Annotated in this window: 221 protein-coding genes, 7 tRNA genes, 1 rRNA gene, 2 pseudogenes and 2 riboswitches (1 of these 233 cut by a window edge); of the genes and pseudogenes, 56 read left to right on the top strand and 175 right to left on the bottom strand. The window is 74.0% G+C overall.

The features are described from left to right. The 3 genes from uvrB to rpsA all read right to left on the bottom strand — a co-directional run. Positions 1-972: the beginning of an excinuclease ABC subunit UvrB gene (gene uvrB, locus CLV37_RS01165; protein ID WP_106206169.1), read on the bottom strand. It extends 1,176 nt beyond the left edge of the window; the window shows 972 of its 2,148 coding nt (coding positions 1-972); it begins with the start codon at positions 970-972; the stop codon falls past the left edge of the window. Positions 973-982: 10 nt separating this feature from the next. Next, positions 983-1,867: a dephospho-CoA kinase gene (coaE, locus tag CLV37_RS01160; protein WP_106206168.1), complete on the bottom strand. Its 885-nt coding sequence runs from the start codon at positions 1,865-1,867 to the stop codon at positions 983-985. An 87-nt stretch (positions 1,868-1,954) separates the two neighbouring features. Further along, a complete protein-coding gene (gene rpsA, locus CLV37_RS01155) occupies positions 1,955-3,463 on the bottom strand; it encodes a 30S ribosomal protein S1 (protein ID WP_106206166.1) in 1,509 nt (502 codons plus the stop codon). Positions 3,464-3,652: 189 nt separating this feature from the next. Here rpsA and CLV37_RS01150 point away from each other — a divergent pair, with 189 nt between their 5' ends. Beyond that, positions 3,653-4,468 (top strand): class I SAM-dependent methyltransferase, encoded by an 816-nt coding sequence (locus tag CLV37_RS01150; protein ID WP_106206164.1) that lies wholly within the window; start codon positions 3,653-3,655, stop codon positions 4,466-4,468. 32 nt (positions 4,469-4,500) lie between these two features. On the opposite strand, the gene polA is transcribed toward CLV37_RS01150, so the two are convergent. The 9 genes from polA to CLV37_RS01105 form a co-directional block, all read right to left on the bottom strand. Next, a complete protein-coding gene (gene polA, locus CLV37_RS01145) occupies positions 4,501-7,200 on the bottom strand; it encodes a DNA polymerase I (RefSeq protein ID WP_342762213.1) in 2,700 nt (899 codons plus the stop codon). A gap of 156 nt (positions 7,201-7,356) precedes the next feature. Beyond that, on the bottom strand, positions 7,357-9,009 hold the full coding sequence (locus CLV37_RS01140) for a GGDEF domain-containing protein (RefSeq protein WP_106206162.1): 1,653 nt from the start codon (positions 9,007-9,009) through the stop codon (positions 7,357-7,359). Positions 9,010-9,046: 37 nt separating this feature from the next. Next, a complete protein-coding gene (locus CLV37_RS01135; protein WP_146149250.1) occupies positions 9,047-9,634 on the bottom strand; it encodes a GNAT family N-acetyltransferase in 588 nt (195 codons plus the stop codon). 288 nt (positions 9,635-9,922) lie between these two features. Then, entirely contained in the window at positions 9,923-10,648 is a 726-nt protein-coding gene (locus CLV37_RS01130) for an ABC transporter ATP-binding protein (protein ID WP_106206158.1), read from the bottom strand. Continuing rightward, complete coding sequence (locus CLV37_RS01125; RefSeq protein ID WP_211298359.1) at positions 10,645-11,475, bottom strand: ABC transporter ATP-binding protein; 831 nt, start codon at positions 11,473-11,475, stop codon at positions 10,645-10,647. The genes CLV37_RS01130 and CLV37_RS01125 overlap by 4 nt, the downstream gene beginning before the upstream one ends. Positions 11,476-11,479: 4 nt before the next feature. Beyond that, complete coding sequence (locus CLV37_RS01120; RefSeq protein ID WP_106206154.1) at positions 11,480-12,622, bottom strand: branched-chain amino acid ABC transporter permease; 1,143 nt, start codon at positions 12,620-12,622, stop codon at positions 11,480-11,482. Next, positions 12,619-13,587, bottom strand: a complete 969-nt coding sequence (locus CLV37_RS01115; RefSeq protein ID WP_245885180.1) for a branched-chain amino acid ABC transporter permease — start codon at positions 13,585-13,587, stop codon at positions 12,619-12,621. The genes CLV37_RS01120 and CLV37_RS01115 overlap by 4 nt, the downstream gene beginning before the upstream one ends. A 104-nt stretch (positions 13,588-13,691) precedes the next feature. Beyond that, a complete protein-coding gene (locus CLV37_RS01110; protein ID WP_106206152.1) occupies positions 13,692-14,867 on the bottom strand; it encodes a branched-chain amino acid ABC transporter substrate-binding protein in 1,176 nt (391 codons plus the stop codon). Positions 14,868-15,137: 270 nt separating this feature from the next. Further along, a complete protein-coding gene (locus tag CLV37_RS01105; protein ID WP_106206150.1) occupies positions 15,138-15,755 on the bottom strand; it encodes an ANTAR domain-containing response regulator in 618 nt (205 codons plus the stop codon). 143 nt (positions 15,756-15,898) lie between these two features. Between CLV37_RS01105 and CLV37_RS01100 the strand changes: the two genes are divergently transcribed. After that, positions 15,899-15,972, top strand: a tRNA-Leu gene (locus CLV37_RS01100). A 56-nt stretch (positions 15,973-16,028) separates the two neighbouring features. Here the strand turns inward: CLV37_RS01100 and pyk are convergent. After that, on the bottom strand, positions 16,029-17,468 hold the full coding sequence (pyk, locus tag CLV37_RS01095; protein ID WP_106206148.1) for a pyruvate kinase: 1,440 nt from the start codon (positions 17,466-17,468) through the stop codon (positions 16,029-16,031). A gap of 136 nt (positions 17,469-17,604) precedes the next feature. Here pyk and CLV37_RS27340 point away from each other — a divergent pair, with 136 nt between their 5' ends. Beyond that, positions 17,605-17,985, top strand: coding sequence for a hypothetical protein (locus CLV37_RS27340; protein ID WP_170126990.1), 381 nt, complete (start codon positions 17,605-17,607; stop codon positions 17,983-17,985). A 63-nt stretch (positions 17,986-18,048) separates the two neighbouring features. Here CLV37_RS27340 and CLV37_RS01085 read toward each other — a convergent pair whose 3' ends face one another. The 10 genes from CLV37_RS01085 to hisI all read right to left on the bottom strand — a co-directional run bounded on the left by CLV37_RS01085 (position 18,049) and on the right by hisI (position 30,605). Beyond that, positions 18,049-19,506 (bottom strand): glutamate synthase subunit beta, encoded by a 1,458-nt coding sequence (locus CLV37_RS01085; protein WP_106206146.1) that lies wholly within the window; start codon positions 19,504-19,506, stop codon positions 18,049-18,051. Then, the gene (gltB, locus tag CLV37_RS01080; protein ID WP_211298282.1) at positions 19,499-24,124 is read right to left on the bottom strand and encodes a glutamate synthase large subunit; all 4,626 of its coding nucleotides are present in this window, start codon (positions 24,122-24,124) and stop codon (positions 19,499-19,501) included. Before gltB ends, CLV37_RS01085 begins: the two co-directional genes overlap by 8 nt. Positions 24,125-24,367: 243 nt before the next feature. Next, positions 24,368-25,333, bottom strand: a complete 966-nt coding sequence (gene lgt / locus CLV37_RS01075; RefSeq protein WP_106206144.1) for a prolipoprotein diacylglyceryl transferase — start codon at positions 25,331-25,333, stop codon at positions 24,368-24,370. Next, entirely contained in the window at positions 25,330-26,151 is an 822-nt protein-coding gene (locus tag CLV37_RS01070) for a DsbA family protein (protein WP_106206142.1), read from the bottom strand. The genes lgt and CLV37_RS01070 overlap by 4 nt, the downstream gene beginning before the upstream one ends. 48 nt (positions 26,152-26,199) lie before the next feature. Continuing rightward, the gene (trpA, locus tag CLV37_RS01065; protein WP_425433598.1) at positions 26,200-27,054 is read right to left on the bottom strand and encodes a tryptophan synthase subunit alpha; all 855 of its coding nucleotides are present in this window, start codon (positions 27,052-27,054) and stop codon (positions 26,200-26,202) included. After that, positions 27,048-28,328 carry a tryptophan synthase subunit beta gene (trpB, locus tag CLV37_RS01060; protein ID WP_106207278.1) on the bottom strand — a complete coding sequence of 427 codons (1,281 nt, stop codon included), beginning with the start codon at positions 28,326-28,328 and terminating at the stop codon, positions 27,048-27,050. Before trpB ends, trpA begins: the two co-directional genes overlap by 7 nt. 29 nt (positions 28,329-28,357) lie before the next feature. Next, positions 28,358-29,182 (bottom strand): indole-3-glycerol phosphate synthase TrpC, encoded by an 825-nt coding sequence (gene trpC / locus CLV37_RS01055; protein ID WP_106206139.1) that lies wholly within the window; start codon positions 29,180-29,182, stop codon positions 28,358-28,360. 58 nt (positions 29,183-29,240) lie between these two features. Next, positions 29,241-29,519, bottom strand: coding sequence for an HGxxPAAW family protein (locus tag CLV37_RS01050; protein WP_106206137.1), 279 nt, complete (start codon positions 29,517-29,519; stop codon positions 29,241-29,243). A 100-nt stretch (positions 29,520-29,619) separates the two neighbouring features. Beyond that, positions 29,620-30,228, bottom strand: coding sequence for a Trp biosynthesis-associated membrane protein (locus CLV37_RS01045; protein ID WP_170126989.1), 609 nt, complete (start codon positions 30,226-30,228; stop codon positions 29,620-29,622). After that, positions 30,225-30,605: a phosphoribosyl-AMP cyclohydrolase gene (gene hisI / locus CLV37_RS01040; protein WP_106206133.1), complete on the bottom strand. Its 381-nt coding sequence runs from the start codon at positions 30,603-30,605 to the stop codon at positions 30,225-30,227. Before hisI ends, CLV37_RS01045 begins: the two co-directional genes overlap by 4 nt. A gap of 53 nt (positions 30,606-30,658) precedes the next feature. Between hisI and CLV37_RS01035 the strand changes: the two genes are divergently transcribed. Next, entirely contained in the window at positions 30,659-31,312 is a 654-nt protein-coding gene (locus tag CLV37_RS01035; protein WP_106207276.1) for a TIGR03085 family metal-binding protein, read from the top strand. Here CLV37_RS01035 and hisF read toward each other — a convergent pair. Next, complete coding sequence (gene hisF, locus CLV37_RS01030; protein ID WP_106206131.1) at positions 31,309-32,097, bottom strand: imidazole glycerol phosphate synthase subunit HisF; 789 nt, start codon at positions 32,095-32,097, stop codon at positions 31,309-31,311. The genes CLV37_RS01035 and hisF overlap by 4 nt on opposite strands. Positions 32,098-32,120: 23 nt before the next feature. Between hisF and CLV37_RS01025 the strand changes: the two genes are divergently transcribed. Next, positions 32,121-33,395, top strand: coding sequence for a GNAT family N-acetyltransferase (locus tag CLV37_RS01025; protein WP_106206129.1), 1,275 nt, complete (start codon positions 32,121-32,123; stop codon positions 33,393-33,395). Between the two features lie 16 nt (positions 33,396-33,411). Continuing rightward, positions 33,412-33,975: a nucleoside/nucleotide kinase family protein gene (locus CLV37_RS01020; protein WP_211298281.1), complete on the top strand. Its 564-nt coding sequence runs from the start codon at positions 33,412-33,414 to the stop codon at positions 33,973-33,975. On the opposite strand, the gene CLV37_RS01015 is transcribed toward CLV37_RS01020, so the two are convergent. The 7 genes and pseudogenes from CLV37_RS01015 to rpe form a co-directional block, all read right to left on the bottom strand. Beyond that, a complete protein-coding gene (locus CLV37_RS01015; protein ID WP_106206127.1) occupies positions 33,972-34,424 on the bottom strand; it encodes a PH domain-containing protein in 453 nt (150 codons plus the stop codon). The genes CLV37_RS01020 and CLV37_RS01015 overlap by 4 nt on opposite strands. Next, entirely contained in the window at positions 34,421-35,278 is an 858-nt protein-coding gene (hisG, locus tag CLV37_RS01010; protein WP_106206125.1) for an ATP phosphoribosyltransferase, read from the bottom strand. The genes CLV37_RS01015 and hisG overlap by 4 nt, the downstream gene beginning before the upstream one ends. Before the next feature lie 10 nt (positions 35,279-35,288). Then, the gene (locus CLV37_RS01005) at positions 35,289-35,552 is read right to left on the bottom strand and encodes a phosphoribosyl-ATP diphosphatase (protein WP_106206123.1); all 264 of its coding nucleotides are present in this window, start codon (positions 35,550-35,552) and stop codon (positions 35,289-35,291) included. Between the two features lie 125 nt (positions 35,553-35,677). After that, a complete protein-coding gene (ribH, locus tag CLV37_RS01000) occupies positions 35,678-36,163 on the bottom strand; it encodes a 6,7-dimethyl-8-ribityllumazine synthase (protein ID WP_106206121.1) in 486 nt (161 codons plus the stop codon). A gap of 32 nt (positions 36,164-36,195) precedes the next feature. Further along, positions 36,196-36,801: pseudogene (ribB, locus tag CLV37_RS00995) on the bottom strand (3,4-dihydroxy-2-butanone-4-phosphate synthase); the annotation flags it as partial. Between the two features lie 2 nt (positions 36,802-36,803). Then, positions 36,804-37,430, bottom strand: a complete 627-nt coding sequence (locus CLV37_RS00990) for a riboflavin synthase (protein WP_106206117.1) — start codon at positions 37,428-37,430, stop codon at positions 36,804-36,806. 193 nt (positions 37,431-37,623) lie between these two features. Next, positions 37,624-37,750: riboswitch (FMN riboswitch) on the bottom strand. A 42-nt stretch (positions 37,751-37,792) separates the two neighbouring features. Continuing rightward, positions 37,793-38,470, bottom strand: a complete 678-nt coding sequence (rpe, locus tag CLV37_RS00985; RefSeq protein ID WP_211298279.1) for a ribulose-phosphate 3-epimerase — start codon at positions 38,468-38,470, stop codon at positions 37,793-37,795. 69 nt (positions 38,471-38,539) lie between these two features. Here rpe and CLV37_RS00980 point away from each other — a divergent pair, with 69 nt between their 5' ends. Both CLV37_RS00980 and CLV37_RS00975 read left to right on the top strand, forming a co-directional pair. Beyond that, complete coding sequence (locus CLV37_RS00980; protein WP_146149249.1) at positions 38,540-38,782, top strand: hypothetical protein; 243 nt, start codon at positions 38,540-38,542, stop codon at positions 38,780-38,782. Continuing rightward, entirely contained in the window at positions 38,779-39,180 is a 402-nt protein-coding gene (locus CLV37_RS00975) for a type II toxin-antitoxin system death-on-curing family toxin (RefSeq protein WP_106206113.1), read from the top strand. The genes CLV37_RS00980 and CLV37_RS00975 overlap by 4 nt, the downstream gene beginning before the upstream one ends. A gap of 6 nt (positions 39,181-39,186) precedes the next feature. Here the strand turns inward: CLV37_RS00975 and CLV37_RS00970 are convergent, their stop codons facing one another. Together CLV37_RS00970 and CLV37_RS00965 are read right to left on the bottom strand one after the other, a co-directional pair. Further along, on the bottom strand, positions 39,187-40,230 hold the full coding sequence (locus CLV37_RS00970) for an alpha-hydroxy acid oxidase (protein WP_170126988.1): 1,044 nt from the start codon (positions 40,228-40,230) through the stop codon (positions 39,187-39,189). Between the two features lie 78 nt (positions 40,231-40,308). Further along, the gene (locus CLV37_RS00965; protein ID WP_106206109.1) at positions 40,309-41,085 is read right to left on the bottom strand and encodes an isocitrate lyase/PEP mutase family protein; all 777 of its coding nucleotides are present in this window, start codon (positions 41,083-41,085) and stop codon (positions 40,309-40,311) included. Between the two features lie 59 nt (positions 41,086-41,144). Here CLV37_RS00965 and CLV37_RS00960 point away from each other — a divergent pair, with 59 nt between their 5' ends. Next, entirely contained in the window at positions 41,145-42,344 is a 1,200-nt protein-coding gene (locus tag CLV37_RS00960) for a hypothetical protein (protein ID WP_106206107.1), read from the top strand. Here CLV37_RS00960 and CLV37_RS00955 read toward each other — a convergent pair. From CLV37_RS00955 to def, 3 genes are read right to left on the bottom strand one after another with little or no spacing between them, the layout of a single operon-like run. Continuing rightward, complete coding sequence (locus CLV37_RS00955) at positions 42,337-43,788, bottom strand: RsmB/NOP family class I SAM-dependent RNA methyltransferase (RefSeq protein WP_211298278.1); 1,452 nt, start codon at positions 43,786-43,788, stop codon at positions 42,337-42,339. The genes CLV37_RS00960 and CLV37_RS00955 overlap by 8 nt on opposite strands. Next, positions 43,785-44,702 carry a methionyl-tRNA formyltransferase gene (gene fmt, locus CLV37_RS00950; RefSeq protein WP_106206105.1) on the bottom strand — a complete coding sequence of 306 codons (918 nt, stop codon included), beginning with the start codon at positions 44,700-44,702 and terminating at the stop codon, positions 43,785-43,787. The genes CLV37_RS00955 and fmt overlap by 4 nt, the downstream gene beginning before the upstream one ends. Continuing rightward, positions 44,702-45,247, bottom strand: a complete 546-nt coding sequence (gene def, locus CLV37_RS00945) for a peptide deformylase (protein WP_106206103.1) — start codon at positions 45,245-45,247, stop codon at positions 44,702-44,704. The genes fmt and def overlap by 1 nt, the downstream gene beginning before the upstream one ends. Positions 45,248-45,461: 214 nt before the next feature. Between def and CLV37_RS27335 the strand changes: the two genes are divergently transcribed. Continuing rightward, a complete protein-coding gene (locus CLV37_RS27335; protein WP_170126987.1) occupies positions 45,462-45,770 on the top strand; it encodes a hypothetical protein in 309 nt (102 codons plus the stop codon). Between the two features lie 28 nt (positions 45,771-45,798). On the opposite strand, the gene CLV37_RS00940 is transcribed toward CLV37_RS27335, so the two are convergent. Further along, entirely contained in the window at positions 45,799-46,809 is a 1,011-nt protein-coding gene (locus tag CLV37_RS00940; protein WP_106206101.1) for an aldo/keto reductase family protein, read from the bottom strand. Between the two features lie 72 nt (positions 46,810-46,881). On the opposite strand from CLV37_RS00940, the gene CLV37_RS00935 reads away from it, so the two are divergent. Continuing rightward, positions 46,882-47,469, top strand: coding sequence for a mycothiol transferase (locus tag CLV37_RS00935; RefSeq protein WP_211298277.1), 588 nt, complete (start codon positions 46,882-46,884; stop codon positions 47,467-47,469). Here the strand turns inward: CLV37_RS00935 and CLV37_RS00930 are convergent. From CLV37_RS00930 to pyrR, 19 genes are all read right to left on the bottom strand, one after another. Then, positions 47,399-49,390, bottom strand: coding sequence for a primosomal protein N' (locus tag CLV37_RS00930; RefSeq protein WP_245885177.1), 1,992 nt, complete (start codon positions 49,388-49,390; stop codon positions 47,399-47,401). The two genes, CLV37_RS00935 and CLV37_RS00930, sit on opposite strands and share 71 nt — an antisense overlap. Positions 49,391-49,464: 74 nt before the next feature. After that, positions 49,465-50,664, bottom strand: a complete 1,200-nt coding sequence (gene metK / locus CLV37_RS00925) for a methionine adenosyltransferase (RefSeq protein ID WP_146149248.1) — start codon at positions 50,662-50,664, stop codon at positions 49,465-49,467. After that, the gene (coaBC, locus tag CLV37_RS00920) at positions 50,665-51,936 is read right to left on the bottom strand and encodes a bifunctional phosphopantothenoylcysteine decarboxylase/phosphopantothenate--cysteine ligase CoaBC (RefSeq protein WP_106206097.1); all 1,272 of its coding nucleotides are present in this window, start codon (positions 51,934-51,936) and stop codon (positions 50,665-50,667) included. Next, positions 51,933-52,196 (bottom strand): DNA-directed RNA polymerase subunit omega, encoded by a 264-nt coding sequence (gene rpoZ / locus CLV37_RS00915; protein WP_106206095.1) that lies wholly within the window; start codon positions 52,194-52,196, stop codon positions 51,933-51,935. The genes coaBC and rpoZ overlap by 4 nt, the downstream gene beginning before the upstream one ends. A 30-nt stretch (positions 52,197-52,226) precedes the next feature. Further along, the gene (gene gmk / locus CLV37_RS00910; protein WP_106206093.1) at positions 52,227-52,814 is read right to left on the bottom strand and encodes a guanylate kinase; all 588 of its coding nucleotides are present in this window, start codon (positions 52,812-52,814) and stop codon (positions 52,227-52,229) included. Beyond that, complete coding sequence (gene mihF / locus CLV37_RS00905) at positions 52,811-53,143, bottom strand: integration host factor, actinobacterial type (protein WP_106206091.1); 333 nt, start codon at positions 53,141-53,143, stop codon at positions 52,811-52,813. Before mihF ends, gmk begins: the two co-directional genes overlap by 4 nt. A gap of 150 nt (positions 53,144-53,293) precedes the next feature. Further along, positions 53,294-54,316 carry an ABC transporter ATP-binding protein gene (locus CLV37_RS00900; RefSeq protein WP_106206089.1) on the bottom strand — a complete coding sequence of 341 codons (1,023 nt, stop codon included), beginning with the start codon at positions 54,314-54,316 and terminating at the stop codon, positions 53,294-53,296. Then, positions 54,313-55,317, bottom strand: coding sequence for an ABC transporter ATP-binding protein (locus CLV37_RS00895; RefSeq protein WP_106206087.1), 1,005 nt, complete (start codon positions 55,315-55,317; stop codon positions 54,313-54,315). Before CLV37_RS00895 ends, CLV37_RS00900 begins: the two co-directional genes overlap by 4 nt. Before the next feature lie 22 nt (positions 55,318-55,339). Further along, positions 55,340-56,254, bottom strand: a complete 915-nt coding sequence (locus CLV37_RS00890; protein ID WP_106206085.1) for an ABC transporter permease — start codon at positions 56,252-56,254, stop codon at positions 55,340-55,342. After that, positions 56,251-57,255, bottom strand: coding sequence for an ABC transporter permease (locus tag CLV37_RS00885; RefSeq protein ID WP_106206083.1), 1,005 nt, complete (start codon positions 57,253-57,255; stop codon positions 56,251-56,253). Before CLV37_RS00885 ends, CLV37_RS00890 begins: the two co-directional genes overlap by 4 nt. Before the next feature lie 40 nt (positions 57,256-57,295). Further along, positions 57,296-59,002: an ABC transporter substrate-binding protein gene (locus CLV37_RS00880; RefSeq protein ID WP_106206081.1), complete on the bottom strand. Its 1,707-nt coding sequence runs from the start codon at positions 59,000-59,002 to the stop codon at positions 57,296-57,298. Between the two features lie 355 nt (positions 59,003-59,357). Then, positions 59,358-59,693, bottom strand: coding sequence for a hypothetical protein (locus CLV37_RS00875; RefSeq protein WP_146149247.1), 336 nt, complete (start codon positions 59,691-59,693; stop codon positions 59,358-59,360). Between the two features lie 38 nt (positions 59,694-59,731). Next, positions 59,732-60,577, bottom strand: coding sequence for an orotidine-5'-phosphate decarboxylase (pyrF, locus tag CLV37_RS00870; protein WP_106206076.1), 846 nt, complete (start codon positions 60,575-60,577; stop codon positions 59,732-59,734). Further along, a complete protein-coding gene (gene carB / locus CLV37_RS00865; RefSeq protein WP_106206072.1) occupies positions 60,574-63,891 on the bottom strand; it encodes a carbamoyl-phosphate synthase large subunit in 3,318 nt (1,105 codons plus the stop codon). Before carB ends, pyrF begins: the two co-directional genes overlap by 4 nt. Further along, positions 63,891-65,084, bottom strand: coding sequence for a glutamine-hydrolyzing carbamoyl-phosphate synthase small subunit (gene carA / locus CLV37_RS00860; protein ID WP_106206068.1), 1,194 nt, complete (start codon positions 65,082-65,084; stop codon positions 63,891-63,893). The genes carB and carA overlap by 1 nt, the downstream gene beginning before the upstream one ends. Next, positions 65,081-65,599: a PH-like domain-containing protein gene (locus CLV37_RS00855; protein WP_106206063.1), complete on the bottom strand. Its 519-nt coding sequence runs from the start codon at positions 65,597-65,599 to the stop codon at positions 65,081-65,083. The genes carA and CLV37_RS00855 overlap by 4 nt, the downstream gene beginning before the upstream one ends. Then, positions 65,596-66,900 (bottom strand): dihydroorotase, encoded by a 1,305-nt coding sequence (locus CLV37_RS00850; RefSeq protein WP_106206061.1) that lies wholly within the window; start codon positions 66,898-66,900, stop codon positions 65,596-65,598. The genes CLV37_RS00855 and CLV37_RS00850 overlap by 4 nt, the downstream gene beginning before the upstream one ends. Beyond that, a complete protein-coding gene (locus CLV37_RS00845; protein WP_106206059.1) occupies positions 66,897-67,856 on the bottom strand; it encodes an aspartate carbamoyltransferase catalytic subunit in 960 nt (319 codons plus the stop codon). Before CLV37_RS00845 ends, CLV37_RS00850 begins: the two co-directional genes overlap by 4 nt. Further along, entirely contained in the window at positions 67,856-68,413 is a 558-nt protein-coding gene (pyrR, locus tag CLV37_RS00840; RefSeq protein ID WP_106206057.1) for a bifunctional pyr operon transcriptional regulator/uracil phosphoribosyltransferase PyrR, read from the bottom strand. The genes CLV37_RS00845 and pyrR overlap by 1 nt, the downstream gene beginning before the upstream one ends. 281 nt (positions 68,414-68,694) lie before the next feature. Between pyrR and bldD the strand changes: the two genes are divergently transcribed. Beyond that, positions 68,695-69,189 carry a transcriptional regulator BldD gene (gene bldD / locus CLV37_RS00835; RefSeq protein WP_106206055.1) on the top strand — a complete coding sequence of 165 codons (495 nt, stop codon included), beginning with the start codon at positions 68,695-68,697 and terminating at the stop codon, positions 69,187-69,189. Between the two features lie 119 nt (positions 69,190-69,308). Here the strand turns inward: bldD and CLV37_RS26930 are convergent, their stop codons facing one another. The 3 genes from CLV37_RS26930 to efp all read right to left on the bottom strand — a co-directional run bounded on the left by CLV37_RS26930 (position 69,309) and on the right by efp (position 72,053). Further along, complete coding sequence (locus tag CLV37_RS26930) at positions 69,309-70,880, bottom strand: glycosyl hydrolase (protein ID WP_146149246.1); 1,572 nt, start codon at positions 70,878-70,880, stop codon at positions 69,309-69,311. A gap of 199 nt (positions 70,881-71,079) precedes the next feature. Continuing rightward, positions 71,080-71,490 (bottom strand): transcription antitermination factor NusB, encoded by a 411-nt coding sequence (nusB, locus tag CLV37_RS00815; RefSeq protein WP_106206053.1) that lies wholly within the window; start codon positions 71,488-71,490, stop codon positions 71,080-71,082. After that, the gene (gene efp / locus CLV37_RS00810; protein WP_106206051.1) at positions 71,490-72,053 is read right to left on the bottom strand and encodes an elongation factor P; all 564 of its coding nucleotides are present in this window, start codon (positions 72,051-72,053) and stop codon (positions 71,490-71,492) included. The genes nusB and efp overlap by 1 nt, the downstream gene beginning before the upstream one ends. 310 nt (positions 72,054-72,363) lie before the next feature. Here efp and CLV37_RS00805 point away from each other — a divergent pair, with 310 nt between their 5' ends. The 4 genes from CLV37_RS00805 (at position 72,364) to CLV37_RS00790 (ending at position 76,099) form a co-directional block, all read left to right on the top strand. Beyond that, positions 72,364-72,732 carry a hypothetical protein gene (locus CLV37_RS00805; RefSeq protein ID WP_106206049.1) on the top strand — a complete coding sequence of 123 codons (369 nt, stop codon included), beginning with the start codon at positions 72,364-72,366 and terminating at the stop codon, positions 72,730-72,732. An 84-nt stretch (positions 72,733-72,816) separates the two neighbouring features. Beyond that, a complete protein-coding gene (locus CLV37_RS00800; RefSeq protein ID WP_106206047.1) occupies positions 72,817-73,683 on the top strand; it encodes a hypothetical protein in 867 nt (288 codons plus the stop codon). A gap of 110 nt (positions 73,684-73,793) precedes the next feature. Then, entirely contained in the window at positions 73,794-74,963 is a 1,170-nt protein-coding gene (locus tag CLV37_RS00795) for a hypothetical protein (protein ID WP_146149245.1), read from the top strand. Positions 74,964-74,965: 2 nt separating this feature from the next. Further along, the gene (locus CLV37_RS00790; protein WP_170126986.1) at positions 74,966-76,099 is read left to right on the top strand and encodes a glycosyltransferase 87 family protein; all 1,134 of its coding nucleotides are present in this window, start codon (positions 74,966-74,968) and stop codon (positions 76,097-76,099) included. On the opposite strand, the gene aroB is transcribed toward CLV37_RS00790, so the two are convergent. From aroB to CLV37_RS00715, 15 genes are all read right to left on the bottom strand, one after another. After that, positions 76,075-77,160, bottom strand: a complete 1,086-nt coding sequence (gene aroB, locus CLV37_RS00785; RefSeq protein WP_106206041.1) for a 3-dehydroquinate synthase — start codon at positions 77,158-77,160, stop codon at positions 76,075-76,077. The two genes, CLV37_RS00790 and aroB, sit on opposite strands and share 25 nt — an antisense overlap. Continuing rightward, entirely contained in the window at positions 77,157-78,680 is a 1,524-nt protein-coding gene (locus tag CLV37_RS00780) for a bifunctional shikimate kinase/3-dehydroquinate synthase (RefSeq protein ID WP_106206039.1), read from the bottom strand. The genes aroB and CLV37_RS00780 overlap by 4 nt, the downstream gene beginning before the upstream one ends. A 135-nt stretch (positions 78,681-78,815) precedes the next feature. Further along, positions 78,816-80,246, bottom strand: a complete 1,431-nt coding sequence (locus CLV37_RS00775; protein ID WP_106206037.1) for a cell wall-binding repeat-containing protein — start codon at positions 80,244-80,246, stop codon at positions 78,816-78,818. Between the two features lie 74 nt (positions 80,247-80,320). Then, a complete protein-coding gene (locus CLV37_RS00770; RefSeq protein ID WP_106206035.1) occupies positions 80,321-81,343 on the bottom strand; it encodes a hypothetical protein in 1,023 nt (340 codons plus the stop codon). Beyond that, entirely contained in the window at positions 81,343-82,035 is a 693-nt protein-coding gene (locus CLV37_RS00765) for a hypothetical protein (RefSeq protein WP_106206033.1), read from the bottom strand. Before CLV37_RS00765 ends, CLV37_RS00770 begins: the two co-directional genes overlap by 1 nt. Before the next feature lie 28 nt (positions 82,036-82,063). After that, positions 82,064-82,711 carry a PilN domain-containing protein gene (locus CLV37_RS00760; RefSeq protein ID WP_146149244.1) on the bottom strand — a complete coding sequence of 216 codons (648 nt, stop codon included), beginning with the start codon at positions 82,709-82,711 and terminating at the stop codon, positions 82,064-82,066. Continuing rightward, positions 82,708-83,754, bottom strand: a complete 1,047-nt coding sequence (gene pilM, locus CLV37_RS00755) for a type IV pilus assembly protein PilM (RefSeq protein ID WP_106206029.1) — start codon at positions 83,752-83,754, stop codon at positions 82,708-82,710. Before pilM ends, CLV37_RS00760 begins: the two co-directional genes overlap by 4 nt. A 102-nt stretch (positions 83,755-83,856) precedes the next feature. Further along, positions 83,857-84,648 carry a prepilin peptidase gene (locus CLV37_RS00750; protein WP_106206027.1) on the bottom strand — a complete coding sequence of 264 codons (792 nt, stop codon included), beginning with the start codon at positions 84,646-84,648 and terminating at the stop codon, positions 83,857-83,859. Continuing rightward, entirely contained in the window at positions 84,648-86,468 is a 1,821-nt protein-coding gene (locus CLV37_RS00745) for a hypothetical protein (protein ID WP_146149243.1), read from the bottom strand. Before CLV37_RS00745 ends, CLV37_RS00750 begins: the two co-directional genes overlap by 1 nt. Further along, on the bottom strand, positions 86,468-87,238 hold the full coding sequence (locus tag CLV37_RS00740) for a PulJ/GspJ family protein (protein ID WP_106206023.1): 771 nt from the start codon (positions 87,236-87,238) through the stop codon (positions 86,468-86,470). Before CLV37_RS00740 ends, CLV37_RS00745 begins: the two co-directional genes overlap by 1 nt. Then, positions 87,235-88,584, bottom strand: a complete 1,350-nt coding sequence (locus CLV37_RS00735) for a type IV pilus modification PilV family protein (protein WP_170126985.1) — start codon at positions 88,582-88,584, stop codon at positions 87,235-87,237. Before CLV37_RS00735 ends, CLV37_RS00740 begins: the two co-directional genes overlap by 4 nt. A 105-nt stretch (positions 88,585-88,689) precedes the next feature. Further along, a complete protein-coding gene (locus CLV37_RS28735) occupies positions 88,690-89,118 on the bottom strand; it encodes a type IV pilin protein (protein WP_106206019.1) in 429 nt (142 codons plus the stop codon). A gap of 244 nt (positions 89,119-89,362) precedes the next feature. Further along, positions 89,363-89,776, bottom strand: a complete 414-nt coding sequence (locus CLV37_RS00725) for a type IV pilin protein (RefSeq protein ID WP_106206017.1) — start codon at positions 89,774-89,776, stop codon at positions 89,363-89,365. Next, on the bottom strand, positions 89,773-91,038 hold the full coding sequence (locus tag CLV37_RS00720; protein WP_106206015.1) for a type II secretion system F family protein: 1,266 nt from the start codon (positions 91,036-91,038) through the stop codon (positions 89,773-89,775). Before CLV37_RS00720 ends, CLV37_RS00725 begins: the two co-directional genes overlap by 4 nt. 13 nt (positions 91,039-91,051) lie before the next feature. Continuing rightward, complete coding sequence (locus CLV37_RS00715) at positions 91,052-92,425, bottom strand: type IV pilus twitching motility protein PilT (protein WP_245885176.1); 1,374 nt, start codon at positions 92,423-92,425, stop codon at positions 91,052-91,054. Positions 92,426-92,627: 202 nt separating this feature from the next. On the opposite strand from CLV37_RS00715, the gene CLV37_RS00710 reads away from it, so the two are divergent. Then, positions 92,628-93,269, top strand: a complete 642-nt coding sequence (locus CLV37_RS00710) for a hypothetical protein (protein WP_146149242.1) — start codon at positions 92,628-92,630, stop codon at positions 93,267-93,269. 18 nt (positions 93,270-93,287) lie between these two features. Here CLV37_RS00710 and CLV37_RS00705 read toward each other — a convergent pair whose 3' ends face one another. The 4 genes from CLV37_RS00705 to alaS are packed head-to-tail and all read right to left on the bottom strand — an operon-like array spanning position 93,288 to position 98,486. Then, positions 93,288-94,148: a shikimate dehydrogenase gene (locus CLV37_RS00705; RefSeq protein ID WP_106206011.1), complete on the bottom strand. Its 861-nt coding sequence runs from the start codon at positions 94,146-94,148 to the stop codon at positions 93,288-93,290. Continuing rightward, positions 94,145-95,227 (bottom strand): endolytic transglycosylase MltG, encoded by a 1,083-nt coding sequence (gene mltG / locus CLV37_RS00700; RefSeq protein ID WP_170126984.1) that lies wholly within the window; start codon positions 95,225-95,227, stop codon positions 94,145-94,147. The genes CLV37_RS00705 and mltG overlap by 4 nt, the downstream gene beginning before the upstream one ends. Positions 95,228-95,238: 11 nt before the next feature. Continuing rightward, a complete protein-coding gene (gene ruvX, locus CLV37_RS00695) occupies positions 95,239-95,808 on the bottom strand; it encodes a Holliday junction resolvase RuvX (RefSeq protein ID WP_106206007.1) in 570 nt (189 codons plus the stop codon). After that, positions 95,805-98,486 (bottom strand): alanine--tRNA ligase, encoded by a 2,682-nt coding sequence (alaS, locus tag CLV37_RS00690; protein WP_106206005.1) that lies wholly within the window; start codon positions 98,484-98,486, stop codon positions 95,805-95,807. The genes ruvX and alaS overlap by 4 nt, the downstream gene beginning before the upstream one ends. A 191-nt stretch (positions 98,487-98,677) precedes the next feature. Here alaS and CLV37_RS00685 point away from each other — a divergent pair, with 191 nt between their 5' ends. Continuing rightward, complete coding sequence (locus tag CLV37_RS00685; protein ID WP_106206003.1) at positions 98,678-99,607, top strand: hypothetical protein; 930 nt, start codon at positions 98,678-98,680, stop codon at positions 99,605-99,607. 57 nt (positions 99,608-99,664) lie between these two features. Here the strand turns inward: CLV37_RS00685 and CLV37_RS00680 are convergent, their stop codons facing one another. Together CLV37_RS00680 and CLV37_RS00675 are read right to left on the bottom strand one after the other, a co-directional pair. Then, positions 99,665-100,192: a type II toxin-antitoxin system PemK/MazF family toxin gene (locus tag CLV37_RS00680; RefSeq protein WP_106206001.1), complete on the bottom strand. Its 528-nt coding sequence runs from the start codon at positions 100,190-100,192 to the stop codon at positions 99,665-99,667. Beyond that, positions 100,192-101,466, bottom strand: a complete 1,275-nt coding sequence (locus CLV37_RS00675) for a replication-associated recombination protein A (protein ID WP_106207261.1) — start codon at positions 101,464-101,466, stop codon at positions 100,192-100,194. Before CLV37_RS00675 ends, CLV37_RS00680 begins: the two co-directional genes overlap by 1 nt. Before the next feature lie 211 nt (positions 101,467-101,677). On the opposite strand from CLV37_RS00675, the gene CLV37_RS00670 reads away from it, so the two are divergent. From CLV37_RS00670 to CLV37_RS00645, 6 genes are all read left to right on the top strand, one after another. After that, a complete protein-coding gene (locus CLV37_RS00670; RefSeq protein WP_106205999.1) occupies positions 101,678-102,190 on the top strand; it encodes an STAS domain-containing protein in 513 nt (170 codons plus the stop codon). Positions 102,191-102,342: 152 nt separating this feature from the next. Further along, positions 102,343-103,104 carry a response regulator transcription factor gene (locus CLV37_RS00665; protein ID WP_106205997.1) on the top strand — a complete coding sequence of 254 codons (762 nt, stop codon included), beginning with the start codon at positions 102,343-102,345 and terminating at the stop codon, positions 103,102-103,104. Positions 103,105-103,150: 46 nt separating this feature from the next. Next, on the top strand, positions 103,151-104,668 hold the full coding sequence (locus CLV37_RS00660; RefSeq protein ID WP_106205995.1) for a sensor histidine kinase: 1,518 nt from the start codon (positions 103,151-103,153) through the stop codon (positions 104,666-104,668). Positions 104,669-104,815: 147 nt separating this feature from the next. After that, complete coding sequence (locus CLV37_RS00655) at positions 104,816-106,120, top strand: bifunctional glycosyltransferase family 2/GtrA family protein (protein ID WP_106205993.1); 1,305 nt, start codon at positions 104,816-104,818, stop codon at positions 106,118-106,120. Further along, on the top strand, positions 106,117-108,189 hold the full coding sequence (locus tag CLV37_RS00650; protein ID WP_106205991.1) for an ArnT family glycosyltransferase: 2,073 nt from the start codon (positions 106,117-106,119) through the stop codon (positions 108,187-108,189). Before CLV37_RS00655 ends, CLV37_RS00650 begins: the two co-directional genes overlap by 4 nt. A gap of 151 nt (positions 108,190-108,340) precedes the next feature. Then, positions 108,341-108,565, top strand: coding sequence for a hypothetical protein (locus CLV37_RS00645; RefSeq protein WP_106205989.1), 225 nt, complete (start codon positions 108,341-108,343; stop codon positions 108,563-108,565). Here CLV37_RS00645 and CLV37_RS00640 read toward each other — a convergent pair. From CLV37_RS00640 to CLV37_RS00620, 5 genes are all read right to left on the bottom strand, one after another. Next, positions 108,503-109,138 carry a phosphatase PAP2 family protein gene (locus tag CLV37_RS00640; protein ID WP_106205987.1) on the bottom strand — a complete coding sequence of 212 codons (636 nt, stop codon included), beginning with the start codon at positions 109,136-109,138 and terminating at the stop codon, positions 108,503-108,505. The genes CLV37_RS00645 and CLV37_RS00640 overlap by 63 nt on opposite strands. Further along, on the bottom strand, positions 109,135-110,943 hold the full coding sequence (aspS, locus tag CLV37_RS00635) for an aspartate--tRNA ligase (protein ID WP_106205985.1): 1,809 nt from the start codon (positions 110,941-110,943) through the stop codon (positions 109,135-109,137). Before aspS ends, CLV37_RS00640 begins: the two co-directional genes overlap by 4 nt. 71 nt (positions 110,944-111,014) lie before the next feature. Further along, positions 111,015-111,410, bottom strand: coding sequence for a roadblock/LC7 domain-containing protein (locus CLV37_RS00630; RefSeq protein WP_106205983.1), 396 nt, complete (start codon positions 111,408-111,410; stop codon positions 111,015-111,017). After that, a complete protein-coding gene (locus tag CLV37_RS00625; protein WP_106205981.1) occupies positions 111,407-112,003 on the bottom strand; it encodes a GTP-binding protein in 597 nt (198 codons plus the stop codon). The genes CLV37_RS00630 and CLV37_RS00625 overlap by 4 nt, the downstream gene beginning before the upstream one ends. Positions 112,004-112,118: 115 nt before the next feature. Further along, on the bottom strand, positions 112,119-112,487 hold the full coding sequence (locus CLV37_RS00620) for a hypothetical protein (protein WP_106205979.1): 369 nt from the start codon (positions 112,485-112,487) through the stop codon (positions 112,119-112,121). Between the two features lie 433 nt (positions 112,488-112,920). Here CLV37_RS00620 and CLV37_RS00615 point away from each other — a divergent pair, with 433 nt between their 5' ends. Together CLV37_RS00615 and CLV37_RS00610 are read left to right on the top strand one after the other, a co-directional pair. After that, positions 112,921-113,592: a hypothetical protein gene (locus CLV37_RS00615; protein WP_106205977.1), complete on the top strand. Its 672-nt coding sequence runs from the start codon at positions 112,921-112,923 to the stop codon at positions 113,590-113,592. Between the two features lie 58 nt (positions 113,593-113,650). Continuing rightward, the gene (locus CLV37_RS00610; protein ID WP_170126983.1) at positions 113,651-114,325 is read left to right on the top strand and encodes a pentapeptide repeat-containing protein; all 675 of its coding nucleotides are present in this window, start codon (positions 113,651-113,653) and stop codon (positions 114,323-114,325) included. 1 nt (position 114,326) lies between these two features. Here CLV37_RS00610 and CLV37_RS00605 read toward each other — a convergent pair whose 3' ends face one another. Next, positions 114,327-115,004 carry an MBL fold metallo-hydrolase gene (locus CLV37_RS00605; protein ID WP_170126982.1) on the bottom strand — a complete coding sequence of 226 codons (678 nt, stop codon included), beginning with the start codon at positions 115,002-115,004 and terminating at the stop codon, positions 114,327-114,329. 109 nt (positions 115,005-115,113) lie between these two features. Here CLV37_RS00605 and CLV37_RS00600 point away from each other — a divergent pair, with 109 nt between their 5' ends. Together CLV37_RS00600 and CLV37_RS00595 are read left to right on the top strand one after the other, a co-directional pair. After that, positions 115,114-116,682, top strand: a complete 1,569-nt coding sequence (locus tag CLV37_RS00600) for a DUF349 domain-containing protein (RefSeq protein WP_245885174.1) — start codon at positions 115,114-115,116, stop codon at positions 116,680-116,682. Positions 116,683-116,767: 85 nt separating this feature from the next. Further along, a complete protein-coding gene (locus CLV37_RS00595) occupies positions 116,768-117,385 on the top strand; it encodes a hypothetical protein (RefSeq protein ID WP_106205971.1) in 618 nt (205 codons plus the stop codon). Here the strand turns inward: CLV37_RS00595 and CLV37_RS00590 are convergent. From CLV37_RS00590 to ruvA, 7 genes are all read right to left on the bottom strand, one after another. Continuing rightward, complete coding sequence (locus CLV37_RS00590) at positions 117,357-119,783, bottom strand: RelA/SpoT family protein (RefSeq protein WP_106205969.1); 2,427 nt, start codon at positions 119,781-119,783, stop codon at positions 117,357-117,359. The two genes, CLV37_RS00595 and CLV37_RS00590, sit on opposite strands and share 29 nt — an antisense overlap. 93 nt (positions 119,784-119,876) lie before the next feature. Then, positions 119,877-120,422 (bottom strand): adenine phosphoribosyltransferase, encoded by a 546-nt coding sequence (locus tag CLV37_RS00585; RefSeq protein ID WP_106205967.1) that lies wholly within the window; start codon positions 120,420-120,422, stop codon positions 119,877-119,879. Beyond that, a complete protein-coding gene (gene secF, locus CLV37_RS00580; RefSeq protein WP_106205965.1) occupies positions 120,419-121,402 on the bottom strand; it encodes a protein translocase subunit SecF in 984 nt (327 codons plus the stop codon). Before secF ends, CLV37_RS00585 begins: the two co-directional genes overlap by 4 nt. Then, positions 121,402-123,414 (bottom strand): protein translocase subunit SecD, encoded by a 2,013-nt coding sequence (gene secD, locus CLV37_RS00575; RefSeq protein ID WP_211298276.1) that lies wholly within the window; start codon positions 123,412-123,414, stop codon positions 121,402-121,404. Before secD ends, secF begins: the two co-directional genes overlap by 1 nt. A 99-nt stretch (positions 123,415-123,513) precedes the next feature. Next, positions 123,514-123,876: a preprotein translocase subunit YajC gene (gene yajC, locus CLV37_RS00570; protein ID WP_211298275.1), complete on the bottom strand. Its 363-nt coding sequence runs from the start codon at positions 123,874-123,876 to the stop codon at positions 123,514-123,516. Positions 123,877-124,022: 146 nt separating this feature from the next. Next, complete coding sequence (gene ruvB, locus CLV37_RS00565) at positions 124,023-125,090, bottom strand: Holliday junction branch migration DNA helicase RuvB (RefSeq protein ID WP_106205963.1); 1,068 nt, start codon at positions 125,088-125,090, stop codon at positions 124,023-124,025. Further along, entirely contained in the window at positions 125,087-125,689 is a 603-nt protein-coding gene (gene ruvA, locus CLV37_RS00560) for a Holliday junction branch migration protein RuvA (RefSeq protein ID WP_106205961.1), read from the bottom strand. The genes ruvB and ruvA overlap by 4 nt, the downstream gene beginning before the upstream one ends. A gap of 105 nt (positions 125,690-125,794) precedes the next feature. Between ruvA and CLV37_RS00555 the strand changes: the two genes are divergently transcribed. Beyond that, positions 125,795-126,514 (top strand): dienelactone hydrolase family protein, encoded by a 720-nt coding sequence (locus tag CLV37_RS00555; protein WP_170126981.1) that lies wholly within the window; start codon positions 125,795-125,797, stop codon positions 126,512-126,514. Here CLV37_RS00555 and ruvC read toward each other — a convergent pair. The 14 genes from ruvC to CLV37_RS00485 all read right to left on the bottom strand — a co-directional run bounded on the left by ruvC (position 126,430) and on the right by CLV37_RS00485 (position 137,173). Beyond that, positions 126,430-127,065: a crossover junction endodeoxyribonuclease RuvC gene (ruvC, locus tag CLV37_RS00550; protein WP_106205959.1), complete on the bottom strand. Its 636-nt coding sequence runs from the start codon at positions 127,063-127,065 to the stop codon at positions 126,430-126,432. The two genes, CLV37_RS00555 and ruvC, sit on opposite strands and share 85 nt — an antisense overlap. A 58-nt stretch (positions 127,066-127,123) precedes the next feature. Further along, a complete protein-coding gene (locus CLV37_RS00545; protein WP_106205957.1) occupies positions 127,124-127,885 on the bottom strand; it encodes a YebC/PmpR family DNA-binding transcriptional regulator in 762 nt (253 codons plus the stop codon). Positions 127,886-127,940: 55 nt separating this feature from the next. Beyond that, positions 127,941-128,558: a pyridoxal 5'-phosphate synthase glutaminase subunit PdxT gene (pdxT, locus tag CLV37_RS00540; RefSeq protein WP_106205955.1), complete on the bottom strand. Its 618-nt coding sequence runs from the start codon at positions 128,556-128,558 to the stop codon at positions 127,941-127,943. A gap of 24 nt (positions 128,559-128,582) precedes the next feature. Continuing rightward, complete coding sequence (locus CLV37_RS00535; RefSeq protein ID WP_106205953.1) at positions 128,583-129,101, bottom strand: NUDIX hydrolase; 519 nt, start codon at positions 129,099-129,101, stop codon at positions 128,583-128,585. Further along, a complete protein-coding gene (gene pdxS / locus CLV37_RS00530) occupies positions 129,098-130,027 on the bottom strand; it encodes a pyridoxal 5'-phosphate synthase lyase subunit PdxS (protein WP_342762207.1) in 930 nt (309 codons plus the stop codon). Before pdxS ends, CLV37_RS00535 begins: the two co-directional genes overlap by 4 nt. A gap of 59 nt (positions 130,028-130,086) precedes the next feature. Then, positions 130,087-130,632 (bottom strand): hypothetical protein, encoded by a 546-nt coding sequence (locus CLV37_RS00525; protein WP_106205951.1) that lies wholly within the window; start codon positions 130,630-130,632, stop codon positions 130,087-130,089. After that, complete coding sequence (locus tag CLV37_RS00520) at positions 130,629-131,744, bottom strand: glycosyltransferase family 4 protein (RefSeq protein ID WP_106205949.1); 1,116 nt, start codon at positions 131,742-131,744, stop codon at positions 130,629-130,631. The genes CLV37_RS00525 and CLV37_RS00520 overlap by 4 nt, the downstream gene beginning before the upstream one ends. Before the next feature lies 1 nt (position 131,745). Next, positions 131,746-132,678 (bottom strand): phosphatidylinositol mannoside acyltransferase, encoded by a 933-nt coding sequence (locus CLV37_RS00515; RefSeq protein ID WP_211298274.1) that lies wholly within the window; start codon positions 132,676-132,678, stop codon positions 131,746-131,748. Then, positions 132,675-133,298, bottom strand: coding sequence for a phosphatidylinositol phosphate synthase (gene pgsA / locus CLV37_RS00510; protein WP_106205945.1), 624 nt, complete (start codon positions 133,296-133,298; stop codon positions 132,675-132,677). Before pgsA ends, CLV37_RS00515 begins: the two co-directional genes overlap by 4 nt. A 20-nt stretch (positions 133,299-133,318) precedes the next feature. Then, positions 133,319-133,882 (bottom strand): HIT family protein, encoded by a 564-nt coding sequence (locus CLV37_RS00505; RefSeq protein WP_106205943.1) that lies wholly within the window; start codon positions 133,880-133,882, stop codon positions 133,319-133,321. A gap of 1 nt (position 133,883) precedes the next feature. After that, positions 133,884-135,854: a threonine--tRNA ligase gene (thrS, locus tag CLV37_RS00500; RefSeq protein WP_106205941.1), complete on the bottom strand. Its 1,971-nt coding sequence runs from the start codon at positions 135,852-135,854 to the stop codon at positions 133,884-133,886. 45 nt (positions 135,855-135,899) lie between these two features. Next, a complete protein-coding gene (locus CLV37_RS00495) occupies positions 135,900-136,463 on the bottom strand; it encodes an MOSC N-terminal beta barrel domain-containing protein (protein ID WP_106205939.1) in 564 nt (187 codons plus the stop codon). 17 nt (positions 136,464-136,480) lie between these two features. Then, a tRNA-Val gene (locus CLV37_RS00490) sits at positions 136,481-136,552 on the bottom strand. A gap of 90 nt (positions 136,553-136,642) precedes the next feature. Further along, positions 136,643-137,173, bottom strand: coding sequence for a TIGR02611 family protein (locus CLV37_RS00485; RefSeq protein ID WP_170126979.1), 531 nt, complete (start codon positions 137,171-137,173; stop codon positions 136,643-136,645). Between the two features lie 247 nt (positions 137,174-137,420). On the opposite strand from CLV37_RS00485, the gene CLV37_RS00480 reads away from it, so the two are divergent. The 5 genes from CLV37_RS00480 (at position 137,421) to CLV37_RS00460 (ending at position 139,720) form a co-directional block, all read left to right on the top strand. Further along, positions 137,421-137,849, top strand: coding sequence for an SsgA family sporulation/cell division regulator (locus CLV37_RS00480; protein WP_245885172.1), 429 nt, complete (start codon positions 137,421-137,423; stop codon positions 137,847-137,849). A 199-nt stretch (positions 137,850-138,048) separates the two neighbouring features. Further along, positions 138,049-138,121: transfer RNA gene (locus tag CLV37_RS00475), tRNA-Gly, on the top strand. A 32-nt stretch (positions 138,122-138,153) separates the two neighbouring features. Next, positions 138,154-138,227, top strand: a tRNA-Cys gene (locus CLV37_RS00470). Between the two features lie 33 nt (positions 138,228-138,260). Beyond that, a tRNA-Val gene (locus CLV37_RS00465) sits at positions 138,261-138,335 on the top strand. Positions 138,336-138,532: 197 nt separating this feature from the next. Then, entirely contained in the window at positions 138,533-139,720 is a 1,188-nt protein-coding gene (locus tag CLV37_RS00460) for a glycosyltransferase (protein ID WP_106205935.1), read from the top strand. Between the two features lie 47 nt (positions 139,721-139,767). Here the strand turns inward: CLV37_RS00460 and CLV37_RS00455 are convergent, their stop codons facing one another. Then, a complete protein-coding gene (locus tag CLV37_RS00455) occupies positions 139,768-140,895 on the bottom strand; it encodes an amidohydrolase family protein (RefSeq protein WP_106207246.1) in 1,128 nt (375 codons plus the stop codon). Between the two features lie 39 nt (positions 140,896-140,934). After that, positions 140,935-142,002 (bottom strand): YihY/virulence factor BrkB family protein, encoded by a 1,068-nt coding sequence (locus tag CLV37_RS00450; RefSeq protein WP_106205933.1) that lies wholly within the window; start codon positions 142,000-142,002, stop codon positions 140,935-140,937. 145 nt (positions 142,003-142,147) lie between these two features. On the opposite strand from CLV37_RS00450, the gene glgX reads away from it, so the two are divergent. From glgX to nicT, 6 genes are all read left to right on the top strand, one after another. Further along, positions 142,148-144,289: a glycogen debranching protein GlgX gene (gene glgX / locus CLV37_RS00445; protein WP_106205931.1), complete on the top strand. Its 2,142-nt coding sequence runs from the start codon at positions 142,148-142,150 to the stop codon at positions 144,287-144,289. Then, positions 144,286-146,721, top strand: a complete 2,436-nt coding sequence (gene treY, locus CLV37_RS00440) for a malto-oligosyltrehalose synthase (RefSeq protein ID WP_106205929.1) — start codon at positions 144,286-144,288, stop codon at positions 146,719-146,721. The genes glgX and treY overlap by 4 nt, the downstream gene beginning before the upstream one ends. A gap of 182 nt (positions 146,722-146,903) precedes the next feature. Further along, positions 146,904-147,797, top strand: a complete 894-nt coding sequence (locus tag CLV37_RS00435; protein WP_106205927.1) for a hypothetical protein — start codon at positions 146,904-146,906, stop codon at positions 147,795-147,797. Between the two features lie 193 nt (positions 147,798-147,990). Next, positions 147,991-149,724, top strand: a complete 1,734-nt coding sequence (treZ, locus tag CLV37_RS00430) for a malto-oligosyltrehalose trehalohydrolase (protein ID WP_106205925.1) — start codon at positions 147,991-147,993, stop codon at positions 149,722-149,724. Next, positions 149,721-150,377, top strand: a complete 657-nt coding sequence (locus CLV37_RS00425; RefSeq protein ID WP_245885171.1) for an NUDIX hydrolase N-terminal domain-containing protein — start codon at positions 149,721-149,723, stop codon at positions 150,375-150,377. Before treZ ends, CLV37_RS00425 begins: the two co-directional genes overlap by 4 nt. A 55-nt stretch (positions 150,378-150,432) precedes the next feature. Beyond that, positions 150,433-151,473, top strand: a complete 1,041-nt coding sequence (gene nicT / locus CLV37_RS00420; protein ID WP_106205923.1) for a Nickel transporter NicT — start codon at positions 150,433-150,435, stop codon at positions 151,471-151,473. Here the strand turns inward: nicT and zapE are convergent. After that, the gene (gene zapE / locus CLV37_RS00415) at positions 151,461-152,492 is read right to left on the bottom strand and encodes a cell division protein ZapE (protein WP_106207242.1); all 1,032 of its coding nucleotides are present in this window, start codon (positions 152,490-152,492) and stop codon (positions 151,461-151,463) included. The two genes, nicT and zapE, sit on opposite strands and share 13 nt — an antisense overlap. Positions 152,493-152,631: 139 nt before the next feature. Here zapE and CLV37_RS00410 point away from each other — a divergent pair, with 139 nt between their 5' ends. The 4 genes and pseudogenes from CLV37_RS00410 (at position 152,632) to CLV37_RS00395 (ending at position 155,439) form a co-directional block, all read left to right on the top strand. Further along, positions 152,632-153,546 (top strand): sulfurtransferase, encoded by a 915-nt coding sequence (locus CLV37_RS00410; protein WP_106205921.1) that lies wholly within the window; start codon positions 152,632-152,634, stop codon positions 153,544-153,546. A 44-nt stretch (positions 153,547-153,590) separates the two neighbouring features. Beyond that, positions 153,591-154,004, top strand: coding sequence for a SufE family protein (locus CLV37_RS00405; protein ID WP_106207240.1), 414 nt, complete (start codon positions 153,591-153,593; stop codon positions 154,002-154,004). Between the two features lie 116 nt (positions 154,005-154,120). Then, positions 154,121-154,696, top strand: a pseudogene (gene ribA / locus CLV37_RS00400) (GTP cyclohydrolase II); the annotation flags it as partial. Then, positions 154,696-155,439, top strand: a complete 744-nt coding sequence (locus CLV37_RS00395; protein ID WP_106205917.1) for a RibD family protein — start codon at positions 154,696-154,698, stop codon at positions 155,437-155,439. The pseudogene ribA and the gene CLV37_RS00395, both read left to right, overlap by 1 nt. 59 nt (positions 155,440-155,498) lie before the next feature. Here the strand turns inward: CLV37_RS00395 and CLV37_RS00390 are convergent. The 5 genes from CLV37_RS00390 to CLV37_RS00370 form a co-directional block, all read right to left on the bottom strand. Continuing rightward, positions 155,499-155,570 (bottom strand) — tRNA-Val (locus CLV37_RS00390). A gap of 68 nt (positions 155,571-155,638) precedes the next feature. Then, positions 155,639-155,845 (bottom strand): hypothetical protein, encoded by a 207-nt coding sequence (locus CLV37_RS00385; RefSeq protein WP_106205915.1) that lies wholly within the window; start codon positions 155,843-155,845, stop codon positions 155,639-155,641. 7 nt (positions 155,846-155,852) lie between these two features. Then, entirely contained in the window at positions 155,853-156,263 is a 411-nt protein-coding gene (locus CLV37_RS00380; RefSeq protein WP_211298272.1) for a PPOX class F420-dependent oxidoreductase, read from the bottom strand. Next, positions 156,260-157,762, bottom strand: coding sequence for a cryptochrome/photolyase family protein (locus tag CLV37_RS00375; protein ID WP_106205913.1), 1,503 nt, complete (start codon positions 157,760-157,762; stop codon positions 156,260-156,262). Before CLV37_RS00375 ends, CLV37_RS00380 begins: the two co-directional genes overlap by 4 nt. 79 nt (positions 157,763-157,841) lie before the next feature. Next, positions 157,842-158,660, bottom strand: coding sequence for an MBL fold metallo-hydrolase (locus CLV37_RS00370; protein ID WP_211298271.1), 819 nt, complete (start codon positions 158,658-158,660; stop codon positions 157,842-157,844). A 41-nt stretch (positions 158,661-158,701) separates the two neighbouring features. On the opposite strand from CLV37_RS00370, the gene CLV37_RS00365 reads away from it, so the two are divergent. Genes CLV37_RS00365 through CLV37_RS00355 form a run of 3 tightly spaced genes read left to right on the top strand, consistent with a single transcriptional unit; the run spans position 158,702 to position 160,354 of the window. Next, positions 158,702-159,196, top strand: coding sequence for a hypothetical protein (locus CLV37_RS00365; protein ID WP_106205911.1), 495 nt, complete (start codon positions 158,702-158,704; stop codon positions 159,194-159,196). Positions 159,197-159,230: 34 nt separating this feature from the next. After that, complete coding sequence (locus tag CLV37_RS00360) at positions 159,231-159,638, top strand: DUF2243 domain-containing protein (RefSeq protein ID WP_106207234.1); 408 nt, start codon at positions 159,231-159,233, stop codon at positions 159,636-159,638. Beyond that, positions 159,635-160,354: a cytochrome c oxidase assembly protein gene (locus tag CLV37_RS00355; RefSeq protein ID WP_170126978.1), complete on the top strand. Its 720-nt coding sequence runs from the start codon at positions 159,635-159,637 to the stop codon at positions 160,352-160,354. Before CLV37_RS00360 ends, CLV37_RS00355 begins: the two co-directional genes overlap by 4 nt. Here the strand turns inward: CLV37_RS00355 and CLV37_RS00350 are convergent. The 5 genes from CLV37_RS00350 to gcvP all read right to left on the bottom strand — a co-directional run bounded on the left by CLV37_RS00350 (position 160,299) and on the right by gcvP (position 165,705). Then, a complete protein-coding gene (locus CLV37_RS00350) occupies positions 160,299-160,679 on the bottom strand; it encodes a VOC family protein (protein WP_106205907.1) in 381 nt (126 codons plus the stop codon). The genes CLV37_RS00355 and CLV37_RS00350 overlap by 56 nt on opposite strands. Before the next feature lie 4 nt (positions 160,680-160,683). Next, on the bottom strand, positions 160,684-161,817 hold the full coding sequence (locus tag CLV37_RS00345; RefSeq protein WP_245885168.1) for an SPFH domain-containing protein: 1,134 nt from the start codon (positions 161,815-161,817) through the stop codon (positions 160,684-160,686). Then, positions 161,817-162,308, bottom strand: a complete 492-nt coding sequence (locus CLV37_RS00340; protein WP_106207232.1) for an NfeD family protein — start codon at positions 162,306-162,308, stop codon at positions 161,817-161,819. Before CLV37_RS00340 ends, CLV37_RS00345 begins: the two co-directional genes overlap by 1 nt. Positions 162,309-162,313: 5 nt before the next feature. Then, positions 162,314-162,724, bottom strand: a complete 411-nt coding sequence (locus tag CLV37_RS00335; protein WP_170126977.1) for a VanZ family protein — start codon at positions 162,722-162,724, stop codon at positions 162,314-162,316. A 104-nt stretch (positions 162,725-162,828) separates the two neighbouring features. Further along, entirely contained in the window at positions 162,829-165,705 is a 2,877-nt protein-coding gene (gene gcvP, locus CLV37_RS00330) for an aminomethyl-transferring glycine dehydrogenase (RefSeq protein ID WP_106205905.1), read from the bottom strand. Positions 165,706-165,778: 73 nt separating this feature from the next. After that, positions 165,779-165,874: riboswitch (glycine riboswitch) on the bottom strand. A gap of 49 nt (positions 165,875-165,923) precedes the next feature. Here gcvP and CLV37_RS00325 point away from each other — a divergent pair. Further along, complete coding sequence (locus tag CLV37_RS00325) at positions 165,924-166,685, top strand: ParA family protein (RefSeq protein ID WP_170126976.1); 762 nt, start codon at positions 165,924-165,926, stop codon at positions 166,683-166,685. A gap of 144 nt (positions 166,686-166,829) precedes the next feature. Beyond that, a complete protein-coding gene (locus CLV37_RS00320) occupies positions 166,830-167,519 on the top strand; it encodes an SMI1/KNR4 family protein (RefSeq protein WP_106205901.1) in 690 nt (229 codons plus the stop codon). A 142-nt stretch (positions 167,520-167,661) separates the two neighbouring features. Here CLV37_RS00320 and CLV37_RS00315 read toward each other — a convergent pair whose 3' ends face one another. From CLV37_RS00315 to clsA, 9 genes are all read right to left on the bottom strand, one after another. Continuing rightward, the gene (locus CLV37_RS00315) at positions 167,662-168,267 is read right to left on the bottom strand and encodes a MerR family transcriptional regulator (RefSeq protein ID WP_106205899.1); all 606 of its coding nucleotides are present in this window, start codon (positions 168,265-168,267) and stop codon (positions 167,662-167,664) included. 153 nt (positions 168,268-168,420) lie between these two features. Then, entirely contained in the window at positions 168,421-168,900 is a 480-nt protein-coding gene (locus CLV37_RS00310) for a bifunctional nuclease family protein (RefSeq protein WP_106205897.1), read from the bottom strand. Positions 168,901-168,936: 36 nt separating this feature from the next. Then, positions 168,937-169,653 (bottom strand): transcriptional regulator FtsR, encoded by a 717-nt coding sequence (ftsR, locus tag CLV37_RS00305; protein ID WP_106207228.1) that lies wholly within the window; start codon positions 169,651-169,653, stop codon positions 168,937-168,939. 41 nt (positions 169,654-169,694) lie between these two features. Further along, positions 169,695-170,219 (bottom strand): FHA domain-containing protein, encoded by a 525-nt coding sequence (locus tag CLV37_RS00300; RefSeq protein WP_281260488.1) that lies wholly within the window; start codon positions 170,217-170,219, stop codon positions 169,695-169,697. Positions 170,220-170,376: 157 nt separating this feature from the next. Then, a complete protein-coding gene (gene gcvH / locus CLV37_RS00295; RefSeq protein ID WP_106205895.1) occupies positions 170,377-170,760 on the bottom strand; it encodes a glycine cleavage system protein GcvH in 384 nt (127 codons plus the stop codon). 32 nt (positions 170,761-170,792) lie between these two features. Continuing rightward, a complete protein-coding gene (locus CLV37_RS00290) occupies positions 170,793-171,578 on the bottom strand; it encodes a DUF881 domain-containing protein (protein ID WP_106205893.1) in 786 nt (261 codons plus the stop codon). Beyond that, positions 171,575-171,907, bottom strand: coding sequence for a small basic family protein (locus tag CLV37_RS00285; RefSeq protein WP_106205891.1), 333 nt, complete (start codon positions 171,905-171,907; stop codon positions 171,575-171,577). Before CLV37_RS00285 ends, CLV37_RS00290 begins: the two co-directional genes overlap by 4 nt. A 115-nt stretch (positions 171,908-172,022) precedes the next feature. Beyond that, positions 172,023-172,892 carry a DUF881 domain-containing protein gene (locus CLV37_RS00280; RefSeq protein ID WP_106205889.1) on the bottom strand — a complete coding sequence of 290 codons (870 nt, stop codon included), beginning with the start codon at positions 172,890-172,892 and terminating at the stop codon, positions 172,023-172,025. Next, positions 172,889-173,494: a cardiolipin synthase ClsA gene (gene clsA / locus CLV37_RS00275; protein ID WP_245885167.1), complete on the bottom strand. Its 606-nt coding sequence runs from the start codon at positions 173,492-173,494 to the stop codon at positions 172,889-172,891. Before clsA ends, CLV37_RS00280 begins: the two co-directional genes overlap by 4 nt. Positions 173,495-173,607: 113 nt before the next feature. Here clsA and CLV37_RS00270 point away from each other — a divergent pair, with 113 nt between their 5' ends. Next, positions 173,608-174,363, top strand: coding sequence for an SDR family NAD(P)-dependent oxidoreductase (locus CLV37_RS00270; protein ID WP_106205885.1), 756 nt, complete (start codon positions 173,608-173,610; stop codon positions 174,361-174,363). Between the two features lie 87 nt (positions 174,364-174,450). On the opposite strand, the gene hrpA is transcribed toward CLV37_RS00270, so the two are convergent. Next, on the bottom strand, positions 174,451-178,635 hold the full coding sequence (hrpA, locus tag CLV37_RS00265; RefSeq protein WP_106205883.1) for an ATP-dependent RNA helicase HrpA: 4,185 nt from the start codon (positions 178,633-178,635) through the stop codon (positions 174,451-174,453). 182 nt (positions 178,636-178,817) lie between these two features. Here hrpA and CLV37_RS00260 point away from each other — a divergent pair, with 182 nt between their 5' ends. Then, the gene (locus CLV37_RS00260) at positions 178,818-179,417 is read left to right on the top strand and encodes a hypothetical protein (protein ID WP_106205881.1); all 600 of its coding nucleotides are present in this window, start codon (positions 178,818-178,820) and stop codon (positions 179,415-179,417) included. 1 nt (position 179,418) lies between these two features. Here the strand turns inward: CLV37_RS00260 and CLV37_RS00255 are convergent, their stop codons facing one another. The 5 genes from CLV37_RS00255 to CLV37_RS00235 are packed head-to-tail and all read right to left on the bottom strand — an operon-like array spanning position 179,419 to position 183,862. Continuing rightward, entirely contained in the window at positions 179,419-180,075 is a 657-nt protein-coding gene (locus CLV37_RS00255; protein WP_211298270.1) for a cysteine hydrolase family protein, read from the bottom strand. Continuing rightward, positions 180,072-181,145, bottom strand: coding sequence for an LLM class flavin-dependent oxidoreductase (locus tag CLV37_RS00250; RefSeq protein WP_245885166.1), 1,074 nt, complete (start codon positions 181,143-181,145; stop codon positions 180,072-180,074). Before CLV37_RS00250 ends, CLV37_RS00255 begins: the two co-directional genes overlap by 4 nt. A gap of 10 nt (positions 181,146-181,155) precedes the next feature. Then, entirely contained in the window at positions 181,156-182,247 is a 1,092-nt protein-coding gene (locus CLV37_RS00245) for an ABC transporter substrate-binding protein (RefSeq protein ID WP_106205879.1), read from the bottom strand. 17 nt (positions 182,248-182,264) lie between these two features. Next, positions 182,265-183,041: an ABC transporter permease gene (locus CLV37_RS00240; RefSeq protein WP_211298269.1), complete on the bottom strand. Its 777-nt coding sequence runs from the start codon at positions 183,039-183,041 to the stop codon at positions 182,265-182,267. Next, positions 183,038-183,862, bottom strand: a complete 825-nt coding sequence (locus CLV37_RS00235) for an ABC transporter ATP-binding protein (RefSeq protein ID WP_106205877.1) — start codon at positions 183,860-183,862, stop codon at positions 183,038-183,040. Before CLV37_RS00235 ends, CLV37_RS00240 begins: the two co-directional genes overlap by 4 nt. 119 nt (positions 183,863-183,981) lie before the next feature. Here CLV37_RS00235 and CLV37_RS00230 point away from each other — a divergent pair, with 119 nt between their 5' ends. From CLV37_RS00230 to CLV37_RS00220, 3 genes are all read left to right on the top strand, one after another. Beyond that, positions 183,982-184,551, top strand: a complete 570-nt coding sequence (locus CLV37_RS00230; protein WP_170126975.1) for a TetR/AcrR family transcriptional regulator — start codon at positions 183,982-183,984, stop codon at positions 184,549-184,551. 285 nt (positions 184,552-184,836) lie between these two features. Then, positions 184,837-186,348 carry an APC family permease gene (locus CLV37_RS00225; RefSeq protein ID WP_170126974.1) on the top strand — a complete coding sequence of 504 codons (1,512 nt, stop codon included), beginning with the start codon at positions 184,837-184,839 and terminating at the stop codon, positions 186,346-186,348. Further along, on the top strand, positions 186,341-186,799 hold the full coding sequence (locus CLV37_RS00220; protein WP_211298268.1) for a GlcG/HbpS family heme-binding protein: 459 nt from the start codon (positions 186,341-186,343) through the stop codon (positions 186,797-186,799). Before CLV37_RS00225 ends, CLV37_RS00220 begins: the two co-directional genes overlap by 8 nt. Before the next feature lie 93 nt (positions 186,800-186,892). Here CLV37_RS00220 and CLV37_RS00215 read toward each other — a convergent pair. The 26 genes from CLV37_RS00215 to CLV37_RS00090 all read right to left on the bottom strand — a co-directional run bounded on the left by CLV37_RS00215 (position 186,893) and on the right by CLV37_RS00090 (position 214,769). Next, a tRNA-Pro gene (locus tag CLV37_RS00215) sits at positions 186,893-186,966 on the bottom strand. An 83-nt stretch (positions 186,967-187,049) separates the two neighbouring features. After that, positions 187,050-188,564 (bottom strand): ribosome biogenesis GTPase Der, encoded by a 1,515-nt coding sequence (gene der, locus CLV37_RS00210; protein WP_245885165.1) that lies wholly within the window; start codon positions 188,562-188,564, stop codon positions 187,050-187,052. Further along, positions 188,561-189,328, bottom strand: a complete 768-nt coding sequence (locus tag CLV37_RS00205) for a lysophospholipid acyltransferase family protein (protein ID WP_211298267.1) — start codon at positions 189,326-189,328, stop codon at positions 188,561-188,563. The genes der and CLV37_RS00205 overlap by 4 nt, the downstream gene beginning before the upstream one ends. Further along, complete coding sequence (gene cmk / locus CLV37_RS00200) at positions 189,325-190,071, bottom strand: (d)CMP kinase (protein ID WP_342762209.1); 747 nt, start codon at positions 190,069-190,071, stop codon at positions 189,325-189,327. The genes CLV37_RS00205 and cmk overlap by 4 nt, the downstream gene beginning before the upstream one ends. A gap of 103 nt (positions 190,072-190,174) precedes the next feature. Further along, on the bottom strand, positions 190,175-191,287 hold the full coding sequence (locus CLV37_RS00195; protein WP_106205869.1) for a prephenate dehydrogenase: 1,113 nt from the start codon (positions 191,285-191,287) through the stop codon (positions 190,175-190,177). A gap of 7 nt (positions 191,288-191,294) precedes the next feature. Continuing rightward, the gene (gene aroH / locus CLV37_RS00190) at positions 191,295-191,657 is read right to left on the bottom strand and encodes a chorismate mutase (protein ID WP_106207212.1); all 363 of its coding nucleotides are present in this window, start codon (positions 191,655-191,657) and stop codon (positions 191,295-191,297) included. A 35-nt stretch (positions 191,658-191,692) separates the two neighbouring features. Beyond that, positions 191,693-192,688 carry a pseudouridine synthase gene (locus CLV37_RS00185; RefSeq protein WP_106205867.1) on the bottom strand — a complete coding sequence of 332 codons (996 nt, stop codon included), beginning with the start codon at positions 192,686-192,688 and terminating at the stop codon, positions 191,693-191,695. Then, the gene (scpB, locus tag CLV37_RS00180) at positions 192,685-193,392 is read right to left on the bottom strand and encodes an SMC-Scp complex subunit ScpB (protein WP_245885163.1); all 708 of its coding nucleotides are present in this window, start codon (positions 193,390-193,392) and stop codon (positions 192,685-192,687) included. The genes CLV37_RS00185 and scpB overlap by 4 nt, the downstream gene beginning before the upstream one ends. Then, positions 193,389-194,294, bottom strand: a complete 906-nt coding sequence (locus tag CLV37_RS00175) for a segregation and condensation protein A (RefSeq protein ID WP_106205863.1) — start codon at positions 194,292-194,294, stop codon at positions 193,389-193,391. The genes scpB and CLV37_RS00175 overlap by 4 nt, the downstream gene beginning before the upstream one ends. Positions 194,295-194,298: 4 nt before the next feature. Next, a complete protein-coding gene (locus tag CLV37_RS00170; protein WP_106205861.1) occupies positions 194,299-198,624 on the bottom strand; it encodes an FtsK/SpoIIIE domain-containing protein in 4,326 nt (1,441 codons plus the stop codon). Between the two features lie 492 nt (positions 198,625-199,116). Beyond that, on the bottom strand, positions 199,117-199,413 hold the full coding sequence (locus tag CLV37_RS00165; RefSeq protein ID WP_106205859.1) for a WXG100 family type VII secretion target: 297 nt from the start codon (positions 199,411-199,413) through the stop codon (positions 199,117-199,119). Between the two features lie 128 nt (positions 199,414-199,541). After that, the gene (locus CLV37_RS27330; RefSeq protein ID WP_170126973.1) at positions 199,542-201,542 is read right to left on the bottom strand and encodes a LysM peptidoglycan-binding domain-containing protein; all 2,001 of its coding nucleotides are present in this window, start codon (positions 201,540-201,542) and stop codon (positions 199,542-199,544) included. Between the two features lie 42 nt (positions 201,543-201,584). Then, positions 201,585-202,754: a hypothetical protein gene (locus tag CLV37_RS00155; protein WP_106205854.1), complete on the bottom strand. Its 1,170-nt coding sequence runs from the start codon at positions 202,752-202,754 to the stop codon at positions 201,585-201,587. Then, a complete protein-coding gene (locus CLV37_RS00150) occupies positions 202,754-203,314 on the bottom strand; it encodes a hypothetical protein (protein WP_106205852.1) in 561 nt (186 codons plus the stop codon). Before CLV37_RS00150 ends, CLV37_RS00155 begins: the two co-directional genes overlap by 1 nt. Beyond that, positions 203,311-203,769 carry a pilus assembly protein TadG-related protein gene (locus tag CLV37_RS00145; RefSeq protein WP_170126972.1) on the bottom strand — a complete coding sequence of 153 codons (459 nt, stop codon included), beginning with the start codon at positions 203,767-203,769 and terminating at the stop codon, positions 203,311-203,313. The genes CLV37_RS00150 and CLV37_RS00145 overlap by 4 nt, the downstream gene beginning before the upstream one ends. Next, the gene (locus CLV37_RS27325) at positions 203,766-204,170 is read right to left on the bottom strand and encodes a TadE/TadG family type IV pilus assembly protein (protein WP_170126971.1); all 405 of its coding nucleotides are present in this window, start codon (positions 204,168-204,170) and stop codon (positions 203,766-203,768) included. The genes CLV37_RS00145 and CLV37_RS27325 overlap by 4 nt, the downstream gene beginning before the upstream one ends. Further along, a complete protein-coding gene (locus CLV37_RS00135; RefSeq protein ID WP_106205848.1) occupies positions 204,167-204,595 on the bottom strand; it encodes a TadE/TadG family type IV pilus assembly protein in 429 nt (142 codons plus the stop codon). Before CLV37_RS00135 ends, CLV37_RS27325 begins: the two co-directional genes overlap by 4 nt. Beyond that, complete coding sequence (locus CLV37_RS00130; protein ID WP_106205846.1) at positions 204,559-204,789, bottom strand: hypothetical protein; 231 nt, start codon at positions 204,787-204,789, stop codon at positions 204,559-204,561. The genes CLV37_RS00135 and CLV37_RS00130 overlap by 37 nt, the downstream gene beginning before the upstream one ends. A gap of 24 nt (positions 204,790-204,813) precedes the next feature. Continuing rightward, positions 204,814-205,776 (bottom strand): type II secretion system protein, encoded by a 963-nt coding sequence (locus tag CLV37_RS00125; RefSeq protein ID WP_211298265.1) that lies wholly within the window; start codon positions 205,774-205,776, stop codon positions 204,814-204,816. Further along, positions 205,773-206,621 carry a type II secretion system F family protein gene (locus CLV37_RS00120; RefSeq protein ID WP_245885162.1) on the bottom strand — a complete coding sequence of 283 codons (849 nt, stop codon included), beginning with the start codon at positions 206,619-206,621 and terminating at the stop codon, positions 205,773-205,775. The genes CLV37_RS00125 and CLV37_RS00120 overlap by 4 nt, the downstream gene beginning before the upstream one ends. Continuing rightward, positions 206,618-207,952 carry a TadA family conjugal transfer-associated ATPase gene (locus tag CLV37_RS00115; RefSeq protein WP_211298264.1) on the bottom strand — a complete coding sequence of 445 codons (1,335 nt, stop codon included), beginning with the start codon at positions 207,950-207,952 and terminating at the stop codon, positions 206,618-206,620. Before CLV37_RS00115 ends, CLV37_RS00120 begins: the two co-directional genes overlap by 4 nt. After that, complete coding sequence (locus CLV37_RS00110; RefSeq protein ID WP_106205842.1) at positions 207,949-208,743, bottom strand: CpaE/TadZ family protein; 795 nt, start codon at positions 208,741-208,743, stop codon at positions 207,949-207,951. Before CLV37_RS00110 ends, CLV37_RS00115 begins: the two co-directional genes overlap by 4 nt. A 4-nt stretch (positions 208,744-208,747) precedes the next feature. Then, the gene (locus CLV37_RS00105; protein ID WP_106205840.1) at positions 208,748-209,506 is read right to left on the bottom strand and encodes an SAF domain-containing protein; all 759 of its coding nucleotides are present in this window, start codon (positions 209,504-209,506) and stop codon (positions 208,748-208,750) included. Between the two features lie 162 nt (positions 209,507-209,668). Continuing rightward, the gene (locus CLV37_RS00100; protein ID WP_170126970.1) at positions 209,669-212,269 is read right to left on the bottom strand and encodes an AMP-binding protein; all 2,601 of its coding nucleotides are present in this window, start codon (positions 212,267-212,269) and stop codon (positions 209,669-209,671) included. 223 nt (positions 212,270-212,492) lie between these two features. Further along, positions 212,493-213,581 (bottom strand): ParA family protein, encoded by a 1,089-nt coding sequence (locus CLV37_RS00095; RefSeq protein ID WP_425433597.1) that lies wholly within the window; start codon positions 213,579-213,581, stop codon positions 212,493-212,495. A 117-nt stretch (positions 213,582-213,698) separates the two neighbouring features. Then, positions 213,699-214,769 (bottom strand): site-specific tyrosine recombinase XerD, encoded by a 1,071-nt coding sequence (locus CLV37_RS00090; protein WP_106205835.1) that lies wholly within the window; start codon positions 214,767-214,769, stop codon positions 213,699-213,701. Between the two features lie 117 nt (positions 214,770-214,886). Between CLV37_RS00090 and CLV37_RS28730 the strand changes: the two genes are divergently transcribed. Further along, on the top strand, positions 214,887-215,345 hold the full coding sequence (locus CLV37_RS28730) for a methyl-accepting chemotaxis protein (protein WP_281260487.1): 459 nt from the start codon (positions 214,887-214,889) through the stop codon (positions 215,343-215,345). Here CLV37_RS28730 and CLV37_RS00080 read toward each other — a convergent pair. The 13 genes from CLV37_RS00080 to CLV37_RS00020 form a co-directional block, all read right to left on the bottom strand. After that, on the bottom strand, positions 215,329-216,006 hold the full coding sequence (locus CLV37_RS00080) for an NUDIX domain-containing protein (RefSeq protein WP_106205833.1): 678 nt from the start codon (positions 216,004-216,006) through the stop codon (positions 215,329-215,331). The genes CLV37_RS28730 and CLV37_RS00080 overlap by 17 nt on opposite strands. Continuing rightward, positions 216,003-217,721, bottom strand: coding sequence for a CTP synthase (locus CLV37_RS00075; protein ID WP_106205831.1), 1,719 nt, complete (start codon positions 217,719-217,721; stop codon positions 216,003-216,005). The genes CLV37_RS00080 and CLV37_RS00075 overlap by 4 nt, the downstream gene beginning before the upstream one ends. 41 nt (positions 217,722-217,762) lie before the next feature. Beyond that, positions 217,763-218,821: a glycosyltransferase family 4 protein gene (locus CLV37_RS00070; protein ID WP_211298263.1), complete on the bottom strand. Its 1,059-nt coding sequence runs from the start codon at positions 218,819-218,821 to the stop codon at positions 217,763-217,765. A 14-nt stretch (positions 218,822-218,835) separates the two neighbouring features. After that, on the bottom strand, positions 218,836-220,449 hold the full coding sequence (murJ, locus tag CLV37_RS00065; RefSeq protein ID WP_106205827.1) for a murein biosynthesis integral membrane protein MurJ: 1,614 nt from the start codon (positions 220,447-220,449) through the stop codon (positions 218,836-218,838). Continuing rightward, a complete protein-coding gene (locus tag CLV37_RS00060; RefSeq protein ID WP_106205825.1) occupies positions 220,446-221,285 on the bottom strand; it encodes a hypothetical protein in 840 nt (279 codons plus the stop codon). Before CLV37_RS00060 ends, murJ begins: the two co-directional genes overlap by 4 nt. Then, the gene (locus tag CLV37_RS00055) at positions 221,282-222,256 is read right to left on the bottom strand and encodes a copper transporter (RefSeq protein ID WP_106205823.1); all 975 of its coding nucleotides are present in this window, start codon (positions 222,254-222,256) and stop codon (positions 221,282-221,284) included. The genes CLV37_RS00060 and CLV37_RS00055 overlap by 4 nt, the downstream gene beginning before the upstream one ends. A gap of 52 nt (positions 222,257-222,308) precedes the next feature. Beyond that, complete coding sequence (steA, locus tag CLV37_RS00050) at positions 222,309-223,529, bottom strand: putative cytokinetic ring protein SteA (protein ID WP_245885161.1); 1,221 nt, start codon at positions 223,527-223,529, stop codon at positions 222,309-222,311. A 13-nt stretch (positions 223,530-223,542) separates the two neighbouring features. Further along, entirely contained in the window at positions 223,543-225,360 is a 1,818-nt protein-coding gene (gene recN, locus CLV37_RS00045; RefSeq protein ID WP_106207199.1) for a DNA repair protein RecN, read from the bottom strand. Positions 225,361-225,368: 8 nt separating this feature from the next. Beyond that, positions 225,369-226,331 carry an NAD kinase gene (locus CLV37_RS00040; protein WP_245885160.1) on the bottom strand — a complete coding sequence of 321 codons (963 nt, stop codon included), beginning with the start codon at positions 226,329-226,331 and terminating at the stop codon, positions 225,369-225,371. Then, positions 226,328-227,140, bottom strand: coding sequence for a TlyA family RNA methyltransferase (locus tag CLV37_RS00035; RefSeq protein WP_106205819.1), 813 nt, complete (start codon positions 227,138-227,140; stop codon positions 226,328-226,330). Before CLV37_RS00035 ends, CLV37_RS00040 begins: the two co-directional genes overlap by 4 nt. A 1-nt stretch (position 227,141) precedes the next feature. Then, positions 227,142-227,348: a hypothetical protein gene (locus CLV37_RS00030; RefSeq protein WP_106205817.1), complete on the bottom strand. Its 207-nt coding sequence runs from the start codon at positions 227,346-227,348 to the stop codon at positions 227,142-227,144. 67 nt (positions 227,349-227,415) lie between these two features. After that, a complete protein-coding gene (locus tag CLV37_RS00025; protein ID WP_106205815.1) occupies positions 227,416-228,486 on the bottom strand; it encodes an HAD-IIA family hydrolase in 1,071 nt (356 codons plus the stop codon). Further along, complete coding sequence (locus CLV37_RS00020; protein ID WP_106205813.1) at positions 228,483-228,896, bottom strand: tetratricopeptide repeat protein; 414 nt, start codon at positions 228,894-228,896, stop codon at positions 228,483-228,485. Before CLV37_RS00020 ends, CLV37_RS00025 begins: the two co-directional genes overlap by 4 nt. An 85-nt stretch (positions 228,897-228,981) precedes the next feature. Between CLV37_RS00020 and CLV37_RS00015 the strand changes: the two genes are divergently transcribed. Beyond that, on the top strand, positions 228,982-230,178 hold the full coding sequence (locus CLV37_RS00015; RefSeq protein ID WP_170126969.1) for a DUF1015 family protein: 1,197 nt from the start codon (positions 228,982-228,984) through the stop codon (positions 230,176-230,178). Between the two features lie 122 nt (positions 230,179-230,300). On the opposite strand, the gene rrf is transcribed toward CLV37_RS00015, so the two are convergent. Then, positions 230,301-230,417, bottom strand: a 5S ribosomal RNA gene (gene rrf, locus CLV37_RS00010). Between the last annotated feature and the right edge of the window lie 269 nt (positions 230,418-230,686).

The following is a 230,686-nucleotide window of genomic DNA, read 5'->3' as shown; positions in this document are numbered from 1 at the left end:
CCGGCCGTCCATGTGGCGGGAGTAGTTCTCCACCCCCGAGCAGGTCCCGACCTGCCGCAGCATCTCGATGTCGTAGGTGGTGCGCATCCGCAGCCGCTGGGCCTCCAGCAGCTTGCCCTGCTGCTCGAGCTCGGCGAGGCGTTCGGTGAGCTCGGCCTCGATGGTGCCGATGGCGCGTTCGAGGCGCTCGGGGCCCGCGACGTAGTGCGAGGCGGGGAACACGTACACGAGCTGCTCCTCGCGGACGATCTCCCCGGTCAGCGGGTTCAGCGTGTAGAGCTTGTCGATCTCGTCGCCGAAGAACTCGATGCGCAGCGCGTGCTCCTCGTACTGCGGGATGATCTCGACGGTGTCCCCCCGCACCCGGAACGTGCCGCGGGTGAAGGCCAGGTCGTTGCGGGTGTACTGCTCGGCCACGAACTTGCGCAGCAGCTCGTCGCGCTCGATGGTGTCGCCGACCTTCAGCGTCACCATCCGGTCCACGTACTCCTGCGGGGTGCCCAGGCCGTAGATGCACGAGACGGTCGCCACCACGACGACGTCGCGGCGGGTCAGCAGCGAGTTCGTCGCCGAGTGCCGCAGCCGCTCCACCTCGTCGTTGATCGAGGAGTCCTTCTCGATGTACGTGTCCGACTGCGGCACGTACGCCTCGGGCTGGTAGTAGTCGTAGTAGGACACGAAGTACTCGACCGCGTTGTTCGGCAGCAGCTCGCGGAACTCGTTGGCCAGCTGCGCCGCGAGCGTCTTGTTCGGCGCCATGACCAGGGTGGGGCGCTGCACCTGCTCGATGAGCCAGGCCGTCGTCGCCGACTTGCCCGTGCCGGTCGCGCCGAGCAGCACGACGTCCTGCTCCCCCGCGTTCACCCGCCGCGCCAGCTCGGCGATGGCGGTGGGCTGGTCGCCCGAGGGCGAGTACTCGGAGACCACCTGGAAGGGGGCCACCCGGCGCTGGAGGTCTGTCGTCGGCCGCATGGGTCGCAGCCTAGGCGGGACCTCCGACACGAGCCTCCCGCACGAGCTCGACGGCGACCGGGGCGCCCGGGTCGGCGCTCGCGAACCGGCCCTGACCTGCGTCGACGTAGCCGACCGTCGTCAGTGCGCCCTCGGCGGACGCGCGCAGCCGCACCGGCCACGCCGAGGCGTCGACCACCTCGACCGGCCCGGCCGTGGCGTGGGCGACGCGCCGGCGCGCGCGCTCGACGGCGTCGGCGGGCGGGACACCCGGCCGCGCGGGAGCCGGCCGTCCGGCGCGGACGGCGGCCTCGAAGGGCAGGAGCCGTCCGCTCCACAGGGCCGAGACCAGCCCGGGCAGCGGGTCGGGGCGGTCCTCGGCCCGCCGCGGGTTCGCCAGCAGCACGTCCGCGGCGGCGCGCCGCTCGTCGTCGGTGGCCTGCGCGCGCAGGCGGGCCAGGGCGTCGTCCTCGCTCATGCCGCGTTCGGTCACCAGCCGGCGCACCCGTTCGGCCGCGTCGGCGTCCACGACCACGACCAGCGGGTAGCCCGGTGCGGCCCCGGTCTCGACGAGCAGGGGCACGTCCTCGACCACGACGGACCCGGCCGGGGCCGCGGCGGCCAGCTCGGCCCGGCGCGCGGCGACCAGCGGGTGCACGATCGCGTTGAGCGCCGCCCGCTGCCGCTCGTCGCCGAAGACGCGACGGCCCAGCGCCGGGCGGTCGAGGTCGCCGGCCGCCGTCAGGACGTCCGGCCCGAACTCCTCCACGACCGCAGCCAGACCCGGCGTGCCGCGGGCCACGACCTCGCGCGCGATGACGTCGGCGTCGACGAGCACCGCGCCGTGCCCGGCCAGCAGCCGGGCCACCGTCGACTTGCCCGCCCCGATCCCACCGGTCAGCCCCACGCGCAGCACGGGCCGAACCTACTCCCGGACGCACGAAGGCCCCGACCGGAACCCGGTCGGGGCCTTCGTCGGATCGTCAGCCGATCAGCGGGGGACTCAGTTCCCGCCGGTCAGCTTCTCGCGCAGCGCGGCGAGGGCCTCGTCGGACGCGAGCGTGCCCGCGGCCTCCGGAGCCTCCGACGTGTAGGACGAGGGAGCCGAGGAGCTGCTGCTCGAGGAGCTGGAGCTGCTCGAGGTGGCCGTGGTGCCCTCGGCTTCGGCCTTCGCCTCGGCCTCGGCGCGGTCGGCGACCTGCTTCTTGTGCTGCTCCCAGCGCTCGTGCGCAAGGGCGTACTGGCCCTCCCACTCCTCGCGCTGCGCCTCGAAGCCCTCGAGCCAGTCGTTGGTCTCGGGGTCGAAGCCCTCGGGGTACTTGTAGTTCCCCTGCTCGTCGTAGTCGGCCGCCATGCCGTACAGCGAGGGGTCGAACTCCTCGCCGGCCGCGGCGAGGGACTCGTCGGCCTGCTTCAGCGACAGGGAGATGCGGCGACGCTCGAGGTCGATGTCGATGACCTTGACGAAGATGTCGCTGTTGACCTGGACGACCTGCTCCGGCACCTCGACGTGGCGCTCGGCCAGCTCGGAGATGTGGACCAGGCCCTCGATGCCGTCGTCGACGCGCACGAACGCACCGAACGGGACGAGCTTGGTGACCTTGCCCGGCACGACCTGACCGATCGCGTGGGTGCGGGCGAACTGCTGCCACGGGTCTTCCTGCGTCGCCTTGAGCGACAGCGAGACGCGCTCGCGGTCCATGTCGACGTCGAGGACCTCGACGGTGACCTCCTGACCGACCTCGACGACCTCGGAGGGGTGGTCGATGTGCTTCCAGGACAGCTCGGAGACGTGGACCAGGCCGTCGACGCCGCCGAGGTCGACGAACGCACCGAAGTTGACGATCGAGGAGACGACGCCGGAGCGGACCTGACCCTTCTGCAGGGTCGTGAGGAAGTTCTGGCGGACCTCGGACTGGGTCTGCTCGAGCCAGGCGCGGCGGGACAGGACCACGTTGTTGCGGTTCTTGTCCAGCTCGATGATCTTGGCTTCGATCGTCTTGCCGACGTAAGGCTGCAGGTCGCGGACGCGACGCATCTCGACCAGCGACGCGGGCAAGAAGCCGCGGAGGCCGATGTCCAGGATGAGCCCACCCTTGACGACCTCGATGACGGTGCCCTCGACGACCTCGTCGGCTTCCTTCTTGGCCTCGATGGTGCCCCAGGCGCGCTCGTACTGGGCGCGCTTCTTGGACAGGATCAGACGGCCTTCCTTGTCCTCCTTCTGGAGGACCAGGGCCTCGACCTCGTCGCCGACGCCGACGACCTCGTTGGGGTCGACGTCGTGCTTGATCGAGAGCTCGCGCGAGGGGATGACGCCCTCGGTCTTGTAACCGATGTCGAGGAGGACCTCGTCACGGTCGACCTTCACGATGGTGCCGGAGACGATGTCACCGTCGTTGAAGTACTTGATGGTCGCGTCGACCGCGGCAAGGAAGTCCTCAGCCGATCCGATGTCGTTGATCGCGATCTGAGGAGTGGTGCCCGCCGGCGCGGTCGTGGTGGTCGTCATGGAGGTAGGGGCTCCGTCAAGGACAATCGTGGGTGTCACGGGCGGGGGTTCCCGGCCGTCACGCGAGACCACCTGCTGAGCCGGTTCTCGGACGATCCCCGTGGGCAACGGGCAGACGCGCGCCTGCCAAGCCTACCGGCGGGGGCAGGAGGGGGCAAAGCGGCCCGGCCGGACTGACAGGATCGGGCCGTGGAGGACTTCGCGCAACCCCAGCCCACCGTCGGTCGCCGCGGCGTGAGTGCCGCTGAAACCGTTGCGGCGCAAAGGAGCTGGTGGGACGCCGAGGCGGCGCAGTACCGCCGCGAGCACGGCGCCTTCCTCGGCGACGACCGCACCGGGTCCGACCTCGTCTGGGGGCCGGACGGGCTGCGGGAGGCCGAGGCCGTGCTGCTCGGCGACCTCGACGGCGCCACCGTCCTGGAGGTCGGCGCCGGCGCCGCCCAGTGCGCCCGCTGGGTCGCCGGCCGCGGCGCGCGCGTCGTGGCGACCGACCTGTCGCTCGGCATGCTGCGCGAGGGACTGGCACCGGCCCGGGCCGCCGGGGTCCCGCTGGCGCAGTGCGACGCCCGCGTCCTGCCCTTCGCCGACGCGAGCTTCGACGTCGTCTTCACCTCCTACGGCGCCCTGCCCTTCGTCGCCGACGCCGACCGCGTCCTCGCCGAGGCGGCCCGCGTCCTGCGGCCCGGGGGCCGGTTCGCGGCCAGCGTCCCGCACCCGGTGCGCTGGGCCTTCCCCGACGTCCCCGGCCCCGAGGGGCTCAGAGCGACCCACTCCTACTTCGACCGCCGCGCCTACGTGGAGGCCGACGAGCACGGCACCGTGACCTACGCCGAGCACCACCGCACGGTCGGCGACTGGGTCCGGCTGCTGGTGGCCGCGGGGTTCGTGGTGCGCGACCTCGTCGAACCCGCGTGGCGCTCCGGGGACGCCGAGTGGGGCGGCTGGAGCCGCCTGCGCGGGGAGCTGCTGCCCGGCACGCTCGTGCTGGTCGCCGACCGCCCCTGAGCGACGGAGCGGCCGGCACCACCGGCGGTCGGTCAGTGCCCCGCTTCGTGCCAGCTGCGCCCGACGCCCACCGACACCTCCAGCGGCACCGCCAGCGAGGCGGCCCCGCCCATGGTCGAGCGCACGAGCGCCTCGAGCTCCTCGCGCTCGCCGGCGGCCACCTCGAGGACGAGCTCGTCGTGCACCTGCAGCAGCAGCCGCGAGCGCAGCCCGCTGGCGCGCAGCCCGGCGTCGAGGTCGAGCATGGCCACCTTGATGATGTCGGCGGCCGAGCCCTGGATGGGGGCGTTCAGCGCCATGCGCTCGGCCATCTCCCGGCGCTGCCGGTTGTCGCTGGCCAGGTCCGGCAGGTAGCGCCGCCGCCCCAGGATGGTCTCGGTCCAGCCCACCCGGCGGGCCTCGTCGACGACGCCGTACAGGTAGTCGCGCACGCCGCCGAACCGCTCGAAGTAGTCGTCCATGAGGCCCCTGGCCTCCTCGGTGGAGATCTTCAGCTGGTTCGACAGGCCGAACGCGGACAGCCCGTACGCCAGGCCGTAGGACATCGCCTTGATCTTGGCGCGCATCTCGGACGTCACCTCGGCCGGGGCGACCCCGAAGACGCGGCTGCCGACGAAGCGGTGCAGGTCCTCCCCCGAGGTGAAGGCCGCGATGAGGCCCTCGTCGCCCGACAGGTGCGCCATGATCCGCATCTCGATCTGCGAGTAGTCGGCCGTCAGCAGGCACTCGAACCCGCCCCCGGCCCCGTCCGGCCCGACGACGAAGGCCTGCCGGATGCGGCGCCCCTCCTCGGTGCGGATGGGGATGTTCTGCAGGTTCGGGTCGGTCGAGCTCAGGCGCCCGGTCGCCGCGATCATCTGCTGGTACGTCGTGTGGATGCGGCCGTCGTCGGCCACGGACTTGCGCAGCCCCTCGACCGTCTGCCGCAGCCGCGAGGCGTCGCGGTGCTCGAGCAGGTGGGCCAGGAAGGGGTGCTCGGTCTTGACGAACAGGGCCGCGAGGGCGTCGGCGTCGGTCGTCCACCCGGTCTTGGTGCGCTTGGTCTTGGGCATCTGCAGCTGCTCGAACAGCACGGTCTGCAGCTGCTTGGGCGAGCCCAGGTTGATCTCGGTCCCGATGACCTCGTAGGCGAGGGTCTGCGCCTGGGCGACGCGGTCGGCGAAGTGCGCCTCGAGGTCGGCCAGCAGCTCGGGGTCGACGGCGACGCCGACCCGTTCCTGGCGGGCCAGGACGTCCACCAGCGGCAGCTCGACCTCGGCCAGCAGCCGCGTCCCGCCGCGCTCGTCGAGCTCGGTGGCCAGGACCGCGGCCAGCTCGGAGATCGCCAGCGCCCGGACCATGCCCTCCTCCGCGCGCGCCTGCAGGTCCCCGCCCACGGGACCGTCGCCGCCGTCGAGGGTCAGCTGCTCGTCGGCGGGGGCCTGCGGCAGGGACCCCTCGGCGCGCAGCTCGCGCTTGAGGTGGCGCACGGCGAGGTCGGCCAGGTCGTAGCTGCGCTGGTCGGGCCGGCACAGGTAGGCGGCCAGGGCGGTGTCGAAGGTGACCCCGGCCAGCTCCCAGCCGCGGGCGCGCAGGGCGTGCGAGGGGCCCTTGACGTCGTGCGCGACCTTGGGCCGGTCCGGGTCGGCCAGCCAGGCGGCCAGGGCCTGCTCGTCGGCCGCCTCGAGGGTCACCGGGTCGATCCACGCGGCGACGCCGTCGCCGCCCGCGAGCGCCAGGCCCGTGACCTCCCCCGTGCCGCGGCCCCACTCGCCCTGCACGTGCAGGCCGGTGGCCCCGGTGGCGTGGTCGGTGAGCCACGCAGCGACCTCTCCGGCGAGCAGGACGGCGCCGTCGACGCCGAAGCCCTCCTCGGCCTCGGGTTCGGCGGACTCCAGGGTGGCGAACAGGCGGTCGCGCAGGACGCGGAACTCCAGGCCGTCGAAGACGGTGTGGACCTGTTCGCGGTCCCAGGCGCGCCGGACCAGCTCGGGGACGGTCACCCCGAGGCTGAGGTCGGTGACGAGGGCGTTGAGGCGGCGGTTGCGGATGACGGAGTCGAGGTGGGCGCGCAGGCTCTCCCCCGCCTTGCCCTTGACGAGGTCGGCGTTGCCGATGACGCCGTCGAGACCGTCGTACAGGCCGATCCACTTGGCCGCGGTCTTGGCGCCGACGCCGGGGACACCGGGCAGGTTGTCGGAGGTCTCCCCGACGAGGGCGGCGAGGTCGGGGTAGCGCTGGGGCGGGACGCCGTACTTCTCCTCCACGGCCTCGGGCGTCATGCGGGCCAGCTCCGAGACCCCCTTGACGGGGTACAGGACGGTGACCTCGGGGCGCACGAGCTGCAGGGCGTCGCGGTCGCCGGTGCAGACGAGCACGTCGAAGTCCTGCTCGACGGCCTGGGTGGTGAGGGTGGCGATGACGTCGTCGGCCTCGTAGCCCTCCTTCTCGACCACGGGCACGCGCAGGGCGGCGAGGACCTCCTTGACGAGCTCGACCTGGCCGCGGAACTCGTCGGGGCTCTTGGTCCGGGTGCCCTTGTACTCGGGGTACTCGTCGGTGCGGAACGAGTGCCGCGAGACGTCGAAGGTGACGGCGAAGTGGGTGGGGTCCTCGTCGCGCAGCAGGTTGATGAGCATCGACGTGAAGCCGTACACGGCGTTGGTGGGCTGGCCGGTGGTGGTGGCGAAGTTGCCGACCGGCAGCGCGAAGAACGCGCGGTAGGCCATGGAGTGCCCGTCGATCAGCAGCAACCGGGGCCGCGTCGGCGCGGGCCGGGCGGCGGAGCCGCCCCTGGCAGCGGTCTTCTTCGTGGCGGCTGCTTTGCGTACAGCGGGCGGTGTCACGTCGGCCAGGGTAGTCAGCCCCTGCGACACCAGCGCCCACGCCGCGGGCCGGCCGGGCGCTCCTCAGCGCGCCGGGTCGCTCCAGTCGGCCCGGCGCCCGGCCCGCTTGGCGACGTACATGGCCGCGTCGGCGCGGGCCACGAGGGTGCCGGTCGTGTCGCCGGGCACCGCGCGGGCCGCTCCGGCGCTGGCGCCGACGGGCAGCGGGTGGTGACCGGCGAGGTCGGCGCCGGCCTCCAGGCCCGTGCGCAGCCGGGCGCACAGCTCCTCGGCCAGGGACTGCACGGACCGCTCGTCGGGGCTGCGGTGCAGCACGACGAGGAACTCGTCGCCGCCGAGGCGGCAGACGTCGGCGCCGCCGGCCCAGCCGGCGACGGTCTCGCGCAGGATCGCGCCGGCCCTGACGAGCAGGCCGTCCCCGACGGCGTGCCCGAGCCGGTCGTTGACGCCCTTGAACCCGTCGAGGTCCAGGAAGACGACGGCGGGCGAGCGCTCCGGTCCCGGGTCGGCGGCCAGGTCGGCCTCGAGGGCGGCCAGGGCCGCGGAGCGGTTCAGGCAGCCGGTGAGGGCGTCGGTGGTGGCCCGGCGGGCCAGGAGCCGCTGGGAGCGGACGGCCTCGGTGACGTCCTGCACGACGAGGACGACGCCGGGTTCGCCGTCGTCGTCGCCGAGCCGGGTGACGTCGATGGAGCAGTGCTGGCCGCCGGACCACTCGTCGCCGCCGACGCAGACCTGGACGCGGCCGTCGCCGCCGCCGTCCAGGCAGGCGTCGACGGCGTCCAGGACGCGACGCCGGCAGTCCGGCCCGCACCCGCTGAGCCGTTCACCGAGCCCGGCGCCGGCGGGCAGGTCGGGGGCCGAGCCCAGCAGCGCGCCGAAGCGGGCGTTGACCTGCACGACGCGGCCGGTGACGTCGAGCCGCAGCAGGCCGACGGGCAGCGCTTCGAGGGTGCGCCGGAACAGCTGCTCGCGCCGTCGCAGCTCCTCCAGGGCCGCCATCTCGGTGCTGATGTCGGTGACATCGGCGTGGACGACGACGGAGCCGTCGGGTCCGGGGACCGGCTGGTGCAGGACCTCGATCCACAGCCATCCGCCGTCGGGGCGGCGGTGGCGCACGCGCGAGCGGTAGGCGGTACCCGTCGCGAGCATCTCCATCCAGGCGTCCAGGGAGGTGGTGATGTCGTCGGGGTGCAGGAACTCGGTGGAGCGGTGTCCGAGCAGGGCGTCGGCGGGGAAGCCCAGCAGGGCCTCGGCGCGCGGGGAGACGGCGGTGATGAGGGCCTGGGGGCTCTTGGTGAGGGTCGCGGTCCGCGGGCGCAGCTCGCCGGCGACCTTCGTGACGGTGCGGCCGGCGAGGCGGTCGGGGGCGGCCACGCCCAGCGGGGTCAGAGAGGCCAGCAGGCAGCCGTGCTCGGAACGGGCGTCGGCGACGGCGAGGGCGAACTGCTCGGTGGTGCCGGGGGCCCGGACGACGCCGGTGCCCACGCCGTCGGCCAGCGCGGTCTCCCACAGGCGCAGGACCTGCTCGAGGTCACGGGGGTCGACGAAGTGGGCGATCGTGACGCGGTGGGCGGGCGGCACGACCGCGCGCTCGGCGGGCAGCGCCAGGGACGCGGGCACGTCCACCACGGCGCCGCCCACGTCGAGGGCGAAGACCTGCGACTGCTGGTTGACCCGCATGGCCGCGACGACGGCGGTGGCTGCGGCGGGGGTCACCCTGGTTGCTTCGGCCGTCCCGGGCGCCCCTTGAGCCTCAGCTGGCGGTCGGCACGCCCAGGGTGTCGCCGGCGCGGGCCAACCGGGCCCGCAGGGACCGCCGGCGGGCGACGACGTCGGTGGCGTGCGCGGCGCTGTCGGGCCCGTCGAAGAGCCTGCGCCGCAGCACCGCCAGCGGCGCGGCGCGGCGCACGACGACGGGGGCGAAGCCGAGGCGGGCCAGGTAGCGGGTGTAGTCGCGGTCGCCCGGCAGGACGGTGCAGGCGATCTGCTCGGCCCCCTCGCTCTCGGCCACGTGGACGGCCTTGCGCAGCAGGGCCCGGCCGACCCCGCGCCGGCGCAGGTGGGGCACGACGTGCAGGTGCTCGATGCTGGGGCCGGCGCAGTTGCCCAGCGGCAGCAGCGGGGTGGTGGTGATGAGGGCGTAGCCGGCGGGTTCGCTGCCCAGGTGCGCGATGAGGACGCGCACGTCGCCGTTCTGCAGGGAGCGCAGGAGCTTGGCCCGGACGTTGTCGACGGAGGCGCGCAGCTGGGCCTGGTCGAAGCGGGCGGAGGCGTACAGCTCCATGAGGACGTCGACGTCGGTGGTGCCGGCGTCGCGGACCTCCACTGCGGGTCGTGCCACGTGATCCCCTTCCGCGCAGCGCACCGCACAGTGCGCACGACGAAGCAGACCGGGCCCCCGCTCCGGTGACCGCTCACGAAGGCGAGAGCGGCTGCGCCGGACACTAGGGCACCGCGGGCGCCGGGGGAAGATCCCGCCGCGATCTGACCGTGACCTTCACTCGCCGTGGTGAACGACTCACCCGGCGGAGTCGACGATCACCATGACCACCACGACGACGGCGGGCCCGCACCGTCGCGACGGGGTCGCTGCGCGGTGCGGGCCCGCCGTCGGGCGCAGGCGGCCGGTCTAGACGTCCCCGCCGAGGTAGGCGGCGCGGATCGAGTCGTCGGAGGCGAGCTCGGCGCCGGTCCCCGACCGCACGACGGTCCCGGTCTCCAGCACGTACGCGACGTCGGAGATGCGCAGGGCCTGCGCGGCGTTCTGCTCCACCAGCAGGACCGTGGTCCCCTGCTGGTTGATCTCCACGATGATCGAGAAGATCTGCTGGATGAGCTTGGGGGCCAGCCCCATGGACGGCTCGTCCAGCAGCAGCACCCGCGGGCGGGACATGAGCGCGCGCCCGATGGCCAGCATCTGCTGCTCGCCGCCGGACATCGTCCCGGCGAACTGCGAGCGTCGTTCCAGCAGCCGCGGGAACAGCGTGAAGACGCGCTCGAGGTCCTGCTTGTACGCCGCCGTGCGCCGGTCCTTGCGCGTGTAGGCGCCCATGTCGAGGTTCTCCTCGACGGTCATCCCGACGAACGTCCCGCGGCCCTCGGGGGCCTGGCACAGCCCCTTGGCGACGAGCTTGTGCGAGGGGACCTTGGTGATGTCCTCACCCTCGAACACGATCGAGCCGGTGCGCACGGTGCGCAGGCCCGAGACGGTCTTCAGGGTCGTCGTCTTGCCCGCGCCGTTGGCGCCGATGAGCGTGGCGATAGCGCCCTGCGGCACGGAGAACGAGACGTTGCGGATGGCCTCGATGCGCCCGTAGTTGACGCTGAGGTCCTCCACGACGAGTTGGTCGCTCACAGGTTCTCGTCCCCCTCGGACAGCTGGTCGTCCTCGACGCCCAGGTAGGCGGCGATGACGGCCGGGTCGTTGCGGATGTCGGCGGGCAGACCCTCGGCGATCTTCTTGCCGAACTCCAGCACGACGATCCGGTCGGTGACCCCCATGACCAGGCGCATGTCGTGCTCGATGAGCAGGACGGTGTTGCCGAGGTCGCGGACCTTGCGGATGAGGTCCATGAGCCGCTGCTTCTCGACCGGGTTGAACCCCGCGGCCGGTTCGTCCAGGCACAGCAGCTTGGGTCTCGTCGCCAGCGCGCGGGCGATCTCGAGGCGGCGCTGCTCGCCGTAGGACAGGTTGCGGGCCAGGTCGTCCGCGCGGTGACCGAGGTCCATCATGTCGAGCAGCTCGTCGGCCAGGGCGTGCCCCTCGCGGGTCTCCCGCCGGTGCCGGGGCAGCCGGAACAGGGAGTTCAGCACCCCCGAGCGGTGGTGGGAGTCGGCCCCCACCAGCACGTTCTCGCGGGCCGTCATGTTCCCGAACAGTCGGATGTTCTGGAACGTGCGGGCGATCCCCAGGCGGTTGATCTGGTACCGCTTGCGCTTGCCCAGCGGCTGGTCGTCGAAGACGACGCGCCCCTCGGTCGGTTGGTAGACCCCGGTGAGGGCGTTGAAGCACGTGGTCTTCCCGGCTCCGTTCGGGCCGATGAGCCCCAGGATCTCACCCTCGCGGATGTCGAAGGAGACGTCGTTGAGGGCGACGACACCCCCGAACCGCAGCGTGACACCCTCCATCCGCAGCAGCGGCGGACCGAACTCCCGTGGTGCGGCCACCGGGCTGTCCTCCATCAGTTCAGGCACGAGCGCCCTCCTCCGTCCCCTCGAGTTCCTTGGTGGCCACGTCCGCGCGCTGGGCGCGCCGGGCTCGCCGCGGCGGCAGCAGGCCCTGCGGCCGGAAGTTGGCCAGGAGCAGCAGGAGCAGGCCGAAGACGACGATGCGGAAGTCGGCGAACTCGCGGAACCGCTCGGGCAGGTAGGCCACGACGACACCGCCGACGATGGCACCCCAGCGGTTTCCCTGTCCGCCGATGACGACGGCTGCGAGGAACATCATCGACAGCTGGATCATGAAGGAGTCCGGGTTGATGGCCCCGACGCGAGAGGCGTAGAGGGCTCCCGACAACCCGCCGACGAACGCACCCATGGCGAAGGCCAGCAGCTTGAAGCGGAACGTGGGCACGCCGTTGAGCTCAGCGGCCTCCTCGTCCTCGCGGGTCGCCTCCCAGGCCCGTCCCACGCGGCTGTTCTGCAGCAGCCGGTCGGCGATGAGCACCAGGATGATGACGATGAGCGCGAGCCAGTAGTACGGGACCGCGTCCAGCAGACCGAACTTCAGGAAGATCGAACGGGCTCCCTGCCCGAGGTCGACCTTCGCGACGGCCCCGTCCCAGACCAGGCTGGGCACCCCGAACAGTTCCCTGGACGGCGGCCGCGGGATCCCGGTGATGCCACGGGCCCCGTTGAGCCACTCGGTGTTCAGCGCCGTGAGCCGGATGATCTCCCCGAACCCCAGCGTGACGATGGCCAGGTAGTCGCCGCGCACCCGCAGCGTCGGCGCACCGAGCAGCAGACCGCTGGCGGTGGAGATCGTCACGGCCATGACGATGAGCACGAACCACGGGACCTGCCCGTGCAGGGACCCGAACACGCCCACGGTGTAGGCGCCGATGGCGTAGAAGCCGACGTACCCCAGGTCCAGCAGACCGGCGTACCCGAGCACGATGTTCAGCCCGAGGGCCACCAGTGCGTAGTTCGCCACGGTCGCCAGCACGGCGCCGAACTCGGCGTCCTCGGTGGAGATGATCGGCAGGTTCAGCAGCGGCAGGACGAAGAAGAAGAGCGCGATGAGGGTCCAGACCACGATCTGGACCGGTTTCGGCAGCGCTGTCCAACGCTCGGCGAACGTGGGCTTGGCGGGAGTGGTCGCTGTGCTCATGCGCGGGCCTTCCCGAGGGACTCACCGAGGATGCCGGTGGGCCGGAACAGCAGGACGACGACGAGCAGCAGGAACGACACGACGTCCTTCCAGGACGAGGCGAGCCCGAGCAACGTCGCGTAGTTCTCGACCAGACCGAGGACCAGACCACCCACGAGGGCACCCCGGATGTTGCCGATGCCGCCCAGGACCGCGGCCGTGAAGGCCTTGATGCCCAGGACGAAGCCCACGTTGTAGCGGGTCACCCCGATGTGGACGAGGTACAGCAGAGCCGCGGCGCCGGCCATCAGGCCGCCGATGAAGAAGGTGAGCTGGACGACGCGCTTCTGGTTCACGCCCATGAGGGCGGCCGCCTCGGGGTTCTGGGACACGGCCCGCACCCCTCGACCCAGCCGGGAGCGGCTGACGAACTGGTCCAGGGCGACCATCATGAGGATCGCGGCGACGAGCACGATGAGCTGGTTGCTGCGGATCTGGAACCCGGCGACCTCCAGCACCTGGACGTTCGGCAGCGGGTTGACGAACGCGGTGTTCTCCCGGGCCTGGCGGACGTAGGGCGCCAGCACGGTGTCCAGGTTGAGCCAGCCGGCGATCCGGTCCCGCAGACCCATGATCTCGGAGAGCATGAAGGACGCGCCGATGGCGGAGATGAGGGCGACCAGCGGCGGGGCGTTCTTCTCCCGCAACCGGCGGTAGGCGATGCGCTCCACGACGAGGGCCACGCCGCCGCTGACGGCCATCGCCGCGACCAGGGCCACCAGCAGCAGCCCGATGGCGGCCGGCCAGCTCATGCCCGTGCGCGCGCCGAGCAGCGTCATCGCCCAGACCGCCCCGAAGCTGCCCCACATGAAGACTTCGGAGTGCGCGAAGTTGATGAGGCGGAGGACGCCGTAGACGAGGGTGTAGCCGAGGGCGAACAGGGCGTAGATCGCGCCGACCACCAGACCCGTGAAGGTCAGGTTCAAGAACGTGGACAGGGGAACTCCCCGGGGTGAGGGGTGCGTACGGGGGAAGGGTCGGAACGCGCGACGACCCCACCCGCACGGGGCGGGTGGGGTCGCGCGGCGGATCAGGAGGCGTTGATCTCCTGGTCGGCGACGATCTGGCCACCCTGGACCTTGTAGGCCCAGACGGAGACCTCGCTGGGCTCGCCCTTGTCGTCGAACTTCAGCTGCTTGGTGACGCCCGGCTTGTCGTAGCTCTTGACGTACGACAGCAGGTCCTCGCGGGAGACCTTGCCCTCGGCGATGCCGTTCAGCAGGATCGTCGCGGCGTCGAAGGCCTCGGCCGAGTAGGTGGCCGGCGCGGTGCCGTACGCCTTGGTGTAGTCGGCCACGAACGTGCCGCCCGCCTTGTCCGGCGGCAGGCACGGGCAGGTCATGAGCGCACCCTCGGCGTTCTCGGCGCCGGCGGCGGTGACCAGACCCTCGTCCTTGGCGCCGTCGTCGGTGACGAAGGCGAGCTTGTCGGCGCTCAGGCCGGCCTCACGCAGCTGCTTGAGGAGCAGGCCACCCTCGGGGTAGTACCCGCCGAAGAACACCGAGTCGGCGCCGGAGGCCTGGACGTCGGCCACGACGGCGGAGAAGTCGGTCTGCCCGGTCTGGACGGTGTTGTCCTTGACCTTCTTGGCGCCGAGGTTCTTGCGGACGATGTCCGAGAGCCCCTTGCCGTACTCGGTGGCGTCGTCGATGACGTACACCTTCTGCTTGCCGAGGGTGTCGGTGATGTACTTCGCGGCCGCCGGACCCTGCGAGGCGTCGTTGCCCAGGACGCGGAAGAAGGTCTTCCAGCCGTTGTCGGCCAGCGCCGGGTTCGTCGCCGAGGGGCTGATGCCGACGATGCCGGCCTCGTTGAAGATCGGGTCGGCGACCTTGGACTCGCCGGAGAACGCGGGCCCGACGATGCCGACGACCTTCTCGTCGCCCACGACCTGCTGGGCCAGGCCCTGGGCCTGGTTCTGGTCGCCCTGGGAGTCGTACGGGGTCAGCTTGACCTGGCAGGCACCGCTCTCGGCGTTGTGCTGGTCGATCGCGAGCTTGACGCCGTTCTGCTCGTTGACGCCGAGGTTGGCGTTGGGGCCGGTGAGAGCGCCGAAGAAGCCGATGCTGATGCCGTCGGGGCAGCTGCTGCTGCCCCCGGAGGAGGCGGCACCGGACGACGTGTCGTCACCACCGGTCGTGCCGCAGGCGGCGAGCAGGAGGGCGGCCGCCGCGGCGGGGGCCGCGAGTTTGACGAGGGAGCGCACTGGCTAGTCCTCCTGGTGGAGAGGGCACGGACCCACGCGCCACGACGCGCGTCCCCGTGAGCACCACCCGGGAGCGGTGGAGCCGGAGTGAACACTAGGGGGCCACCGACGCGATCGGGTGCATTCCGTGCGCGAGTTCACCGGGTCGTTACACACATCGTCCACCCGGCGGCACCCCGGCTGCGCAGACGGAACGCCCGGCACCGTCCGCGACGACGACGACCCCACCCCCGGTGCGGGGGTGGGGTCGTCGGGGCCGGTCGGGAGGGGTCAGCCGCGGTCGTCGCCGGCGCTGATGACGGTCGTGGCGACCTCGCGCATCGTCAGGCGCTTGTCCATCGAGGTCTTCTGGATCCAGCGGAAGGCCTCCGGCTCGGTCATCCCGAACTGGGTCTGCAGCTTGGACTTGGCGCGGTCGACGAGCTTGCGCGTCTCGAAGCGGTCGGCGAGGTCGGCGACCTCGTCCTCCAGGGCCATGATCTGCTGGTAGCGGCTCACGGCGATCTCGACGGCCGGCAGCAGGTCGGCGGAGGTGAAGGGCTTGACGACGTACGCCATGGCACCCGCGTCGCGGGCCCGCTCGACGAGCTCGGCCTGCGAGAAGGCCGTCAGCAGCACGACGGGGGCGATGCGGGCCTTGGCGATGCGCTCGGCGGCGGAGATGCCGTCCAGGACGGGCATCTTGATGTCCATGACGACGAGGTCGGGCTTGTGCTCCTCGGCCAGGGCCACGGCCTGCTCACCGTCACCGGCCTGGCCGACGACGTCGTAGCCGGCCTCGGTGAGCATCTCGACGATGTCGAGACGGATGATGGCCTCGTCCTCCGCGACGACCACCCGACGTGTGGTCGTGGAGGAGGCGGCGGGGGTGTCGGCAGTGTTCGTCACCCCGGCATCCTAGACGGTCGCCCGGCGGCGGCACGACGGGCTACTACGACACGTCGTGGCACGCTGCGTCGGAACCACTCCCCCGGCCCCGGTAGGGTGATCGTCGCGCCTGGCGGACAGCCCTCGCGGGCCGTGCGCGAGCAGCCCTGGTAGCCCAACCGGCAGAGGCATGCGACTCAAACTCGCACCAGTGTGGGTTCGAATCCCACCCAGGGCACCGGCGCGAAGAGCCCCGCAGCGACCGCTGCGGGGCTCTTCGGCGTCCGGGACCGCTCAGGCGTAGGCGGCCGAGACCCCCGAGGTGGCGTCCCCGATGCGGTGCACGCGCACCGCGTTGGTGGAGCCGACGATCCCCGGGGGGGCACCGGCGACGATGACGACGAGGTCCCCGACGGCGCAGCGCCCCATCTCCTGCAGGCGGCGGTCGACCTCCTTGACCATCTCGTCCGTGGTGGAGATGAACGCCGCGTACTGCGAGTCCACGCCCCACGACAGCGCCAGGCGCCGCAGGGTGGTCTCCTCGGCGGTGAAGGCGACCAGCGGGATGCCGGAACGCAGCCGCGACAGGCGGCGGGCGGAGTCGCCGGACTGGGTGAAGGTCACCAGCAGCTTGGCGTCGAGCTGCTTGCCGATCTCCGAGGCCGCCAGGGTGATGGCCCCGCCCTTGGTGTGCGGGACGGTGCCCAGGGCCGCGATGCGGTCCGCGCCGTGCGTCTCGGTGTTCTCGATGATGCGGGCCATCGTGCGCACGGCCTCGAACGGGAACGCCCCGACGCTCGTCTCGCCCGAGAGCATGAGCGCGTCGGCGCCGTCGAGGACGGCGTTGGCGCAGTCGGAGGCCTCGGCCCGCGTCGGGCGCGGTGCGGTGATCATCGACTCGAGCATCTGGGTCGCCACGATGACGGGCTTGGCCTGGCGGCGCGCCAGCTCGATGGCGCGCTTCTGGACCAGCGGCACCTCCTCCAGCGGCAGCTCGACGCCCAGGTCGCCGCGGGCGACCATGATGCCGTCGAAGGCGGCGACGACCTCGCGGATGTTCTCCACGGCCTGCGGCTTCTCGACCTTGGCGATGACGGGGACGGTGATCCCCTCCTCGTCCATGATCGCGTGCACGTCCGCGGCGTCGGCGGCCGAGCGCACGAAGGACAGCGCGACCATGTCCACGCCCAGCCGCAGCGCGAACCGCAGGTCCTCCTTGTCCTTCTCCGACAGCGCCGGGACGCTGACGGCCACGCCGGGGAGGTTGATGCCCTTGTTGTTGCTCACCGGGCCGGGGACCGTGACCCTCGTGGTCACCCGCGGGCCCTCGACGGCCGTGACCTCCAGGCCGACCTTGCCGTCGTCGATGAGGATCCGGTCGCCCACCGACACGTCACCGGTCAGGCCCTCGTAGGTCGTGGAGGACAGCTCCTTGGTCCCCAGCACGTCCTCGGTGGTGATGGTGAAGACGTCCCCGACGGCGAGGTCGTGGGGGCCGTCGGCGAACTTCCCCAGGCGGATCTTCGGACCCTGCAGGTCCGCGAGGATCGCCACGGCGCGGCCCGACGCCCCGGCGGCCGCCCGCACCCCCTCGAAGTTCGCCCGGTGGTCGTCGTGGGAGCCGTGGCTCAGGTTCATCCGGGCGACGTCCATCCCGGCGTCCACCAGTGACCGCAACCCTTCGGGGCCCGCGACCGCGGGTCCGAGGGTGCAGACGATCTTCGCTCTGCGCATGCACCGACCTTATTGCGCCCCCGGTCGTGATCGGCGCACGGGGCGTGCCGGACCCCGAGCCGTCACCGGACGCTCACCCTCCGGTCGCCCGCGCCCCCGGGGTGCGCGGACGCCCGGCAGGTCCCACGATGACCGCGTGAACGCGCAGGAACGACCGCAGCAGAACGACTTCGAGAACGAGGTCGAGGACATGGTCGAGGAGTCCCTCGAGCACGAGTACGCCGTCTACGTCCGCCTGCACGAGGACGGCGGGTGGCCCGAGGGGGCGCTGGCCGGGCTCGTGGCGGACCTGCACGCCAGCCACCCCCGGGTGGAGCGGGTGGACGCCCCGGAGCACGACGTCGTCCTCAGCGTCGACGGGGACGGTCTGGACGCCCAGGGCGCGGCCCGGCACGCCCTGGGCAAGGTGGCGGCCGCGGCCTCGGCCCGGGGCCTGTCCGGGCACGCCGCGGACGTGACGGTCCTGTCGGACGCCTCGGTGTGGACCTACGACGCGGAGCAGATCGCCACCTGGTGAACGGCACCGGACGCGGCGAGGGGGTGGGCACCGTCCCGGTGCCCACCCCCTCGCCGCGTCCGGTCAGGCCGTCAGCGGCACGGCGTCGGCGCGGATCGGCGCCGGCAGCGCGGTGTCCCCCATGAGGTGCTCGTCCACGGCGGCAGCGCAGGCCCGCCCCTCGGCGATGGCCCACACGATGAGCGACTGCCCGCGGCCGGCGTCGCCGGCCACGTAGACCCCCGGCGTGCCCGTCGCGTAGCCCGGGGTGCGGGTGAACCGCGTGCGGGCGTCGGCGGCCAGACCGAGCTGCTCGACGATCTCGCCGTGCTCGGGGCCGGCGAACCCGATCGCGAGCAGCACGAGCTGCGCGGGCAGGTCCTGCTCGGTGCCCTCCACGGGCGTCCAGACGCCGTCGACCTTGGTGACCTCCACGACCCGCAGGCCGGTGACCTTCCCGTCCTCGCCGACGAAGGCCCGGGTGGAGGCGGAGAACTTCCGCTGCCCGCCCTCCTCGTGCGAGGAGGACACCGAGAAGACCTTCGGCGTCGTCGGCCACGGTTCGTGCTCGGCCCGGTCCTCGGGCGCCATCGGGTAGATGTCGAGCTGGGTGACCGAGCGCGCCCCCTGGCGCAGCGCCGTCCCGTAGCAGTCCGAGCCGGTGTCCCCGCCGCCGATGACGACGACGTCCAGGCCCGCGGCGTCGATGTGGTCGTCGGGGCGCTCCTGGCCGACCGCGACGCGGTTGGTCGGGGGCAGGTACTCCATGGCCTGGTGGATGCCGGCCAGCTCGCGACCGGGCAGGTCGACCTCGCGCCACTGGGTCGCCCCCGTGGCCACGACGACGGCGTCGAACCTGTCGCGCAGCTGCTCGCCGGTGATGTCGACGCCGATCTCGACCCCCGCGCGGAAGCGGGTGCCCTCGGCCTCCATCTGGGCCAGGCGCCGGTCCAGGACCGCGCGCTCCATCTTGAACTCGGGGATGCCGTAGCGCATCAGCCCCCCGATCGCGTCGTCGCGCTCGTACACGACGACGGTGTGCCCGGCGCGCGTGAGCTGCTGCGCCGCGGCCAGGCCCGCGGGGCCGGACCCCACGACGGCCACGGTCTTGCCCGTCAGCCGCTCGGGCACCTGCGGCGTGATCCAGCCGGACTCCGCGGCGTGCTCGGCGATCATCACCTCGACCTGCTTGATGGTCACCGGCGGCTGGTTGATGCCGAGCACGCACGCCGACTCGCACGGCGCGGGGCACAGCTTCCCGGTGAACTCCGGGAAGTTGTTCGTCGCGTGCAGCCGCTCGATGGCCTCGCGCATGTCGCCCCGGCTCACCAGGTCGTTCCACTCCGGGATGAGGTTCCCCAGCGGACAGGCGTTGTGGCAGAACGGGATGCCGCAGTCCATGCAGCGGCCCGCCTGCCGCTGCAGCTGCGCCTGGTCCTGCTTCTCGTAGACCTCGCGCCAGTCCATCAGGCGCAGCGGGACGGGCCGGCGGGGCGGCAGTTCGCGCTCGCGGACGCGCAAGAACCCCCGGGGATCAACCATGCGAAGCCTCCATGATGCGGGTGAGCACGGCGTCGGAGTCGGGTTCCAGACCGTCGGAGACGGCCTTGGCCCGCACCTCGAGCACCCGGGCGTAGTCCCGCGGGACGATCGTCGAGAAGCGCTGCCGCGCCGCTCCCCAGTCGGACAGGAGCTTGGCGGCGACGGTGGAGTCGGTGTTCTCCCGGTGGCGCACGAGCAGGTCGTGCACGCGGGCGGCGGCCTCGTCGTCCATCGGGACGACGTCGACCATGTCGCGGTTCACGCGGGTCTCCTTCAGGTCGAGCACGTGGGCGAACCCGCCCGACATGCCCGCGGCGACGTTGCGGCCGACGCGGCCGAGGACCACGACCTCACCCCCGGTCATGTACTCCAGCGCGTGGTCGCCCACCCCCTCCACGACGGCGGTCGCCCCGGAGTTGCGCACGCAGAACCGCTCGCCGACCTCACCGCGCAGGAACAGGGTTCCCGTCGTGGCGCCGTAGGCGATGACGTTGCCGGCGATGATGTCCCGGTCGCGGGTTCCGGCGGCCTTGTCCGGCCGGACCACGATCGTGCCGCCCGACAGGCCCTTGCCGACGTAGTCGTTCGCGTCGCCGAACAGGCGCAGCGTGATGCCCCGGGGCAGGAACGCCCCCAGGGACTGACCGGCCGACCCGGTGAGGGAGACGTCGATCGTGCCCTCGGGCAGACCCTCCTCGCCCCACTCCTTCGTCAGCTCGTGCCCGAGCAGCGTGCCGACCGTGCGGTTGACGTTGCGCACGGGCAGCTCGATCCGCACGGGGTTCCCGGTGACGAGGGCGTCGGCGGCGCGCTCGATGAGCACGTGGTCGAGCGCCTTCTCCAGACCGTGGTCCTGCGTCGTGGAGTTGTACAGGGTTGAGCCCTCGGGGGCTTCCGGCGCGTGCAGGATCGGCGCCAGGTCCAGACCCGACGCCTTCCAGTGCGCGACGGCGCGTCGGGTGTCGAGGACGTCGACCTGCCCCACGGCCTCCTGGATCGACCGGAACCCCAGGGAGGCCAGCAGTTCGCGGACCTCGGCGGCGATGAACTCGAAGAAGTTCACGACGTGCTCGGCCTGGCCCGTGAACCGGGCGCGCAGCTCGGGGTTCTGCGTCGCGACGCCGACCGGGCACGTGTCCAGCTGGCAGACGCGCATCATGATGCAGCCCGAGACGACCAGCGGGGCGGTGGCGAACCCGAACTCCTCGGCGCCCAGCAGGGCGGCGATGACGACGTCGCGGCCGGTCTTGAACTGCCCGTCGACCTGCACGACGATCCGGTCGCGCAGCCCGTTGACCACCAGCGTCTGCTGGGTCTCGGCCAGGCCGAGCTCCCAGGGACCACCGGCGTGCTTCAGGCTGGTCAGCGGTGCGGCCCCGGTCCCGCCGTCGGCCCCGGAGATGAGCACGACGTCGGCCTTGGCCTTCGACACGCCCGTCGCGACCGTGCCGACCCCGACCTCCGAGACCAGCTTCACGTGGACCCGGGCGGCCGGGTTCGCGTTCTTCAGGTCGTGGATGAGCTGGGCGATGTCCTCGATCGAGTAGATGTCGTGGTGCGGCGGCGGCGAGATGAGCCCCACGCCCGGCGTCGAGTGACGGGTCTTCGCGATGTTCGGGTAGACCTTGTGGCCGGGCAGCTGCCCGCCCTCACCGGGCTTGGCGCCCTGGGCGACCTTGATCTGCAGGTCGGTCGCCGAGGTGAGGTAGTTGCTCGTCACCCCGAAGCGGCCCGAGGCGATCTGCTTGACCCGACTGGACCTCTCAGGGTCGTGGAGGCGCTCGACGTCCTCCCCGCCCTCGCCGGAGTTCGACCGGCCGCCGAGGCGGTTCATGGCGATCGCGAGGACCTCGTGCGCCTCCTTGGAGATCGAGCCGTAGCTCATCGCCCCGGTGCCGAACCGCTTGACGATCTCGGAGACGGGTTCGACCTCGTCCAGCGGGACGGGCTCGCGGGTGCCCTTCTTCAGCTGCAGCAGACCGCGCAGCGTCATGAGGCGCTCGGACTGCTCGTCGACGCGGCTGGTGTACTTGCGGAAGAGGGCCTCGTTGCGCTGGCGCGTGGAGTGCTGCAACTGGAAGACCGTCTCGGGGTCGAACAGGTGCGGCTCGCCCTCGCGGCGCCACTGGTACTCCCCGCCGGTCTCCAGCCGGCGGTGGGCGCGCTCCTGGCCCTCCACGGGGTAGGCCAGGCGGTGCCGCTGCGCGACCTCCTCGGCGAGCACGTCGAGACCGACGCCGCCCAGGCGCGAGGTCGTGGCGGTGAAGTACTCGTCGACGAGGGTCTGGGACAGGCCCAGAGCCTCGAAGACCTGCGCGCCGCGGTAGGAGGCGACGGTCGAGATGCCCATCTTGGACATGACCTTCAGGACGCCCTTGCCGAGCGCCTTGATGAGGTTCGCCACGGCGTTCTCGGCGTCGACGTCGGTCAGGACCTGCCGGCGGACGAGGTCCTCGACGGTCTCCATCGCCAGGTAGGGGTTGATCGCCGCGGCGCCGTAGCCGATGAGCAGCGCGACGTGGTGCACCTCGCGGACGTCACCGGCCTCCACGACCAGCCCCACCTGGGTGCGCAGCTTCTGGCGCACCAGGTGGTGGTGGACGGCCGAGGTCAGCAGCAGCGAGGGGATGGGCGCGAACTCGGCGTTGGAGTCGCGGTCGGACAGCACGACGAAGACGGCTCCGTCGGCGATGGCGCGCGAGACCTCGGCGCGGATCTCCTCGATGCGCCGGGCCAGTTCGGCCCCGCCGCCGGAGACCCTGTAGAGCCCCTTGACGATGTGGGTCGTGCGGCCGGGGTTGCGGCGGTCGCGGTCGATGTGGACGATCTTGGCGAGCTCGTCGTTGTCGATGACCGGGAACGGCAGCACCAGCTGGTGGCAGTGCGCCGCCGACTCCGACAGCGGGTTCTGCTGCGGGCCGGTGGTGCTGATGAGCGAGGTGACGAGCTCCTCGCGGATGGCGTCCAGCGGCGGGTTGGTGACCTGCGCGAACAGCTGGGTGAAGTAGTCGAACAGCATCCGCGGGCGGGTCGAGAGCACGGCCAGCGGGGTGTCGGAGCCCATCGAGCCGATCGGCTCGGCGCCGGCGCGGGCCATCGGGGCCAGGATGAGCCGCAGCTCCTCCTCGGTGTAGCCGAAGGTCTGCTGGCGGCGGGTGACCGAGGCGTGGGAGTGGACCACGTGCTCGCGCGGGGGCAGGTCCCCCAGGCGCACGACGTTCTTGAGCCACTCGGCGTAGGGCTGCGCGGCGGCGAGCTCGGCCTTGACCTCCTCGTCGTCGACGATGCGGCCCTTGGCCGTGTCGACGAGGAACATCTTGCCGGGCGCGACGCGGCCGCGGGCCACGATCGAGCTCGGGTCCAGCTCGAGGACCCCGGTCTCGGAGGCGAGCACGACGAGGCCGTCGTCGGTCACCCAGTAGCGGGAGGGACGCAGGCCGTTGCGGTCCAGGACGCCGCCGATGACGGTGCCGTCGGTGAAGGTGAGGTTCGCCGGGCCGTCCCACGGCTCGGAGAACATCGAGTGGAACTCGTAGAAGGCCCGGCGGGCCGGGTCCATCTCGGTGTTGTTCTCCCACGCCTCGGGGATCATCATCAGCACCGCGTGCGGCAGTGAGCGGCCGGCCAGGTGCAGCAGCTCGAGCACCTCGTCGAAGGAGGCCGAGTCCGAGCCCTCGGTCGCGCAGACGGGACCGAGGCGCTGGACGTCACCGGGGATGAGCGGGGTGCTCATGGTGGACTCGCGGGCCGCGGTCCAGTTGCGGTTGCCCTTGACCGTGTTGATCTCGCCGTTGTGCGCGATGGTGCGGAAGGGGTGCGCCAGCGGCCAGCTCGGGAAGGTGTTGGTCGAGAACCGCGAGTGGACCAGGCCGAGCTCGGAGGTGAACCGGCGGTCGGACAGGTCCGGGAAGAACGGCTCGAGCTGCCCGGTGGTGAGCATGCCCTTGTAGACCATGGTCCGGGCCGACAGCGACGGGAAGTAGACCGCCAGCTCGCGCTCGGCCAGCTTGCGCACGGCGTAGACGCGCCGGTCCAGGTCGATGCCGGTCTCCAGCGCCGCCAGGCCGTTGGTCGCGGTGGCCAGGAACAGCTGCGCGAAGTGCGGCATGGCCGCGCGGGCCTGGGCGCCGACGAGGTCGGCGGTGACGGGCACGTCGCGCCAGCCCAGGACGTCCAGACCCTCGGCCTGCGCGATCTCCTCGATGCGCGCCACGGCCGCGGCGCGCTCGTCCTGCTCGACGGGCAGGAAGACGTTGCCGGCTGCGTACGCGCCCTGGGGGGGCAGCGTCACGCCCTGCTCGGCCATGACGGCGCGCAGGAACTCGTCGGGGACCTGGGTGAGGATGCCGGCGCCGTCACCGGTGTTGGCCTCGGCGCCGACGGCGCCGCGGTGGTCGAGGTTGCGCAGCGCCGTGAGGGCGTGCTCGACGATGTCGTGCCCGGGTTCGCCGCGCATGGTCGCCACGAAGGCGACGCCGCAGGCGTCCTTCTCGTTGGCGCGGTCGTACAACCCGGCGTCGGCCGGGAAGCTCGTGAAGGGCAGCGGGCGGACCGCCTGCGTGCGCCGGTCCGTGGGCTGGGTCGTGGTGTTCTGGTGCGACGCGGGGGTCTGCGACATGCAGGTGCACCGTCCTCGGAGAGAGGTCCTGAGGGAACCTCGAGTGGACAGGGGGCCCCGGTTCTCCGCGAGGGCTGGGAGCACCCGCGAGCCGGTGTCGATCTCTTCGAGAGGAGGCGCGTACCTGGCGGGGACGCACCCCGAACGAGGGGCGGCGCTGGCCCGCGTTCACCTCACTGTAACGCCCGGGATGCCGTGCTCAGCTTCACGTTCTCGCCACGAACGATCACGGAATCGTCGCGGTCAGCGCCGGTCGGGCTCCTCGGTGGGCGAGTCCACGGTCGGGAGCGACTCCGAGTCACGAGCAGACGACTCATCGTCACTGGACGGGGACCGGGCGCCCTCACGCTCGAGGTCCTCGACGTCCTGGCGCCCGGAGTGCCGCCGCCGCGAGCGCACGAAGGCGACGAGCGCGAGCAGGAAGACGAGCGCCGCGACCCACTGGTTGACCCGCAGGTGCAGGAAGTGGTTCGCGGTGTCGATGCGCAGGGCCTCGAAGACGCTGCGCCCGACGCAGTACAGCGCCACGTACGCGAAGAACGACTGACCGTGGCGCAGCGTCCAGCGCCGGTCGGCCAGCACGATGAAGCCCGCCACGAGCAGGCACCACAACGACTCGTAGAGGAACGTCGGCTGGAACGTGCCGAGGACCTGCGGGTCCCCGTTCGCGTCCAGGACCGCCCGGCCCGCCGACTCGTCCCAGCGGTGCACGGTCAGCGCCCAGGGCACGTCGGTGGCCCGGCCGTACAGCTCGTTGTTGAACCAGTTGCCCCACCGGCCCGCCGCCTGGGCCACCAGCAGCCCCGGGGCCATGGCGTCGGCCAGCGGCCAGAACCGGTACCCGCCGCGACGGCAGGCGATCCAGGCCCCCAGCGCTCCCCCGGCGATGGCGCCCCAGATGCCCAGGCCGCCCTCCCAGACGTACAACGCCCGGACGGGGTCGCCGCCGGCCCCGAAGTAGGCCTGCGGGGAGGTGATCACGTGGTAGAGCCGGGCCCCGACGACACCCAGGGGCACGGCCCACACGGCGACGTCGAGGATGAAGTCCTGCCGTCCGCCCTTGGCCCGCCAGCGGCGCTCGGCCACCAGGACGCCGAGGACGATCCCGGCCACGATGCACAGCGCGTAGGCCCGCACCGGCAGCGGCCCGAGGTGCCAGACGGCGACCGTCGGGCTGGGGATGGCCGTCCCGAACGCGGCGGGGATCACGTCGTCGCCGCAGCGACGGCCTGGGTCAGCGCCGTTGAGGGGTCGGAGCCCAGGACCTGCTCGTTGGTCAGGGTCTGCTTCTGACCGCCCTGGGGCGTCACCGTGACGGTGGGCGTCCCGCTCACGCCGCCGGCCTCCATCGAGTCCTGCACCGACTGCACGTAGTCGCGGTAGGCGTGGCCCTCGACCGCCTTCTGCCAGGCGTCGAGGTCGGGCACGCCCGCGGTCTGCGCGATCTTCCGCAGGTCGGCGACGGTGTACCCGACGCCCTCCTTCGGCTGGGCGGCGAACGTCGCCGTGGTGAACTCGGCGAACCGGCCCTGCGCGTCCGCGGCCGCGGCGGCCTCGGCGGCCAGCTGCGAGGCGGTGTTGCCGAGGTTGCCGTCGAGGAAGGTCAGGGTGTGCACGACGACCTTCGCCTTGCCGCTGGCGGCCAGGTCCACGACGGTCGAGCCCGCCGCGGCCTCGAACTGCTTGCAGTACGGGCACTGGTAGTCCAGCCACACGTCGACCGTGGGTGCCCCCACGGCGGCGGTGCCGGGCAGCACGTAGCCGGCGGCCTTTGCGCCCGCGCTCGGGGGGTTCACCTGGGCCGCGGTGGCGACGGTGTCGGGGCGGGAGCGGTCGATGACGACCACGACGACCGCCACGATCGCGAGCACCACGACGACGGCGACGCTGATGAGCAGCACGCGCCGGCTGCGTTCCTTGGCCAGCTCGCGCTGCCGCATGGCCGCGGCCTTGGCCCGGCGCGCCTCGCGGGCGTCCTCGGCCGCCGCCGCGCGGGCCGGGTGACCGCCGGGCTTCCTGGTGCTCACGTCGTCGATCTCCTCGTGGGTCAGGGCCCCGCGGACGGGGCCCCGGGGTCAGGGACGGGTGCGGACGCCCACGGCCAGGGCCTCGGCGAGCTCACCGACGGCCTTGGCCCCCGCGCCGATCGAGTCGGCGTCCAGCAGGCGCTGGACGAACGCGGAACCGACGATCACGCCGTCGGCGTACCCGGCGACCTCGGTCGCCTGGGCCGGGGTGGAGACCCCCAGACCCACGCAGACCCGCTCGGCGCCGGCGGCCCGGGTGCGGCGGACGAGGTCGGCCGCACCGGCGCCCACGCTCGCACGCGTTCCTGTGACTCCCATCAACGAGGCGGCGTAGACGAACCCGCGGCACGCGGCCGACGTCGTCGCCAACCGGGCGTCGGTCGAGCTGGGGGCCACGAGGAAGACCCGTTCGAGGTCGTGGGCGTCGCTGGCGGCGATCCACGCCCCGGCCTCGTCGGGGATGAGGTCGGGCGTGATGAGCCCGGCTCCCCCGGCGCTCGCCAGGTCGGCGGCCCAGCGGTCCACGCCGTAGCGGTCCACGGGCGGCCAGTACGTCATGACGAGCACCGCGGCGCCCGTGGCGGCGACGGCCTCCACGGCGCGCAGCACGTCCGCGGGGCGCGTGCGGTTGGCCAGGCACACCTCGGCGGCCCGCTGGATGGTCGGACCGTCCATCGTCGGGTCCGAGTAGGGGAACCCCAGCTCGACGACGTCGGCGCCCCCGGCGACGGCGGCCTTGGCGGCCTCGACGGACCCCTCCACGTCGGGGAACCCGACGGGCAGGTACGCCACGAGGGCGGCGCGGCCCTCGGCCTTGGCCCGGTCGACCGCCGCGGCGGCCCCGCCGGCTCGGACGGGAGTCTGCCCGTCGACCTGGACGTCGGTCTGCGAGGTGCTCACCAGCCGGACCCTTCGGTGTTCTCGGGGGTGTCCGAGACCCGTTCGGCCTCGGAGGCGACGAGGTCGGCGTCGCTGACCAGCCCGAACCAGCGGGCGGCGGTGTCGACGTCCTTGTCCCCGCGCCCGGACAGGCTGACGAGGATCACGGACTCGGGGCCGAGGGCCTTGCCGAGGTCCAGGGCGCCCGCCAGGGCGTGCGAGCTCTCGATCGCGGGGATGATCCCCTCGGTGCGGCACAGCAGCCGGAAGGCGTCCATGGCCTGGGTGTCGGTGATCGGCGAGTACGTCGCGCGGCCGCTGGCCGCCAGCCAGGAGTGCTCCGGACCCACGCCCGGGTAGTCCAGGCCGGCCGAGATCGAGTGCGACTCGACCGTCTGGCCGTCCTCGTCCTGCATGACGAACTGCCGCGCGCCCTGGAACACCCCTGCGGCCCCGGCCGAGATCGGGGCGGCGTGCCGGCCGGTCTCGAGCCCGTCGCCGCCGGCCTCGTAGCCGTGCAGCGCGACCGAGGGGTCGTCGAGGAAGGCGTGGAAGATGCCGATGGCGTTCGACCCGCCGCCGACGCAGGCCGCGACGGCGTCCGGGAGCCGGCCGGTGAGGGCCTGGACCTGTTCGCGCGCCTCGATCCCGACGATGCGCTGCAGGTCGCGGACCAGGACGGGGAACGGGTGCGGCCCGGCGACCGTCCCGAACGCGTAGTGGGTGGTGTCCACCGAGGCCACCCAGTCGCGGAAGGCCTCGTTGACGGCGTCCTTGAGGGTGCGCGAGCCGGCGGTGACGGGCACGACCGTCGCGCCGAGCAGGCGCATGCGGGCGACGTTCAGCGCCTGCCGGCGGGTGTCCTCCTCGCCCATGTAGATCGTGCACTCCAGGCCCATGAGCGCCGCGGCGGTCGCCGTCGCGACGCCGTGCTGGCCGGCCCCGGTCTCGGCGATCATCCGGGTCTTGCCCATCCGCTTGGTCAGCAGCGCCTGGCCCAGCACGTTGTTGATCTTGTGCGAGCCGGTGTGGTTGAGGTCCTCGCGCTTGAGGACGATGCGTGCCCCTCCGGCGTGCGCGGCGAAGCGCGGCACCTCGGTGAGGATGCTCGGGCGCCCCGTGTAGCTGCGGTGCAGCTCGGCCAGCTCGGCCAGGTAGGCCGGGTCCGACATCGCGGTGGTGTGCGCCGCCTCGATCTCCTCCAGGGCGGCGACGAGCGCCTCGGGGACGAAGCGGCCGCCGAACGCGCCGAAGTAGGGCCCGCGCTCGGCGGAGAAGGAGCGTCCGGAGGTGGTCAGCGGGGTCTCGTTCACCCCGGCGGCGGTGGTCACGGGCGCACCGCCTGAACGGCCGGGTGCGCACCGGCGGCCACGAGGTCGGCCACCGCGCGGCGCGGGTCGTCGCCGCGGACCAGCGTCTCGCCGACCAGGACCGCGTCGGCGCCCGCGCGCGCGAACTCGACGACGTCGCGCGGGCCGGACACGCCGGACTCGGCGACCTTGACCTTCGTGTCCGGGATGAGCGGGGCGAGGTCGGCGAAGGTGCCGTTGTCGACCTCGAGGGTCTTCAGGTTCCGGTTGTTGACCCCGATGACCCGGGCGTCGGCGTCGAGGGCGCGGGCGACCTCCTCGGCCGTGTGCACCTCCACCAGCGCCGTCATGCCCAGGGAGTGGGTGCGTTCGATGAGCGACACGAGGGCCTCCTGCTCGAGGGCGGCCACGATGAGGAGCACGACGTCGGCTCCCCAGGCGCGGGCCTCCCACAACTGGTACGACTCCACGACGAAGTCCTTGCGCAGCACGGGCACGTCCACCGCCAGGCGGACGTCGCGCAGGTCGTCGAGGCTGCCGCCGAAGCGGCGCTGCTCGGTCAGGACGCTGATGACGCTGGCGCCACCGAGCTCGTACTGACCGGCGAGGGCGGCCGGGTCCGGGATGGTGGCCAGCGCGCCCTTGGACGGGCTCTTGCGCTTGACCTCGGCGATGACCTTGACCCCGCGCTGCTCGGCGTCGCGCGGCTTGAGGACGGCGTGCGCGTCCTTGGCCGGGACCTGCCGGCGGGCGCGTTCCTTCAGCTCGTCGAGCGAGGTCAGGGCCTTGCGGGCCGCCAGGTCCTCGCGGACGCCGGCCAGGATGTCGTCGAGGACTGTCACGCGTCGAGGGTATCTCCGCGCGGGGGCCGCCAGGGCCCGCCCCCGCGCCCGCCGGACGTCAGCGGCGCGGGCGGGCGGCGCCGACGGGCTTGCCGTCCGCGCCCTTGACCCCGTAGCCGGCCTTGGCCAGGACCGCCGAGACCACGAGGGAGGCCAGGATGACGACGCCGCCGATGATCCCCCAGGTCCAGCTGGGGAAGACGATCGCCAGGGACAGGATGAGGAAGCCGACGAGGCAGACCGCGACCCCGGCCCAGGCGGCGACGCTGTGGCCGTGACCGTGCTCGTCGGCGATGTCGACGTCCCCGTGGGCGGTGGGGTTCTGGTGGGTGCTCACGGTGGCTCCTCGGCAGGTCTGGGGCGCCGGTCGGCTCACCCCGTCCGGCACACGTACTACGCACACCGTACCGACTCACCGCGCCGGCGGGCGCGGCGGCTCAGCGAGTGGGGTCGTCGCCGTGCGTCAGGGAGTCCCAGGCCGCGGCGGGGTCCTCGGCCGGCGTCGCCACCACCCGCGTCGCGTCGCGCTCGTGCCGGGTCGGCCCGGCGGGGGCGCCGGCGCGCCGGGAGGCGGCGAACGCGCCGAGGCCGGCCACGGCGACGAGGGCACCACCGGCGGCCGAGACGACGGGCCACGGGCGCAGGGCGGCCCCGCCCTCGAGGCGGGCCTGCGTCGTGCCGCTGACCGCGCGGGCCGGGGCGGCCAGGGCGGTGGCCGGGTGCGTCAGCGTGCCCACCGACGCCGAGACGACCCCGGCGCCGGCCAGGACGAGGACGAGCGCGGCCAGCAGGCGCGCGAACCGGCGGCCCAGCGTCGAGGCCACCACCGCCGCGAGGGCGACCAGGGCCAGGGCCGTGGCGACCGGCGCCGCGTCGCGGCCGTCCACCACGACGGCGCTGGTCCCCGACGCGGTCCGCGCCACCCCGCTGACCCAGGTCGGCGCCCCCGCGCCCAGCGCGAGGACCGCCCCGAGGGCGGCGAGCAGGAGCAGCGGCCCGCGGCGGCTGCGGGGCCGGGAGGGCGCCGGGGAGGCGGGGGCGCTCACGCGGGCCGGGCGGCGGTGCGGGCCAGGGGCAGGCTCGTCGCGTCGAAGCAGGTGCGGTCCCCGGTGTGGCAGGCGGCCCCCACCTGCTCGACCTGCAGGAGCAGGGCGTCGCCGTCGCAGTCCAGGGAGACCTCCTTGACCCACTGCACGTGCCCGGAGGTGTCGCCCTTGCGCCACAGCTGCTGGCGGCTGCGGGAGAAGTACGTGGCGCGGCCGGTGGTGAGCGTCTCGGCCAGGGCCTCGTCGTCCATCCACGCCACCATGAGCACCTCGCGGGTGTCGTGCTGCTGCACCACGGCGCAGACCAGGCCGGCCTCGTTGCGCTTGAGGCGGGCGGCGACGGACGGATCGAGACTCAGCGGCGACACGCCCGTCATGGTCTCACCGCCCCGGGGTCGCGGTGCGCGGGCCGGGTGGCACGATCGGGGTCATGCCCACCCGCCCCACCGCCTCGAACCGGCACCCCAGCGACGCGCGCCGCGAACGGGACGGCCTGTGCGACAGCGCTTCGCGGGTCGGCCCCGACGCCCCCACGTTGTGCGCCGGCTGGGACGTGCGCGACCTGATGGTGCACCTGGCGGTGCGCGACAACCGCCCCGACGTCGTGCTCGGCGAGGCCGTCCCGCCGTTGCGGGGCCACCGCGAGCGCGTCCTGTCCGAGCTGGGCGCCGCGCCGTTCGAGGACCTCGTCGAGCGCGTCCGCAACGGCCCGCACGGGCCGCTGAAGCTGCCGGCGCTGGACTCCCTGACCAACAGCGCCGAGTTCTTCGTCCACCACGAGGACATCCTGCGCGCGCAGGACGACTGGGCCCCCCGGGAACTGCCCCGCGCCCAGCGGGCCGCGCTGTGGCGCACCGTCAAGGTCCTGGGCCGGGTCGCCTACCGGCGCGCCGGGGTCGGCGTCGTCCTCGTGACGCCGCAGGGTCCGCGCGCCGTGGTCAAGCAGGGGGCGGACTCGGTGGCCCTCACCGGCGACCCGGCCGAGCTGCTGCTGCACGCCTTCGGCCGCCGCAGCCGCGCGAACGTCCGCGTCGACGGCGCACCCGCTGCGGTGCAGCGATTCCGCGAGGCGTTCCCGGTCTAGCGCACCGGCGACCCGGTCGCGCGCAGGGCGTCCTTGACCTGCCCGATCGTCAGCTGGCCGAAGTGGAAGACGCTCGCGGCCAGCACGGCGTCGGCCCCCGCGGCCACGGCCGGGGGGAAGTGCTCCACGGCCCCGGCACCGCCGCTGGCCACCAGGGGGACCCCGACCCGGGCCCGGACCTCGCGCAGCATCTCCAGGTCGAACCCCTGCCGGGTGCCGTCGGCGTCCATCGAGTTCAGCAGGATCTCCCCGGCCCCCAGCTCGGCGGCCCGGACGGCCCACTCCACGGCGTCCAGGCCCGTGCCGCGCCGGCCGCCGTGGGTGGTCACCTCGTACCCCGAGGCCGTCGTGGGCTCGCCGGGCAGGGTGCGCCGGGCGTCGACGGACAGCACGAGGACCTGCGCCCCGAAGCGGTCGGCGATCTCGGCGATCAGCTCGGGCCGGGCGATGGCGGCGGTGTTCACCCCGACCTTGTCGGCCCCCGCCCGCAGCAGCTTCTCCACGTCGGCCACCGCCCGGACCCCGCCCCCGACGGTCAGGGGGATGAAGACCTGCTCCGCCGTGCGGCGCACGACGTCGTACGTCGTCTCGCGCGAGCCGGAGGAGGCGGTGACGTCCAGGAACGTCAGCTCGTCGGCGCCCTCGGCGTCGTAGCGTCGCGCGAGCTCCACGGGGTCGCCCGCGTCGCGCAGGTCGGCGAAGTTGACGCCCTTGACGACGCGGCCGGCGTCGACGTCCAGGCACGGGATGACACGGACCGCGACGGTCGCGGGAGAAACGGGCACGGGGGAAAGGTACCGTCGGCCCCGTGGCCCCCGAACTCCGCGTGACGCAGGTCGATCCGCAGGACCGGGAGGCCCTGCGCGCCTGGTCGGTCCCCAGCCGCGCGGCGTTCCTGCAGTCGGCCCCCACCGAGGAGGACCTGCAGGAGCGGCGCCGAGCCGTCACCGGGCACCGCCTGAGCGCCGTCCACGACACCGTGGCCGGCGAGGACCGGGTCGTGGCGACGCTGCGCACCTTCGACTCCGAGCTGACGGTGCCGGGCTCGGGGCCCGTGAGCGTCGACGCCGTCTCGACCGCGACGGTCCTGCCCACCCACCGCCGCCGCGGGCTGCTGACGCGGATGCTCACCGCCGACCTCGAGCGGGCCCGGCACGACGGGCACGCCTTCGCCGCGCTCATCGCGGCCGAGGCCCCCATCTACGGCCGGTTCGGGTTCGGCGCGGCCACCCGCGCCACGAGCCTGGTCCTCGACGACGCCCGCGTCCGGTTCCGGCCCGACGCGCCCGCGGCCTCCGGCTCGCTGGAGTTCGTGCCCGACGGGCGGACCGCGGAGCTGGCCGCCGTGCACGACCGCACGCGCCGGCACCGCCCCGGCGGGCTGCTGCGCGACGAGGCGTGGTGGCAGGCCGCGGCCCGGCGCGGTCCGGGCCGCTGGCTGGGCCACTCCGGGCACGTCGTGCTGCACCGCGACGAGCGCGGCGTCGCCGACGGGTACGTCGCCTACGACGTCACCGACGAGTCCGTGGGCCGCGTGCCCGACGGCACCGCGCACGTGCGCGACCTCGCCGCGGCCACCCCGGCGGCCTACCGGGCGCTGTGGGAGTTCGTCACCTCCATCGACCTCGTGCGCACGACACGGGCGGGCAACCGGCCCGTGGACGAGCTGCTCCCCCACCTGCTCGTCGACCCCCGCGCCGTGCAGACCGGGCCCGTGGACGACCTGCTGTGGCTGCGGGCGCTGGACGTTCCCGGGGCGCTCGCCGCCCGGCGGTACCTGGGGTGCGGGACGCTCGTGCTGAAGGTCGTCGACCCGCTCGGGCTGGCCGAGGCGACCGTGCGGCTGCACGTCGCCGCCCAGCGCTGCGGCGCGGACGGCTGGGTGTGCGCCGAGGTCACCACGACCGACGCCGAGCCCGACGTCGTGCTGCCCGTGGGCGAGCTGTCCTCGCTGCTGCTCGGCGGGACGTCGGCGGTGGCGCTGCACGCGGCCGGCCGGATCGACTGCTCGGCGGCTGCGGCCTACACCCTCACCACGCTCATGGCCACGCCCGAGCAGCCGTGGTGCCCGACGTGGTTCTGACGTGGCGGTGAGCGGGGTGCGCCCGACGCACGAGGTCGTGCAGGAGGTCCTGGCCCTGCTGGCCGCCGTCCCCGCACCGGCCGCCGGGCCCACCGTCGTCGCGGTCGACGGCCGCTCCGGGTCGGGCAAGACCGACCTGGCGGCCGCGCTCGCCGAGCGCACGGGTGCCGTCGTCGTGCACGTGGACGACCTGTACCCGGGCTGGTCGGGGCTGGCCGCCGCCGTCGACGTGCTGTCCGGGCTGCTGGCGACCCTGCGCTCGGGGGCCGTCGCGCACCAGCCCGTCTGGGACTGGTCCGCACACGCCTACACGCGCACCGTCGCGCTGCCCACGAGCGGCCTGGTCGTGCTCGAGGGCGTCGGGGCGGGGTGCGCCGGGCCGGTGGACCTGCTCGTCGAGCTCGTCGCCGACCCGTCGGTACGCCGGGCCCGGGCCCTGGCGCGCGACGGGGCCACCTTCGCCCCGCACTGGGACGCGTGGGCGGCGCAGGAGGCGGAGCTGTTCTCCCGCAGGCCCTTGCGACCGGACGTGACGTTCGGGTCGGCCACCGCGGCGGGCGCCGTCCCGGCCTGGGCCTAGCGGCCCGCGCGCTCCTCGACCAGGCGCGCCAGGCGCAGCGCCTCGGCCCGGGCGTGCTCGCCGTCGGCGCGCTGGACGGCCATGACGGCGAGGTTCTCGCCGTCGTCGGTGTCCAGGGTCAGCCACGGGTCGGCCCCGCCGAAGCGGACCGCGACGATCGCGCCCCACTCGACCTCGCGCGTGAAGACCACGTTGCGCACGACGAGCGCCTCGTCCGTCACCCGCGCGTTCACCGAGACGAGCCGGACGAGCACCGCGGCGCACAGGACGGCGAAGACCACCGCGAAGACGCTGTCCTGGCGCTGCCAGCCGGAGTCGGGGGCGAAGGAGAGCCCGATCGACATGCCGACCATGACCACGACGAGCCCGATCGCGAAGCCGAAGCCGACGACCCGGGCCCGCCGGGGCCGGAAGTCGGCGCGTTCCCCCTGGGTCACCACCGCGGTCACAGCCGGCAGGCGTGGATGCTCGTGACGAGGATGCCGCGGGCGCCGAGGTCGTACAGCTCGTCCATGACGCGGTTGGTCTCCGAGCTCTTGACCATGGCCCGCACGGCGACCCACTCGTCGTTGGCCAGCGGGGAGACCGTCGGCGACTCCAGGCCCGGGGTGATCGCGAAGGCCCGCTCGACGAGGGCCTTGGGGCAGTCGTAGTCGACGATCACGTACTGGCGGGCGACGAGGACGCCCTGCAGCCGGCGCACGAGGACCTCGACGGCCGGGTCGGCCTCGGCCCCCGCGCGGCGCACGAGGGTGGCCTCCGAGCGCATGATCGGTTCGCCGAAGATCTCCAGCCCGGCGGCGCGCAGCGTGGTGCCGGTTTCGACGACGTCGGCGATCACGTCCGCGATGCCGAGAGCGACCGCGGTCTCCACGGCCCCGTCGAGGTGGACGATGTCGGCGGTGACGCCGTGGTCGGCGAGGTGCTTGGCCAGCAGCCCGGAGTAGCTCGTCGCGATCCGGCGGCCCTCGAGGTCGCCCACCCCGGAGGCGACCCCCGGGCGACCGGCGAAGCGGAAGGTGCTGCGGGCGAAGCCGAGCGGCAGGACCTCGTCGGCCGGGGCGCGGGAGTCCAGCAGCAGGTCCCGGCCCGTGATGCCGGCGTCGAGGGTGCCGGAGCCGACGTACAGCGCGATGTCGCGCGGGCGCAGGAAGACGAACTGGGCGTTGTTGTCCGGGTCGTCGAGGAGGAGTTCCTTGGCCTCGCGACGCTGGTTGTAGCCGGCCTCGCGCAGCATGGCGGAGGCGGCCTCGGACAGCGAGCCCTTGTTGGGGACGGCGATGCGGAGCGGTTCGGTGGGCACGGGGGGTCTCCTAGAGGTGGGAGTACACGTCGTCGAGCGTCAGACCGCGGGCGATCATCAGCACCTGCAGGTGGTACAGCAGCTGCGAGATCTCCTCGGCGGTCCGCTCCCCCGACTCGTGCTCCGCGGCCATCCACACCTCGGCCGCCTCCTCGACGACCTTCTTGCCGATGGCATGGACGCCGGCGTCCAGTTCCAGCACCGTCCCCGAGCCCGCGGGCCGGGTCAGCGCCTTGTCGCTCAGTTCGGCGAACAGGGCGTCGAAGGTCTTCACGTGCAGGGAGTCTAGGCCGTCGGGCTGCTCGCCCCGACCACGCGGTCCCCCGGCGGCGGTCCGTTCCGGCACGTTGACTCCCCGGTCCCGTTCAACGGGACCGGGGAGTCAACGTGCCAGGACCCTCAGGACGTCGGCAGGGGCGCGACGCCGCGCAGGGCGACGACCGTCTCCAGCGCCGCCTCCACGGCCTCGGCGCCCTTGTCCTCGCGCGAACCGCGCAACCCGGCCCGGTGCAGCGCCTGGGCCTCGTTGTCGACGGTGAGCACGCCGAACCCGATGGGCACGCCCGTGGTGACCGCCACCTGGGTCAGGCCGGACGTCGCGGCGTCGCACACGTACTCGAAGTGCGGTGTGCCGCCGCGGATCACGACGCCCAGGGTGACGACCGCGTCGTAGCCGGCGCGGGCCAGCCGGGCCGCGGCCACGGGCAGCTCGAAGGCGCCCGGCACGCGCACCTCGGTGACGTCGGTGACGCCGGAGGCCTCCAGGGCGCGGCGCGCGCCGGCCAGCAGGCCCTCCATGACCTCGGCGTGCCAGCGCGCCGCGACGACCGCGACCCGCAGCCCGCTGCCGTCGACGGTGATCTCCGGGCTTCCGTCCCCGCTCACGCGTTCCCCTCTCCTGCGTCCTGTCCTGCCGCCGCGGACAGGTGCGCCCGCAGCTCGGCGATCGTCAGGACGGGCAGCGCGTGCTGCTCACCCAGCGCGACGATCTGGTCCCAGCGTGACATCGACCCGTCGTCCTCGACGAGTTCGGCGATGATCGCGACGGGCCTGAGCCCCGCGAGCCGGCACAGGTCGACGGCCGCCTCGGTGTGCCCGGGGCGTTCCAGGACGCCGCCGGGCCGGGCCCGCAGCGGGAACACGTGCCCGGGGCGGATCAGGTCGGCGGGCACCGAGGACGGGTCGGCCAGGACGCGGGCGGTCCGAGCGCGGTCGGCCGCGGAGATGCCCGTCGTGACGCCCGTGGCCGCGTCGCAGCTGACGGTGTAGTCGGTGCGCAGCGAGTCCTCGTTGCGCTCGACCATCCGCGGCAGGGCCAGGGCGTCGGCGCGCTCGGCGCTCATCGGGGCGCAGAGCATCCCCGAGGTGTGCCGCACGGTCCATCCGATCCACTCCGGCGTCGCGAGCTCGGCCGCGAGGACGACGTCGCCCTCGTTCTCGCGGTCGGCGTCGTCGGAGACGAGGACGGGACGGCCGGCGCGCAGCGCGACGAGCGCCTCGTCGACGGCGGTGGTGGTGCTCACGCTCACGCCCCCGCCCCGATCCGGTCGAAGGCGTTCAGCCGCTCGACGTACTTGGCCAGGACGTCCACCTCGAGGTTGACCTGCGCTCCGGGCCCCTTGGTGCCCAGGACCGTCAGTTCGAGGGTCGCGGGGATGAGCGAGACCTCCAGCCACGGTTCGTCCACGCCGGGGGCGCTGACGCCGGAGACGGTGAGCGAGGTGCCGTCGATCGTGATGGAGCCCTTCTCCACCACGTAGCGGGCCAGGTCGGCCGGGATCGCGAACCGCACGACCTCCCACGCCTCCCCCGGCGTGCGCGCCACGAGCGTGCCGGTGCCGTCGACGTGGCCCTGCACGATGTGCCCGCCGAGGCGGCCGTGCGCGGCCATCGCGCGTTCGAGGTTGACCCGGCGGCCCGGGGCGACGTCGTGCAACGAGCTGCGCTGCAACGACTCCTGCATGACGTCGACGGTGAAGGTGCCCGGTTCGGGCTGGTCGACGACGGTGAGGCAGACGCCGTCGACGGCGATGGACGCGCCGTGCACGGCGTCGGAGACCACGACGGGTCCGCGCACGGTCAGCCGCGCCGACTCCGAGCCGAACTCCACGGCGACGACCTCGCCGATCTCTTCCACGATTCCGGTGAACACGGGGACTGCCTCCTGGACGGTGCTGCGAGCTGGTGGTCCAGCGAGCTCCGCGGGGCACGGGGAGGCGACGACGGGTGCGCCGGGGTGGCCCTGCGGGCAGGGCGGACCGGGGCGGACCGTCGACCGGGGCGTCGACGTCGACGGCCGGCACGACCCGCGGTGCGGGGTCGGCGAAGCGCGCGACGACGACGCCGCGCGCTGCCTCCCATCCGGACTTTCACCGTCGGCCCCGGAGTTCCACCGGATCAACCGCCCACCGAGGTGGGGGCTCGCGGACTGTCACCGCCGGTTCGGGTTTCCACCGACCCCGGAGCACGCGTGTCGTGCGGTCTTGCTGCGGGCCAGTGTGCCACGCAGCGGGTTCAGTGCCGGCAGGCGGCGGCCGCGAGGTGACGCAGCTCACCGATCGCGGCGGCGGCGTCGTCGGCCCCGTAGACGGCCGAGCCGGCCACGAACACGTCGGCCCCGGCCTCGGCGGCACGCTCGATCGTGCTCGCCGAGACGCCCCCGTCGACCTGCAGCCGCACGTCGAACCCGGAGTCGCCGATGGCGGCGCGCGCCCGGCGGATCTTGGGCAGGGTCACGTCGAGGAACCCCTGCCCGCCGAACCCGGGCTCGACGGTCATGACGAGGACCATGTCGAACTCCCCGAGCAGGTCGACGTAGGGCTCGACCGGGGTCGCCGGCCGCAGGGCGATCCCGGCCCGACCCCCCGCCTTGCGGATCTCGCGCGCCAGCTTCACGGGGGCGGTCGCCGCCTCGGCGTGGAACGTGACGCCCGCGGCCCCGGCCTCGGCGTAGGCCGGGGCCCAGCGGTCGGGGTCGTCGATCATGAGGTGGCAGTCCAGCGGGATCGGCGAGACCCGTTGCAGCGCCTCGACGATCGGCAGGCCCAGGGTGAGGTTCGGCACGAAGTGCCCGTCCATGACGTCGACGTGGGCGGCGTCGGCGGTGGAGATCCGGTCCAGTTCCGCCTGCAGGTTGGCGAAGTCGGCGGACAGGATGGAGGGGTTGATGCGCGGTTCGCGGTCCTGGGGCACGGCGCGACAGTACCCCGCGACCCCGCGCGGATCTGACGTCACGACGCACCACTGGTGTACCGTGACGTCATGTCCGAGACGACCGCGTTCACCCTCCGGCTCGACGCGGCGCACCGCTCGATGCTCGAGCGCCTGCAGTCCCGCCACCCGGGCGTCTCGCGCCAGCGGCTGTTCGAAGGGCTGCTGGAGCAGGCCGACGACGCCGACCGCGCCGACGTCCAGGACGTCGCCCGCGCCATCTACGCCGAGAACAAGGACCTGTTCGACGCCCTCACCGCCGGTCTGGACGGCGTCGCGGTCCGGGCCGGGTGATCCGCCCCGTCCGCTACCTGACGGTCGGCGACCTCGTCCGCTTCACCGCGATCTTCCCCGACGGCCCCTACGACGTCCGCGACGCCGGCCTGCTGGCCCTGGCCGCCGAGCGCCCGCAGCTGCAGGTGCTGGGCCGCGACGCCTACCCCGACCTGCCCCGCAAGGCGGCCGCGCTGCTGCACTCGATCGTGCGCACCCGCCCGCTGGTCGACGGCAACGAGCGGACGGCCCTGCTCGCGGCGCTGGCGATGCTGCACCTGAACGGGACGGGCGTGGCGGCCACGTCGGCGCGGGCCGGCCTGGCGCTGACCCGGGACGTCGCCGAGGGCACCCTCGACGACGTCCCCGAGATCGCGGCCCGCCTGACCCGCCTCGTCGAGCGCGGGGTCAGCGACTGAGGCGCGTCAGGAGCGGGCGACGACGTCGGCGGGGCGCAGGTCCTTGACCGACCCGATCCCCATCTGCCGCAACGTGGTCACCAGCTCGGCCTGGTAGTTCGCCAGCACCGTGGCCACCCCCTCGGCGCCGTCGGCGGCCAGGCCCCACATGGCGGGCCGGCCGATGTGCACGGCCTTGGCCCCCAGCGCGAGCGCCACGGCGGCCTGCGCGCCGCCGCGGATGCCGGAGTCGACGTGGACCTCGACCTCGCCGCCGACCTCGGCGAGGATCTCGGGCAGGGCGAAGGCCGACGTCACGGAGTTGCCCAGGCGGCGGCCGCCGTGGGTGGAGACGATGATCCCGTCGGCGCCGGCGTCCACGCAGCGACGCGCGTCGCGGGCGGTGAGCACGCCCTTGCACAGGACGGGCAGCCCGGAGGCCTCCGCGAGCCAGCCGATGACGTCCGGCGTCAGGTCCAGCGCCATGTCGGTGTCCTTGCCGAAGCGCTCCAGCTCGGCCGCGGTGAGGTTGGCCGTGCGGTTCTTGCGCGGGCCCTCGGGCCAGTTGCGGGGGTCGATCGCGGGGATCTCGCGACCCAGTGGCGTGGTGTCGACGGTGAGGATGAGCGCCTTGGCGCCGGCGGTGGCGGCGCGCTCGACGAGCAGGCGGGTGGCCGCGCGGTCGCGGGCGACGTAGACCTGGTACCACCAGGGCGCGCCCTGGGCGGCGATGTCGTCGAAGCGGGCGCCGGTGTTGGTGGAGACGCCGAGCAGGGTGCCGGCCTTCGCCGCGCCCTGGGCGGTGAGCACCTCCCCCTCGGGCCGGGCCCCGACCTGCTGGGCCATGGGGGCCACGAGGATCGGCGCGGCGACGGGGGTGCCGAGCACGTCGCTGGTGAGGTCCTGGGCGGAGGCGTCGCGCAGGACGCTGGGCCGCAGCCGGAACGCGTTCCAGTCGGCGATGCCCTCCCGGTCGCAGGAGCCGTCGCCCGCGTTGGAGTGGTAGTAGGCCGACACGTAGTCGGGCAGCACGGCGTCGGCGCGGCGGGCGAGGTCCTCGATCCAGGTCACGGACCTCATCCTCGCCCACCGGCCGGGCTCCCCGTGCCCTCCGGTCCCTCGACGGGACCAAGGTCACGGGCAGGTTCGTCAGTTCAGCGGACGCGTGCCCTCCGGGATGCCCCCGCCGGCGTAGATGGCGCGGGCGGCGTCCTGCAGGGCGGTGAGGGCGACGCGCTGGGTCAGCGGGCCGTAGGTGATGCGGGCGACGCCGAGCTCGGCGAGGCGGGCCTGGTCGGGCACGCCGGGGAAGCCGATGACCGACAGCTTCTGCGGGCCGAAGGCCGCGACGAGCTCGGTGACGGCGTCCTCGTCGAGGGGGCCGGGGACGAAGACGCTCGTGGCGCCGGCGTCGAGGTAGGCCTTGCCGCGCTCGATCGCGTCGGGCAGCCACACGTCGCGGCCGCGGTCGCCGCCGCGGGCCAGGGCGTCGGTGCGGGCGTTGAGGACGAAGGGCACGCCCTCGGCCTCGCCGGCGGCGACGATGGCCTCGACGCGGGCGACGGACTCGTCCAGCGGCCGCAGCCGGTCCTCGACGTTGGCGCCGACGACGCCGACCCCGATGGCCTTGCGGACGGTCTCGCCGGCGTCGCCGTAGCCGCCGTCGAGGTCGGCGGAGACCGGCAGGTCCCCGGCCGCGACGACGATGCGCTCGACGAGGGACAGGCCCAGCTCCAGCGGGATCTGCTCGCCGTCGCCGTAGCCGAAGGTGGCGGCGATGGAGTGCCCGGCCGTGGCCAGGGCCTTGGTCTGGGGTTCGCCCGCGACGACGGTCGCCGACACGGCGTCCCAGACGTTGACGAGGACGAGGAGCTCGGGGTCTTCGTGCAGGTGCCGCAGCCGGGCGGCCTTCTCAGCGGAGTTCACGGGAGTGAACCTCTCACGAAGGGCCGCGACGGGGGCAGTGGGGCGGGCACAGTGGGACGGTGATCGTGGTCTTCGACGGTGAAGTGGACGTCCACTACGGGTTCGTGCACTTCAGGCCGCAGGACGAGTTCCCCGAGGGCGAGCCACGTGCGGGGCAGCGCAACGGGTTGCTCGGCGCCCAGGAGCTGCGGTTCCTGCACGTGGTGACCGGCCTGCACACCGGACGGGTGAGCGTGCGGGTGGAGACCGGCGACCAGGCACCCGGCGCGCCCGCGCCGGAGTGGGAGGACGTCGTCGAGGCATCGCTCACGGTGGAGCTGAGCGACGAGCCCGACCCGGAGTGGGCTGGGCTGTCGGACGTCGAACCGGCGGGTCCACCGCTGTACGTCCTGAGCACCTTCCAGGACGCCCACGACGTCGCGGTGCTGGAACCGGGCACCTACCGGGCGCGCTGGCACGGGCTCGGGATGGACGCCGGGAACGCGGCGGACGTCCGCTCGGAGGCCGACCCGGACGTCGAGCGGTACCTGCTGCAGCTGTGGCCGGCACCGTGGTCCCCGGACGCGGTGCTGCGCGAGGGGAGCGAGACCGCTCGGTGCTGGCACGAGACGGCGCGCGCGCAGCCCGCGCCGCCCCCGTCGCCGGGCCGGGCGGAACGGCACCGGCTGCGACAGGCCGAGCGGGACCGGGAGCGCCTGGAGTTCGAGGAGGGCCACCGGGCCTGGCTGGTGCAGGAGCTCTGGGGCGGGGTCGCGCCGCGTCCGGAGCTGGAGGCGCTGGAGGGCCGGGCCTCGATGCTGGCCGCGCAGGACCGGGCCCTGGTGGACGAGGTGTTCGACGCCCCGCCGCAGGTCCAGCGGCGGCTGGCGGCGTGGGCGGCCCGGCGCGCGTGCGTGGACGCCGGGGTCGAGCACCTGCCCGAGGTCGTGGAGGCGCTGGGCGCCCTGGACTCCGGCCGGGCGCTCGACGCGGCCGTGTGGGGCGACTGGGCGCGTGCCTTCGAGGTCCTGAACCCACCCGCGCCGGGGGGCGACGACCCCCAGGTCACACTGGGGTTCTCCGTCATCACGTTCGGCGACGACTCTCCCCCGCCTCCGGTGGCCCCGGAGGCCACGGTCGTCGACGCCGTGACCCTCGCGGCGGACGAGCACCCGGCGCGGGCGGCGATCGGGGCCGTCGACGCCGTGGGCCGCGGCCACGCCGGCGGACCGGCGTTCTTCGCCGAGGTCCGCGGGCGCCTGGTGCCCGGGGTCAGCTGACGCGGCGCAGCAGGGCCACGTGCATGGCGTCGGTCCCGTGCGTGTGCGGCCACAGCTGCACCGCCGCACCGGCCGCGGCCGAGGGCATCCCGGGCACGACCCGCTCCAGGACGGCCGGGGTGTCGAGGCGCTCGACCTCGACGCCGCGCTTGGCGGCGGCCTTGACGGCGTCGTCGACGACGAGCCGGGTCTCGCTCAGGACGGGCGAGCACGTGGCGTAGGCGACGACCCCGCCGGGACGCACGGCGTCCAGCGCCGAGGCGAGCAGCTCGCGCTGCAGCGGGGCGAGCGAGCCGAGGTCGGCGGGGGTGCGCCGCCACCGGGCCTCCGGACGCCGGCGCAGGGCCCCCAGGCCCGTGCAGGGGGCGTCGACGAGCACGCGGTCGTACGCCCCCGGTTCGTCGGTGCCGACCTCGCGGCCGTCGCCGACGCGGACGTCGGCCAGGCCCGGGACGGCGCTCAACGCCTGGCGCACGAGCTCGGCGCGGTGGCCGGCGACCTCGACGGCCGTCAGCGTCGCGCCGCGGCCCGCCGCGGTGGCGGCCAGCAGCGCGGCCTTGCCGCCGGGACCGGCGCACAGGTCGAGCCAGCGCTCGTCGCGGCCCTCGACGTCGGCGGCGGCCAGCACGAGGGCGACGACCTGCGAGCCCTCGTCCTGGACGCGGGCGCGGCCGGTGCGGACGGCGGCGAGCTTGCCCGGGTCGCCGTGCACGACGTGCGCGGCGGTGGGGGCCCAGCGGCCGGTGCCGATCTCCAGGTGGGCGTCGCGCCCGACGAGGTCGTCGGGGCTCGCCAGGCCCGGCAGCGCGGCGAGCGCCACGTGCGCGGGGGTGTTGTCGGCGCGCAGCAGGTCCTCGAGCTCGGCCGGGTCGTGCCCGTGGGCGCGCAGCGCCTCGCGCAGGCTGCGCAGGACCCACTGGGGGTGGGAGTACCGCACGGCGAGGTCGTCGTCGGAGTCCCCGGGCGCGACCTCGGCGAGCCACTGGTCCAGGTCTCGGCCGGAGGCCTTGCGCAGCACGGCGTTGACGAGGCCGGCCGGGCCGCCGCCGAGGACGTTGCGGGCCAGGGCGACGCTGGTGGCGACGGCGGCGTGGTCGGGCACGCGCATGGCCAGGAGCTGGTGCAGGCCCATGCGCAGGACGTCGACGACGCCGGCGTCCAGGTCGGCCAGGGGCCGGTCGACGAGGGTGGCCAGCAGGGCGTCGTAGGTGCCCTGCCCGCGCAGCACGCCGTAGGCGAGCTCGGTGGCGAAGGCGGCGTCGCGGCCGTTCAGCTTCCTGGCGCGCAGCAGCTTCGGCAGCACGAGGTTGGCGTAGGCGTCGTCGGCCGAGACCGCGCGCAGCACCTCGTAGGCGACCTTGCGCGATTCGTCGACGCGCGTGAAGCGGTCCTGCTTGACGCCCCGGCGGGGGCTGTTCTGACCCTGGATGGTCCGGCCGGTCACGCGAACTCCTCCCCCGGCTGCGGCCGGGTCCCGCGCGCCCAGTCGGTCGCGCCCATCAGCTTCTTGCCCGCGGGCTGGACCGGGCCGAGTTCGACCGACCCGGCGCCGGTGCCCACCAGGACCCGCTTGCGCTCCACGACGATCCGGCCCGCGGGCAGGTCCTCGTCGGTGGGGGTCACGGGGGCGAGCTTGAACCGCTCCCCGCGGAACGTCGTCCACGAGCCCGGTTCGGGGGTGCAGCCGCGCACGTGCCGGTCGACCTCGGCGGCGGTGCGGGTCCAGTCGACGCGGGCCTCCTCGACGGTGATCTTCGGGGCCAGGCTCACGTCCCCGGTCTGCGGGACCGCCGCGGCGGTGCCGTCCTCGAGGGCGTCCAGGACGTCGACGAGGGTCCGGGCACCGGTGACGGCGAGCCGGCCGAGCAGGTCGCCGGCGCTGTCGCGGGGGCCGACGGGTTCGGTGAACCGCGCGTAGACGGGCCCGGTGTCCAGGCCCTCCTCGAGGGCGAAGACGCAGGCGCCGGTGACGTCGTCGCCGTGCATGACGGCGCGCTGGACGGGGGCGGCCCCGCGCCAGGCGGGCAGCAGCGAGAAGTGCAGGTTCAGCCAGCCGAACCGGGGCACGTCGAGGGCCTCGCGGGGCACGAGCGCGCCGTAGGCCACGACGGGGCAGGCGTCGGGTTCGAGGTCCCGCAACTGTGCGAGGAACTCCTCGCCGCGGGGCCTGACCGGTTGCAGGACGGGCAGTCCGGCCTCGCGGGCGCGCTGGGCGAGGGGGGAGGCGACGGGCTTGCGGCCCCGGCCGGCGACGGCGTCGGGACGGGTGAGGACGGCGACGACGTCGTGGCGGCTGGCGAGCAGCGCGTCGAGGGCGGGGACGGCGACGTCGGGGGTTCCGGCGAGGACGAGACGCACTACCTCGCCTGACCGAACGTGGCGTGCGGGGACACCTTGACCTGCGGGGTCTCCAGTCCGAGCCACTCGGCCTCGCGGACGGCCTTGAGCGCGAGCTTGCGCTGGGCCTTGTCGAGGCGGTCGATGAACAGGATCCCGTCGAGGTGGTCGGTCTCGTGCTGGATGGCGCGGGCCTTGTACTCCGAGCCGGTGATGGTGACCGGTTCGCCGTGCATGTCGAACCCCTTGGCCACGACGTGCAGCGAGCGCCGGGTGTCGGCCACGATCCCGGGGAACGACAGGCAGCCCTCGTCGCCCTCCTGGCACTCCTCGCTCAGCTCCAGGACGGGGTTGACGAGGTGCCCGAGCTCACCGTCGGCGTGGTAGGTGAACACCCGCAGCGACACCCCGAGCTGCGGGGCGGCGAGCCCGGCGCCGGGGGCGGCGAGCATGGTCTCCTCGAGGTCCTTGACGAGCTGGCGCAGCTCCTTGTCGAAGTTGGTGACCTCTTCCGCGCGCTGGCGCAGGACGGGGTCCCCGAAGAGTCGGATGGGCTGGATCGCCACGAGGCTCCCTGGGTCGGCGGCGGGGTTGCGCCGAAGAGTCTACGTCCGGGCCGCGGGGGCCCCTGCGGCCTGATCCACCTGCGGTGGCGGAGCGTGGCCGGTGGTGACGGGGGGTCTCGTCGCTGCGTCCGACCGGAGGTCCGTGGGGCCGGGGCCGGGCCGGTCGGGTGACGACGAGGTCACCCGGCCACCCCCGCCGGGCCAGGGTGGGCCCGTGCGCTACGGGAACCACGTCCGCCTGTTCACCCTCGGCGCCGTGCTGGCCTTCGCCGTCCACGTCGACCTCGACGTGGTGGAGGTCGCGACGGTGGGCCGCATCCTCATGGTCGCCGCGGTGGCCGGGGCGCTGGTGGAGCTGCTCCAGGTGCGGCGTGCGCGCGCGGTGCGGCCGGCGCCCACCGCGCCGGCCACCCCCGCGCGCCCCGTGACGGGTCCCGGGTCATGTCCCGCCACCGGCACGGCCTGGACCGCGGGCCGGACCAGGCCGTACACCCCGCGGTCCCTGCCGCACCAGGAGTCCTGACTGGGGCCCACCCCTGTCGGACCCGGGCTCAGACCTCGCGCTGCTTGGGCGAGCTCTCGTGGGTCTTGGCGGGGTCGCGCTCGACGACGTCGCCGAGGACGGCGTCGATGCGCTCCAGCGCCTCGGCGGGGATCTTCACCCCGGCCGCGGCGGCGTTGTCGTGCACCTGCTCGGGCCGCGAGGCGCCGATGATGGCGGTGGCGACGTTGTCGTTCTGCAGCACCCAGGCCACGGCGAGCTGGGCCATCGACAGGTCCAGGTCCGCGGCGATCGGCTTCAGCTCCTGCACGCGCGAGAGCACGTCGTCGCGCATCCACCGCTTGATCATGTCGGCGCCGCCCTTGGCGTCCGTGGCGCGCGAGCCCTCCGGCGGCTGACCGCCGGGGGTGTACTTGCCGGTCAGGACGCCCTGGGCGATGGGCGACCACACGACCTGGCTGATGCCCAGCTCGCGGGAGGTGGGGACGACCTCGCCCTCGATGACCCGCCACAGCATCGAGTACTGCGGCTGGTTGGAGATGAGCTGGAAGCCCAGGTCCTTGGCGAGGGCCGCGCCGTCGCGCAGCTGCTCGGCGGTCCACTCGCTGACCCCGACGTACAGCACCTTGCCCTGGCGGACGAGGTCGGCGAAGGCCTGCATCGTCTCCTCCAGCGGCGTCGCGTAGTCGTAGCGGTGCGCCTGGTAGAGGTCGATGTGGTCGGTGCCCAGCCGGCGCAGCGAGCCCTCGCACGCCTCGGTGACGTGCTTGCGGGAAAGGCCGGTGTCGTTGTGCTGCTTGGGGCCGATGGGGCCGAAGACCTTGGTGAGGATCTCCAGGGACTCGCGGCGCTGACCCTTCAGCGCGGTGCCCAGGACGGTCTCGGCGGCGGTGTTGGCGTAGACGTCGGCGGTGTCGAAGGTGGTGATGCCCGCGTCGAGGGCGGCGTGCACGCAGGCGATCGCCGCCTCGTTCTCGACCTGCGAGCCGTGGGTGAGCCAGTTGCCGTAGGTGATCTCGGAGATCTTCAGGCCGGAGCGGCCGAGGTGTCGGAAGTCCACGGACCCGATCCTGGTCCCGGTCCCGCGAGCGCGCGACCGCTGAGTCCCGGCGTGCGCGGGAGTCGCAGGGGGGTGGACGAGGTCGAACGGGTGCACGCGCAGCTGTGCGCGCAGCGCGAGCACGTGCTGGGGATCGTGGACGGGCTGGACGAGCAGGACGTGCGGCGCCCCGTGCTGCCGTCGGGGTGGAGCTGCCTGGGGCTGGTGAACCACCTGGCGCTGGACGACGAGCGGTTCTGGTTCCCGCTCGTGGTGGCCGGCGAGCCCGAACTGGTGGCGACGTTCGACCCCGGCCTCGACGCGTGGGACGTCGGGGACGAGCCCGCGACGGTGGTGCTGGAGCGCTACCGCGAGCAGTGCGCCCGCGCCGACGCCGTCATCGCCGCGACGGCCGCGGACGCGCCGCCGCGCTGGTGGCCCGGCGACCTGTTCGGCGGCTTCCGGCTGGCGGACCTGCGGGCGGTGCTGCTGCACGTGCTCGTCGAGACCGCGACGCACGCCGGGCACCTGGACGCCGCCCGGGAACTGCTCGACGGGCGGCAGCGGCTGGTCCTGGACCGGGGCCGCGCGGCGGGGACGGCGGAAGGGGTCACCCGATCTGCAGCGGGTCCACCCGCACCCGGACCAGGGGCAGCTTGCGCACGCTGCGGCCGGCGGTGACGTTCTTGACCGCGAGCGCCAGCGCGGCGGACTCGCTGCGCGGCACCCGCACGACGCTGCGGACCATGGGCGCGCGCCCGGGCTGGTCCGGCACGGGCAGGGGGCCGAGCACGCGCACGCCGGGCAGGTCCGGCAGGGCGGCGACGAACTCCTCGACGTCGGCCGCGACGCCGATGAGGCCCGCGAAGCGGGCCGCGGGCGGCAGGTTGAGCTCGCGGCGCTGGGCCAGTTCCCGCTCGGCGAACCCGGCGGGGTCCCAGCGGACCAGGGCCTGCGCGGGCGCGGCCTGGGGGTCGGCGACCAGGAACACGGTGCCGCCCTCGGAGGCGGGGCGCACGAGCGCGGCCGCGGCGGTCCAGCGCCGGTAGGCCTCCTCGGCGGCGCGCAGGTCGGGGCGGGCGAGCAGGGCCCAGCCGTCGAGCAGCAGGGCCGCGGCGTAGCCGCGCGGCGCGACGGGTTCGGCCCCGGGGGTGGCGATGACCAGCGCGGGGCGGTCCGGGACGGTGTCCAGGACGTGCGAGCCGCCGGAGGTGCGCACGTCCACGCCGGGGAAGGCGCGGCCGAGCTCCTCGGCGGTGCGGCGCGCCCCGGTGACGACGGCCCGGAACCGGGTGTCGTGGCAGGTGGGGCAGGTCCAGTCGGTCGCGGGGCGCCCGCACCAGCGACAGGTGGCCCGCTCCCCCGCCCCGGGCACGGCCAGCGGTCCGTGGCAGGAGGCGCAGCGCGCCGGTTCGCGGCACGTCTGGCAGGCCAGGGTGGGCACGTACCCGGTGCGGGGCACCTGGACGAGGACCGGTCCGCGGGTGAGGGCGTCGCGCAGGACGCGCCAGCCGTCGCTGGGCAGCCGGGCCGCGGCGGCCAGGGGGTCCTGCGCGTCGGGGCCGGTGGTGCCGGCCAGGGCGATGCGCGGTGCGGTGGCGCGCACGACGTCGCGGGGCGCCAGGACGGGCCGGGCCCAGCCGGACTCCAGCAGCAGCTGCGTCTCGGCGGTGCGGGTCCACCCGGCGACCAGGGCCGCGGCGCCGGCCTGGTCGGCGCGCAGCCGCGCGACCTCGCGCACGTGCGGGTAGGGCGCGCGCTGGTCGGCGTGGGAGTCGTCGCCGTCCTCCAGGACGGCGACGAGACCGAGGTTGGGCAGCGGCGCGAAGATCGCGGCGCGGGTGCCGGCCACGACGCGGGCGCGCCCGGTCAGGGCCTCGAGGAAGGCGCGGTAGCGCGCGGCGGGCCCGGCGTCGGCCTCGAGCCGGACGTGACCCTCGGGCACGAGGCGGTCCAGGGCGGCCGAGAGCCGGTCCAGGTCGCGGTGGTCGGGCACGACGAGCAGCGCGGTGCGGCCCGAGGCCAGGGCGGCGCGGGCGGCGACGGCGAGCAGGGCGAACGGGTCGCTGCCGGGGGCGAAGGTCGCCACCGCTCGGGGCGAGGAGCCGTCGCGCACGTGGGCGAGGAAGGCCGGGCCGGCGCTGTGCCGCTGCCAGCCGTGCAGGTCCTCACCGAGGGCGACGGGGGCGTGGACGACGGGGGCGGCCTTCAGCACCGCCTCCTCGGCGGCGGCGTGGCGGCCGGGCACGGCCAGGCGCACGACGTCGGACAGCGTCCCGCCGTACTCGGCCGCCACGAGCCGGCACAGCTCCAGCGTGGCGGGCGTCAGGACGGGCACACCGGAGACGACGCGACGCAGCCGGGCCAGCTTGCCGGTGTGCTCACTGGCGGCGGTGCGCTCGAGGACGTACCCCTCGGCGTCGGTGCCTGCGAAGGGGATGCGCACGAGGCGCCCCGGTTCGGCGGTGTGCTCCATCGAGGCCGGGACGAGGTAGTCGAAGGGCCGGTCCAGGTGCGGCAGCGCGGAGCTGAGCAGCACCCGGGCGACGGGGTCGGTGCCGGTGACGTCCTCGAGGGGTTTCTTCTTGCGGGTCGCCTTCACCGGGGCCGCCGGTGTCTTCTTCGGGGTGGGCAGGCTCAGCCCGGCCAGCGCGGGCTGGGCCTGCTCCTCGGCGCTCAGCTACCCGTCGCGGCGCGCAGCGCGTCGACCCGGTCGGTGCGCTCCCAGGAGAACCCGGGCAGTTCCCGGCCGAAGTGACCGTAGGCCGCGGTCGGCGCGTAGATCGGCTGCAGCAGCTGCAGGTCGCGGACGATGGCCGCCGGGCGCAGGTCGAAGACGTCGCGGATGGCGGCCTCGATGCGAGCGCGCGAGACCGTCTCGGTGCCGAACGTCTCGACGTACAGCCCGACGGGCTGGGCCTTGCCGATGGCGTAGGCGACCTGGACCTCGCAGCGCGTGGCCAGGCCCGCGGCGACGACGTTCTTGGCCACCCAGCGCATCGCGTACGCGGCGGAGCGGTCGACCTTCGAGGGGTCCTTCCCGGAGAAGGCGCCGCCGCCGTGGCGGGCCATGCCGCCGTAGGTGTCGACGATGATCTTGCGGCCGGTCAGGCCGGCGTCGCCCATGGGGCCGCCGATCTCGAAGCGGCCGGTCGGGTTGACCAGCAGCCGGATGTCGGAGGTGTCGAGGTCGAGGCCCTCCAGGACGGGCTCGATGACGTGCCGGCGCACGTCCGGCGTCAGCGTCTTGACGAGGTCGACGTCCGGTTCGTGCTGGGTGGACAGCACGACGGTGTCCAGCCGCACGGCCTTGTCGCCGTCGTAGCCGATGGTGACCTGCGTCTTGCCGTCGGGGCGCAGGTAGGGGATCTCGCCCTTCTTGCGGACCTCGGACAGCCGCTGGGACAGCTGGTGGGCCAGGTGGATCGGCAGCGGCATGAGCTCGGGGGTGTCGTCGCACGCGTACCCGAACATCAGGCCCTGGTCCCCGGCGCCCTGCAGGTCCAGGGGGTCCGCGCCGCCGCCGACGCGGTTCTCGTAGGCCTCGTCGACGCCCTGGGCGATGTCCGGGGACTGCGAGCCGATGGAGACCTCGACCCCGCACGTGCGGCCGTCGAAGCCCTTGGCCGAGGAGTCGTAGCCGATCTCCAGCAGCGTGCGGCGCACGATGGTGGGGATGTCGGCGTAGGCCTCGGTGGTGACCTCGCCGGCGACGTGCACGAGGCCGGTGGTGACCATCGTCTCGACCGCGACGCGGCTGCGGGGGTCCTGCTCCAGCAGTGCGTCCAGGACCCCGTCGGAGATCTGGTCGCAGATCTTGTCGGGGTGCCCCTCGGTGACCGACTCGGAGGTGAACAGTCGCAGCGGGGTGGTCACTCAGACTCCAGGGGTCGGAACAGCAGGTGGGGGAAGCATAGGCACCACGGCGTCCCAGACCGCATCGGCCACCACGTCCTTGCTGGCCTCGGGGACTTCGCGCTCGGTGCCGTCGCGCCCGAGGATCGTCACGGCGTTCGTGGCGGTGCCGAAGCCCTTGGTCTCGCCGACCTCGTTGAGGACCAGCAGGTCGCAGCCCTTGCGGGCCAGCTTGGCCCGGCCGTGCTCGAGCACCGAGCCGGACGCGTCGCCGGTCTCGGCGGCGAAGCCGACGATCACCGGCGAGGTCCCGGAGCGGGCGGCGACGAGCCCGGCGAGGACGTCGGGGGTGCGTTCGAGGACGACGACGGGGTCCCGGGCGGGGTCCTCGGACTTCTTGATCTTGGCCTCGGCGCGGGAGGCGGGCCGGAAGTCGGCCACCGCGGCCGCCATGACGACGACGTCGGCACCGGCGGCGGCGCTCGTCACGGCCTCGGCCAGCTGCGCGGCCGTCTGCACCGGCACGACCTCCACGGCGGCCGGGGCGGGGACCTCGACGTGGGCCGTCACGAGCGTCACGACGGCCCCGCGGGCCGCGGCCGCGGCCGCCACGGCCACGCCCTGGCGGCCGGAGGAGCGGTTGCCGAGGAAGCGCACGGGGTCCAGGGGCTCGCGGGTGCCGCCGGCGGAGACGACGACGCGCCGGCCCGCGAGGTCGTAGGAACGCGCCCCCGAGCCCAGCAGGCGGCGGCAGGCGGCCGCGACGTCGGCGGGTTCGGGCAGGCGCCCGGGACCGGTGTCGGCGCCGGTCAGACGTCCCGAGGCGGGTTCCAGGACGGTCACCCCGCGCGAGCGCAGCAGGGCGACGTTGGCCTGCACGGCGGGGTTCAGCCACATCTCGGTGTGCATGGCCGGGGCCAGCAGGACCGGGCACGTCGCCGTCAGCAGGACGTTGGTCAGCAGGTCGTCGGCCAGCCCGTGCGCGGCGCGGGCCAGCAGGTCCGCGGTCGCCGGGGCGACGACGACGAGGTCGGCGTGCCGGCCCAGGCGCACGTGCGGCACCTGGTCGGCGTGGGAGAAGACGTCCGTGGCGACGGGCTTGCCCGACAGGGCCTCCCACGTGGCCCGGCCCACGAACCGCTCGGAGGCGGCGGTCGGCACGACGGTCACGTCGTGCCCGGTCTCGGTCAGCTCGCGCAGCAGCAGGGCCGCCTTGTACGCGGCGATGCCGCCCGCGACCCCCAGGACGACGCGCGGGGAGACGTGCTGGGGGACGCGGGTGGGGGTGCTCACTGCTCGATGGGCTCCGAGGTCAGCAGACCCTCGTTGATCTCGCGCATCGCCACGGACAGGGACTTCTCCTGCACGTGCGTCTCGACGAGCGGGCCGACGTACTCCAGCAGGCCCTCGCCCAGCTGGGAGTAGTACGCGTTGATCTGGCGGGCGCGCTTGGCTGCGTAGATCACCAGGGCGTACTTGGAGTCGGCGACCGTCAGCAGATCGTCGATGGGCGGGTTGGTGATGCCCTCGGGCGCCGCGACGGTTCCAGCCACGATGTTCTCCTAAGGATGGGGAGCTGCTGGTCAGCTGACCGGCAGACCCATCCATCTTACGAGCTCGTCCGTCGCACGCTGCACGTCGTCGTTGTAGATGGTGACGTCGAACTCCGGTTCGGCGGCCAGTTCGACCTTCGCCGTCGCCAGCCGGCGCTCGCGCTCCTCGGCGGTCTCGGTGCCCCGGCCCACGAGGCGGCGCACGAGCTCGTCCCAGCTCGGCGGGGCGAGGAAGACGAACCCGGCCTCCAGGTCGGTGCCGCGCGTGGCCTGGCGCACCTGCCGGGCCCCGGCCAGGTCGATCTCCAGCAGCGCCGGGCGCCCCGAGGCCAGGACCTCCTCGACCGGCCGGCGGGGAGTGCCGTAGCGGTGCCGGCCGTGGACGCGGGCCCACTCCAGCAGCTCGCCGTCGCGCACGTAGGCGTCGAACGTCTCCTCGGAGACGAAGTGGTAGTGCACGCCGTCGACCTCGCCCGGGCGCTGGGCCCGGGTGGTGCACGAGACGGAGATCCAGATCTGCGGGTACCGGGCGCGCAGGTCGGCCGAGACGGTGCCCTTGCCGACCGCGGTGGGGCCGGCGAGGACGGTCAGGCGGTTCGAGCGGGTCGTGCTGTTCAGGACTCGCTCCCCGCGGTGCTGCCGAAGCGCTCCACGAGCGCGGCGATCTGGTGGGCCCCGAGCCCGCGCACGCGGCGCGACTCCGAGATCCCGATCTCCTCCATGATCTGCTTCGCGCGGACCTTGCCCACGTTGGGCAGGGACTCCAGCAGCGCGGAGACCTTCATCTTGCCCAGGACCTCGTTCTCCTGGCCCTCCTTGATCACCTGCTCGAGGCTGCCGCCGGTGTACTTCAGGCGGTGCTTGACCTCGGCGCGTTCGCGTCGTGCCGCGGCCGCCTTCTCCAGAGCAGCAGCGCGCTGTTCGGCGGTCAGGGGAGGCAGGGCCACGTCATCACCTCAGGTCGTCGGGCTCAAGGGGCGAGCAGGGGGTCGAGCGAAGGTCGTGCAGGGGTTCCGCGAAGTCCCCGAGAACCTATCCACCCTGGTCACGGGGCGGCAACGGCGGGGTCGCCCCCGCCGTCGCCCCGCCCGCGGGACTCACGCGGCGGGCAGGATCCGCCCGGCCTCGATGTCCTCGGCCCAGTGGCACGCGACGCGCTGGGTGTCCGGGTGGCCGTCGACGACGCGCAGCTGCGGCCGCTCGTCGTGGCAGCGGGTGGTCTGCACCCACGGGCAGCGGGTCCGGAACCGGCAGCCGCTGGGCGGGTCCGCGGGGCTGGGCAGGTCCCCCTTCAGCAGGATGCGTTCCCGCTTCGCCTCGGCCACGGGGTCCGGGACGGGCGCGGCCGAGAGCAGGGCCCGCGTGTACGGGTGCAGGGGCTGGGCGTACAGGGTGCTGCTCGGTCCCTCCTCGACCAGCCCGCCCAGGTACATGACCCCGACGGTGGTGGACACGTGCTTGACGACGGCCAGGTCGTGGGCGATGACGAGGTACGTCAGGCCCAGGTCGCGCTGCAGCTCCTCCAGCAGCACCAGGACCTGCGCCTGCACCGAGACGTCGAGGGCGGAGACCGGTTCATCGGCGACCAGCAGGTCGGGGTCGAGCACGAGGGCCCGGGCGATGCCCACGCGCTGGCGCTGCCCGCCGGAGAACTCGTGCGGGTACTTCCCAGCCGCGTTGGCGGGCAGCCCGACCCGGTCCAGCAGGCCCCGCACGCGCGAGCGCCAGGCCGACGCCCCGCCCTCGACCCCGTGCACGGCCAGCGGCTCGACCAGGGCGCTCTCGACCGTCTGGCGCGGGTCGAGGCTGGCCAGGGGGTCCTGGAACACCATCTGCATCCGGCGCCGGGCGCGCCGCAGCTCCTCGGGGCGCAGCGCGAGCACGTCCTGGCCGTCGAGGTGGACGCTGCCCGCGGTGGGTTCGGACAGCCGCAGGACGGCCCGGCCGAGGGTGGACTTGCCGCAGCCGGACTCCCCCACCAGCCCGTACGTCGAACCGCGCGGGACGTCGAAGGAGACCCCGTCGACGGCCTTCACGGCCCCGACGGTGCGCTGCAGGATCCCCGAGCGGATGGGGTAGTGCACGGCCAGGTCCCGCACGGACAGCAGCGGCTGGTTCATCGGGCGGTCTCCCTGACGGCGGGGTCGGCGGGGTGGGCGGGGCCGGCGGGGTGGACGCAGCGCGCGGGGTGGTCGGCCCCCTCCAGGGCGATCTCGCCGGAACGGCACCCCTCGTCGGCGAACCCGCAGCGCGGCGCGAACGCGCACCCCTGGGCCCAGGGCAGCAGGTCCCGGACCGAGCCCGGGACCGGTTGCAGCGCCGTGCCCTCGGGGGCGTCGACGCGGGGCACGGCTCCCAGGAGGCCCGTCGTGTAGCGGTGCCGCGGTTCGGCGAACAGCTCCGCGCGCGCGGCCCGTTCCACGACCCGGCCGGCGTACAGGACGTTGACGCGGTCGCACGTGCCGGCCACGACGCCGAGGTCGTGCGTGATGAGCACCATGGCGGTGCCGGACTCGCGCACGAGACCGGTGAGCAGGTCCAGCACCTGCGCCTGGATGGTCACGTCGAGGGCCGTGGTGGGTTCGTCGGCGATGATGAGCCGCGGCGAGCAGGCCAGCGCGATGGCGATGAGCACGCGCTGGCGCATCCCGCCGGAGAGCTGGTGGGGGTACTCGGAGAACCGGCGGCGGGGGTCGGGGATCCCCACGCGGCCCAGCAGGTCGACGGCCTCCTTCCTGGCCCCGGCCCGGTCGAGGTCGGTGTGGGTGCGCAGCACCTCGGTCAGCTGCCGGCCCAGCGTGAGCACGGGGTTCAGCGAGGTCATGGGGTCCTGGAACACCATGGCCAGGTCCTTGCCCCGCCGCCGCGCCACCTCCGCCGGGGAGGCCTTCAGCAGGTCCGTGCCGTCGAAGCGCACCGACCCGCTGACGCGGGTGCCCCGCGCCGGCAGCAGGCCCATGACGGCCAGCGAGGTCACCGACTTCCCGCACCCGGACTCCCCCACCAGACCGACGACCTCGCCGGCGTCGACGTCGAAGGAGACGCCGTCGACGGCCGTGGTGGCGGGTGAGCCCTTGCGGGCGAAGGTCACCCGCAGGTCCTCGACCTCCAGCAGGCTCATCGTCGCCCCACCGTTCGTCGCCTCACCGTGAACTCCTCGGGTCCAGGGCCTCGCGCAGCGCCTCGCCGAGCAGGGTGAAACCCAGCGCGGTGATCGCGATCGCGAGACCGGGGTAGAGCGCCAGCTGCGGCGCCTGGTCGAGCCGGGACTGGGCCGTGACGAGCATCCGGCCCCACTCCGCGACGGCGGGGTTGGGGTCGCCCAGGCCCAGGAAGCTCAGGGCGGCGACCTCGATGACGGCCGTGGCCAGCGTCAGCGTGGCCTGCACGAGCACCGGGCCCAGGGAGTTGGGCAGCATGTGGCCCACGACGATGCGCCGCTGCCGCAGCCCGAGCGAGCGCAGGGCCACGACGTAGTCCTGGCCGCGCTGGGCCAGCAGCGAGGCCCGCAGCAGCCGCGCGAAGATCGGCACCTGCGCCGCGGCGACGGCCAGCATGATGGCCAGCGAACCGCGCTGCAGGACCGCGGCGACCGACACCGCCAGCAGCAGGGACGGGATCGACAGCAGCACGTCGACGACGCGCATGACGACCGTGTCGACCTTGCCGCCGAAACCGCCCGCCAGGACCCCGAGCAGAGCACCGACCGCCAGGCCCACCGCGGTCGAGACGACCCCGATGACCAGCGACGTCCGGGCGCCGTACAGCAGCTGCGTCAGCAGGTCGGACCCGAAGGAGTCCAGCCCCAGCGGGTGGTCCGCGCTCGGGCCGGGCACGCTCGTCGGGGTCACCTGCCCGAACCACTGCGCCGTCGCCGGCCGGTACGGCGCCAGGACGGGGGCCAGCAGGGCCACCAGGACGAACAGCAGCACCAGCACGGCCCCGACGATGCCGGCGGGGTTGCGCCGCAGCCGCCGCCACGCCGCGTGCCACGGGCCGACGCCGTCGGCCCCCGTGGGTTCCACGACCTCGGCGGTCAGCGCCGATTCCGCCGTCACGACACCCTCACCCTCGGGTCGATGAACCCGTAGCTCACGTCGACGACGAGGTTCACCAGCGCGTACACGACCGCGATGAACAGGATGAACCCCTGCAGCACCGGGTAGTCGAGCTGGGTGACCGCGTCGAACAGGTAGCTGCCGATGCCGTTGATGGAGAACACCGTCTCCGTCAGCACCGCCCCCGACAGCAGCGCCCCGGCCTGCAGCCCCAGCGTCGTCGACACCGGCAGCAGCGCGTTGCGCAGGACGTGCCGGCGGCTGATGACGCTGCGCGGCAGACCCTTGGCCTGCGCGGTCCGGACGTGGTCGTCGCCGAGGACGTCGAGCACGGACGCCCGGGTGATGCGCACGATGATGGCCAGCGGGATCGAGCCCAGGGCCAGCGCCGGCAGCACCAGGTGCACCAGCGCGTCCCAGCTCGCGTCCCACTCCCGCGTCAGCAACCCGTCCAGGACGTAGAAGTTCGTGACGTGGGTGGCGTCGATCCGGGCGTTCTGGCGCCCCGACGTCGGGAACCAGTGCAGCTGGATCGCCAGCACGTACTTCAGGATCACCGCGAGGAAGAACACGGGCACGACGACGCCGAGCAGGGACCCGCCCACGACGAGGTTGTCGAGCCAGCCACCGCGCCGGCGCGCGGCGAGGTAGCCCAGCGGGATCCCCACGACGACCGCGAGCACCAGGGCCGCGACGGCGAGCTCGATCGTGGCGGGGAACCGTTCGGAGAACGTGCGCACGACGGGTTCACCCGTGTTGATCGAGGACCCGAAGTCGCCGTGCAGCAACCGCCCGAGGTAGGTGAGGTACTGCTGCCAGACGGGCTGGTCGAACCCGTAGCGCCGGGTGACCTCGGCGATGCCCGCCGGGGTCGCCTTCTCCCCCAGCAACGCCCGCGCGGGGTCACCGGGCAGGGCCCGGACCCACGCGAACAGCAGCAGCGACAGCCCGAACAGCACGACGACGAGCAGGCCGAGGCGGCGCACGACGAGCGTCAGCACGCCGCCCCCTCCCGGACGGCTCGCGACATCCTCGGTGACATCAGGAGTCGGCGACCGTGACGGTGTTCCACACCTCGTCCTGCACGGGGCTGGCGGTGTAGCCCTTCACCCCGGCGGCGAAGGCCAGCGAGGGGACGGGGCTGGCGATCGGGATGCCGGGCAGCAACGTCATGATCTGCTCGTTGATGTCCTGGTACGTGGTCTCCTGCTCGTCCTGCGACGTGACGGTGCGGGCCTTGGCCAGGGCCTCGAACAGACCCGGGTCGTTGAACCCCCACTCGTTCGTCTGGGCGCCGAAGAACACCCCGATGAAGTTGTCCGGGTCGTTGTAGTCGCCCGTCCAGCCCAGCAGGTGCAGACCGTGGTTCGTGCCGCCCTGCACGGTCCCGAGGTAGTTCGGGGTCCACTGCTCGGCGACCGGGGTGGTCTTGATCCCCGCGGCCGTCAGCTGCTGGTTGATGGCGTTGTAGATCGTCTCCGGGTTCGGCATGTACGGCCGGGAGACCCCCGTCGGGTAGTTGAAGGGGATGGTCAGGTTCGACTGCCCGGCCTCGGCCAGCAGCTGCTTGGCCTTGTCGACGTCGTACTCGTACGTCGTGACCTTGTCGTTCCAGCCGATGACGTTCTCGGGCATGAACTGCGTGGCCGCCTTGGTGCCGGACGGCAGCGCGTTCTTGATGACCGCGTCCTTGTCGATGGCGTGCGAGATCGCCTGGCGGACCTTCAGGTCGCCCAGCGGCGCGAGCGCCTGGTTCATGCCGAGGTAGAGGATGTTGAACGCCGGCCGGTTCTGGATCTGGAAGTCGGCGGACTTCAGCGTCTCGACGTCGGCCGGGGCGACGAGGTCGTACCCGTCGATGTCGCCGTTCTGCAGGGCCTGCTTGCGCGCGGTGCCGTCACCGATGACCCGCACGACGGCGGAGGCGACCTTGGCCTTCTCGCCCCAGTAGTCCTCGTTGCGCTTGAGGGTGACCTGCTGGCCGCGTTCCCAGGCGGCGAAGACGAACGGCCCCGTGCCGATGGGCCCGGAGGTGGCGTACTCGCTCTGGCGCGGGTCGGCCCCGTTCAGCCCGTTGCCGCCGGCGGCCTCGACCGCACCGGTCTCCTGCATCGCGAAGGCCGGCAGGGTCAGGGAGGCCAGGAACCCGGCGAACGGCGACGTCAGGTTCACCGTCACGGTGCCGTCGGCGTTGGCCGTCGAGCCCGCGTACAGGGAGGTCCCCAGCGCGGGGTCGTCGTTGGTCTTGAACCCGCGGAAGATGGAGCGGTAGTAGTACGCGAGGTCCTCGCCCTGGGCGATGCCGCGCAGGTTGTACCAGCGCTCGAAGTTGGCGACGACGGCCGCGGCGTCGAAGGGCTTGCCGTTGGAGAACTTCACGCCCTCGGCCAGGGTGAACGTGTAGCTGAGACCGTCCTCGGACGTCGTCCACTTCGTGGCCAGCGAGGGGGCGAGCTCGGTCGTGCCGGGCTTGGTCGAGACCAGCCCCTCGAAGATCTGCCGGGTGATGCGGAACGTCTCGCCGTCGGAGGCGAAGACGGGGTCCAGGGAGTCGGGGTCGGCGGACCCGCCGAAGACGAACGTGTCCCGGCCGCTGCTGGAACTGCCTCCGGAGCTGCCGCCCTCGTCGCGCTCGCTCTTCGCGCAGGCCGACAGCGTCGCCAGCCCGGCGGTCGCGACGGAGGCCAGCGTGAAGGCGCGGCGGCTGGGGTGGGTGGTGTCGTGCTCGGTGGGCGACTGCGCTGACATCGACGTCCTCGTTCCGGCGGTGGTCCTGTGGGGTCCTGCTCGGTCGTGCGGAGGCAGACGCTAGGGGAACACGCAGTGTTCATCCAACTCGCCATGCCCGTGTCATGAGGTTGTTACACGACGCTCCCGGGGTGAGGTTTGCCTCCTCGCCCCCCGCCGGACTGGGCAATCTGCCTCCCGCACCCGCCACGGGCCTCCTCGCCCGTCGGGAGCCCCATCGTGGACCCGGCGCGAGCGCCCCACCACCCGAGAGCGCCGACGGGCCCCGGGAGCGCGTGCTCCCGGGGCCCGTCGGCTCAGGCGGGTGGCGCGGGCCGGGGCCCGCGGCCGGGGCCGGGGCCGGGGCGGTGTCCACTCACCCCAGCGGCCACACGGGCCGGTCCTGCGCGACGTCGGCGGCCATCCGTTCCAGCCACTCCCGCGCCTCCAGCGCCGCCAGGAGCTGGTCCTCGACGCCGGGGGCCTCGTCGGACTCGACCGTCTCGGCCGGCGCGAGCCCGGCGACCCCGGCGATCGCGGCGCGCAGCACCGCCCCGGGGTCCAGGCGCAGCCCGCGCAGGAAGCCCGCGACCTGCCGGCGCGCCTCGAGCTCGCCGTGACCGACCTCGACGGCGGTCACCACGAGCGCGGCGATCCCGCTGCCCAGTTCCCTGCTCAACTGCTCGCGGCCCGGCTGCTGCTTGCTCGTCACGGGTCCCACTCTCGCAGGTGGCCCCGACGGCGCCCGTCCTAGACCGCGAGCGCCGCGCGGACCGCGTCCGCCGAGCGCCGCGCGGCGTCGCGCAGGCCGGCCGGGTCGGGGCCGGCGGCGAGGACCTCGCGCGAGCTGGAGGCCAGCACGAGCCGTCGCGCGTCGCCGAACACCTGCTGCAGGTCGGCGGCCGTGGCGCCCTGCGCCCCCACCCCGGGGGCCAGCAGCGGGCCGTTGACGGCGTCGAGGTCGATCCCCAGCCCGGCGACCGCCGGGCCCACGGTCGCCCCCACGACGAGGCCGACGTCGCCGAAGGGCGCCGCGCCGGCGTTCTCGGCCGCGGCGGCCTCGGCGACCGCCCGGGCCACCGGGCGGCCGTCGGCGCCCACGGCGTGCTGCACGGAGGCGCCCTCGGGGTTGGAGGTGAGCGCGAGCACGAACACCCCGCGCCCGCGCTCGGCCGCGAGGTCCAGGAGCGGGCGCAGGGAGCCGAAGCCCAGGTACGGCGAGACCGTCACGGCGTCCCCGGCCAGCGGGGAGTCGCCGACGAAGGCGTCGGCGTACCCGGCCATCGTCGAGCCGATGTCGCCGCGCTTGGCGTCGACGATCGTCAGCAGCCCGGCGTCGCGGGCGTCGGCGATCACGCGTTCGAGCGCCGCGACCCCGCGCGAGCCGTGCCGCTCGAAGAAGGCGGCCTGCGGTTTGACGCAGGCCACGTGCCCGGCCAGGGCCTCGACGACCGTGCGGCCGAACCGCTCGACGCCCGCCGCGTCGTCGGCCAGCCCCCACGCCGCCAGCAGCGGGGCGTGGGGGTCGATGCCCGCGCACAGCGGACCGTGCGCGGCGACCTGCTCGGCCAGGCGCGCGCCGAAGCGCCCGCTCACGCGCGGAAACCGGGCCAGGCCGCCTCGAGGCGGGCGGTGTGCTCCTGCAGCGACGCGACGGCCAGCCCCAGCCCGTTGCGCTCGCGCACGAGGTCGGCCTCGATGGCCTGCACCGCGGCGGACAGCTCCTGGATGGTGGTGATGATGGGCGAGCCCACGGACGTCGCCGCCGCGCGGATCTCGTACCCGTCGGCCCGGGCCTGGTTGCCCGAGGGCGTGTTGACGACCATCGCGACCTCGCCCGCGGCGATCTTGCCGAGGATGGTCTGCTCACCTTCGGCGCTCGTGCCCTCCGACGCCTTGCGGACCACCGTGGAGGCGATCCCGTTGCGGCGCAGCACCTGCGCGGTGCCCTCGGTGGCCAGCAGGGTGAACCCGAGGTCGGCCAGGCGCTTGATCGGGAAGATCATGGCGCGCTTGTCGCGGTCGGCGACGGAGATGAACGCCGTCCCGGTCGTCGGCAGCCCGCCGTAGGCCGCGGTCTGCGACTTGCCGAACGCCGTGGGGAAGTCGACGTCGATGCCCATGACCTCACCGGTCGAACGCATCTCGGGACCCAGCAGGGAGTCGACGACGACGCCCTCGGCGGTGCGGAACCGCGCGAAGGGCAGGACGGCCTCCTTGACGGAGACGGGTGCGTCGGCGGGCAGCAGGCCGCCGTCGCCGTGCGCGGGCAGCAGCCCCTCGGCCCGCAGGTCGCGGATGGAGGTGCCCGCCATGAGCCGGGCGGCGGCCTTGGCCAGCGGGACCCCCGTCGCCTTGGACACGAACGGCACGGTGCGCGAGGCCCGCGGGTTCGCCTCCAGGACGTAGAGGATGTCGGCGGCCAGCGCGAACTGGACGTTGAGCAGGCCCCGCACCCCGACGCCGCGGGCGATGGCCTCGGTGGCCTCGCGCACGCGCTGCAGCTCGGAGGCGCCGAGGGTGGCCGGCGGGATGACGCACGCGGAGTCGCCGGAGTGGATCCCGGCCTCCTCGATGTGCTCCATGATCCCGCCGAGGTACATCTCCTCGCCGTCGAACAGGGCGTCGACGTCGATCTCGAGGCCGTTGTCGAGGAACTTGTCGACGAGCACCGGGCGGTCGGCCGAGACCTCGGTCGCGGTCGCCATGTACTGCTCCAGCGTCGCCTCGTCGTAGACGATCTGCATGCCGCGCCCACCCAGGACGTAGCTGGGGCGGACCAGCACGGGGTAGCCGATCTCGGCGGCGATGGCCCGGGCGGCCGGGAAGCTGGAGGCCGTCCCGTGCTTGGGGGCGACCAGGCCCGCGCGCTCCAGGACCTGCCCGAAGGCGCCGCGCTCCTCGGCGAGGTCGATCGCCGCGGGCGAGGTCCCGATGATCGGCACGCCGGCCCGCTCGAGCTGGGCGGCCAGGCCCAGCGGCGTCTGGCCGCCGAGCTGGACGATGACGCCCGCGACGGGGCCGCACTTCATCTCCGCGTGCACGACCTCGAGGACGTCCTCGAGGGTCAGCGGTTCGAAGTACAGGCGGTCGGAGGTGTCGTAGTCGGTCGAGACCGTCTCCGGGTTGCAGTTGACCATGACGGTCTCGTAGCCGGCCTCGGCCAGCGCGAAGCTGGCGTGGACGCAGGAGTAGTCGAACTCGACACCCTGGCCGATCCGGTTCGGGCCCGAGCCGAGGATGACGATCGCGGCCTTCTCGCGCGGGCGGGTCTCGTCCTCGGAGTCGTAGGAGGAGTAGTGGTACGGCGTGCTCGCCGCGAACTCCGCCGCGCAGGTGTCGACGGTCTTGTAGACCGGCCGGACGCCCAGGGCGTGCCGGACGCCGCGCACGACGTCCTCGGGCAGGTGGCGCAGTTCACCGATCTGGGCGTCGGAGAACCCGTGCCGCTTGGCGTGCCGCAGCAGCTCGGGGGTCAGCTCGTCGCTCTCGCGCACCTCGACGGCGATCTCGTCGATGAGGAACAGCTGGTCGAGGAACCACGGGTCGATCTTCGTGGACTCGAACAGCTCGGCCGGCGTCGCCCCGGCGCGGATGGCCTGCATGACCAGCCCGATGCGTTCGTCGGTCGGCTGCTGCGCGCGGCGCAGCAGGTCCTCGCGGTCGCCCACCGGACCGGCCCAGCTGAACTGCGCACCGCGCTTCTCGGTGCTGCGCAACGCCTTCTGCAGCGCTTCGGTGAAGTTGCGGCCCAACGCCATGGCCTCGCCGACGCTCTTCATGGTCGTGGTCAGCGTGGGGTCGGCGGCCGGGAACTTCTCGAACGCGAACCGCGGGACCTTGACGACGACGTAGTCCAGCGCGGGTTCGAAGCTCGCCGGGGTGGACTCGGTGATGTCGTTGGGGATCTCGTCGAGGGTGTACCCGACGGCCAGGCGCGCGGCGATCTTGGCGATGGGGAAACCCGTCGCCTTCGAGGCCAGCGCGGACGAGCGCGAGACCCGCGGGTTCATCTCGATGACGATGATGCGCCCGTCGACGGGGTTCACCGCGAACTGGATGTTGCAGCCGCCGGTGTCGACGCCGACCTCGCGGATGACGGCGATGCCGATGTCGCGCATGCGCTGGTACTCGCGGTCGGTCAGGGTCATGGCCGGCGCCACGGTGATCGAGTCGCCCGTGTGCACCCCCATGGGGTCGAAGTTCTCGATGGAGCAGACGACCACGACGTTGTCGGCGCGGTCGCGCATGAGCTCCAGCTCGTACTCCTTCCAGCCCAGGATCGACTCCTCCAGGAGGACCTCGGTGACCGGGGAGTGGTGCAGCCCCTGCCCGGCGATGCGGCGCAGGTCGTCCTCGTCGTAGGCGAAACCGGACCCCAGGCCGCCCATGGTGAAGCTGGGGCGCACGACGACGGGGTAGCCCAGGTCGCCGGCGGCGGCGAGGACCTCGTCCATGGTGTGGCACAGGTGCGAGCGGGCCGACTCCGCGCCGCAGCGCTCGACGACGCCCTTGAACAGCAGGCGGTCCTCGCCGAGCTTGATGGCGTCGACGTCGGCGCCGATGAGCTCGGCGCCGTACCGGTCCAGCGCACCGGACTCGAACAGCGCGATCGCGGTGTTCAGCGCGGTCTGCCCGCCCAGGGTCGCCAGCACGGCGTCGGGGCGCTCCTTGGCGATGATCGCCTCGACGGTCGCGGGGGTGATGGGTTCGACGTAGGTCGCGTCGGCCATCTCCGGGTCGGTCATGATCGTCGCCGGGTTGGAGTTCACGAGGATCACGCGCAGGCCCTCGGACTTCAGGACCCGGCAGGCCTGGGTGCCGGAGTAGTCGAACTCGGCGGCCTGGCCGATGACGATCGGCCCGGAACCGATGACGAGGACGGACTTCAGGTCGGTGCGGCGAGGCATCAGGCACCCTTCTCGGTCGTGTCGATCTCACCCTGGTCGTCGACGAGCTGCGCGGCGGGGACGCCGTCCAGCAGGTCCACGAACCGGTCGAACAGGTAGGAGGCGTCGTGCGGGCCGGCGGCGGCCTCGGGGTGGTACTGCACGGAGAACGCCGGCACGTCGAGGCAGCGCAGCCCCTCGACGACCCCGTCGTTGAGGCCGACGTGGCTGACCTCGGCCCGCCCGTACGGGGTCTGGCGGACCTCCCCGGCCGTGCCCTCGACGGCGAACCCGTGGTTGTGGGCGGTGACCTCGACCTTGCGGGTGGCCAGGTCCATGACGGGCTGGTTGATGCCGCGGTGGCCGTACTTCAGCTTGTAGGTGCCGAACCCGAGGGCGCGGCCGAGGAGCTGGTTGCCGTAGCAGATCCCGAAGAACGGGATCCTGCGCTCCAGGACGCCCTGCAGGACCTCGATCTCGTGGGTCGCCGCGGCGGGGTCGCCGGGGCCGTTGGAGAAGAACACCCCGTCGGGGGCGCCGCCGTCCAGGCCGGAGGTCAGGACCTGCTCCAGCGTCGCGGTGGAGGGGACGACCGTGACCTCGATGCCGCGCTCGGCGAGGCGGTGCGGCGTCATCGACTTGATGCCGAGGTCGACGGCGGTGACGGAGAACCTGCGCTCCCCCACCGCGGGCACGACGTACCGCTCGTCGGTGGACACCAGGGAGGCGAGGTCGGTGCCGACCATGTCGGGCGCGCCCTCGACGATCGCCAGGAGGTCGGCGGCCGGCTGCTCGGCGGCCGGGCCGGAGAAGACGCCGACCTTCATGGCGCCGCGTTCGCGCAGGTGGCGGGTCAGGGCCCGGGTGTCGACGCCGGAGATCCCCACGACGCCCTGCGCGTCGAGCTCCTCGGCCAGGCTGCGGCGCGAGCGCCAGTTCGAGGGGGTGCGCGCGGGGTCGCGCACGACGTACCCGGCGACCCAGATCCGCGAGGACTCCCCGTCCTCGTCGTTGTACCCGGTGTTGCCCACGTGCGGGGCCGTCATGACGACGACCTGGCGGTGGTAGCTGGGGTCGGTGAGGGTCTCCTGGTAGCCGGTCATGCCGGTGGAGAACACCGCTTCGCCGACGGTCTGCCCGACGTGGCCGTAGGCCTCGCCGCGGAACGTGCGGCCGTCCTGCAGGACGAGGACGGCGGGAACGCGCTGGGTCACTGCGCACCTCCAGAGTTCTTGGGCTTGTTGTTGCGCACGAGTTCCTCCACCTGCTCCGCGAACCTGGCGCCCTCGGCGGGGTGCCGCGGTTTGATCCCTGTGTCCACCACGCGGTCCCCCAGCCTCCACCGGAGGACGACGAGGCCCTTCTCCCTGCCCATCCACTTGCCGACCATGCCCGGGCCGTGCCCGACCCCGACGATGTCGGCGGTGGGCACGACGAACGAGCGCGCGCCCTCGCGCAGGAGCCCGACGCCCTCGGGGACGAACCCGAGCGCGACGGCGCTGCGCGTGCCGAGGCCGTGGGCCGCGACGCGGTCCAGGGCGTTCTCCGCGTCGGTCGTCGAGACGTAGACGCCCTCGATCGCCCCGGTCAGCGTCCCCCAGTCCCGGGCCCCGACCGGACGCGGGAACTCCCGCCTCTGGCGCAGCGCCCGGCCGCGGTAGCCCATGAACGCCATGCGCCACAGCACGAGCAGCGCCGCGACGAGGATGATGACCGCGAGGACCTTCACCGGCTGCTCACCTGCGGCACGAGCTCCCCGTCCAGGACCGTCGCGCGCCCGCGCAGGAACGTCGCGACCACCCGGCCGGGCAGCTCCATCCCGCGGAACGGGGAGTTGCGCCCGGCCGTGGCCATCGCCTCGGGCACGACGGTCCAGCGCGCGGCGGGGTCGACGAGCACGAGGTTGGCCGGTTCCCCGACCGCGAGGGGGCGGCCGTGACCGGCGAGGCGGCCGATGCGGGCCGGGGCGTGCGCCGTGCGCTCGGCGAGGGTGTCCCAGCCGATGAGGCCGGTGTCGACCATCGTGTGCTGCACGACGCTCAGCGCGGTCTCCAGGCCGGTCATGCCCATGGCCGCGGCCGACCACTCGCAGTCCTTGGCCTCGACCGGGTGCGGGGCGTGGTCGGTGGCGACGACGTCGATCGTCCCGTCGGTCAGGCCCTCGCGCACGGCCTCGACGTCGGCCTGCGTGCGCAGCGGCGGGTTGACCTTGTAGACGGGGTCGTAGCCGCGCACGAGCTCGTCGGTGAGCAGCAGGTGGTGCGGGGTGACCTCTGCGGTGACCTGGACACCGCGGGCCTTGGCCCAGCGCACGATCTCCACCGAGCCCTTGGTGGACAGGTGGCACACGTGCAGCCGCGACCCGACGTGGTCGGCCAGCAGCACGTCGCGGGCGATGATCGCCTCCTCGGCCACGCTGGGCCAGCCGCGCAGGCCCAGGACGGCGCTGACCGTGCCCTCGTTCATCTGCGCGCCCTCGGTCAGGCGCGGTTCCTGGGCGTGCTGGGCGATGACGCCGTCGAAGGCCTTGACGTACTCCAGGGCGCGGCGCATGAGGACGGCGTCGGACACGCAGTGCCCGTCGTCGGAGAAGACCCGCACCCCCGCGCGGGAGTCGGCCATGGCGCCGAGCTCGGCGAGCTGCTGACCGGCCAGGCCCACGGTGACGGCCCCGACGGGGCGCACGTCGACCCAGCCGGCCTCCTCGCCGAGGCGCTGGACCTGCTCGACGACCCCGGCGGTGTCGGCCACGGGGAAGGTGTTGGCCATCGCGAAGACGCTCGTGTAGCCCCCGCGCGCGGCGCTGCGGGTGCCGGACTCCACGGTCTCGGCGTCCTCGCGGCCCGGTTCGCGCAGGTGGGTGTGCAGGTCGACGAGGCCGGGCAGGGCGAACAGGCCCGTCCCGTCGACGACGGCGGCGCCCTCGGCGCTCAGGCCGGGGCCGACCTCCGCGATCAGCCCGTCGCGCAGCAGGAGGTCGCTCGCCTCCCCGCCGAGGGGCCTGACGTTCCGGATGAGTGTGGTGTTCACGCGTCCCCTCCCGGGAGCTCGCCGGCCAGCAACAGGTAGAGGACCGCCATCCGCACGGCGACGCCGTTGCCGACCTGCTCGACGATGGTCGAGCGGGCCGAGTCGGCGGCCTCGGCCGAGATCTCCAGCCCGCGGTTCATGGGGCCGGGGTGCATGACGATCGCGTGCCCGGGCAGGGCGGCCAGGCGGTCGCGGCCCAGGCCGTAGCGGCGGCTGTACTCGCGGGCCGAGGGGAAGAACGAGCCCTGGGAGGCGTCCATCCGCTCGGCCTGCACGCGCAGCATCATCACCGCGTCCGGGGCGACGTCGCGCAGCGTGGCGTCGAGGTCGTGCGAGGACGCGCACGGCCAGTCCTGCACCCCGACGGGCAGCAGCGTCGGCGGCGCGACGAGGGTGACGTCCGCGCCGAGGGTGTGCAGCAGCAGGACGTTGGACCGGGCCACCCGCGAGTGCAGGACGTCGCCGACGACGACGACCTTCGCGCCGCGCAGGTCCCCCGTCCCGGCCTTGAGGTGGCGGCGCATGGTGTACGCGTCGAGCAGCGCCTGGGTGGGGTGCTCGTGCGTGCCGTCCCCGGCGTTGACGACCACGCCGCGCGTCCAGCCCGCGTGGGCCAGGCGGTGCGGGGCCCCCGAGGAGCCGTGCCGGACGACGACGGCGTCGGCGCCCATGGCCTCCAGGGTCAGCGCGGTGTCCTTCAGGCTCTCGCCCTTGGAGACGCTGGAGCCCTTGGCGGAGAAGTTGATGACGTCCGCGGACAGCCGCTTGGCGGCGGCCTCGAACGAGGTGCGGGTGCGGGTGGAGTCCTCGAAGAAGAGGTTCACGACCGTGCGCCCCCGCAGCGTGGGCAGCTTCTTGATCTCCCGGCGCTGGGTGGCGGCCATCTCCTCGGCCACGTCCAGGACGCGGACGGCGGCGGCGAGGTCGAGGTCGGCGGCGGACAGCAGGTGGCGCATCAGCCCTGACCCCCGGTGATGACGACGGCGTCGCGGCCGTCGAGCTCGCTGAGCTGGACGCCGACCCGTTCGGCGCTGGAGGTCGGCAGGTTCTTGCCGACGTGGTCGGCGCGGATGGGCAGCTCGCGGTGGCCGCGGTCGACGAGGACGGCCAGGCGCACGGCCCGGGGGCGGCCGAGGTCGCCCAGGGCGTCGAGCGCGGCGCGGATGGTGCGGCCGGAGTACAGGACGTCGTCGACGAGGACGACGACCTTGTCGTCGATCCCGCCCGGCGGCAGCTCCGTCGGCAGGAGCGTGCGGGTGGGGTGCCGGCGCAGGTCGTCGCGGTACATCGTGACGTCGAGCGAACCGGTGGGCACGTTCGTGCCCTCGACCTCGGCGAGCCGGGCGGCCAGCCGGCGGGCCAGCGGGACCCCCCGTGTCGGGATGCCGAGCAGGACGAGGTCGTCCGCACCCTTGTTGGACTCCAGCAGCTCGTGCGCGATGCGCGTCACGGCGCGGGAGATGTCGGCGCTCTCGAGGAGCACCCTGGCGAACTGATCCGGGGCAGCGTTCACTGCGGACCTCCTTCCCCGCCTCACGGGACGGATCCTTAAAGGACGTCTCCACCGGTCCTTCACCTGGAGGTGACGGCGCGTGGTGGGCACCCGTGACCCTACAGGAGCACAGTGGTCGCAGCGTCGACGCCCCCGGCGCTCACCCAGCGCTGTCGTTGTGAGATCAAACGCTCACACGGAGTAACGTTTTTGGTGCCGAGAGGGTGGTGATTCCCCGAGAACGGGGTGGGAACCGGCAGGTCAGCTTGACGAAGACGTTCACGCTCCGTGACGATTCTCGTATGGCATCGGACTACTCCCGCGCACTCGGATCGCGTCTTCGCGCCATCCGTACCCAACAGGGGCTGTCCCTGCACGGCGTCGAAGAGAAGTCCGAGGGACGGTGGAAGGCCGTCGTCGTGGGCTCCTACGAACGCGGCGACCGTGCGGTGACCGTCCAGCGACTGGCTGAACTGGCGGACTTCTACGGAGTCCCCGTCTCCGCCCTGCTCCCCGAAGGCGCCCCGCAGGGCAGCTCCGAGCCGCCGCCGCGGCTCGTGCTCGACCTCGAGCGCCTCCAGGAGGTCCCCGCCGAGAAGGCCGGCCCCCTGGACCGCTACGCCAAGACCATCCAGTCCCAGCGCGGCGACTACAACGGCCGGGTCCTGTCGATCCGCGCCGACGACCTGCGCACCCTCGCCGTCATCTACGACGTCCCCGCGACGACGCTGTGCGACGAGTTCATCGCCTGGGGCGTGCTCAACGCCGACGCCCGCCGCGCCGTCGAGCACGGCTGACCCGCACCACGCCGGGACCGCCGTCCCGGGGACGACGAAGCCCCGCCCGGGCGACCCGGGCGGGGCTTCGTCGTTCCGGCCGGTGCGCGGACCCGTCACCGGGTCCGCGCACCGCACGCTCACTTCGCCTGACGCAGCCAGGTGTTCGTCTGGACCCACGAGCGGACCGCAGTCGCGGTCTTCGCGCGGCCGGCGTAGTCCTTGCCGCCCCGCTGCACGAAGAAGTCACCGCCGGCGTTCGGGTCCGGGGAGCTGCCCTGCAGGTTGTGCCAGGCCGCGCCGAGCGCCTTGCCGCTCGCGTCGCCCTCACCGGAGTACCGGTTGGCCTTGACGAAGTCCAGCACCTTCGTGGCGAAGACGCTGTTGTCGCCGAACTGGACGCCGTACTCGGGCAGGTACCACGGCACCCCCTGGGACTGGGCGAACGCGTCCCACGCCCCGATGCCCACCGGGCCGCCGTTCTGGGTCTTGTCGACCTCCGCGGCCCACTTGGCGTCGTCGTCCGCGCGGGAGAAGTCGTAGTAGTCGACGCCGATGGCGTCGACGTACTGCGCGCCGGGGAACATCGTCCGCACGTCGACCGACGTCGAGGTGTCGCGGTTCGGCGACCACACCAGGTGAAAGCGGTCGTCGTCACCCATGACCGAGGTCCACTTCGGGTGCACGACGGTGCGCCAGTACTTCACGAAGTTCGCCGCGTCGGAGGGGTTGCGGACCGACCAGTTGTACCAGTTGCCGTTCATCTCGTGGAACGGGCGGACGTACACGTGACCCTTGCGGTCGCCCCACTTGCTCTTGATCTCGCGGAAGGTCGCCTCGAGGTTCGCGTCGATGCCCGGGTTGGCCCAGTTGGCGATCCGGTGCTGGGTGGCGATGTCGAGGTCGTAGTCGCCCAGGCGCGCGACGCTGTCGCGGCCGTACTCGCTGCCGGGGGTGTCGATGCCCCAGACCTTGCCGTTGTCGGCCCAGGTGGCGTACAGGCCGAGCTTGGTGCCGGTCCAGCGGTTGAAGTCGCCGTTGGCCGCACCGGTCACCGAGGCGCCGAGAGTCGTGGCGTTGAAGTCGTCCTGCCCCCTGGGCGCGGGGGCGCTCGGGGTCGGGGCGCTGGAGGTCGGGGCGGCGGTGGGGGTGCCGGCCGTCCCGGTGGTGACGCTCACGCTGCGGCTGACCTGCCTGCCGCCCAGCACGCCGGCGACCGTGACCGTGTACCGGGTGCCCGGCTTGAGGTTGGTCAGCTGCTGCGGGGAGGTGGCGCCCTGGTCCGAGGTCCACGCGCCGGTGCCACCCGCGTCGACGCCGTCGCGGCCGAACGTGGCCTGCTGCAGCTCCCTGGGCCACGACACGGAGATCGTCCCGGCGCCGCTGGCGGTCGCCTTCACGTCCAGAGCGGGGGCGGTGCTCGTCGGCGTGGGGGTGGCCGAGGAGGTGGGCTTCGGGGTCGCCGTGGGGGTCGGCTTCTGCTTCAGGGTGGTCACGAGGTCACCGTCGTCCTCGACCGAGACCGTGTACACGCTGCCGTCGGGGGAGGTCAGCGTGGCACCGCGGCCGAGGTCGAACAGGTCCGCGACGGCCGCCGTTGCGGGTGTCATGGACAGGGTGAGGGCGGCGGTCAGCACACCGGTGCCCACGGCCCAGGGCCAGCGGCGCTTGTGCTGCACGGAGCGGGTGGCCGGCGTCGTGTCGTCGGTCATGAGGTGGGGGGTCCTCTCGCGGTACCAGCGAACAGCTTCTGCTGGAACCGTCGACGCCCCGCGACGCCACCTTGAGGCGCCGTCGTCGCCGGCGCCGGCCGGATCCGGCCGACTCCGGAGAACCCCTACCGCAGTGGAGGTTCCCGGACGCACGACGACCCGGTCACACCAGGGTGACCGGGTCGTCGGGTGCCGCCGTTCAGGGGGCGAGCGTCTCCTTCAGCTCCGCGATCCGCGCGAGCAGCCCGTTGACGAACTTGGGCGACTCGTCGGTCGAGAGCTCCTGGGTGATCTCCACGGCCTCGCTGACGGCCACGTGGTCAGGCACGTCGGGGGCGTGCAGGACCTCCCAGACGCCGATGCGCAGCACGGCGCGGTCGACGGCCGGCATCCGGTCCACCGACCAGCCCATCGAGTACGTCGTGAGGACCTCGTCGATGCGCTCCTGGTGCGCCACGACCCCCTCGACGAGGGTGATCGCGTACTCACCGACGGGCGGGTCGGCGCGCACGATCTTGTCCCGCAGGACGTCCAGCGGGGCGAGCTTGCGCTGGTCGGCCTCGAAGAGGACCTCCAGCGCGCGCTTGCGCGCCTTGCGGCGAGCGGCCATCAGTCGTTGACGCGGCCGAGGTAGTCGCCCGTGCGGGTGTCGACCTTGACCTTCGTGCCGGTCTCGAGGAACAGCGGGACCTGGATCTCGTAGCCCGTCTCGACCGTGGCGGGCTTGGTGCCGCCGGTGGAGCGGTCGCCCTGCAGACCCGGCTCGGTGTAGGTGATCTCGAGGACGACCGACGCCGGCAGCTCGACGTACAGGGGCGAGCCCTCGTGCGTGGCGACGATGGCCTCGGTGCTCTCGAGCATGAAGTTGGCCGCGTCCCCGACGGTCGCCGCCGCGATGTGCAGCTGGTCGTAGGTGGCGGTGTCCATGAAGACGAAGTCCTCGCCGTCCTTGTACAGGTACTGCATGTCCCGCTTGTCGACCGTCGCGGTCTCGACCTTCGAGCCGGCGTTGAACGTGCGGTCCACGACCTTGCCGGACAGGACGTTCTTCAGCTTCGTCCGGACGAAGGCACCGCCCTTGCCGGGCTTGACGTGCTGGAACTCGACCACCGACCAGAGGTTGCCGTCGAGGTTCAGCACGGTGCCGTTCTTCAGGTCGTTCGTCGATGCCACGTCGTCTCTCAGTCCGTCTCTAGTGCGTACTCACTCCCGTCGACCGGGACCGGACGCGGGTTGGGGCTTGTCCATCCTACCGACGTGGGGCGGGCCGCCGGGCCCGCGGGCGTGGCGAGCGGGTGAGGGCCACCCGCCGCGGTGATCACCGTGCGCCCACCGGGCGCTCACGGCCGTTGCGCCGGACGGTGGAGGCGGGCGGGCACACGGGTGGCACCGCACCCGCGCCCCTCAGCGCCGCCCCCGGCCCGCCCGATCACCTCGGGGTCAGAGCACCCAGGTCGTCGAACCCCACGGGAGGAGGTCGCGCGTGGACGCAGCACCGCCCGACGACGCCCCGCGCCGCCCCCGCCGCGCGGTGGCCCTCGTCGCGGTCGTCACCACTGCGGCCGCGCTCGCCGTCGCCGTGCCCGTCGCCCTGGCCGACCGCCACGAGCACGCCGCCGACGACCTGCGCGCCGACCTGCAGCGGGTGGCGACGGCCCAGGCGAGCTGGAAGGCCGCCCACGGGGAGTTCTCCACCTCGCTGACCGACCTGGGGGTGGACGCGGACCGCGACGAGCTGGCGATCGTCAGCGCCGGGACCCGCGGGTTCTGCGCCGGCGCCCACGACGACGGCACGGGCACCACGGTCTTCTACTCCCCCGGCGCCGGGTTCAGCGACCGCTCCTGCGCCTGAGGCGCGGTGATCCACCCGGGTGACGCGGCTGCAGCGCGGCCGGCCGCGCGCCGATGACGAACCGAGACCAGCCAGGAGGACCCCGTGACCGAACCCCTCGCCGACGAACGGCGCACCCCGCTGCGCGCAGGCGGGGGGTACCTCGAGTCCGCGGTCCCCCGGGGCCGGCACCGGGTGGCCGACCCCGGGCCCGAGCCCGCGGAGTACCTCGTCGCCGACCTCGCCGAACCCCCCGCTCCGGTGGCGCCCGCCCCCGAACCGCCCGCTCCCGAGCCGCCCGCTGCCCCGGTCGCGCTGCCGCGGCGCAAGGCCGCCGCGGAACCAACCGCGGAACCGACCGCGGAACCGTCTGCACCGGTCGCGGAACCGGTCGCAGCTGCGGCGGTCGTTCAGCCCGCACCCGCACCCGAGGCGCCGGCCCCCGCCCGCGAGCCCGACCCCGTGCGCCGAGCGCCGCGCCGCCCGGCGCCGCCGATCACCCCCCGGGCGTCGGCGGTGCCCGCTGCGGACTTCTACGGCTCCTCCACCGGGCGCCCGGCGTTCAGCCCGGGCAACGCCTCCCCCTTCCACGTGCCGCGCACCGAGGCCGTGCCGAAGAGGGTCGGGAAGAACCCCGTCAAGACCCTCGTCACGTGGGCGACGGTGCTCGTCGTGGGCGCCATCGGGGTCAAGTACGGGTACCCGGTCGTGATGGACAAGGTGCACGCCAAGGAGATCCAGGCCGTGTCGGCGGACCTGCGCAACGTCGCGGCCGGGCAGGACGCGTACCACGGGTTCAACGGCGCCTACGCCGGCGACTTCGCGTCCCTGGACCTGCCGCAGACCGTCGACGAGGTGGTGGTCGTCACGGCGACGACCACCACCTACTGCCTGCGGGGGGAGAGTCGCACGGGTCACGTCGTCCGCTACTTCTCGCCGGCCCAGGGCGTCACGACGGTCCCCTGCGGGTAGCGGACCCGGTGGACGGGCCTCGGAGGACCCGTCCCCCGAGGCCTGCTCGACGCTGACCTTCAGCGCGGTCGACGCGCTGCCGATCACCCACTGTGCACGTCGAGCGCCAGGTGACCCCCGAGAGGTTGCCGCCGTGGCTGTCTGCGCTCGTCCAGGCCCGCTTCGTGGTTCTCCTGCTGGTGGGCACCCTGCCCGGGTTGTGGCACCTGCACACCGTCGGCGCGGTGGGTGACTGGAACTTCTTCCGCGACGCCGCGCAGGTGCTCGTCGGGCGCGGCGGCACGAGCGCCCTCCACCTGTACGAGGCCTCGCCGCAGACGCAGATCGGCCCGCCGGCGCTCCTGCTGGCCCTCCCCGTCGCGCTGCTGCCCGCCACGGTGAGTCCGTGGGTCGCCGTCGCCCTGATCGGGGCGTTCCTGCCCGTCTGCTGCTACCTGATCGAGCGGGCGGGTGATGCCCGGGGCGCCGTCGACGACCGCACTGCGTTGACCGTACTGGGCGGTGGCGTCTTCGTCGGGACGTACTGGTGGCGGCTGGCTGCGGACTTCACCCACCCCGAGGACGCCGTGGCGGTCACCGCCGCGTGCCTCGTGCTCGGGTGGAGCCGCTCCCGTCGGGGGACCTGGCTCCCCTGGATCGCGGCGGCGCTCCTCGGCACCGCTGCCGCGGGCAAGCCCTGGGCGGTCGGGTTGCTCCCGCTGGTCGCCTCGTGGCCCGGAACCCCGCTGCTGAGGGCGGGTCGTGTCGTCGCCGGTGGGCTCGTCGTGGTGGCGTGGTGGCTGCCGTTCGTCCTGGCCGCGCCCGGCACGGTGCACGCCCTCGGCGCCTTCCGCGTCGGCGTCTGGTACGCCTCACCCCTCGCCCTGATCGGCCTCGCCGGCGCCCCGTACCCCGAGTGGGTGCGGCCGGTGCAGTTCCTGTTGTGCCTGTCGCTGGCCGCTCTGGCGGTCGCGCGCGGCCGGGGCCACCTGGCGCCCTTCGTGGTCGTCGCCGCCCGCGTAGCGTTGGACCCCCAGGCGTGGGACTACTACTTCGCCACGGTCGCGCTCGGTTGCCTGGTCGTCGACGCCTTCCGCACGCGGTTGCGCGGGCCGTGGCTCACGGCGGTCACGGTGGTGGTGCTGCTCGACGCCCGCTGGATGGCCGACAACCGGGTGAGCGCCGCCCTGCAGGTCGTGCCCCTCGCCCTGGCGTGCGTGCTCCTGGTCGCCGGACCGGGCGCGGTTCGACCGCTCCGTCGGCGGTTCCGCAGGACCAGCTCCCTCGAGGGGACCGTGTGATGGTGCTCCCCGGCGACAGTCTGCTGCACGTCCTGCTGAGGCACCGCTTCCTGCTCATCGGGCTCGTCGCGGTGGGCGTCGTCGTGTCGAACCTCGCCACGGTCGGGCCTCCGGACGACTGGTGGTACTACCAGCTGGCCGGCGGGGTCTTCACCGGGCAGGTGGAGGGGACCGCCCCGTGGGAGTTCTACCGGGCGCACCCGGACGTGTGGATCGGGCCCCTGCCCCTGCTGCTCCTCACGCCGCTGTCCCTGCTGCCGAACGCCGTCGGCGGCTCGGTCGTCGCCGTCGCCTCCGGACTGGCCCTGCCGCTGGTGTGCCGCGCGGCCGAGCGCCTGGCGCGCGCACCTCACCCGCTGGTCGTACTGGGGGCCGGGGTGCTGGCAGCCCCCGCCTGGGTCGAACTGGCGACGACCTTCACCCACCCCGAGGACATCGGCGTGGTCCTGGGCAGCCTGCTGGCGCTGTGGGCCGTGCAGGACCGACGGCCCGTCGTGCTGGGGCTCGCCGTCGGTCTGGCCGCCAGCGGCAAGCCGTGGGCCGTCGGTCTGCTCGCGCTCTCCTTCGTCCCGGTGTCCGTGCGGCGGTGGCAGGCTCCGGTGACGGCGCTCGCGGCCACCGCCCTGCCCTGGGCCGCCTTCGTCGCGGTACCGGGCACGGTGGAGGCGCTGACCTCCAGCACGGCGCGGGTGTTCGCCGAGTCGCCCCTGGCTCTCGCGGGGTTCGCCGGGGACGTGTACCCGTCCACCGTGCGGCTGACGCAGTTCGCCCTGTGCTTCGGACTCGTCGCACTGGCAGCACGACGGCGCCGGATCGAACTCGCCCTGTTCTCGTGCGTCGCCGCTCGCCTGCTGCTGGAGCCCCAGGTGTGGGACTACCACTGGGCGAGCCTGGTCGCCGGTGCGGTCCTGGCCGACGTCGGCGCGAGCGGCCGGCGGGTGCCCTGGACGACCGCGACCTGCTTCATCGCCTTCCAGCTGTCCCGCCAGGTGCTTCCCGAGCTGATCCCGTGGGCCCAGTGCGTCCCCGTCGTCACCGCGCTCGTCCTGCTGGCGCTGCCGGCGGCACGACGAGGACCTCGCCCGTCCCTGCCCCGGCAGCGCACTGGCGTTCAGGACGAGCTGATCTCCGAGTAAGCCGCCTGCAGCATCGCCGGGTCGGGGCCCTCCAGCCGGGAGGGCCGCCCGATCCCGTCGAGGACGACGAAGCGCAGCAGCGCACCGCGGGACTTCTTGTCCCGCTTCATGGCGTCGAGCAGCTGCGGCCAGCGGTCTCCGCGGTAGGTCGTGGGCAGACCGAGGGACTGCAGGACGTCGCGGTGCCGGTCGGCGTCGGCGTCGGACAACCGGCCCGCCATCCGGGCGAGCTCGGCGACGTAGCACAGCCCCACGCTCACGGCGGCGCCGTGCCGCCACTGGTAACGCTCGACGAGTTCCACCGCGTGGGCGAAGGTGTGCCCGTAGTTGAGGATCTCGCGCAGGTCGGACTCCTTGAGGTCCTCACCCACCACGCGGGCCTTGACGCGCACGGCGCGCTCGACGAGTTCGGCCAGGACCGGCGAGTGCGGGTCGGTGGCGGCCTCCACGTCGGCCTCGACGAGCTCGAGGATGCGCTCGTCGGCGATGAACCCGCACTTCACGACCTCGGCCAGGCCGGCCCGCAGGTCGTGCGGCGGGAGGGTGTCGAGGGCGTCGAGGTCGCACAGGACTCCGGCCGGCGGGTGGAACGACCCGACGAGGTTCTTGCCCTCGGCGGTGTTGATGCCCGTCTTGCCCCCCACCGCGGCGTCGACCATGGCGAGCAACGTCGTGGGGACCTGGACGACGCGGACGCCGCGCAGCCACGTCGCGGCGACGAAACCGGCGAGGTCGGTCACTGCTCCCCCGCCGACGCCGACGACCGCGTCCGAGCGCGTGAAGTCGGACTGCCCGAGGACCGTCCAGCAGAACGCGGCCACCTCGGCGGTCTTGGCCTCCTCGCCGTCGGGGACCTCGGCCAGGATCGCCTCGAGCCCCTGGGCGGTGAGGTCGTCGCGCACGGCCTCACCGGTCGAGCGCAGCGCCCGCGGGTGCACGACGAGCACCTTGGCGACCTTCGGGCCCAGCAGGCCCCGCAGTTCACCCAGCAGGCCCCGGCCGATGAGGACGTCGTACGGCGCGTCACCCTCGACGGTGATGCGAACGGTCTCGGTGGTCATCTGTCCTCCGCGAGGTCCTCGAGCGCACCGGTCAGTGCGTCGTCGGTGGCGGGAACCCCCGCCTCGGGCCGGCCGGGGCCGTGCAGCAGCACGAACCGGACGCCGTCCTTGAACTTCTTGTCCCGCAGCCAGAAGGGCTGGAGCTCGGACAACCGGAAACGGTGCGCCGTGACCAGGCCGAAGGCGCGCAGGGCGTCCCGGTGCGCGCCGACGCCCGCGTCGTCGAGCAGGCCCAGGCGGCGGGCGAGGTGGGCGGCGGCCATCAGGCCGAGCGAGAGGGGGTTCTCGACGTCGAACTGCTCGAAGGCGTGCGAGAACGTGTGCCCGTAGTTCAGGTGCAACCGTCCCGCGGCCTCCCGCTCGTCGGCCGTGACGATGCGCGCCTTGGTGACCACGGCCCGGCGCACGAGGGCCGAGATCGCCTCGACGTCACCGGCGAGGACTGCGGGCGCGCCGGCGACCAGGAGTTCCAGGTCGGACGGGTCGGCGACCAGGGCCGTCTTGACCGCCTCGGCGAGCCCGGCCCCGAAGCGGGGGTCGGTGTCCGCCGAGACCCCTTGCGGGTCGCTGAACACCGCGACCGGCTGGTGGACCGCACCCAGCAGGTTCCGGGCCTGCGGCAGGTCGAGGGCGACCTTGCCCCCGAGCGAGGAGTCGACCAGCCCCTCCAGCGAGCGGGGCACGACGGCCCAGCGGACCCCGCGGTTGTAGGTGGCGGCCAGGAACCCCGCGACGTCCACGACCGCCTCGTCCCCCACCGCCAGGACCAGGTCGTCGGGGTGCAGCGCGATCTCGGCCGCGTGCAGGGCCAGCCGTCCGTAGACGTCGAGGGTCTTGACGGGACCCTCGGGCAGCTCGACGACGTGGGCCTGCGCACGCAGGCCCGGTAGGATCCGAGCGAGCGACGGGTCCGCGGCGCGCCCGACCACCAGGACCTTCCCGGTCGCGGGCAGCTGCGGCCCGACGTCGGCCAGCGACCCCGCCCGCACGTGCACGCGGTACGTCCCGCCCGGCGGGGCGACCAGCACGCCGTCCTGGTCCGTCACCCGGTCCAGGACCTCGAGGGCGATCGTCTCGGCGCGGCGGCCGTCGGTGCGGACGCTGAGGTCGGCGATGTCCTCGAACACCACGCGCCGGGAGGCGTGCAGCTCGGCCAGGCCCGGGCGGTGCAGCATCGGGCGGTAGGTGTCGCCCGCCGTGCGGGCCTTCGCCTGCTCGAAGGAGACGTCGAGGTGCACGACGGTGTGGGCCCGCAGCACCTCGCGGGTGGCCGCGCGCCCGCAGGCCCCCCCGCCGAGGGAGACCACGGCCTCGGGACCGGCGACGACGTCGGCCACGACGGCCTGCTCGACGTCCCGGAAGGCCTGCTCACCGTCGGCCGCGAAGATGTCCGGAACCGTCCGGCGCTCGCGATCCTCGATGACCAGGTCGGTGTCGACGAACGGCAGGCCGAGGCGGTCGGCGAGGAGGCGGCCGACGGTGGTCTTGCCCGCGCCCATGAAGCCGACGAGGACGATCACGGGGGGACAGCTCCTGCGGACGGCGGCGGTGGGCGCGTCACATGATAGGTCGTCGGCGGGACCGGACCGCTCCGCGGTACCCGGACGCGCCACGAGGACCCACCCCGTCGGGGTGGGTCCTCGTGGCGCGCAGGGTCAGCGGATGGCCGCGTCCCCCAGGTACACGTTGTTGTCGTCGACCTTCACCGCGGTGCGGGCCGAGGACGTGGTGACGACCTTGAGGTTGTCGACCCCCCTGACGTCCACGTCGACGGCGACGGAGTGCCCCACCGACACCGGGTAGCTGCCCAGCAGGCGTTCGTCGCCGTACACGTCGACGGTGCTGGTCAGGCCGGAGGTGTTCGAGTCGTCGACCCCGACCTGTGCGGTGAAGCGGGAGTACTTCGAACCCAGCGCCCAGGTGCGGTACTCCGAGTTCCGCGGGTCGGTGTCGTAGGAGACCGTGCGCGGGTAGAACACGCCGTTGAGGGTGGCGTGGTCGATCTCGAAGCGCGCGTTGCCCGTCGGCTTGGCGAAGTCCTCGAGGTACTTCTTGCCCTCGGAACCGCACGACGTGCGCTTGGCGGCGACGTCGGTGTAGCGATCGGTGCCCCCCACGGCCGTCAGGACGACCGGGTCCGCCGCCTCGATGGCCAGGTTCACCGACTGCGGCACGCAGGTCGACGGGGTGATGAGGAGCGGTCCGTGCGGGGGCAGGACGGTGCTGCCGTGGCCCTCGCGCCCGGCGGCCGCGCCGGCGGTGATGGCGTCCGGCCAGTCGTCGCCGGCGACGACGTACGCACCGGGCGTCCGGTTCGGGAAGAAGGCCTTGGACAGCTTGGCCGAGGTCTCGTACCGGTCGGCGCCGGCGATGCGGTCGACGGGACCGGTCGTGAGACCGGCGAGCTCGGCCGCGGCCGCGGCCGAGACCGACGCCTCGCCGCCCACGACGGTGATCTTCCCGGGGGCCAGGCGCTGGAGCTCGGCCCTGGTCGCCGCGGGGATGCCGCTGCGGGTCACGAGCAGCAGCGGGACGCCGAGCTTGGCCGCGGACGCGGAGGCGGCGAGGGCGTCGGGGTAGTTCTCCCCCGTGGCGACGAGGACGTTCGCGACGCCCGGCGTCGTGAAGCGGGAAGCCGACAGCGCGGCCGCCGTGGCGTAGCGGTCGTCGCCGGCGACCCGGGACAGCTGCGCGCGGGTGTTCTGCTGCAACCACTTCCAGGCGTCGTTGCTGATCGACGCCTCGCTGCCGACGACCACGATCTTCTGCGCGTTGCCGATGCGCTCGCGCACCACCTGAGGGATCTGCGCCTTCGCCGTGAGGTACACGTTGGCGTAGTCCTGGCCCGCGATCGCGCTGGCGGTCAGGCCGTCGGGGAACTTCTCCCCCGTCACCAGGTAGGCCGTGGTGGCCTCCAGCGGGTTGTCCTCGAGCACGACCGAGGTGGCGTACCGGTCGCTCCCCCAGGTCCGGAGCGAGGAGATGGGAGACGCGCCGGCGGGGCCGGCGGCGAGGGCGACGCCGAGCCCGGCGAGCACCGCCGCAGCGGTGATCCGCCGGGTGCGGCGAGTGGTCTGCGGGAACATCAGCGGATCCTCCAGGAGCGGGTGGGGCGGAACGCGTCCGCGGGGTGGGCCGGGTCAGCGGCCGGGGGCGCTGCTCAGAACAGCAGACCGGCGTCCTCGCCGCCGCCGACGCTCCCGTACCAGATGACGCCCTTGCTGTCGGTGAGCCAGAAGTAGTTGTCACCGGGCTGGCTGAAACCCTCGACATTCAGTCCCTTCACCGTGAAGTCGGTGCCGGGGATCTTCTCGTCGACGGCAACCTCGATCCAGGAACCACGGTCGATCTGGAAGTAGAAGACCTTGGAGTTCCTGATCGCCGACAGGCGCAGTTGCTTGGTCGACCCGCCCATCCCAGGGTCGGGCAGGGCGTTGCCGGCCGGGACGTACCAGCCGTCGCGCAGACCGCGGTTGCTGTGGACGTGCGCCATGTCCTTGGTCAAACCGACGAACGTGACGTCCGCGGGGTACAGCACGCTGCCCGGGAGCAGCGTCGTCTCGTACCCGCCGCGGCCGTCGGTGTACTGGGTGATGAACTTCCCGGCGACGCCGTCCTCGGCCTTCTCGAGGTAGGAGTAGTGGCTGATCTCCCAGCCGGGGAGAGCCGACTTGGTCGGGGTGGGCGTGGCGGGAGCCGGCCGGGTCGGCGTCGACGTCGGCGTCGCGGCGGCTCCCGCGCTCTTGCCGATGTCCCTCGTGGCGGTCGGGACCGGCACCACCGGGGCCGACGGGGTGGCCGAGGTGGCCGAGGTGGCCGAGGTGGCGACCGGGGCGGGCATACTCGCGCCCGTCGAAGTGCCGTCCCCGGCCACGGCCGGGGCGTCGTGCGGGAGGAAGGAATCGTCGAACAGGTTCGTCCCGACGGGGGCGAATCCCGGAGCGGCGCTGCTGGGGGCACCGGTCGGCGAGGCCTGCGGCGCACCACCGGGGGCGACCGCGACGGCCGTCTCGGCGGTCGGGCCGCTGCTCACCCAGAGGTAACCACCGGTGATCGACCCGAGCAGGACGACACCGGCAGCGCCGGCGACGAGGGCGCGGCGGGCACGCCCGTCGAAGCCGCCGCGGGGGGCCGGGTCGTCGAATCCCGGGGAGAAGCCTCCCTGCGGGGTCTGGTCGGACATCAGTTCACCGTCCCGGTGGAGGTCGACGCGCTGGTCGTTTCGGTGGTCGTCGTGGAGTCGGCGGCCGGCGTCGTGCCGGCCGAGGTCCCCGTCGCGGCGGTGGCCGCGGCGGCCAGGACGAAGATCCGGCCGCTGACGGTGGTGGAGAGTGCACCGTCCTCACGGGTCAGGTCGACGCTGTCCACGAGCATGTAGCGGTGCATGTCGGCCTGGAGGTTCTTCACGAACAGCTCCGTGGCGGCGAAGGAACCGCTGACGGTGACGCTGACCGGCAGCGCGGAGATGCCGCTGCCCGTGCCCATGGTCGTCCCCGCGGCGGCGTCCGCCGACGTGCCGGGAGCCACGTACGGGGTGAGCGAGCCCGGGGCGATCTCGGTGACCGTGAGGCCGGTCGCACCGGCGAACGCCGTGAACTGGCGAATGAGGGTGGGCACCTGGGAGCTGTCCGGCAGCTCGCTCTGGATGGCGGCGAGCTGGGCCCGCTGCTCCCCGAGCGTGGCGAACTGGGCCTTCAGCCGTTCGGTCTCGGCCGCCAGCGTCACGTTGTTCTGCTCGACGCCGGCCGCCTGGGTGACGGTGTCGCTCGCCTCGGCCCGTTTGGGCGCCAGGAGCAGGAAGTAGCTGGCCACCAGGATGAGCACCGCGAGAACGCCGGTGCCGGCGATCCAGGCGGTGTTCTTGGAGCTGGTCATGTCGTCGGTCCTCCTCTCGGGGTGCGGGTCACTGGTGGGCGGACAACGCGTCGCTGGTGAGCGTCACGGTGGCGGTGAAGGTCACGACGCCCCGGTCGTCCCGGTGGGCGTCGCTGACGGAGGCGCCGCTGAAGCCGTGGATCGTCGAGACGTTGTCCACCCAGGCGGCCACGGTGTCCATGGACAGCGTCTCCCCGGACACCGTGAGGGTGCCGACGCTGTCGGTGGCTGTGGCGGAGGGGTCAGTCGCGCCGGCGAGCTTGGAGCCGGCGGCGGCGAACGTGACGGTGGACATCGTCAGGTCGGTGGGGGCTGCGGCGGCCAGACGGTCCAGGTAGGCGTAGTAAGGCACCTCGGTCGCCGACACCTGGTCACGGACCTGCTGCGCCGCCTTCACCTGGGCCAGGACCCGCGGGACCTCGGAGTAGGCCTCCTGCGCCCGCTGCAGCTCGACCGTCCGGGCTTGCGCGGCGTCGAGGCGGGTCTGGGCGTCAGCGACCTGGCTCAGCGTGATGTGGTAGCAGCCGCCGACGGCGCCGGCGACGACGAGCAGCACCGCGCCCAGGCCGATGCGCAGGTTGCGGTCCTTGCGGTGGTCGTCGAAACCGGTCGGCAGCAGGTTGACCCGCACGACGCGGGTCCGCGCGGTCACCGCCTCCAACGTCTGGAAGCTCATGAGATCACTCCGAGGGCGAGGCCGACGGGAACCGCGGCGAGGGGCTGGACGGAGGACAGCTGCTGCTCGTCGAGACCGGTGCGTCCCACGTGCAGGCCCTCGATCGGGTTGGCCCAGACGACGGGACGCCGGGTCACCGACTCCAGGCGGTCGCGCACCCCGGCGAGCAGGGAACCGCCACCGGACAGGACGATCCGCTCGATGGGGAACCCCGCGTTGGAGGCGGCGTAGTAGTCGAGGGAGCTGCGGATGTCGTCGACGAAGACCTCGAGCATGAGGTCGACGGCGCTCTGCACCAACGACACCTCATCGGCTGTGAGCTCTTCCGTCGCACCGCGCTTGACGGCCTCGGCCAGCGGTGCCGGCAACCCGAGGCGCTCGGCGATGGCGTCGGTCACGTCCTGACCGCCCGAGAGCAGCACCCGGACGAACCGCGGCTGACCCGCGGTGTGGATGACGAGGTTGGAGACGCGGGCGCCGACGTCGACCAGGGCCTCGGTGGCGGCCTCCCCGTGGGGACGGCCGACGCTGCGCAGGACGGCGAAGGAGGTGAGGTCGACCGAGGTGACGCGCAGACCGGCTGCCTCGACGGCGGCGACGTTGTTCAGCACCATCTCCCGCGAGGCGGCCACGAGCAGACCGCGCAACCGGCGCTGGTCGTCCTCGTGCACCTCCTCGGTGGGGTGGAAGTCGATGACGCACTCCTCGACCGGCATGGGCAGGTAGTCCTGCACCTGCAGCGGCAGCGACGCCTTCAGCTCGGCCAGCGGCATCCACGGCAGCTCGATCTGACGGACGACCACGCGCTGGTTGGCGACCCCGAGGGCGACCTTCTTGCCCGTGAACCCGCTGCCCTTCCAGAGCGCCTTGAGGTTGTCCACGACGGCCGCCCGGTCGACGACCTCGCCGTCGCGCACGGCCCCTTCGGGCAGGGCGACCTGCCCGAACTTCTCGAGGGTCACACCTCCGCGGCCGTAGGAGACCTCGGCGGCGCGGACGCCCGAGGTCCCGAGGTCGAGACCGATCGCGCTGCGAGCGGGCACGTCGCCTCCTTCGTCTGGGAGCCCGGCGGGCTCACTGTCCTTCGAGATGATCGGGAAGTGCGGCACCGGGCTTGAGGGGTTGCGCACCGGCGGTGGAGGGACTCACCCGGTCGGGGCAAGACCCACGAGCTGCAGGTACCAGCCGGCGACGGGTGCGGCGACGACGAGCGCGGCCAGGGCCGACGCGAGCATGTACGGACCGAACGGGATGCGGGTCCGGCGGCCGCCGTCACGGGTCAGGACGACGACCACGGCACCGACGCCGCCCAGGACGAAGGCCCCGAAGGTGCCGACGGCCAGGGCGGACCAGCTCCACCAGCCCAGGTAGAGGCCGAGGACCCCGGCGAGCTTGACGTCACCCAGACCCATGCCGCGCGGGTACAGGAACCACGACAGGCCGTAGAGGGCGAACATCGCCGCACCGCCCACGGCGGCGCGCAGGAGGGCCTGGCCGTCGCCCTCGGCGAGTCCGGCGATCCCGAGCAGGACCGCGGCCACGAGGTAGGAGGGCAGGACGATCGCGTCCGGCAGCCGGTGCACGTCGATGTCGATCGCGGCCAGCGCCACCGCGATCGCGACCAGGTAGAGGTAGGCGGGCAGCGCCCACGAGAACCCCACGACCAGCGTCACCACGGCGAACAGGACGGCCGTGAGCAGTTCCACCAGCGGGTAACGTGCGCTGATCGGCAGCGCGCAGCCTCGGCACCGGCCGCGCAGCAGGATCCACGACACCAGGGGGACGTTGTCCCGGGCGGTGATCCGTCGCTCGCAGCGCGGGCAGGCGCTGGGTGGGTGGACCACCGACTCCCCCCGCGGGACGCGGTGCACGACCACGTTGAGGAAGGAGCCGATGGCCAGCCCCAGCAGCCCGGTCAGCGTCGCCAGGAGGACCATCAGTTCGCGTTCTGCTGGACGACGGTGGTGCGGGAGATGTCCCAGGCGTCGTACTCGGGCTGGATGAACGCCGGCGGGGGGTTGCTGTTGAGCCGGTCGTCGTAGCGGTAGTCCTTGGAGTACCCGGTGCTCGTCGTGGTCCCGCTGCCGGTCGCGACCGGACCACGGAAGCGCTGCACGATCACTCCGCGGACCGTCAGGTTCCCCCGCTTGGCGCCCGAGGAGTAGTTGAAGACGGTGAAGCTGTTGCCCGTCGAGGCGATGGCCGCGTCGATCTCGCGGTTGCCGTTGGACGTCAGGTTGTTGCCCGAGGAGTTCACGGGGTTCCAGACCGCGACGTTGTTCGTGCCGATGAGGCCCAGGACGTCGCCATCAGCCCCCCAGTCGCTGTACAGCAGGTCGCCCGTCACGACGACGTCGTGCGCGGCCGTGACGGTGAACCGACCGTTGACCGTGCCCTGGACGAAGGCGTCCCCGGCGGTGCAGCCGTTGTTGTCGTAGTTCGTCACGTCCCCGGCGGTGTTCTGGTAGCTGATGCAGCTGCCCGACTCCGTCGTCTTCTGCACGTAGATGACGCCGTTGACGGGTCCGGCGACGGTCTGCTCGCTCGTCATGTAACTGGCGCCGGACCCGGTGGTGCACGACGGCTTCACCGTGTTCGCCTTCGTCTTCGGGCTCAGCACCTTCATGCGTCCGTCGGCGAGGAAGGTGATCGAGGTCGGGCCGGTGTAGAGGCACCCGCCGGCGGCGGCGACGTCGGCCTGCTTGTCGGTGGTCTTGGGCAGCTCGAACGGCTGCGCCCAGACCGGCGACTTGCCGGAGGTGCTCGGGTTGCTCGCGCCGTACCAGGGGTTGCCGGAAGAGGGCTTGTACCCCGTGGTGACGTCCTTCTTGAACAGGACGGGACCGCTGATGCTCATGGCGTCGTTGGAGTGGACCTTGCCGTCGAACGTGTCGGCACCGCTGAAGCTGATGGTGAGGCACTGGTAGTTCGCGATGGAGCCGAGGACGCTAGTCGATCCCGACGGCCAGTACTCGATGCCCCCGGAGGGCAGCGACCCGCCCGTGATGGTGCGCGGGAAGTTCGCGCGGCCGGGCACGGTCGCACCGCCCGTGGTGGTCTTGTAGTAGTACCGCCGACAACCCGCCGCGACCTGGTCGACGGTCGGCTGGGCGACGGTGTAGGTCGTGCTGCTGGACAGCGAGTACGTCGTGCCGGACGTCGACGTCACGGTCGTGTTGCTGCTGGGGTTCGCCGAGAAGCTGCCCTTGAGCAGCCGGGTGTTCGCCGGGCTGAACGTCTCGTAGTCGGTGAAGTACAGGTACTCCAGGAACCCCTTGCGGCTCAGGTCCGCGACGAGCGTGCGGCTCTCGCGCACCTTGCCGGTGACCGTGTCGAGGACCTGACCGATGACCTGGACGCGGACGGACGTGCTGAAGGTCCCCGCGGCGGTCGTCCCCGCCGGCGAGGCCAGGACGCGCTGGGAGAACACGCCCTGGGTCACGCCGGCGGAACCGGGGACGACGGCGAAGTTCGTGTCGGTGGCCGCGGTGCGCAGGGCGGGGTTCGCCGTGGTCGTCCCGCAGCTCGGAGCCGCGGCGTAGTAGTCCGAACACGCGTTGACCCGGTAGATGTAGTCCTGCAGCCCGGCCTGGGCCGCCGCGGCGGCGCTCTTGGTGTCCTGGGAGGCGCGCGCGACGCGGTGGGTGGCGACGGCGTAGCCGATCCCCACGAGGACCAGTCCCAGGACCAGGACCATGGCGGCCAGCACGGGCAGCAGCGTGAAGCCGTCGTCGTCGCGACGGGCCAGCTTGCGCATCACGGGTTCCGTCCGATCTTGTTCATGAGCTGGACCAGGTTCGACTGCTCGAAGGCCACGGCGTGCGGGCGGGCGGGGACCGCGACCCGCAGGTCGACGTACAGGGCGCGCAGGCCGACGGTGTCCGTGGTCGGCGACGCGACGACGACGGCGCTCGTCGGCGGCCCGCTCAGCGGGTCGTACTGGGCGTTGACGTACGTGAAGACGGGGTTCGCGGTGCTGGCAGGGGCCAGGTTGTCCACGAGCAGGGTGCAGGTCCGGTTCGCCGTCACGGCCAGGTCCGGCTGGGTGGCGGTCCTGGCGGCCAGCACGCCGGCGTTGTTCGTCCTGGGCCGGGTCTGGCCGCACAGCTGGCGTCGGCCGCCGGTGGTGCGGACCCAGTACCAGACCTCGTTGACCGCCGGCACCCCGGTGCCCGTGGGGGTCGTGGAGCTGGCGAAGGTGAAGAAACCCAGCGTCTCGGCCTGGGCCACGACGGGTCCGTTGACGTCGACCCCGCTGGCGTCCTTCAGGAGGGAGTCGCCCGGGAAGGACACCATGGTGCGGACCTGGGTGGCGACGCGGTCCTGCGTCGTCGCGACCTGCGCCGTGGCGGTGGTGCGCTTCTCGGCGTAGTCGACGGACTGCAGCTGCCGGACGGTGAACCCCGTGACCAGGGCCATCAGGAGCGAGCCGATGCCCATGGCCACCACGGTCTCGGCGAGGGTCAGTCCCGCGTCGGCCGGGCCGGTCCGGGCCGGGTCCGTGCGGTGGCGGAGGCGGAAGATCACAGGACCACCGCCAGGGTGGTGGCCGAGGCCGGCGCGGTGGCGGTCACCGTGACGGTGACGCTGGTGGTGTTGGTGGGGGTGACGACGCCGGTGGTCGGCGTAGCGGTGAGGGTCCAGGTGCCCAGCGGCAGGCCGACCTGCCGGGCCGTGCCCGGTGCCGTGGTCCCCAGGTCGATGCTCTGACCCGAGCAGGAGGCGGCGGCAGCGTGGGTCGCGACGACCTTCCACGTCTTCAACGGGTTGCCCACGTTGGTGAGCTGGTACTTCGCCGCGCCGAGCTTGACGTTCACGGTCGGCACGTCGGCCGCCGTCGCGCGGGGCGTGAAGTCGACGGTGCTGGCCTTCACGTCGGCGCACGCGCCCAGGTAGGCGCTGTAGCTCCGGGGGTAGAACCGGCCGACGGTCGCCAGCGTGCCGTCGTAGCCCGCGCAGGGGGACGTCAGCGGGTCCGCACCGCTCGCGCACGCCGGGCGCCGGTCGTAGCCGCTGAGGGTGTCGGCGAAGAAGGTGGTGCCCAGAGCGGTCCAGCCGGTCGACGAGGAGGGGGCGGGGTAGCCGGTGACGGGCACGAGGTTGAGCTTGGCGGCCGCCACGGACGCGTAGCGGATCGGTGCGGGGACCGAGATCTTGCCCGCGTTCACCGACACGTTCGCGCTCTGCTGCTGCACGTTGTCCTGTCCGACGTAGTCGTCCTTGTCGACCACGACGCTGTAGGTACCCGCGTCCAGGTCGGAGACGACGACGCACCCGGTGCCGTCGGAGACGCCCGTCCCGGCCAGCGTGCCGGTGGAGTCGTAGGCCTTCGCCGTGACCCCGCTCAGGCCGGAGTAGCTGACGGTTCCGTCGGCGGCGAAGGCGGGGGTGTTGAGCTGCCAGGCGATCGACCCGGGCGTGTTGGCGGAGTCGCTCTGGTAGATGCGGCGGAACGTCCGGTTGGTGACCTGGTCTCCGGCGGCCATGCCGGTCCAGGTGACGCCGACGGTGATGAGCTTGCGGGTGAGCTCGGCGCCGTTGGTGGCGCAGGGGCTACTGGTGTTGGGGACGTTGGCGACGGTCGTGGCCACCGTGTAGGCCGTTCCCTGACCGGCCGCCCACGGGGTGCCGTCCGCGTCGACTACGTCGGTGCCGGAGACCACCGAGTCCCATGCGGCCCCGATGAGGTACTCCTTCTTGGCGTCCGCCAGGTTGGCCGCCGCGGCCTTGCCGTCGGCCTTGCTCGTGGTCTGCAGCGTCTTGACCACCAGGCCGAGGACCGCCGAGGAGAGCACCGCGAAGATGAGCATCGACACGACCACCTCGATGAGGGAGAAACCCTCGTCGCGACGAGGTTCCTGCTGGGTTTCCACCTGGGCTCCCGGGGACGGTGGGCGGGGACGGCGACGCTGGGCCGAACGCGCGTGGGTGCCCGCCACCCAGAGGCGGCGGACACCCACGACGAGGTCAGGACCGGATCAGAAAGTGGTCGGGCAGACCGTGACGCTGGTCGGCTGCTGGCCGCCGGCGCTGCTGACGTAGACCAGCGGGCGGGACGCCTTGGTGTTGGTGCCCACGATGCAGTACGCGGTGCCCGCGGTGTTCAGGGTGATGGTGAAGGCGTTGTTGGGGCTGACCTTGACGGTGTCACCGATGGTGAGGTCGGCGCCGGCGGCACCGGTGGTGGCCACGTAGGCGCTGTTGTCGGTGAAGTTGGTCTCCTCGGCGGTGGCGATCGTCTTGACGTCCGCCTTGAGGGAGGAGTCGACGGCCTTCTTGCGCTGGTTCAGGAAGACCGGGATGGCGATGGCCGCGAGGATCCCGATGATGATCATGACCACGAGGAGCTCGATCAGGGTGAAGCCCTGGTCCTTGTCCTCGATCGACTTGCGGATGCGAGCGAGCATTCGAGTGCTCCCCTTCGGTGAGATCCGGAGCCGCTCGCGGGTCGCGCACCGGCTGGCCGGTGTGGCGGCTCTTGACACTGAGTTCTTCGGCCCGGGCGCCCGGACCCTTGAGCGCTTCGTCACGTGATCACTCGAAGGGAGCAGTGACGATCCCGTCAGACGTCGACGGCCCGTGAGCACGGGGCTCACGGGCCGTCGACGGTGGCTGGGGACCCCGTCGGGAGGACCCCGTCGGCAGACCCCGTCAGAAGGACGCGGGGCAGCTGGTGACGGAGGCCGGCTGCTGGCCGCCGCGACTGCTGACGAACACCCAGGGCCGGGGCGTCTTCGGGCTGCTGGCCAGCACGCAGAAGGCCGTCCCCGCCGGGTTGACCGTCACCGCGACGCTGTTCGCCGGGGAGATGGGGACGGCGTCGATGATCACCGGTTGGGCCGTCAGCGCCAGCGGCAGGTAGCCCTCGTGGTCGGTGTAGTAGGTCTCCTCGGCCTCCGCCAGCGCCCGCAGGTCGGTCTTGAGCGAGGCGTCAGCCGCCTTCTGGCGCTGGGCGAGCATGACGGGGACGGCGATGGCCGCGAGGATCCCGATGACGATCACGACCACCAGGAGCTCGATCAGGGTGAAGCCCTCGTCCTCGCCGCGGCGACCCCACCCGGTCATTGGATGAGGTTGAACACGCCGAAGATCGGCATGTACATCGCGACGATCATCGCGCCGATGATGCCGCCCAGGAACGCGATCATCAGGGGTTCGATGAGGCTGGTGAGGGCTTCGGTCGTCGCCTCGACCTCCTGGTCGTAGAAGTCGGAGATCTTGTGCAGCATCGAGTCCAGGGCACCGGTGTCCTCACCGACGCTCATCATCTGCACGACCATGGCGGGGAACACCGAGTGCTCGGCGAGCGGGCCGGCCAGGGACCTGCCGCCGCGCACGCTCTCCATGACGTCCTTGGACGCCCGTTCGATGACGACGTTGCCCGAGGCGCTGCCGACGATCTCCAGGCTCTGCAGGATGGGGACGCCCGAGCGCAGCATGGTGCCCAGGTTGCGGGTGAAGCGGGACAGCGCGATCTTCTGCGCGAGCATCCCGAAGATCGGCACCTTGAGCTTGAGGGGGTCGACGACGTTGCGGACCTCGTTCTTGTCCTTCACCTTGCGCCACAGGATCGGCAGCACGATCGCGAGCACCACGATGCCCGGGCCGGCGAAGCGCAGCCCGTGGGACAGCGCGACGAGGATCTTCGTCGGCAACGGCAGTTCCCCGCCCATGTCCGAGAACATCTTGGCGAAGATCGGCACGATGAACAGCAGCATGCCGGTGACGGCCAGGATGGCGATGACGAAGACCACCACGGGGTAGGTCATGGCCGACTTCACCTTGGCCCGCAGCTTGACCTCGGCTTCGAAGTTCTCGGCGAGCTGCACGAGCACCTGGTCGAGGAACCCGCCGACCTCACCGGCCCGGACCATGTTGATCATCAACGGGGGGAAGACGGCGGTGTGCCGCGCCAGCGCCGTGGACAGCGAGGTACCGGTCTCGACCTCCCCCCGCACCTCCTGCAGCGTCGCGGCGAGCTTCTTGCTCTCGGTCTGCTCCGCCAGGATCGACAGCGCCTTCAGCAGGGACAGGCCGGAGGAGACCATGGTCGCGAACTGGCGCGACATCAGGGCCAGGTCCTTCAGCTTCACCCGGTTCGCCCCGGGGAGGCTGATCTCCATCTGCATGCCCTTGCCGGCCTTGGATGCCGTGATGGACACCGGGGCCAGCCCCTGGGAGATCAGCCGCTGCGCGATCGCGCTGGTGTCGGCGGCCTCCAGCGTCCCCGTGACCAGCTTCCCGGTCCGGTCGCGCGCGGAGTAGTCGAACGACGTGTGCTGCTGGCGCCCAGCGGGTCTGGCCGGTGCCTTGGTCATCGTGGCCATGGAAGGTCCTCCCTCAGCGCCCGGTCAGGCGGCGGAACTCGTCGGCGGCGTTGCACTTCTCAAGGCCGTGTTCGAACGTGATCTGGCGGGTGCGGACGAGCTCGGCCAGGTGCTGGTCGAGCGTGTGCATCCCGAACTGCGCCCCGGCCTGCATGGCGGTGGGGATCTGGTGGGTCTTGCCCTCGCGGATGAGGTTGCGGATGGCGGGGGTGGCGACGAGGACCTCGGTGGCGACGACGCGGCCGCGGCCGTCGGCTCGCTTGCACAGCGTCTGGCAGACGATGCCCTGGATCGCGCCGGCGAACTGGGTGCGGATCTGGGTCTGCTGGTGCGGCGGGAACACGTCGATGACGCGGTCGATGGTGGAGGCCGCGCTGGAGGTGTGCAGGGTGCCGAAGACGAGGTGACCGGTCTCGGCGGCCGTCAGGGCCACCGAGATCGTCTCCAGGTCGCGCATCTCGCCGACGAGGATGATGTCGGGGTCTTGGCGCAGGACGTGCTTGAGGGCGTTGGCGAAGCTCTTGGTGTCCTCGCCGACCTCGCGCTGGTTGACGATGCAGCTCTTGTGGCGGTGGAGGAACTCGATGGGGTCCTCGACCGTCATGATGTGGTCCTTGCGGGTCCGGTTCGCGAGGTCGATGACGGAGGCCAGCGTCGTCGACTTGCCCGACCCCGTGGGGCCGGTCACGAGGACGAACCCGCGCTGCAGACCCGCGAACGACCCGACGACGGGCGGGACACCGAGGTCCTCGAGGGGTTTGATGTCGAAGGGGATCTGCCGGAACGCCGCCCCGATGGACTCCCGCTGGCGGTACACGTTGACGCGGAAGCGCGAGTGGCCGGGCACCTGGTAGGCGAAGTCGAGTTCGAGGTTGGCCTCGAAGGTCTCCCGCTGCTTGCCGGTGAGGATCGCGTAGATCATCTCCTGCAGGACGTTGGAGGTGAGCTTGGGGAACTCGTCGAAGGCGGTCATCTCACCGGAGATGCGGCCGGTGGGGGGCGCGCCGACGGTGAAGTGCACGTCGGAGGCGCCGAGCTCGAGCCCGAGGACCAGGACGTCGTTGATGCGCACCTGCGCGCCGCGGTCGGGGTCTCCCCCGCTGGTCACGAGGGCCTCGACGGGGTGGGCCTCGGGTTCGGGGGCGAGCTGGGCCACCGCGGGCCGCGCGGCGGGGACGTGGGCGGGGACGTGGGCGGGGGCGACGGGGGCCAGCTGCACGCCCTGCGGGGCGGGGGCGACGGGCGCCAGCTGCGCCTGGTCGTTCTCGAGCTGCTTCAGCAGGGCGCTGATGTTGGGCCGCGCGGACGGCACACCGTCGGCTCCCGGTCGCAGGTTCGTCGGGACGTACGGCTCCACGGGCTGACCGCCCTGACCAGCGTTGTCCATCTCGCTCCCCACCACACAGCCGCACCGGGCACCACGGAGCGGTCGGCGGACTGCCGATGCTCTCCTGTGCTCATCGGCCCGCCCCCCGGGCCGCTTGAGGTGGACGATCACGCCTCCCCCGTTCGGGTGTGCGCGGGGCCGTGCGTCCCCGGCGGCACCCCCGAGGACCCGGTTCCCAGGTTCGCGAGGGACAGTGGTCCCCGTGACCGACCAGCACCTCGACGCACCGCCCACCCCGACCCCGCCGCGCGCCGGGGGGACCTGGCTCGGGTGGGTGGCCGCCGTCGTGGGGATCGGCGCGGTCGCGGTGCTCGTCTACGTCGCGTCGCTGCTGATCGGCTCGGCCCGCGACTCCCGCGCGGTCGCCGAGGCGCAGAAGCACCTGCCGGCCGTGGGCAGCTACGCGCTGACGGGGTCGGGCCTGACCCAGGACCCCTCCGGGCAGTGGTCGCTGACGGCGACGTCGGCCGAGGTCAGCGACGACGAGGTGCGCGTCCACCTGACGTGGACGAACACGACCGGCCAGGCGCGGCAGTGGGCCTGCCCCGGCCCGGTCGAGCTCACGCGCTGGCAGAGCGCGTCCGTGCGGGTCGAGGGCGCGGGGGCGGCGGGCAGCGGGAACCACTGCACGCGCGACGCGCCGAAGGCGCAGGAGGTCGCACCCGGTGCCTCGGTGCAGGACTGGGAGGCCTTCCCGCGCGACGGGGCCTGGGGTGCGGGGGCGACGACGCTGACCGCGCAGGTCGCGCAGGACAGCGGCGACGGCGACTACGCGGCCGCCGGCCAGGACCCCGACGTGACGTTCACCGTCGACCTGGGCTCGGCGGCGTTCACGGCGGGCTGAGCCGCCGCGGGAAGGTCCTCAGGCCCGGGCCCGCTCCTCCAGCGCCGCCAGCCCCGCGGCCCGCATCGCCGCGACCGGCCCCCGGCGGCCCGTCATGAGCTCGACCTGCGCGACGGCCTGGTGCAGCAGCATCTCGAACCCGTTGACGACCGGCCCGCCCCAGCGCTGCGCCAGCGGGGTCGGCCAGGGGGCGTAGACGACGTCGAGCAGCACCGGCCACCACGTGGGGCGGAACGCGCCGAGCACGGCGTCGGTCATGGCCTCGGACCCGCCGATGGGCACGGTCGAGACGACGACGTCGGCGGTCAGGGCCACCGGCAGCTCGGACCAGTCGCGGATCTCGACCTCACCGCCGAGGCGGGCGGCCACGCCGCGCAGCTCCGCGGCGCGGTCGGGTGAGCGGACGACGGCCACGGGCCGCGGGCAGCCCGCCTGCAGCAGGGCGACGAGCGCGGAACGGGCCGTGGCTCCCCCGCCGAGGACGACGCCGCGCCGGACGCGGTCGGCGCCGGCCTCGGCCAGGGCGGTCACCAGGCCGATGACGTCGGTGTTCTCGGCCCGCAGCCGGACCCCGCCGCGCCCCGGGGTGCGCCGCCGGTCCGAGCGCGGGGTGACGACGACGGTGTTGACCGAGCCGACCGCCCGGGCGAAGTCGCTGACCTCGTCGACGAGCGGCACGATCGCCTGCTTCAACGGCATCGTCAGGCTCAGCCCCGCCCAGGTCGCGTCGAGGGCGGCCACCACGGCGGGCAGCCGGTCCTCGTCGACCTCGAGCAGGTCGTACTGCCAGCCGTCCAGACCGAGGGCGGCGTAGGCCGCGCGGTGCAGAGCCGGGGAGAGCGAGTGCGCGATGGGCGACCCGCAGACCGCCGCTCTCACTCGGGATGGTCCTTCAGGTACTGCTGGAACAGCTTGACGTTGGCGTCGTGCTCGGCCGGGGTCGTCGCGAACCGGGTCTCGCCCGTCTGCAGGTCCACCGTGACGAAGTACAGCCAGGTCCCGTCGGCGGGGGCCAGGGCGGCGCGCAGCGCGTCCTCACCGGGGTTGCTGATGGGCCCGGCGGGCAGCCCGGGGTGCACGTAGGTGTTGTACGGCGAGTCGGTGGCGCGCTGCTCGGCGGTCGTCGTGACCTTGTTGGTGGACCCGACGGCGTAGCTGACGGTGGAGTCCAGCTGCAGGGGCATCCCGATGGCGAGCCGGTTGTCGAGGACCCGGACGACCTTGGCCATGTCGTCGGCCGTGCGCGCCTCCTTCTGGGCGATGCTCGCCTTCACCACCAGGTCGTGCAGCTGCTCGGGCGGCACGCCGAGGGTCGCGGTGACCGTGTTCGCCTGGGTGACCATGGCCTTGAGCACGTCGGCCGCCGACTCGTCGGGGTTGACGTCGTAGGTCGCGGGGAACAGGTACCCCTCGGCGTTGCCGCCGGCCGCGGCGGGCAGACCCAGGGCCGCGGGGTCGGCCAGGGCCTTGGTGAGGTCGTCGCCGGAGATGCCGGTGGTCTTCTCCACGAGGGCCAGGACCTGCTGGACGGTGAGGCCCTCGGGGACGGTGAGCTTCGTGGTGACCTTCGCCGTCGGGTCGAGCAGGAGGGCCACGGCCGCGGCCGAGGACATGTGCGCCTTGAGGCGGTACGTGCCCGGCTGGATGCCCGCCATCTTCGGCTGCTCCCTGGCGGCGGCGACGAACGCGCTCTGCGACTTCACGACACCGGCCGCGGCGAGGTTGCGCCCGATGGCCCGGCCCGTGTCCCCGGCGGTGATCTTGACGTCGACGGACCCGCTGCCCGAGCCGTCCCAGTCGTCGCTCTCGGTGAAGCGGGAGACGACGGGGCCCAGCGTGCCCCAGGCCGCGGCGGTGCCCCCGCCGAGGACGGCGAGCGCCACGACGATGGCCGCGGCGGCCCGCCTCCGCCGCACCCGGCGGCGGGGACCCTTGTCGCGCGTGTCCGGCAGATCCATCAGGTCCATCATCAGCCCCTGCCCTCCGTGGCGTCGGGTTCCGACGTCCGTGCTTCACCGAGCCCACCCGCCTGCTGCACAGCCACACCCTGCCCGCGCCGGCGGGGCTTGCGGCGGACCTTCGGCCCGTCGATCACCCGCCCGGGTGCGTGTCCTGCACGCTCGGCGTCGAGCGCTGACTGCAGCAGGACCACGGCGGCCGCCTGGTCGACGACCGCCCGGAACTGCTTCTCCTTCTTGCCCGCCGCGTGCAGCGCCCGGTGGGACTCGACGGTGCTCAGGCGTTCGTCGACGAGCCGGACGGGCACGTCGGGCAGGGCCTGCCTGATCTTGTCGGCGTACTCGAGCGCGCGCAAGGCCGCCGGGCCGTGCGTGCCGTCCATGGACAGCGGCAGGCCGAGGACGACCTCGACCGCCGCGCGCCCGCGGGCCTCGTCGGCGATCTCGGCGACGTCGGCGTCGTGCTCGGGGTCGCGGACCAGGGTGCGCACGGGTGAGGCGATCACCCCGGCAGGGTCGCACGCGGCGAGCCCCACCCGGACGCTGCCGACGTCGACGGCGAGTCGTACCCCGGTCCTCACACCGACCCGGTCACGCGCGCGCCCACGAAGTCGCCGATCGCGCTGAGCGCCTCGCCGACCTTGGAGGCGTCCTGCCCACCGCCCTGGGCCAGGTCGTCCTTGCCGCCCCCGCCGCCGCCGAGGGTCTGGGCGGCGGTGCGGACGAGCTCACCGGCCTTGACGCCCCACTTGCGGGCCTCGGCGTTGGTGGCGACGACCACGACGGGCCGGTCCTTGGCGGTGCCGGAGATCGCGACCACGACGGGCCGGGCCTCGCCCAGCCGGGAGCGGACGTCCAGGACGAGCGTGCGGACGTCGTCGGCCGAGGCCGCGCCGGCGTCGTGGACGACGACCTGGACGCCGAACTTGTCGAGCGGGTTCGCCGCGATCGTCGGGGCCAGGGCGAGGACCTGCCCGGCGCGCAGCTTGGCGATCTCCTTCTCGGCGTCGGACAGCCGCGTCAGCAGCGAGCCGATGCGGTCCGGCAGCTCCTCGGGGCGGGCCTTGACGACGTCGGTGAGCTGGTTGACGAGCAGGTGCTCGCGCGTGAGGAAGTCGAACGCGTCGGCGCCCACGAGGGCCTCGATGCGCCGGGCCCCGGACCCGATGGAGCTCTCGGACAGGATCGAGACGAGCCCGACCTGCTGGGAGGTCAGGGTGTGCGTGCCGCCGCACAGCTCCTTGGACCAGTCCTCGCCGATGGAGACCACACGCACGCGGTCGCCGTACTTCTCCCCGAACAGGGCCATCGCGCCGGAGTTCAGGGCGGACTCGCGGTCCATGACCTCGGCCGAGACCGGCAGGTCGTCGTGGATGCGCTCGTTGACGACGCCCTCGATGTCGCGCACGACCTGGGTCGCGACCTGCGCGGTGGAGGAGTAGTCGAAGCGCAGGCGACCCGGCGCGTTCTGGGACCCGGCCTGGGTGGCGGTGTCGCCGAGGTGCTCGCGCAGGACCTGGTGGACCAGGTGCGTGGCGGTGTGCGCGCGGCTGATGGAGCGCCGGCGCGCGGTGTCGACGACGGCGTGGGCCGCGTCGCCCGCGACGAGCTCGCCGGTGGTCACCGTGCCCTTGTGGACGTACAGGCCGCGGACGGGCTGCTGGACGTCGCTGACCGTGACGACGGCCCCGCCGGTCGTGGTGATCGTGCCGTGGTCGGCGAGCTGCCCGCCGCCCTCGGCGTAGAACGGCGTGCGGTCCAGGACGACCTCGACGTCGGTGCCGACGGGCGCGGACGGCGTGCTGACCCCGCCCTGCAGGACCACCGAGACGCGGGCCTCGTTCGCGGCCTCGACGTAGCCGGTGAACTCCACGGGCGCCGGGAGGGTCTGGAGCGTGGAGCGGTAGACGGTGAGGTCCACCCCGCCGGTCTTCTTGGCCCGGGCGTCGGCCTTGGCACGCCCGACCTGCTCGGCCATCAGCGTGCGGAACCCGGCCTCGTCGACGCCGACGCCGGCCTCGGCGGCCATCTCCAGCGTCAGGTCGATCGGGAACCCGTAGGTGTCGTGCAGCGCGAACGCCCGTTCGCCGGACAGGGTCGCTCCACCGGCGGACTTCGTCTGCGCCACGGCGGTCTCGAAGATCTGGGTGCCGGAGACCAGGGTGCGGCGGAAGGCCTGCTCCTCGGCGTAGGCGACCCGGGAGATCCGGTCGAAGTCGGTGCGCAGGTTCGGGTAGGAGGCGCTCATGACCTCCATGGAGGCCGGCAGCAGGATGGGCAGCGCCTCGTCCTCGAAGCCGAGCAGGCGCATGGCGCGCACCGCGCGGCGGATGAGGCGGCGCAGGACGTAGCCGGCGCCCTCGTTGCCGGGGGTCACGCCGTCGCCGATGAGCATGAGCGCGGAGCGGACGTGGTCGGCGACGACGCGCATGCGGACGTCGTCGTCGTGGTTCGCGCCGTACTCCTTCTCGGCCGCGAGCGCCGCGTAGTCCAGGACGGGGCGGACCTCGTCGATCTCGTACATGTTGTCGACGCCCTGCTTGAGGAACGCGACGCGCTCCAGGCCCATGCCGGTGTCGATGTTCTTGGCGGGCAGCTCACCGGCGACGTCGAAGTCGGTCTTCGAGCGCACCGCGGAGAGCTGGTACTGCATGAACACGAGGTTCCAGATCTCGATGTAGCGGTCCTCGTCGGCCTCGGGGCCGCCCTCGGCGCCGTACTCGGGGCCGCGGTCGAAGTAGATCTCCGAGCAGGGGCCGCCGGGGCCGGGCTGGCCGGTGTTCCAGTAGTTGTCCTTCTTGCCGCGGCGCTGGATGCGCTCGGCGGGCATCCCCTGCTCGCGCCACAGCTGGAAGGCCTCGTCGTCGTCGAGGTAGACGGTCGTCCAGAGCCGCTCGGGGTCGAAGCCGAGGCCGCCGTCGGCCTCGGGGGTGGTGAGCAGTTCCCAGGCGAAGGCGACGGCCTCGCGCTTGAAGTAGTCCCCGAACGAGAAGTTGCCGTTCATCTGGAAGAACGTGCCGTGCCGGGTGGTCTTGCCGACCTCCTCGATGTCGAGGGTCCGCAGGCACTTCTGCACGCTGGTGGCCCGCTTGTAGGGCGCGGGGACCTGCGCGGTGAGGTACGGGATGAAGGGGACCATCCCGGCGACGGTGAACATGAGGCTCGGGTCGGTCGACACCAGCGAGGCGCTGGGGACGACGGTGTGTCCCTTGCGCTCGAAGAAGTCGAGCCACCGGCGACGGATCTCTGCCGTCTGCATCGGGATTGCCTCCTGCTGTGCGTGCTCGGGGTGGTGCCAGTACAGCCCTCGACCCTACCCGTCCGTCCCGCCGCGGTTGTGTGGAGCGTGCGAGTACCCGGTCCCGCTCCCGGCCGGCCGTGACGCTCCACACCCGGTGGTTGTCCACAGGGGCTCGGCGACGAGCGGCCTGCTCGGACCAGAGTGCCGCCGTGCAGTCCCCCGAGACCCCGCGGACCACAGCCGCCCTGCTCGCCGCCGGCGTCACCCCCGGTCGCCTGCGTGGACCCGCCTACCGGTCTCCCTTCCGGAACGTCCACGTGCCCGCGGACACGCCGCTGACGCCGCGCCAACGCGTTCTCGAGGCCTCGATGCTCCTGCCCCCGGGCGGCGCGGTCGGGGGCTGGGCGGCAGCGCACCTGCTGGGTGCGCGCTCCTTCGACGGCAGGACGTCGGGCGGCCGTCCGGTGGACGTCCTCCTGTGCGTGCCTCGCAGCAGTCGACTCGCTGACCGCCCCGGGATCCGGTTCGTCCGCACCGACCTGCGCGACGACGAGGTCGTGACCGTCGACGGGCTACCGGTCACCCGCGCGGAGCGGACGGCCGTCGACCTCGTCCGCCGGCACCCCGACGACCGGGAACGCGTCGTGGCGGTGGACGCGCTCTGGGCCGAGGACATCACCGACCCGGTACGTGTCGAGGCGTACCTCGCCACGCGGAGCCGGCTGCGGGACAGCGCCCGCGCGCCGCCGGCCCTCGCGCACGCCCGACCCGGCGTGCGGTCGCGGCAGGAGACGCGGCTGCGGCTGGTGTGGACCCTGGACGCGGGGTTGCCCGACCCCCTCGTGAACCACCGGGTCGTCGACGTCGAGGGCCGGCACCTCGGGCGGCCCGACCTGCTCGACGAGGAGTCGGGGGTGGTCGGCGAGTTCGACGGGTCCAGCCACCTGGGACTGGCGACGGCGACCGTCGACCACGTGCGTCAGGAGGGCCTGGAGGCCCACGGCCTGCTGTTCTGCCGCTTCACCGGGCTGGACGTCCTGCCGACGGGACGGTTCCGGACGGCGTGGCGGATCCGGCAGGCTCGTGAGCGGGGTCTGCGACGAGCCCACGAACCGCGGAGTTGGCACGCGCTGCCCTGACGTGCGGAGCCTCCCGGTCCTGCTCCGCCCCCGCTCAGGACCAGGACGCTCCACACGTCACCAGCCCAGCACGCGCCGGGCCTCGGCGGCCACCGCCTCGAAGCGCTCGCGGTCCAGCACCGCGCCCTCGCGCCGCACGTCCTTCGGCGAGACCCGCAGGACGCGGTCGACGCGGACCTCCGAGGGCCGGCCCCGCCGGTCCCAGGGCCCCGTGCCGACGTCGACGTAGGTCCGGCCGTCGACCGGGCGGTGGTCCCCGCCGTGGACGTGGTCCTTGCTCGTCATCATGAAGCCGATGAGCTCGCTGCCGGAGCGGCCGGCGACCAGGACGGGCCGGTCCTTGCCGCGGCCGTCGCCCTCCTCGAACGGCACCCACGCCCACACGACCTCGCCGGGGTCGGGCCGGCCGTCGTCGCGGGGGGCGTACTCCAGCACCACGCGGCGGCCGGCGAACTCCCCCGCGCCGCGCCCGCGCCGGGGCGCCGGGCGCGCGGGGGCCGCCTCGGGCGAGGTGGGCACGGTGCGGGGTGCGGCGAGCTGGCGCTCCACCTCCCGCAGCAGGACCTGGACCAGCCGACCGAACATCAACGCCCCCTGATGATCTTGCGCAACCGCGTGAGCCGTTCCCGCACCGCCGCCTCGAACCCGCGGTCGGTGGGCAGGTAGTAGTCCTTGCCCACCAGCGCGTCCGGCGCGTACTGCTGCTCGGCGACGCCGGCGGGCACGTCGTGCGTGTACACGTACCCCGCGCCGTGGCCGATCCCCTTCGCGCCGGAGTAGTGCGCGTCGCGCAGGTGGGCGGGCACGGACCCGCCGAGCCCGGCGCGCACGTCGGCGATGGCGGCGTTGATGCCGTTGTAGGCGGCGTTGGACTTCGGCGCGGTCGCGTTGTGCACGACGGCCTGGGCCAGCACGATCCGCGCCTCGGGCATCCCGATCTGGGCGACGGCGTGCAGCGCGGCGACCGCGGTCTGCAGGGCCGACGGGTCGGCCATCCCGACGTCCTCGCTGGCGGCGATGACGATGCGCCGGGCGATGAACCGCGGGTCCTCCCCCGCCTCGATCATCCGGGCCAGGTAGTGCAGGGCCGCGTCGACGTCGGAGCCGCGCATGGACTTGATGAAGGCGCTGGCGACGTCGTAGTGCTGGTCACCGGCCCGGTCGTAGCGGACGGCGGCGCGGTCCAGGGCGCGCTCGGCGTCGGCGAGGGTGACGACGGCTTCGCCGTCGCCGTCCAGCGCGGTGCCCGCGGCGGCCTCCAGCGCGGTCAGCGCCCGGCGGGCGTCCCCGTCGGCCACGCGGACGAGGTGCTCGAGGGCGTCGTCGTCCAGGCGCACCTCGCCGGCCAGCCCGCGCGGGTCGGCCACGGCGCGCTGGACGAGCCCGCGCACGTCGTCGGCCGTCAGCGGCTGCAGCGTGAGCAGCAGCGAGCGGGACAGCAGGGGCGTGACGACCGAGAAGTTCGGGTTCTCCGTCGTGGCCGCGACGAGGACGACCCACCGGTTCTCCACCCCCGGCAGCAGCGCGTCCTGCTGGGCCTTGGTGAAGCGGTGGATCTCGTCGAGGAACAGGACCGTCTGGCGGCCGTACAGATCGCGGTCGGTGCGCGCGGTCTCCATGACGGTCCGCACGTCCTTGACCCCGGCCGTCACGGCGGACAGCTCGGTGAACCTCCGCCCGCCCGAGGAGGCCAGGACGGTCGCCAGGGTCGTCTTGCCCGTGCCCGGCGGGCCCCAGAGGATCACCGACGCTGGCCCGGCGCGGCCGAGGTCGCCCTCGGAGGCCAGCCGGCGCAGCGGCGAACCCGGCCCGAGCAGGTGCTGCTGCCCGACGACCTCGTCGATCGAGCGCGGCCGCATCCGCACGGCGAGCGGGGCGCCGGCCAGGACGGAGGGTCGGCCCGAGCCCTCCTCGGGCTCGGTGGAGAACAGGTCGGCCACGCCCCGCACGGTACGGCCTGCGCCGGACGCGGTGGCGCGCGCGGGCGGGTGGGCCGCGGGGCGAGAGGTGGACAGGCGGGTCACAGGTGGTTCCGGACCCCCTCCCACGCCCGGCACCGAGCGTGGACCCATGACGCGCAGCCGCACCCCGGTCCACCCCCACGCCCTCCCCCACGCCCTCCCCCACGCCCTCCCCCACGCCCTCCTGCAGGTCGTCACGCGCGTGACGCACGTCGCGGCCACGCGACCGCGCGGGGCCGAGCTGCCCGGCCCCGTCGGGCCGTCGCACGACGACGTCCTGCCCGTCCCCTCGGCGGTGACGACGCTGCAGGACGGCGCCGTCCTGACCGTCGCCCTGACCGGGGACGTCGACGTCGCCCTGGGCGGTGAGCTCGCCCTGGCGCTGGAGCGCGTCGAGGACCGGCTGGAGCACCCGGTCGCCGGCCGTGACCGTGGGCGCGTCCACCTCGACGTCCGGGAGGTCCGGGCGCTGGACGCGCACGGTCTGCGCTTCGTGGAGGCCGTGCGGACGGCCTGCGCGCGCCAGGGCACGACGTGCACGACCTCCGGGGCCCGCCCCGCCGTCCGGCGGGTCCTGGACCTGGTGCGGCCGGTGGTCGACGGGCACCTCGCGGCGTCCTGACTTTCGGGACCCAGGGCCATCAACGCGGCCTATGAGTCCTGGTCGACGGCTCGGTGGCGCTGGGCGGCCCTTGGTCCGACCCAGTGACGACACACAGGTTGAACTCAGGGTTTCCCAGGACATCTGGCAGGTGCAGGGTCGACGATGGCGGCATGACCGCGACCACCACCAACCGGCGTTCGGACCTCACCCGCCCCGACGGGACCGCGCTGCGCGTGCTCGTCGTCGACGACGAGTCGACGCTGTCCGAGCTGCTGAGCATGACGCTGCGTTACGAAGGTTGGGAGGTGCAGACGGCCGGCAACGGCCTCGACGCGGTCCGCGCCGCCCGCACGTTCCGCCCCGACGCCGTGATCCTCGACATCATGCTGCCCGACATCGACGGTCTGGAGGTGCTGCGCCGGCTGCGCGCCGACGCCACCGACGTCCCCGTCCTCTTCCTCACCGCCAAGGACGCCGTCGAGGACCGCGTCGCGGGCCTGACCGCCGGCGGCGACGACTACGTCACCAAGCCGTTCAGCCTCGAGGAGGTCGTGGCCCGGCTGCGCAGCCTGCTGCGCCGCTCCGGCCTGGCCGCCGCCAAGGCCGAACCGGTCCTGGCCGTGGGCGACCTGGTCCTGGACGAGGACAGCCACGAGGTCGTCCGCGCCGGCACCGAGATCCGCCTGACGGCCACCGAGTTCGAGCTGCTGCGCTACCTCATGCGCAACCCGCGCCGCGTGCTGTCCAAGGCCCAGATCCTCGACCGCGTCTGGAACTACGACTTCGGCGGCCAGGCCAACATCGTCGAGCTCTACATCTCCTACCTGCGCCGCAAGATCGACGCCGGGCGCACCCCGATGATCCACACCGTGCGCGGCGCCGGGTACGTGCTCAAGCCCGCCGACGGCGGGATCGCCGCGGCCGCGAGCTGAACCGCGCCGCGCACGCCCCGCCGACCTCCCCGGAGCTGATCCACCGGTGTCCTCGCCGTCGTCCTGGTTGCGCGCCCGCTCCCTGCGCAGCCGGCTGGTCCTGACCACCAGCGCCCTGCTCGTCGCGGTCGGGCTGATCATCGGCGTGGTGACCACCGCCGCGCTGTACCTCTCGCTCATGGGACAGGTCCGCGACCAGCTCGGCGACACCATCAAGCGCTCGGAGAAGTTCGTCCAGGAGCACGGGCAGGGCGGTGGGCTCGGCGACCGGCGGTCACCGCCCGAGGGCTTCGGGCAGTCCTGCACCGGGTCGATCCCGCCGTTCATCGGCTTCGGCCAGAGCGACGGGACGCTCTACGCGAGCTTCGTCGACGGCGCGCTCGTGGCCGGCAGGTCGGGGGTCTTCGACGACCAGAACTCCACCGCCGACGCGCCCTGCGTCGAGGAGCTGACCACCGCGCAGGCCGCCACCCTCGCCGGCGTCACCGACGGCCGCCAGCACCGGGTGGACCTGGCGGGCCTGGGCGAGTACCTCGTCGAGGGCGAGGTCCAGACCGACGGCTCCCTGCAGGTCATCGGGGTCCCGCTGGCCGCCGTGAACCGGACGCTGCTGACGGTCCTCGGCGTGGAGGCCGCCGTCGTCCTGGCGGGGGTGGCCCTGGCCGCCGTCGCCGGGTCCGTCCTCGTGCGCCGCGACCTGCTCCCGCTGCAACGGGTCGCGACGACCGCGGCCAAGGTCTCCGAGCTCTCCCTGGACCGCGGGGCGGTCGACCTGTCCCTGCGCGTGCCCGAGGCCGACACCGGCGGGACCACCGAGGTCGGGCAGGTCGGGCTCGCCCTGAACCGCATGCTCGACCACGTCGGCTCGGCCCTGGAGGCCCGCCACGAGTCCGAGCAGCGGGTCCGGCAGTTCGTCGCGGACGCCTCCCACGAGCTGCGCACCCCCCTGGCCGCGATCCGCGGGTACTCCGAACTGACCCGCCGCAGCAGCGAACCCGTCCCCACCGACGTCCGGCACGCCCTGACCCGGGTCGAGTCCGAGGCGGTCCGCATGACGGGGTTGGTCGAGGACCTCCTGCTGCTGGCCCGGCTGGACTCCGGCCGGCCCCTGGACCGCCAGCCCGTCGACCTCACGATGACCGTCCTGGACGCCGTGAGCGACGCGCAGGTCGCCGGCCGCGACCACACGTGGCGCCTGGACCTGCCCGAGGAGGCCGTCGAGGTCGTCGGCGACCCCGGCCGGTTGCACCAGGTCCTGACGAACCTGCTGGCCAACGCCCGCACCCACACCCCGCCGGGCACGACCGTCACGGTGGGACTGGTCCCCGACGGGGCGACGGCGCACGTCGACGTCGTCGACGACGGCCCCGGGATCCCGCCCGAACTGCTGCCCCGCGTCTTCGAGCGGTTCGCCCGCGGGGACTCCTCGCGCTCGCGCGCCGCCGGCAGCACCGGTCTGGGGCTGGCCATCGTGCAGGCCGTGGTGGCCTCCCACCACGGGTCGGTGAGCGTCGACAGCCGCCCGGGCCGCACCGCCTTCCGCGTCAGCCTGCCGTCGGCCTGATCCGGTCCTGGTTCCGGCACGGTGACTCCCCGGTCGCTCTCACCGCGACCGGGGAGTCAACGTGCCGGAACCGACGACGCGCACGCTCACAGGCAGGCCACAGCGCCACCTCACTGCCCGCGGAGGTGCTCGCCCGAAGGTGAGGACATGACAGCGACCACCTCCAGCTCCACGGGGCTCACGCCTCGCCCTCGGCCGGCCGCCGAGGTCTGGGGTTCCGACACCTCCGCTCCCGTCCTGGACGTCGTGGTCCCGGTCTACAACGAGGAGACCGACCTCGAACCCTGCGTCCGGCGCCTGCACGCCCACGTCGCCACGTTCCCCTTCCGCACCCGCATCACCGTCGCCGACAACGCCAGCACCGACGCCACCCCGCGCGTCGCCGCGGCCCTGGCCGCCGAACTGCCCGACGTCCGCCACGTCCGGCTGGAGCAGAAGGGCCGCGGCCGCGCCCTCAAGCACGTCTGGACGGCTTCCGACGCCCAGGTCCTGGCCTACATGGACGTGGACCTGTCCACCGACCTGGCCGCGCTGCTGCCGCTCGTCGCGGGACTGCTCTCGGGCCACTCCGACGTCGCGATCGGCTCGCGGCTGGCCAAGGGGTCGCACGTCGTGCGCGGCGCCAAGCGCGAGGTCATCTCCCGCTGCTACAACCTCCTCCTGCACGGGACGCTGCGGGTCCGGTTCACCGACGCCCAGTGCGGTTTCAAGGCCATCCGGGCCGACGTCGCCGAGCAGCTCCTGCCCCTGGTCGAGGACACCGGCTGGTTCTTCGACACCGAGGTCCTGGTGCTCGCCGAACGCTCGGGGCTGCGGATCCAGGAGATCCCCGTGGACTGGGTCGACGACCCGGACTCCACCGTCGACATCGTCGCCACGGCGCTGGCCGACCTGCGCGGGATCCGCCGCCTCGCCGGGGCGATGGCCTCGGGGCGGCTGCCGCTGAAGGAGGTCCGGGCGAGCCTGGGCCGTGGCCCGCAGCCCGCGCAGGTCGCCGGCGTCCCCACCTCCCTGGCCGGCCAGCTCAGCCGGTTCGTCGGCGTCGGCGTGGCCAGCACCGCGGCGTACGCGCTGCTCTACCTGCTGTTCCAGGAGGCCGTGAGCGCGCAGGTCGCGAACTTCCTCGCCCTGCTCGTGACCGCCGTCGCGAACACGGCGCTGAACCGGCGCCTGACGTTCGGCGTCCGGGGGTCCGAGGGAGCGGCCCGGCACCAGGCGCAGGGGTTGTTCGTCTTCCTGCTCGGCTGGGCCATCACCTCCGGCAGCCTGCTCGCCCTGCACTCCGGGCAGCCCGACGCCGGCCGCGCGCTGGAACTCGGCGTGCTGACCGTCGCGAACCTGGCCGCCACCGTCGTGCGGTTCCTGCTGCTGCGCTCCTGGGTGTTCCGCAACCGCCGCCACCACCGGCCGGGGGCCGAGGACGTCGCGCCGGTCCGGGCGGAGGGGGCGTGACCACCACCTCCGGCGGCTGGGAACGCACCGCCACCGTCCCGGCGACGGCCCGGGCCCGCCGGCTCGCCCGCACGGCCTGGCGGGGGCGGGAGCAGGACCCGCGCTGGGTCCGGCCGGCCCTGTTCGGGCTGCTGGTCGCGACCGCGGTGCTCTACCTGGTCGGGTTGTCGGTCTCGGGGTGGGCCAACCCGTTCTACTCCGCGGCCGCCCAGGCCGGTTCGCGGTCCTGGGAGGCGTGGTTCTTCGGCTCCTCCGACGCGTCCAACGCCATCACCGTCGACAAACCCCCGGCGGCGCTGTGGGTCACGGGCCTGTCGGTCCGCCTCTTCGGGTTGTCGTCGTGGTCGATCCTGGTGCCGCAGGCCCTGGAGGGCGTCGCCACCGTCGGCCTGCTGTACGCGACCGTGCGCCGCCGCAGCACCCCGGCGGCCGGTCTCGTCGCGGGGTTCCTGCTCGCCACGACCCCCGTCGCGACGCTGATGTTCCGGTTCAACAACCCCGACGCGCTGCTGGTCCTGCTGATGGTCGCCTCGGTCTGGGGCGTGGTCAAGGCCGTCGACACCGGCCGCGCCCGGTTCCTGTACTGGGCCGGGGTCTTCGTGGGGCTGGGTTTCCTCACCAAGCAGCTGCAGGTGTTCCTCGTCCTGCCCGGCCTGGGCCTGGCCTACCTGTGGGCGGCCCCGCACGGCCTGGGCAAGCGGGTCCGGCACCTGCTGGTCGCGGCGGCCACGATGGTCGTCGCCGGCGGCTGGTGGGTCGCGGTCGTCGAACTCGTGCCGGACTCCTGGCGGCCCTACGTCGGCGGCTCGCAGGACAACTCCTTCCTGGAGCTGACGTTCGGCTACAACGGGTTCGGCCGGCTCACCGGGGACGAGACCGGCAGCGTCGGCGCCACCAACGGCTGGGGCGAGACCGGCATCGGCCGGATGTTCAACGCCGAGTTCGGGGGGAACATCTCCTGGTTGCTGCCTGCGGCCTTCGTGCTCGCGGTCGCCGGGTTCGTCGTGACCCGCCGGGCGCGGCGCACCGACGGCCGCCGCGCCGGCTACCTCGTGTGGGCGGGCTGGCTGGTCGTCACGTTCACGGCCTTCAGCTTCATGTCGGGGATCATCCACCCCTACTACTCCGTGGCGCTGGCCCCGGCGGTCGCGGCCCTCGTGGCGATGGGGGCGGTCGACCTGTGGCGGCTGCGGGCGAGCCGCGTCGCCCTGCCCGTCCTCGCCGTCGTCGTGGCGCTGAGCACGGCGTGGTCGTTCGTCCTGCTGGGGCGCAGCAGCGACTTCCTGCCGTGGCTGCGCTGGGTCGTCCTGGTCGCCGGGGTCATGGGCACCGCGGGCCTGACCGCCGCCGGGTTCGTCCGCGGTCCCCTGCTGCGCTCGCTGCAGCAGGCCGGGGTCGTGGCCGCGGCCATCGCCGTCCTGGCCGGGCCGCTCGCGTACTCGGTCCAGACGGCCTCGACCGCGCACACCGGGGCGATCGTCTCCGCCGGCCCGAGTTCCTCGGGTGGTTTCTCGATGGGCGGTGGACGCGCCGGCGGCGGGGGCGGTGGTCAGTTCAGCCAGCTGTTCACCCAGGGCCGGCTGCCCTCCGCCCCGGCCGGCGGCGGCACCACCACGGGCCAGGCCCCGACGGGCGGTACGGGCACCTTCGGCGGCGGCACCCGATCGCGGGGGTTCGGCGGGGGTGGCGGTCTCCTGGGTTCGACGACGCCGAGCGCCGAGCTGCAGGCCCTGCTGGAGGCGGACGCCGACGACTACCGCTGGGTCGCGGCGACCACGGGGTCCAACAACGCCGCCGGGTACCAGCTCGCGACGCAGGAACCCGTCATGGCCGTCGGCGGGTTCAACGGGACCGACCCGGCCCCGACGTTGGCCCAGTTCCAGCAGTACGTCGCCGACGGTGAGATCCACTACTACGTCGCGAGCGCGTCGATGGCCTCCACGGCGTCGGGCGGCAGCGACGTCTCGGGCGAGATCGCGCAGTGGGTCGAGGAGAACTTCACCGCCACGACGGTGGGCGGCACGACGGTCTACGACCTGACCGCGGGCTCCGGCACCACCACGTCCTGACCCGCGCCCTCCCCGCGCGAGGCACACTTCGGGCCCTCGGCAACCGGTTGCCGAGGGCCCGAAGCGTGCCTCGCGCGGGGACGCGGGTCGCGGGGGCCGTCGCACAGGAAGGGCTCACGCGCGGAACAGGATCGCGCACCACGGTGGGGGCATGACACAGCGACTGCACCGCCGCCTCCTCGCCGCCAGCCTCGTCACCGGGATCAGCACCGGGATCGTCGCCCTCGCCCCGGCCACGACCGCCCAGGCCGCGACGACCGTGGACGTCGGTTCCCGCGAGACCGTCCAGACGCGGGCCGTCTCCCCCGCGGCGCTACCCGTGGCCTTCTCGACGGGGACGCAGCGCCGCACCACGACGGTGACCGTGACGCTGTGAGAGCACGGTCGCGGTCCCCACCAGGACGGCGGCCAGCAGCCAGCCCCCGAGCACGTCGCTGGGCCAGTGCGCCCCCAGCCACACCCGGTCGACGCTCACGACGACCAGTTCGACCGCGCCGAGCACGGCCACGACCCCCCACCGCGTCGGCGGGGCCAGCAGCAGGACGAGGCACAGGACGACCGTCGCCGAGGCCAGCACGTGGCCGGAGGGGAACGAGCCGCCTCCCGCGGAGGTCAGACCGGCCTCCAGGGCCGGCCGGGCACGGTCGGTGAGCGCCTTGAGCAGCGGGGAGGCCACCGCGGCCACCGCGCCGGCGGCCAGGGCCGCGACGGCCTGGCGCCGCCGTCCCCCGCGGAACGCCAGCAGCAGCCCGAGCGAGCCGGCCAGGTACACCCAGCCGGGCTGGGTCACGGCCTCGACGACCTGCGCGGCCCGGGTCGTCGCCGGGCTGGTCCGGGCCGCCTGGACGGCGGCCGCGGACACCGCCGCGTCGCCGGGAGCCGCCCCCACCGTCACGAGGACGGTGAGGGCGGCGAACGCCGCGGCGCACAGCAGGACGAGGCGACTCACCCCTGCGCGGCGCCCTGCCCCTCGGCTGCGACCTCGGCCTTCTTCTCCGCGGGCTTGAAGTCCACCCCGGCCTCCTTGCGCTGCTGCGCCGTGATGGGCGCGGGCGCGGCGGTCAGCGGGTCGTAGCCGCCGCCGGACTTCGGGAAGGCGATGACCTCGCGGATCGAGTCGGCCCCGGCGAGCAGCGCCACGACGCGGTCCCACCCGAACGCGATCCCGCCGTGCGGCGGGGCGCCGAAGGAGAACGCGTCGAGCAGGAACCCGAACTTCTCCCGGGCGTCGGCCTCGGAGATCCCCATCACCGCGAACACGCGTTCCTGCACGTCCCGGCGGTGGATGCGGATCGAGCCGCCGCCGATCTCGTTGCCGTTGCAGACGATGTCGTAGGCGTTGGACAGGGCCGAGCCGGGGTCGGTGTCGAACGTGTCGACGATCTCTGGCTTGGGTGCGGTGAAGGCGTGGTGGACGGCGTTCCAGGCCCCGCCGCCGATCGACACGTCGTCGTCCTCGGCGGCGGACTTGAACATGGGCGCGTCGACGACCCACAGGAACGACCAGGCGTCCTCGTCGATCGCGCCGGTGCGCCGGGCGATCTCGCCGCGGGCCGCGCCGAGCAGCGCGCGGGAGGGGTTCACGGCCCCGGCGGCGAAGAAGATGCAGTCACCGGGCTCGGCCCCGACGTGCGCGGCGAGGCCGGCCTTCTCGGTCTCGGACAGGTTCTTGGCGACGGGCCCTGCGAGCTCGCCGTCCTCGCCGACCAGGACGTAGGCCAGCCCGCGCGCACCGCGCTGCTTGGCCCACTCCTGCCAGGCGTCGAGGGTCTTGCGCGGCTGGGAGGCTCCGCCGGGCATGACGACGGCCCCGACGTAGGGGGCCTGGAACACGCGGAAGCTGGTGTCGGCGAAGAACTCGGCGCACTCCACGAGCTCGATGCCGAAGCGCAGGTCGGGCTTGTCCGACCCGTAGCGGCGCATGGCCTCCTCGTAGGTCATGCGCGGGATCGGCAGCTGCACGTCGTGGCCGATGAGCTTCCACAGCGCAGCGACGACCTGCTCGCCGAGGGCGATGACGTCGTCCTGCTCGACGAAGCTCATCTCGATGTCGAGCTGGGTGAACTCCGGCTGCCGGTCGGCGCGGAAGTCCTCGTCCCGGTAGCAGCGGGCGATCTGGTAGTAGCGCTCGAACCCGCCGACCATGAGCAGCTGCTTGAACAGCTGCGGGCTCTGCGGCAGCGCGTACCAGGACCCGGGGGCCAGCCGGGCGGGGACGAGGAAGTCGCGGGCGCCCTCGGGGGTGGACCGGGTGAGGGTGGGCGTCTCGATCTCGGTGAAGGCGTGCTCCTCCAGGACCGCGCGGGCGGCCTTGTTCGCGGCCGAGCGCAGCTTGATGGCCCGGGCGGGGGCGCTGCGGCGCAGGTCGAGGTAGCGGTACTTCAGGCGCGCCTCCTCACCGACGGCGAGGTGGTCGTCGATCTGGAACGGCAGCGGGTCGGCCTCGGACAGCACCTCGAGGGCGGTGGTGTCGACCTCGACCTCACCCGTGGCGATGTTGGCGTTGTCGTTGCCGTCGGGGCGCAGCCGGACGTCACCGGTGATGCGGATGCAGTACTCGTTGCGCAGGTCGCGCGCGCCGCCGGCGTCGAGGATCTCGTCGCGGGCGACGACCTGGACGACGCCGGAGGCGTCGCGCAGGTCCAGGAACGCCACACCACCGTGGTCCCGGCGACGCGCCACCCACCCGGTGAGCGTCACGGTCTGTCCGGCGTGACCGGCGCGCAGGCTGCCGGCCTCGTGGGTGCGGAGCACGGGGAGTCCCTTCGATCGTCAGTGCGCTGGCTTGCGCACCGACGATCCTACGGAACGCGCGGGGCGGCGGTTCAGGCCCCGGCGCGGGCGACGGGGACCGCGCCGGACTCCGCCCCGACGAGCCCGCCGACCAGGCGCAGCGCGAGGCGGTCGAGCAGGACGAGGTTGACGCTGGGGTCGGTGACGACGGCCAGGATGTGGGTCGTGCCGATGCCGTAGACGACGAGGCTGCCGTCGGCGGCCTTGACGGTGGTCTGCACGAAGGCGCCGAGGGCGTGGGCGGCGGCGGCGCGCTGGGCGATGCCCAGGACGGTGGCCACGATCGCGGCGGCGGTCTCGTGGTCGCGTTCGGGGCCGTCGTCGTGGAAGGCCAGACCGTCGGTGCGGGCGACGATGACGCGGCGGATGCCGTCGATGTCGCGGGTGAGGGCGCTGCTGACGCGGATCGCGTGCTGTTTGACGATCATGCGTTCACTCCATCGGTGACGACCTGGGTGCGGCGGTTCTCGAGCGTGTGGACACCGTCGAGCAGCAGACGCAGGACGGCGGCGCTCTGGGCGAGGTCGCGCGGGTCGCAGGCGACGAGGGCCGTGGGTGCGGTGCCGAGCAGCTGGGCCAGGTGGGTGCGGGTCCCGGCGGGGTCGGGCCAGCGGCTGACGGCGACCAGGCGCGGGGTGGCGGGGGCGATCCGGGCGAAGGCGGCGACGACGTCGGCGGCCTGGGCGATGCTCGCCGAGCGGCTGGCGTCGACGAGGACGAGGTAGCCGTCCATGTTCCGGGCCAGCAGTTCCCACGTGAAGGAGAACCGCTGCTGGCCGGGGGTGCCGAAGAGCGTGACGTGCGTGGCGTCCCACGCGCTGGCGGGGGCGGGCGGCACGACGAAGCTGGTGTGGTCGAGCGCGACGGTCGTGGACGTCTTGAGGGCGGCGGTCTCGTCGCTGACGCCGGTCTCGGTGGTGGTCAGGGTGCCGCCCAGACCCTGCGTGAGGGTCGTGGCGAAGGTCGTCTTGCCCGCGCCGAAGGGGCCGGTGACGACGATCTTGCGGGCTGCGCGGCTCACGGTGCTCCTGCCGGGTGGGCGTCGGGTGCTGCGCACGTCGGCGGTCGCCCGGGCGCGTTGCGTCCGGGCGACCGCCGAGGTGCGGGTGGTGCGGGTCGTGCCGGTGGTGCGGTCCTCAGATCTGCAGGTCGCGCTCGAGGATCGTCAGCTGGCGACGGGCCATGGCGAGGTTCGAGGAGTCCTTCTTGAGGACCAGGTAGAGGAACAGGCCCTGGCCGGACTGCGACTGGATGAGGCGGATCAGGTGGATCTGGGTGCCGAGGGTGATGAGGATGTCCTCGATCGCCTCGTTCAGGCCCAGGCGCTGCATGGTGCGCAGCTTGGCGCGCACGACGTCGGTGTTGCCGGCGGCGGCGACGTCGAGGTCGATGGCCCCGCCACCGGCCTGGCCCAGCGACATGCCCGACTCGTAGTCGACGAGGGCGGCGGCGGTGGCGCCGTCGATCTCGAGGGCGGCCTTGAGGGTGGCGTCGACGTTGGTCACGTCTCGTCCTTTCGTTCGGGAGGACTCGCGGACCGCGGTCGATCCGCGCTCCGGTGTTGACTTCAAGTAGTTCGGACGCTGGAGCGCGCAACTGAACGTCGCGGGCGGTGTCCGAACGGGTGAACCTCGCACGGTGCGTGGGAGGAGGAGGGACTGCGCCGCAGGGGTTCTAGAAGCAGGCGCTCGGGCGGCGGGGGCGAGGTCGGCGGTGCCGTTCCGGCCCCGTCGCGGCCCGCCGGCTACCGGGCGGGCGCTCGCCGCGGGAGCGGCCGGGCGCGAACGCGTCGGGCGGGCCGGACCCGGTCTGCCCCGCCGTCTTGTCCCCGCGCACGCGGGACGGTTCACTGTCGCGTGCGGCGCCGACGACGTGACACCGGCACGGACGACGGCGCGCCCAGGGCAGGCACGGGGCGTGCGGGCGGGGAGGTCTGTGGTGGGGGACGCGCTCAGCCGGGAGCACCAGCTGCGGTACCGGGCCGAACGCGTCCGGGCGGCCCTGGAGGCGCTGTGGGGCGACGAGCTGCCGGACGCGCCCGACCCGGTCCTGACCGTCCTCGTCGACGCCGTCGCGGTCGACGACCAGCACGGCCTCGACGACCGCCTGGTCGTGCAGGGCGACGGGCTGGGCTACGAGGCCCTGGCCCGGGTGCTGGCCGACGTCCGCTCGACGTCGACCCTGCAGCTGCTGCCCCCGGCGCTGCGGGCGCGGCTGGCGGGGGCGCTGCCGTCGGCCGCCCGGCTGATCGACCTGCGCGTGGCCGGTGAGGCGGCCCTGCCCGGCGAGGCCACGGGGGCCTGGGAGTACGACGCCACCGAGGAAACCGTCGCCTGGGACGCCCGCAGCGGCGTGCTCTGCGGCCTGGAGCAGCGCGCGGGCGTCGCCCCGCTGGCGGAGTGGCTGCGCCGCAGCGTGCACGCCGAGGACCGGGCCCTGGTCGCCGGTGCCCTGCGCTCGTCGGCCTCGACGGGTCTGCCCTGCGACGTGCGGTTCCGCACCGCCGCCGCGCACCCCGGCGCGGTGCTCGCCCGCGGTCGCGCCCTGACCGGTCCCGGCGGCGGGGTGCGGGTGCTCGGTTTCGCCGCCGACGACGTCGTCGCCGTCTGAGGGACCGCCCCGGCGACCGGCTCGGGGACCGTCGCAGGGCTTTGGCACAGTGCGCGACGTGCCGAAGAAGCCCGCCCGCACGGCTCCCGCGCCGGTCGTCCCCGACCTGCCCGCCGACGAGGACGCGCTGTCCCCCGCCGCCGGGCCGCCCCGGGCGCAGGGGTCCTACGACGGGGAGCTGTTCGGGCCCGACGTGGACCTGTCGGGGGTCGACGCCCGCGACAGCCGCTTCCTGGGCTGCGTCCTGCGACCGCGGCGCGCCGACGGCTTCGTCCTGGCCGGCGCCCGCGTCGTGGACTGCCGCCTGGAGGGGATCGGCGCCACCGAGGCGCGCTGGCGCGCCGGGACCTGGCGCGACACCGTGCTGGCCGACAGCCGCGTCGGCGCGCTGGACCTGTCGGCCGTCTCCTGGGACCGCGTGGCGCTGACCGGCGGCCGCTACGACTTCGTCGACCTGCGCGAGGCCGAGCTGGTCGACGTCACCTTCACCGGGGCCGACCTGCGCGACGTCGACCTGACCGGTGCCCGGCTGACGCGCGTGGCGTTCGTGGACTGCCGTCTCGGTCACCTCGACGTCAGCGCCGCGACGCTGTCGGCCGTGGACCTCACCTCCAGCGACCTCGAGGGCCTGTCCGGGGTGGGGAACCTGCGCGGCGCGCGCGTCAGCGGCGTGCAGCTGGCCCGGCTCGCCCCGCTGTTCGCCCACCACCTCGGCGTCGAGGTCGCGGACTGAGCTACCGCTGCAGCTGCAGCAGGTGGGGGTTCGCGCGGCGTTCGCGCCCGATCGTCGTCGCCGGCCCGTGCCCGGGCAGCACGTCCGTCGCGTCGTCCAGCGGCAGGATCCGCGTCAGCAGGCTGCGCACCATCGCCTGCGACGACCCGCCGGGCAGGTCGGTGCGGCCGATCGACCCCGCGAACAGGACGTCGCCGGACAGCAGCAGGTCCGGCTCGCCGCCGCGCTCGAAGGAGAACAGCACCGACCCCTCGGTGTGCCCGGGGGCGTGCGAGACGCCCACCTCCAGACCCCCCAGCGCCAGCCGGGCCCCGTCGCGCACCTCGACGACCTCGTCGGGTTCGCGCCACGTCACGGTGCCCGTCGTCGCCTCCAGCGCGGCCCGCAGCGGCCCGCCCAGGCCGGCCAGCGGGTCCCGCAGGCGGTGGGCGTCGTCGGCGTGGACCGTGGCCGCCACGCCGTAGGCCCCGCAGACCGGCGTGACCGAGTACGTGTGGTCGAGGTGACCGTGCGTCAGCAGGACCGCGACGGGCTTGAGCCGGTGCCGGCGCAGCACCTCGGCCAGCCTGTCGGCGACGTCGACCCCGGGGTCGACGATCACGCACTCGGCGCCGGCCTGCGGGGCCAGGACGTAGCAGTTGGTCCCGAAGACGGACGCCTCCACGGTGTCGATCAGCACGCGGCCCACCCTAGTGAGGACGGGGACCCGGCCCCACGGGCAGCGACGAGGAGGAGGCACGTGGTCACGTACTGCACCGTTCGAGGCCCGGGGACCTAGAATGAGGCAGGTGACCGAGCAGCCCCAGGAGCCGGCGTCCCCCCAGGACGTGGCGGACACTCCCCAGACCCCCACGCCCACCGAGCCCGTGCCCGTCGAGGACACCCCCGGCACCTCCGCCGAGGCGGCCCCCGACGTCGAGACCGACGCCTCCGGTGAGACCCCCGAACCGGCGCCCGCGCAGGACGGCGCGACGCCCGCGCCCGGCCCGCGCCCGGTGCCCGGCCCCGGGGCGGCGCGTCCGGCACCCCGTCCCACCCCCGTCCCCCCGCCGGCCGCGCCCGCGCTCGAACCGGTGGCCGAGGTCGGTCACACGACCAGCGTGGACCGCGACGCCGCGGCCGCCTTCGGCCGGGTCGACGAGAACGGCACCGTCTGGGTGCGCCGCGCCGACGGTGAGCACGAGGTCGGCGCCTACCCCGACGCCACCCCCGAGGAGGCGATCGCCTACTTCGTGCGCAAGTTCGAGGAGGTCGTCGCCCAGGTCGACCTGTTCGAGCAGCGGCTGCGCAGCACCGAGCTGGCGGGCAAGGACATCGTCGCCGGCGTCGCCACCCTGCGCACCGCCCTGGCCGAGACCCGCGCCGTCGGCGACCTCGACCACCTCGCGGCCCGCGTCGAGGCCCTGGCGACGGTGGCCGACGAGGCCCGCGCCGCCGCGGACCGGGCGCGCGCGGCCCACCGCGAGCAGCTGCGCACCGCGCGCCTGGCGATCGTCGAGGAGGCCGAGGCGATCGCGGCCCAGGACCCCGAGAAGGTCCAGTGGCGGGCGGCCGGGGAGCGCCTGCGGGCGCTGTTCGAGGACTGGAAGGCCGCTCAGCGCGAGGGCCGGCTGGACAAGCGCTCCGAGGACGACCTGTGGAAGCGCTTCAGCCACGCGCGCAGCGCCTTCGACAAGTCCCGTCGCCACCACTTCGCCGCCCTCGGTGAGCAGCGCACCTCGATCCGCTCCGAGAAGGAGGCGCTCGTCGCCGAGGCCGAGGCGCTGTCGACCTCGACCGACTGGCGCGGCACGACGAACGCCTACCGGGCCCTGATGGACCGCTGGAAGGCGGCCGGACGGCTCGGCCGCAAGGACGACGACGCCCTGTGGGAGCGCTTCCGCGCCGCGCAGGACGTCTTCTTCGCCGCCCGCACCTCCGCCAACGACGCCGTCGACGAGGAGTTCCGCGACAACCTCGTCGTCAAGGAGCAGCTCCTCGCCGAGGCGGAGGCCCTCCTGCCGATCAAGGACCTGAACGCGGCCAAGAAGGCGCTGAACGGCATCCAGGACCGCTGGGAGGCCGCCGGGAAGGTGCCCCGCGGCGACCTCGGCCGGGTCGAGGGCCGCCTGCGCGCCGTCGAGACCGCCGTCCGCGACGCGGAGCAGGCACGGTGGTCGCGCAGCAACCCCGAGACGCAGGCTCGTGCCGGTGGCCTCGCCGGTCAGCTCGAGAGCGCCATCCGCGACCTCGAGGACGACGTGGAGAAGGCCCGCGCCAAGGGCGACGCCCGGGCGCTGGCCCGGGCCGAGGAAGCGCTCGCGGCTCGCCGGGCGTGGCTCGACGCCGCTCAGGCCACGCTGCGCGAGGCCCGCTGACGCACCGCCGACCTCCCGCGCGCCCCCGTCCACAGATCCCGGACGGGGGCGCGCGCCGTCCGGGCCGGCCTGCTGGACTGCGCGGGTGCGCACCCCGTGGCTGACCGCCGTCCTGGCCCGCGGGCAGGAACCCGACCCGGGCCTGCCGTGGCGGATCGCCGACGCCGCCGAGCGTGAGCGGGAACTGCGGGCCGGGACGGTCCAGCGGGTGCTCGCCGACGTCGTCGTCGCGGCCGACGCCGACGTCGACGCGGTGCTGCGGGCCCGGGCCCTGGCTCTGCTCGTGCCCGCCGGGGTCGTGGTGCAGGGCGAGGCCGCGCTGTGGGTCCACCTCGGCGGCCCGTGGCCGGACCCCGACCGCACCCGGGTGGTGATCCGCCGCCTGCCCGACCCCGACGCCTGCCGCGCGGTGCCGCTGACGGTGAGCCGGGTCCGGCCCCCGGCGGCCGACCTCGCCCGCATCGGCCCGCTGACCCTGACCACCCCCGCGCGCAGCCTGCTGGAGGTCGCGACCGAGCACCCCCACCGCGCGCGCCGGGTGCGCGCCGCCCTGACCGCCGCGGGACTGCTGGACGACGCCGCGGTCGCCGGGGCCAGCGACCGGGCCCGCGGGCGGGCGGGCGTGCGCACCGCCCGTCGCGCGCTGTCCTTGCGGCGAAACGGCGGCGGGACGCTCAGGTCTTCTGCGGACGGGACGCCATGACCCGGTAGGCGTCGAACACCCCGTCGACCCGGCGGACCGCCCCCAGCACCTGGTTGAGGTGGTTCGGCTCGGCCATCTCGAAGGAGAACTTCGACAGCGCCACCCGGTCACGGCTCGTGCTGACCGTGGCGGACAGGATGTTCACGTGGTTGTCCGACAGGACCCGCGTGACGTCCGAGAGCAGCCGGGCGCGGTCCAGGGCCTCCACCTGGATCTGCACCAGGAACAGCCGGGTCTGACCCGTCGGCATCGCCGAGGCCCACTGCACGTCGACGATGCGCTCGGGCTCCTCACGCAGCTTCTCGACGTTCTCGCAGTCCTCGCGGTGCACCGAGACCCCGGCGCCGCGGGTGACGAACCCGACGATGGGGTCGTTCGGCACGGGCGTGCAGCACCGCGCGAGCTTGACCCAGACGTCGTCGGCGCCGGCCACGACGACCCCGGCCTCACCGCTGCTGCGCCCGGGCCGGGTGCGCCCGGGGGTGGTGGCCTCGGCGAGGTCCTCCTCGACGGCGGCCTCCCCGCCGACGGCCGCGATGAGCTTGTCGACGACGTGCTGCGCCGAGACGTGCCGCTCCCCCACCGCCGCGTACAGCGCCGAGACGTCGGGGTGGTTGAGCTCGCGGGCCACGACCTGCAGGGAGTCGTGCGACAGCAACCGCTGCAGCGGCAGGTGCTGCTTGCGCATGGCGCGCGCGATCTCGTCCTTGCCGGCCTCGATCGCCTCCTCGCGCCGCTCCTTGGAGAAGTGCTGCTTGATCTTGTTCCGGGCCCGGGGGCTCTTGACGAAGTTCAGCCAGTCCCGGCTCGGGCCGGCGCCGTCGGCCTTGGACGTGAAGACCTCGACGAGGTCGCCGTTGTCGAGCGTGGAGTCCAGCGGGACGAGGCGGCCGTTGACCCTCGCGCCCATCGTCCGGTGACCGACCTCGGTGTGGACGGCGTAGGCGAAGTCGACGGGGGTGGAACCGGCGGGCAGCTGCTGGACGTCGCCCTTGGGCGTGAACACGAAGACCTGGTTCGCGCCGATCTCCCAGCGCAGGTCGTCCAGGAAGTCCCCGGTGGCCGACTCGCGCTGCCAGTCCACGACGGACTTCAGCCAGTCCATCTCGGTCTGCGGCCGGGCCCCGCCGGCGCTGACGGCGTTCGGGTCGTCCTTGTACTTCCAGTGCGCCGCCACGCCGTACTCGGCGCGCTGGTGCATGTTGTACGTGCGGATCTGGATCTCGACGGGCTTGCCCTCGGGCCCGATGACCGTCGTGTGCAGCGACTGGTACATGTTGAACTTGGGCATCGCGATGTAGTCCTTGAACCGGCCCGGGACCGGGTTCCAGCGCGCGTGCAGCGCACCGAGGACGGCGTAGCAGTCGCGCACGGACTCCACCAGGACGCGGACCCCGACGAGGTCGTAGATCTCGGCGAAGTCGCGGCCGCGGACGATCATCTTCTGGTAGATCGAGTAGTAGTGCTTGGGCCGGCCCGTCACGGTCGCCTTGACCCGCGCGCTCTTGAGGTCGTCCTCGATCTGGTTGCGCACGCCCTGCAGGTAGTCCTCGCGGGCCGGGGCGCGGTCGGCCACCAGCCGGACGATCTCGTCGAACACCTTCGGGTAGACCGTCGCGAACGACAGGTCCTCCAGCTCCCACTTGATGGTGTTCATGCCCAGGCGGTGGGCCAGCGGGGCGTAGATCTCGAGGGTCTCGCGGGCCTTCTTCTCCGCCGAGCTGGCCGAGACGTACCGCCAGGTGCGGGCGTTGTGCAGCCGGTCGGCGAGCTTGATGACCAGGACGCGGATGTCCTTGGCCATCGCGACGATCATCTTGCGCACCGTCTCGGCCTGCGCCGCGTCGCCGTAGGTGACCTTGTCGAGCTTGGTGACGCCGTCGACGAGCAGGGCGATCTCGTCACCGAACTCCGAGCGCAGGGTCTTCAGCTCGTAGTCGGTGTCCTCGACGGTGTCGTGCAGCAGCGCCGCCGCCAGCGTCGAGGGCGTCATGCCGAGCTCGGCGAGGATGGTGGCGACGGCGACGGGGTGGGTGATGTACGGGTCGCCGCTCTTGCGCTTCTGGCCGTCGTGCGCGCGCTCGGCCCGCTCGAACGCCTTCTCCACGACCGACAGGTCGGCCTTCGGGTGGGTCGTGCGGACGGTGCGCAGCAGCGGTTCGAGGACCGGGGAGACGCTCTGCTGGCGCTGCTGGCCGAAGCGGGCCAGGCGCGAGAGCATGCGCCCGGCCGTCACGGGGCCGGTGTAGGTGTCCTGCCCGCGGCGCGGGCCGGGGCGCGCGGCGGTGGCCGGTCGCTGACCGGGCTGGGGAACCGGGACGACGGGGCCCGGGGTGACCGGCCGGGGTTCTGCGGGCGCGGGCGTGTCCGTGGCGTGGGTGTCCGTGCCGTCTGCCATGGCGCTGCCTCCGTGTCGTCCGGGCACCCAGTCTAAGTTGAACGCGGACGCTGCGTGGCACCCCCGCCGCACGGCACCCTCGCGGCGGTGCCCTCAGTCCTGCGCGTGCAGGGCGACGACGGCCCGCCCGCCGAGGGCGCGACGGCCGTGCAGGAACGCGAGTTCGAGCAGGACCGCGAGACCGACGACCTCCGTGCCGGCCTCCTCGAGGAGCTCGCAGGCCGCCCGGGCGGTGCCGCCGGTGGCGAGCACGTCGTCGACGAGCAGGACCCGTTCACCCGGGCGGACCGCCGAGGCGGCCAGCTCCAGGGAGGCGGTGCCGTACTCGAGGGCGTAGTCGCGGCGCAGCACCGGCGGCGGGAGCTTGCCCGCCTTGCGCACGGGCCAGAACGCCAGCCCCGCGCGCTCGGCGGCGGGCGCGGCGAGCACGAACCCGCGCGCCTCGATGCCCGCGACCGCGGTGGCCCCGGCCTCGCGGGCGACAGCGGCCAGGGCCCCGGTCACGCGTCCGAAGGCGACGGGGTCGGCCAGCAGCGGGGTGATGTCCTTGAAGACCACCCCGGGCCGCGGGAAGTCGGGGACGTCCCGGAACCCGGCGACGACCGTCCGCTCGACCTCCTCGGCGTCCGGCACCCTCACTCGGCCGCCACCGGCTCGTCGGGGCGCACACCGGCGCGCACGTCGGCGTCCAGCTCCTTGACCTTGGCCTCGCGGCCGCGCAGCACGACGAGCAGGGGCGTGGCGACGAAGATGGAGGAGTAGGCGCCGACGAGCATCCCGACGAACAGCGCGAGGCTGATGTCGCGCAGCGTCCCCGCCCCGAGCAGGAGGTCGCCGATGAACAGGATGGCCGCGACGGGCAGCAGGGCGACGACGGTGGTGTTCACCGAGCGCACGACGGTCTGGTTGATGGCGTGGTTCGCGGCCGCGCCGAACGTGCGGTCGCGGCGCACGAACGCCTCCTCGGTGTTCTCGCGCACCTTGTCGAAGACGACGACGGTGTCGTAGAGCGAGTACCCGAGGATGGTGAGGAACCCGATGACCGAGGCCGGGGTGACCTCGAACCCGACGAGGGCGTAGACCCCGGCCGTGATGACCAGGTCGTGGAACAGGGCGACGAGCGAGGCGGCCGCCATCGTCCAGGCCCGGAAGTAGACCGCCATGACGATCGAGACGATGACGAGGAAGACGACGAGGCCGGTGATGGCCTTGTTCGTGACGTCGGCCCCCCAGCTCGGGCCGATGCTCGAGGACGTGACGTTCGCGGGGTCGACGCCGAGCTTCTGCGCCAGTTCGCCCTTGAGGTCGTCGAGCTGGGCCGTCGTCAGGGTCTCCGTCTGGACCCGGACGGCGTCGCCGGCGGTGGTGACGGTGGGCACGGTGTCGGGCACGACCGCCGCGACGGCCTCGCGGGCCGCGTCCTGGTTCGTCGTCCCCGAGACGCGGAACTCCGCGCCGCCCTCGAACTCGATGCCGTACGTCAGGCCCGGCTTCCAGAGCAGGACGGCCGAGACCAGCACGAGCGCGGCGGCGATGAGGAACCACAGCTTCCTGCGCCCGACGAAGTCGAAGGAGGACTCACCGGTGTAGAGCCGGTTGCCCAGTTGCGCCATGCCCATCAGGAGTCGCCCTCGTTCTCGTCGTTCCCGGTGCTGCGGCCGGCCGTCTCTCCGGGACCGCCGCCGCTGCGGGCCTTCTCCCGTTCCGCCTCGCGCTCGGCCCGGCGCCGCTCGGCGACGGTCGGCCGGTGCTCACCGCGGTGCAGCGCGTGCCGGGCCACGACGGACCCGAGGTGCTCGGGGTCGAAGCCCGACAGCTTGTGCCCGCCCCCGAAGAACTTCGTCTTCGCGAGGACGGCCACGACCGGGTGGGTGAAGAGCATGACGATGACGACGTCGATGATCGTCGTGATGCCCAGGGTGTACGCGAACCCGCGGACGTTGCCGACCGCGAGGATGTACAGCACCACGGCCGACAGCAGGCTGACGGCGTCGGAGACGAGGATCGTGCGCCGGGCGCGGTGCCAGCCGGCCTCCACGGCCGAGGACAGGATCCTGCCGTCGCGGATCTCGTCGCGGACGCGCTCGAAGAACAGGATGAACGAGTCCGCGGTGATGCCGATGGCGACGATGAGGCCGGCGACCCCGGCCAGGCTGAGGCGGAAGCCCTGCAGCCAGCTCAGCAGCAGGATGACGCCGTAGTTCAAGGCGGCGGCCAGCACGAGGCTGCCGATCGTCACCAGGCCCAGCGCGCGGTACTGCACGAGGGAGTACGCCACGACGAGGACGAGACCCACGAGGCCGGCGATGAGGCCGTTGCGCAGCTGGTCGGACCCCAGGGTGGCCGAGACCTGCTCCTGGGTCTGCACGACGAAGGAGACCGGCAGCGCGCCGAACTGCAGCTGCTGGGCCAGGGCCTCGGAGGAGGCCTGGGTGAAGTTGCCGGTGATGTCGACGTCGGCGCCGTAGCGCTGGTCCACGACGGGCGCGGTGATGACGAGCCCGTCGAGGACGGCGGCGAACTGGTTGCGCGGCGACTCCAGCGTGGAGATGCGCGTCGTCAGCGCCGAGAAGGCCTTGCCGCCCTCGGCGTTGAACTTCAGCCGGACGAGCCAGCCGCCCGTGGTGAAGCCCTGGCTGTTGGTCGCCTGGGCCGAGGAGGCGCTGACGAGGTCGGTGCCCTCGAGCTCGGCAGGGCCGAGGACGTACTTCTCGGTCCCGTCCTGGCTGCAGGTGACCAGCGGCTTGGTCGGGTCGTCGACGATGCCGCCCTGGCGCTGGGCGGGGTCGGCGCAGTCGAGGCCGTAGAACAGCTGCGCCACCTCGGGCATGTCGCGCCAGGCGAGGTCGCTGGCGTCGCTGGGCGAGGGGCTGGGGGTGGTGGACGGCTGGGCCGGGCCGGTGGGCGTCGGCGTCGCGATGTCGGCCAGCGAAGGCGCCGTGGTGGTCGCGGTGCCCGGCGCGGGGGCGGGGGCGGGGGGCGCGGTCGTCGCGGCCTGCAGCGCGGCGGGGGCGGCGGCCCCGTCGGAGCTCTGCGTGGGGCTGGGCGTGTCGGTGGGCGCGCCGCTGGGCGTCTCGGTGCCCGTGGGCGCCGCGGTGTCCGACGGGGTCGCGGTGTCGCCCGGCGTGGCCGTGTCCCCCGGCGTCGCCGTGTCGGTCGGTGCCGCCGTCGACCCGTCCGTCGGCGCCGCCGCCTGCACGGGCTCGGCGTAGAGCACGACGCGCATCCGCAGTTGCGCGGACTGGGAGATCAGGTTCAGCTGTTCCCGGGTCGCCTGGCCCGGGATGGAGACGGAGATGTTCTGGCCGCCCTGGACCTGCACCTCGGTCTCGGACAGCCCGGTCGCGTCGACGCGCTGGCGGATGATGTCCGCGGCGCGCTGCACCTGCTCGGTCGGCACAGAACCGCCCGTGAGCGAGCGCGGCGTCAGGACGACCTGCGTCCCGCCCTCCAGGTCGAGCGCCAGACCCGGCGACCACTTGGCGTCGCTCCAGACGGCTCCTGCCCCCACCGCCGCGAAGACGGCGACGACGACGAGCACCAGGGCCACCAGGGTGCGGCCGGGGTGGGGTCGGCGGATCGGTGCGCCGCGGCGCACTCGTGGGGGCCCGGTGGGCCGGTCGTTGGACACTCACTACCTCGGGACGGGGGCCGACCGGGTGACGGAACGTCACCCGGTCAGCACAATCTAGTCACTGCACGTGGACGAGTGCTGTCTTACCAGCAGTCGCTATGAACGCGCTGCACCGCCCGCGGCGTCGTCCCCCGGCGTGTCCTGGTCGCGCTTGGTCAGGTCGAGGCCCTCGGGGGAGTCCGGGACCGCGTCCGCCGCGGTGACGGGGGTGACCACGCGCGCGACGGCGCGCGGGGTCCAGCGGGTCTGCAGACCGGGGGCGATCTCCAGGACGATCTCCTCCGGCGAGGTCTCGACCACCGTGCCGAACAGCCCGGACGTCGTCATGACCCGGGCGCCGGGCGCGATGCCGTTGCGCATCTCCTGCTGGGCCCGCTGCTGCTTGCGCGTCCTCGAGAACATGAAGACCAGCAGGGCCGCCATGGCGACCAGCAGGATGACGTTCGAACCACCAAACACGGGATTCCCTCTCCGCACCGGCGGGGATCGACGGCTCGCCGGTGCCTGTGCCGGCCCTGTGCCGGCTCGGCCGACCAACGCGGGGGCACCCCGGCGGGTTCCAGGGGCCTGCGCGGACCGGCTCGAAGCGGGCAGTCTAGGCGGGCTCAGTCCTCCGGCCGCTCCCCCGCGGGCTCCTCGTCCAGCGCGAGCTGCCACGCCGCGCCCGCGGGCGCGTCCCGCGGCGGCGTCAGCCCCAGGTGCGCCCACGTGTCCGGCAGCGCGATCCGCCCGCGCGGGGTCCGCCCGAGCAGCCCCTCGCGCACGAGGAACGGCTCGGCCACGGTCTCGACGGTCTCGGCCTCCTCCCCCACGACGACGGCCAGCGTCGACAGGCCGACCGGCCCCCCGCCGAAGCGGCGGCACAGCGCGTCCAGGACGGCCCGGTCGAGGCGGTCCAGCCCCCGCTCGTCGACCTCGTAGACCTCCAGCGCGGCACGGGCGGCGGCGCGGTCGACGATCCCCGAACCGCGCACCTGGGCCCAGTCGCGCACCCGGCGCAGGAGCCGGTTGGCGATGCGCGGCGTCCCGCGCGAGCGGCTGCCGATCTCCGTGGCACCTTCGGCCGTCAGCTGCACCCCGAGCAGGGCGGCGCTGCGCCGCAGCACCTTCACCAGTTCCTCGGTCGTGTAGAAGTCGAGGTAGCCGGTGAACCCGAAGCGGTCGCGCAGCGGCGCGGGCAGCAGGCCCGCGCGGGTCGTGGCCCCGACGAGGGTGAACTTGGGCAGCTCCAGCGGGATCGCCGTGGCCCCCGGCCCCTTGCCCACGACGACGTCGACCCGGAAGTCCTCCATCGCGATGTAGAGCATCTCCTCGGCGGGCCGGGCCATCCGGTGGATCTCGTCGAGGAAGAGCACCTCCCCCTCGTCCAGCGAGCTCAGCACGGCGGCCAGGTCCCCGGCGTGCTGGATCGCCGGGCCGCTGGACTGCCGCAGCGGGGCACCCATCTCCGAGGCCACGATCATCGCCAGCGTCGTCTTGCCGAGCCCGGGCGGACCGGAGAACAGGACGTGGTCGCTGGGCATCCCCCGGGCCTTGGCGGCGTCCAGGACGAGGGAGAGCTGCTCGCGCACGACCTGCTGGCCGACGAACTCGTCCAGGCCGTGCGGGCGCAGCGCCGACTCGGCCGCGCGCTCGCGGTCGTCGGCCCCGGTGGTCACCAGCCGCTCGCTCATCCGCGACCCGACAGGTGGCGCAGGGCCGCGCGCAGGGTCCCGGCGACGTCGGCGACGTCGGAGGTCTCGTCGGCCAGCACGACGTCGACGACGTCCCCGGCGTGCTTGAGCGGGTACCCGAGCCCGACCAGGGCCTCGACGACCTGGTCCTTGCGGCTGTCCGACCCCGTCGCCACGGGCGCGGGCACCGCACCCGACGGAGGCCCGAGCCGGTCACCGAGCTCCAGGCAGATGCGCTGGGCCGTCTTCTTGCCGATGCCCGGGACCCGCACGAGCGCGGCGTGGTCCTCGGCGGCCACGGCCGCGCGGATGCCGTCGGGGCGGTGCACGGCGAGCATCGCGAGCGCCATCTTGGGCCCGACGCCCGAGGCCGTCTGGACGATCTCGAAGACCTCCTTCTCGTCGGCGTCGGCGAAGCCGAACAGCGTCAGGGAGTCCTCGCGCACCACGAGCGTGGTGTGCAGCAGCGCCTCCTCCCCCACGCGCAGCCCGGCCAGGGTCGCCGGGGCGGCCAGGACGAACATGCCGACCCCGCCCACCTCGACGACGGCCGAGTCCAGCCGAACCGCGAGCACCTGCCCGCGCACCGACGCGATCACCGAACCTCCAGGACGAGACGAACGCTTGTACGAGCCGAGGCTAGACGGCCCCTGCGACACGGCCCCTCAGGCGCGCCGCCGCGAGGTCGGGGGCAGAGTGTCGCCGTGAGCCACGCAGACACCGAGAACCCCCGCCAGAACGTCACCTTCGACAGCGCGACCGAGTCCGGGCACGCCCACGGTTACCTGCGCGTGCCGGAGTCCGGCAGCGGTCCGGGCGTCATCGTCATCCAGGAGTGGTGGGGGCTGACCGACCACGTCGTCGCGATCGTCGACCGGTTCGCCGCCGAGGGCTTCGTGGCCCTGGCCCCGGACCTGTACGGCGGCCGCACGACCCACGACTCGGCCGAGGCGCAGGAGCTCCTGGTGAGCCTGCCCGTCGACCGCGCGGCCCGCGACCTGGCCGGTGCCGTGACCTACCTGCTCGACCGGCCCGAGGTCACGTCGGCCACCGTGGGCGCCGTCGGCTTCTGCATGGGCGGTGCGTTCGTGCTGCGGCTGGCCGCGCAGCAGGGGGACCGGATCGGGGCGGCGGTGCCCTGGTACGGCCTGCCGGGGACGGACACCGACTACTCCGGGGTGCGGGCGGCCGTGCTGGGCCACTACGGCGAGCAGGACGAGTCCGTCCCCCTCGCCGACGTGCGCGCCACGGCCGAGCGGATCCGGGAGCAGGCGGGCGTGGACGTGACGCTGCACGAGTACCCCGCCCCGCACGCCTTCTACAACGACGAGCGGCCGAACTACCGGCGCGAGTCGGCCGAGCTGGCCTGGGAGCGCACGACGACGTTCCTGCGCGAGCGGCTGGCCCCTGCCGCCCGGGCCTGAGCCTCCGCCTCGGCGTACGCGTTGCGCCGGCCCGTCACCAGCGCCGAGTGCGTGGCGGCCTCCAGCCGGGAGGTCGCCCCGCCCCGCCACAGGTGGCACAGGGCCAGCGCGAGGGCGTCGGCGGCGTCGGCCGGTCGCGGCGGGGTGTCCAGCCCGAGGACGCGGGTGACCATGACGGTCACCTGCTCCTTCTCGGCCCGGCCGTTGCCGGTCACGGCGGCCTTCACCTCGCTGGGGGTGTGCATGGCGACCGGCAGGCCCCGCCGGGCCGCGGCCACGAGCACGAGCCCGGCGGCCTGCGCCGTGCCCATGACGGAGCGGACGTTGGCCTGGGCGAAGACGCGCTCCACGGCGACGACGTCCGGCTCGTGGGTGTCCAGCCAGGTCTCCAGGCCTTCGCTGATCGCCAGCAGGCGGGCCTCGACGGGGTCGTCGGCGGGCGTGCGGACCACCCCGACCGCGACCATCTGCGCCCGGCGCCCGGTCCGGACGGCGTCGACCACCCCGATCCCGCACCGGGTCAGCCCGGGGTCGACCGCCAGCACGCGCACAGCCCCCACGATCGCACGCGGCGGTCGCGGGGGCTGTGACGGGTGGCCCGGCGGGGTGTCAGGCGTCCTCGAGGGCCGCCATCACGTCGTCGGAGACGTCGTAGTTGGCGTAGACGTTCTGGACGTCGTCGCAGTCGTCGAGCGCGTCGATGAGCCGGAACACCTTGGCCGCGCCCTCGGCGTCGAGGGGGACCTCGACGCTGGGCAGGAAGCTGTTGTCGGCCGAGTCGTACTCGATGCCGGCCTCCTTCAGCGCGTCGCGCACCGCGCCGAGGTCGGTGGCCTCGCTGACGACCTCGAAGGTGTCGCCCTGGTCGGTGACCTCCTCGGCGCCGGCCTCGAGGACGGCGGCGAGGACGTCGTCCTCGGTGAGGGTGGTGCCCTCCTTGCCGACGACGACGACCCCCTTGCGGGAGAACATGTACGCGACCGAACCCGGGTCGGCCAGCGAACCGCCGTTGCGGGTCATGGCGGTGCGGACCTCCATGGCGGCGCGGTTCTTGTTGTCCGTCAGGCACTCCACGAGCAGCGCGACGCCGTTGGGGCCGTAGCCCTCGTACGTGATGGTCTGCCAGTCGGCCCCGCCGGCCTCGGCGCCGGAGCCGCGCTTGACGGCGCGGTCGATGTTGTCGGCCGGGACCGAGGTCTTCTTCGCCTTCTGGATGGCGTCGTAGAGCGTCGGGTTGCCGGCGGGGTCACCGCCGCCCGTGCGCGCCGCGACCTCGATGTTCTTGATGAGCCGAGCGAAGCTCTTCGCACGCTTGGCGTCGACGACGGCCTTCTTGTGCTTGGTCGTCGCCCACTTGGAGTGGCCGGACATGTGCTTCCCTCCGCCTCGCTGAAACTGCTTCGCCTACCGAAAACCCGTGCGCGCCTCAGAGGCGCTGCCGCACCATCGCCACGAAGTGGCGGTGCACCCGGTCGTCCCCGGTGATCTCCGGGTGGAACGACGTGGCCAGCAGCGCGCCCTGCCGCACCGCCACGATCCTACCCGCGGCGGGCCCGGCGCCCAGTCGGCCGACCACCTCGACGTCCTCGCCGGCGTCCTCCACCCAGGGCGCGCGGATGAACACGGCGTCCACGGGCGGGCCGTCGTCGGTGATGCCGGCCAGCGGCAGGTCCTCCTCCCAGGAGTCGACCTGCCGGCCGAAGGCGTTGCGCCGCACCGTGACGTCCAGGCCGCCCAGGGTCTGCTGGTCCTTCCCGCCGTCCAGCAGGCGGTCGGCGAGCAGGATCATCCCGGCGCAGGAGCCGTAGACCGGCAGCCCCTCGGCGATGCGGGCGCGCAGCGGGTCCCGCAGGTCGAAGACCCGCAGCAGCCGGTCGATGGTGGTCGACTCCCCGCCGGGCAGCACCAGACCGTCGACCTCCGCCAGCTCCGAGGCGCGCCGGACGGTGGTGGTCCGAGCCCCCCCGGCCTCGAGGGCGGCGACGTGCTCGCGCACGTCGCCCTGCAGGGCGAGGACACCGACGAGGGGGGTGGTGCTGGTCACCGCGGCAGCGTAGAGGGTCTCCGCTCAGGCGATGACGAGCGGCTCCCCGACCCACGCGGGCGGCAGTCCGGCCAGCAGGCTCGGCAGGTCCGGCGGGTAGAACGTCTCGCCCGCGAGGTCGTCCGGAGCCCACCAGCGGCACTCCGTCACCGAGTCCCGTTCCAGGTCCGTCCACCCGTCGCGGGAGACCTCGAACCCCTGAGCGACGCGCAGCACGAAGAACTCCTCCGTCTGCCGGCAGGCTGCGCCGAGGAACTCGAACTCCGCGGTCCGGGCCCACACGGGCCCGTCGAGCGCGGCCGCCTCGACGGCGAGCCCCGTCTCCTCCAGCAGCTCCCGGGCCGCCGCGGCGCGTGCGGACTCCCCCGGTCCGCGGCCCCCGCCGACGGTGAACCACCAGTCGGTCCCGGGCCGGGCGGGGTCGGACCCGCGCAGCAGCAGGACACGGCCCGCGCCGTCGAGGACGACGACGCGGGACGCGCTGCGGGTGCGGGTGCCGTCGGGGGCGTGGCCCCACTCCGGGCCGAGCGGGTCGGTGCTCACCAGCCGCGGGTGGCCAGCCGGTGCGGTTCGGGGATCGCCTCCACGTTCAGCCCGACCATCGCCTCGCCCAGACCGCGCGAGACCTTCGCGACGGTGTCGGGGTCGTCGAAGAACGTGGTGGCCTTCACGATGGCCTCGGCGCGCTGGACGGGGTTGCCGGACTTGAAGATCCCCGAGCCCACGAACACGCCCTCGGCGCCCATCTGCATCATCATCGCCGCGTCCGCCGGGGTCGCGATGCCGCCGGCGGTGAACAGCACGACGGGCAGCTTCCCGGTCTCGGCGACCTCCTTGACGAGGTCGTAGGGGGCGCCCATCTCCTTGGCCGCCACGTACACCTCGTCGGGGTGCATCGAGCGCAGCCGGTTGATCTCGGCGCGCAGGGTCCGCATGTGGGTCACGGCGTTCGACACGTCGCCGGTGCCGGCCTCGCCCTTGGAGCGGATCATCGCCGCGCCCTCGGTGATGCGGCGCAGGGCCTCGCCGAGGTTGGTGGCCCCGCAGACGAAGGGGACGGTGAAGGCGTGCTTGTCGATGTGGTGGGTGTAGTCGGCCGGGGTCAGGACCTCGGACTCGTCGATGTAGTCCACGCCCAGGGACTGCAGGACCTGCGCCTCGACGAAGTGGCCGATGCGGGCCTTGGCCATGACGGGGATGGAGACGGCGTCGATGATCTGCTCGATCATGTCGGGGTCGGACATCCGCGACACCCCGCCCTCGGCGCGGATGTCGGCCGGGACGCGCTCGAGCGCCATGACGGCGACGGCACCGGCGTCGGCGGCGATCTTGGCCTGCTCGGCGGTGACGACGTCCATGATGACGCCGCCCTTGAGCATCTCGGCCATCCCGCGCTTGACGCGGCTGGTCCCGACGCTGGGTCCGGCGCTGGATCCGGTCTGCTGCTCGGTGTTCACTTCGGTGCCCACGGACACGTGCCTCACGATCGTTCGACGGGGTTGCGACGGGGAATCAGGCGGGCGTCATCCTACGTCGGCCCGCCCGGGCGCAGGTCGTCGAGGAAGTCGGCGGTCTCCGGCACCCGGGCCCGTCCGGCCAGGTGCGCCCAGCGCACGATCCGCTTGCCCCGCAGGCGCCGTGTCTGGACCACCGCGTCGTTGTGGAAGCGACGGGCCAGCTCCACGCGGTGCCCCGCGTCCTGCACGCGCGCCAGCCCGGGACCGTCGGAGGCCGGCAGCGCGGCGGCCAGGGCCCGGGTCAGGTCGCTCTCGACGCGCCAGCGGTGGGCGTCGTCGGCGTCGTTGGCCTCGCGCAGGGCGGCCGGGGTGCGGGGGGCGTCCAGGGAGGTCGTCGCCGCGTCGGCGAGCAGCAGGGACGAGGCGGGGTCGAGCTCACCGGAGGTGGCGTACTCCAGGGCGGCCGAGGCGCGCCGGGTCAGCTCGGCGTCGAGCGCGGCGCGGCTGGTCTCGACGCGCCGGTGCAGCCGGTCGACGCGCTGGGCCGTCGCGGACAGGTACCAGGCGACGGCGGCCAGGACGAGGAGGGCGACGAGCCCCTGCACGAGCGCGGTCACCGCGCGACGACCGTCTCGTAGACGGTGAGGACCTCGGCGGCCACGACGGACCAGTCGTAGCGACCGGCGGCCACCTGCCCCGCGGCGGCCAGCGCACGCCGCCGGGCGGGGTCGGCGAGCAGCCCCAGGACCGCCTCGGCAGCGGCGCGGGCGTCGCCGACACCGAAGAGCGCGCCGAAGGCGCCGTCGCCCAGCACGCGCCGGAAGGCGCCGAGGTCGGCAGCCACCACCGCGGCACCGGCGGCCATGGCCTCGACCAGGACGATGCCGAAGCTCTCCCCGCCGGTGTGGGGGGCGAGGTAGACGTCGGCGCTGGCCAGCAGGGACTCCTTGGCGCGGTCGTCGACCGGTCCGAGGAACTCCACGGCGCCGGGGTCGGGCAGCAGCCGGCGCGCCGCGTCGACGTCACCCCGGCCGGCGACAAGGAAACGGGCGCCCGGGACGACGGCGCGCACGAGGGGCACCACCTCGCACAGCAGGGGCAGTCCCTTGCGGGGTTCGTCGAGGCGGCCGACGAAGGCGACGACGGGGGCCTGCGCGGTCCCCGTCCACTCCGGCCGCACCGGTGCGTCGGCGAAGGCGCGGGTGAACACCCCGTTGGGGATGACGACGGCGTCGCCGCCGACGTGCTCGACGACGGTGCGCCGGGCGTCCTCGCTGACCGCGATCCGGGCGGAGATCTTCTCCAGGCTCGGCCGCAGCAGCGGGAAGGCGGCCTGCATGGCGCGCGAGCGGAGGTTGGCGCTGTGGAAGGTCGCCACGAGGGGCCCGCACAGGCCGGGGTCGGCCGCCCAGAGCGCGAGCAGCGACGTGCTGGGCGAGAGGGGTTCGTGGACGTGCAGGACGTCGAAGGCGCCGTCGGCGAGCCAGCGGCGGACCCTGGCCGCGGTCACCGGCCCGAAGGACAGCCGCGCGACCGATCCGTTGTAGGGGACGGCGACGACGTTCCCACCGGGGTCGGCGAAGGGCGGCAGGCTCGTCTCGTCGTCGGCCGGGGCCAGGACCCGGACGTGGTGGCCGAGGCCGAGGAGGTGCTCGGCCAGGTCGCGGACGTGGAACTGCACGCCGCCGGGCACGTCGAAGGAGTAGGGGCAGACGATCCCGATGCGCACGTCAGCCCCCCCGGGCCGGGCGCAGGTCGTCGGGGAACAGCGGTTGCAGGACGTGCCACTCGTCGGGGTGGGCGCGCACGACCGCACCGATCTCGTCGGCGCAGGCCTGGGTCATCGCGGCGATGGCCCGCTGCCGGTGCTCGCGGGCCGTCTCCCCCGCGCGCCGGGCGGGGACCGGCACCTCGGGACGGACGTCGAGGACGAGCACGCGCCGCCCGGCGCGGACCTCGTGGAACACCCCGATCGGGACGAGCGCGGCTCCCGTGGCGACGGCGAGCGCCGCCGGGCCGGGGGCCATCCGCACGCGCTCGCCGAGGAAGCCGACCTCGACGCCGGTGGCGGACAGGTCCCGGTCGGCGAGCAGGGGGACGAAGGCGCCGCCGCGGGCGCGGCGCACCAGGGTGGCGAAGGTGGCGGGATCGCCCAGGGGCAGGACCTCCATGCCCAGGGAACGCCGGAAGGCCAGGAACTCCTCGTAGACCTCCTCGGGCCGCAGCCGTTCGGCGACGGTGACGACGGGGGCGAGGTCGAGCGCGGACCAGGCCCCGGCGTGGTCCCAGTTGCCGAGGTGGCCGAGGAAGGCGACCGCGCCGCGGCCGGAGGCCAGGACGGCGCGCAGCGCGTCACCGCCCTCGAAGGCGACCGGGCCCAGGATGCGCTCGCGCGACCACGCCGGCAGCCGGAAGGCGTCGAGCCAGTACCGCGCGTAGCTGCGCAGCCCGTCGCGCACGAGCGCGTCCAGCTCGCCGGGTCCGGCGTCGGGACGGGCCCGGGACAGGTTGCGGCGCAACTGCTCCACTCGCGGCCCGCCGCGGGCGGCGAGCCGGTCGGCGACGCGGACGGTGGCGGCGACGGCGAGGTCCTCCGGCAGGGTCCGGGCCAGCCGCCAGCCGAGCCGGAACCCGCCGGCGACGAGGGTGTCGCGCACGCTCACGCGTCGGGGGCGGGGGTGGCCAGCGCCTGCCGACGGACCGTGGCCATGCGCTGGACGACGGTGACGAGGCTGGCGACGGCGAGCAGGGCCAGCACGACCTGCAGGAAGACCAGCGGCACGCCGAGACCGACGAACCCGGCGCCGACGAGGACGGCGACGATGCGTTCCCCGCGTTCGGCGATGCCGACGTTGGCGGTGTAGCCCAGCCCTTCGGCCCGGGCCTTGACGTAGGAGACGATGCTGCCGAGGACGAGGCAGGCCAGGGCCAGCCCGGCGGTGAGGTCGGACTGGCCGCCGCGGGCGAACCAGACGACGAGCCCGCCGAAGATCGCGCTGTCGGCGAACCGGTCGAGGCTGGAGTCGAGGTAGGCGCCCCACGTGCCCGCGCGGCCGCGGATGCGGGCCATGGTCCCGTCGACGGTGTCCGACAGCACGAAGATCGTCACACCGAGCGAACCCCAGAAGAGCTCCCCGAGGGGGTAGAGCACCAGGGCGCAGACGAGCACCCCGAGGGTCCCGGTGATCGTGACCATGTCGGGGGTGATCCCCAACCGCAGCAGGAACCGGGCGAAAGGGGTGAAGACCTTCGTGACGAACGCACGTGCGTACTTGTTGAGCATCGTCTCGAAGGGTAGGGGCGTCAGGCGACCGGGTCGCTGACCCAGCCGTCGGCGAGTCGCGCGCGGGTGTCCTCGAGCAGTTCGGGCATGGCCTTGGTGCGCCCGACCACGGGCAGGAAGTTCGCGTCCCCCTGCCAGCGGGGGACGACGTGCTGGTGCAGGTGCGCGGCGATGCCGGCCCCCGCGACGTCACCCTGGTTGATGCCCAGGTTGAACCCGGCCGGGTCCGAGACGGCCTTCAGGGTCAGCACCGCGGACCGGGTGAAGGCCGTGAACTCGGCCAGCTCGGCGGCGTCGAGGTCGACGTAGGCCGAGACGTGCCGGTACGGGCAGACCATGAGGTGCCCGGGGTTGTACGGGAACAGGTTCAGGACGGCGTAGACGTGCTCGCCGCGGTGCACGACGAGCCCGTCGGCGTCCGAGCGCCCCGGGGCCCGGCAGAACGGGCAGCTGCCGGGTTCGGGGTCGGCCGGTTTGTGCTCGCCGGTGATGTAGGCCATCCGGTGCGGGGTCCACAGCCTGCCGAACCCGTCGGGGTCACCGGCGAAACCGGCGGCGTCCTCCAGCCCGGGCGAGGGGTCCACGTCAGACCTGCACCCGGTCGCGCACGGCCGCGGCGATGCGTTCGACGGCGTCGGCGACGGGGACGCCGTTCTCCTGCGAGCCGTCGCGGAAGCGGAAGGACACCGCACCGTTCTCGACGTCCTCGGCCCCGGCGATGAGCAGGAACGGGATCTTCTGCTTGGTCCAGGTGCGGATCTTCTTGGGCATCCGGTCGTCGGTGTCGTCGACCTCGACGCGGATCCCGGCGGCCTGCAGCCGCTCGGCGACCTCGCGCAGGTGCGGGACGTGCGCGTCGGCGACGGGGATCCCCACGACCTGGACGGGCGCCAGCCACGGGGGGAAGGCGCCGGCGTAGTGCTCGACGAGGACGCCGAAGAACCGTTCGAGGGAGCCGAACTTGGCCGAGTGGATCATCACCGGCTGCTGCTTGGTGCCGTCGGTGGCGGTGTACTCCAGCTCGAACCGGGCGGGCTGGTTGAAGTCGTACTGGATGGTCGACATCTGCCACGTGCGGCCGATGGCGTCCTTGGCCTGCACGGAGATCTTCGGCCCGTAGAACGCGGCCCCGCCGGGGTCGGCGACGAGCTCGAGGCCGGTCTCCTTCGCCGCGGTCTCCAGGACCGCCGTGGCCCGCTCCCACTCCTCGTCGGAGCCGATGAACTTCTCCGAGTCCCCGCGGGTGGACAGCTCGAGGTAGTAGTCGTCGAGGCCGAAGTCGCGCAGCAGGCCGAGGACGAAGTCGAGCAGGTGCTTGATCTCGCCGGGCGCCTGCTCGGGGGTCACGTAGCTGTGCGAGTCGTCCTGGGTCAGCCCGCGCACGCGGGTCAGGCCGTGCACGACACCGGACTTCTCGTAGCGGTACACGGACCCGAACTCGAAGAACCGCAGCGGCAGCTCGCGGTAGGACCGTCCGCGCGAGCGGAAGATCAGGTTGTGCATGGGGCAGTTCATGGCCTTGAGGTAGTACGTCGAGTTCTCCAGCTCCATGCCGGGGAACATCGTGTCCTCGTAGTACGGCAGGTGCCCGGAGGTCTCGAACAGACCGCCCTTGGAGATGTGCGGGGTGCCGACGTAGGAGAAGCCCTCCTCGATGTGCCGGCGGCGGACGTAGTCCTCCATCTCGCGCTTGACGACCCCGCCCTTGGGGTGGAACACGACCAGGCCCGAGCCGATCTCGTCGGGGAAGGAGAACAGGTCGAGCTCGGCGCCGAGCTTGCGGTGGTCGCGGCGCTCGGCCTCGGCCACCCGCTCCTGGTAGGCCTTCAACTCCTCCTTGGAGGGCCACGCGGTGCCGTAGATGCGCTGCAGTTGCGGGTTCTTCTCGCTGCCGCGCCAGTAGGCCGCGGCGCTGCGCAGCAGGCTGAACCCGTTGCCCACGAGCCGGGTCGTGGGGATGTGCGGACCGCGGCACAGGTCGCTGAAGGCGACCGAGTCGTCGCGGCGGAGGTTGTCGTAGATCGACAGGCCGCCCTCGCCGACCTCGGCGGACGCCCCCTCGGCGGCCTCCCCCGCGCTGGACTTCAGCCCGATGAGCTCGAGCTTGTAGGGCTCGCCGGCCATGGCGGCGCGGGCCTCGTCGTCGGTGACCTCGCGACGGACGAACCGCTGGCCCTCCTTGACGATGCGCTGCATGGTCTTCTCGAGGGTCTTGAGGTCCTCGGGGGTGAACGGGCGCTCGACGTCGAAGTCGAAGTAGAACCCGTCGCGGATCGGCGGCCCGATGCCGAGCTTGGCCTCGGGGAAGTGCTGCTGGACCGCCTGGGCCATGACGTGGGCGGTGGAGTGCCGCAGCACCGCCAGCCCCTCCTCGGAGGAGACCGGGACTCCCTCGACCACGTCCCCGTCGGCCAGGACGTGGGACAGGTCGCGCAGTTCGCCGTTGACGCGGGCGACCACGACGTCGCGGTCGTCGGTGAACAGCTCGCCCGCCGTCGTGCCGGCGGCGACGTCGAGCGGTTCGCCGGAACGGGTGATGGACAGCTGGGCGGACACCGCGGGCCTCCGTGGTCGGGTGATCGGTGGACTGACCGGACGACTCTACCCAGGCGTGCCGGGGCGGAGTTCGGCGACGTCCCCGTTGCGCACCGTGCCGCCGCGCAGCACCCGGGCGAACACTCCCCCGCAGTGCCGGGGGACCCCGACGACCTCGAGCTCGACGTCGCCGACGCGCAGCGTGCCGCCGACCCAGTCGCCGGCGTCGGGTTCGGGGCCGCCGTGGAGGTCGACGACGAGGTTGGCCCGCGCGGTGTCGCCCGCGCCGGGGGCCGTCCGCTGGCGCCGGGAGACCACGTGCACGGCCTCGACCTGCCGCGCGCCGCCCGCGACGGGCGCGAGCCGCGCCCCGGGGACGCCGAGGAGGTCGGCCAGGGACACCCCGCCCGGGACCTGCAGCCGCGGCGCGCCGGGCGGGCCGAGGACCTGGAGGCCGGCCAGCGCGGGGTGGGACTTGGCCCGCAGCGCCGCACCGGTCGCGTCGACGACGGCGAAGCCGCGGTCCCCGACGAGACCGTCGGCGTCGAGGGCGGCGGAGGTGGGCGACAGACCCCCGGTGGACTTCACGGGGAAGAGGCCGATCGAGTGCAGGGTTCCGGTGACGGACACCCCGCGATTGTGCTGGGTGGGCGATACTGGGTTCGAACCAGTGACCCCTTCGGTGTGAACGAAGTGCTCTACCACTGAGCTAATCGCCCGGTCGTCGCGCTGAGCGCGACCGGTGGAAGAACCATACCGGACCCCCGGCCCTGCTCACGACCACCCTCGTCCGGCCCTCCGGCGGCGCCTCACAGGCCGGGGACCCACTGCAGCTGGGCCGTGACGACCTCCGGCGTCCACCCCGGCAGCCCCTGCCAGGCGAGGTAGCCCCACAGCGCACCCGCGACCGCGGCGGCCGTGCCGGCCCCCAGCGCGGCCCGGGTGGCCAGCGAGCGCGCCGCGATCCACCGACCCCACCGGTGCAGCTGCCGCTCCCCGAAGTGCTTCAGGCGCCGGGCGGAGGAGAACTCCGTGGCCAGCACGGCCAGCCCGCCGAAGACGACGAGCCAGCCCGGGCCGGGCAGGGGGACGAGGACCAGGCCCAGCACGACGACGACCGTCCCGACGGCTCCCACGACGGCGCGGTAGACCCGATCGCGGTGCGGGTCCTCGCGCACGCGCTCGCGCCAGGCGCGCCACCGCGCCCGGGCCCGCCGGACCCGGTGGTCGTGCGCGCTGAGCCGGCGACCGGGGCTCGGCGCCACCTGCTCGCGCACCGGCTCGGCCGCCGCCGGCGGCTCCGGGACGTCGTGGAGGTGGGGGTCCTGCGTGGGGTGCACGAGGGGTCCAACGCACGAGGTGCCCCGTGCGCTCCCCGGACCGCCGGCGGCTTCGACACCGCTCCCACGGCGCTCCCACGGCGCGCGGACCCGCGCCCGGGCACCGCGGCGAACGCCCGGGGAACCGCGGACGACCCCCGGACGTCGAACTTGCACCGTTCGGGTGTTTCACCGCGCGATTTGGTGGGAAACTCATCAGCACGGTCGCTGGAGCCCGTCAGCGGCCACGAGCAACACGGAGGTCGACGTGCCTGCACTGCCGCATCGCAAGACCGAGGTCGACGTCGACGTGTCGCTGCGCCTGCGGACCACCAGTGGTCCCGGACTCCCCGTCCCCGCCAGCCTCCACTACGGAGCTGACGACCCGTACGCCATCCACGCGGTCTTCCGCGGTGGCGACGCGGACGTGGAGTGGGTCTTCGCGCGGGACCTGTTGAGGGAGGGGCTGTCCGGACCCGCCGGCACCGGTGACGTGCAGGTCCGGCCATGCCCCGAGTCCCCCGACGCCCGCCCGCGCGTCCTGCTGCGCCTGTCGTCCCCGGACGGCAACGCGGAGCTGGAGGCCGACGAGGCCGACGTCCGGCGCTTCCTGCGCCGGGCCGACGCCCTGGTGCCCCCGGGGCGGGAGACCCGCCACCTGGACCTGGACGAGCTCATCGCCCGCCTGGTGTCCTGACGCACGACAGCACGACGTCCGAGCAGCCCCACCGAGCCCGTCCCGGCACCGACGCCGGGGCGGGCTCGCTCGCGTCCGGCGCCGGTCCCGAGGCTCCCGCGCAGCGCCCGGAGGGGAGATTTGGCCTCAGCCGTGCGGTCGGCTACTGTTTTCAACGCCGAGGGGAACCGGCCGGGAACGGCCGAGGAACCGACAGCACGCGGACGTAGCGCAGTTGGTAGCGCATAACCTTGCCAAGGTTAGGGTCGCCGGTTCGAGTCCGGTCGTCCGCTCGGGAGTTCGGCTTGCCGGGCGCGAGCTTCACGGTGGAGTGGCCGAGAGGTTAGGCAGCGGCCTGCAAAGCCGTCCACACGGGTTCGAATCCCGTCTCCACCTCCAACCGGTCCGGGTAGCTCCCGGAGCGGGTACCGAGGGCGATTGGCGCAGCGGTAGCGCGCTTCCCTGACACGGAAGAGGTCACTGGTTCGATCCCAGTATCGCCCACCACCCCAGGAAGGGCCGGATCCGGCAACGGGTCCGGCCTTTCGTGCGTCCCCGCTCCCGCAGCCGCCGGCGACCCGGAGCGCACGCCCGCGCACGGACCGCGACGTCCTCACCCGTACGGACCACTTCCGTTGCCGCCGTGAGGGTTTAACACGGGCGAAACACACCCGGCGGCCACCGGGGCGGGTTAGCGTCGAGCCATGGCACGTCCCGGCCCCACCACCACCCGGCACCCGTCCCACCCCCTGCGCGTGCTGTTCGTCGAGGGGCACCTGCGGGAGAACGGCGGGCTGCGGGTCGTCCTCGACCTCGCCCGCCGCTTCGAGGCCGCCGGCGTGTCCACGACGGTCTTCGCGCTCGAGAAGGTGCGCGGTGTGCCGACGGCTGCGGTCGACCCCGCGACGCGCCTCGTCTTCGGCGCCGACGCCACGGTGCCCACTCCCCGCCGCCTGCCCCGGGAGCTGCGGCGCCTGGTGCGCGAGGCCCGCCGCCACGACGTCGTGGTCTCGGGGTCGGAGATCGGCCACGGGGTGCTCGCCGGGTGGCTGGCCGCCCGCGCCACCCGCACCCCCTTCGTCGTCCTGGCCCAGGGCGACCTCGACGAAGCGGTCCAGGCCTGGGTCCCGCCGCACCTGCGCCGCCTCACCCGCCTGGCCGATGCGCACGCGGACGCCACCATCTGCGTCTCCCCCGGTCTGGTCGCCGGCATCGTCGCCAACGGGCAGCCGCCCGAGCGGACGCACGTGGTCGTCAACGGCGTCGACGTCGACGGCCTGCGCGCCCGCGCCGCGGAGCTGCCCCGTCGCGGCCGGCACGGCCCGCGCCGGGTCGTGGCCCTGGGCCGGTTGACCCCGCACAAGGGCTTCGACCTGCTGGTCCGGGCCTCGGCGGCCGTCCGTGCCCGCGGGCTCGAGCACGAACTGCTCATCGCCGGGGAGGGCGACGAGCGTGCCGCGCTCGAGCGGCTCGTCGCCGACCTCGGCGCCGACCACGTGCAGCTGCCCGGCTTCACCGAGCACCCCGAGGCCGTCCTGGCGGGAGCCGACGTCTTCGTCTCCAGCTCCCGCACCGAGGCGATGCCCCTGACGCTCCTGGAGGCGCTCGCGCTGGGCACCCCCGTCATCGCGACGGACTGCTCGGTGGGCAGCCGGATGCTGCTCGACGACGGGCGGCTGGGCCGGCTGGTGCCGACGGAGTCGCTGGAGGCCCTCACCGAGGCCCTCGCCGAGCACCTCGCGGACCCGGCTCCGTTGCGCGAGGCCGCCGCCGCCGGGCCCGAGCACGCGCGTCGCTTCGACCCGCAGGCCCTGGCCGAGGAGCACCTGCGGATCCTGGCCCGCACGGCCGGGGTCCGGTACGACCCGGTGCGCCAGGTCCAGGCCGTCTGAGCGGGGCGCGGGCTCACCCCGGCGCCGGGCTCACCCCAGCGCCGGGCTCACCCCAGCGCCGGGATCACCCGCCGGGCGTTGCCCGCGTAGACGGCGGCCAGCACGTCCGCCCCCAGGTCGAGGCCGGAGACGGTCCACCGGCCCTGGTCGGCGACCGGGCCGTAGTCGAAGGCCTCGTCGGCGCTCTCCAGCACCCGGAACCAGCGGCTGACGGCGTCGGGCTCGAAGGGGAAGCTGTCGCTGCCCCACAGCACCCGGTCGGCGTGCCGGCGCACGAAGGCCGCCGCCGTCCGCGGCTGGCGGCCGAGCTCGGCCAGGCGCGCGCCGGTGTCGACGACGAGGTTGGGCAGCCGGTCCAGGACGTCGGAGACCCACTGCAGGTTCTCGGCCCAGCCGGCGACGTGGGCGCCGATGAAGGTCGTGCCCGGGTGCGCGGCGACGAGGCGCTCGAAGGCGTCCTGCAGCTGCCGGTGCGTGGGCAGGCCCTTGCCGTACCAGCTCCAGTCCGGGTGCAGCCGCAGCTCCTCGAGGCGCTCGTTGAAGCGGTCGACGGGCCGGAAGAAGGCCGGCGGGTCACCGATGTGCACCAGGACGGGCAGCCCGTGGGCCCCGGCGGCGTCGAAGACGTCGGACAACCGGTCGTCGTCCGGGCCGACCAGGGCGCCGGAGGCGTCGCGCTGGACCAGGCCCAGGTCCTTCCAGACCTTGATCCCCGCCGCGCCGGCCCGGGCGGCCGCCTCGACCTGGGCGACCATCGCCGCGACCCCCCGCGGGCCCTGGACCAGCAGGGACCAGTCGACGTGCGCGAAGGTCGCGAAGCGGCCCGGGTGGGCGCGGTCGTAGCGGTCGAGGTTGGCCTCCAGCTCGGCCCCGGGCAGGCCGTCGAGGTTGACGACGGCGGCGAGGTTCAGCTCGTCCATGCGGGCCAGCAGCGCCGGGACGTCGGGGGCCAGCCAGGTGCGCCCCCCGGTCAGCCAGCGGCCCAGGTGGTTGTGCGCGTCGACGGCCGGCACGGCGGCGCGCGGGACGTCGGTGACGGGCAGGACGAGCTCGCTGCGCGGGCGGTAGGCGGCCAGGCGCTGGGTGTTCAGCCGCGCCCGCGCGGCCAGCGCCCGGGTCCGGCGGGCGCCGGCGGCCAGGAGTCGGTCGGGCAGGCCGGGGTTCACGTGGTCCACCACCCCAGCGTCTCACCCCGTGATCACCCGGGTGGCCCCTCAGGGCACCCAGCGCCGCCGTTCGGCGGCCTGCCGGCGCGCGTCCTCGCGCGCGGCGGCCTTCGTCGGGTCCGGCCAGACCCGGTCGACGGCGCTGTTCAGGGCCGCGCCGATGAGGACGGTGATGGCGAGGAAGTAGAACCAGATGAGCACCACGACCGGGGCCGCCAGCGGCCCGTAGATCGACGTCGAGGGCCCGGCGACCGAGTAGGACAGGGTGCGCCGCAGCACCCAGGAGATGACGAGCCAGCCCAGCAGGGCGAGCAGCGCCCCCGGCACGTCGCGCCACCAGCGCGAGCGCACGGGCGTGGCCAGGTGGTACAGCGTCGCCAGGCAGAAGACCGACAGCACGAGGACCACGGGCCAGTAGAGCGTCGTCAGCCAGCGCAGGTTCTCCGGCAGCCACTCCCCCAGCAGCCGCGGGCCGACGAGGACCAGCGGGACGACCACGACCCCGACGAGCAGGGCCACCAGGTACGTCGACAGCGACAGCAGGCGCGTGCGGACGATCCCCCGGTGCCCCCCGAGGCCGTACATGATGGCGATGGTGTCGACGTAGACGTTCAGGGCGCGCGAGCCGGACCACACGCTGACCGCGAAGGCGAGGACCGTCAGGTCGGCGCGGCTGCCGGTCGTGACGGAGTCGAACGTCGGCAGGATGACGTCGGCGATGGCCTGGGAGGTGAAGAAGGACTCGGTGACGCGGGAGATCTGGGCGCGGGCCGCCTCGACGTCGTCGGCCCCCAGCCAGCGGCCGAGGAAGCCCAGGCTGGCGACGAGGCCGAAGACCAGCGGCGGCAGGGACAGCAGCGCGAAGAAGCCCCCCTCGGCGGCCAGGCCCGTGACGCGGAAGCGCATGCAGGCCTGCACCGTGCCGACGGCGAGCGCCCGCACGTCGCCCCACACCCGCACGGGCCGGGGGGCGGCGCGCACGGTCCGCAGCGTGCCGGTCGCCAGGGTGTCCGGTGCCGGTGCGTCGGTCGTCGACTCGGGCAGCGCGTCGGCCATGGTCTCCTCGTCCTCCCGGAGACGGCGGTGCTCACCCGGACGGGAGGGGTCCTCGGGCACCCGACCACGGTAACCGGCCCGTGGGCGGCAGCGGGGGTGCCACTCCGGGAGGTGCCCGGGACGTGCTCAGGAGGTGCTCGGGGGGCTCAGCCGACATGATGACGGGGCACCACCGCCCCTTCGAAGCTCCTGGAGGACTCCTCCCATGCAGATCTGGCCCGGTCGCCCCTACCCCCTGGGTGCGACCTACGACGGCGCCGGGACGAACTTCGCCGTGTTCTCCGAGGTCGCCGAACGGGTCGAGCTCTGCCTCATCGGCGACGACGGCACCGAGCAGCGCATCGCGATGCCCGAGGTCGACGGCTTCGTGTGGCACGCCTACCTGCCGGCGGTCCAGCCCGGTCAGCGCTACGGCTTCCGCGTGCACGGCCCGTTCCACCCCGAGAGCGGCTCGCGCTGCCAGCCCGAGAAGCTCCTGCTGGACCCGTACGCCAAGGCCATCGAGGGCCAGGTCGACGGCGACGAGTCGCTGTTCTCCTACCACTTCGACAAGCCGGACACGGTGAACGACGAGGACAGCCTCGGGCACACGATGCTCTCGGTCGTCGTCAACCCGTACTTCGACTGGGGCAACGACCGCCGGCCCGGCCACGAGTACCACGAGTCGGTGATCTACGAGGCGCACGTCAAGGGCCTGACGATGCTGCACCCGGACGTGCCCGAGGAGATCCGCGGGACGTACGCGGCGATGGCGCACCCGGCGGTCATCGAGCACCTGACGTCGCTGGGCATCACCGCGGTGGAGCTCATGCCCGTGCACCAGTTCGTCCAGGACACCCACCTGGTCGACAAGGGCCTGACGAACTACTGGGGCTACAACACCATCGGCTTCTTCGCCCCGCACAACGCGTACTCCTCCACCGGGGAGCGCGGTCAGCAGGTGCAGGAGTTCAAGTCCATGGTGCGGGCCCTGCACGAGGCGAACATCGAGGTCATCCTCGACGTGGTCTACAACCACACCGCCGAGGGCAACCACATGGGCCCGACGCTGTGCTTCCGCGGCATCGACAACCAGGCGTACTACCGGCTCGTCGACACCGACAAGAAGCACTACTTCGACACCACGGGCACGGGCAACAGCCTGCTCATGCGGTCCCCGCACGTCCTGCAGCTCATCATGGACTCCCTGCGGTACTGGGTGACCGAGATGCACGTGGACGGCTTCCGCTTCGACCTGGCCGCGACCCTGGCCCGGCAGTTCCACGAGGTCGACCGCCTCAGCGCCTTCTTCGACCTCGTCCAGCAGGACCCGATCGTGTCCCAGGTCAAGCTCATCGCCGAGCCGTGGGACGTCGGCGACGGCGGCTACCAGGTCGGCGGGTTCCCGCCCCTGTGGACGGAGTGGAACGGCCGCTACCGCGACACCGTCCGCGACTTCTGGCGCGGGGAGCCCAAGACGCTGGGCGAGTTCGCCAGCCGCATCAGCGGCTCCTCGGACCTGTACGAGCACTCGGGCCGCAAACCCATCGCGAGCATCAACTTCGTGACCGCGCACGACGGGTTCACGATGCGCGACCTCGTCTCGTACAACGACAAGCACAACGAGGCCAACGGCGAGGGCAACAACGACGGCGAGAGCCACAACCGGTCCTGGAACTGCGGGGTCGAGGGCCCGACGCAGGACGCGGAGATCATCGCCCTGCGCGCCCGCCAGCACCGCAACCTGCTGACGTCGCTGCTGCTGTCGCAGGGCGTGCCGATGATCCTGCACGGCGACGAGCTGGGCCGCACCCAGAAGGGCAACAACAACGTCTACTGCCAGGACAACGAGACCTCCTGGGTCGACTGGGAGCTGTCCGACGCGCAGAAGGAGCTGCTGGAGTTCAGCCGCCGCGTCGTGGCCCTGCGCCGCTCCGAGGCCGTCTTCCAGCGCCGCCGGTTCTTCGCCGGCGACGCCTCCCACGGCGGGGAGAGCGAGGTCGGCGACATCGAGTGGTTCTCCCGCGAGGGCACCGAGATGTCGGACTCCGACTGGGCCGACGACCGGAACACCACGGTCATGGTGTTCCTCAACGGGGAGGCGATCCCCGAGCCGGACCGGCGCGGGGAGCGCATCGTCGGCGACTCCTTCCTCGTCCTGTACAACCCCTGGCACGAGCAGGTGGAGTTCACCCTGCCCGAGAAGGCGTACGGGGACGGGTGGCGGCCGCGGCTGGACACGGCCGACGACCAGGTCGGGATCGTGTCGATCTTCACCGAGGAGTCGGCGTTCTCCCCCGGGTCCCGCCTGCCGGTGGCGGCCCGTTCCATGCTCGTGCTGGCCCGTGAACCCCTGGGGGAGAAGTGAGCCGTCGACCCGCGGTGGTGCCCGTCAGCACCTACCGGCTGCAGATCCAGCCGGCCTTCACCTTCGACGACGCCGCGGCCCGGGCCGAGTACCTGGCCGCTCTGGGGGTCTCCCACGCCTACCTGTCGCCGGTCCTGGCCCCGGCGAAGGGGTCGCAGCACGGCTACGACGTGGTGGACCACTCCCACCTGAACCCCGAGGCCGGCGGGCGCGAGGCGTTCGACCGGCTGTCGAAGACCCTGCAGGGCAACGGTCTGGGCGCGGTGGCCGACGTGGTGCCCAACCACATGGCCGTCCCGACCCCGGCCAGCGACAACGCCCAGCTGTGGTCGGTGCTGCGCGAGGGGCCGGAGTCGCCGTTCGCGTCGTGGTTCGACGTCGACTGGTCGGTACCGGACCGGGCGATCCTCATGGCCGTCCTGGGCCAGCGCATCGGCCAGGTCCTGGCCGCGGGGGAACTGTCCCTGGACACCTCCGGAGCCGAGCCCGTGCTGCGCTACTACGACCACGTCTTCCCGGTGCGCCCGGGCACCGAGGACCTGCCGATGGAGCAGCTCGTCGACCGCCAGTGGTACCGGCTGGCGCACTGGCGGGTGGCCGACGAGGAGCTGAACTACCGCCGGTTCTTCGACGTCGACACCCTGGCCGCGATCCGCGTCGAGGACCCGGCGGTGTTCGACGCCTCCCACGCCCTGCTGCTGGAACTGGTGCGCGACGGGTCCCTGCAGGGGCTGCGGATCGACCACCCCGACGGGCTGGCCGACCCGCGCGGGTACCTGCGGCGGCTGGCGGCGGCGACGTCGGGCGCGTGGGTGGTCGTCGAGAAGATCCTCGAGGGCGACGAGCTGCTGCCCGAGGACTGGGAGTGCGCGGGCACGACGGGCTACGACGCGCTGCAGCGCGTCGGTGGCGTCTTCCTCGACCCGGCGGGCGCCGAGCCGCTCTCGACGCTGTACGCGGGGATCACCGAGCAGTCCCGGCCGTTCGCGGCGATCGTCGAGGAGGCCAAGCGGGAGGTCGTCGAGCACGGCCTGTACGCCGAGGTCCACCGGCTGGTGGAGCTGCTGGCCGGGATCTGCCACGACGACGTCAACCTGCGCGACCACACGCGCCGCGGGCTGCACGAGTCCGTCGTGGAGCTGCTGGTGGCGATCGAGCAGTACCGCGCCTACGTCGTGCCGGGCGAGAGCGCCCCGGCCGAGGCGGTCGCGGTGCTCGATCACGCCGCGGAGGTCGGCCGCAACCGGCTGCCCGCCGAACGCCACGACACCCTCGCGGTCGTCGTGGACCTGGCCCTGGGCCGGGTCGCGACGGGCGACCCCCGGTCGGCCGAGTTCGTCGTCCGGTTCCAGCAGACGTGCGGGCCCGTGATGGCCAAGGGCATCGAGGACACGTCGTTCTACCGCTGGTTCCGCCTGAGCTCGCTCAACGAGGTCGGGGGCGAACCGACGCGCTTCGGGATCTCGCCGGAGGAGTTCCACGCCTTCGCCGCCCGGCAGGCGCGGGACTGGCCCGCGACCATGACGACGCTGTCGACGCACGACACCAAGCGCAGCGAGGACGTGCGGGCGCGGTTGTCCGTGCTCTCGGAGTTCACCGAGGAGTGGGCGGCGGCGGTCACCTCCTGGCGCGAGCTCGCCGGCGCCCACCGCGCCGCCGAGCTGGACGCCCGCACCGAGCTGCTCGTATGGCAGACGGTCTTCGGCACCTGGGGCGCCTCGGGGCCGATCACCGCCGACCGGCTGCTGGCCTACCTGCAGAAGGCGACGCGCGAGGCCAAGGACCACACGACGTGGACCGGGCCGGACGAGGCCTACGAGAGCGCCGTGGAGCGGTTCGCGACGGGGGTCCTGGGCGACGAGGCCGTGCTGGCGGCGGTCTCCGAGTTCGTCGGGCTGACGGCCGAGGCTGCGCGCGTGGCGGTGCTGGGCCAGAAGTTCGTGCAGCTGACGATGCCCGGGGTCCCCGACGTGTACCAGGGCACCGAGGTCGTCGACCTGTCCCTGGTCGACCCGGACAACCGCCGACCGGTGGACTACGCCGACCGGCAGCGCCGGCTCACCGCCCTGGACGCCGGCGGCGCGCCCGCCGACCTGGACGACGAGAAGCTGCTCGTGGTCTCCCGGACCCTGCGGGCCCGCCGCACCGACCCCGCGTGGTCGGTCGGCGGGGACTACTCCCCCGTCCCGACCTCGACGGGCAACGCCCTGGCGTTCGCGCGGGGGCCGGTCGAGGAACCGTCGGTGGTGGCCGTGGCCACCCGGCTGCCCGTCTCCCTGAACCGCAACGGGGGCTGGGGCGAGCACACGCTGACGCTGCCGGAGGGCCGTTGGCGCAACGCGTTCGACGGCTCCGAGGTCGACGGCGGGTCGGTGCGGATCGCCGACCTGCTGGACGGGCTCCCGGTGGCCCTCCTGGTCCGCACGACCTGATCCCCGACCCCGACTTCTGGGGACTTTCCAACGTCTCAAAGGGTGTTGAGACGTGCGGAAGTCCCCAGAGGTCGGGCGGGGTGGGGCTGTCCCCGCGTGCACCGGTGGACGACCCGGTCCTGAGACGTCGCGCCTGTGGACGACGGGCACGCGGGTCCGCGGGGTGATGCACGGTCGGCTGCGTGCCGACCGCCGCTCTCGTCCCCGACCCGCTGCGCAACCGCCCCTTCACCCTCGCCGAAGCCCTCGAGCGCGGGCTCACCCCGCGCCGGTTGCAGTCGTCGGTGTGGAGGCGGCTGCACACGGGCGTCTACGTGCACCGGGACGCCGTCCTCGACGACCGCGACCGTGTCGAGGCGCTCCGGCTGGCCTCTCCACCGGGGACGGCGTTCTCCGGCCTGACCGCGGCGTGGATCCACGGGCTGTGGACGCCGCCGCCCGGTGTCCGAGTGCCGTTGCAGACCACGCGGTCGGTGAACTCCTCGGGACTCGAGGGTGCCGACGGGCGGTCACGCCGTCAGATCCTGCGCCTGCAGGACGACGACCTCGTCGAGGTGGACGGTCTGGAGGTGACGAGCCTGTGGCGCACGGCCTTCGACCTCGTGCGGGACGCCCCGCTGGTCGACGGCGTCAGCGTCCTGGACACCTTCGCCGGTCAGGGCCTCGACCTGCCCGAGTTCCTCGAGCACCTGTCCCGTCACCGACGCTGGCCCGGAGTGGCCGTCGCGTGGACCGCGACGGCGCTGTGCGACGGCCGGTCGAGGTCGGTGGGTGAGTCGCGGTTGCGGATGACGGCGGTGCTCGCCGGGCTGCCCGAACCGTGGGTGAACCCCTCACTCGTCGTGCCCACCGCCACCGGCCCCGTGCTGCGGTTCCCGGACCTGCTGGTCCGGGGCAGGCACCGGACGTGCGGTCTGGAGTTCGTCCCCCGCAAGCGGGAGGTGCCCCAGGCGGCTACCACCGCGAGAACGCGCAGCAGGACGCGGACGTCGTGCGGGAGAACCTCCTCGTCGTCGGCGCCGGTCTGCCCGTCCTGCGCTACCGCTGGAAGACCCTGTGGCCGGTGCAGCGCGTGATGCTCGAGATCGCCCGGGCGATCGACTGGCCGCCGCTGAACAGCCTGCACCCCGCAGACTTCGCCCTCCCCCGCCACCGCCTCCCCTGGTGATGCCCGACCTCTGGGGACATCCCAACCGCTCAAGGCCGCAGGAGGGGTTGGAAGGTCACCAGAAGTCGCCGGGGAGGCCGGGGTCCGACAGGGTGGGGCCCATGCAGTTCGGAGTGTGGGCGCCGCGTGCGCAGACGGTGGACCTCGTGCTCAACGGGCGCGAGGTCGCGATGGAACGGACCGGTTCCCCGCGCGAGGGGTGGTGGACGGCCGAGGGCGAGGGCGAGCGGTACGCGTTCCGCGTCGACGGCGGTGACCCCCGACCGGACCCGCGCAGCGGCTGGCAGCCCGAGGGCGTCCACGCGGCCAGCGCCGTGGTCGACCCCGCGCGGTTCACCTGGACCGACGGCGACTGGACCGGCCGGGACGTGCACGGGGCCGTGTTCTACGAGCTGCACGTCGGGACGTTCACCGAGGCCGGGACGTTCGCGGCGGCGATCGAGCACCTGGACCACCTCGTCGAGCTCGGCGTCGACGTCGTGGAGGTCCTGCCGGTCTCGGCCTGGGACGGGCCGTGGAACTGGGGGTACGACGGGGTCGCGCCGTACGCCGTGCAGCACGAGTACGGCGGCCCGCACGGTCTCGCCGCGTTCGTCGACGCCTGCCACGCCAAGGGCCTGGCCGTCGCGCTGGACTGCGTCTACAACCACCTGGGGCCCAGCGGGAACTACCTGGGCGAGTTCGGGCCGTACTTCACCGACAAGCACGACACCCCGTGGGGTGCGGCGGTGAACCTCGACGACGACGGGGCGCTGGAGGTGCGGCGCTGGATCGTCGACAACGCGCTGCGCTGGTTCCGCGACTTCCACGTCGACGCGCTGCGCCTCGACGCCGTGCACGCCCTCGTCGACGACTCCGAGCAGCACGTCCTGCAGCAGCTGGCCGACGAGACCGCGCAGCTGTCCCGTGAGCTGGGCCGGCCGCTGGGGCTGGTCGCCGAGTCCGACCTCAACGACGCCGCCATGGTGACCCCGACCGCGCAGGGTGGTCGCGGGATGAGCGCGCAGTGGGACGACGACGTGCACCACGCGCTGCACGCGTGGCTGACGGGGGAACGGCAGGGGTACTACGCCGACTTCGGCGACCCCGAGGTCGTCAAGACGGTGTTCGAGGAGGCGTTCTTCCACGCCGGGCGGTTCTCCACGTTCCGGGGGAAGGTCTGGGGGGTGCCGGTGGACCGGGCCCGGGTGCCGGGCACCGCGTTCCTGGGGTACCTGCAGACCCACGACCAGGTCGGCAACCGCGCCGTCGGGGACCGCATCGGGCACTTGATGTCCCCCACCCGGCAGGCCGCGGGTGCGGCGCTGTACCTGCTGGGACCCTTCACACCCATGGTGTTCATGGGTGAGGAGTGGAACGCCTCCACGAAGTGGCAGTTCTTCACGAGCTTCCCCGACCCCGAACTGGGCAAGGCCGTCAGCGAGGGCCGGCGCGGGGAGTTCGGGCAGCACGGCTGGGACGCCGAGGACGTCCCGGACCCGCAGGACCCGACGACCAGGGAGAACTCGGTCCTGGACTGGGCCGAGGTCACCGAACCCGGGCACGCCCGGGTGCTCGCCTGGTACAGGACGCTGACGGCGCTGCGCCGGCGGCTGCCGGAGTTCACCGACCTGCGCGCGGTCCGGGTCGACGTCGCGGGCAACGCCCTGGTGCTGCACCGCGGCGACCACCGGGTCGTGGTGACGCTGGGGGCCGGAGCGGACGTGGACGTCGAGGGCGCGCCCGTCGAGGTCGTCGCGTCGTTCTCCGACGGCCCGGCGCCGGAACTGCTCGGCGAGGGCGTGCGCACGGCCGCCGAGTCCGTCGTCGTGCTGCGGGTGGCGTCGCAGGGGTGAGCGACGGCATCGACCCGGCCGAGCTGGTGCGCAGGGCCGCGGTGCGCATCGCGGCCCTGGCCCAGGACGGCCTGACGTACGCCGTCGGCGACCCGGCCAAGGACTACGACGCGGCGCGCTACCGCGAGCTGACCGAGCTCGCGGCCGACCTGCTGACGGCCGTCTCCACGACGCCGCGCGAGGTGCTGCGCGCCGTCCTGGACGCCGACGCCGGGTACGCGACGCCGAAGGTCGACGTCCGGGCCGGGGTCCTCGACGACCGGGAGCGGTTCCTGCTGCTGCGCGAGCGCAGCGACGGGCTGTGGTCGCTGCCGGGCGGCTGGGTCGACCCGGGTGACCGGCCCGCCGAGGCGGCCGTGCGGGAGGTGCGGGAGGAGACGGGCTACCCGGTCGAGGCGGTGAAGGTCGTCGGCGTCTGGGAGCGCGACGTGCGCGGCAAGCAGCCTCCGATGCCGGTCAGCGTGTTCCACCTGTACTTCCTGTGCCGCGTCACGGGTGAGCCGGCTCCCGCCAGCGAGCTGGAGACCCTCGACGTCGGCTGGTTCGGCCTGGACGAGCTGCCGCCGCTGAGCACGCGGCGGATCAGCCGCTGGGAGCTGGAGCGGGTGCTGGCCCACCACCGGGACCCGTCGCTGCCGACCGAGTGGGACTAGTCTGCACTGTTGCAAGCCACTTGCAACAACGACGACGACCCCGGAGGCCCTCCCCGTGCGCTGGACCCGCGACGACTCCCGCCGGCTGCTGCGACTGCTGGCGGTCGTGCTGGCCCTGCACGTCGTCGGCTGGGGCGTGCTGGGGTTGTTCGTCGTGCCCCACGAGTACAGCGTCGGTGAGCAGGTCTTCGGCTGGGGCCTGGGCCTGACGGCCTACGTCTTCGGGGTCCGGCACGCCTTCGACGCCGACCACATCGCCGTCATCGACGGCACCACCCGCAAGCTCACCGGGGACGGGCAGCGTCCGCTGTCGGTGGGTTTCTGGTTCTCCCTGGGCCACTCCAGCGTCGTGTTCGCGATGGCCGTCGTCGTCGCCACCGGCGCGAGGTTCGCCTCGGGGCTGGTGACCGACGGCAGCGCCGTGCACGACGCGCTCGGCGTCTTCGGCACCAGCGCCGCCGGCGTGTTCCTGTGGGTCATCGGCCTGGTGAACCTCGTGGCCCTGGCCGGCATCGTGCGCACGGCCCGCCGCCGCCGGCGCGGCGAGCTCGACGACGCCGCCCTGCAGCAGCACCTGGCGATCGACGGGGCGCTGGCCCGGCTCCTGCGCCGGTTCACCGCGCGCATCCGCTCCCCCCGGCAGGTCTACCCGGCCGGTCTCCTCATGGGGCTGGGTTTCGACACGGCCACCGAGGTCGCGCTGCTCGTCCTGGCCGGCACCGCGGCCGTCACGCTGCCCTGGTACGCCGTCCTGGTGCTGCCCGTGCTCTTCACCGCGGGCATGAGCCTGTTCGACACCCTCGACGGCGCCTTCATGAACCTCGCCTACGACTGGGCCCTGGCGAACCCGCTGCGGCGCCTGACCTACAACGGCGTCGTCACGGGCGTCTCGGTGGCCGTGGCCCTGGGCGTCGGGACGATCCAGCTCGGGTCCGTGCTGCACGAGGAGCTGGGCCTGGGCGGGGTCGCGACGTGGGTCTCCGGGCTGGACACCGAGTACGTGGGGTACGCGGTCGCCGGGCTGTTCGTCGTCGTGTGGGCCTGCGCGCTCGTGTGGTGGCGGGCGGCGCGCGAGCGCGTGCCTCAGGCCAGCTGAGCCCCGTCGCGCGCGAGCGCCGACAGCCGCGACACCGCGCGCAGGTACTTCTTGCGGTACCCGCCGTTCAGCAGCTCGTCGGTGAAGACGGCGTCGAACGGGACCCCCGAGGCGACCACCGGGATGTCGCGGTCGTAGAGGCGGTCGGCGAGCACGACCAGGCGCAGGCCGACCATCTGGTCGGTCACGGTGCTGACGGCGCGCAGGCACACGGCGCTCGTGGAGCCCACCATCGCGCCGTAGCGGCTGGGGTGGACCTCGGCCAGGTGCGCCAGAACGGTGGAGAAGTCGTCGAAGGTGGCGCCGTCGCGGCCGGCGGCGACGCGCTCGACGGCGGCGTCGTCCAGGGGGGCCGGCGCGGCGGGCAGCCCCCGGTGGCGGTAGTCCTCGCCGTCGACGCGCTGGACGGCGAACTGCCCGGCCAGGGCCTGGATCTCGCGCTGGAAGTCCTGCGCGGCGAACCGGCCCTCGCCCAGGGCCCCGGGCAGCGTGTTGGAGGTGGCGGCGAGGCGGACGCCGCGGTCGACGAGCTCGCGCATGAGCCGCGACATCAGGACGGTGTCGCCCGGGTCGTCGAGCTCGAACTCGTCGATGCACACGAGGTGGTGGGGCGCGAGGGCCTCGACGGCGGGCAGGAAGCCGAGGGCCCCGACGAGGTTGGTGTACTCCACGAACGTGCCGTAGGCCGCGGTCCCGCCGCCCTCGGTGACGACCTGGTGGTACAGCGAGGACAGCAGGTGGGTCTTGCCGACGCCGAACCCGCCGTCGAGGTACATCCCGGGCGGGCCGGCGGGAGCCGCGCGGCGCTTGAACAGGCCGCGCCTGGGGGCGGCCCCCTTCAGGACGCTCTCGCCGAAGGCGCTCATGCCGGCGACGGCCTCGGCCTGCGAGGGGTGGTCGGGCGAGGGCACGTACGTGGAGAAGCGCACGTCGGAGAAGCGCGGCGGCGGGACGAGCTCGGCGACCAGCTGCTGCGGCGGGACGCGCGGGTTGCGGTCGGCGAGGGAGTCGAGTCGCATCTGGGAGCCCGTCACGACCGCCCACCCTAGTGACGGTCCCGCGCCCCCGCCCGAGGGGTGTGCCAGGATCACCGACGGCGGGAACGGATCGGTGCGCACCGGCGTTCTCGTTGCCGACCGAGTCGCTGGAGGACACCCCGTGAGCACCCCGCTGGACACCGATGCCAAGCTCGCCGCCTACGCCCACCCGGAGAAGCTCGTCACGACGCAGTGGCTGGCCGAGCACCTGGGCGAGCCGGGCCTGGTCGTCGTCGAGAGCGACGAGGACGTCCTGCTCTGGGACACCGGGCACGTCCCCGGCTCGGTCAAGGTGGACTGGCACACCGAGCTCAACGACGAGGTGACGCGCGACTACGTCGACGGGGAGGGCTTCGCCCGGCTCATGTCGGCCAAGGGCGTCTCCCGCGAGGACACCGTCGTGATCTACGGCGACAAGAACAACTGGTGGGCCGCGTACGCGCTGTGGGTCTTCACCCTCTTCGGCCACGAGGACGTGCGGCTGCTCGACGGCGGCCGCGCGAAGTGGATCGCCGAGGGGCGCGAGCTGACGACCGACGCCCCGCCGCGCACCCCCACGCAGTACCCCGTCGTGGAGCGCCGCGACGAGCAGATCCGTGCGTTCAAGGACGACGTCCTCGCCCACATCAGCAGCGGTCCGGACGGGGCCGGCGGCAAGCTCGTCGACGTCCGCTCCCCGCAGGAGTACACCGGCGAGCGCACGCACATGCCGGACTACCCCGAGGAGGGCACCGTCCGCGGTGGGCACATCCCGGGCGCGGACAGCGTCCCGTGGGCCCGGGCCGCGGCCGAGGACGGGACGTTCAAGTCCCGCGCCGAGCTCGAGGCGATCTACTCCGGCGAGAAGGGCCTGTCCCCCGACGACGACGTGATCGCCTACTGCCGCATCGGGGAACGTTCCAGCCACACGTGGTTCGTGCTGTCCGAGCTGCTCGGGTTCGAGAAGGTGCGCAACTACGACGGCTCCTGGACCGAGTGGGGCAACGCCGTGCGCGTGCCGATCGTCAAGGGCCCGGAGAAGGGCTCGCTCAAGTGACCTCCGAGCTGGACGACGACCCGGTCGCGGGGCTGCCGCCCGCGATGGCCGAGATCGTCGAGGACTTCCAGGCCCTCGGCGAGCGCGAGCGGCTGCAGCTGCTCCTGGAGTTCAGCCAGGGCCTGAAGCCGCTGCCGGCGGAGTTCGAGGGACACCTGGAGAAGATGGAGCGGGTCGACGAGTGCCAGTCGCCCGTCTTCGTCCACGCCGAGGTCGACGCCGACCGGGCCGTGCACCTGCACGTCTCGGCCCCGGCGGAGGCACCGACGACGCGGGGGTTCGCCGGGGTCCTGCAGGAGGGCCTGGAGGGGCTGCCGGCGGACGTCGTGCTCGACCTGCCGCCGGACGTGTGCCACCGCCTCGGCCTGGAGCAGGCCGTGAGCCCGCTGCGCATGCGCGGCATGACGGGGATGCTGGCGCGGGTCAAGCGCCAGGTCCGCGTGGCGACCGCCGCCTGATCCTCCCGCACCACCCCTGACGGTTCCAGGAGAGGGACGTCGCCGTGACGCACACCGCCGACCTCGGTTCGAGGTTGCAGGACGCCCACCCCTCGCTCCCGGTCGTCCTCGTGGGCGAGGCGAGGCTGCCCACGACGTCCGGGACGTTCCGGGCGCTGGCCTACCGGCAGGCCGACGGGGTCGAGTACCTCGCGCTCGTCACCGGGGACCTCGGTGACGGGCACGACGTGCTGGTGCGCCTGCACTCGGAGTGCCTCACCGGGGACGTCCTCGGGTCGTTGCGCTGCGACTGCGGTCCGCAGCTGCACGCCGCGCTGGAGGCGATCACCGCCGAGGGGCGCGGGGTGGTCCTGTACCTGCGGGGGCAGGAGGGCCGCGGGATCGGGCTGGCCGAGAAGATCGCGGCCTACGCGCTGCAGGAGCAGGGCCGGGACACCGTCGAGGCCAACGTGGACCTCGGCCTGCCGGTGGACGCGCGCGACTACACCGGTGCCGTCGCCGTCCTGCGCGACCTCGGCGTGCGCGACGTCGAGCTCATGACGCACAACCCCGTGAAGGTGCGGGCCCTGGAGGCGCACGGCGTGCCGGTGCTGCGCCGCCGGGACCTGCCCGTGGCGCAGACCGTCGACAACCTGCGCTACCTGCGGACGAAGCGCGACCGGATGGGCCACGAGCTGCCGGGGGTGGACTGATGACCGTCCACGCCCCGGACCCGGGCACGCAGGTCGAGCAGGACGCACGGGCCCGGGACTGGGACCTGCTGCTGGCACTGGCCCGCGAGGACGACCCGGTGGTGGTGGCGGCGGGGTTGCGGGCCCGGGCCGGCGGCGACCTCGTCGACCGCTACGCGCCGCTGCTGCTCGCGGGCCGGCGCGGTGTCGTGGCCCAGCTCGGGCAGAGCCTCGACGGGTGCATCGCGACCCGCTCGGGGGACGCGAACTTCGTGACGGGCGACGCCGACCGGGAGCACCTGCACCGGTTGCGCGCGCTCGTGGACGCCGTGGTCGTGGGCCCGGGGACCGTCGACGCGGACGACCCGCAACTGACGGTGCGGGCGGTCACCGGTCCCAACCCGGTCCGGGTCGTCCTCGACCCGCGCGCCAACCTGCACGACCGCGCCGTGCTGGCCGACCCGCGGACGGTGTGGATCCGCGGCGACCTCGCGCGCGACCCCGTCGCGGTGCTGGCCGGGCTGCGCGACGCCGGGCTGCGGCGCGTCCTCGTCGAGGGCGGCGGCTGCACCGTGAGCGACTGGGTCGCGGCGGGGGTCGTGGACCGGCTGTACCTGACCGTCGCGCCGCTGGTCATCGGTCGCGGCGGCCGGCGCGGGCTGGCGCTGCCGGACGTCGAACCGTTGCGGGACTGCCTGCGCCCCGACTCCCGGCGGCACCTGCTGGGTGAGGACGTGTGCTTCGAGCTGGACCTGCGAGGCTGAACGGGACGCAGCAGACGCAGGAGGGGCCGGGTCCGTCGCCGGACCCGGCCCCTCGGGGGTGGGCGATACTGGGATCGAACCAGTGACCTCTTCCGTGTCAGGGAAGCGCGCTACCGCTGCGCCAATCGCCCGCGCTGCGTGCAGAACACTACCGGACGCGGCAGGCGGCCGAGGACGCGGGCCCGGTCCGGCGGTCGGTTCAGCGGTCGGCGAGGAACGCCGGCAGCCGGTCGAGCGACTGCGCGGCGGCAGCCTCGTCGTGGCCGGGCGGACTGTCGTCGACGACCAGGTGCGCGTCCCCGTCGGGGTCGTCGGCCACGGCGTGCACCTGCAGGGCGAGGTCGGCCGGGGACCGCACCCCCGCCGCGAGGCCCTGGGCGGGGTGGAACAGGACGACCTCGGTCACGGACCGGTCATCCCGCGACGGTCACCGCGACCGCGACCCGGGAACCCCTCATCCGGCCACGACGCTGCAGGAACCCTTCGACGGCGTCGAAGAGCTGGAACAGCACGCCGTACTTGGCCGCCAGCCGCCGTTCGACCTCGGGCAGTTCCTGCGCGGCCAGCACCTCGGCCTGCGCGTCGACGGGACGCCCCAGCGGTTTCCCGCGCTGGGTGCAGGGTGCGACGAGGACGTGCGGGTCGCGGCGCACCCGCTTGACCTTGCCCGTGGTGTCCTGCGTGACGAGCGCGATCCGCCCGTCGCCCAGCGGTGCCGACCACACCGGGGTGCCGACGGGACGGCCGTCCCGGCGGAACGTCGTCAGCAGGACGTAGGACGTCTGCCCCAGCAGTTCCTGCACGCGCTCGGTCCGGTCGGTCACGGCGGTCCACTCCCTCTCTCGGACTCCTGGTGCAGCACGCCGTCGAGGTCGCGCAGCCGGTCCAGCCCCTTCAGGGCCTGGGCCATCCGCCGGTTCCCCGAGAGTTCCTCGCGGTGGCCCGCGAGGAAGTTCCAGTAGCCGGCGGTGAACGGGCAGGCGTCCTCGCCGACCCGTACGCGGGGATCGTAGCGACAGCCGCCGCAGAAGTCGCTCATCCGGTCGATGTACGCGCCGCCCGACGCGTACGGCTTGGTGGCCAGCACCCCGTGGTCGGCGTGCTGGGACATACCCACGACGTTCGTGGTCATGACCCAGTCGTAGCCGTCGACGAAGTTCCTCCAGAACCAGTCGGCGAGGTCCGCCGGGCGGTAGCCGCGCTGCAGTCCCCAGTTCCCCAGCACCATGAGGCGCGGGATGTGGTGGACCCAGCCCTCGTCCCGGACCCCGGCCAGGACGTGCTTGAGGCAGTTCGCCTCCACGGCGTCCGCATCCAGGTCGGCGAACCAGCGCGGGAGCTCCTGGTGCGCCCCCAACGCGTTGCGCTGCTTGTAGTCCTCCCCCAGGTGCCAGTACAGGTGCCAGGTGTAGGAGCGCCAGCCGACGACCTGGCGCACGAAACCCTCGACCGAGGCCAGCCGCACCCGGTGCTCACGGCCGTGCTCCTCGGCCCGGCGGGCGACCTCGACGGGGTCGAGCAGCCCCAGGTTCAGGGGGGCGGACAGCAGCGAGTGCGCCATCCACTCGTCCCCGGCGAGCATGGCGTCCTCGTAGGTGCCGAACTGCTCCAGCCGGTCGCTGAGGAAGTGCCGCAGCGCGCGCAGCGCCTCCCGCCGGGTCGCCGCGAACCGGCGCGGGCCGTCCGAGCCGGTGAACTCGACCCCGTCGTCGCGGGCCCACCGGTCGAGGTCCTCGCGCACTCCGGCGTCGATGTCGTCCTCGGTGGGCCACCAGGGTTCGGCGACGTCCAGGGACTCCTGGCGCGGTGGCCCCGAACGGTTGTCCTGGTCGTAGTTCCAGGACCCTCCGAGCGGTGCCTCGCCGTCCATCAGCAGCCCGTGGTGGCGCCGGACGTCGCGGTAGAAGTCCTCCATGAGCAGGCGCTTGTCCCCGCGCCGGTCGGCCCAGCCCGCGAACTGCTCCTCGGACACGACGAAACCCCGCGAGGCGAGGACCTCGACGTCCGGCAGGGACCGCACGAACCGGCGCGCGCGGTAGGACGTGGGGTCGCAGACGCTGACGGGTCCGCCGCACTCGGCGAGGGCCTCGCGGTAGGTGCCGGCCTGCACGAAGACGGCCCGCTCCCCCAGCTCGGCGGCCCGGTGTCGCAGCGCCGACAGGAGCAGGTGCGCCTTGCGCCGGTGGTAGCGCCCGCGCCGGAACACGTCCTGCGACTCCACGAGCAGGACCGGTTGCCGGGGGGTGTCGAGGAAGTGCGGGCCGAGCTGGTCGGCGAACAGCCAGCGCCGGGTGTCCGGGGAGCGGTCGGGGAGGTCGGGCACCTCGCCACTCTCGCCGCGTCCGCGCCCTCGAGCACCTCGAACCGGCTCAGAACCGGCTCAGAACGGGCTCAGAACGGGCTCAGAACCGGGCGGTCTCCCCCCGCGCCACGACCCGGACGACGCTGTCCAGGCCCCGGCGCGCGACCTCGGCGGTGAAGTCGCCCAAGGGCGAGCGGAAGACGCCGTAGTCGTCGACGTGGACCGGGACGGCCCGCCGGGGACGGACGAGTTCGAGCAGGTCGGCGCCGCCGACGCCGTCCAGGGTGACGACCAGACCACCGGGCAGCGTGGTCCCGCCCAGGTGCAGGACGGCGAGGTCCACGTCCGGGAACCGGTGCGGGACCTCGCGCAGCTCCGGCACGTTGAGCGTGTCCCCCGAGACGTAGACCCGGCGCCGCACGGGGCCGCCCACGGGCCCGAACTCCAGGACGCTGCCCATGACGGGTGGCAGCAGCGCCTGCGCGAGCCCGGGGGCGTGCCGGCCGGGTGCGGCCGTCACGCGCACCTGGTCGCCCCCGGCGACCAGGACCCGCGACTCCCAGGTCCGCAACCCGCTGACGTCCTCGAACCCGTACCGGCGCACGAGCCGCCGCTCGGCGTGCCGCGTGGTCAGGACCGGCACGTCGTGGTCGAGGCCGCGGCGGGCGACCCGGTCGAAGTGGTCGCCGTGCAGGTGGGACAGCACGATCCCGGACAGGGGTGGGAGCCGGTCCACCGCGAGGGCGGGGTCGGTCAGCCGCCGCGACACCAGGCCCTTGCCCAGGTAGGCGAACTGCCCCCGGTGCAGGAAGTTCGGGTCGGTCAGCAGCGTCAGGTCCCCCCAGCGCAGCAGGACCGTCGCGGTGCCGATGAACGTCAGGGACAGGGTGTCGGCGTCGACGGGGTCCGGGGAGTCCACGCCGAGGGGTTACCCGCACCCACCCCGGGTAACCCCCCGTCGTGGACGATCACGAACGCGAGCGGTACCTGGCCGTGTACCTCAACGACCACCTCGCCGGGGCCACGGCCGGCTGCACCCGGTTCACGCGCAGCGCCCGGGCGCACGCGGGGTCGGCGACCGGGAGCGAGCTGTCCCGGCTGGCCGCCGAGTGCGAGGAGGACCGCCGGGCCCTGCGGCACTGGATGGGCGTGCTGGGGGTGCCGGTGAAGGCGCCGCTGCCGCTGGCCGGGCGCGTGGCCGAGGCCGTCGGGGCGCTGAAGCCGAACGGCCGGCTGGTGCGCCGCTCCCCGCTGCGCACGGTCGTCGAGCTGGAGGGACTGCTGCTCGGCGTGCAGGGCAAGGGCGCGGGCTGGCGCAGCCTGCGGGAACTGGCCCGCACCGACGCGCGCCTGGACGCCGGCGCCCTGGAGGAGCTCGTGCGACGGGCCGACCGGCAGGCCACGGAGCTGGAACGGCTGCGGCGCACGGCCGTCCTCGCCGTCCTGGGCGCCTGACGTGCGGGACCGGTCGCTCCTGGCGGGGCTGCTGATGGGCGTCGGGCTCGCCGGCTTCCTCGACGAGACGGTGTTCCACCAGCTGCTGCACTGGCACCACTTCTACGACCGGTCCACCTCGACGGCCGGGCTCGTCTCCGACGGCTGGTTCCACGCCGGGAGCTGGCTGGCGGTCGTCGCGGGTCTGTTCTTGTTCGCCGACCTGCAGCGCCGCCGGGTCACCGACCGGCGGCGGGTGGTGGCGGGGACCCTCCTCGGCTGGGGAGGTTTCCAGCTGTACGACGGCCTGGTGCAGCACAAGGCGCTCGGGTTGCACCAGATCCGCTACGGCGTCGACCTGCTGGCCTACGACCTCGTCTGGAACGGCGCGGGCCTGCTGGCCGTGCTCGCCGGGGTCGTCGTCCTGCGCCGCCGGCGTCGCGTGCCCGGGCCGCCCGGGTGATCCCCGGCGCCCTGCTGCTGGCCGCCGCGGCCGGGCTGACCGCCTGCTACCTGGTGGCCGAGCAGCGGCTGCACGCCCGCGGCGACCGCTGGCCCGTGCGGCGGACGGCGGCCGCGACCGGGTGCGCCGCCGCGCTGGCCGCCGCCGGGCTGTGGCCAGCGCGCTCGGCCACCGACGAGGTCGCGGTGCACCTGCTGGTGACGATGGCGGCCCCGCTGCTGTTGGCCCTGTCGGCGCCGGTGGGCCTGACCCTGCGGGTGCTGCCCCCGGGTCCGCGCCGGGCCCTGGTGGGGGCGCTGCACCACCCGTGGTCGCGGGCGGTGACGTGGTGGCCGGTCGCGACGGTGCTGGAGGCCGCCGGGCCGTGGCTGTTCTACCTGGCGCCCGTCCCGCACGCCCTGCACCCGGCGCTGATGGTCCACATGGTGCTGGCCGGGTGGCTGTTCGCGACCGTCGTCGCCGGACCCGACCCCGTGCGCGGGCGGCCGGGCGTGCGGACGTGCCTGCTGGCGCTGCTCGTCGTCTTCGCCGTCCACGGGACCGTCGCCAAGCTGTGGTTCGCCGCCGGGGCGGGCGCGGCCGCGCAGGTGCTCGCGTACGGCGGGGACGTCGTGGAGGTCGCGACGGCCGTCGCGGTGTGCGCGCGCTGGTACCGCCGCGTCACGCCCAGACCGTCGCGTGCGCCGCGAACCCTGCCGGGTCGTGCACCGGGATGACGCACAGCAGGTGACCCCCGGGCGCCCGCAGCGTGCGGCACCCCTGCCAGGCCGACACCTCGACGACCCCCAGTCCCACCAGCCGCCGCACCTCGGCGTCGACGTCGTCGGTCTCCACGTCGACGTGGAAGCGGGGCTCGCCGTCCTGCAGCGCCTGGACGGCGACCACCAGCCCGGGGAACGCTCCGGGCAGGGAGACGAACTGCGGTTCGCCGGGTTCGGGTTCCGTGCCGGTGCCCAGCGCCTGCGACCAGAAACCCGCCGCCGACGGGGCGTCGGCGGCGGGGACGTCGATCAGCAGCGTCGAGAACCGGCTGCGGTGCACGGGGTCAGCGGTTCGGCTCGTCGGTCGGGGCGGCGGCCGGCTGGTCGGCGGGGGTGTCGGTGGAGGTGTCGGTGGAGGTGTCGGCGGGAACGTCGACCTTGCCCAGGCGGGTGGCGCCCTCGGCGTCGCGCGTCGCCCCGGCGGCCTCCTCCCGGGCCCGCTTGAGCGCCTCGGCGGGGTCCTCCAGCACCACGTCGGGCAGACCCGTGTCGTGCTGCTCGGGAGCGGGGCGCTCGGTCCTGCCCGCCCCGGGACCGTCGTTCTGGAAGGAGTTGAACATCGAGCCGAAACCCTTGAGCGCGTCGTTGAGCTCGCTCGGCACGATCCAGACCTTGTTCGCGTCGCCGCGGGCGATCTGCGGCAGCGTCTGCAGGTACTGGTAGGCCAGCAGCTTCGGGTCAGGGTCGCCGCGGTGGATCGCGTCGAACACCTGGGTGATGGCCTTCGCCTCACCCTGCGAGCGCAGGATCGCGGCCTGGGCCGACCCCTCGGCCCGCAGGATCGAGGACTGCTTCTCGCCCTCGGCCGTCAGGATCTGCGACTGCTTGAGCCCCTCGGCGTTCAGGATCGCCGCGCGCCGGTCGCGTTCGGCGCGCATCTGCTTCTCCATGGAGTCCTGGACGCTGGCCGGCGGGTCGATCGCCTTGAGCTCCACGCGGTTCACGCGGATGCCCCAGCGGCCGGTGGCCTCGTCGAGCACCCCGCGCAGCTGGCCGTTGATCTGGTCACGGCTGGTCAGGGTCTGCTCGAGGTCCAGGGACCCGATGACGTTGCGCAGGGTCGTGACGGTGAGCTGCTCGATGCCCTGGATGTAGTTGGCGATCTCGTACGTCGCCGACTTCGGGTCGGTCGGCTGGTAGTAGATGACGGTGTCGATGCTCACCACGAGGTTGTCGGAGGTGATGACCGGCTGCGGCGGGAACGAGACGACCTGCTCGCGCAGGTCGACGTTGGCGCGGACCTTGTCGATGAAGGGGACGAGGAAGTGCAGCCCGGCCTCCAGCGTCCGCGAGTACCGCCCCAGCCGTTCGACGATCACCGCCGTGGCCTGCGGCACGATGCGGATCGTGCGGATGATGACCGTCACCACGAACAGGATGACGAGCACCAGCACGACGAGGGTCACGACGTTGTCCATCAGGGCTCCGGGATCTGCGTCGGGGCGGGTGGTGCGGGAGGTTCCGGCAGGGGGCCGACCACGGCCGTGGCGCCGTCGATGGCGGTGACCACGACGTCCTCGCCGACGTCGAAGACCGCCCCGGTCGAGCGGGCCGACCACGTCTCGCCCACGAGCTTGACCTGCCCACCGCGCGCGGTGACCTCGGCCAGCACCATCGCCGGGCGCCCGATGAGCGCCGGGGTGTTCGTCGTGCCGCTCGGCGGCATCCGCAACCGGCGCAGCAGGATCGGCCGGATGGTGCCGATGAGCAGGGCGGCCACGACGGCCGCCACGAGCACCTGCCCGACGAAACCCAGCCCCGCGGCGTCGGCGAGGGCGCCGGCGAGCGCCCCGCCGGCCAGCATGGCGAAGACGAGGTCGATCGCGGTGATCTCGAGGATCCCCAGGACCAGCGCGGCGGCGATCCAGATGAGCCAGCTGCGGTCCAGCAGCGCGTCCAGGAACTCCATCGTGATCACCCCCTGCGGCGGATCCTACCCACGCCCACCGGCAGGGAGCCGACCGCGACACCGACGAGGACCCCCACGACCGTGCCCGCGGTGTTCATGGCCCAGTCGTCGGTCGTGCAGGAACGGCCCAGGGCGGGCACGGCCGCCTGCACGGCCTCGACCCCCGCCGACAGCGCCGACCCGCCGAGGACGACGAGCACGGGCCGGCGCAGCAGCAGGACGCCGAACACCGCGGCGGGCACGAACAGCGCGACGTTGGCCAGCAGCTCGACGCTGCCGAGGGAGGGCAGCGTGAAGCCGGCCTGGCACCACTGCTCGGCGCGGCGCCCGCGCCCGTCGGGGGCCAGGGTCAGCCCCACGACGGGCAGCAGCGCAGCGGCGAACAGCCACGCCGCCGCCCGGGGGCGACGGCGCACGGCCAGTCCCCAGGGCCGCGCACGCCACGACGAGCAGCAGCAGGGCCACGGGCACGGCCGCGGCGTGCTCGACCAGGAAGGTCGGTAGCGCCCCCACGCCGCGTTCAGTCCTGCCCGTACTCGCTCAGCGGCGGGCAGGAGCAGACGAGGTTGCGGTCCCCGGCGGCGCCGTCGATGCGCCGCACCGGCGGCCAGTACTTCGCCCGCGGGTCCATGCCGTTCGGGTAGACCGCCTCGGTGCGCGAGTACGGGTGGTCCCAGTCCCCCACGAGCGCGGCGGCCGTGTGCGGGGCGTGGCGCAGCGGGGAGTCCTCCACGGCCCAGCGGCCCTCGGCGATCTCGCGCACCTCCGCGGCGATGGCGAGCATCGCGTCGCAGAACCGGTCGAGCTCGGCGAGGTCCTCGCTCTCGGTCGGTTCGACCATGAGGGTCCCCACGACGGGGAACGACATCGTCGGGGCGTGGAACCCGTGGTCGACGAGGCGCTTGGCGACGTCGTCGACCGTGACGCCCGTGGCCTTGGTCATCGGCCGCAGGTCCAGGATGCACTCGTGGGCCACGAGCCCGCCCGGCCCGCGGTACAGGACGGGGAACGCCTCGGACAGCCGGGCCGCGACGTAGTTGGCCGACAGGACGGCCTGGACGGTCGCGGCGCGCAGCCCGTCGGGGCCCATGAGGCGCAGGTAGGCCCACGGGATCGGCAGGATCCCCGCCGAACCGTACGGGGCGGCCGAGACCATCCCCACCCCGCCGGCGTCGGGGGCGGTGGAGGGCAGGAACGGCGCGAGGTGGGAGCGGACCGCGACGGGCCCGACGCCGGGGCCGCCACCGCCGTGCGGGATGCAGAACGTCTTGTGCAGGTTCAGGTGCGAGACGTCGGCGCCGAACTTGCCGGGCCGGGCCAGGCCGACGAGGGCGTTGAGGTTCGCGCCGTCGACGTAGACCTGCCCACCGGCGTCGTGGACGAGCCCGCAGACCTCGCGGATCGACTCCTCGTACACCCCGTGCGTGGAGGGGTAGGTGACCATGAGCGCGGCCAGGTCGTGGGCGTGCTCGGACACCTTGGCGCGCAGGTCGTCCAGGTCGACGTTGCCGGCCTCGTCGCAGGCCACGACGACGACCTTCAGCCCGGCCATGACGGCGCTGGCGGCGTTCGTGCCGTGCGCGGAGCTGGGGATGAGGCAGACCGAGCGCTCCCCGTGGCCCTGGGCCACGTGGTAGGCGCGGATGGCCAGCAGCCCGGCGAACTCCCCCTGCGAACCGGCGTTGGGCTGCAGCGAGACCGCGTCGTAGCCGGTGACCTCGGCGAGCCAGCGCTCGAGGTCGGCGACGAGCTCGGCCGTCCCCGCGAGCTGGTCGGCGGGGGCGTACGGGTGCAGGTCGGCGAACTCGGGCCAGGAGATCGGCTCCAGCTCGGTCGTGGCGTTGAGCTTCATCGTGCACGAGCCCAGCGGGATGGCCCCGCGGTCCAGGGCGTAGTCGGCGTCGGACAGCCGGCGCAGGTAGCGCAGCATCGCCGTCTCGGAGCGGTGCTGCGAGAACACTGGGTGCGTCAGGTACTCCGACGTGCGGCGCAGGGCCGCGGGCAGCGCGGGTTCGGCGCTCACCTCGGCGGGGTCCAGGCCGAACCCGGCCAGGGCCGCCGCGACGTGGGCGTCGGTGGTCGTCTCGTCGACCGTGAGCCCGACGTGGTCGGCGTCGACGAACCGCAGGTTCACCCCGGCGGCCACCGCGGCGTCGACGACGGCGCGCGCCCGGCCCGGGACCCGGGTCAGGACCGTGTCGAAGAAGGCGTCGTGGACGACCTCGACGCCGCCCGCCCGCAGGGTCTGCGCGAGCGCGGCGGCGCGGCGGGCGACCTGGGCCCCGATGGCGCGCAACCCCTCCGGGCCGTGCCAGACGGCGTAGCAGCCGGCCATCACGGCCAGCAGGACCTGGGCGGTGCAGATGTTGGAGGTGGCCTTGTCGCGGCGGATGTGCTGCTCGCGGGTCTGCAGCGCCAGGCGGTAGGCCGGGTTGCCGTCGGCGTCGACGGAGACCCCGACGAGCCGGCCGGGCAGGGACCGCTCCAGGCCCTTGCGCACGGCCATGTACGCCGCGTGCGGACCACCGGCGCCCATCGGGACGCCGAAGCGCTGGCTGGAGCCCACGGCGACGTCGGCGCCGAACTCGCCCGGTGCGACGAGCTGGGTCAGCGCGAGCAGGTCGGCGGCGGCCACGGCGACGGCCCCGCGGGCGTGGGCGTCGGCCACGACGGGCGCGAGGTCGCGGACCTTGCCCGAAGCGCCCGGGTACTGCACGAGCAGGCCGAAGACCGCGTCCAGACCGGCCAGCGGCTCGGGGGCGTCGAGGTCGACGACGGCCAGCTCCAGCCCCAGCGGCAGCGCACGGGTGCGCAGGACCGCGAGGGTCTGCGGCAGGACGTCGGCGTCGACGGCGAAGACGGCACCGGCGGGGGCCTTGGACGTCCGGCGCGCCAGCGTCATGGCCTCGGCGGCGGCGGTGCCCTCGTCGAGCAGGGAGGCGTTGGCGATCGCCAGGCCCGTCAGGTCGGTGACCGCGGTCTGGAAGTTCAGCAGGGCCTCCAGCCGCCCCTGGGAGATCTCCGGCTGGTACGGCGTGTACGCCGTGTACCAGGCCGGGTCCTCCAGGACGTTGCGGCGCACCACGGCCGGGGTGCGGGTGCCGACGTACCCGAGACCGATCATCGAGGGGACCACGCGGTTCTTCGCGGCCAGCGCGCGCAGCGCGGCCGTCACCGACGTCTCGTCGAGCGCCTCGGGCAGGTCGAGCACGCCGTCGCGGATCCCCGCGGGCACGGCCCGGTCCACGAGGTCGTCGAGGGAGTCCAGGCCCACGACGGACAGCATCCGGGCCACGGCCGCGGCGTCCGGGCCGATGTGGCGGGCGCTGAACGGCAGGGCCGCCGGTTCGGGGGTGAACTCGGGCAGTTCGGTGGCGGGGACGGACGGCGAGGACATCGGCTCTCCGGAGGTCGTGGACTGGGTGGACCTCCCCGTCTGTCACCCACCCGCGGGTGAGCTCCAGAGCGGCCAACCCCACGTGGTCCTTCCGCCTGAGAGGTTCCGGGGATGTTGCCCCTTCGGCGCCCCGATCGGTCAGGATCGGGATCTCTCCCACACGAGGTGAACGGCCAGCCTCCACTCTACGGGTTCGGCGCGCCGCTATGGTCTGCGCCGTGATCAGCCTCGCCGTCTGCAGCGCCAAGGGCGGGGTGGGCAAGACCTCCGTCGTCCTCGGGCTCGCCTCGGCCGCCCTCCACCGCGGCACCAGCGCCCTCGTCGTCGACCTGGACCCCCAGGCGGACGCCACGTCCGGCCTGGACGTGACGGCCCAGCGGGCCCACGACGTGGCCGCGGTCCTGTCGGCCCCCAAGCGCAGGGTCGCCGAGGAGGCCGTCGCGCCCAGCGGCTGGGTCGACGACCACCCCGGTCTGCTCGACGTGCTGACGGGCTCGGACGCCTCGGCCGGCCTGGACACCCCCGACGCGGACGAGGAGACGCTGAAGTCGTTGCGGCGCGCGCTGAAGAAGCTCGACGACCACGCGCTGGCCCTGCTCGACACCCCGCCCTCGCTCAACGGCCTGACGCGCTCGGCGTGGCGGGCGGCCGACGCCGTCCTCGTCGTCTCCGACGCCAGCCGGTTCTCCGTCGCCGCCGTGGACCGCACGGTGCGGGAGGTGCGCGCCCTGCGGCAGGCCCCCCGGATCGTCGGCATCCAGGTCAACCGCTTCACCCCGCGCTCGGGCGAGCAGAGGTTCCGGTACGAGGAGCTGCGGGCGCTGTTCGGCGACCTCGTCCTGGAGCCCCTGCCCGACCGGGTGTCGGTGCCGCAGTCGCAGGGCGCCGGCGTCCCCCTGCACGCGCTGAGGACCCGGACGGCCAGAACGCTTGCGGGGCAGTTCGACAGCATCCTGGACCGGGTGCTCGCCCCCGCGTGAGGGAACCGTTCCGGGGTGCGGTACGTCCAAGGTGCGGGATGATCCGCGAGCGTCTACCGTCCTGAGACGGCGTGCGCCCGGGGAACACCCCCGTTGGTGCCGCCCCCGCTCTGCCCGCGCACGCTGCGGGTCCTAGGAGGTCCTGTGACGTCGTCCAACACCCCCCTCGAAGCCGGCCAGCCCACCTCCCGCGCGCCACGCCTCGTGCGCCCCGCCCGACCGGCCGGTGCCGTCCCCGCGCCCGTGCGCCTGCCGGCCACCGACCCCGAGTCCGACCGCATCACCGGCCTCGTCCAGCGCCTGCGGGCGCAGTGGACCCGCTCGGGCGCGGACATCGCCACCCGCCTGCGCCCCGGCGTCGACGACGCCCGCCTGGACGCCGTGGAACGCCAGCTGGGCCTGCTCCTGCCCCGCGGGGCGCGTGCCTGGTGGCGGGCGATCGACGGGGTCGACCCCGTCCGCACCGCCTACCGCACCAGCGCCCCCAGCGTCGGCCCCGGCGGCTGGGTCCCGCTGACCCTCGAGGAGGCCCTGCGACGGGCCAGCGGGCAGGGCCCCGGACTCGCCGCCCCGCCGGCGCTGCTGCCCCTGTTCGCCCGCGACGAGGAGCTGATCGCCGTCCGGCTCGGCAGCAGCCGGGCCGTCGCCGAGCAGATCGTGCTGGCCGACGACGGGGAGGGCTACCAGCACTCCTGGCGCGTCGGGCTCGACGAACTGCTCGGCGCCTGGGCGGACTCGCTGCTGGCCGCGGTGATCTGGCTGCCCGACGCCCACGACTGGGTGAGCGACCCCTTCGCCATGCAGGCCCTCCCCCGCCGCGAGTTGGTGGAATAGGAGCTGGTCCAGGCGGCGACGTTCGCGCCGGACGCTCAGAACGACGAACGGCCCTTGGGATCCGCCAGGATCCAGGGGCCGCTCGTCGTTCTGAGCGTCCGGCGCGAACACGTGGAGCCGCCCGGACCAGCGACCAGAAGGTTCAGCCCGCTTCGCGGGCGGCGCGGCGGCGGGACAGCTCGTCGGCCAGGACCATCGGGTCCTGCCCCTCCTGGGGCTGCTCGCGGTCGGCGGGGCGTTCGCTGGGCAGCGAGGCGAGCTCACCCTCGACCTCGCGCCACACGCGGCCGACGGCGATGCCGAAGACGCCCTGACCGCCCTGGACGAGATCTATGACCTCGTCGGCCGAGGTGCACTCGTAGACGCTGGCCCCGTCGGACATGAGGGTGATCTGCGCGAGGTCCTCGACACCGCGTTCGCGCAGGTGGGTCACGGCCGAGCGGATCTGGTGCAGCGAGACGCCGGTGTCCAGGAGCCGCTTGACGACCTTCAGGACCAGGATGTCGCGGAAGCCGTAGAGCCGCTGCGACCCCGATCCGGAGGCACTGCGCACGCTGGGCTCGACCAGGCCGGTGCGGGCCCAGTAGTCGAGCTGGCGGTAGGTGATCCCGGCGGCCTTGCACGCGGTCTGCCCGCGGTAGCCGACCTCGTCGTCGAGGTCCGGCAGGTCCTCGGCGAACAACAGACCCTGCGCACGCGCGGGTCGGGACACCTTCCGCGACCCTGCGACTGTGTCGCCACTGCTCACGCCGGCCTCCTCGTCATCGCCACCCGACGGGAGTTCGACCGGGAGCGTCCTGCACACTGACCGTAGAAGAGCACCCCCGGAGCGTCAACGAGGCGCGCGGCGCGGCGTGCGCCGTGACCCGTTCGTGACCCGGACGGCCCTGTTCGCCTCGTCCTACTGCTCTCCCGCCCCGGACTCGAAGTCCTCGGGCGAGATGTGGTCGAGGAACTCGCGGAACTTCTCGACCTCGTCCTCGTCCTCGTCGGGGACCGGGACGCCGCCCGAGTCCAGGACGCCTTCGGCGCTGACGATCGGGCACCCGACCCGCAGGGCGAGCGCGATGGCGTCCGACGTGCGCGAGCTGACCGTCAGGCCCCCGTCGAAGGCGAGTTCGGCGTAGTAGACGTTGTCCTTGACCGCGACGATCCGCACCTCCTCGAGGCGGCGGCCGACGGCCTCGATGACGTCCTTGAGCAGGTCGTGGGTCAGCGGCCGGGGCGGCACGACCCCCTGCTGGGCGAAGGCGATGGCGCTGGCTTCCGGGGCACCGATCCAGATCGGCAGGTACCGGTCGCCGTCGCGCTCGCGCAGCAGCACGATCGGGTTGTTGGAAGGCATCTCGACCCTGACGCCGATGACATCGAGCGCACGCACGGGTTCACCGTACCCCCGAACGGGGCCGGGGGCGGATCAGCGCGTGCCGCGCCCCAGGGCGCCGGCCACGAGCGCGGTGTGCAGCCGCAGGCAGGCGGCGGCGATCTCGCGGGTCACCTGGTCGGCGCGCGCGGCCTGCTCGGCCGAACCGGAGCGTTGCCCCGAACGCTGCAGCGGCGCCGCGACCTGCTCGGCGAGGGCGACCTCGCGGTCGGCCGCCGAGCGGAAGATCCGCAGGTGGCGCGCCTCGATGCCGTGGGCGGACAGGTCCGCGGCGGCCCGCAGGACCTCCAGGGCCTCCCCGTCGTACCAGGGACCACCAGGGGCGGGTGACAGGACCCCGAAGCCCTCCAGGGCGTCGAGGAGGTCGGCCTCCACGCCGGACTCGCGCAGCAGTTCGCTGCGGGTCAGCCGCAGCCTGGCGGCGTGCCCGTCGAAGCGGTCGGCTCCCGGTACGCCCGTGACGGCCGGTGCCCCCGGCACGCGCGGGGCGGCGTCCACCGGTTCGGGGAGCTCAAGTCCGCGGTCGAGCGCCTCGAGGTTCTCCCGGATCACCTTCAGCGGCAGGTAGTGGTCGCGCTGGGCGGACAGCACGTACCGCAGCCGGTCGACGTCGTCGGAGGAGAACTTGCGGTAGCCGGCCGCGGTGCGTCCCGGCTCGACGAGACCCTGCTCCTCGAGGAAGCGGATCTTGGAGATGGTGAGGTCGTCGAACTCGGGGCTGAGGATCGCCATGACCTCCCCGATGGTCATGCGCGGGAGGCTGGGGTCCAGCCGACGGGCTCCGGCGGCGCTCACGAGCGGCCCGCCACGCGGGGGCTGGGGTGGAACTCCAGGCGGTACTTGCCGATCTGCACCTCGTCGCCCGCGCTCAGCAGGACGTCGTCGATGCGCTCGCGGTTGACGTACGTGCCGTTGAGGCTGCCGACGTCGCGCACCCGGAACCCCGGGCCCGTCGCCGGGTCGGGCGCGCGCAGGAACTCAGCGTGCTTGCGCGAGACCGTGACGTCGTCGAGGAAGATGTCGCTCGTCTGGTGCCGCCCCGCGGAGGTCCGCTCGGCGTCGAGCAGGAAGCGCGACCCGGCGTTCGGCCCGCGACGGACCACGAGCAGCGCCGACCCGGCGGGCAGCGCCTCGATGGCCTCGGTGTCGTCGCTGGTCAGCCCGCGGTCGGCGGCCTCGTGGACCTCCGGGACGGCGAGCCCGGCGAAGGACATCGTGGAGTCGACGGGACGTTCGGGAGCGGGACGGTCCGGGGCGGTCCCCTCGTCCGGCCGGTCGCTCGGCCCACCGGTCGGCTCGGAACCCGGCGCAGACATCGACACCCACCTCTCGCTGATGGTGCACGTGAGCACGGTCTGCCGACCGGTCGTCACGTTCGGAACTTCGTAGGCCACCCTAGCCGGGGTCGACGCGCAGGTCAGCCCGCGTGTCGCGCGTGTTCGCCCGGGCGGGGGCCGTGGACGGTCGCGGGCGTCAGCCGACGTGCGCGGCGTAGGCCGCCGCGTCGAGCAGCCCCTCGACCTGCGCGGCGTCGTCCGGGGTGAGGGTGAACATCCAGCCGTCGCCGTAGGGGTCGGTGTTGACGAGGTCCGGGCGGGTCTCCAGCCCGGGGTTGTGCGCCGTGACCGTGCCCGAGACGGGTGCGGTGATGTCGCTGACGCTCTTGGTCGACTCGACCTCGCCGCAGGAACCGCCCGCGCTGACCGTCTCCCCCTCGGCCGGCAGCGAGACGTAGACGACGTCACCGAGCTGGTCCTGGGCGTGGTCGGTGATGCCGACGCGCACGGTGCCGTCGGCCTCGACGCGCACCCACTCGTGCTCGCTGGTGTACCGCAGGTCGGCGGGGACGTTCGACATGGTGCGGAGGGCTCCTCGGGAAGGGGGGTGCGTCACGGCGCCGGTGACGCCGGGCGAGCGTACTGAGGCGCCGAGACGGCGTGCAAGGCGGTCACCCGCACACCGTCGGGGCCGGGGGCCTGGTCCACGACGAGGTCGGCTCCGGCCGAGCGCAGCGTCTCGCGGACCCCGCCGGGGATGTCCATGGCCGTGGCCAGGGTCGAGGGGTCGCCGACGACCGTCACGACGTACGGGGACCGTTGCAGCACGCCGTCGACGAGCACCCCGCCGCTGCCGTCCGTGAACGCCGTCTGGGCCACGACCCGCGCGGTCCCGACCTGGACGGCCTCGGCCCCGGAGTCGCGCAGCTCTTGGACGAGCTGGATGAGGTTCGTCGAGCGCAGCTTCGCGCCGGGATCGGTGATCGTCGCCACGATGCCCGGTCCGTGCGCGGCCAGGGTTCCGGCGAGCAGCCCGTACTCCTGGGCGCGCGCGGCGGCGGCGTCCGCGGCGGCCTGGGCCTGGTCCGAGCCCTGCGTCAGCCGCTGCCGCGTGGCCTGCAGGTCCTGCACCTCCCCCGCGAGCCGGTCGCCGCGTTCGGTGGTGTCGTCCAGGATCCGCACGAGGTCGCTCTCGCGCAGGTCGGCCAGCCCCGACACGTTCGTCTGCCGCACCTGCACGACGACCCCGAAGCCGAGGGCGGCGCACAGGACCCCCGCCAGGAGCTGGCCCCGGGTGGCGCGCGGGCCCGCGGCGCGCCACAACCGCCGCCACGGGTTCGCGCGGGGGCCGGGCGCCGGTGCGGTCCCGGGTGCGGGGGTCGGTGCGGGCGTGCTCATGCGTTGAACAGGTGCCGCCGGATGGCTGCGACGTTGGAGAAGATGCGGACGCCGAGGACGACCACGACGCCCGTCGACAGCTGCGAACCGACGCCGAGCTGGTCGCCGAGGTAGACGATGAGGGCGGCCACGACCGCGTTGGAGGCGAAGGAGACGACGAAGACCTTGTCGTCGAAGATCCCGTCGAGCACGGCCCGCAACCCGCCGAAGACGGCGTCGAGGGCCGCCACGACGGCGATCGGCAGGTAGGGCTGCAGGGCCACCGGCACCTCGGGGTGCAGGAGCACCCCGACGACGACGCCCACGACGAGCCCGAGGGCTGCGATCACCGGCCCGACCCTCCGTCCGCGCGCTCCGCACGACGTCCCAGGGGTCCGCGGGGTCTGCGGGGTGTCGACGGCCTGCGGGCGCCGACGCGCCGATCCTCGTCCACGACGCGGAACCCTACTGGCCCTGCGGCTGCGCGAACCGGACCTCGAGCCGCGCGGCGGGCAGCTCGAGGTGGTCGGCGGTCGAGACCCGGGTGCGGATGCCGTAGTTGTCGCGCAGGACCTGCAGGTAGCGCCCGGCCACCGACGTCGCGAACGCCGTCTGCACCGCGGCGGGGTCCCCGACGGCCGAGACGGTGTACGGCAGGGTCAGGGGCCGGTAGTCGACGAGGACGGCCTGACCGGCGGCCCGGATGGAGGACAGGGCGCCGAGCCGCTGCCCGTTGATCGCCACGGCCTCGGCCCCCGAGGCCCACAGGCCGTTGACGACGAGCTGGACGTCGCGGTCCACGACGCGGCCCGAGGTGCCGCCCGCCTCGGCGGCCGTGGGCGCGTCGTCGAGGACGACCTGCACGCCCGGTCCCGTGACGGCCGTCGCGGCGGCGGCGACCTCGAGCCCGGCGGACCGCGCGTCGGCCGACGCGGCGGGCGCGCCGCCGAGCTGCGCGGCGAGCCGGGCGTTGCCGGCCTGCAGCTCGGCGGCCTGCGCGGCGAGGGCGTCGGCGCGGGCGGTGCCGTCCTCGATGCGCTGCGCGAGCTGGGCCCGGCCCCGGTCGGCGGCCGGTTCGGCGGCCGCGGCCCGGATCCCGGCGGCCGCGAAGAGCGCGCCGATGGCGCACAGCGCCGCGACCGTCACGACGCGGTGCCGGCGGGCGGGCGGCTCCCCGGACTCGGCCCGGCGGCGTGCCGCGGCGGCGTAGCCGGGGTCCAGGGGCCGGGTCATGACCTCGGTGAGCAGCCGCGTGCTCGCGGCGGGGTCGCGGTCGGGGTCGAAGTGGACGGGGAGCCGGGGCAGCCTCACCGGCAGCTTCAGGGGCGGTTTCACGGGCGGTGCTCGGCCCGCCACAGCTGGGCGACCTGCCGGACGTAGAGGATGCCCGCCCACCAGTACAACCCGGTGCCCCACAGGGCGAAGGCCCAGCCGAGCGCCCCCGCGACGAGGGCGAGGGTCTGCGAGAGCTCGCCCAGCAGCAGCAGCGGGAAGGCGTAGAGCAGGCAGAACGTGCCGGCCTTGCCGAGGAAGTGCACGGGCAGGGCGCTGTGGCCGAGGCGGGCGAGCACCGGCAGCGTGCAGACCATCGTGGCGTCGCGGGCGACGAGGACGAGGACGAGCCACCAGGGGATGAGCCCGCGGTAGGCCAGGCCGAGCAGCGTCGTGAGGATGTAGAGGCGGTCGGCGAAGGGGTCGAGCACCTGCCCGAGCCGGGTGACCTGGTTCCAGCGGCGGGCGAGGTTGCCGTCGAGGTAGTCGCTGGCCCCGCTGACGGCGAGGACGGCCAGCGCCCAGCCGTCCTGCCCGTCGACGATGAGGACGGCGAAGACGGGGACGAGCAGCAGCCGCAGGGCGCTCAGCGCGTTGGGGACCGTCAGGACCCGGGTGCTGACGACCTGCTCGCCCGCCGTCACCACCGTGGTCCCGCCCCTCACCGTTCGTCCGTCCGGACGAGCAGCCTACGACCCGGCCGGGGTGAGGTCGTTCGTCAGGCGTACAGTCGGAGTGTTGCCCGACACCTGTCGAACACATGATCAGAGGAGATCCCATGGCCACCTACGACCTCGCCGACCGCTCGGCGATCGTCACCGGCGGCGGTTCCGGCATCGGCCGCGCCGTCGCCCTCGAACTGGCGCGCGGCGGCGCCGCCGTCCTCGTCGCCGACCTGTCCGGCGAGGCCGCCGAACGCGTCGCCGCCGAGATCACCGCTGCCGGCGGCACCGCACGGGCGTTCGCCGGGAACGTCGCCGAGTACGACACCAACGTCGCGATGGTCGCCGCCGCCGGTGAGCTGGCGCCGCTGAAGGTCGCCGTCAACAACGCCGGCATCGGCGGCGAGGCCGTGCCGGTCGCCGAGTACTCCCTGGAGTCCTGGCACAAGGTCATCGACGTCAACCTCAACGCGGTGTTCTACGGCCTCAAGGCGCAGATCCCCGCGATGCTCGCCGCGGGCGGCGGTTCCATCGTGAACATGGCCTCGGTGCTCGGCAGCGTCGGCATCCAGGCGTCCAGCGCCTACGTCACCTCCAAGCACGCCGTCGTCGGCCTGACGAAGACCGCCGCGCTGGAGTACTCGGGCCGGGGCGTGCGCGTCAACGCGATCGGCCCGGGGTTCATCAGCACCCCCCTGCTGGACGCGAACCTGACCGACGACGCCAAGACCGCCCTCGCCGCCCAGCACGCCACCGGCCGGCTCGGGACGCCCGAGGAGGTCGCGGCCCTGACCGCGTTCCTGGCCAGCGACGCCGCGAGCTTCGTGACGGGGTCCTACCACCTCGTCGACGGCGGGTACGCCGCCCACTGACCTCCGGACCCCGCCGAAGGCACACCTCCCGCCCTCCTCCAGCGGTTTCGGAGGCGGGAGGTGTGCCTTCGGCGCGGTGGTGACCGCTCAGAGGTCGGCGAGGGCCTTCAGGACGCGCTCGTCGCTCACGGGGTGGGCCGTGGGGACGCCCGGCGCGAACTTCTGCAGGCGCAGTTCCTCCAGGGTCCAGCGGATCCGGGCCAGGTCCGGCGGCACCGGCTCCCCCGCGCGCCGCACCCGGGCGGCCCACTCGTCCCGGACGCGGGCGAACTCGGCCATCCGCACCCGGTCGCGCTGCGGGTTGTCCGGCATCGTCGCGAGCCGGCGGTCGATCCCCTGCAGGTAGCGCAGCAGGTCCGGCAGCCGGTCGACCCCCGTCTCGGCCACGAACCCCGCGTGCACGAGCCCGGTGAACTGCTCCCGGACGTCGGCCAGCGAGGGGACGAGGACCAGGCTGGAGGTGCGGGAGATGTTCTTCTCGACCGCCGCGGCCGTGCGCAGGACCCGCAGCGTCCGGTCGACGGCGGTCGCGGTGAGGTCCGCGAACCGCGGCCGCACGGTCTGCACGAGACGCTCGAACTCCTCGGCGGAACGGACGTCGGCCCCGTGCGCCGCGTCGAGCAGCTGCGCGGCCGCGGCGTGCGCGGCGTCGGCGACGACCGCGGCCGCGTTCCCGTGCGGGGCGCGGGCCAGCAGCAGCTTCGCGTCGTTCGCCAGTCCGTCCAGGACGGCCTTCGCGGGTGAGGGCAGCGCCAGCAGCAGCAGGCGCAGCACGCCCTCGCGGTGCGCGGTCCGGGCCTGCCCGACGCTCGGGAACGTGCGCAACCCCACGCTGGTGCCCTCGTCCACCAGGGCCGGGAACGAGGTGACGTCGCTGCCGCGCACCACGCTGGTGTGGGTGGTCTCGATGCGCGCGGGCAGGTTCGCCCACGACGTCTCCCCCGTGCGCTGCACCTCGTCGGCGGCCGCCGTCAGGGTCTCCTCGACGGTCGACTCCAGCTGCGCGCGCAGCCGCGGGAAGTCCTTGCCCGCGGCGATGACCGACCCGTCGGCGCCGCGGACGCGGAACGTCGGGCGCAGGTGGCCGGGGACCTTGGACCAGTCGACGTCCTGCTCGTAGATCTCGGTGCCGTCCCCCAGCCGCGGCAGCTCGCGCTCCCACGCGGGCCAGAACTGCTCGTGGTGCGGCTGGACCCGCTCGAGGAAGCGGGCGGCCTTGTCCGGTGCGGGGGCGAGGTTCTTGCGCAGTTCCTTGGGCAGCGCGCGGATCATGGCCGTCACGAGGTCGAGCCGGAAACCGGGGACCTGCCACAGCAGGTCGCGGTCGTCGAAGCGGTTGACGACCTCGACGGGCACGTCGACGCTCACCCCGTCCGCGGCCGAACCGGGGTCGAAGACGTACTCCAGCGCGAGGTCGAGGTCCCCCTGGCGCCAGGTCAGGGGGAACTGCTCCTCGCTGACCACGTCCTCCTCGGTGACCAGCATGGCCGGGTCGAACGTGAGCAGGTCGGGGTCGGTGCGCCGGGCGTCCTTCCACCAGGCGTCGAAGTGCCGGCCGGAGACGACGTCGGCGGGCACCCGCGCGTCGTAGAACGCGAAGAGCACCTCGTCGTCGACGACGATGTCGCGGCGGCGGGCGCGGTTCTCCAGCTCCTCGGCCTCGGCGAGCAGTTCGCGGTTGCGGTGGAAGAACGCGTGCCGGGTCTCGAAGTCGCCCTCCACGAGGGCGTTGCGCAGGAACAGGTCCCGCGACAGTTCGGGGTCGATGCCGCCGTAGGGCACGGTCCGGGAGGCGACGACGGGGACCCCGTAGAGGGTGACGCGCTCGTTGGCGACGACGGCGGCCCGCTTGCGCGACCAGCGGGGTTCGGAGTGTGTGCGCTTGACGACGTGCTCGGCCAGCGGCTCGATCCAGCGCGGGTCGATGCCGGCGACGACGCGCGCCCACAACCGCGACGTCTCGACCAGTTCGGCGGCCACGACCCAGTCGGGGTTCTTGCGGCCCAGCGCCGACCCGGGCGAGACCGCGAACTTCGCCCCGCGGGCGCCGGTGTACTCCACCTGCTGGCGCCGGGACTCGCGGCGGGGTTCACGGCGGGGTTCGCGGCGCGAACCCCCGGCCTCCTCGCGGACGTCCTTGAGCCCGATGTTGCCCAGCAGCCCCGAGAGCAGGGAGCGGTGCACGGCGTCGGCGTCGTAACCGGGGTCGGGGAACAGCTCCCCCTCGCCGGGTTCTGCGGACTCGGGCCGCTCGACGCCGAACCCCAGGTCCCGCACGACGCGACGCAGCTGGGAGTAGGTGTCCTGCCACTCCCGGATGCGCAGGAAGTGCAGCATCTCGGCCTTGACCCGCCGCCGGAACGCCGAGCTGGACAGGTCGGCCTGCAGGTGCTGCAGGTACGACCACAGGTTCAGGTACGTCAGGAAGTCGGAGTTCTCGTGGCGGAACCTGGCGTGCAGCTGGGCGGCCCGTTCGCGCTGCTCCAGCGGCCGCTCGCGCGGGTCCTGCACCGACAGGGCCGCGACGACGACGAGGACGTCGCGCAGGCAGCCGTTGCGCTGGGCCTCCAGCACCATCCGCCCCAGCCGCGGGTCGATCGGCAGCTTCGCCAGGTCGCGCCCGGTGCGCGTCAGGCGCGGGACCCCGCGGTCGGTGGGCCGGGCCTGCTCGAGCGCGCCCAGTTCGGCCAGCAGGTCCAGACCGTCGGTGATCGCCCGCCGCTCGGGCGGTTCGACGAAGGGGAACGCCGCGATGTCGCCCAGCCCGAGGGAGGCCATCTGCAGGATGACGGCGGCCAGGTTGGTCCGCAGGATCTCGGGGTCGGTGAACTCCGGGCGGGACTCGTAGTCGGCCTGCGAGTACAGGCGGATGCAGATCCCGTCGGCGACACGGCCGCAGCGCCCGGCGCGCTGGTTCGCCGAGGCCTGCGAGATCCGTTCCACGGGGAGGCGCTGCACCTTCGTGCGGTGCGAGTACCGGGAGATGCGCGCGGTCCCGGCGTCGACGACGTACCGGATCCCGGGGACCGTCAGCGACGTCTCGGCGACGTTGGTGGCCAGCACGATCCGCCGGTTGCCGTGCGGGCGGAACACGCGGTGCTGCTCCTCGGCGGACAACCGCGCGAACAGCGGCAGGATCTCGGTGCCGCGGAAGTCCCGCTCCTTCACGAGGTCCCCGAGGGCCTCGGCGGTGTCGCGGATCTCCCGTTCCCCGGGCAGGAACACGAGGACGTCCCCCGGCCCCTCGGCACCGAGTTCGCGCACGGCGTCGAGGATCGCCTCGGTCTGGTCGCGGTCGTCGCCCACGAGCTGCTCGAGCGCGTCGTCACCGGCGTCGAGGGTCTCGCCCTCCTCCAGGTCCTCGCCGAGCAGTTCCTCGGCGAGCTCGGCGGCCAGCAGGGGCCGGTAGCGGACCTCGACGGGGTAGGTGCGGCCGGAGACCTCCAGGATCGGCGCCCCGCCGAAGTGCCGGGAGAACCGTTCGGGGTCGATGGTCGCCGAGGTGATGACGAGCTTCAGCTCGGGCCGGCGCGGCAGGAGCTGGGCGAGGTAGCCGAGGAGGAAGTCGATCGTGAGGCTGCGTTCGTGCGCCTCGTCGACGATGAGGGTGTCGTACTGCAGCAGCTCGGGGTCGCGCTGGATCTCGGCCAGCAGGATCCCGTCGGTCATGACCTTGACGAGGGAGTCCTCCCCGACGGTGTCGGTGAACCGCACGGCGTAGCCGACGGTCCCGCCGAGCTCGGTCCCCAGTTCCTCGGCGACGCGTTCGGCGACGGCGCGGGCGGCGATGCGCCGGGGCTGGGTGTGCCCGATCCGGCCGCGCACCCCGCGGCCGATCTCGAGGCAGACCTTGGGCAGCTGGGTGGTCTTGCCGGACCCCGTCTCACCGGCCACGACGATCACCTGGTGCTCGCGCAGGGCGTCGGCGATGCGGTCCTTCTCCTGGCTGACCGGCAGCTGCTCGGGGTAGTGCACCGCGGGCACGCTCGCCGCCCGGCGCGCGGTGCGGGCCTCGGCGGTGGCGGTGAGCTCCTCCAGGGCGGGCAGCTCGGACTCGAAGGCCTCGGCGGGGCGCCGGGCGAGGCCGGCGAGCCGGCGGCGGACCCGGTCCTCGTCACGCAGCGAGACCCCGGCCAGGCGCTGGGCGAGGGCGTGCGCGCGCGGGTCGTCCGGCAGGGCGCGGGCGCCGGGTCCGGGACGTCGCGGCGAGCCGTCGCGGGAGGGGCGGTGGCGGGAGGCGGGACGCTGGCGTCGCGACGTGGGACCGGACATGGCCCGTCGAGTCTAGGTCCTGACAGGACTCACTCACCTGATCGGACTACGCGCTCACGCTCTGTAGAGACACGTTCGGACCATTTTCCGCGACTGTCCTTGTCCCGCAGCACTCGGACGGGTGAAGCTCGTCACGGCCGTCACGGGGAGCGACGGCCGATCGTCGTCCTGGGGGGAAGACCATGACCGTTCTCGCAGCCACCGCCACCCGCCGCGTCGTCGGCGCCGCCGCCACCCTGGCCCTGGGCGCCGGCCTCGCCGCCGCCACCACCGGCACCGCCGAGGCCGCCACCGGCAGCTCCACCCGGGCGCGGGCCGTCAGCGTCGACAGCACCGTCGTCGTCTCCGCCGACGGCCTCAGCGTCCGCAGCGCGGTGAGCGCCTCGACCGACGACACCTACGTCGAGTCGCGCCTGACCGGACGCCTCACGCTCGCCTGCTTCGCCGGGGGCCAGGTCGTGCGCGGGTCGGGTTCCGACGGCGGCGTCGTCGTCACGGGCGACCTCGCCGGTGCCCCCTGGTACGACAACGGCTACCTCGTCGACGCGGTCGCCCCCGCCGGCACCACCTCCGTCTCCGCGCCCGTCGTGCTCAAGAACGTGCTGCGCGACCGCGCCGGGGACCTGGCCGCCAAGCCCTGCGCCGCGGGCCAGACCGCGGGCTTCTACCGCTACCGGGTCACGGGTCTCGCCTCCCAGCGCCACGCCTTCGACGGCACCGTCGTGGCGCACGACGCGAGCTGGCGCGCGGTGTCGTACTACTTCCCGGCCCCCGCGGCCTGAGTCAGCGCTGCCCGGCCCCCGCGGCCCGCACGGCCCCGGCGAACCACGCGACGTCGCTGACGACGGCGCTGTGCGTACCCAGCACCCGCAGCGCCGCGTCGTGGTTCGCGGGGTCCTCGGCGGCGCAGGCGTCGGCCAGGACGACGACGCGCAGACCGTGCGTGAAGGCGCTGCCCGCGGTCTCCAGGACGCAGCAGTCGGTGGTCAGCCCGGCCACCGCGACCCACGAGGTGCCCCGCAGGTCCCGGGCCAGGGTCGTCCCGGCGAAACCGTCGTAGGTGCGCTTGTCGACGACGACCTCACCGTCCGCCGGTCCCACCCCGTACCACTCGATGCCGTCGGTGCCCTCGACGCACGGTTCCCACGCGTTGGGCCACGGGTCGTCCGGCCCCAGGCCCCGCAGCCAGTTCGAGGCCGGCCACGGGTCGTCCGCCCGGACCCGCAACCGGCACCAGACGACGCCGAACCCGCCGGAGCGGGCGGCCTCGACCGCCTGCCCGACCCGCCGCACCGCGGCCGCGACGGCCTGCCGGCCGGCGGGGTCCACGTGGGTGAGGAACCGCGGGTCGGCGAAGGAGCGCTGCACGTCGACCACGAGCAGCGCCCCGGGGGTCCCGGCCAGGGCGTCGAGCCGCGGGTCGGGCACGGGGTCGTTCACGGGGTCGTCCCGGAGGCCGCGCGCAGCGCCGGCAGGACCCGTTCGCCGAAGACGGGCAGGTCCCGCAGGTAGTCGGGGAAGATCAGCATGACCCCGTCCAGGCCGGTGTCCTCGACGTGCGCCAGGACCTGCTCGGTCACCGACTCCGCCCCGCCGACGACGACGGCGGTCTGGAAGGCCTCGTGGGCCTCGTCACCGGCGGTCATCGACATCGCCCGTTCCAGGGGCAGGCCCCAGGACAGCTTCATGTTCGTGACGGCCTCGGCGTCGTAGCCGCGGCCGTACTCCAGGAACGTCTCGCGCGCCGCCGCGTCGGACGCGCCGAGCACGACGGTCAGCATCGCGTAGGTGCGGATCGTGCGGCCGTGCTCGGCCGCGTGGGCCTTCACCTCGTCGTTGGCCACCCGCAGCCCGGGCAGGTCGGCGGCGGTGAGGAACGAGCCGTCGCAGTGCGCGGCCTGGAACCGCAGCCCCGCCGGTGAGCGGCCCGCGGAGATGACCCGTGGGCGGCGCGCCGGGTGCGGGCGCGACTGGCAGTCGTCGAGGGTGAAGAACTCGCCGTGGTGGGTGACGGAGTCCTGCGTCCAGAGCCGCTCGAGGACCTCCAGCCACTCCTCGGTGTAGCGGTAGCGGTCGTCGTGGCTGAAGTCGGCGCGCCACTGCCCCATCTGGGAGAACTCGTGCTCGTAGGCCCCCACGACCAGGTTCACCCCGCACCGCCCGTCCGAGACCTGGTCGAGCGTGGCGAGCATCTTGGCCACCAGCGCCGGGTGGAAGAGGTTGGTGTGCACGGTGGTCCACAGGGCGATGCGTTCGGTGGCCTCGGCCAGCGCCGACGTCGTCGTCAGCGACTCCAGGGTCTGACCCCAGTGGTCGGTCCGGCCGCCGTACCCGCGCCACTTGGCCATGGACATGACGAAGTCCAGACCGAGCCGTTCGGCGACGAGGGTGATCTCGCGGTTGTCGGCGTACGTGGCCCGCGGGTGCGGGGCCGTCTCGGACATGATCCAGCCGCCGTTGCCGACGGGCAGGAAGATCCCGTACTCCTTGGCGCTCGCCCCGGCGTTCACGAGGCGGTCCTCACGGGACCGGCCAGACGAGCTGCCCGTCGGCGTACAGCGAGGGGACGAGGTCGGGCACGACGACCTTCGACAGGTCCGGCACGGCGTCGATCTGCCGCTGCTGCACGAGGAAGTCCCCCTCGGTCCGCACGGAGGCGTCGTCGATCTGGCCGAGGACCTGCCCCGACGGCAGCGAGCCGTCGACGAGCTTCGTCTCGGTCTGCCAGACCTGGACGTTGTGCTCGCTGTCGTACCCGGCCTGGGAGAGCTTCGCGGCGTCGGCGACGCACTCGGCGGCGTGGTCCTCGCAGTACGCGTACGCCTTGAGCTGGGCGCGCAGGAAGTCCTCCACGGCGCTGCGGTGCGCGGCCAGGAACGCCGGGTTCACGATCGTGGTCGCCATCGACCCCGGGACGCCGTAGTCCTCGGGGTTCCACTCGGTGATCTTCTCCCCCTTGGCGGCCAGGGTCAGCGGTTCGTTGGACTTGTACCCGGTCAGCGACTGGACCTGCCCGCGGACCAGGACCGTGGGGTCGTAGCCGACGACGACCTGCTTGACCTTCGACAGGTCGACGCCGTTCGCGCGCAGCATGGCCTCGATGGTCACCGGCAGCGCGCCCTTCTGCCCCAGCGTCGTCCCCTCGAGCTGCTTGAGGTCCGTGATGTCGGGCTTCGTCATGAGGGTCGCCACGGGCACGTGCCCGAACATCGCCACGGCCTGCACGTCGACGCCGTTGGCGACGTTGACGAGCACGTCGCCGTTGCCGGCGATGGAGGAGATCTGCGCGGTGCCCGCCGCGACGAGCTGGGCGTTCTGCGCCGTCTCCCCCGTGCCGGGCTGGATCGCGACGTCGAGGCACACGTCGTCGAAGTAGCCGAGCGCCTTCGCCGCGATCGGGTCCAGGATGCTGGCCGAGGCCTGGTACTGGAACCCGGTGACGTAGGTGATCTTCCCGGCGCCCTCGTTGTCCTCGCAGCGTTGAGCGCTGACGGCCGAGCCGCGGCTGCCGGTCGGGGTGGAACCCCCGCCCGCGCCGTCGTCGGACCCGCCGCAGCCGGCGAGCAGCAGGGCGGCGGCCCCGAGGGCGAGGGCGGTACGCAGGCGGTCCACGAGTTCTCCCGGGTCTCTCAGCGGTGGTTCTGGGACTCGTGCCACGACAGCGCACGACGTTCGACGGTGGTGACGAGCAGCAGCATGAGCGAGCCCATCAGCGCCAGGCAGGCGATGGCGGCGAACACCCGGTCCAGCTGGGAGTTCGAGCTGGCGATGGAGATGAGCGTGCCCAGGCCGGACTGGGCCCCCGCGGCCGAGAACTCGGCGACGATGGCCCCGACGAGGGAGAGCGGGAAGACGACCCGCAGCGCCGAGAACAGGTAGGGCAGGGCGCTGGGGAACCGCAGGCGCAGCAGCACGTCGAGCCGGGAGGCGTCGACCGTGCGGAACACCTGCAGCACGTGCCGGTCCACCGACCGCAGTCCGGTGACGGTGTTCATCAGGACGGGGAAGAACGTGATCAGACCCGTCACGATGAGCTTGGGGGTCATCCCGAAACCGAACGCCACCACCAGGGCCGGGGCGATCGCCACGACGGGGGTGACGTTGAGGATGACCGCCAGCGGGGTCAGCCCCCGGCGCAGCAGGGAGGACTCGCAGATCGCCACGGCGACGACGACGGCCGCGAGCGTGCCGAGCAGCAGACCCAGCAACGCCTCCTGCAACGTCGTCCACGCGTTGGTGACGTACAGGTCGGGCTGGTCGAGGAACTGCCGCCCGACGCTCGGCAGCGTCGGCAGGACGTAGGGGTTGTCCCGCGCGACCCACGTCCACAGCAGCGCGACGACGAGCAGCGCGAGGACCGTGGGGAGCCAGAACCTCGGGCGCCAGAACCCGGCCGCGCCCCTCACACCACGTCCCGCAGGGGGTTCCAGGCCGTCTCCAGGAGCTGGCGGACGCGGTGCTCGTGCTCGTGCATGGCCGCGGTGTCGAGCTGGTCGTGGTGCCGGGGGCGGTCCAGGTCGATGTCGACGACCCCCGCGACGCGACCGGGCGCGGCGGCCATGACGACGACGGTGTCGGACAGCAGCACGGCCTCGGCGATGGAGTGGGTGACGAACACGACGGTCGTGCGCAGTTCCTGCCACACGTCGAGCAGCTGCAGCTGGGCGGACTCGCGCGTGAACTCGTCGAGGGCGGAGAACGGCTCGTCCATGAGCAGGACCTGCGGTTCGAGGGCGAAGGCGCGCGCCAGGGCCGTGCGCTGCTGCATGCCGCCGGACAGCTGCCGGGGACGGCGGTGCAGGACGTCGCCGAGCCCGAGGCGGGTCAGCAGGGCGACCGGGTCGGAGGCCAGGCCGCGCCGGGACTCGCGCCGGTTCCCGGGACGGTTGACCTTCTCCAGGACGCGGACGTTGTCCAGGACGTCGAGCCACGGCAGCAGGGCGGGTACCTGCGGGACGAAGCCGATCATCTTCGCGGCCCGGGCCTGCGCGGCGGTGCGACCGCAGATGCGCACGGCGCCGCCGTCGGGCTCCTCCAGGCCGGCGACGAGGCGCAGCAGGGTCGACTTGCCGCAGCCGGAGGGGCCGATGACGCTGACGAAGCGGCCGCGGGGCACCTGCAGGTCGACGTGGGCGAGGGCCCGGACGGCGCCCTGGCCGCTGCCGTAGGTCTTGCAGGCGTCGTGGACCGCCACGAAGGGCGCCTCGGACGTCTGCTCGGTGGACATGCGGTGACCTTACTCAGCGGTCGCGGCCGGCGAGGCCGGAGCCCCCGGGTGCTTGAAGCTTCGACCACGTCGTCCGCGCCGGGGACGGGGTCGGCCCACCCGGCGGTAGGGTGCTGGACGTGGACGCCCGGGCGCAGCGCAGTTTCGAGCGCCTGTCGGCGGCCGTGCTGGACCTGGCGGCCGAGCGCTCCCCCGAAACCCTGACGGTGGCCGAGATCGCCCGTGCCGCAGGCGTGCACCGCTCGACGTTCTACGAGCACAGCGATTCCCCGTCCGCCCTGCTGGGTGCGGTCCTGCGGGCCGAGCTCGACGACGCCCGCGAACGGCACCTGGCCGGCCCGGCCGAGCACGACTGGCAGGCCGCGGTCCGTTCCACGGTGGTGGAGGTCCTCGAGCACCTCGAACGGCACCGGGCGGTCTACCTGCGCAGCCTGGGCAGCCCGGCCGACGGGACGCTGCGGACCCTGCTGTCCGAGCACTTCCGCGCCTCGATCCTGCTGCTGTCGCGCCGGGGGGCGCTGCACCCCCCCGTCGCCGACCTGGAGCTCGTGGCGCGCTACGTCGCCGAGGGCACGGTGGGGGCGCTGTCGGCGTGGCTGGCCGGTGAGGGCCCGCGCGAGCCCGAGGCCTTCCTCGACGCCTACGCACAGCTCGTCCCGGCGTGGTGGCCGCTGCGCGCGGCGGTCTGAGCACCCACCTCGACGGCGCGCACCCCGGCGCGGCCCCGGGTGGCCACGGTGCCCGGCCCGACCGGCGCGACGGTGACGTGCGCCGGTGCGCAGCGGAAGCGACGAAACGCTCGAAACCGGCGCCCGGCCCGACGGAACGTCGCCCGTCGCCGCGTCCACGCCGCCGGCAGGACACGTCGGGAACCCCTTGCCCCGCAGAGCGTTGCCCGTACCCGCGGATTCCCCTAGCTTGACGACGGCCGGTCACGCGCTCCGCGGACCGGGCGCATGTCGCGAGGAGGCGTCGTGTCCGAACCACCCCCCACCGCACGTCACGAGGGCAGCACCGCGGCAGCGGCCGCCCCGGGCACCTCCGAGACCCGGCTGCGCGGCGGCGCGGTCGGGCTGGGGGGCGCCGTCGTCATGTCGGCCGCCCTCATGGGCCCGGCGGTCTCGGTCTACTTCAACCCGCAGCTGGTCGCCGGCTTCGCCGGGGCCGCCATGCCCCTGGTGATGGCCGCCTCGCTGATCGCCTCCCTCGTCGTGGCCAACGGCGTGGCCGCGATGTCGCGGGAGCTGCCCAGCGCCGGGGCCTTCTACACCTACGTCTCGCGCGGCATCGGGCCGCGGACGGGGTTCGTCACGGGCATCCTCATGTTCCTCAGCTACGCGCTGCTGGTGCCCGCCGAGCTGGCGCTCATCGGGGTCTACGCCCACGACGTCCTCGACGGGTACGGCCTGAGCCTGCCGTGGCCGGTCATCTCGCTGTTCTTCGCGGCGCTGATGCTCGCGCTGTCCTGGCGGGGCATCGCCGGGTCCCTGAAGACGGCGCTGACGCTGTTCTCCGTCGAGGTGGCCGTCATCGTCGTGCTGTCGGTCGTCGTGCTGCTGAAGGGGGGCGCCCAGGGCATCACCGCCGCCCCGTTCCTGCCCTCGTCCTCCCCCGACGGCCTGTCGGGGCTGGCCCTGGGCATGGTGTTCGGCGTCCTGTCCTTCGTGGGGTTCGAGTCCGCGGCCACCCTCGGCGAGGAGGTGCGCGAGCCCCGGCGCAACGTGCCGCGCGGGATCTTCGGCGCGGTCCTGCTCGTGGGCGTCATCTACCTGTTCACGACCTACGCCGAGATGATCGGGTTCGGGACCGACGGCGTCGACGCCCTGACGAGCGACACCGCGCCCATCACGACCCTGGCCCGGCAGTACGCCCCGTGGCTGGAACTGCTCGTCGGGCTGGCCGGGATCTCGAGCATCTTCGCGGTCGTCATGAACAGCCACAACGGCATCACCCGCATCGTCTTCGCCATGGGCCGCGAGCGGATGCTGCCGGAGCGGCTGGCGCGCGTGCACCCGCGGCACGGGACCCCCAGCACCGCGATCGTCGCCAACACGGTGTTCGCCGTGGCCGTGACGCTCGTGGTCGGTCTGGCGGTCGGGCCCTTCGAAACCTACGCCTACCTGGGCAGTCTCCTGACGCTGGCCATCATCCCCGTCTACGTCCTGACCAACGTGGCGTGCGTGCGGTTCTTCGCGACGACCGCGCGGGCCCGGCGCCGGACGGTGCCGCACGTCGTGCTGCCGGTCCTGGGCGTCCTGGTCATGCTCATCCCGGTCTACGGCCTCCTGTGGCCGGTCCCGGCGGCCCCCTACAACGCCTTCCCCTACGTCGTGCTGGCCACCGTCGTCATGTCCGCGGCGGTCGCCGCCGTCATCGGACGGCGCCGCCCGGAGGTCCTGGCCCGGGCCGGTGCCGTCCTGGCCGCCGGCGAGGTCGACGACGCGACGGCGCGGACCCCGGACGCGACGGAGCGCTCGCGTGGGTGAGCGGGAGCTGCCGACCGGCGTCACCGGACCGAACCTGGAGCTGGCCCGGGCCATGGTCGGCGCGGCGCGGCGGCGGGCGGGGGAACTGGGTGCGCTCGTGTCCGTCGTCGACGCCGGCGGGCACCTCGTCTGCTTCGAGCGCATGGACCGCGCCGAGATCGCCGGCCCGCACCTGGCCACCGGCAAGGCCGCGACGGCCGTGGCGCACCGCTGCGCCACCGCTGACCTGGCGGCCGCGTCCGCCGACGGCGGCGCCCTGGCGGGGCTGTCGGCCAGCGGCGCGGGCCGCTACGTCGTCTTCGCCGGGGGCCTGCCCCTGTGGTCGCCCGACGGGCGCGTGGTCGCCGGCGTGGGGGTCAGCGGGGGCAGCGCCGAGGAGGACGCGGCGTGCGCGCGGGCCGCCGCGGCGCTGTGGCCGGTGAGCCCGCCGGAAGCCGGCGCCGCCGGGTGAGCCGCGGCTCCCGCCGAGGGCCGGGCCCCGGCGGGAGCGGCGGGAACGACGAAGCGGGTGCCCACCGTGAGGTGGACACCCGCTGCGATCCGGTCGGGCTGACAGGATTTGAACCTGCGACCCCTTGACCCCCAGTCAAGTGCGCTACCAAGCTGCGCCACAGCCCGAATCTGTACTGCTGGAACTGCTGTACTGCTGGAACCACTGGTCCTACCCGGCCCCGTTCCTGCGAGCCGGGTAGAACCTTACCTCATCGCTTGCGCTTCTCCCGCACCCGGACGCTCAGCTCGATCGGCGTGCCGACGAAACCGAACTCCTCGCGCAGCCGGCGCTCGATGAACCGGCGGTAGCCGGCCTCGAGGAACCCGCTGGCGAAGATCACGAAGCGCGGCGGCCGGGTGGACGCCTGGGTGCCGAACAGGATGCGCGGCTGCTTGCCGCCGCGCACCGGGTGCGGGTGCGCGGCCACGATCTGCCCCAGGAAGGCGTTGAGGCGCCCGGTGGGGATGCGGGTCTCCCAGGAGTCCAGCGCCTGGTCGATCGCGGGCACGAGCTTCTCCATGTGCCGGCCGGTCTGGGCCGAGACGTTCACCCGGGTGGCCCAGGGGATCTGGACGAGCTCCTTCTCGATCTCGCGCTCGAGGTAGTGCCGACGCTCCTCGTCGGTCAGGTCCCACTTGTTGTAGGCGACGACGAGGGCGCGGCCGGACTCCACGACGGTGGAGATGACGCGGATGTCCTGCTCGGCGATGGGGACGCTGGCGTCGACGAGCACGACGGCGACCTCGGCCTTCTCCAGCGCCGTCTGGGTGCGCAGGGAGGCGTAGAAGTCGGCGCCCTTGGTCAGGTGCACGCGGCGGCGGATGCCGGCGGTGTCCACGAAGCGCCACGTGCGGCCCCCGAGCTCGATGAGCTCGTCGACGGGGTCGCGGGTGGTGCCGGCCGTGGGGTGCACGACGACGCGCTCGGAGCCGGCGAGCTTGTTGAGCATCGAGCTCTTGCCCACGTTGGGTCGGCCCAGCAGCGCCACCCGCCGGGGACCGCCCTGCTGGGTGTAGCCGCCGCCGACGGCCGAGACGGCCGGCAGGACCTTCACGGCGGCGTCGAGGGCGTCGCCGACCCCGCGGCCGTGCAGGGCCGAGACGGGGAAGGGCTCGCCCAGGCCCAGCGACCACAGCTCGGTGGCGTCGGCCTCCTGCTTGGGGCCGTCGACCTTGTTCGCGATCAGCACGACGGGGCGGCCGGAACGGCGCAGCAGGCGCACGACCTGCTCGTCGCTCGCGGTGGCCCCCACGGTCCCGTCGACGACGAACATCACGGCGTCGGCGAGCTCGATCGCGAGCTCGGCCTGGTCGGCGACGGCGAGGTTCAGCCCCTCGGCCTTGGCCTCCCACCCGCCGGTGTCGACGAGGGTGAACTCGCGCCCGGCCCAGTTCGCCGGGTAGGCGACGCGGTCGCGGGTGACGCCGGGGACGTCCTCGACGACGGCCTCGCGGCGGCCGATGATGCGGTTCACCAGCGTGGACTTGCCGACGTTGGGGCGCCCGACGACGGCCAGCACAGGCAGCGGCCCGGCCGGGGTGTCGTCCTCGTCCTGGTCGCCGTCGGCGTCCAGGAGCGCGACGTCCTCCTCGGACAGGTCGTAGTCGTCGAGGCCCACGCGCAGGGCCTGTTCGACGTTCTCGTCGGGGACCCCGCCGGGCGTCCCCTCGGGGATCTCGTCGCGGATCTCGGTCGGTTCTGGGGTTTCGTCGGTGGGACTCACCGGGTGCCTCCTGGCACGTCGTCGGACGCCATCTCGCCGAGCCCGAGCTCGTCGGCGGCGGATTCGTCATCGGGCAATTCGATCCCGGTGCGCTGCAGGGACTCCAGCACGTGACCGGAGAGCTTCACGCGGACCTGTTCCACGGCGTTCGCCAGCGCCACCCGGCCGGGGACGCCGGGTTCCTTGCGGACCGTGAACGGTTCGCCGAAGCAGAACGTGAGCTTGCGGCGCAGCGGCGGGACGGCCCGCTGGGGTTCGCCGGGCCGGTGCGCACCGAGGCAGGCCACGGGCACGACGGGGGCGCCGGACTGCAGGGCGATCCACGCGATCCCCGACCGCACGCTGGCGGCGTCCCCACGGCCCCGGGTCCCCTCGGGGAACACCCCGGCCGCACCCCCGGCGGCCAGGACCGCCAGGATCGACTGCAGCGCGTCGCGATCGCCCCGGCTGCGGTCGATCGGGATCTGACCGGCCTGCAGCAACGACCAGCCCACGACGCGGTTCGGCAGCGACCCCTCGAACATCTCCTTTTTGACGAGGAAGTGCGCGGGGCGCGGGGTGACGCCGAACAGCAGCGGTCCGTCCATGATCGAGGCGTGGTTGGCCGCGAACAGGACCGGCCCGGTCGCCGGGACGTTCTCGGCGCCGATCACCCGGGAGTTCCAGGCGCCGTGGGCGAAGAGCTTGCCCAGCCCGCGCGTCCACGCGAACGGGGCCCCGGGCAGCGACCCCTGCGCCGGGGCCCGGTTGGGGCGCAGCCTCACGCCGGGGCCCCCGTCGCCGAGGTCCCGGTGGCCTGCGCGACGACCTCGAGCACCGCCGCGACGGTCCCGTCGAAGTCGAGGTGGGTGGAGTCGACGGTCACGACGCCGTCGGCGGCCGCGGTGAAGGACGTCGTGCGGGAGTCGACGCGGTCGCGCTCGACGATCCCCCGCCGGGTGGCCTCCAGGGCGGCCGCGTCGGCCGCCCCGAGGTCCTGGTGGGCGCGCCGGGCCAGCCGCACGGACTCGTCGGCCGTCAGCAGGATCCGCACGTCGGCCCGCGGGGCGACGACGGTCGTGATGTCGCGCCCCTCGGCGACCACGCCCGGTTCGCGCCCCGGCGCGGGGGCCAGGCAGGCGGACTCGATGAGCGCGCGCTGGCGCAGCACGAGGTCGGAGCGCACGGCCGGGACGGCCGCCAGGGCGCTGACGTTCGCGGTGACCTCGGGGCTGCGGACGGCCTCGGTGAGGTCGGTCTCCACCCCGTCGACGACCGCCGCGACCGTCGGGGCGGCGGGGTCGGTGCCCATGACGAGGGCCACGGTCCGCGCGTGGCGGGCGACGGCGTCGGCGTCGGCGAGGTCGACCCCGGCCCGCAGGGCCGCCCACGTCAGCGCCCGGTACATCGCACCGGTGTCGAGGAAGGCGACGCCGAGCGCGCGGGCGGCGGCGCGGCTGACGCTGGACTTGCCGCTGCCGGAGGGTCCGTCGACGGCGACGACCAGGGCGGTGGTCACGACGGACACCTCCTGGTCGGCGGTCGGGGACGCGACGGGACCACGTGCAGCGGGGGTGGAGGACACCGGACGAGGTTAGTCGACGCGGGGCCCTGCGGGAGAATCAGCGGGGTCAGCGCGGGACGGTCCAGCCGCGGGCGCGCAGGGCCTCGGTCAGCGGGTCCGCCGCCGCGGGCAGCACGTCGATGCTCGCCAGCGCCACGGCCTGCCCCTCGGAGTGCTCCAGGCGCAGGTCCTCGAGGTTCACCCCGGCGTCGCCGACGTCGGTGAGCAGCCGCCCCAGCGCCCCGGGCCGGTCCGGCACGACGACGACGACGGTCGTGTAGAGGGTGGGGGCGCTGCCGTGCTTGCCGGGGATGCGGTCGCGGCCGGCCCCCCCGTCGGCGATGGCCCGGGCCAGCCGGACGCGCGCGCCCGGGGCGGCGGGGTCGTCCGCGAGCGCCCGCAGGGCGGTGATGACCTCGTCGAGGTCGCCGCGCAGGGCCTCCAGGACGTCGGCGACGGGGGCGGCGTTGGCGGCGAGGATCTGCGCCCACAGCACCGGGTCGCTGCCGGCGATGCGCGTGACGTCGCGCAGGCCCTGCCCGGCCAGGCCGACGGCCGGTTCGGAGGCGTCGCGCAACCGGGCCGCGACGAGGCTGGCCGCGACCTGCGGGGCGTGCGAGACCAGGGCCACGGCTTCGTCGTGGGACTGCGCCGCCATCGTCACGGGGACCCCGCCGCAGTCGGTGGCGAGGTCGCGGACGGCCTGCACGGCAGCGGGTCCGGACTCGGAGGTCGCGGCGATGACCCACGGGCGGCCGGCGAACAGGTCGGTGCGGGCGGCCACGGCCCCGGACCGCTCCCGCCCGGCCATGGGGTGGGAGCCGACGTACCGGGACAGGTCGGCGCCCCTGGCCGCCAGGGCGGCCAGGGGGCCGCCCTTGACGCTGGCCACGTCGGTGACGACGGCGCGCGGGAACCTCTCCAGCTCCCCGGCGACGACGTCGGCCACGACGTCGGGCGGGCAGGCCACCAGCACGAGCGCGGGGTCGTCGCCGTCGGCCGCGAACCGGCCGGCCCCCAGGTCGCGGGCGAGCGCGACCGCCGTCGGGGACGGGTCGGTGAGCACGACGTCGACGCCGCGCATCGACAGGGCCAGCGCCGCGGACGTGCCCAGCAGGCCCGTCCCCACGACGCGGACGGTCCCGTGGGTGCGCGGCGGCGTGGCCGCGTCGAGGGTCACCGGGTCGTCACTGCGCGATGTCGCGGCGCAGGGCCTGCGCCCCGTTGAGGTAGACGTGCTTGACGTCGCTGCGCGCCCGGGTGGTCTCGACGTGCGCCATCAGCCGGATGACCCGCGGCATCGAGCCGTCGATCTCCAGCTCACGGGCGCACATCAGCGGCACGTCGCCCATGCCGAGCTCGCGCGCGGCCACGGCCGGGAACTCGGAGGTCAGGTCGGCGGTGGAGGTGAAGATGACGCTGATGAAGTCGTCCAGGCTCAGGTCGTTGGCCCGGATGACCTCCGAGACCAGGTCCCGCGTCCGCGACAGCACCTCCTCGCGCTCGTCGACGTCGACCTGCACCGCACCACGAACCGCCCGCACCGACACGCGGGGCAGGGTACCCACCCCGGTGGTCCCGTCGTTCACAGGCCCGCGACCGCCATGAGCTGCTGGACCTCGCCGCGCGTCAGGCGCCGGTTCTTGCCCGGCTTCAGGTCGCCCAGGACGATCGGCCCCATCTGCACGCGCACCAGCTTCAGGACGGGGTAGCCCTCGGCCTCCAGCAGGCGGCGCACGACGTGCTTGCGGCCCTCGTGCAGGACGACCTCGACGAGGGCGTACCCGGGCTTGGAGTCGACGAGCTTGAACGAGTCGACGGCGACGGGCCCGTCCTCGAGCTCGATCCCGGCCCGCAGGTTGCGGCCGAGCTCGCGCTTGACCGGCCCGCGGACCTCGGCGAGGTAGGTCTTCTGCACCCCGAAGGACGGGTGCTGCAGGCGGTGGGTCAGCGCGCCGTCGTTGGTGAGCAGGATCAGGCCCTCGGTCTCGAGGTCGAGGCGGCCGACGTGGAACAGCCGCTGCTCGCGGGGGCCGACCATGTCGGCGAGGTTCAGGCGGCCCTCCTCGTCGTACATCGTCGAGACGACGCCCTTGGGCTTGTTGACGAGGATGTAGACGAGCTCGTCGTCGATGGTGAACCGCATGCCGTCGACGTGGACGACCTGGCGGGTCGGGTCGATGCGCACGCCGAGCTCGGTGACGACCTCGCCGTCGACGGTGACGCGCCCGGCGGCGATCATCTCCTCGCACGCGCGGCGCGAGCCGGCCCCGGCCTGGGCCAGGACCTTCTGCAGGCGCACGCCCTCGGGGTCGTGGACGTCGACGCCCGGACGCGGCTTGACCTGCCCCGGGCCCCGGCGGGGCGGCTGGGGCGCGGGCGCGATCTGGTCGGTCATGCGCTTGGCCGCACCCCGGCGCGGGGCCGGGCGCTGCGCCGGTGCGGCCCCCTTCGCGCCGGGGGCCTTGCCGCGCCGGGCGCCGCCGGGGCTCTGGCCGGGCTTGCGCCCCTGACCACCGGTGGGGCGCTGGGGGCGGCCCTGCCCTCGGCCGCCGCCTCCGCGGGGTGCCTGCGGGCTCATGACTCGTCCTCCTGCTGCTGGGGTCCTGGGGGTCGCCGGACCGGTTCGTCGACCGGCTCGGACCCTCCATTGTCGCTCACGTCCGCCGTGGTCGGTACCGGCCCGGCCAGGACCTCCGGCGGGTCGAGGTCGGCCGGGGACAGGTCCTCGGGCAGGAACGGCGCCAGCGGCGGCAGGTCCTCGAGGCTGTCCAGGCCCATGCGCTGCAGGAACTCCCCGGTCGTGCGGTAGAGGGTGGCGCCCGAGGAGGCCTCCACCCCGGCCTCGCTGACGAGTCCGCGGGTCAGGAGCGTGCGCATCACGCCGTCGACGCTGACCCCGCGCACGGCGGACACCCGAGCCCGGCTGACCGGCTGCCGGTAGGCCACGATCGCCAGCGTCTCCAGCGCCGCCTGCGTCAGCTTCGCCGTCTGGCCGTCGAGCAGGAACGCCTCCACCACGTCGGAGTGCTCGGCGCGCGAGTACATCCGCCAGCCGCCGCCGACCTCGCGCAGCTCGAACCCGCGGCCCTGCTCGGAGTACTCCCCCGCCAGCTCCCGCAGCAGCAGGTCGACCTCGTCGGGCTGCTCACCGGTGGCCCGCGCCAGCGCCTGCACCCCGACCGGTTCGTCGGCGACCATGAGGACGGCCTCGATGGCCCCCCGGACCCGGCGGCCCGCGTCCTCGTCCGCTCCCCCGGTCACGTCCAGCAGTTCCCCGCTCACGAGGCCCCTCCCGATCCTTCGAACTCGTCCAGCCCGGCCGGCACGGCGCCCGCGCGGCCGTCCCGGTTGGCCTGCGCGTCGGCGTCCCAGCGGACCGTCAGCTCACCGAGGGCCTCGCTCTGCTCCAGCCGGACCCGGCGCTCGCGGAACAGCTCCAGGACCGCCAGGAAGCGCGCCACGATCACCAGCGTCCCCAGCTCGCCGTCGCCGGCGTCCTCGACGAGTTCGGCGAAGGTCGCCGTCCCCCTGCGCCGCAACCGGTCGACCATCGTCGCGGCTTCCTCGCGGATGCTGACCGAACTGGCGTGCAGGTGGTCGAGGGCGACGACGGGCACGGGTTTCGGGGTCAGCGCCCGGGCGGCGACCGCCGCGAACTGCTCGGGGGAGACGGTGAGGACGAGGTCGGGCAGCAGCTTCTCGAAGTGGGGTTCCATCGCGACGGCGCGCGGGACCCGGCGGGAGGCCTCGGCGAAGCGGTCGGCGAGCATCTGCGCGACCTGCTTGTAGGCGCGGTACTGCAGCAGCCGGGCGAAGAGCAGGTCGCGGGCCTCGAGCAGCGCGAGGTCCTCGGGGTCCTCGACCTCGGCGGCGGGCAGCAGGCGGGCGGCCTTGAGGTCGAGCAGCGTCGCGGCGATGAGCAGGAACTCGCTGGCCTCGTCGAGGTCGAAGTCGTCCTCGCTCGTCGCGGCGGCCCGCAGGTGGGCGACGAAGTCGTCGGTGACGCGGGCGATGGCCACCTCGGTGACGTCGAGCTGGTGCTTGGTGATCAGCCCGAGCAGCAGGTCGAAGGGGCCCTCGAAGTTGTCCAGGTGGACCGCGAAACCGCCCCGCCCCGCCTCGGCCGCCTCGGCGCCGGCCGCCACGGGCACGGGCTCGGGCGTCTGGGGAGGGCTGGCCGGCACGGGGTCAGGCTACCGAGCGGGGCACGGCCACCGTGCGCAGCTCGCCGTCGCCGGTGTGCAGCAGGACCCGGCCCGGCTGGGCGGGGGCGCCGAGCGCGCTGCGCGGCAGCCGGACGCCGAGCAGGTCGCCGGCCATGGTGTCGGCCGGCGCGATGAGGACACCGCACCGGTTGCGCCGCAACGGGACCTGCCAGTTGGAGAACCCCGAGGCGATCTCGGCGGTGTCGCCGGCGAGGACCACGCCGCTGCCGTCGCGGCCGGCGCGGGCGACGAAGGCGGCCAGCCAGGCGTCGGCGGAGCAGTTCCTCAGCAGCTCGGCGTCGTCGACGAGGAGCACGGCCGGTCCGGCCTCCGGGCCCAGCAGCGGTTCCAGCTGCGCGACGGTCAGGTCCTCGCCGGTGAGCACGGCCCGCACACCGGGCCGGCCCGCGAGGTCGCGCAGCGGGGAGGGCCGCGGCGCGGCGATCACCACCTGAGCGCCCTGGTCGAGCAGGGAGCGGGCCATGGTCAGCAGGACGGTGCTGCGCCCCGAGCGCGCGGGCCCGGCCACGACCGCGGTCCCCGCTCCGGCGAGCAGGTCCGGCCCCAGGCCGCTCAGGTCGTCGCCACCGACGCCGACGAGCGCGACGAGGCGGTCCGGGCCCCGTTCGGTCAACTCCCACGCCTGCTCGTAGTCGAGCCGGGCCGGCAGCGTGTCGAGCCGGAAGGGGCGCCGGTGCCGCGGCAGGCCGGCGTCGCGGGCGCGCAGCCGCTCGCCCAGGGCCGTCAGCGCGGCGACCTGCGCCGGCCCCGAGGGGTCCGCTGCGAGCGTGGCGACCTGCGCCTCCTGACCGCCGGTCCGCGTGCGCAGCACCCGGCCGGGGACCATCGCGTCGGGGACCTGCCGGGCGCTGAGCCCGGCGAGGACGGCGTCGGCCTTGTCGCTCAGGCTCAGCAGCAGCTTGTCCTCCACGAACGTCCCCGTGCGGCCGGTGAGCAGCTGCCGGTCGCCGGCCACGACGACGTGCACGCCGACGCCCGCCCCCTCGCGCAGCAGCAGGTGCACGAGCTCGAGCGGGGCCTGCCCGTCGAGCTCGGCCAGGCCGCCGAGGAAGCCCTCCCAGCGGTCGAGCAGCAGGACGAGGTGCGGCCAGGGCTCGCCGGAGCGGGCCCGCTGCTCACCGATGTCGGCGACCCCCAGCGCCCCGAGCTCGCCCTGGCGGCGCAGCACCTCCTCGCGCAACCGGTTCAGCAGCCGGACGGCGCGGGCGGTGTCGGTGCGCTGGACGACGGCCCCGGTGTGCGGCAGGGCCCCCAGGGCCAGCAGGGCTCCCCCGCCGCAGTCGAGGCCGTACAGGTGCAGGTCGGCCGCCGCGACCTTCTCGGCCAGCCGCGCGGCGAGGGTCCGCAGGACCTGCGAGCGGCCGCTGCGGGGAGCACCGACGACGTACAGGTGGCCGTCGCGGTCGAGGTCGAACTCCAGGGCGTCGCGGCGCTGGTGCTCGGGCACGTCGACGACCCCGAAGCTCGCGGCGTTCGGCGCGTCGGGGTCGGGCAGGTCCGCCACGGGCAGCAGGTCGGGCAGCGGGGGCAGCCACGGGCTGTGCGGCGCGGGCACGTCGAGGGCGGCGGCGGCGCCGCGGACCGCGGCGACGAGGTGCCCGAGGTCCGTCTGCGAGGCGTCGTCGGCGACCGCCGGGCCCTTCGGGCGGCGCGGGGCGGGGCGTCCGACGTCGTGACCGGGCCACGGGGCCGCCCACGGGGCGGGCACGGCGGCGTCGGCGGCGACCCCGGGGCGCCGGCCCCCGACGCGACCGGACTGGAACGGGACGAGCGAGCCGTGACCGAGCCTGACGTAGGCCCGGCCCGGGACGGACCGGGGGATGCGCGCGGCGTCGGCGGCGTCCAGGACGTCGGTGCTCTCGGCCGCGTCGGTGACGCGCAGGGCGATCCGCAGGGTGGTGTTCGCCCGGATCTCGGCGCTGACGACCCCCGTGGGGCGCTGGGTGGCGAGCAGCAGGTGGATGCCCAGGGACCGGCCGCGCTGGGCGACGTCCACCAGGCCCGTCACGAAGTCGGGCAGTTCGCGGGCCAGGGAGGCGAACTCGTCGATGACGATGAGCAGGCGCGGCAGCGCCCCGATCGAGGGGTCGGCCCGGCGCAGGTCGTCGTGGTCCTCCAAGTCCTTGGCGCCGACCGCCGCCAGGAGGTGCTCGCGGCGGCGCAGCTCGGCGCCCAGCGAGGTCAGCGCCCGCCCGACGAGGTGGGTGTCGAGGTCGGTGACCATCCCGACGGTGTGCGGCAGGTCCACGCAGTCCTTGAACGCCGCGCCGCCCTTGTAGTCGACGAGCACGAACGTCATGGCGTCGGGCCGGTTCGCCACCGCCAGGGAGGCGACGATCGTCTGCAGGAGCTCGGACTTGCCCGAGCCCGTCGTGCCCGCGATGAGCCCGTGCGGGCCGTCGGCGCGCAGGTCGATGCCGAACGGGCCGTCGAGGGACTCCCCCACGACCGCCGTGGTGCTCGCGGGGCTCAACACCCAGCGGGCCGAGACCGCCTGCGCGGTGGGCGGTTCCAGCCCGAGGACGTCGAGCAGCCGGGACGCGGCGGGCAGGCCCGCGCCGGTCTCGTCGCCGCCGGCGTCGCGCACGGGGGCGAGCGCGCGGGCGATCCGCGGGGCCCACGTGGGCCCGGGCTCGTCCGCGACGACCCCGGTGACCTCGGCGTGCCCCTGGCGCCCGACGCGCCAGGTCGCGCCCCGGTCCGGTTCGACGACGGCCGTGCACTCCTCGGGCAGCGAACGGCGGTCCTCCTCGCAGCAGACGAGGTGGATCCCGAGGGCCGGGCCGTCGGTGAGCAGCGTCACGACCCCCGGCAGGGCGCGCAGGCGGCGGGCCCCGTCGAGCACGACGACGAGGTCGGGGGCGTCCAGGCGGGCCCCGGGTCCGGCGGCGGCGAGGTCGCGGCGGCGGTCCTCGAGCACGGCCGTCAGCTCGGCCACCCGGCGTGCCCACGTCTCGGTGGTCGTCCCGACGGACACCCCGGCCGCACCCCCGGCCTCGGCCCGCGCGTGCGGGACCCAGCGCACCCAGTCCCAGGACGCCATCGCCTCCGGGGTGGTCAGGACGTGCAGCGACACGTCCCGCGGGCTCTGCAGCACGGCGAGCTGGACCAGCCAGCGGGCGGCGACCTCGCGCGCCCGCGGCCCGGCGACCCCGGTGACCGGGTGGTCGCGCAGGCCGAGGGTGACGGGTACCCGGTGGGCGACCTCGCTGACCCGGCGGCGGTGCTCGAGCTCCTCGGGGTCCTCCAGGACGACGTCGGAGGGCAGGTCCGCCAGGCCGATCCGCACGACGAGGTGGTCGCCGTCGCGGCGGCGGCGTTCCCACAACCGGGCCCGGGGGCCGATCGCGGTCAGCAGCAGCTCGGCGGGGTCGGGGGCGACCTGCCGCCGGGCGCGGCGTTCCGTGACGAGGGCCTGCGCGGCGTCGGCCTCGACGGCGCGCTTGCGCTGCCGGTACCGCGCGAGGAGTTCGCGGTGCGTGGTGCGACCGGCGCGCCGGTCGACGATGGCGTTGGCGACCACCGCGACCGGGCTCAGCAGGCCGATGGCCAGGTACCGGTGGTTGTGGGTCGTGAACACCATCACCGCGCTCATGAGCAGCGGGACGAGGGCCGCGACGACGGGGAACGGGCGGCGCACCGGGTCCGCCGGCGGGGCGGGCAACCGGAACCTCGTGGTCCGCTCGGGCGGCAGCAGCCGCGGCGGGCGGTTGTAGTCGAGGCCGACGACGTCGTCGGCCGACGGGGCGGCGGGGTCCAGGACCGCGTCGGGCGCGCTGGGGCGCTCGATCCCGAGCAGGACCGCACCGAGGTCGACGAGGTCCCCGGCGACCCACAGCTCGGGGCCCGCCAGCGCCGTCGTCTCCAGCCGGGGTCCGCCCTCGACGGCGCTGACGGTCACCGCCCCGGTCGGCGCCACCGCGACCCGCACGCTCGCCGGCCCGTCGACGACGACCGTGCCGGCCGGACCCACCAGGTGCTCGCCGACGCCGAGCCGGTGCACCGCACCGGCTCCGACGCCGCCGACGACGCGCAGTTCGACGAGTCCGCGGGGTTCGGCGGGCACGCAGCCGCTGGCGTCGTGGACGCTGAGGACGGACCCCTCGTGCAGGCCGGTGTCCTGCAACGGGGTGCCGGGGTCGAGTTCGGCACCGGCGTGGAACACCGGCGCGCCGGCGGTCCCCAGGACCGGCGCGAGGTCGGTGAACGGGGTGCGCGGGTCCGCCTCGACGACGACGTCACGACGTTCCCCCGCGCGGGGGTCGACGACCGTGACGGCCAGACGCACGACTGCTCCTCGGGTTCTGCGGTGGTCCTCCAGCGTGACCGGTGCGGCCGGGCGGGCGGGCGGGCCGTCGCCCGGGCGGAGCACCGCGGCGGGCCCGCGTCACCCGTCGAGACCCGCCGGACGGGTGGGCCGGTGGTGACCCGTGAACGTCGGCGTGGTCGGGGACCTCGACCGTTCGGGCGTTGAACCCCGCAGCGCGCGGCCACTCACCGGCGTCCAGGAACCGTTCGCGGGCACGGATCCCGAGGATGACGGGGTACCCCTTCGCGGTGGCGTCCCCGTCGAACGTGACCGCCGCTGCGGGGTCGGCCGGCACGACGACGATCCACGAGGGTTCCGCAGCACCGTCGCGGTGCACCCCGCAGCGCGCACCTCCCACGTCCACGCTCACGCGTCGTGCGACTGCCGAGATCGCCACGTGGACGACCCTCCCGATCTCCCGTCGTGGCCCCGCCGGGCACCCCCGCAGGGGTGCCCGGCACGTGCGGTGGGTCAGCGGCCCAGGCTCGCGGCGAGCTGGGAGTCGGCGTCGGACAGCGTCTGGGCGGCGCTGTTCAGGTAACCGGACATCCCGGACAGGCCTTCGAGGACCTGGGTGATCCCGGTGTTGAACTCGTCGTAGGAGTCCTTGAACGCGACCGAGGACCGGTCGGTGACGTAGCCGCCGGACACGAGGGAGTCGACGAGGGCCTTGAGCCGCGACAGCTTGTCGGCGATCTCGGCCTTGCCGTGCTCCAGGTTCGTCGCCGCGCTGCGCATGTCGTCGTAGGTGACGTTCAGGTTCGCCATGGTGGGCCTGCTCCTCCGGTCGTGCTGCGTCCCCCGCACCGGGCGGTGCGGGGTTTCCTTCCACGGGAACCCCGGGCCACGCGGCGCGGGGTTCCTCACACCCCCGGGTCGGGGGAGTTCTGCGGGGCTCAGGGGTTCTGCAGACCCGTGAGCCAGGGTTCGTACTGCTCGCGCGTGAGCCGGCGCGCGGTCCCCCGCAGCCCGAGCACCCCGAGGTCGAGGTGACCGGCGGGGTCCACGGCGAAGCGCCAGCTCGCGCTCGGCAGGTCCCCGACGCAGACCACCGCGACGGGCGTCCGCCCGGTCGACGTCAGGGCGTGCAGACGCTGCGCCTGCACCTCGGTGGGAGTTCCCGAGACGGCGACCAGGACCGGGCGGACCCGGTCGGCCCTGCGGTCGGCGCGACCGGCCAGCAGGCGGTCGCCGACCGGGCGGGGTTCTCGTTCGAGCCGGTCCAGGAGGTCGTCGAGCACCGCGTGCGAACGCACGGTGTCCGGGGACAGCACCGACAGGTCGTCCCCGAAACCCACGAGGTGGACCTCGACGCCGTCCGACCAGGAGTTCGTGGCGAGTTCGACGGCCATCGACGTCACCACGTCCCGGGCGACGTCGGCGTCGCCGCCGAGCGCGACGACCCCCGGGGCGCTCTCGAGGTCGAGGAGGATCTCGTGGTCCCCGTGGACCGCCACGTCGACCAGCGCGGGGAAGGGCGCCGCGGCCCCCGCGACCACCGCGTCGTCCTCGGCGGGCAGGTCGGCGCGCCCGACCCGCCAGGCGCCCCCGGGCAGCACCGTCCAGGGCGCCGGCGGTTCGGCGGCGGCACCGCTCAGGTGGGTGCCGAGGTGCAGGACGAGTTCGTCGGCCGACAGGTGCGCGACGACGACCTCGGGCAGCGGCAGGCTCGCTGCGGCGCGGCCGGCGCTCAGGTGCCGCAGCGCGCGGTCGAGGAACGCCGCGCGGGCGGGGTCGGCTCCGGGCAGTTCCGGCTCCGTCGCACCGCGGGCCACCGCGGGGCGGCGCAGGGCGACGAGGACACCGGCGAGGAGGAGACCGCCGCTGAGCACCGCCCGGGCGCCCGTCTCGTCGGCCCGGGCGTCGGCCTGGTCGTCGGGCTGGACCTCGGCTGCAGCCGCGGTGGGCGCCCCGCTCGTCGCGGTCACCGCCCACCCCGGGTCGACGGCGGGGGCGTCGGCCACCCGCACCGCGGGGGCCTGGACCCCGGCCTGCCCGCCGACCGCGTCGGCCGGCAGCAGCAGGACCCACCCCGGGCGGATCAGGTCGGCGTCCACGAGCCGCGAGCCGTCGGCCTGGACCCGGTCCTCGTTCAGCTCGAAGATCTCCTGGTACCGCAGCGGGTCGCCGAGGGTGCGCTGGGCGATGTCCCAGAGGCAGTCGTGGTAGCGACCCTGCGGCGGGTGCACGACGTACGTGACGGTCCCGGCGAGGGGGTCGGGTGCGGTGGTCGAGTTCCCGGAGTTCCCGGGGTTCCCGGAGTTCCCGGAGTTCCCGGGGTTCCCGGAGTTCCCGGAGTTCCCGGAGTTCCCGGAGTTCCCGGAGTTCCCGGAGTTCCCGGGACTCGCGGGGTGCGCGAGGTCCGTGGGGTCCGCGGGCACCGGTGCGCTGCGGGCCGCGCCGGCCTCGGCGCCCGCGGTCGCCGCGGGGACGCTGGCCGCGACGGGGACGGCGCTGACCGCCGTCCCCGTGCCCGGGACCCACACCGCACCGGAGGCCAGGAGCAGCACCGCGGCCACGAGGCGCTGGGCGAAGAGCTGGTTCGCGCCGCCGAACGGCACCGTCCCCGAGCGCGCCCCGACGGCCCAGGCCCGGAACTCGGCCAGGACGCAGACGACGAAGTGCCCCCACAGCACCCACAGGACGACGGCGAGCACGTCGAGCACCGCGGACGCGGACAGTTCCGCGTCCAGCCAGCCGAGGGTGGGCGCGGTCGTGGGCAGCGGGTCGCCGACGAGGGCGACCAGGGCCCAGGGGACGCCGACGAGCACCGCGAGCAGGACCGCGGCGGCCACCAGACCCCGCACGACCTCGCCCGCCCGCTCGCGCGGGGTGAGGGGTGCGCGGGGCAACCGGGAGGCGGGACGAGGGGTCCTCGCCGGGGTGAGGGTGCTCACGGGGTGTTCTCCACGGGTTCGAGGATCCAGAGGTTCACGGGTTCACGGGTTCAGGGGGACGACGAGGGTCTGGACCTCGGTGACCCGCAGGTTCAGGCGGACGTCGCGGCGGACCTCGCGCACCTGCGTCCACGTCGCCCCGCCGTCGGCGCTGGCCTCGATGACCCAGACCTCGGTGCCCGCGACGGCGTACGTGTCGGGCACCGGCCCGTTCCGGCCCGCCGACGTCTGCCGGAAGACGAACGAGCAGACGCCGGGCCCGGTGCGGTCGGCCTGCCCCGCGACCAGTTCGCGCCCGCCGCCGCTGCAGCGGACGACGGGCCGGCCGGGTTCGCCCGTCACGACCTCCAGCGCCGTGAGTTCACCGCGCATGACGGCTCCCCCCTCGCCGATGGGCCGGCCGAACTCGCCCTCGACGGAGAACGCGACGGTCTGACCGATGCGCGGGGTCCGCGACGGGGAGGTCAGCAGGGTGCCCTCGTCGATGTTCCCCCAGTACTCCGCGCGGGTCAGCCACGCGCGTTGCCCCGCGGTCAGCTCGAACCAGAACGGGGGCCGTCGGGGATCGCTGCGCAGCCACTCGGCGTCCGTGGTCACGTCGAACCTCATGTCCCACGTGGGGGCGAGGGTGACGGGGTTCGGCGGGCTCGAGAGGCAGACCTGCAGGAACTTCTCCGGCTGCTCCACCGGCGTCGTCTCCGTCGCGGACGGTTCCTGCGTCGGGACCGGTTCCTGCGCCACGGGCGGGGTGTCCCCGGCCGGTGCGTTCGGCGTCACCGGAACCGACGTGGGCACCGACGTGGGCACCGACGTGGGGACGGGGGTCGGGACGGAGGTCGATGTGCCCGTGGAACCGGGGTCGGGCGCGGCGGTCAGCGTGGGCGCGGCGGTGGGTGCGGCGAACGGTCGTGCGTCCTTCGGGGTGAGGTTCCCCCCGCTGCCCGGCGGCAGCAGCCAGCAGGAGGGCACCGCGGCGCCTCCGAGCACGTCGCGGAAACTGCGGTACCTGCCGCCGCCGGAGCACTTCATCCCGTACGAACCGGCGGCGCTCGACCACAGCGAGCAGGCCCCCACGGAGCTGTAGACGTCGTTGCCCGCCGAGGCGGACAGCAGCCGCGCTCCCCCGGCCTCCGCGGCCACCGCCGGCTGCCCGCCGAGCGACACCAGCACCACGACGGTCAGCGCCGCCAGGACCCCACTGAGACGCGGCATCAGAACCGCTCCACGGTGACGTCGGACGCCGAGCACTGCCCGCCGTCGCTGACGACGTCGTCGACGAGCCAGCGCTCGCCCACGCGCACCACGACGGCCGAGGCCGTCGCGAAGTGGGCGGCGTTGACGGGTCGTCCCGTCGTGCGGTTCACCTGCCACCCCCGGTCCTGCAGGCAGAGGCTGAGGTCGACGCGGTCCGCCGAGGGGCGCGTCGAGCCCAGGACCCCGGAGGGGTAGGGACCGGGCATCCGGTCCCCCAGGTTGTCGGCCAGCAGCGCCAGGGCCCACTGCTGCCCCGCAGCGGTCAGGGTCGCGGTGAAACCCGGCAGCTGCGCCGGGTCGGCGGTCCCGGCGTTGACGGCCAGGGCCTGTTCGCGCAGGTAGGCGCGGAACGCGCCCACCGCGGCGTCGCCGTCAAACTCGGCGGTCGCAGCGGTCGGGCCCACCGACGGGGTCGTCGGCGCGGCGGCCACCGGCGGAGCCACGTCGGAGGTGCGCGAGCACGCGGTCAGCGCCACCGCCAGCACCAGCGCGGGCACCAGCACCCGGGTCCTGCTCACGAGGCGTCCTCCTCTCGGGTTCCTTCGAAGGGTCGGGCCCGGCCGTCACCGGAGGCCCGCAGTTCGCGCACCCCGACGATCCCGAGGAGGGTCGTGGGTTGCACCAGTTCCACGTGCGTCTGCACGACGATCCGGCGGGCCTGCGGGTCACCGGTCCGCGTCGTGCCGCGGAAGCAGTTCCCCGGGTCGACGAGGGGGGCGCCCGCGGCCGCGGCGGCGCCGCAGTAGGCGTTGACGCGTGCGGCCACCTGCTCGTCGGGCAGGAGTTCCAGGTCGGGGGCGTCGAGCTCGATGGCCGCCGCCCCGGCACGGGCGGCCTCCTCGGCGTAGGCGACCGCCCGCCCGCGTTCGGTCAGCTGCCGGGAGGCGTCGACGACGAGCCCGGCGAGCAGCAGCAGCACCAGGGCGAGCACCGGCACCGCAGGGGCGATCGACCCCTCGTCGCGGGGTTTCACGACACCTCCCGGTTGGGGTCCAGGGGTGAGGAGAACGAACTCGTCACCGTGAACGAACCGGGCAGACCGGGCAGCCCGAGGTCGGCGACCGAGTACGTGCACCGGGCCGTGACCGTGACGGCCCGGCCCGGGGTGAACTCCGCGAGGGGCGGGACCGTGAGGCTGTCGGCGCAGTTGCCCGGCCCGACCGCGGCCCGCACCACGGCGAACGCCCGGGTGCGGGCCGCGGCGGGGTCGCGCGAGGTCGTGGCCGCGCGGGCCGCGTCGCGCACCCCGGTGTCCAGGGTCGCCGACACGTCCGTGACCCGGGCGTAGGCGAGCAGCAGCAGGATCAGCAGCAGGAGCGCCGGGGCGACGAGCGTGAACTCCAGGGCGATCGACCCCTCGTCGCGGCGGGTCACCGGGCGCTCCCGAACCGCTCCAGCGTGCCCGCGGCGTGCTGGGTCGTGGACAGGTCCAGGCCGGGCACGAGGCTGATGACGTGCCCGGTCACGGTGACCGTGACGGAGCTCTGGTCCGCGCTCCACGCCGTGACCGCCCGCGGGTCCAGGAGGGACTCGCGGCCGATCGTCGTCGCGAACTGCTCGACGTGCCGGCGCACGACGGGGTCGGCCTGGGCCGCCACCTGCGGGTCGGGCACGACGCGCAGCTGCGCGACGCCCTCGCGCGCGGCGGCCAGGGCGACCGAGCGCCCGTAGGCCCACAACCCCACCTGGATCCCGAAGAACACCAGCAGCAGGAACACCGGGGCGACGAACGCCATCTCCAGGGCCGCCGAACCCCGGTCGTTCAGCTGCAGGCGGTGCCGACGGCGACGGACGCGCACTTCTCCAGGGCGCTGCTCTTGTCCTGGACGATCTTGTAGATCGCCCCGCCGATGAGCGAGGCCGCCACGACCACGACGGCCGCGATGATCGCCCACTCCAGCGCCGAGGCGCCGGCGTCGCGACCGCTGCGGGCCGCGCGCCGGGCGCGGGCCGAGAGCGCCCGCGCGCAGCGGGCGAGGGAGGTGGGGGACATGGGTTTCTCCTTCAGGGGTTCCGGTCACGAGGTGGCCATGAGGTTGTGGACGGCGGGGAAGGCGAGGAACACCATGAACGCGGTGCACAGCACGAGCTGGGCGACGAGCATCGACTGGGACTTCTCCCCCGCCTCGCCCTCGACGTCGGCCATGTCGCGGCGCCGCAGGGTGGCGGCGCGGGCGGCGAGCGAGGCGCGGATCTTCGCACCGTCGTCGGCGGCCAGGGCCAGCGCCCCGGCGAGGTCGACGAGTTCGGCGACGGCCAGTTCCGTGCCGAGGTCCCCGAGCGCCTGCCACGGGGTGCTCCCCGACAGCCGGGCCCCCGACAGCGCCTGCCGGATCCGCACGAGCGCCCAGTAGTCGCTGACGGAGGCCGAGCTCAGCAGCGCCTCCGGCAGCCCGCGGCCCCCGGCGAGGTTCATGGCGACCAGGTCGGAGAACACGCCGACGACGCGCCGGAAGTCGCGCCGACGACGCGCCGCGTCCGAGCGCAGCGCCAGGTCCGGCACGACGAAACCCGTCCCGCCCAGCACGAGGGCCAGCGACAGCGGGACACCGCCGGGCAGGGGGACCCCGAAGGTGCGCAGGACGACCCAGCAGACCGGGGCGAGCAGCAGCAGGACGAGCGCAGCGACGACCTTCGTCGCCAGGAACTCCCCCGTGCGCCGGCCCAGGACGGCCAGGTCGGCGCGGGTGCGCCGCAACCGCCAGCCGCGGTCACTGGCGAGGACCTCGAGCCGGTCGGCCAGCCGGGCCATCGCCCGCCCGAAGGTCGCGGACACCCCGAACAACCCGCGGTCGGGAGCGGCCGACGCGGCGGCCTCCGCGGCCGACAGCGCCTGCCGCTGGTGCGAGCGGCGCAGACCCTCGACGCGGGCGACCTGGGAGGCCACCGACGGCCGGGGACGGACGAACGCGGTGCCCAGGGCCAGCAGACCCCCGGCCGTCGCCGCGCCCGCGGCCAGGGCGAGCTGCAGGTCGCTCACCGGCCCCGCACCCCCGCCAGGAACCGCTCGTGCGTCTCGACCGTGGCCAGCCGGCGCAACCAGACCAGCCCGAGCACCATGAGCGCCGCGACGAGGACGAGCGCGACCTGCCCGGCGAAGGAGGAGTACGGCGCCACGTAGGCGCGGTTGAAGACGGCCAGCAACCCCATGACCCCCAGGACGATGAGCAGCACGATCTGCACGCTGCGGCGGATGCTGCGGCGGCTGGCCTCGATGCGGCGCCGCACGTCGAGCTCCTCGCGGGTCGAGGCCGCGAGCGCGCTCAGGACGTCGCGCAGCCCCGGCCCGCGCAACCGGGCGTTGAGCACCAGGGCCGCCACGACCACGTCGGCGCTGGCGTCGTCGACGTCGTCGGCGAAGCGCAGCAGCGCGTCGGGCAGGGGTTCGCGGATGCGCAGCCGGTCGACCAGCAGGTTCAGCGACGGGCGCAGCGCCGGGGCCGAGGTGCCGGCCGTGGCGGGGATGGCCTGCTCGAGCCCGATGGCCCCGGCGATGGTGTCGCGCAACGACTCCGTCCAGGTCGCGAGCGCCTCCAGGCGGGCGATGCCGCGGTTCTCCTCGGCGTTGCCGCCGAGCAGCCGCTGCCAGCAGGCGACGAGCAGGCCGATGCCCACCCCGGCGACGACCCAGCGGGTCAGGACCAGGGTGAGGACCCCCGCCCCCAGCCCCAGCAGGACCTGCCGGGTGAGCAGGTCGGGGCGGCGCCGGCCCGGGCGCGAGCTCGGGCCGGCGAGGCGGCCGGAGAACCCCAGCGCCGCGAGCAGCAGACCGAGCCCGGCCCCGGTCGCGGTGAGCGCGACGAGGACCTCCGGTGCGGCGTTCACGCGCCCCACCGCTGGAGCACGGGGGCGACGTACCCGGCGGCTTCGAGGTCGTCGGCGCACTGCAGGGGGGCGTGGGCCCGCGCGACGCCGTCGCGCCCGGCGAGGAAGACCTCCGAGCTCAGGACGCGGCCGTCCACGCCGGTGACCTCCCGGACGCTGGCGACCACGCGCCGCAGACCGCCCCCGGAGTGGTAGGTGTTCTGCTTGTCGAGGAACACCACGAAGTCCACCGCACCGGCGACGAGCATGTGGCTCGCCTCGACGGGCAGGTGCTCCTCGGCCTGCAGCGCGTACGTGGCGATGCGGTTGAACACCTCCGCGGAGGAGTTCGCGTGGATGGTGGACAGCGACCCGTCGTTGCCCTGGCTCATGGCGTTGAGCATCGTGACGATCTCGTCGCCGAGGACCTCCCCGACGATGACGCGGCTGGGGTTCATGCGCAGCGAACGGCGCACGAGGTCGGCCATCGTCACCCCGCCGAGCCCCTCGGAGTTCGGCAGCCGTTCCTCGAAGGCGACGGCGTTGGGGTGCCCGGGCTGGGCGTCGAGCCCGAGTTCCAGCGCGCGCTCGACGGTGATGAGCCTTTCGTGGGCGGGGATCTCGGAGGCCAGGGCGCGCAGCAGCGTCGTCTTCCCCGAGTTCGTCGACCCCGCGATCATGATGTTCTTGCGCGCCCGCACGGCGGCGCGCAGGAACTGCGCGAGGTCCTCGGTCATGGTCCCCGAGCGAACGAGGTCGCCGAGCGTGGCGCTGGACAACCGCGCCCGCCGGATGCTGAGGGCCGGCCGGCGGCAGACCCCCATGACGGCCGACAGGCGCGAACCGTCGGGCAGCCGCAGGTCCAGCTGCGGGTTCGCGGCGTCGAACGGCCGGCTCGTCAGGCCCACGTTCGAGGCGAGCACCTGGACGAGTTCGACGAGGTCCTCGTCGGACTCGGCGACGGGGTCGTGCAGTTCCTCGCGCCCGTCGGCGTAGGAGACGAAGACGCGGTCGCAGCCGTTGATGTCGACGTTCTCGACGTCGGGGTCCTCCAGCAGCGGCTGCAACCGGCCGACGCCGAACAGCGCGGCGACGATGGCGGCGGCGACGGCCTCCTCCCCGCCGGGCGACAGCGGCGCGCGGCCGGCCTCGAGCTCGGCGCGGGCGTGGTCCTCGAGGACCTGCACGACGAGGGAACGGGCGAACTGGCGTTCGTCGGCGGCCGACATGGGCGCGCGCCCGTCGGCGTCGTCGCGGCGGCGCTGGGCCGAGAGGCGGTCGGCCACCGCGGCGCGCAACCGGCGCACGAGGTCGTGGTCGACGCTGCGCCGTTCCTCCACCGCGGCGCTCACGCGGCGCTCCGTCCGGTGCCGGCGGCGCCCGTGGACGCGGCGACGAGGTCGGCGACCAGGGCCCGGCCGCTGCGGACCAGGGCGGTGCGCTCGGGGCGGGACGTGCGCGCGCCGTCGAAGACGGCGGCCCCGGCGGGGTCCAGGGGCAGGGCCCCGAAGTCGTCCACCCAGTCCCCGACGGCGCTCAGCAGCCCGGTGGCGTCGGCGACCTCGCGGGCGTGGCGGCGCAGGTCGCCCACGACGACGACCCCCGTGCGCGGCAGCAGACCGTCGGGCCGGCGCAGCGCACCGGACAGGACGCGCAGCCGCTCGCGGGCGTGCAGGACGGCGGAGACCTGCGCGCGCACGACGAGCGTGACGACGTCGCTGGCGCGCAGCAGGTCGAGGTGGACGGGGTCGGCCCCCACGCGTCCGGCGTCGACGAGGACGTCGTGCTCGCGGCTCACCTCGCGCAGGGCCCGGGCCAGGGCGGACCAGCCGGACCCGGCGGCCTGGGCCTGCTCGGAGCCGGCGAGACCCACGACGACGCGCGAGCCGCCCGCCACGAGCTGGGTCTGCTCGAGCACCTGGGCGGCGCTCAGGCCGCGACGGGCGGTGGTCAGCAGCGGGAGCAGCCCGTGGTCGGCGTCCAGGACGGAGCCGTCGGCGGCGGGGACCCGGGCGAGGAGGTCACCCCCGGCGGGGTCGGCCTCGACGAGGACGGCCGGCCGGGGCCACAGGGCCGCGCACAGCAGGGCGGTGGTCGTCACGCCGGGCGATCCCTTGGCGGACAGGAAGGTCACGACGGCCACGGGTTCACTCCCGCACGAGGTCGACGGGCGGGGTGGTGGCCTCGGCGAGCCGCACGAGGGCCACCTGGCCGGCGGCGGCGGCGGCGACGACCTGCGCGGCGTCACCGGTGGGCACGAGCAGCGAGACGGTCCCGGAGTCGGAGGCGACCGCGACCTGGCCCGCGGCCGGACCGGCTGCCGGGGTGCCGGCGGCGACGACCCGGGCGGCGTCGAGCAGCACCGTGCCGGGGGGCTGGCCCGTGACGGTCGTGGAGCCGTCGGCCGCGACGAGGTAGGCGCGGACGACGTCGCCGGAGGCGAGCCCCTGGGTGGGCCGCTGCTCGGGGCCGAGGACCACGCCGACGACGGCGGCGCCGGCGGGCACGCTGTCACCGGCGAGGAACATCGTGCGGTTGACGAGGGTGTCGGCCGGGATCCGGGTCGTCGCGTAGGTCCCGACGAAGTTCGCCAGCGCGCTGGCCGGGACGGTGGCCGCGCCGTCGGCGGCGACTCGGGCGGTCCCGAAGTCGTCGGCGGTGACGAGGGCGCCCGGGGCGACCTCGTGCCGGGCGACGAGGACGTCGACCCGGTCACCGCTGCGGTGCACCACCAGTGCGCTGCCCAGCGCGCCGCCCACGACGAGCACCAACCCGAAGGCGATGAGCGCGGGACGGCGTTCGCGGACCGGCCCGGGCAGGCGGTCGGCGGCGGCCGGGCCGGTCGCGGGCGGGCCGGAGTCGGCGCGGGTGCGGGCGCGCTTCAGCGTCGGGACAGCGGAGGGCATGGCGTCGACAGTGCCAGCCGGGCACCGGGAACCGGTGACGGAACGCAGCCCGTTGCGCCGTCCGGGGGCAGGACGTCACCCGCTTCGCGCAGGCCGGCAGGACGCTGTGTGGTCGCATCGGGTGAGTTCCGCCGCAGCGGCGGCGGAACTCACCCGGGGCGGTCAGCGTTCGGCGAGTTCAGCCCCGTTCGCGGTGTCCCGCACGTCGACGACCACCTCGTCGAGGTTCTCCTCGCCCAGCAACCACCGCGAGAGCAGAGCGGCGGGTTCGGCGACGCGCGGGTCCCGAAGGATCGACATGTGCTCCCCGGGGACCTCGACGACGCGGAACTCACCGCTCAGGTGGGGTTCCCACTGCCGGCGGGCTCCCGCGTCGACGTCCTCGGACGCCACGACGACGAGCGTGCGGCCGGGGTAGACGTCGGTGGTGTACCTGCGCTGCAGGAAGTTGCCCTGGCGGAAGAACCGGACGTAGTGACCGAGACCGGCGTGGGCCTTGATGCCGGTCAGGGCCAGCGAGGCCCCCTCCTTCACCTTCGCGAGGGTGTTCTCGTACTGCGGGACGGGCGCCAGCGCCGGGTTCGGGGGGAACGAGTCGACGATCGCGAGGAGTTCGACGTCCTGACCGGCCCGGCGCAGCTGCTGCGCCATCTCCAGGGCCACGAGCCCACCGAGGGAGTGCCCCGCGATCCGGTACGGACCGTCCGGTTGCTGTTCACGGACGGTCGCCACGTGCCGGCGGGCGATGCGTTCGACCGACCAGTCCGGCAGGGCCCTGTTCTCCAGACCGTTGGCCTGCAGCCCCAGCACGGGGAACCCCGGGGTGAGCCGTTGCGCCAGGGTGCGCAGCGCCAGGGCGGCGCTGCCGGCCCCGGCGACGAGGAACAGCGGTCGTCCCCGCCCCTCGGTGCGCAGCGGCACGAGGGTGGGACGGGTGTTGCGGTTCGTCGAGCGCACCGCGACGGCGAAGGACGCCACCGTGGGGGCCTCGGCGAGCCGGGACGTCCCGATGCCCTGCACGCCCGGGACCCCGAGGGCCTCGATGCGGCTCACGAGGGCCTCGGCGGCCAGGGAGTCCCCGCCGAGTTCGAAGAAGTCGTCGTGCACGGAGAGGTCCTCGAGCTCGAGCACGGCGCAGAACTGCTCGTAGACGATCTCCTCCCAGCTCGAGCGGGGGACCTCGAAGGGGGCGCTGCTGCGCGGCGGTTCGGGCAGCGCGGAGCGGTCGAGCTTGCCGCGCTCGGTGCGCGGCAGCGCGTCGAGGAACACGACGTGCTCGGGGACCATGTGCGAGGGCAGGTTCGCGCGCACGACCGCCCGGACGGCCGAGGCCTGGGGACGGGGTCCGTCGGGCACGACGTAGGCCACGAGCGCGGTGCGCCCCGTGCGCGGGCTGGGCCGGCCGACGACGAGGGCCTCGCGGACGTCCGGCTGCGAGAACAGCAGGGCGTCGATCTCACCGGGTTCGACGAGCAGGCCCCGGATCTTGACGCTGTGGTCGCTGCGCCCGAGCAGGCGCAGGCAGCCGTCGGCGCCCAGGGTGCCCACGTCGCTGGTGCGGAACGTCCGCGACCCGTCGGGGTTGTCGGAGAACACCTCCGCCGTCTTCTCCGGCGCGTTCCAGTACCTGCCCCCCAGCCAGCGGCTGGTGAGGACGACGCGGCCGGTGCCCTCGTCGAGGCGGGTGCCGTCCTCGAGCTCGACCTGCAGGCGCGCGCCGGGCACGGCCCAGCCCACGGGCGTGGCGCCCTCGGGGGCCTCGTCGTCACCGCTGATGGGGTACTCGGTCATCAGCCACGTCTCGGTGGAGCCGTAGCGGTTGCGCACGACGCACTCCGGGCCGACGGCGCGGCGGACGGCGGCCAGCTCGGCGCCGTGGACCGTCTCCCCGGCCATGGTGACCGTCTTCAGCCCGGGCAGCCGGCCCGCGGGCCCCAGGGAGGCGATGACCCCGCGCAGGATCGCCGGGGAGGCGAGCAGGACGTCGGCCCCGACCTCGGCCAGGAAGCTCGCCAGCTCGGTGACGGGCCGGCGGCGGGGGTCGAACAGCTCCAGCCGGGCGCCGGCGAGCAGACCGCCCAGGGTGGGCGTCACCCCCGCGCTGAAGGCCATGGGCAGCAGGTGGGCCACGACGCTGCCGGCGGGGTAGGCGCCGGTGCCCTCGGAGCTGACCCACGTGTCGTGCAAGATCGAGCGGTGGTCGCAGGCCACGCCCTTGGGCGCACCGGTCGACCCCGAGGTGTAGACGATGACGGCGACGTCGTCGGGTGCGGCGGGGGTGGCCAGCAGCGCCGCGGCGGCCTCGACGTGGTCGGGCCGGTCGCGCTGCGGGTCGCGGTCGGGGTCGACGACGGTCGCGGCGACCTCGGCGGCCGTGGCGCGGCGGGCGGCGTCGGAGACGACGAGCGAGGCGCCCGCCGCCTCGACGTAGTGCCGCAGCCGGACCGCCGGGGTGGTCGGGTCCAGGACGACGGCGGGGTGGCCGGCGGCGATGACGCCGACGAGGGCCGCGACGGCACCCGCGTCGTGGCCGCGCAGGACCGCGACGGGGACCGACTGGGGCTCGCGGCCGGTGCCGGCGTGGTGGGCGACGACGGCGTCGCGCACCAGCGCGGCGCGGCGCAGGAGGTCGGCTCCGGTCAGCCGGCTCCCGGGGTCGGCGACCAGGACCTCCTCGGCGAGCGCGAGCGCCACGTCCACGATGCGCGGGAGCAGCTGTCCCTGTGCGTGTTCCTCGGAGAACGTCGTGAACCCGTCGCCCACGAAACTCGTTCCTGCGGTGTCCCCCACGGGTGAGCCCCCTCCCCCGACCGGAAGCTGTCCGGTCACGTGGGCCCGACGATAGCCCGTTCGGAGTCCCCCGAACGGCTCAAGCGGGGATCTGGGGTGCGAAGGCTCCGACCGGAGGACACTTCGTCACGGAACGTTTCTGCTGGCCCACTCAGTGGAATCGAATACGGCCGAAACCCTTACGCTGCGGCAGGTTTCAGGCGGCGTCACCGCGGGCCACGAGTTCCCGGGCCAGTTGCCGGTAGGCCTCGGCGCCCGGGTGGTTGCCGGCGTACGAGGTGATGGGTTCGGCCGCCACCGTCGCGTCGGGGAACTTCACGGTGCGCCCGATGACGGTGTGGAAGACGTCGTCGCCGAAGGCGTCCACGACCCGCGTCACGACCTCCCGGCTGTGCAGCGTCCGGCCGTCGTACATCGTCGCGAGGATGCCGTCGATCTCCAGCGCCGGGTTCAGCCGCTCCTGCACCTTCTCGATCGTCTCGACCAGCAGCGCCACGCCGCGCAGGGCGAAGAACTCGCACTCCAGCGGGATGAGCACGCCGTGCGAGGCCGTCAGCGCGTTGACCGTCAGCAGCCCCAGGGAGGGCTGGCAGTCGATGAGGACGACGTCGTAGTCGGCCAGCGCCGGGCGCAGGGCACGGGCCAGCACGGACTCGCGGGCGACCTCGCCGACGAGCTGCACCTCGGCCGCCGACAGGTCGATGTTGGCCGGCAGCAGGTCCAGACCCTCCACGGAGGTCTCGCGGATGACCTCGCGCACGTCCGTCCCGCGCTCCATGAGGAGCTGGTAGACGGTCTTGTCGAGCTCGTGGGGGTTGATGCCCAGCCCCGCCGACAGCGCCCCCTGCGGGTCGAAGTCGACGAGCAGGACGCGGCGGCCGTACTCGGCCAGCGCAGCGCCCAGGTTGATGGTCGTCGTCGTCTTGCCGACGCCACCCTTCTGGTTGCACATCGAGATCACCCGGGCCGGGCCGTGGTGGTCCAGGGGCGCGGGCACGGGGAAGGTCGGCACGGGCCGCCCCGTCGGGCCGTTCTGCGGACCGAGCTCGATCTCGGCCTGGACCGCGCGGGGCTCGGCGGACGTCGCGACGTGGTGGGGCACCTCTGCGGGTGCCTCGGCGGGTGCTCCCGCCGGCGCCTCGCCGGGCGCGGTGACCGGTGCCGCGTCCGGCGCGGGAGCCGATCCGTCGGCGGGTCCCTGCGAGGCTCCTTGCGCGACCGACGGAGCGGCGGGCCGCGAGACCGGGGGCTGCTGCGCCTGGGCCCCCTGCCCACCGACGCGCAGGGCGTCGACGGCGGGGCCGAAGGCCGAGGGCCTGGCGGTGGCGGGCGGGAACTCGCTGGTCACGGGAGGTGGCACTTCCTCGGGCGGTCGTCGGGGCGGGTCGGGTCTGCGGTGACCTTAGTCCGCTCGAACGGGTGGTGGTGTCGACGGGTCGTGAGGGACCGTGAGCGGATCGTCCGTGGACGTCGCCCGCGGGTGGGACTGCGCGTGCGCCTCGCGCAGGTGCTCGGCGGTCACCAGCGTGTAGACCTGCGTCGTGGCCACCGAGGCGTGGCCCAGCAGTTCCTGCACGACCCGCACGTCGGCGCCTCCGCGCAGCAGGTGCGTGGCGAAGGAGTGGCGCAGGGTGTGCGGGGAGACGGCCCGGGTGATCCCGGCCCGCCGCGCGGCCGACTGCAGGACGGCCCAGGCGCTCTGCCGCGACAGCCGCCCCCCGCGCGTGTTGACGAACAGCGCCGGGGTGCCGCGGCCGCCACCGACCAGCTGGGGACGCGAGCGCACGACGTACTGGTCCAGCGCCGCCTGCGCCAGTCGCCCGACCGGGACGATCCGTTCCTTGGCCCCCTTGCCCCGCAGCCGGATCACCCCCGTCTCCCCCAGGACGTCGGGCGAGACGTCGTCCAGGTCGAGGCCCACGGCCTCGCTGATGCGGGCGCCGCAGCCGTACAGCAGCTCCAGCAGGGCCGCGTCGCGCAGCGGGACCGCGGCCAGCTCGCCGTCCCCGCCGAGCCCGGCCACCTCCAGCAGCCGGGTGACCTCGTCGATCGACAACGCCGTCGGCAGCCGGCGCGGCGGAGTCGGCGGGCGCACGAGCACGGCCGGGTCGTCGGTGCTGCGACCCTCGGCGTGCAGGAACCGGTGCCAGCCGCGCACGGCCGAGGCCGTCCGCGCCGCGGAGCTCGCCGTCAGGGGCGTCCCGCCGTCCTCCCCGGAGCGCAGCGCGACGACGAAGGCCGCGACGACCGGCTCGTCCACGTCGGAGGGGTCGGTGAGCCCGCGCCCGGCGAGGAAGCGGACGTAGCGGGCCAGGTCGCGGCGGTAGGCGCCCAGGGTGTTGGCCGACAGGCCCCGCTCGACCTCCAGGTGCCCCAGGTAGTCCCGCACCGCCGTGGCCAGCGCCGGCGGGTCCTCTCCCGCGGGGACGCCCCGGGGGACGTCCGGGGGCGTGGCGAGCTGCTGGACGGACACCCCGACGACCCTAGTGGGCGCGGTGCCACCGGGACCGTCCCCCACGCGGGACGGGGGCCCGCGGCAGGGACCGACGTCCCGGTCGAGGCCTTCGCCCACCGGGTCGGGGAGATCACCGTGCGGGCGTCCAGAACGTCACCGACCGGGGTCGGACGCCGTGTCGGCGACGACGGGCTCATCGTCACGAAGACCGCCCCCGCGGGGTCGTCGCGCGAAGCCTCGGCCCGCGTCGAGGAGGCGGTCCAGCTCATCGAGGAGGTCGCCGCCCAGACCGGGCTGCTGTCCCTGAACGCCACCACCGAGGCCGAGCGCGTCGGTGAGGCCGGTCGCGGGTCCGCGGTCGTGGCCGGGGAGGTCGAGCGGCTGGCCGAGCAGACCGAGGAGGCCGTCGACGTCGTCGAGGGCGTCGCCCGGCGCACCGAGGGCGTGGACGCCGAGGTGGGTGCCGTCACCGGAGCCGTGTCCGGCGGGCCCGGGACCACCGGACCGTCGGAGGTCGCCGGCCTCCTGCAGCAGCAGGTGACCGGTCTCGTCGCGACGGTCCGGGGGGTCCTGCCCCTCAGTCCGAGGGCTTGATCAGCCCGGTCGGCCACGGGGTGCCGGCCGGGCGCAGGTCCTGCAGACCCCGCGCCGTCGCGGCCTGCAGGGCCAGCACCCCGATGACGCTGCCGGGGTTGGCCAGCCGCCCCTGCAGGACGGCCTGGACGGCCTGCGCCAGGGGCACGCGCACCGGGACGAGGTCCTTCTCCTCGTCCTCGCGCACGTGCCGGTCGGCCTCGGGGACCGCCGACAGCCCCCGCGCCAGGTAGACGCGGTTCGCCTCGCTGGACCCGCCCGGGGAGTTGAACCAGTCGACCAGCACCGCCCACGACGAGGCCACGAGGTCGGCCTCCTCGGCCAGTTCGCGCTGAGCGGCCAGCAGGGGTTCCTCACCCGCGACGTCGAGCAACCCCGCGGGCAGTTCCCACAGCTCCCGGCGCACGGGGTGCCGGTACTGCCGGACGAACAGGACGTTCTCGTCCTCGTCGAGCGCGAGGATCGTCACCGCCCCCGGGTGGCGCTGGACGTCGCGCACGACGGTGTCGTCACCCCCGGGCAGTTCCACCTCCTCGCGCACGACGTCCCAGATCCGCCCGGCGAAGACGACCTCGGAACCGACGAGGCGGCGCTGCGCGGGCGCGTCCGCGAGGTCCGCACCGTCGACGACGGGCACGCCCAGTTCGGCGGGGAAGCTCACGCGTTCGACTCCGTCAGTTCCCCGACCGCCTCGACGGTGGGTTCGGGGTCGACGTCGATGAGCTGGCCCTCGCGCTGGCGGCGCAGGGCCGCGGCGACCAGACCGGAGAACAGCGGGTGCGAGCGCGTCGGACGCGACTTGAACTCCGGGTGCGCCTGCGTGCCCACGTAGTACGGGTGCACCTCGGCGGGCAGTTCGACGAACTCCACGAGCTCGCGGTCCGGGGAGGTGCCGGAGAACACGAGCCCCTTGGCCGTCAGCTTGTCGCGGTAGGAGTTGTTGACCTCGTAGCGGTGCCGGTGCCGTTCGGAGATCAGCTCGCTGCCGTACGTCGCAGCCACCACGGACCCGCTCTGCAGGACCGCGTCGTAGGAACCGAGCCGCATGGTGCCGCCCATGTCCCCCTCGCCGGAGACGATCTCGCGCTGCTCGGCCATCGTGGCGATGACGGGGTGCTTGGCCGCCGGGTCGAACTCGGTGGAACTGGCGTCCTTGAGGCCGGCGACGTTGCGCGCGTACTCGATCACCATGCACTGCAGGCCCAGGCACAGGCCCAGGGTCGGGACGCCGTTCTCGCGCGACCACTTCAGCGCACCGAGCTTGCCCTCGATGCCGCGGACCCCGAAACCACCCGGGACGCAGACCGCGTCGACCCCGTGCAACTGCTTGTGCGCACCCTCGGGGGTGGCGCACTCGTCGGAGGGGACCCAGCGGATGTCGACCTTGGCGTCCTCGGCGAAACCCCCGGCGCGCAGCGCCTCGGTGACCGACAGGTACGCGTCGGGCAGGTCGATGTACTTGCCCACCAGGGCGATCTCGACGCGACGGCGCGGGTTGTGGACCCGGCGCAGCAGGTCGTCCCACGTGGACCAGTCGACGTCGCGGAAGCTCAGGTTGAGCTTGCGGACCAGGTAGGCGTCCAGGCCCTCGCGGTGGATGACCTTGGGGATGTCGTAGATCGAGGGCGCGTCGACGCAGGCGATGACCGCCTCGTCGTCCACGTCGCACATCGAGGCGATCTTGCGCTTGACGCTCTCGGGGATCTCACGGTCCGAACGGCACACGACGGCGTCGGGCTGGATGCCGATGCTGCGCAGCGCGGCGACGGAGTGCTGGGTGGGTTTCGTCTTCAGCTCCCCGCTGGGCCCGATGTAGGGCACGAGGGAGACGTGGACGAAGAACACGTTGTCGCGCCCGAGGCGCTGGCGGACCTGGCGCGCGGCCTCCAGGAACGGCAGGGACTCGATGTCGCCGACGGTGCCGCCGACCTCGGTGATGATGACGTCGATGTCCTCGCGGGCCTGGGCCCGCATGCGGTCGACGATCTCGTTGGTGATGTGCGGGATGACCTGGACGGTGTCACCGAGGTACTCACCGCGGCGCTCCTTGGCGATGACCGCGGAGTAGACCTGACCGGTCGTCACGTTCGCGGAGGCGTCGAAGCGCACGTCGAGGAAACGTTCGTAGTGGCCGATGTCGAGGTCCGTCTCGGCACCGTCGTCGGTCACGAAGACCTCGCCGTGCTGGAACGGGTTCATCGTGCCGGGGTCGACGTTGAGGTAGGGGTCAAGCTTCTGCATGGCCACGCGCAGACCACGGGCTCGCAGGAGGCGACCGAGGCTGGAGGCCGTCAACCCCTTCCCGAGGGAGCTGGCCACCCCCCCGGTCACGAAGACGTGCTGGGTGGGGGACTCGGGAGTGCTGCGGTTCGCCACGGAGTTCGATCGTACCCGACACCGGCCGCGGTCGCGGTCGCTCAGCCCCGGGCCGCCGCGTGCACCCGGCGGACCTGCTCGAGCAGGTCGTCCTCGGTCGGCAGCTGCGCCGCCCGCTGCCGGGACCGCTCGGCCCGCACGCCCCGCTCCACGGGGTCGGCGACCAGGCGCGCCAGGGCCTCGGCGAGCGCCGTCGCGTCCCCCACGGGAACCAGCAGCGCGGCGTCGCCGGTGACCTCGCGGGTCCCCCCGGCGTCGGTGGCCACCAGCGGCACCCCGGCGCGCAGGGCCTCCTGGACGAAGACGGGCTGGCCCTCCCAGACGCTGGCGCTGAGCGCGACGTCGGTCGCGGCGAGCAGGTCGGCGACGTCGTCGCGGCGCCCGAGGAGCTGCACGGGCAGGTCACCGGCGCGCACGCGCGCGGCGAGCTCGTCGTGCAGCGGGCCGTCGCCGGCGACCGCGACGCGCACACCGGAGCGACCGGCCGCCTCCAGCAAGGTACCCAGGCCCTTCTGCGGGGCCAGCCGGGCGACGGCCAGGGCGACCGGCCCCTCCCCCAGGACGGCGCGTCCACGGGCCGCGTCGCCGGGGGCCAGGGCGGGCGCGGGGACCAGGGCGCGGTCGACGACCCCGGCGCCCAGCCGGTGCGCCTGCGCCACGAGGTCGCCGCTGACGCCGAGGACGACGTCGGCGCGCCGGCACACCCGGGCCAGCACCGCCAGGCCGAGCCGGGCCCGGGCTCCCCGTCCCAGGACGGCGTTGTGCAGGGTCACCACGAGCGGCGTGCGCCGCGGCAGGGCCAGGGCGGCGACGAACCCGGCCCGGACGCCGTGGGCGTGCACGAGGACCCCGGGGACGGCGGCCGCGGCGCGGCGCAGGGCGCGCGCCGCGCCGAGGTCGCGGACGGGGTCGACCGTCGGCCCGATCTCCACGGGGGTGGCGGGGACTCCGAAGGCGAAGCGCCGCAGCGTGTCCGCGGGCGCGGCGACGCGGACGTCGACCCCCTCGGCCCGCAGGCGGCGGCACAGGGCCGCGACGTGCCGACCGACCCCTCCGGCGCTGCTGCCCAGCACGAACAGGACGGGTCCCGTGGCGGCCACGGCTCCTCCGGGGGTCATCGGCGGACGACCCGCCGGGCGTTGCCGACCAGCGTGCGCAGGTCGGCGGGGGCGGCGGCGCGGGCCACGGCGAACCACGCCCCGGACGCCAGGGCCGCCACGAGCAGCCCCTCGCCGACGGCAGGGGCCACGTGCGTCGTGCGCACCCACGAGGTCAGGAGCACCCCCGCACCCCCCGCGACCAGGGCCGCGAGGACCGCAGCGGCGAGCACGGGCCCCGCACCGGCCGTCGCCCCCGGGACCGCGCGGTGGACCGCCCGCAGCAGGAGGGCACCGGCCACGCTCAGCCCCAGGGTGTGCGCCACGGCGACGGCGCTGACGGTGCGGTCGGCCGGGACCAGCAGCGGCAGCACGACGACCCCCACCAGCACCACGCCCCACCCGGCGACGGTGCCGACGGCGGCGCTGCGGCCCGCACCGACGGTGTACAGCGCCCGGGTGAGCAGCGCGACGAGTCCGTACCCCAGCAGCGCGGGGGCGAACAGGACCAGCGCCAGGGACAGGTCGCCCGTCTGCCCCGACCCGGCCCGGCCGGCGACGAACACGACGGAGACGGGCGCGGCGACGGCGGCCAGGACGGCCGCGCCGAGGGAGCTGACGAGCAGGACGGTGCGCACCGACGGGGCGAGGATCGCGGCCAGCTCGGCGCGCCCGGCGTCGGCGGCCCGGGCCAGCCGGGGGAAGACGGCGGTGGCGACGGGGACGGCCAGGACGGCGTAGGGCAGGAGGAACAACGCCCACGCGTAGCTCCAGCGGTTCACCGCCCCGGGGGTCCCGTTGGCGGCCACCGTGATCGCGACCGTCACGACCTGCTGCGCTACGAGGACCGCGAGCCCCGACAGGGCCAGCGAGCGCAGCCGCGGTCCGTCCCCCGCCGCCGGGCGCAGGGCCGGTCGCCACCGGACCGGACCCCGCAGTGCGGGGGCGTGGGTGGCGGCCAGCGCGACGACGCCCAGGGTCGTCCCCCCCGCCAGGACGGCGATCCCGGCGGCCGGGACGTCGGCCAGACCGCGCTTGACGACGGCCGCGGGCACGAGCGCGCCCACGACGAGGTAGCTGACCCCCACGACGAGGCTCGAGACCAGCGGGGCCGCCGCGGGGGCGGTGAACCGCTGCTGGGCCTGCAGGACCCCGGCGAAGACGACCGCCACCGCGTACAGCGGGATCTGCGGCAGGAAGACCCACAGCATGACGGTCCCGGTGCCCAGCAGGGAGTCCCCGCACTGCCGCACGGCTCCCTCGCGCAGCAGCAGTGCCATGACGGGCCGGGCCAGCAGCGCGGTCAGCGCGCCCACCACGACGAGGGCCAGCACGCTCCAGGTCAGCGCGGCGGACGCCGTCCGCGAGGCCGCCGCCCGCTCCCGCGGGTCGTCCGAGACCAACCGGGAGGACAGCAGCGGGACGAGGACCCCGGCCAGCGCCCCACCCGCGACGACCTCGAAGAGGACGTTGGGGACCTGGTTGGCCGTCGTGTACGCCGTGCCCAGGCAGGTGTCGCCGACGGTCTGGCTGAAGGCCAGGACGCGGCCGAACCCGGCGAGGCGGGCGAGGACCGTGAGGAGCGCGACGGAGGCCGCCGCGGCGGCGACCGAGCGCGCGCGTGGGCTCACGGCCGGCCGAGGCGGTCGAGCTCGCGCAGCAGCGGCTGCGCCTCGATGACCCGGCTGAAGCTCACCTTCTCCGAGGCCAGGGTCAGGCCCACGACGACGCCCAGGGCGACGGCCCGGCCTTGACGCCGCCAGCGCGCCAGGGCCGCCACGCCGAGGACGGCGCCGAGGGCGTTGGCCCCGGTGTCGCCGAGCATGCTGCGCCCGGCGAGGTCGTCGGGCAGGACGACCGAGCAGGCGCCGACGACGGCGCCGGCCAGCGGCCGCGCCGGGCGGGCGCCCGGGCCGGTCGTCAGGCAGGCGGCGGCGACGGCGGCGACCTTGGCGGCCCGGCCCGGACGCAGGTCGAAGAGGTTCAGCAGGTTCGCGCAGCCGGCGACGAGCGCCCCGCCGAGCAGCGTGTCCAGAGCGGCGGCCGGTGTCCGGGGCCGTTCGACGACAGCGGCGGCCGCCAGCCCCGTCGCGCCGATGCCCAGCACCTTCCAGGCCCCGGTCGTCAGCCGGCCCCGGCGGGCCGCGGCCAGATGCCCCTTCAGGCCCCGCGCCCCCGCGTCGCGTTCACCGCGACGCTCGGTGAGGTCGTCCAGCGCCCCGAAGCCCGCCGCTCCCGTCGCCGCCAGCGCCGCCGCGCCCGCCCAGCGAGGACCGGCGGTGAGCGCTCCAGCCGTCACGGCCGCCGTCGCCACCGGTCCTTCGAGCAGCGTGACCGGCCGCCCCGCGTGGTTCGTCCGTTCCCAGCGTCCCGGCCCACCCGGCGGGTGCTCCCGCAGGACGTCGCCCGCGCGCACCCCGGCGCCGCGGGCGGCGGCGACGGCCAGCGCCGTCCGGAGCAGGGTCACGGCGCGGCCGCCGGCAGCGGCGGGTTCACGGCCGTCGCGGAGTCCGCGGTGCCGTACTGGCCCGCGGCCCCGGACAGCTGCTGACGCAGGGCGAGCACCGCGTTGACGCGCCCCATCGAGGAGTCGAGGTCGTCCACGCTGCTCACGTCCTGGCTCAGGTCCTTGTCGGCGCGCACGTCGGCGACGACGCCCCCGTCGGCGGCGGACTCGGGCGGGCCGGCCACGACCGTGCCGGCGCCGGCGGCGTCGAGCTCGCGGGCCAGGGCCGTCCACGCGTCGCTCGCTGCGCTGCGCTGCGCGTCCGTCGTGTCGGTGTCGGGGATCCCGCCGACCACGAGTGCGAGGGTGCCGCGCGGCACGGCGGGGTCCACGCCATCCTGGACGTCGACGAGCCCGGCGTCGGACAGGGTCTTCAGGACGGTCTGGGCGCCCTCGTCCGGGGCCCCGGACTGGACCAGTTCCATCGTCACCACGGCGCGGGCGAGTTCGGCGGCCAGCACGTCCGGCGTCCCGGCGTCGGCCGCCGGCGGGGTCGTCAGCTGGGCCGTCAAGGCGTTCGCGGCCTTCTGCCGGTCGGCGGTGGCGGCGTCGGTGGTGTCGATCCACTTGTCCTGCACCGTGACCTGGACCGAGACCTGCGCACCGGCGGCCTGCAGGACCGCGATGGTGGCGTCGACCTGGCTGGAGTCGGCGCCCGGGAGTTCGACGACGGCCACGCTGCGGCCACCGAGCTGGCGGGCCACCAGCGCCGGTCCGACCGCCTCGGCCCAGGCGTCCTGCTGGTCGACGCTCGTGCGCGCCGCGTCGCGTTCGGTCCGCAACTGGTTCTTCTCCGTCGTGAGCTGCCTGACCTGGTCGGTGATCCCGGTCGAGATGCCCTCGTTGAGCGGTCCGGCCCCCAGGACGATGCCGACGGCGAGCGCGAGGAACACCGACACCAGGGAGACCACGTGGTACCGGAAGTCGATCACTGCGCATCCTGTCGGTCGAGAACGTGGCGGGCGGGGGGCTGCGGCGCGCGCATCAGGGCCCCTCGCCGGGCAGCAGCCCGAGCAGCCAGGCCCACGCGTCCTCCAGCCGCGCCCCGGTGACGGCGAGGATGGCCTGGCCGGTGGGCGTGACGAGCAGCGCGGCCACCAGCGCCAGGACGCCGGCGAGGACGAGCACGAGCACCTGCGCGTCGGAGACCCGGGACCGGTACAGCCGGGAGACGCCCTTGGCGTCGACGAGCTTGCCGCCCACCCGCAACCGGGTCAGGAACGTGCTGGCCATCCCGGCCCGGCCCTTGTCGAGGAACTCCACGAGCGTGACGTGCGTCCCGACCGCGGCGATGAGGGTGGCGCCCTTGTCGTCGGCGAGCAGCATCGCGACGTCCTCGCTGGTGCCCGTGGCGGGGAAGACGACGGCGTCGATGCCCAGGGAGCGGACCCGCTCCAGGCCGGGGGCGCGCCCGTCGCGGTAGGCGTGGACCACGACCTCGGCGCCGCTGCGCAACGCCGCGTCGGACACGGAGTCCATGTCCCCGACGATCAGCTGCGGCTTGTACCCGGCCTCGAGGATCGCGTCCGCGCCCCCGTCGACGCCGATGAGCACGGGCTTGTACTCGCGGATGTAGGGCCGCAGGGTGCCGAGGTCCTCCTTGTAGTGGTACCCGCGCACCACGATGAGGACGTGCCGGCCGTCGAGGTCGGTGCGGATGTCGGGGACGCCGACGCCGTCGAGCAGGAGCTCGCGCTCGCGCCGCAGGTACTCCATGGTGTTGGCCGCGAACGCCTCCAGCTGCAGGGACAGCCCGGCGCGCGCGACCTCCATGTCGGCGGCGACCACCTCGGCGCTCAGGCGCCGTCCCCGGGCCACGACCTGACCGTCGACGCGCAGCACGTCGTCCTCCAGCACCCCCGCCGCACCCTCGGCGAGCTGCGCCAGGACGTCCTCCCCGACGTCGTCCAGCACCGGGACCCCGGCCTCGACGAGGATGCCGGGGCCGAGGTTGGGGTAGCGGCCCGACGTGCTGCGCGCGGCGTTGACGACGGCGGCCGGCGCGCAGGCGACGAGGGCCTCGGCCGAGACGCGGTCGAGGTCGAGGTGGTCGATCACCGCGATGTCGCCGGGTTTGAGGCGTTTGGTCAACCGCTTCGTGCGGCGGTCCACCCGGACCGTGCCACCGACGCTGTCGGTCGCCGCCGCGGTCCCCGGGGACGTACCCGTCCCGGCGTCACCGCGCCCCCACCGACGCCTGCTCACCCTCAGAACTCCCTCACCCCTGCGACGACCGGCCCCCGGTCGTGCCCGAGGCGGACGCCGATCGTCCCACGCGACGGGTGCCCGTCCGCGCCCCCCGCGCCGCACGGGGCGTGGAGGGCTTGGCAGCGGGCTCGTCCTGCACGGCTTCTGCACGTGAGGACCGCAGCAGCTCCTCGGCGTGGGCCCGCTCGGTGCCGGACCCGCGCCCGGAGAGCATGCGGGCGAGCTCGCTGACGCGCCCCTCGTCGTCCAGGCGCAGGACCCCGGACTCGGTGACGCTGCCGTCGTCGGTCTTGACCACGGTCAGGTGCGTGTCGGCGAAGGCGGCGACCTGGGCCAGGTGCGTCACGACGACGACCTGGGTGCTGCGCGCCAGCCGGGCCAGCCGGCGCCCGATCTCGACGGCGGCCCGCCCACCGACGCCGGCGTCGACCTCGTCGAACACCATGGTCGGCACGGGGTCGGCGCCCGCGAGGACGACCTCGAGGGCCAGCATGACGCGCGACAGCTCCCCGCCGGAGGCCCCGCGGGACAACGGCCGCGGGGCCGCCCCTGAGTGCGCGGCCAGCAGGAGCTCGACGCTGTCGCCGCCCCACGGACCGAGGTCGTCGCCCGCGTGGACCGCGACCTCGAGGCGGGCACTGGGCATGGCCAGCGCCGCCAGTTCGGTGGCGACGCGCCCCTCGAGGTCCTTCGCGGCGGCCCGGCGGGCCGCGGTGAGCCGGGCTGCGAGCGCCCGCAGGTCCCGCTCGAGCTCGTCGCGCTCCTTCGCCAGGGCCTCGAGCCGGCCGTCGTCGTCGAGGTCGAGCAGCCGCTCGGCCGCCTCCTGGGCCCAGGCCAGCACCCCGGCGACCCCGTCGGCGGGGTCGACGGCGTGCCGGCGCACGAGCGAGCTCAGCTGGGCCCGGCGCTCCTCGACGACCTGCAACCGGATCGGGTCGGCCTCCAGGGACTGCGCGTAGGCCGCGATCTCGGTCGACAGGTCGGCCAGCAGGTAGGCGACCTCGCCGGCGCGGACGGCCAGGGCGGCCAGCGTCCGGTCGTGGTCGCCGGCCTGGGCCAGCGCCCGGCGGGCGGCATCGACCCGGGTGTCGGCTCCCCCGTCCCCCAGCCCCTCGTCACCGGCCCCCGTCAGGGCTTCGTGCGCCGTGGCCGCCGCGGCGCGCAGGACCTCGACGTGGGCCAGCCGCAACGACTCCTCCCGCAAGGCGGTGTCCTCGTCGGGTTGCGGGTCCACGCGTTCGACCTCGTCGAGCCCCAACCGCAGCAGGTCGGCCTCGCGGGCGCGTTCGGCGGAGTGCCCGGCCACGTGGTCGTGCTCGGCGCTCACCGACCGCCACCGCGCGTGCAGCGCCTGGTAGGCCGTCAGGTCGCCGGTCACGACCGACCCGGCGAAGGCGTCCAGGACGCGCAACTGCTGCACGCCCGAGCGCAGCCGCAGCTGGTCGGTCTGGCCGTGGACGGCCAGGAGGTGCTCGGAGAGCTCGGCGAGCACCCCGACGGGGGCGCTGCGGCCGCCGACGTGCGCACGGCTGCGCCCGTTCGCCGACAGGGTGCGCGCCAGCAGCAGCGCGCCGTCGTCCAGGTCGCCGCCGGCTTCTCGGGCGCGAGCCGCCACCGGCCCGTCCTCGGGCACCACCAGACGTCCCTCGACCACGGCCGACTCGTCACCGGCCCGCACGGCACCGGCGTCGGCCCGCTCGCCCATGAGCAGGTTCAGGCCGGTGACGACCATCGTCTTGCCCGCCCCGGTCTCACCGGTGATGACCGTCAGCCCCGGGCCCAGCGGCAACCGGGCGTCCCGGATGACCCCCAGGGACCGGATGTGCATCTCCTCGATCACGCGCGTCCTCCGTCGCTCGACCCGGGACCGGGGCGCGGCCCCCGCCACCCGGCGACCGGCAGGCCGAACTTCGCGACGAGGCGATCGGTGAAGATGCCGGTGCTCAGGCGGGCCAGCTTGACGGTCTGCGCCGAGCGCCTGACCTCGACGCGCGCGCCGGCGGGCGCGGCGAAGGTGCGCCGGCCGTCGCACCACAGGACACCGCCGTCGCTCATCCCGGGCAGGACCTCGACCCCCACCACGGAGGTCGGGGCGATGACCAGCGGCCGGGCGAAGAGGGCGTGGGCGCTGATGGGCACCACGAGGAGCGCCTCGACCTCGGGCCAGACGACGGGTCCCCCCGCCGAGAACGCGTAGGCCGTCGAGCCGGTGGGGGTGGCGGCGATGACGCCGTCGGCGCCGAAGGAGCTCAGCGGCCGGCCGTCGACGTCGACGACGAGTTCCAGCATGCGCTCGCGGTTCGCCTTCTCCACGGAGACCTCGTTGACCGCCCACGACGACGCGATCACCTCGCCGTCCGCGACGACCTGGACGTCGAGGGTCATGCGCTCCTCGACGCGGTAGTCCCCCGCGGCGACGCGGGCGACCGTGCCGACGATCTCCTCGCGCTCGGCCTCGGCGAGGAACCCGACGTGCCCGAGGTTCACCCCGAGCAGAGGGGTGTCGGTGCCGCGCACCAGCTCCGCGGCCCGCAGGATCGTGCCGTCGCCCCCGAGCACGATGACCATCTCCGCCCCGTCGAGGGCACCCTCCAGGTCGCACTGGACGACGAGGGCGCGGTCCTGGTCCTCGAGCGCGGCCGCCTCCTCGCTCGTCATGACGGTGCGGATGCCCGCTTCGTGGAAGCGGTGCACGACCTTGGTCAGGGCGTTCAGGGCCTCGGGGCGACCGGTGTGCGCGAGGACGAGGACGCTGCGCACCGGGTCGGTCCCGTCGCAGGCGTGGGGGCCGCCGCTCACGACAGCCCCGCCTGGGGGCCGTCGGCGATGGCGCGGGACAGGTCGTCCTCCGCCAGGGGCGCGGCACCTGCGCTCAGGTGCAGGAAGTACTCGACGTTGCCGCTGGGTCCCGGCAGCGGACTGGCCGCCACGCCCCTCACCCCCAGCCCCAGCGCCGCCGCGGCGTCGGCGACCGTGCGGACCGCCGCGGCCCGCAGGTCGGCGCTGCGCACGACGCCGCCGGCGCCCAGGGCCTCGCGGCCCACCTCGAACTGGGGCTTGACCATGAGGACGTGCTCGGCGTCCGGGGCCACGCACCGCACGAGGGCCGGCAGCACGAGCGTCAGGGAGATGAACGACAGGTCCGCCACCACGAGGGAGGGAGCCGGGGCGACCTGCGCGGGCTCCAGGGTGCGCACGTTCGTGCGCTCCAGGACGCTCACCCGCTCGTCGGTGCGCAACGACCAGGCGATCTGGCCGTACCCGACGTCGACCGCGACGACGTGACCCGCGCCGCGGCGCAGCAGGACGTCGGTGAAACCGCCGGTGCTGGCCCCGGCGTCCAGGCACCGGCGGCCGGTGACGTCGACCGAGAAGGCGTCGAGCGCTCCGAGGAGCTTGTGCGCGCCGCGCGAGACGTACTCGTCCTTCTCGTCCGTCTCCTCCACCACGATGGCGGCCGCCAGGTCGACCTGGGTCGCGGGCTTGGCGGCGGTCGACCCGCCGACGCGCACCCGTCCCGCGCTCACCAGTTCGGACGCGTGCTCGCGAGAGCGCGCGAGACCACGACGCACGAGCTCGGCGTCGAGGCGCAGTCTGCGTGCGGCCACCTCAGTCCTCCGCACCGGCCAGTCGCTCACGCAGGGCGCGGTCGACGGCGGAGTAGACCTCGACGTGGTCGTGGACGCCGACCGCGTCCAGTCCGTCGAGACGGGCCAGGACCGCGTCCAGCGCCCGGTCCTGCTCGGAAGTGGCCTGCGGGTCCACCGCGGATCGGCTCGGACCGCTCGGCAGGCGCTGGTCCTGGGCGTTGCTCACGGGCGTCACGCTACAAGCCGTGGCCGACACGGCTCGTCGGGTCGTCCACAACCCGCGTGTCCACCTCTCACCCGGGCGGGTGGACGGTCCGCTCGACGAGGTCGGCCGCCGCCGTCAGCTGCTCGCCGCTCACGGACCGCCCGTTGTCGGCTCGGCTCCACACCGCGACCGCGGCGGCCCGCAGCACGTCCAGGCCGTCCTGCCCCGCCTCGGCGGTGAGCAGCTCGAGTCCGCCGTCCCCGACGCGGACCTGCGCCCGGCGGCAGCGGGCGACGACGCTCACGCCGTCGGGCGCCGTCTCCACGCCCGGGTGCTCGTCGGCGAGCGAGCGCAGGTCGTGCCCCACGTGGTCGGGCCGTTCGTGCGCACCGGCGGCGAACAGCTCCCGCACCCCGGTCACGCCCGTGAGCACCAGGAGCCCGGTGAGCCCCGCCGTCCGAGCCCCCTGCAGGTCGGTGTCGAGCCGGTCGCCGACGACCAGGGCGCTCCGCGCGGCGAGGCGCTGCACGGCGGCGTCGAACAGCGCCCTCTCCGGTTTCCCGCAGACGACGTCGGGACCGCGCCCCGCCGCACGGGCGACCAGGTCGACGAGCAGCCCGTTGCCCGGAGCCGGTCCCCCGGGCGTGGGCACGGTCGCGTCCAGGTTGGTGGCGATCCACGGGAGCCCGGCGCGGACGGCGTGCGTGGCCTCGGCGAGGTCGCGCCACGCCAGGTCCGGGGAGAAGCCCTGCACGACGGCGACGGCCTCGCGCCGGTCGTCGGTGGGCCGCAGCCCGACGGCCTCCAGCGCCACCCGCAGACCGGTCGTCCCGACCAGCAGGACCGGCGAACCGGAGGGGAACCGCGAAGCCAGGTGGTCCGCGGCGGCCTGGGCCGAGTTCACGACGTCCTCGTCGCGGGCGGGCACGTCGAGCTCGCGCAGGTGCTCCGCGACCTGCTCGGGCGGGCGCGAGGCGTTGTTGGTGATGAACCCGAGGCGGCGACCGGCCGCCACCGCCGCCTGCAGCGCCGACGGCGCGTGGGGGACGGCGTCGGGTCCGATGTAGACCACCCCGTCGAGGTCGAGGAGCAGGACGTCGTGCTCGTCCAGCAGTGTTCCCGTCGATGGACGGAGGCTGGCTCCAGCGGTGGTGCTCACGGACTCCCCGGGCTCTGCCGCGCCCGCAGGGTGGCGCGGACCTGTCGCAGACGGTCGGCGTACTCGCGACGGTCCGGGCGCATGGCGTGGGCCATCGCCAGGTGCTCGGCCGCCAGGCCGAACCGTCCGAGGCGGCTGAGGCACAGCCCCAGCCCGAAGTGAGCGTAGTCGTCGGCCGGTCGGGCCACGGCGAGGTCCCCGAACGAGCTCGCCGCCCCCGCGATGTCGCCGGCGTCGTACTGCGCCCGGGCCAGGGCCTCCAGGACGACCGTCGACCCGGGCTCCTCCCGGTGCGCCCGGGACAGCAGCACGACGGCAGCGGCGGCCTCACCGTCGGCCAGCAGGGCCAGACCGCGCCGCCACCACTCGTAGGTGCCGCCGGCGGGACGTCCTGGAGCTGTCTCTGACACGGGGACGACCTCCTGCGCGCGGGCTGCGGTGCGGACGTGTCCCGGCCTCACCGGCGCCCACGACCTCGACCGTAGGATGCGACGGGTGGAGGCTGCACGCACGGGGGCGCGCGTCCTCTCCCTGCCCTCGAGCACCGAGGACCCGGTCGGCACTCCGCTGCTCCGGTCCTTCCCCGGGCTGCGCTACTCCCCGGACGTCGCCGGGCCGTTGTGGCGGTTGCTCGCGCCGCCGCACACCGAACTGGACAAGGCACGTCGGGCCGCTTTCCTCGCGTCCTCGCCGTACGTCGTGACGCACCTGGAGAGGCCGGAGTACAGCGTCGGTCCCGGCGATCCCGACGTCGTGCGCTGGCTGGACGCCGGCGTGCTCGTCCAGGACCCGGCGAGCCTCTACGTCCTGCGGCAGCACGTGGCCGGCCGCGCCCGGCACTACCTGCTGGGCGCGCTCGACGTCAGCCCCGGCGACACGCGAGTGCGCCCGCACGAGGGAGTCTTCGACCAGGCGGTCACCGCCCGGTTGGAGCGCCTGGAGCGCACCGGGGTCGACTCCGAACCGGTGCTGGTCGTCGACTCCACGCCCTGGCCGTTGCCCTGGACACGCCCGGAAGGCCTCGGGGAGCTCGTCACCCGTGCCCTCGACGAGCAGGGTGCACCTCTGGTGGAGGTCTGGCGACTGCGCGACCCCGAGGTGGTCCGCACCCTGGTCCTGGCCTCCGCGAGCCACCGCTTCCTCATCGCCGACGGGCACCACAGGTACGCCGCTGTGCACCGCGCCGCCGTGGAGCGGGGTCGTCCCGCCGAGCTCCTGGTCGCCGTGGTCGACGAGACGGTCGAGCCCGTCGACCTGAGCGCTCTGCACCGCGTGCTCCCGGTCCCCGCGGCAGCGGCCGTCCTCGACCAGGCGGAGCGACGGCGATCCGTGCCCTCGGAACGTGCTGCCGTCGAGGAGGTGCTGCGCGGCTTGGGCGCCGAGCAGGCCCTCGTCCTGCTCCCGGACCGCGCAGCGGTGGTGGAGGGACCGGAGCCGAGCGGACCGACGGTGGGCAGCGGGGCCTGGGTCGATGCACTGCTGCGCAGCGGCGGCGTTGCGGCAGAAGCGGTCAAGTACCAGGCGGACACCGCTCGGGTGTGGGATGCGCTCAGTGATCGAGCAGCGATCCTCCTGCCGCGTCCGACGCTCGGCCGGCTGCAGACCATCGTGCAGTCCGGGCGGATGCTCGGCCGGAAGACGACGTCGTTCCGACCCAAGCCCCTCGCCGGTGCGGTGTTGAGGTTGCGCTGAGCACAGGAAATGATGTCATGCCTGTCGACGAGGACACCAGAACGCAGAAAAGGGGAGATCCCGCTCCCCACGCTCACGCGTGGAGAGGAGACCTCCCCTCAACTTCTCACTCAAGAGTGAGTGGCCGGCGGTGACCTACTCTCCCACCCAGTCTCCCGAGCAGTACCATCGGCGCTGGTGGGCTTAGCTTCCGGGTTCGGAATGAGACCGGGCGTTTCCCCACCGCTATGACCACCGGACCACAAAGGCCAGGATCGAAACACACCACCACACACCCCCCGACAGCATCGGACAAGCATGTGGTGCGGGTTCTCTCCCGAGAACCACACAATGGACGCGAAACACTCTCAGCAGTGTCTAGTTCGTTACGATTGCCTGCACTACTCACACTTCCACCGCTTCACCAAGCAAACCTTGGTGGTGGCTGGTGCGTGGTAGACAAGTGATCGGCTTATTAGTACCGGTCAGCTCCACAGCTCTTTCGTCGCTGCTTCCACACCCGGCCTAT

The sequence above is a fragment of the Kineococcus rhizosphaerae genome (assembly GCF_003002055.1).
In the GTDB taxonomy this organism is placed as follows: Bacteria; Actinomycetota; Actinomycetes; order Actinomycetales; family Kineococcaceae; genus Kineococcus; species Kineococcus rhizosphaerae.
The sequence above is the reverse complement of the archived record's forward strand: the minus strand, read 5'-3'. Positions and strand labels throughout refer to the sequence as shown.

Coding starts and splice junctions, on each gene's coding strand:
- rpsA (WP_106206166.1), bottom strand. CDS start 3,463: ATGACGACCACCACGACCGCGCCGGCGGGCACCACTCCTCAGATCGCG.
- CLV37_RS01125 (WP_211298359.1), bottom strand. CDS start 11,475: ATGGAGGACAGCCCGGTGGCCGCACCACGGGAGTTCGGTCCGCCGCTG.
- CLV37_RS01120 (WP_106206154.1), bottom strand. CDS start 12,622: ATGAGCACAGCGACCACTCCCGCCAAGCCCACGTTCGCCGAGCGTTGG.
- pyk (WP_106206148.1), bottom strand. CDS start 17,468: ATGCGCAGAGCGAAGATCGTCTGCACCCTCGGACCCGCGGTCGCGGGC.
- CLV37_RS01085 (WP_106206146.1), bottom strand. CDS start 19,506: ATGGTTGATCCCCGGGGGTTCTTGCGCGTCCGCGAGCGCGAACTGCCG.
- gltB (WP_211298282.1), bottom strand. CDS start 24,124: ATGTCGCAGACCCCCGCGTCGCACCAGAACACCACGACCCAGCCCACG.
- hisI (WP_106206133.1), bottom strand. CDS start 30,605: ATGACGGGCGTGTCGCCGCTGAGTCTCGATCCGTCCGTCGCCGCCCGC.
- CLV37_RS01035 (WP_106207276.1), top strand. CDS start 30,659: ATGCCCACCCGCCCCACCGCCTCGAACCGGCACCCCAGCGACGCGCGC.
- CLV37_RS00980 (WP_146149249.1), top strand. CDS start 38,540: ATGTCCGAGACGACCGCGTTCACCCTCCGGCTCGACGCGGCGCACCGC.
- CLV37_RS00900 (WP_106206089.1), bottom strand. CDS start 54,316: ATGAACCAGCCGCTGCTGTCCGTGCGGGACCTGGCCGTGCACTACCCC.
- CLV37_RS00895 (WP_106206087.1), bottom strand. CDS start 55,317: ATGAGCCTGCTGGAGGTCGAGGACCTGCGGGTGACCTTCGCCCGCAAG.
- CLV37_RS00880 (WP_106206081.1), bottom strand. CDS start 59,002: ATGTCAGCGCAGTCGCCCACCGAGCACGACACCACCCACCCCAGCCGC.
- carB (WP_106206072.1), bottom strand. CDS start 63,891: ATGCCTCGCCGCACCGACCTGAAGTCCGTCCTCGTCATCGGTTCCGGG.
- CLV37_RS00845 (WP_106206059.1), bottom strand. CDS start 67,856: ATGCGCCACCTGCTGTCCGCCGCCGACCTCGACCTCGCCGCCGCCGTC.
- bldD (WP_106206055.1), top strand. CDS start 68,695: ATGGCATCGGACTACTCCCGCGCACTCGGATCGCGTCTTCGCGCCATC.
- CLV37_RS26930 (WP_146149246.1), bottom strand. CDS start 70,880: ATGACCGACGACACGACGCCGGCCACCCGCTCCGTGCAGCACAAGCGC.
- nusB (WP_106206053.1), bottom strand. CDS start 71,490: ATGGCCGCTCGCCGCAAGGCGCGCAAGCGCGCGCTGGAGGTCCTCTTC.
- aroB (WP_106206041.1), bottom strand. CDS start 77,160: ATGACCACCGAGACCGTTCGCATCACCGTCGAGGGTGACGCGCCGTAC.
- CLV37_RS00775 (WP_106206037.1), bottom strand. CDS start 80,246: ATGTTCCCGCAGACCACTCGCCGCACCCGGCGGATCACCGCTGCGGCG.
- CLV37_RS00770 (WP_106206035.1), bottom strand. CDS start 81,343: ATGTCCGACCAGACCCCGCAGGGAGGCTTCTCCCCGGGATTCGACGAC.
- CLV37_RS00765 (WP_106206033.1), bottom strand. CDS start 82,035: ATGACCAGCTCCAAGAACACCGCCTGGATCGCCGGCACCGGCGTTCTC.
- CLV37_RS00760 (WP_146149244.1), bottom strand. CDS start 82,711: ATGAGCTTCCAGACGTTGGAGGCGGTGACCGCGCGGACCCGCGTCGTG.
- CLV37_RS00750 (WP_106206027.1), bottom strand. CDS start 84,648: ATGGTCCTCCTGGCGACGCTGACCGGGCTGCTGGGGCTGGCCATCGGC.
- CLV37_RS00745 (WP_146149243.1), bottom strand. CDS start 86,468: ATGCGCAAGCTGGCCCGTCGCGACGACGACGGCTTCACGCTGCTGCCC.
- CLV37_RS28735 (WP_106206019.1), bottom strand. CDS start 89,118: ATGCTCGCTCGCATCCGCAAGTCGATCGAGGACAAGGACCAGGGCTTC.
- CLV37_RS00725 (WP_106206017.1), bottom strand. CDS start 89,776: ATGACCGGGTGGGGTCGCCGCGGCGAGGACGAGGGCTTCACCCTGATC.
- CLV37_RS00720 (WP_106206015.1), bottom strand. CDS start 91,038: ATGGCCACGATGACCAAGGCACCGGCCAGACCCGCTGGGCGCCAGCAG.
- CLV37_RS00715 (WP_245885176.1), bottom strand. CDS start 92,425: ATGGACAACGCTGGTCAGGGCGGTCAGCCCGTGGAGCCGTACGTCCCG.
- mltG (WP_170126984.1), bottom strand. CDS start 95,227: ATGGATCTGCCGGACACGCGCGACAAGGGTCCCCGCCGCCGGGTGCGG.
- alaS (WP_106206005.1), bottom strand. CDS start 98,486: ATGCAGACGGCAGAGATCCGTCGCCGGTGGCTCGACTTCTTCGAGCGC.
- CLV37_RS00680 (WP_106206001.1), bottom strand. CDS start 100,192: ATGTTCGGTCGGCTGGTCCAGGTCCTGCTGCGGGAGGTGGAGCGCCAG.
- CLV37_RS00675 (WP_106207261.1), bottom strand. CDS start 101,466: ATGCGGCCGCGCTCGATCGACGAGGTCGTCGGGCAGCAGCACCTGCTC.
- CLV37_RS00670 (WP_106205999.1), top strand. CDS start 101,678: ATGACGCGCAGCCGCACCCCGGTCCACCCCCACGCCCTCCCCCACGCC.
- CLV37_RS00665 (WP_106205997.1), top strand. CDS start 102,343: ATGACCGCGACCACCACCAACCGGCGTTCGGACCTCACCCGCCCCGAC.
- CLV37_RS00655 (WP_106205993.1), top strand. CDS start 104,816: ATGACAGCGACCACCTCCAGCTCCACGGGGCTCACGCCTCGCCCTCGG.
- CLV37_RS00645 (WP_106205989.1), top strand. CDS start 108,341: ATGACACAGCGACTGCACCGCCGCCTCCTCGCCGCCAGCCTCGTCACC.
- CLV37_RS00630 (WP_106205983.1), bottom strand. CDS start 111,410: ATGATCGTCAAACAGCACGCGATCCGCGTCAGCAGCGCCCTCACCCGC.
- CLV37_RS00590 (WP_106205969.1), bottom strand. CDS start 119,783: ATGGCAGACGGCACGGACACCCACGCCACGGACACGCCCGCGCCCGCA.
- secF (WP_106205965.1), bottom strand. CDS start 121,402: ATGGGCATGGCGCAACTGGGCAACCGGCTCTACACCGGTGAGTCCTCC.
- ruvB (WP_106205963.1), bottom strand. CDS start 125,090: ATGAGCGAGCGGCTGGTGACCACCGGGGCCGACGACCGCGAGCGCGCG.
- CLV37_RS00545 (WP_106205957.1), bottom strand. CDS start 127,885: ATGTCCGGCCACTCCAAGTGGGCGACGACCAAGCACAAGAAGGCCGTC.
- pgsA (WP_106205945.1), bottom strand. CDS start 133,298: ATGCTCAACAAGTACGCACGTGCGTTCGTCACGAAGGTCTTCACCCCT.
- CLV37_RS00460 (WP_106205935.1), top strand. CDS start 138,533: ATGGCACGTCCCGGCCCCACCACCACCCGGCACCCGTCCCACCCCCTG.
- glgX (WP_106205931.1), top strand. CDS start 142,148: ATGCAGATCTGGCCCGGTCGCCCCTACCCCCTGGGTGCGACCTACGAC.
- treZ (WP_106205925.1), top strand. CDS start 147,991: ATGCAGTTCGGAGTGTGGGCGCCGCGTGCGCAGACGGTGGACCTCGTG.
- zapE (WP_106207242.1), bottom strand. CDS start 152,492: ATGCGACTCGACTCCCTCGCCGACCGCAACCCGCGCGTCCCGCCGCAG.
- CLV37_RS00405 (WP_106207240.1), top strand. CDS start 153,591: ATGGCCGAGATCGTCGAGGACTTCCAGGCCCTCGGCGAGCGCGAGCGG.
- CLV37_RS00395 (WP_106205917.1), top strand. CDS start 154,696: ATGACCGTCCACGCCCCGGACCCGGGCACGCAGGTCGAGCAGGACGCA.
- CLV37_RS00360 (WP_106207234.1), top strand. CDS start 159,231: ATGGGCGTCGGGCTCGCCGGCTTCCTCGACGAGACGGTGTTCCACCAG.
- CLV37_RS00345 (WP_245885168.1), bottom strand. CDS start 161,817: ATGGACAACGTCGTGACCCTCGTCGTGCTGGTGCTCGTCATCCTGTTC.
- CLV37_RS00340 (WP_106207232.1), bottom strand. CDS start 162,308: ATGGAGTTCCTGGACGCGCTGCTGGACCGCAGCTGGCTCATCTGGATC.
- gcvP (WP_106205905.1), bottom strand. CDS start 165,705: ATGTCCTCGCCGTCCGTCCCCGCCACCGAACTGCCCGAGTTCACCCCC.
- ftsR (WP_106207228.1), bottom strand. CDS start 169,653: ATGACCATCGGGGAGGTCATGGCGATCCTCAGCCCCGAGTTCGACGAC.
- CLV37_RS00300 (WP_281260488.1), bottom strand. CDS start 170,219: ATGTCTGCGCCGGGTTCCGAGCCGACCGGTGGGCCGAGCGACCGGCCG.
- gcvH (WP_106205895.1), bottom strand. CDS start 170,760: ATGTCGAACGTCCCCGCCGACCTGCGGTACACCAGCGAGCACGAGTGG.
- CLV37_RS00290 (WP_106205893.1), bottom strand. CDS start 171,578: ATGAGCACGCCCGCACCGACCCCCGCACCCGGGACCGCACCGGCGCCC.
- CLV37_RS00270 (WP_106205885.1), top strand. CDS start 173,608: ATGGCCACCTACGACCTCGCCGACCGCTCGGCGATCGTCACCGGCGGC.
- hrpA (WP_106205883.1), bottom strand. CDS start 178,635: ATGTCCGGTCCCACGTCGCGACGCCAGCGTCCCGCCTCCCGCCACCGC.
- CLV37_RS00260 (WP_106205881.1), top strand. CDS start 178,818: ATGACCGTTCTCGCAGCCACCGCCACCCGCCGCGTCGTCGGCGCCGCC.
- CLV37_RS00235 (WP_106205877.1), bottom strand. CDS start 183,862: ATGTCCACCGAGCAGACGTCCGAGGCGCCCTTCGTGGCGGTCCACGAC.
- CLV37_RS00185 (WP_106205867.1), bottom strand. CDS start 192,688: ATGAGCCCGCAGGCACCCCGCGGAGGCGGCGGCCGAGGGCAGGGCCGC.
- CLV37_RS00165 (WP_106205859.1), bottom strand. CDS start 199,413: ATGGCGAACCTGAACGTCACCTACGACGACATGCGCAGCGCGGCGACG.
- CLV37_RS00155 (WP_106205854.1), bottom strand. CDS start 202,754: ATGCCGCGTCTCAGTGGGGTCCTGGCGGCGCTGACCGTCGTGGTGCTG.
- CLV37_RS00130 (WP_106205846.1), bottom strand. CDS start 204,789: ATGTCCCCCACCTCCCTCGCCCGCTGCGCGCGGGCGCTCTCGGCCCGC.
- CLV37_RS00105 (WP_106205840.1), bottom strand. CDS start 209,506: ATGCCCTCCGCTGTCCCGACGCTGAAGCGCGCCCGCACCCGCGCCGAC.
- recN (WP_106207199.1), bottom strand. CDS start 225,360: ATGCACATCCGGTCCCTGGGGGTCATCCGGGACGCCCGGTTGCCGCTG.